General features: G+C 54.0%; 170 protein-coding genes, 1 tRNA gene, 1 other RNA gene, 4 pseudogenes and 1 other annotated feature. Of the genes and pseudogenes, 82 read left to right on the forward strand and 94 right to left on the reverse strand.

Annotation, left to right across the window (positions count from 1 at the left end; genetic code table 11):
• The first annotated feature begins 90 nt into the window (after nucleotides 1–90).
• Nucleotides 91–1,239: an integrase core domain-containing protein gene (locus tag RW65_RS07610; protein WP_039055493.1), complete on the forward strand. Its 1,149-nt coding sequence runs from the start codon at nucleotides 91–93 to the stop codon at nucleotides 1,237–1,239.
• 449 nt (nucleotides 1,240–1,688) lie between these two features.
• Here the strand turns inward: RW65_RS07610 and entF are convergent, their stop codons facing one another.
• The 3 genes from entF to fes are packed head-to-tail and all read right to left on the reverse strand — an operon-like array spanning nucleotide 1,689 to nucleotide 7,030.
• Nucleotides 1,689–5,576, reverse strand: a complete 3,888-nt coding sequence (gene entF / locus RW65_RS07615) for an enterobactin non-ribosomal peptide synthetase EntF (RefSeq protein ID WP_039056113.1) — start codon at nucleotides 5,574–5,576, stop codon at nucleotides 1,689–1,691.
• Between the two features lie 10 nt (nucleotides 5,577–5,586).
• Nucleotides 5,587–5,790: an MbtH family protein gene (locus tag RW65_RS07620; RefSeq protein ID WP_039056114.1), complete on the reverse strand. Its 204-nt coding sequence runs from the start codon at nucleotides 5,788–5,790 to the stop codon at nucleotides 5,587–5,589.
• 25 nt (nucleotides 5,791–5,815) lie between these two features.
• Nucleotides 5,816–7,030 (reverse strand): enterochelin esterase, encoded by a 1,215-nt coding sequence (gene fes, locus RW65_RS07625; protein ID WP_039056115.1) that lies wholly within the window; start codon nucleotides 7,028–7,030, stop codon nucleotides 5,816–5,818.
• Nucleotides 7,031–7,283: 253 nt separating this feature from the next.
• Between fes and RW65_RS07630 the strand changes: the two genes are divergently transcribed.
• Nucleotides 7,284–9,554, forward strand: a complete 2,271-nt coding sequence (locus tag RW65_RS07630) for a TonB-dependent siderophore receptor (RefSeq protein ID WP_039056116.1) — start codon at nucleotides 7,284–7,286, stop codon at nucleotides 9,552–9,554.
• Between the two features lie 129 nt (nucleotides 9,555–9,683).
• On the opposite strand, the gene RW65_RS07635 is transcribed toward RW65_RS07630, so the two are convergent.
• The 3 genes from RW65_RS07635 to RW65_RS07640 form a co-directional block, all read right to left on the reverse strand.
• A complete protein-coding gene (locus RW65_RS07635; RefSeq protein WP_039056117.1) occupies nucleotides 9,684–18,263 on the reverse strand; it encodes a glycoside hydrolase family 94 protein in 8,580 nt (2,859 codons plus the stop codon).
• 334 nt (nucleotides 18,264–18,597) lie between these two features.
• Nucleotides 18,598–18,786, reverse strand: coding sequence for a cold shock small protein YmcF (gene ymcF / locus RW65_RS21720; protein ID WP_072037721.1), 189 nt, complete (start codon nucleotides 18,784–18,786; stop codon nucleotides 18,598–18,600).
• Nucleotides 18,787–18,961: 175 nt separating this feature from the next.
• Entirely contained in the window at nucleotides 18,962–19,177 is a 216-nt protein-coding gene (locus tag RW65_RS07640) for a cold shock domain-containing protein (protein WP_039056118.1), read from the reverse strand.
• Nucleotides 19,178–19,473: 296 nt separating this feature from the next.
• Here RW65_RS07640 and cspF point away from each other — a divergent pair, with 296 nt between their 5' ends.
• Entirely contained in the window at nucleotides 19,474–19,686 is a 213-nt protein-coding gene (cspF, locus tag RW65_RS21725) for a cold shock-like protein CspF (RefSeq protein ID WP_072037722.1), read from the forward strand.
• A 305-nt stretch (nucleotides 19,687–19,991) separates the two neighbouring features.
• Nucleotides 19,992–21,062, forward strand: a complete 1,071-nt coding sequence (locus RW65_RS07650) for a ferritin-like domain-containing protein (protein WP_039056120.1) — start codon at nucleotides 19,992–19,994, stop codon at nucleotides 21,060–21,062.
• A gap of 213 nt (nucleotides 21,063–21,275) precedes the next feature.
• On the opposite strand, the gene RW65_RS07655 is transcribed toward RW65_RS07650, so the two are convergent.
• On the reverse strand, nucleotides 21,276–21,866 hold the full coding sequence (locus tag RW65_RS07655; RefSeq protein ID WP_039056121.1) for a TetR/AcrR family transcriptional regulator: 591 nt from the start codon (nucleotides 21,864–21,866) through the stop codon (nucleotides 21,276–21,278).
• A 144-nt stretch (nucleotides 21,867–22,010) separates the two neighbouring features.
• Between RW65_RS07655 and RW65_RS07660 the strand changes: the two genes are divergently transcribed.
• From RW65_RS07660 to RW65_RS07680, 5 genes are all read left to right on the forward strand, one after another.
• A complete protein-coding gene (locus tag RW65_RS07660) occupies nucleotides 22,011–22,412 on the forward strand; it encodes a RidA family protein (RefSeq protein WP_039056122.1) in 402 nt (133 codons plus the stop codon).
• Between the two features lie 692 nt (nucleotides 22,413–23,104).
• A complete protein-coding gene (locus RW65_RS07665) occupies nucleotides 23,105–24,340 on the forward strand; it encodes an EAL and HDOD domain-containing protein (RefSeq protein ID WP_039056123.1) in 1,236 nt (411 codons plus the stop codon).
• 759 nt (nucleotides 24,341–25,099) lie between these two features.
• Complete coding sequence (locus tag RW65_RS07670; RefSeq protein ID WP_039056124.1) at nucleotides 25,100–25,333, forward strand: KTSC domain-containing protein; 234 nt, start codon at nucleotides 25,100–25,102, stop codon at nucleotides 25,331–25,333.
• A 103-nt stretch (nucleotides 25,334–25,436) separates the two neighbouring features.
• Nucleotides 25,437–25,535 (forward strand): YoaK family small membrane protein, encoded by a 99-nt coding sequence (locus tag RW65_RS22610; RefSeq protein WP_039056125.1) that lies wholly within the window; start codon nucleotides 25,437–25,439, stop codon nucleotides 25,533–25,535.
• 221 nt (nucleotides 25,536–25,756) lie between these two features.
• On the forward strand, nucleotides 25,757–26,689 hold the full coding sequence (locus tag RW65_RS07680; protein ID WP_039056126.1) for a nucleoside recognition domain-containing protein: 933 nt from the start codon (nucleotides 25,757–25,759) through the stop codon (nucleotides 26,687–26,689).
• A 30-nt stretch (nucleotides 26,690–26,719) separates the two neighbouring features.
• Here RW65_RS07680 and RW65_RS07685 read toward each other — a convergent pair whose 3' ends face one another.
• The gene (locus tag RW65_RS07685; protein WP_039056127.1) at nucleotides 26,720–27,256 is read right to left on the reverse strand and encodes a helix-turn-helix transcriptional regulator; all 537 of its coding nucleotides are present in this window, start codon (nucleotides 27,254–27,256) and stop codon (nucleotides 26,720–26,722) included.
• Nucleotides 27,257–28,049: 793 nt separating this feature from the next.
• On the opposite strand from RW65_RS07685, the gene RW65_RS07690 reads away from it, so the two are divergent.
• On the forward strand, nucleotides 28,050–28,751 hold the full coding sequence (locus tag RW65_RS07690) for an oligogalacturonate-specific porin KdgM family protein (RefSeq protein ID WP_039056128.1): 702 nt from the start codon (nucleotides 28,050–28,052) through the stop codon (nucleotides 28,749–28,751).
• Between the two features lie 73 nt (nucleotides 28,752–28,824).
• Nucleotides 28,825–30,534 carry a pectate lyase gene (locus tag RW65_RS07695; protein ID WP_039056129.1) on the forward strand — a complete coding sequence of 570 codons (1,710 nt, stop codon included), beginning with the start codon at nucleotides 28,825–28,827 and terminating at the stop codon, nucleotides 30,532–30,534.
• A 12-nt stretch (nucleotides 30,535–30,546) separates the two neighbouring features.
• On the opposite strand, the gene RW65_RS23150 is transcribed toward RW65_RS07695, so the two are convergent.
• Nucleotides 30,547–30,672, reverse strand: coding sequence for a hypothetical protein (locus tag RW65_RS23150; RefSeq protein ID WP_286133788.1), 126 nt, complete (start codon nucleotides 30,670–30,672; stop codon nucleotides 30,547–30,549).
• A gap of 421 nt (nucleotides 30,673–31,093) precedes the next feature.
• Here RW65_RS23150 and RW65_RS07700 point away from each other — a divergent pair, with 421 nt between their 5' ends.
• Nucleotides 31,094–32,758 carry a methyl-accepting chemotaxis protein gene (locus RW65_RS07700; RefSeq protein ID WP_039056130.1) on the forward strand — a complete coding sequence of 555 codons (1,665 nt, stop codon included), beginning with the start codon at nucleotides 31,094–31,096 and terminating at the stop codon, nucleotides 32,756–32,758.
• Nucleotides 32,759–32,922: 164 nt separating this feature from the next.
• Nucleotides 32,923–33,120, forward strand: a complete 198-nt coding sequence (locus tag RW65_RS07705) for a hypothetical protein (protein WP_039056131.1) — start codon at nucleotides 32,923–32,925, stop codon at nucleotides 33,118–33,120.
• A gap of 48 nt (nucleotides 33,121–33,168) precedes the next feature.
• Here RW65_RS07705 and RW65_RS07710 read toward each other — a convergent pair whose 3' ends face one another.
• The 4 genes from RW65_RS07710 to RW65_RS07725 all read right to left on the reverse strand — a co-directional run bounded on the left by RW65_RS07710 (nucleotide 33,169) and on the right by RW65_RS07725 (nucleotide 37,019).
• Nucleotides 33,169–34,260 (reverse strand): NADH:flavin oxidoreductase/NADH oxidase, encoded by a 1,092-nt coding sequence (locus tag RW65_RS07710; protein WP_039056132.1) that lies wholly within the window; start codon nucleotides 34,258–34,260, stop codon nucleotides 33,169–33,171.
• 155 nt (nucleotides 34,261–34,415) lie between these two features.
• Nucleotides 34,416–35,228 (reverse strand): phosphate/phosphite/phosphonate ABC transporter substrate-binding protein, encoded by an 813-nt coding sequence (locus tag RW65_RS07715; RefSeq protein WP_039056133.1) that lies wholly within the window; start codon nucleotides 35,226–35,228, stop codon nucleotides 34,416–34,418.
• Nucleotides 35,197–36,159 carry a fatty acid desaturase gene (locus RW65_RS07720; protein ID WP_039056134.1) on the reverse strand — a complete coding sequence of 321 codons (963 nt, stop codon included), beginning with the start codon at nucleotides 36,157–36,159 and terminating at the stop codon, nucleotides 35,197–35,199. Before RW65_RS07720 ends, RW65_RS07715 begins: the two co-directional genes overlap by 32 nt.
• Before the next feature lie 110 nt (nucleotides 36,160–36,269).
• Nucleotides 36,270–37,019, reverse strand: coding sequence for an SDR family oxidoreductase (locus tag RW65_RS07725; RefSeq protein WP_039056135.1), 750 nt, complete (start codon nucleotides 37,017–37,019; stop codon nucleotides 36,270–36,272).
• 161 nt (nucleotides 37,020–37,180) lie between these two features.
• Between RW65_RS07725 and RW65_RS07730 the strand changes: the two genes are divergently transcribed.
• Nucleotides 37,181–38,086: a LysR family transcriptional regulator gene (locus RW65_RS07730; RefSeq protein WP_039056136.1), complete on the forward strand. Its 906-nt coding sequence runs from the start codon at nucleotides 37,181–37,183 to the stop codon at nucleotides 38,084–38,086.
• Nucleotides 38,087–39,125: 1,039 nt separating this feature from the next.
• Complete coding sequence (locus RW65_RS07735) at nucleotides 39,126–39,530, forward strand: H-NS family histone-like protein (RefSeq protein WP_039056137.1); 405 nt, start codon at nucleotides 39,126–39,128, stop codon at nucleotides 39,528–39,530.
• 598 nt (nucleotides 39,531–40,128) lie between these two features.
• Here RW65_RS07735 and RW65_RS21730 read toward each other — a convergent pair.
• Both RW65_RS21730 and RW65_RS07745 read right to left on the reverse strand, forming a co-directional pair.
• Entirely contained in the window at nucleotides 40,129–40,650 is a 522-nt protein-coding gene (locus tag RW65_RS21730) for a FlhC family transcriptional regulator (RefSeq protein ID WP_197058874.1), read from the reverse strand.
• Nucleotides 40,651–41,012: 362 nt separating this feature from the next.
• Nucleotides 41,013–41,237, reverse strand: coding sequence for a hypothetical protein (locus RW65_RS07745; RefSeq protein WP_017455732.1), 225 nt, complete (start codon nucleotides 41,235–41,237; stop codon nucleotides 41,013–41,015).
• An 829-nt stretch (nucleotides 41,238–42,066) separates the two neighbouring features.
• Between RW65_RS07745 and RW65_RS07750 the strand changes: the two genes are divergently transcribed.
• Nucleotides 42,067–42,534 carry an Hsp20 family protein gene (locus RW65_RS07750; RefSeq protein WP_039056139.1) on the forward strand — a complete coding sequence of 156 codons (468 nt, stop codon included), beginning with the start codon at nucleotides 42,067–42,069 and terminating at the stop codon, nucleotides 42,532–42,534.
• A gap of 346 nt (nucleotides 42,535–42,880) precedes the next feature.
• Here the strand turns inward: RW65_RS07750 and RW65_RS07755 are convergent, their stop codons facing one another.
• Nucleotides 42,881–43,108 carry a hypothetical protein gene (locus tag RW65_RS07755; protein ID WP_039056140.1) on the reverse strand — a complete coding sequence of 76 codons (228 nt, stop codon included), beginning with the start codon at nucleotides 43,106–43,108 and terminating at the stop codon, nucleotides 42,881–42,883.
• Between the two features lie 423 nt (nucleotides 43,109–43,531).
• On the opposite strand from RW65_RS07755, the gene RW65_RS23015 reads away from it, so the two are divergent.
• Entirely contained in the window at nucleotides 43,532–43,702 is a 171-nt protein-coding gene (locus tag RW65_RS23015) for a YnfU family zinc-binding protein (RefSeq protein ID WP_231564371.1), read from the forward strand.
• A gap of 181 nt (nucleotides 43,703–43,883) precedes the next feature.
• Here the strand turns inward: RW65_RS23015 and RW65_RS07760 are convergent, their stop codons facing one another.
• Nucleotides 43,884–45,371: a phospholipase D-like domain-containing protein gene (locus RW65_RS07760; protein WP_039056141.1), complete on the reverse strand. Its 1,488-nt coding sequence runs from the start codon at nucleotides 45,369–45,371 to the stop codon at nucleotides 43,884–43,886.
• 482 nt (nucleotides 45,372–45,853) lie between these two features.
• Nucleotides 45,854–45,930, reverse strand: a tRNA-Arg gene (locus RW65_RS07765).
• A 325-nt stretch (nucleotides 45,931–46,255) separates the two neighbouring features.
• Here RW65_RS07765 and folD point away from each other — a divergent pair.
• The 5 genes from folD (at nucleotide 46,256) to RW65_RS07790 (ending at nucleotide 50,851) form a co-directional block, all read left to right on the forward strand.
• On the forward strand, nucleotides 46,256–47,122 hold the full coding sequence (folD, locus tag RW65_RS07770) for a bifunctional methylenetetrahydrofolate dehydrogenase/methenyltetrahydrofolate cyclohydrolase FolD (protein WP_039056142.1): 867 nt from the start codon (nucleotides 46,256–46,258) through the stop codon (nucleotides 47,120–47,122).
• Nucleotide 47,123: 1 nt separating this feature from the next.
• The gene (ybcJ, locus tag RW65_RS07775; protein WP_039056143.1) at nucleotides 47,124–47,336 is read left to right on the forward strand and encodes a ribosome-associated protein YbcJ; all 213 of its coding nucleotides are present in this window, start codon (nucleotides 47,124–47,126) and stop codon (nucleotides 47,334–47,336) included.
• A gap of 235 nt (nucleotides 47,337–47,571) precedes the next feature.
• The gene (locus RW65_RS07780; protein WP_039056144.1) at nucleotides 47,572–49,071 is read left to right on the forward strand and encodes a PTS transporter subunit EIIC; all 1,500 of its coding nucleotides are present in this window, start codon (nucleotides 47,572–47,574) and stop codon (nucleotides 49,069–49,071) included.
• Nucleotides 49,072–49,140: 69 nt separating this feature from the next.
• Nucleotides 49,141–50,157: a Mal regulon transcriptional regulator MalI gene (gene malI, locus RW65_RS07785; RefSeq protein WP_039056145.1), complete on the forward strand. Its 1,017-nt coding sequence runs from the start codon at nucleotides 49,141–49,143 to the stop codon at nucleotides 50,155–50,157.
• Nucleotides 50,158–50,326: 169 nt separating this feature from the next.
• Nucleotides 50,327–50,851, forward strand: coding sequence for a metal-dependent hydrolase (locus RW65_RS07790; RefSeq protein ID WP_039056146.1), 525 nt, complete (start codon nucleotides 50,327–50,329; stop codon nucleotides 50,849–50,851).
• 60 nt (nucleotides 50,852–50,911) lie between these two features.
• Here RW65_RS07790 and cysS read toward each other — a convergent pair whose 3' ends face one another.
• A complete protein-coding gene (gene cysS / locus RW65_RS07795; RefSeq protein WP_039056147.1) occupies nucleotides 50,912–52,312 on the reverse strand; it encodes a cysteine--tRNA ligase in 1,401 nt (466 codons plus the stop codon).
• Between the two features lie 173 nt (nucleotides 52,313–52,485).
• On the opposite strand from cysS, the gene ppiB reads away from it, so the two are divergent.
• The 4 genes from ppiB (at nucleotide 52,486) to purK (ending at nucleotide 55,408) form a co-directional block, all read left to right on the forward strand.
• Nucleotides 52,486–52,980 (forward strand): peptidylprolyl isomerase B, encoded by a 495-nt coding sequence (gene ppiB / locus RW65_RS07800; protein ID WP_039056148.1) that lies wholly within the window; start codon nucleotides 52,486–52,488, stop codon nucleotides 52,978–52,980.
• Nucleotides 52,981–52,983: 3 nt separating this feature from the next.
• Nucleotides 52,984–53,706, forward strand: a complete 723-nt coding sequence (gene lpxH / locus RW65_RS07805; RefSeq protein WP_039056149.1) for a UDP-2,3-diacylglucosamine diphosphatase — start codon at nucleotides 52,984–52,986, stop codon at nucleotides 53,704–53,706.
• A 128-nt stretch (nucleotides 53,707–53,834) separates the two neighbouring features.
• Nucleotides 53,835–54,344: a 5-(carboxyamino)imidazole ribonucleotide mutase gene (purE, locus tag RW65_RS07810; protein WP_039056150.1), complete on the forward strand. Its 510-nt coding sequence runs from the start codon at nucleotides 53,835–53,837 to the stop codon at nucleotides 54,342–54,344.
• Nucleotides 54,341–55,408, forward strand: coding sequence for a 5-(carboxyamino)imidazole ribonucleotide synthase (gene purK / locus RW65_RS07815; RefSeq protein ID WP_039056151.1), 1,068 nt, complete (start codon nucleotides 54,341–54,343; stop codon nucleotides 55,406–55,408). The genes purE and purK overlap by 4 nt, the downstream gene beginning before the upstream one ends.
• Nucleotides 55,409–55,692: 284 nt before the next feature.
• Here the strand turns inward: purK and RW65_RS07820 are convergent, their stop codons facing one another.
• The 3 genes from RW65_RS07820 to ybbA all read right to left on the reverse strand — a co-directional run bounded on the left by RW65_RS07820 (nucleotide 55,693) and on the right by ybbA (nucleotide 60,140).
• Nucleotides 55,693–56,844: a porin gene (locus RW65_RS07820; RefSeq protein ID WP_039056152.1), complete on the reverse strand. Its 1,152-nt coding sequence runs from the start codon at nucleotides 56,842–56,844 to the stop codon at nucleotides 55,693–55,695.
• A gap of 198 nt (nucleotides 56,845–57,042) precedes the next feature.
• Nucleotides 57,043–59,457, reverse strand: coding sequence for a putative ABC transporter permease subunit YbbP (gene ybbP, locus RW65_RS07825; RefSeq protein ID WP_039056153.1), 2,415 nt, complete (start codon nucleotides 59,455–59,457; stop codon nucleotides 57,043–57,045).
• Nucleotides 59,454–60,140: a putative ABC transporter ATP-binding protein YbbA gene (gene ybbA / locus RW65_RS07830; protein ID WP_039056154.1), complete on the reverse strand. Its 687-nt coding sequence runs from the start codon at nucleotides 60,138–60,140 to the stop codon at nucleotides 59,454–59,456. The genes ybbP and ybbA overlap by 4 nt, the downstream gene beginning before the upstream one ends.
• Here ybbA and tesA point away from each other — a divergent pair.
• The 5 genes and pseudogenes from tesA (at nucleotide 60,111) to RW65_RS07855 (ending at nucleotide 63,903) form a co-directional block, all read left to right on the forward strand.
• Nucleotides 60,111–60,734 (forward strand): multifunctional acyl-CoA thioesterase I/protease I/lysophospholipase L1, encoded by a 624-nt coding sequence (tesA, locus tag RW65_RS07835; protein WP_039056278.1) that lies wholly within the window; start codon nucleotides 60,111–60,113, stop codon nucleotides 60,732–60,734. The genes ybbA and tesA overlap by 30 nt on opposite strands.
• A pseudogene (locus RW65_RS07840) lies at nucleotides 60,724–61,531 on the forward strand (SDR family oxidoreductase); the annotation flags it as partial. The gene tesA and the pseudogene RW65_RS07840, both read left to right, overlap by 11 nt.
• Nucleotides 61,532–61,590: 59 nt before the next feature.
• A complete protein-coding gene (locus tag RW65_RS07845) occupies nucleotides 61,591–62,445 on the forward strand; it encodes a co-chaperone YbbN (RefSeq protein ID WP_039056156.1) in 855 nt (284 codons plus the stop codon).
• Nucleotides 62,446–62,530: 85 nt separating this feature from the next.
• The gene (locus RW65_RS07850) at nucleotides 62,531–63,445 is read left to right on the forward strand and encodes an SPFH domain-containing protein (RefSeq protein WP_039056157.1); all 915 of its coding nucleotides are present in this window, start codon (nucleotides 62,531–62,533) and stop codon (nucleotides 63,443–63,445) included.
• On the forward strand, nucleotides 63,442–63,903 hold the full coding sequence (locus tag RW65_RS07855; protein WP_039056158.1) for an NfeD family protein: 462 nt from the start codon (nucleotides 63,442–63,444) through the stop codon (nucleotides 63,901–63,903). The genes RW65_RS07850 and RW65_RS07855 overlap by 4 nt, the downstream gene beginning before the upstream one ends.
• Before the next feature lie 84 nt (nucleotides 63,904–63,987).
• Here RW65_RS07855 and cueR read toward each other — a convergent pair whose 3' ends face one another.
• A complete protein-coding gene (gene cueR / locus RW65_RS07860; RefSeq protein WP_039056159.1) occupies nucleotides 63,988–64,395 on the reverse strand; it encodes a Cu(I)-responsive transcriptional regulator in 408 nt (135 codons plus the stop codon).
• A 217-nt stretch (nucleotides 64,396–64,612) separates the two neighbouring features.
• Between cueR and copA the strand changes: the two genes are divergently transcribed.
• The 3 genes from copA to ybaK all read left to right on the forward strand — a co-directional run bounded on the left by copA (nucleotide 64,613) and on the right by ybaK (nucleotide 68,564).
• Nucleotides 64,613–67,111 (forward strand): copper-exporting P-type ATPase CopA, encoded by a 2,499-nt coding sequence (gene copA, locus RW65_RS07865; protein ID WP_039056160.1) that lies wholly within the window; start codon nucleotides 64,613–64,615, stop codon nucleotides 67,109–67,111.
• 84 nt (nucleotides 67,112–67,195) lie between these two features.
• On the forward strand, nucleotides 67,196–68,005 hold the full coding sequence (locus RW65_RS07870; protein ID WP_039056161.1) for a TraB/GumN family protein: 810 nt from the start codon (nucleotides 67,196–67,198) through the stop codon (nucleotides 68,003–68,005).
• A 79-nt stretch (nucleotides 68,006–68,084) separates the two neighbouring features.
• Nucleotides 68,085–68,564 carry a Cys-tRNA(Pro)/Cys-tRNA(Cys) deacylase YbaK gene (ybaK, locus tag RW65_RS07875; protein ID WP_039056162.1) on the forward strand — a complete coding sequence of 160 codons (480 nt, stop codon included), beginning with the start codon at nucleotides 68,085–68,087 and terminating at the stop codon, nucleotides 68,562–68,564.
• A 16-nt stretch (nucleotides 68,565–68,580) separates the two neighbouring features.
• Here the strand turns inward: ybaK and ushA are convergent, their stop codons facing one another.
• Nucleotides 68,581–70,233: a bifunctional UDP-sugar hydrolase/5'-nucleotidase UshA gene (ushA, locus tag RW65_RS07880; protein ID WP_039056163.1), complete on the reverse strand. Its 1,653-nt coding sequence runs from the start codon at nucleotides 70,231–70,233 to the stop codon at nucleotides 68,581–68,583.
• Between the two features lie 170 nt (nucleotides 70,234–70,403).
• On the opposite strand from ushA, the gene RW65_RS07885 reads away from it, so the two are divergent.
• Together RW65_RS07885 and ybaL are read left to right on the forward strand one after the other, a co-directional pair.
• Nucleotides 70,404–71,603 (forward strand): MFS transporter, encoded by a 1,200-nt coding sequence (locus RW65_RS07885; protein ID WP_039056164.1) that lies wholly within the window; start codon nucleotides 70,404–70,406, stop codon nucleotides 71,601–71,603.
• A gap of 228 nt (nucleotides 71,604–71,831) precedes the next feature.
• Complete coding sequence (gene ybaL, locus RW65_RS07890) at nucleotides 71,832–73,508, forward strand: YbaL family putative K(+) efflux transporter (RefSeq protein ID WP_039056165.1); 1,677 nt, start codon at nucleotides 71,832–71,834, stop codon at nucleotides 73,506–73,508.
• Between the two features lie 31 nt (nucleotides 73,509–73,539).
• Here ybaL and RW65_RS07895 read toward each other — a convergent pair whose 3' ends face one another.
• The 11 genes from RW65_RS07895 to RW65_RS07945 form a co-directional block, all read right to left on the reverse strand.
• The gene (locus RW65_RS07895; protein WP_039056166.1) at nucleotides 73,540–74,850 is read right to left on the reverse strand and encodes a type II toxin-antitoxin system HipA family toxin; all 1,311 of its coding nucleotides are present in this window, start codon (nucleotides 74,848–74,850) and stop codon (nucleotides 73,540–73,542) included.
• Nucleotides 74,851–75,099: a helix-turn-helix domain-containing protein gene (locus tag RW65_RS07900; protein WP_039056167.1), complete on the reverse strand. Its 249-nt coding sequence runs from the start codon at nucleotides 75,097–75,099 to the stop codon at nucleotides 74,851–74,853.
• 134 nt (nucleotides 75,100–75,233) lie between these two features.
• On the reverse strand, nucleotides 75,234–76,538 hold the full coding sequence (locus tag RW65_RS07905) for an inosine/guanosine kinase (RefSeq protein ID WP_039056168.1): 1,305 nt from the start codon (nucleotides 76,536–76,538) through the stop codon (nucleotides 75,234–75,236).
• Between the two features lie 63 nt (nucleotides 76,539–76,601).
• Nucleotides 76,602–77,564: a ferrochelatase gene (gene hemH / locus RW65_RS07910; RefSeq protein ID WP_039056169.1), complete on the reverse strand. Its 963-nt coding sequence runs from the start codon at nucleotides 77,562–77,564 to the stop codon at nucleotides 76,602–76,604.
• A 124-nt stretch (nucleotides 77,565–77,688) separates the two neighbouring features.
• Complete coding sequence (gene adk, locus RW65_RS07915) at nucleotides 77,689–78,333, reverse strand: adenylate kinase (RefSeq protein WP_039056170.1); 645 nt, start codon at nucleotides 78,331–78,333, stop codon at nucleotides 77,689–77,691.
• A gap of 227 nt (nucleotides 78,334–78,560) precedes the next feature.
• On the reverse strand, nucleotides 78,561–80,435 hold the full coding sequence (htpG, locus tag RW65_RS07920) for a molecular chaperone HtpG (protein ID WP_039056171.1): 1,875 nt from the start codon (nucleotides 80,433–80,435) through the stop codon (nucleotides 78,561–78,563).
• Nucleotides 80,436–80,543: 108 nt separating this feature from the next.
• A complete protein-coding gene (gene recR / locus RW65_RS07925; RefSeq protein ID WP_039056172.1) occupies nucleotides 80,544–81,149 on the reverse strand; it encodes a recombination mediator RecR in 606 nt (201 codons plus the stop codon).
• Nucleotides 81,149–81,478 (reverse strand): YbaB/EbfC family nucleoid-associated protein, encoded by a 330-nt coding sequence (locus RW65_RS07930; RefSeq protein ID WP_039056173.1) that lies wholly within the window; start codon nucleotides 81,476–81,478, stop codon nucleotides 81,149–81,151. Before RW65_RS07930 ends, recR begins: the two co-directional genes overlap by 1 nt.
• A gap of 81 nt (nucleotides 81,479–81,559) precedes the next feature.
• Nucleotides 81,560–83,509 carry a DNA polymerase III subunit gamma/tau gene (gene dnaX, locus RW65_RS07935; protein WP_039056174.1) on the reverse strand — a complete coding sequence of 650 codons (1,950 nt, stop codon included), beginning with the start codon at nucleotides 83,507–83,509 and terminating at the stop codon, nucleotides 81,560–81,562.
• Nucleotides 82,163–82,227, reverse strand: a sequence feature (DnaX frameshifting element). (Overlaps the previous gene by 65 nt.)
• 120 nt (nucleotides 83,510–83,629) lie before the next feature.
• A complete protein-coding gene (apt, locus tag RW65_RS07940; protein WP_039056175.1) occupies nucleotides 83,630–84,181 on the reverse strand; it encodes an adenine phosphoribosyltransferase in 552 nt (183 codons plus the stop codon).
• A gap of 152 nt (nucleotides 84,182–84,333) precedes the next feature.
• Nucleotides 84,334–84,711 (reverse strand): DUF454 family protein, encoded by a 378-nt coding sequence (locus RW65_RS07945; RefSeq protein ID WP_039056176.1) that lies wholly within the window; start codon nucleotides 84,709–84,711, stop codon nucleotides 84,334–84,336.
• Between the two features lie 68 nt (nucleotides 84,712–84,779).
• Between RW65_RS07945 and priC the strand changes: the two genes are divergently transcribed.
• Both priC and rsmS read left to right on the forward strand, forming a co-directional pair.
• Nucleotides 84,780–85,307: a primosomal replication protein N'' gene (gene priC, locus RW65_RS07950; protein WP_039056177.1), complete on the forward strand. Its 528-nt coding sequence runs from the start codon at nucleotides 84,780–84,782 to the stop codon at nucleotides 85,305–85,307.
• A gap of 13 nt (nucleotides 85,308–85,320) precedes the next feature.
• A complete protein-coding gene (gene rsmS, locus RW65_RS21735; protein ID WP_072037725.1) occupies nucleotides 85,321–85,476 on the forward strand; it encodes a pleiotropic regulatory protein RsmS in 156 nt (51 codons plus the stop codon).
• A gap of 15 nt (nucleotides 85,477–85,491) precedes the next feature.
• Here rsmS and mscK read toward each other — a convergent pair whose 3' ends face one another.
• The gene (gene mscK / locus RW65_RS07955) at nucleotides 85,492–88,830 is read right to left on the reverse strand and encodes a mechanosensitive channel MscK (RefSeq protein ID WP_502685547.1); all 3,339 of its coding nucleotides are present in this window, start codon (nucleotides 88,828–88,830) and stop codon (nucleotides 85,492–85,494) included.
• A gap of 144 nt (nucleotides 88,831–88,974) precedes the next feature.
• Complete coding sequence (gene acrR / locus RW65_RS07960) at nucleotides 88,975–89,628, reverse strand: multidrug efflux transporter transcriptional repressor AcrR (RefSeq protein WP_039056179.1); 654 nt, start codon at nucleotides 89,626–89,628, stop codon at nucleotides 88,975–88,977.
• Between the two features lie 143 nt (nucleotides 89,629–89,771).
• Here acrR and acrA point away from each other — a divergent pair, with 143 nt between their 5' ends.
• The 6 genes from acrA (at nucleotide 89,772) to RW65_RS07990 (ending at nucleotide 96,507) form a co-directional block, all read left to right on the forward strand.
• Entirely contained in the window at nucleotides 89,772–90,968 is a 1,197-nt protein-coding gene (acrA, locus tag RW65_RS07965; protein WP_039056181.1) for a multidrug efflux RND transporter periplasmic adaptor subunit AcrA, read from the forward strand.
• A 22-nt stretch (nucleotides 90,969–90,990) separates the two neighbouring features.
• Complete coding sequence (gene acrB / locus RW65_RS07970) at nucleotides 90,991–94,140, forward strand: multidrug efflux RND transporter permease subunit AcrB (RefSeq protein ID WP_039056182.1); 3,150 nt, start codon at nucleotides 90,991–90,993, stop codon at nucleotides 94,138–94,140.
• 527 nt (nucleotides 94,141–94,667) lie between these two features.
• Nucleotides 94,668–95,042, forward strand: coding sequence for an Hha toxicity modulator TomB (tomB, locus tag RW65_RS07975; protein WP_039056183.1), 375 nt, complete (start codon nucleotides 94,668–94,670; stop codon nucleotides 95,040–95,042).
• A gap of 23 nt (nucleotides 95,043–95,065) precedes the next feature.
• Complete coding sequence (hha, locus tag RW65_RS07980) at nucleotides 95,066–95,284, forward strand: hemolysin expression-modulating protein Hha (protein WP_039056184.1); 219 nt, start codon at nucleotides 95,066–95,068, stop codon at nucleotides 95,282–95,284.
• Nucleotides 95,285–95,359: 75 nt separating this feature from the next.
• Nucleotides 95,360–95,926 (forward strand): maltose O-acetyltransferase, encoded by a 567-nt coding sequence (maa, locus tag RW65_RS07985; protein ID WP_039056185.1) that lies wholly within the window; start codon nucleotides 95,360–95,362, stop codon nucleotides 95,924–95,926.
• 101 nt (nucleotides 95,927–96,027) lie between these two features.
• On the forward strand, nucleotides 96,028–96,507 hold the full coding sequence (locus RW65_RS07990) for a YlaC family protein (protein WP_039056187.1): 480 nt from the start codon (nucleotides 96,028–96,030) through the stop codon (nucleotides 96,505–96,507).
• Here the strand turns inward: RW65_RS07990 and pdxR are convergent.
• Nucleotides 96,473–97,918: a MocR-like pyridoxine biosynthesis transcription factor PdxR gene (pdxR, locus tag RW65_RS07995; protein WP_039056188.1), complete on the reverse strand. Its 1,446-nt coding sequence runs from the start codon at nucleotides 97,916–97,918 to the stop codon at nucleotides 96,473–96,475. The genes RW65_RS07990 and pdxR overlap by 35 nt on opposite strands.
• A 99-nt stretch (nucleotides 97,919–98,017) precedes the next feature.
• On the opposite strand from pdxR, the gene RW65_RS08000 reads away from it, so the two are divergent.
• On the forward strand, nucleotides 98,018–98,719 hold the full coding sequence (locus RW65_RS08000) for a GNAT family N-acetyltransferase (RefSeq protein WP_039056189.1): 702 nt from the start codon (nucleotides 98,018–98,020) through the stop codon (nucleotides 98,717–98,719).
• On the opposite strand, the gene ykgO is transcribed toward RW65_RS08000, so the two are convergent.
• From ykgO to RW65_RS08015, 3 genes are all read right to left on the reverse strand, one after another.
• Complete coding sequence (ykgO, locus tag RW65_RS08005) at nucleotides 98,716–98,856, reverse strand: type B 50S ribosomal protein L36 (protein ID WP_039056190.1); 141 nt, start codon at nucleotides 98,854–98,856, stop codon at nucleotides 98,716–98,718. The genes RW65_RS08000 and ykgO overlap by 4 nt on opposite strands.
• Before the next feature lie 3 nt (nucleotides 98,857–98,859).
• The gene (locus RW65_RS08010) at nucleotides 98,860–99,120 is read right to left on the reverse strand and encodes a type B 50S ribosomal protein L31 (RefSeq protein WP_039056192.1); all 261 of its coding nucleotides are present in this window, start codon (nucleotides 99,118–99,120) and stop codon (nucleotides 98,860–98,862) included.
• A gap of 223 nt (nucleotides 99,121–99,343) precedes the next feature.
• Nucleotides 99,344–100,714, reverse strand: coding sequence for a PTS transporter subunit EIIC (locus RW65_RS08015; RefSeq protein ID WP_039056193.1), 1,371 nt, complete (start codon nucleotides 100,712–100,714; stop codon nucleotides 99,344–99,346).
• Nucleotides 100,715–100,990: 276 nt separating this feature from the next.
• On the opposite strand from RW65_RS08015, the gene RW65_RS08020 reads away from it, so the two are divergent.
• A complete protein-coding gene (locus RW65_RS08020) occupies nucleotides 100,991–102,190 on the forward strand; it encodes an enolase C-terminal domain-like protein (RefSeq protein WP_039056194.1) in 1,200 nt (399 codons plus the stop codon).
• On the opposite strand, the gene RW65_RS08025 is transcribed toward RW65_RS08020, so the two are convergent.
• Nucleotides 102,187–102,909: a GntR family transcriptional regulator gene (locus tag RW65_RS08025; protein WP_039056195.1), complete on the reverse strand. Its 723-nt coding sequence runs from the start codon at nucleotides 102,907–102,909 to the stop codon at nucleotides 102,187–102,189. The genes RW65_RS08020 and RW65_RS08025 overlap by 4 nt on opposite strands.
• Nucleotides 102,910–103,416: 507 nt before the next feature.
• Between RW65_RS08025 and RW65_RS22365 the strand changes: the two are divergent.
• Both RW65_RS22365 and RW65_RS08035 read left to right on the forward strand, forming a co-directional pair.
• Nucleotides 103,417–103,625, forward strand: a pseudogene (locus RW65_RS22365) (type II toxin-antitoxin system RelE/ParE family toxin).
• A gap of 58 nt (nucleotides 103,626–103,683) precedes the next feature.
• A complete protein-coding gene (locus tag RW65_RS08035) occupies nucleotides 103,684–104,019 on the forward strand; it encodes a HigA family addiction module antitoxin (RefSeq protein WP_039056197.1) in 336 nt (111 codons plus the stop codon).
• A 53-nt stretch (nucleotides 104,020–104,072) separates the two neighbouring features.
• Here the strand turns inward: RW65_RS08035 and RW65_RS08040 are convergent, their stop codons facing one another.
• The 6 genes from RW65_RS08040 to yczE all read right to left on the reverse strand — a co-directional run bounded on the left by RW65_RS08040 (nucleotide 104,073) and on the right by yczE (nucleotide 110,557).
• On the reverse strand, nucleotides 104,073–107,147 hold the full coding sequence (locus RW65_RS08040) for a beta-galactosidase (RefSeq protein ID WP_039056198.1): 3,075 nt from the start codon (nucleotides 107,145–107,147) through the stop codon (nucleotides 104,073–104,075).
• A 106-nt stretch (nucleotides 107,148–107,253) separates the two neighbouring features.
• Entirely contained in the window at nucleotides 107,254–108,333 is a 1,080-nt protein-coding gene (locus RW65_RS08045) for a LacI family DNA-binding transcriptional regulator (protein ID WP_039056279.1), read from the reverse strand.
• Nucleotides 108,334–108,587: 254 nt separating this feature from the next.
• A complete protein-coding gene (locus RW65_RS08050) occupies nucleotides 108,588–108,806 on the reverse strand; it encodes a hypothetical protein (RefSeq protein ID WP_039056199.1) in 219 nt (72 codons plus the stop codon).
• The gene (locus RW65_RS08055; protein ID WP_039056200.1) at nucleotides 108,803–109,054 is read right to left on the reverse strand and encodes a hypothetical protein; all 252 of its coding nucleotides are present in this window, start codon (nucleotides 109,052–109,054) and stop codon (nucleotides 108,803–108,805) included. The genes RW65_RS08050 and RW65_RS08055 overlap by 4 nt, the downstream gene beginning before the upstream one ends.
• A 223-nt stretch (nucleotides 109,055–109,277) precedes the next feature.
• The gene (locus RW65_RS08060) at nucleotides 109,278–109,823 is read right to left on the reverse strand and encodes a GNAT family N-acetyltransferase (RefSeq protein WP_039056202.1); all 546 of its coding nucleotides are present in this window, start codon (nucleotides 109,821–109,823) and stop codon (nucleotides 109,278–109,280) included.
• 122 nt (nucleotides 109,824–109,945) lie between these two features.
• Entirely contained in the window at nucleotides 109,946–110,557 is a 612-nt protein-coding gene (gene yczE / locus RW65_RS22370; protein ID WP_039056203.1) for a membrane protein YczE, read from the reverse strand.
• An 83-nt stretch (nucleotides 110,558–110,640) separates the two neighbouring features.
• Between yczE and yczR the strand changes: the two genes are divergently transcribed.
• Together yczR and RW65_RS08075 are read left to right on the forward strand one after the other, a co-directional pair.
• On the forward strand, nucleotides 110,641–112,062 hold the full coding sequence (yczR, locus tag RW65_RS08070; RefSeq protein WP_039056204.1) for a MocR-like transcription factor YczR: 1,422 nt from the start codon (nucleotides 110,641–110,643) through the stop codon (nucleotides 112,060–112,062).
• Between the two features lie 76 nt (nucleotides 112,063–112,138).
• Complete coding sequence (locus tag RW65_RS08075) at nucleotides 112,139–112,552, forward strand: GFA family protein (RefSeq protein WP_039056206.1); 414 nt, start codon at nucleotides 112,139–112,141, stop codon at nucleotides 112,550–112,552.
• 466 nt (nucleotides 112,553–113,018) lie between these two features.
• Here the strand turns inward: RW65_RS08075 and RW65_RS23020 are convergent, their stop codons facing one another.
• Together RW65_RS23020 and RW65_RS23350 are read right to left on the reverse strand one after the other, a co-directional pair.
• Complete coding sequence (locus RW65_RS23020; RefSeq protein ID WP_072037727.1) at nucleotides 113,019–113,615, reverse strand: SH3 domain-containing protein; 597 nt, start codon at nucleotides 113,613–113,615, stop codon at nucleotides 113,019–113,021.
• Between the two features lie 11 nt (nucleotides 113,616–113,626).
• The gene (locus tag RW65_RS23350) at nucleotides 113,627–113,881 is read right to left on the reverse strand and encodes an N-acetylmuramidase domain-containing protein (protein ID WP_502685548.1); all 255 of its coding nucleotides are present in this window, start codon (nucleotides 113,879–113,881) and stop codon (nucleotides 113,627–113,629) included.
• Nucleotides 113,882–113,927: 46 nt separating this feature from the next.
• Between RW65_RS23350 and RW65_RS21760 the strand changes: the two are divergent.
• From RW65_RS21760 to RW65_RS23210, 5 genes and pseudogenes are all read left to right on the forward strand, one after another.
• Nucleotides 113,928–114,248, forward strand: a pseudogene (locus RW65_RS21760) (integrase core domain-containing protein); the annotation flags it as partial.
• 476 nt (nucleotides 114,249–114,724) lie between these two features.
• Nucleotides 114,725–115,495 carry a DcrB-related protein gene (locus RW65_RS08090; RefSeq protein ID WP_231564372.1) on the forward strand — a complete coding sequence of 257 codons (771 nt, stop codon included), beginning with the start codon at nucleotides 114,725–114,727 and terminating at the stop codon, nucleotides 115,493–115,495.
• The gene (locus RW65_RS08095; RefSeq protein WP_039056209.1) at nucleotides 115,492–116,655 is read left to right on the forward strand and encodes a PAAR domain-containing protein; all 1,164 of its coding nucleotides are present in this window, start codon (nucleotides 115,492–115,494) and stop codon (nucleotides 116,653–116,655) included. The genes RW65_RS08090 and RW65_RS08095 overlap by 4 nt, the downstream gene beginning before the upstream one ends.
• A 1-nt stretch (nucleotide 116,656) precedes the next feature.
• Nucleotides 116,657–116,884 carry an Imm74 family immunity protein gene (locus tag RW65_RS08100; RefSeq protein WP_039056211.1) on the forward strand — a complete coding sequence of 76 codons (228 nt, stop codon included), beginning with the start codon at nucleotides 116,657–116,659 and terminating at the stop codon, nucleotides 116,882–116,884.
• A 600-nt stretch (nucleotides 116,885–117,484) separates the two neighbouring features.
• On the forward strand, nucleotides 117,485–117,634 hold the full coding sequence (locus RW65_RS23210; protein WP_353598697.1) for an integrase core domain-containing protein: 150 nt from the start codon (nucleotides 117,485–117,487) through the stop codon (nucleotides 117,632–117,634).
• Nucleotides 117,635–117,847: 213 nt separating this feature from the next.
• Here the strand turns inward: RW65_RS23210 and ffs are convergent.
• Nucleotides 117,848–117,944, reverse strand: an RNA gene (ffs, locus tag RW65_RS21765) — signal recognition particle sRNA small type.
• Nucleotides 117,945–118,111: 167 nt separating this feature from the next.
• Here ffs and RW65_RS08110 point away from each other — a divergent pair.
• On the forward strand, nucleotides 118,112–118,423 hold the full coding sequence (locus RW65_RS08110; RefSeq protein WP_039056282.1) for an MGMT family protein: 312 nt from the start codon (nucleotides 118,112–118,114) through the stop codon (nucleotides 118,421–118,423).
• Nucleotides 118,424–118,459: 36 nt separating this feature from the next.
• Here the strand turns inward: RW65_RS08110 and RW65_RS08115 are convergent, their stop codons facing one another.
• A complete protein-coding gene (locus RW65_RS08115) occupies nucleotides 118,460–119,029 on the reverse strand; it encodes a YbaY family lipoprotein (RefSeq protein WP_039056212.1) in 570 nt (189 codons plus the stop codon).
• A 219-nt stretch (nucleotides 119,030–119,248) separates the two neighbouring features.
• On the opposite strand from RW65_RS08115, the gene tesB reads away from it, so the two are divergent.
• Complete coding sequence (gene tesB / locus RW65_RS08120) at nucleotides 119,249–120,109, forward strand: acyl-CoA thioesterase II (RefSeq protein WP_039056213.1); 861 nt, start codon at nucleotides 119,249–119,251, stop codon at nucleotides 120,107–120,109.
• Between the two features lie 74 nt (nucleotides 120,110–120,183).
• On the opposite strand, the gene amtB is transcribed toward tesB, so the two are convergent.
• The 5 genes from amtB to RW65_RS08145 all read right to left on the reverse strand — a co-directional run bounded on the left by amtB (nucleotide 120,184) and on the right by RW65_RS08145 (nucleotide 126,140).
• Entirely contained in the window at nucleotides 120,184–121,470 is a 1,287-nt protein-coding gene (gene amtB, locus RW65_RS08125; protein WP_039056214.1) for an ammonium transporter AmtB, read from the reverse strand.
• Between the two features lie 31 nt (nucleotides 121,471–121,501).
• Complete coding sequence (gene glnK / locus RW65_RS08130) at nucleotides 121,502–121,840, reverse strand: P-II family nitrogen regulator (RefSeq protein ID WP_002891893.1); 339 nt, start codon at nucleotides 121,838–121,840, stop codon at nucleotides 121,502–121,504.
• Between the two features lie 256 nt (nucleotides 121,841–122,096).
• Nucleotides 122,097–123,875, reverse strand: coding sequence for a SmdB family multidrug efflux ABC transporter permease/ATP-binding protein (locus tag RW65_RS08135; protein ID WP_039056215.1), 1,779 nt, complete (start codon nucleotides 123,873–123,875; stop codon nucleotides 122,097–122,099).
• On the reverse strand, nucleotides 123,868–125,631 hold the full coding sequence (locus RW65_RS08140; protein ID WP_039056216.1) for a SmdA family multidrug ABC transporter permease/ATP-binding protein: 1,764 nt from the start codon (nucleotides 125,629–125,631) through the stop codon (nucleotides 123,868–123,870). The genes RW65_RS08135 and RW65_RS08140 overlap by 8 nt, the downstream gene beginning before the upstream one ends.
• A gap of 50 nt (nucleotides 125,632–125,681) precedes the next feature.
• Nucleotides 125,682–126,140, reverse strand: coding sequence for an Lrp/AsnC family transcriptional regulator (locus RW65_RS08145; protein WP_039056217.1), 459 nt, complete (start codon nucleotides 126,138–126,140; stop codon nucleotides 125,682–125,684).
• A gap of 115 nt (nucleotides 126,141–126,255) precedes the next feature.
• Between RW65_RS08145 and RW65_RS08150 the strand changes: the two genes are divergently transcribed.
• The gene (locus tag RW65_RS08150) at nucleotides 126,256–127,302 is read left to right on the forward strand and encodes a PLP-dependent cysteine synthase family protein (RefSeq protein WP_039056219.1); all 1,047 of its coding nucleotides are present in this window, start codon (nucleotides 126,256–126,258) and stop codon (nucleotides 127,300–127,302) included.
• 43 nt (nucleotides 127,303–127,345) lie between these two features.
• Here the strand turns inward: RW65_RS08150 and cof are convergent, their stop codons facing one another.
• A complete protein-coding gene (cof, locus tag RW65_RS08155) occupies nucleotides 127,346–128,164 on the reverse strand; it encodes an HMP-PP phosphatase (RefSeq protein WP_039056220.1) in 819 nt (272 codons plus the stop codon).
• A gap of 97 nt (nucleotides 128,165–128,261) precedes the next feature.
• Between cof and RW65_RS08160 the strand changes: the two genes are divergently transcribed.
• Nucleotides 128,262–129,959 carry an SgrR family transcriptional regulator gene (locus RW65_RS08160; protein ID WP_039056221.1) on the forward strand — a complete coding sequence of 566 codons (1,698 nt, stop codon included), beginning with the start codon at nucleotides 128,262–128,264 and terminating at the stop codon, nucleotides 129,957–129,959.
• Nucleotides 129,960–130,025: 66 nt separating this feature from the next.
• Nucleotides 130,026–130,721, forward strand: a complete 696-nt coding sequence (gene queC / locus RW65_RS08165) for a 7-cyano-7-deazaguanine synthase QueC (RefSeq protein WP_039056222.1) — start codon at nucleotides 130,026–130,028, stop codon at nucleotides 130,719–130,721.
• A gap of 93 nt (nucleotides 130,722–130,814) precedes the next feature.
• Here the strand turns inward: queC and RW65_RS08170 are convergent, their stop codons facing one another.
• The 9 genes from RW65_RS08170 to bolA form a co-directional block, all read right to left on the reverse strand.
• Nucleotides 130,815–131,222, reverse strand: a complete 408-nt coding sequence (locus tag RW65_RS08170; protein ID WP_039056223.1) for a YbgC/FadM family acyl-CoA thioesterase — start codon at nucleotides 131,220–131,222, stop codon at nucleotides 130,815–130,817.
• Between the two features lie 94 nt (nucleotides 131,223–131,316).
• Nucleotides 131,317–131,697, reverse strand: a complete 381-nt coding sequence (locus RW65_RS08175; protein ID WP_039056224.1) for a helix-hairpin-helix domain-containing protein — start codon at nucleotides 131,695–131,697, stop codon at nucleotides 131,317–131,319.
• A 152-nt stretch (nucleotides 131,698–131,849) separates the two neighbouring features.
• Nucleotides 131,850–133,727, reverse strand: coding sequence for a peptidylprolyl isomerase (gene ppiD / locus RW65_RS08180; protein WP_039056225.1), 1,878 nt, complete (start codon nucleotides 133,725–133,727; stop codon nucleotides 131,850–131,852).
• Between the two features lie 209 nt (nucleotides 133,728–133,936).
• Nucleotides 133,937–134,209, reverse strand: coding sequence for a nucleoid-associated protein HU-beta (hupB, locus tag RW65_RS08185; protein ID WP_039056226.1), 273 nt, complete (start codon nucleotides 134,207–134,209; stop codon nucleotides 133,937–133,939).
• A 210-nt stretch (nucleotides 134,210–134,419) separates the two neighbouring features.
• Nucleotides 134,420–136,774 carry an endopeptidase La gene (lon, locus tag RW65_RS08190; protein WP_039056227.1) on the reverse strand — a complete coding sequence of 785 codons (2,355 nt, stop codon included), beginning with the start codon at nucleotides 136,772–136,774 and terminating at the stop codon, nucleotides 134,420–134,422.
• 183 nt (nucleotides 136,775–136,957) lie between these two features.
• The gene (gene clpX, locus RW65_RS08195) at nucleotides 136,958–138,232 is read right to left on the reverse strand and encodes an ATP-dependent protease ATP-binding subunit ClpX (protein WP_039056228.1); all 1,275 of its coding nucleotides are present in this window, start codon (nucleotides 138,230–138,232) and stop codon (nucleotides 136,958–136,960) included.
• 125 nt (nucleotides 138,233–138,357) lie between these two features.
• Nucleotides 138,358–138,981, reverse strand: coding sequence for an ATP-dependent Clp endopeptidase proteolytic subunit ClpP (gene clpP, locus RW65_RS08200; RefSeq protein WP_039056229.1), 624 nt, complete (start codon nucleotides 138,979–138,981; stop codon nucleotides 138,358–138,360).
• A gap of 284 nt (nucleotides 138,982–139,265) precedes the next feature.
• Nucleotides 139,266–140,564, reverse strand: coding sequence for a trigger factor (gene tig, locus RW65_RS08205; protein WP_039056230.1), 1,299 nt, complete (start codon nucleotides 140,562–140,564; stop codon nucleotides 139,266–139,268).
• 348 nt (nucleotides 140,565–140,912) lie between these two features.
• Complete coding sequence (gene bolA, locus RW65_RS08210; RefSeq protein WP_039056231.1) at nucleotides 140,913–141,230, reverse strand: transcriptional regulator BolA; 318 nt, start codon at nucleotides 141,228–141,230, stop codon at nucleotides 140,913–140,915.
• A gap of 299 nt (nucleotides 141,231–141,529) precedes the next feature.
• On the opposite strand from bolA, the gene RW65_RS08215 reads away from it, so the two are divergent.
• The 8 genes from RW65_RS08215 to RW65_RS08250 all read left to right on the forward strand — a co-directional run bounded on the left by RW65_RS08215 (nucleotide 141,530) and on the right by RW65_RS08250 (nucleotide 150,744).
• The gene (locus RW65_RS08215; RefSeq protein WP_039056232.1) at nucleotides 141,530–142,108 is read left to right on the forward strand and encodes a lipoprotein; all 579 of its coding nucleotides are present in this window, start codon (nucleotides 141,530–141,532) and stop codon (nucleotides 142,106–142,108) included.
• Nucleotides 142,109–142,145: 37 nt separating this feature from the next.
• A complete protein-coding gene (gene ampG, locus RW65_RS08220; protein WP_039056233.1) occupies nucleotides 142,146–143,621 on the forward strand; it encodes a muropeptide MFS transporter AmpG in 1,476 nt (491 codons plus the stop codon).
• Between the two features lie 614 nt (nucleotides 143,622–144,235).
• Nucleotides 144,236–145,183: a cytochrome o ubiquinol oxidase subunit II gene (gene cyoA / locus RW65_RS08225; protein WP_039056234.1), complete on the forward strand. Its 948-nt coding sequence runs from the start codon at nucleotides 144,236–144,238 to the stop codon at nucleotides 145,181–145,183.
• A 19-nt stretch (nucleotides 145,184–145,202) separates the two neighbouring features.
• A complete protein-coding gene (cyoB, locus tag RW65_RS08230) occupies nucleotides 145,203–147,194 on the forward strand; it encodes a cytochrome o ubiquinol oxidase subunit I (RefSeq protein ID WP_039056236.1) in 1,992 nt (663 codons plus the stop codon).
• The gene (locus tag RW65_RS08235) at nucleotides 147,184–147,798 is read left to right on the forward strand and encodes a cytochrome o ubiquinol oxidase subunit III (RefSeq protein ID WP_039056237.1); all 615 of its coding nucleotides are present in this window, start codon (nucleotides 147,184–147,186) and stop codon (nucleotides 147,796–147,798) included. The genes cyoB and RW65_RS08235 overlap by 11 nt, the downstream gene beginning before the upstream one ends.
• Nucleotides 147,798–148,124 carry a cytochrome o ubiquinol oxidase subunit IV gene (locus RW65_RS08240; RefSeq protein WP_017458876.1) on the forward strand — a complete coding sequence of 109 codons (327 nt, stop codon included), beginning with the start codon at nucleotides 147,798–147,800 and terminating at the stop codon, nucleotides 148,122–148,124. Before RW65_RS08235 ends, RW65_RS08240 begins: the two co-directional genes overlap by 1 nt.
• A gap of 12 nt (nucleotides 148,125–148,136) precedes the next feature.
• Nucleotides 148,137–149,024, forward strand: coding sequence for a heme o synthase (cyoE, locus tag RW65_RS08245; RefSeq protein ID WP_039056238.1), 888 nt, complete (start codon nucleotides 148,137–148,139; stop codon nucleotides 149,022–149,024).
• 796 nt (nucleotides 149,025–149,820) lie between these two features.
• A complete protein-coding gene (locus tag RW65_RS08250; protein ID WP_039056239.1) occupies nucleotides 149,821–150,744 on the forward strand; it encodes a chitinase in 924 nt (307 codons plus the stop codon).
• A 494-nt stretch (nucleotides 150,745–151,238) separates the two neighbouring features.
• Here RW65_RS08250 and RW65_RS23025 read toward each other — a convergent pair.
• From RW65_RS23025 to ssp4, 4 genes and pseudogenes are all read right to left on the reverse strand, one after another.
• Nucleotides 151,239–151,412 (reverse strand): annotated as a pseudogene (locus RW65_RS23025) (IS3 family transposase); the annotation flags it as partial.
• Between the two features lie 83 nt (nucleotides 151,413–151,495).
• On the reverse strand, nucleotides 151,496–151,852 hold the full coding sequence (locus tag RW65_RS08260; protein WP_039056241.1) for a hypothetical protein: 357 nt from the start codon (nucleotides 151,850–151,852) through the stop codon (nucleotides 151,496–151,498).
• Nucleotides 151,853–151,971: 119 nt separating this feature from the next.
• On the reverse strand, nucleotides 151,972–152,574 hold the full coding sequence (locus tag RW65_RS08265) for a hypothetical protein (RefSeq protein ID WP_231564373.1): 603 nt from the start codon (nucleotides 152,572–152,574) through the stop codon (nucleotides 151,972–151,974).
• Nucleotides 152,575–152,579: 5 nt separating this feature from the next.
• On the reverse strand, nucleotides 152,580–153,557 hold the full coding sequence (gene ssp4, locus RW65_RS08270; RefSeq protein ID WP_039056242.1) for an Ssp4 family T6SS effector: 978 nt from the start codon (nucleotides 153,555–153,557) through the stop codon (nucleotides 152,580–152,582).
• Nucleotides 153,558–154,405: 848 nt separating this feature from the next.
• On the opposite strand from ssp4, the gene RW65_RS08275 reads away from it, so the two are divergent.
• A complete protein-coding gene (locus tag RW65_RS08275; protein WP_039056243.1) occupies nucleotides 154,406–154,585 on the forward strand; it encodes a hypothetical protein in 180 nt (59 codons plus the stop codon).
• 290 nt (nucleotides 154,586–154,875) lie between these two features.
• On the forward strand, nucleotides 154,876–156,237 hold the full coding sequence (locus RW65_RS08280; RefSeq protein WP_039056244.1) for an MFS transporter: 1,362 nt from the start codon (nucleotides 154,876–154,878) through the stop codon (nucleotides 156,235–156,237).
• A gap of 45 nt (nucleotides 156,238–156,282) precedes the next feature.
• Here RW65_RS08280 and RW65_RS08285 read toward each other — a convergent pair whose 3' ends face one another.
• Nucleotides 156,283–156,774, reverse strand: a complete 492-nt coding sequence (locus RW65_RS08285) for a YajQ family cyclic di-GMP-binding protein (RefSeq protein WP_039056245.1) — start codon at nucleotides 156,772–156,774, stop codon at nucleotides 156,283–156,285.
• A 138-nt stretch (nucleotides 156,775–156,912) separates the two neighbouring features.
• Between RW65_RS08285 and panE the strand changes: the two genes are divergently transcribed.
• Together panE and yajL are read left to right on the forward strand one after the other, a co-directional pair.
• A complete protein-coding gene (gene panE, locus RW65_RS08290) occupies nucleotides 156,913–157,824 on the forward strand; it encodes a 2-dehydropantoate 2-reductase (protein ID WP_039056246.1) in 912 nt (303 codons plus the stop codon).
• Nucleotides 157,787–158,380 carry a protein deglycase YajL gene (yajL, locus tag RW65_RS08295; RefSeq protein ID WP_039056247.1) on the forward strand — a complete coding sequence of 198 codons (594 nt, stop codon included), beginning with the start codon at nucleotides 157,787–157,789 and terminating at the stop codon, nucleotides 158,378–158,380. Before panE ends, yajL begins: the two co-directional genes overlap by 38 nt.
• 61 nt (nucleotides 158,381–158,441) lie before the next feature.
• Here yajL and thiI read toward each other — a convergent pair whose 3' ends face one another.
• Nucleotides 158,442–159,890 (reverse strand): tRNA uracil 4-sulfurtransferase ThiI, encoded by a 1,449-nt coding sequence (gene thiI, locus RW65_RS08300; protein WP_039056248.1) that lies wholly within the window; start codon nucleotides 159,888–159,890, stop codon nucleotides 158,442–158,444.
• 212 nt (nucleotides 159,891–160,102) lie between these two features.
• On the opposite strand from thiI, the gene xseB reads away from it, so the two are divergent.
• From xseB to RW65_RS08320, 4 genes are read left to right on the forward strand one after another with little or no spacing between them, the layout of a single operon-like run.
• Complete coding sequence (xseB, locus tag RW65_RS08305) at nucleotides 160,103–160,345, forward strand: exodeoxyribonuclease VII small subunit (protein ID WP_017458869.1); 243 nt, start codon at nucleotides 160,103–160,105, stop codon at nucleotides 160,343–160,345.
• Complete coding sequence (gene ispA, locus RW65_RS08310) at nucleotides 160,346–161,245, forward strand: (2E,6E)-farnesyl diphosphate synthase (protein WP_039056249.1); 900 nt, start codon at nucleotides 160,346–160,348, stop codon at nucleotides 161,243–161,245.
• Between the two features lie 24 nt (nucleotides 161,246–161,269).
• A complete protein-coding gene (dxs, locus tag RW65_RS08315) occupies nucleotides 161,270–163,132 on the forward strand; it encodes a 1-deoxy-D-xylulose-5-phosphate synthase (protein WP_039056250.1) in 1,863 nt (620 codons plus the stop codon).
• A gap of 60 nt (nucleotides 163,133–163,192) precedes the next feature.
• Nucleotides 163,193–164,167 (forward strand): aldo/keto reductase, encoded by a 975-nt coding sequence (locus RW65_RS08320; RefSeq protein WP_039056251.1) that lies wholly within the window; start codon nucleotides 163,193–163,195, stop codon nucleotides 164,165–164,167.
• Nucleotides 164,168–164,203: 36 nt separating this feature from the next.
• Here the strand turns inward: RW65_RS08320 and pgpA are convergent, their stop codons facing one another.
• The 6 genes from pgpA to nrdR all read right to left on the reverse strand — a co-directional run bounded on the left by pgpA (nucleotide 164,204) and on the right by nrdR (nucleotide 168,304).
• Nucleotides 164,204–164,719, reverse strand: a complete 516-nt coding sequence (gene pgpA, locus RW65_RS08325) for a phosphatidylglycerophosphatase A (RefSeq protein ID WP_039056252.1) — start codon at nucleotides 164,717–164,719, stop codon at nucleotides 164,204–164,206.
• On the reverse strand, nucleotides 164,697–165,674 hold the full coding sequence (gene thiL, locus RW65_RS08330; protein WP_039056253.1) for a thiamine-phosphate kinase: 978 nt from the start codon (nucleotides 165,672–165,674) through the stop codon (nucleotides 164,697–164,699). The genes pgpA and thiL overlap by 23 nt, the downstream gene beginning before the upstream one ends.
• 75 nt (nucleotides 165,675–165,749) lie before the next feature.
• A complete protein-coding gene (gene nusB, locus RW65_RS08335) occupies nucleotides 165,750–166,169 on the reverse strand; it encodes a transcription antitermination factor NusB (protein WP_039056254.1) in 420 nt (139 codons plus the stop codon).
• Between the two features lie 19 nt (nucleotides 166,170–166,188).
• On the reverse strand, nucleotides 166,189–166,659 hold the full coding sequence (gene ribH, locus RW65_RS08340; protein WP_039056255.1) for a 6,7-dimethyl-8-ribityllumazine synthase: 471 nt from the start codon (nucleotides 166,657–166,659) through the stop codon (nucleotides 166,189–166,191).
• A gap of 89 nt (nucleotides 166,660–166,748) precedes the next feature.
• A complete protein-coding gene (ribD, locus tag RW65_RS08345) occupies nucleotides 166,749–167,852 on the reverse strand; it encodes a bifunctional diaminohydroxyphosphoribosylaminopyrimidine deaminase/5-amino-6-(5-phosphoribosylamino)uracil reductase RibD (RefSeq protein WP_039056257.1) in 1,104 nt (367 codons plus the stop codon).
• 2 nt (nucleotides 167,853–167,854) lie between these two features.
• Nucleotides 167,855–168,304: a transcriptional regulator NrdR gene (gene nrdR / locus RW65_RS08350; protein ID WP_017458860.1), complete on the reverse strand. Its 450-nt coding sequence runs from the start codon at nucleotides 168,302–168,304 to the stop codon at nucleotides 167,855–167,857.
• Nucleotides 168,305–168,458: 154 nt separating this feature from the next.
• On the opposite strand from nrdR, the gene RW65_RS08355 reads away from it, so the two are divergent.
• Nucleotides 168,459–169,001, forward strand: a complete 543-nt coding sequence (locus RW65_RS08355; RefSeq protein ID WP_039056258.1) for a SadB/YajI family lipoprotein — start codon at nucleotides 168,459–168,461, stop codon at nucleotides 168,999–169,001.
• Between the two features lie 294 nt (nucleotides 169,002–169,295).
• Nucleotides 169,296–170,174, forward strand: coding sequence for a nucleoside-specific channel-forming protein Tsx (locus tag RW65_RS08360; protein ID WP_039056259.1), 879 nt, complete (start codon nucleotides 169,296–169,298; stop codon nucleotides 170,172–170,174).
• A 42-nt stretch (nucleotides 170,175–170,216) separates the two neighbouring features.
• Here RW65_RS08360 and RW65_RS08365 read toward each other — a convergent pair whose 3' ends face one another.
• From RW65_RS08365 to queA, 7 genes are all read right to left on the reverse strand, one after another.
• Nucleotides 170,217–170,906 carry a helix-turn-helix transcriptional regulator gene (locus RW65_RS08365; RefSeq protein WP_039056260.1) on the reverse strand — a complete coding sequence of 230 codons (690 nt, stop codon included), beginning with the start codon at nucleotides 170,904–170,906 and terminating at the stop codon, nucleotides 170,217–170,219.
• Nucleotides 170,907–170,953: 47 nt separating this feature from the next.
• Complete coding sequence (locus tag RW65_RS08370) at nucleotides 170,954–171,319, reverse strand: VOC family protein (RefSeq protein WP_039056261.1); 366 nt, start codon at nucleotides 171,317–171,319, stop codon at nucleotides 170,954–170,956.
• Between the two features lie 204 nt (nucleotides 171,320–171,523).
• Nucleotides 171,524–172,495, reverse strand: coding sequence for a protein translocase subunit SecF (gene secF, locus RW65_RS08375; RefSeq protein WP_039056262.1), 972 nt, complete (start codon nucleotides 172,493–172,495; stop codon nucleotides 171,524–171,526).
• Between the two features lie 10 nt (nucleotides 172,496–172,505).
• Nucleotides 172,506–174,353: a protein translocase subunit SecD gene (gene secD, locus RW65_RS08380; RefSeq protein ID WP_072037726.1), complete on the reverse strand. Its 1,848-nt coding sequence runs from the start codon at nucleotides 174,351–174,353 to the stop codon at nucleotides 172,506–172,508.
• 27 nt (nucleotides 174,354–174,380) lie between these two features.
• Nucleotides 174,381–174,713, reverse strand: a complete 333-nt coding sequence (gene yajC, locus RW65_RS08385) for a preprotein translocase subunit YajC (protein ID WP_039056264.1) — start codon at nucleotides 174,711–174,713, stop codon at nucleotides 174,381–174,383.
• A gap of 21 nt (nucleotides 174,714–174,734) precedes the next feature.
• On the reverse strand, nucleotides 174,735–175,862 hold the full coding sequence (gene tgt, locus RW65_RS08390) for a tRNA guanosine(34) transglycosylase Tgt (protein ID WP_039056265.1): 1,128 nt from the start codon (nucleotides 175,860–175,862) through the stop codon (nucleotides 174,735–174,737).
• A 51-nt stretch (nucleotides 175,863–175,913) separates the two neighbouring features.
• The gene (gene queA / locus RW65_RS08395) at nucleotides 175,914–176,984 is read right to left on the reverse strand and encodes a tRNA preQ1(34) S-adenosylmethionine ribosyltransferase-isomerase QueA (protein WP_039056266.1); all 1,071 of its coding nucleotides are present in this window, start codon (nucleotides 176,982–176,984) and stop codon (nucleotides 175,914–175,916) included.
• A 92-nt stretch (nucleotides 176,985–177,076) separates the two neighbouring features.
• Between queA and acpH the strand changes: the two genes are divergently transcribed.
• A complete protein-coding gene (gene acpH, locus RW65_RS08400; RefSeq protein WP_039056267.1) occupies nucleotides 177,077–177,658 on the forward strand; it encodes an ACP phosphodiesterase in 582 nt (193 codons plus the stop codon).
• A 45-nt stretch (nucleotides 177,659–177,703) separates the two neighbouring features.
• Here acpH and RW65_RS08405 read toward each other — a convergent pair whose 3' ends face one another.
• The 7 genes from RW65_RS08405 to phoB all read right to left on the reverse strand — a co-directional run bounded on the left by RW65_RS08405 (nucleotide 177,704) and on the right by phoB (nucleotide 189,085).
• A complete protein-coding gene (locus RW65_RS08405; RefSeq protein ID WP_082022420.1) occupies nucleotides 177,704–179,080 on the reverse strand; it encodes a DUF3999 domain-containing protein in 1,377 nt (458 codons plus the stop codon).
• Nucleotides 179,077–181,782 carry a DUF2339 domain-containing protein gene (locus tag RW65_RS08410; protein WP_039056269.1) on the reverse strand — a complete coding sequence of 902 codons (2,706 nt, stop codon included), beginning with the start codon at nucleotides 181,780–181,782 and terminating at the stop codon, nucleotides 179,077–179,079. Before RW65_RS08410 ends, RW65_RS08405 begins: the two co-directional genes overlap by 4 nt.
• Nucleotides 181,783–181,836: 54 nt before the next feature.
• Nucleotides 181,837–183,654, reverse strand: a complete 1,818-nt coding sequence (gene malZ / locus RW65_RS08415; RefSeq protein WP_039056270.1) for a maltodextrin glucosidase — start codon at nucleotides 183,652–183,654, stop codon at nucleotides 181,837–181,839.
• Nucleotides 183,655–183,914: 260 nt separating this feature from the next.
• Nucleotides 183,915–185,267 (reverse strand): proline-specific permease ProY, encoded by a 1,353-nt coding sequence (gene proY / locus RW65_RS08420; RefSeq protein WP_039056271.1) that lies wholly within the window; start codon nucleotides 185,265–185,267, stop codon nucleotides 183,915–183,917.
• 83 nt (nucleotides 185,268–185,350) lie between these two features.
• Nucleotides 185,351–186,670: a branched-chain amino acid transporter carrier protein BrnQ gene (brnQ, locus tag RW65_RS08425; RefSeq protein ID WP_039056272.1), complete on the reverse strand. Its 1,320-nt coding sequence runs from the start codon at nucleotides 186,668–186,670 to the stop codon at nucleotides 185,351–185,353.
• A 405-nt stretch (nucleotides 186,671–187,075) separates the two neighbouring features.
• Nucleotides 187,076–188,374 carry a phosphate regulon sensor histidine kinase PhoR gene (phoR, locus tag RW65_RS08430; protein ID WP_039056273.1) on the reverse strand — a complete coding sequence of 433 codons (1,299 nt, stop codon included), beginning with the start codon at nucleotides 188,372–188,374 and terminating at the stop codon, nucleotides 187,076–187,078.
• A gap of 21 nt (nucleotides 188,375–188,395) precedes the next feature.
• A complete protein-coding gene (phoB, locus tag RW65_RS08435) occupies nucleotides 188,396–189,085 on the reverse strand; it encodes a phosphate response regulator transcription factor PhoB (RefSeq protein WP_039056274.1) in 690 nt (229 codons plus the stop codon).
• A 199-nt stretch (nucleotides 189,086–189,284) separates the two neighbouring features.
• Between phoB and sbcD the strand changes: the two genes are divergently transcribed.
• The 3 genes from sbcD (at nucleotide 189,285) to RW65_RS08450 (ending at nucleotide 194,262) form a co-directional block, all read left to right on the forward strand.
• Entirely contained in the window at nucleotides 189,285–190,487 is a 1,203-nt protein-coding gene (sbcD, locus tag RW65_RS08440) for an exonuclease subunit SbcD (protein WP_039056275.1), read from the forward strand.
• Nucleotides 190,484–193,624 carry an exonuclease subunit SbcC gene (gene sbcC / locus RW65_RS08445; protein WP_039056276.1) on the forward strand — a complete coding sequence of 1,047 codons (3,141 nt, stop codon included), beginning with the start codon at nucleotides 190,484–190,486 and terminating at the stop codon, nucleotides 193,622–193,624. The genes sbcD and sbcC overlap by 4 nt, the downstream gene beginning before the upstream one ends.
• 206 nt (nucleotides 193,625–193,830) lie before the next feature.
• Nucleotides 193,831–194,262, forward strand: coding sequence for a hypothetical protein (locus RW65_RS08450; RefSeq protein WP_039056277.1), 432 nt, complete (start codon nucleotides 193,831–193,833; stop codon nucleotides 194,260–194,262).
• Nucleotides 194,263–194,418: 156 nt separating this feature from the next.
• Here RW65_RS08450 and RW65_RS08455 read toward each other — a convergent pair whose 3' ends face one another.
• The gene (locus RW65_RS08455) at nucleotides 194,419–195,567 is read right to left on the reverse strand and encodes an integrase core domain-containing protein (protein WP_039055493.1); all 1,149 of its coding nucleotides are present in this window, start codon (nucleotides 195,565–195,567) and stop codon (nucleotides 194,419–194,421) included.
• Nucleotides 195,568–195,657 lie beyond the last annotated feature (90 nt).

Below are 195,657 nucleotides of genomic sequence, written 5' to 3' on the forward strand. Positions count from 1 at the left end.
TGTATGAACCGGCCACATGGGTAACACTTTAAACCGGGCACATGGGTAACAGGTTATAACAGTGCGGTAAGCATCTGATGGAGGTTTACCGTGCCCTGGAATGAGACTGTTACCATGCAACGTTTGCAGTTTGTTGCGGCCTGCCTTGAAGGCAACCTTCCGGTTGCCGAGGTGTGCCGCCGTTTCAATATCAGCCGCAAAACCGGTTATAAATGGCTGGCCCGTTTTTCCCCGAATGATGCCTCCTCTCTTGATGACCGTTCCCGGGCGCGTCATCAACAAAAATGCACACCGGAGTCTATGACTAAACTCCTGCTGGAGACGAAGCAGCAATATCCATTATGGGGGCCTGAAAAAATCAGACAGCTCCTGCTTAACCTGAATGTCAGTAACGTGCCCGCAGCCAGCACGATTGGCGATCTGTTCCGGTTGCACGGTCTGGTTAAAAAACGCAGGCAACCGGCTTTTAAATCCACGCAACGTCCTGAACTGCATACACCTGCCCGACCCAACGATGTCTGGAGCGCTGATTTTAAGGGTAAATACACCCATACCGGTGGGCGCTGGTGTCACCCTTTTACGCTGACCGACAACTGCAGCAGGATTGTACTGGCCTGCGATGCCACCTATATGCCTGATGGCCGGTTTGTTATTCCCTGTCTGGAGCGTGTTTTCCGTGACTGCGGCATGCCTCATGTGCTGCGTACAGATAATGGGCCACCATTTGCTGGCGCAGGTTTGTGGGGGCTGAGCCAGATGTCTGTCTGGCTTATAAAATGCGGCATCCTGCCTGAGCGTATCCGGCCAGGTAAGCCTACGGAGAATGGGCGGCATGAGAGAATGCACCGGACCCTGAAGGATGCACTAAAGGGACATGCAAAGTTCACTTCTCTGGAGGAGCAACAGATCTGGCTGGATGCCTGGCGCGAGGAATTTAATGAAATACGCCCGCACAAGGCGCTGGGCGGAAGAACTCCGCGCTCAGTCTGGTACCCATCAGAACGAATTTACACCGGGCCGCTTAAGACAATGCCTGTGCCGGAGAATGCCCGCGTGCTGCGCGTATCAATTAAAGGTGACTTGTTTTTTAACAGTACCCGAATATTTTTATCGGAGGCGCTCAGAGGAGAATGGGTATGGATGAAGCAGGTGAAAGAAGACCTGGATGAAATTGGTTTTGGTGATCTCATACTGGCCCGGTATGACAGACGAAACCATCGTATAATCCGGGCCGATTAGTTCAAAAATTGTCACCCATGTGACCGGTCAGATCTGTAACCCATGTGGCCGGTTCATACACCGCGCTCCCCTTTTCAATCCCCGCGGCCCCGCAGAGAAATCGGTGCTTCGCACTGCGCTCACCTCCCGCGCATCTGCCTGCGGTCGGCTCGACTCGCGATTACTCGTCCCATCCCTGGGACTCGCCCCTTCGGGGCCAGCGCAAGCGCTGTTCAAAATTGCTCCCGGCAATTTTGTCCCTGGCTCGATTCGCCTCTGGCCGCCATCCGGGCGGCCAGCCCTTGTCATCTGCGCTTCGGTTCGCCGATTTCAGCGGGGAGTTAACCCCCTCGCTGTGATATCAGCGTAATCATAAAGGCATTCATCGCTGGGACATCGGCGGAGAATCTCCCTTCGCTGTGATATCGGTGTAATCATAAAGTCATTCATTGCTGGATAATGAATGGTTTTTATTCTCCCAATATTTCTCTTAGCACTGGTCCGATCCTCTCGAACGCCTGCGGTGAGATTATCTCGACGTGGGCGCAGTCCTGGCGGTAAACATCCAGTTCGCGTACCCACGGTGCCCAGGCACTATGCGGATCGGTGCCGGCGGGCAGCGTGCGTTCGGCGACAAACAGCGTCGCTTTGCCGTCGAAGGGCAGGCTGTGGGCGGTGGTCAGTAAACGCACCGCGTCGGCATAGTTGCCTTCGATAACCGTGAACAGTTCGCCGGGGGCCTGGCCTTGCTGGGCGGCGATAAACGCTTGCCGTTCGCGTTCGATCTCCGCCAGCACTTCGGGATCGAGGCCGTTAGCCTCTTTTTCCGCCCAGTTTTGTGTTTCCGGCGGCCAGGTATCGAGCAGCCCAAGAAACGCCACCTCTTCACCCCGCTCTCGCAAACGCGCGGCGATACCCTGCGCCAGCGTTCCACCAAGCGAGTAGCCCAGCAGGTAATAAGGCCCGTGGGGCTGCTGCGCAATTAGCGTTGCCAGATGCTGTTCACAGGCTTCATCGAGGTTGGCGGCCTGTTGCAGCGGGCCGTTCGGGCGCGGCGACTGGATGCCGGTAATCGACCAGCGCGGCGCAAGATAGCGCGCCAGCACGCTGAACTGCCAGGCAAAGCCGGAAGCCGGATGGAAGCAGAATAGCGTCGGCCCGTCGCTTTCGCGCAGCGGCAGCAGGGTTTCAAAGCCAATCTGCCCGGCCTGTTCTGCTGAGAGGGTTTGCTCCAGCTGCGCGGCCAGTTTCTCCACCGTCGAGGCAACCATAATCTGCCCCGGCGTGACCTGCCGTTGACACTGGCGACTGAGCAGCGCCGCCAGGCGCATCGCTAACAGGGAGTGACCGCCGAGCGCAAAGAAGTCCGCCTGCGCATCGTTGACCTCACAGCGCAATAATTCGGCAAAGGCCTGCGCCACAACCGTTTCCATCCCGGCGTTCAGTGGGCGAGCGCCCTTCTTCACCGTTAGCTCCGGTCGCGGTAGCGCTTTACGATCGAGCTTACCGTTGGCGCTCAGCGGCAGCGCATCAAGTTGCAGCAGCACCACGGGCACCATATGCGGCGGCAGTTGCTCGCGCAGCTGTGCCAGTAGCGCCGTCGTCTCCAGCGGCTGCCCGCTGGCGGAAACCACATACCCCACTAACTGGCGGGCATCACCGCCGCTGGCGGCAGCCTGATTTAAGACGCACGCTACGGCTACCGCCTGGGCGACATCCGGTAAAGCGAGCATCGCGCGGTCAATCTCACCTAATTCGATGCGCTGACCGCGAATTTTTAGCTGATCGTCGCTGCGCCCGAGGTACTCCACCGCGCCGTTTTCCAGCCAGCGCGCCACATCCCCGGTGCGATACATGCGCTCGCCAGCGGCAAAGGGATCGGCGATAAAGCGACTGGCGGTAAGATCCGGACGGCCCAGATACCCCTGCGCCAGCTGAATGCCGGTGAGATAGAGATCGCCCGCTACGCCCGGCGGCACCGGGCGCATCATCGCGTCCAGAATACGCAGCCCGGTATTCCACACCGGGAAACCAATCGGCACGCTATTGCCCTGCACGTCCGCCAGCGCTTCACCATGCGCCGGATACCAGCTGACATCAACGGCGGCTTCCGTCGGGCCATATAAGTTATGCAGCGGTGCGCCGGTCAGTTGCTCCCATTCGCGGCAGAGATCGGCGGGCAGCGCTTCGCCACTGCAGAAAACCTGTTTTAACGTGCGGCAACTCTGCTGGACGCTTTGTGGCGTCAGAGAGGCGACAAAGGCTGCCAGCATCGACGGCACGAAGTGCGTGGTGGTCACGCCGTAATGGGCGAAGAACGCCTGCAGCGCTTGCGGATCGCAGTGCGCTTCCGGCTCCGCCATCACCAGGCTCGCGCCAGCGATAAACGGCCACCAGAACTCCCACACGGACACATCAAAGCTACAGGGGGTTTTCTGCGCCACCACATCACTGGCGGTCAGCGGATAGTGATCCTGCATCCACAGCAAACGGTTAACGATGGCGGTTTGTCCTACCATCACCCCTTTCGGTCTGCCGGTGGAGCCGGAGGTAAAGATGATGTAGGCGGTCTGCTGTGGGTGGGAAAGGTTGAGCGGTGCGCTGCCCAGGGTTTCCAGTAACGACTGATAACAAAACTGGCTCAGCCCTGGGATATCGTTAAAGCGCGCCTGTTGATCCTGTGAAGTGATCAGCAGGCGCGGTTTCGCATCCTCAAGCATCATTTTCAGCCGCTCGTCCGGATAACCGGTATCCAGCGGCAGCCAGGCGGCACCCGCTTCGACAATGGCATGCAGCGCCAGCGTCAGAAAGACCGAGCGCGGCAGCGCCACCGCCACGCTGTCGCCGGGCTGCACGCCACGCTGACGCAATTGCTGGGCCAGCGCCACCACCTGCTCGCGCATTTGACGGTAAGTTAAATGGTATTGCGCATCGGCCAGCGCGGGCGCATCCGGCGTTTTTTCCGCTTGCGCAATGACCAGCGCGCTTAATGTAGTGGCAGGCAGCATCATGGCGGTATCGTTGATTTCTGCCAGCCGCTGCGCTTCCTGCGCCGAGAGAAGATCCGCATCGCCGCAGCGCAGCTGCGGATGGTCGGCAAACTGCGCCAGCAGCTGCGCCAGACGGGCAACGTGGGTTTTCAGTGTCGGCTCATGATAACGGCTGCGATTCGCCAGCACTTCCAGCGACAGCCCGCCCTCTTCATCGGGGAACAGGGCGATTTCCACATCGTTGACCGGCCCGGTCGCCAGGGTATGGGTAATACCGCTAATGCCATCAACATTCAGCTGGTAATCAAACATTTTGACGTTGAAAACCGGGCCAAACAGCGGCTCATCCCCCGCCGCGCGTCCGGCGTCGCGCACGATCTGCTCCGCGTCATAACGCTGATGGCGACGCATCCCTTTCAGGCGGGTAGCCAGCGAACTCGCCAGCGCGCCGAGGGTCTGCGTGCCCTCAAGGTGAATAGCCAGCGGCAGCACATTCAGCACCGGCCCGGTCGCGGTTAACGCCGCCGATCCCATGCGGCGCATAAAGATAAACCCGGCGGCGTAATCGGTGCGCCCGCACAATCTCCCCAGCCACAGCGCCGCCAGCGCCAGCGCTAAATCGGCGGGAGAATTTTGTGTAAAGGCCTGCGTGACGCGACGAAAAGCATGGGCGTCGAGCGTGACGTTGAGGCGTAAAATATCGGTGGTGGCCGCCCGTCCCGGCAGCGGCGTAGCAGACAGGGAGACCGGAGAGGGCAATTCCCTGCGCTGTTGCGCCCAAAATGCGCTATCCCGTTGCCAGGCGTCGCTCTGGCGATAGCGCTGATACTCTTCAACCACTTCCGCAAAGGGGGTAAAGGGCGAGACGGGCGTGGCCTCGCCGCGTCGCCATGCGCTGTAGATAGCGGCAATCTGGCGGGTAATCGCCGGGAAACTAAAACCATCCACCAGCAAGTGGTGATAGCGCTGATACCAGTACCAACGCTGATTACCAACTTTTAGAAGCTGATGGCAGACCAGCGGCTTGCCGCTGTCTATGCGCAGGTTTTGCCCTAAATCGGCCTGCATCAGGGCTAACGCGGCGGCGTGGGGATCGGTGCTATCGCGTAGATCCTTGATATCCGGCACGGCAAATGTCTGCGTCTCATCGACCCATTGCCACACTTCGCCGTTATCTTCCGCAAAGCGCATCCGCAGCGTATCGGCCTGCGACAGGCCGCTGACTATTGCCTGGGCGAGCAGCGCGGCGTCAATGTCGCCATTAAGTTCAACATAGTGCGCCACGCTCCAGGCGTTAGGCAGGGTCGAGAGTTTTTCCGCCATCCAGATCCCCGGCTGCGCGGCGACCAGCGGTAAACGTTGGGTCATATTCCGCTCCTTAACGCGCGTGGTGCGCCGGGGTTAATGTCTGCCAGTTTGCCGTAAGCCAGGCGTTGCAGTCGTTCTGCGCCTGGGGTTCGCAAATAACCCTCCAGCCAGCGGGGAGCGCGCACTCGGCGGGCCACAGGCTGAACTGCCGTTGGTGATTTTGCAGAATATAAAATTGCCCTTGCGGGTTATCGAAAGGGTTGGTGAATTCCATAGCAAACTCCTGTCGTGGAAAGGCGCTAAACACCGGCGCGGGTTAGCGGCTGCCAGAGGGTGATAAGCCCGGCCGTTAGCCCGCCGCGCCAGCAAAGCGCATCATGTCCGCCGTCAACCTGACGCCAGAAAACCGACTGCTCCATGCATTGCAAAAGGGGGAAAAGCGCTTCGTTGGCGCGAAAAATAAGCGGCTCGCGAATCCCGGCTTCCAGCACAATGCGCCGGTTTTGCGGGGTGAACTCGCCGTTTTTGAGTTGTTGGATAAGCAGGCCTTCGCTGTCGCCGCCGCGATGGGGCCACCAGAACGAACCGGACTGACTAAGGACGCAGCCAAAGCGCTGCGGCCAGTGCAGCGCCGCATACAGCGATGACAGACCGCCAAAACTTTGCCCGGCCACCACCGTGCGATCCGCGCGGTCGCTAAAGGGGGCGATGGCCTGCACCTGCGGTAATAACTCTTCCTGCACGGCGAGCCAGAAATCGGCGTTACAGGGCAGTTCTCGCGTGCGATGGCCGTTATCGATCACATCGATCAGCACATACACCGCATCGGGCAATTCCCCGTCGCGGGTCAGAGACGCCAGCGCTGGCCAAACGGGCATACTTTGCGCCCAAAACTGACCATCCAGCAGGATCGCCAGCGGACGTTCAGCGCTGTTGCCGCTGCCGGTGGTATAGATCCAGACGCGGCGGGAGTTGCGCAGACGCTGGCTGCGCCAGTGCAGACGCTGCGGCGCGTTAAACGGCGCATGGCTATCGCGCCAGCCCGGCTGCGGCGGCGCAGCGGGCATCTCCAGCGCCGAGACCGGATGACCGCGCCCGCCGCGCCAGCTCTGTGGATTAAGAGGATCGGCAATCGCCTGCCCCAGCAGTTTGCGCCAGCCTTCACGCAGCGCGGTACGATCCGGCGGCGTCACGGCGAAGACCTCAGCCGCGAAATCATCCTCGTTTTGCGAAGGGATAAAGCAGTAGCTGCCGCGCCAGCTGGCATCAAGGGTGGTTTTCCAGCACCAGATATCGGTTCCGGCAATGCGCTCGAGGGATTGCGGCGTCGATTTTTGATGGTGATCGGTGACGCCGGTAATGTAGATCCACACCCGGCGCAGGCGGGAGGTAGTTTCCGTGCCGTTGGGATCCCGCCACCAGAAGGTGACCGCATAATTTCCCTGTGCCTGTTCTTTCCATTCGGGGCCCTGTTTCGACGCCCACCAGCTATCACTTCCCATCGTTGCCGTCACGTCTTTAACCTCAAATAAGCTGCGAACTTTTGCTGGCAGATCAAAAAATATCGATAATATTATTGATAACTATTTTCATTTGCAATAGCGTATTGCCCGCGCTGTGGGAAGCGCGTCTTTCAACTATAAATGGCCGCCGTAAGCGAATTTTCTCAGGGCTGAGCGCTTCGTTATGTGCAGGCTTCATCATGCCGCCTCATCTCCCGCTGGGAAAGGACTGTCCGGGGAGGCGACAACGAGATGCAGGAAAAAAATGAATAACAACATCAAGTCGCTAACCATTCTGGTCAATCTGGGGATCTACGGTGCTGCGCTGCCCGCGTTTGCGGCGGCAACCGCCGCTTCCGGTGAGGAGACGATTGTCGTCACCGCGGAGCAGCAGAATCTGCAGGCACCGGGCGTCTCCACCATCACCGCAGATCAAATTCGTAAAAACCCGCCTTCCCGTGATGTCGCGGAAATTATCCGCACCATGCCGGGGGTGAACTTGACCGGTAACGCCACCAGCGGCCAGCGCGGCAACAACCGCCAGATCGATATCCGCGGTATGGGCCCGGAGAACACGCTGATCCTTGTGGACGGTAAACCGGTCACCAGCCGTAACTCCGTGCGTCTTGGCTGGCGCGGCGAGCGCGACAGCCGCGGCGATACCAACTGGGTCCCGCCGGAGATGATCGAGCGTATCGAAGTGATTCGCGGCCCGGCGGCCGCGCGTTACGGTAACGGCGCAGCTGGCGGTGTGGTGAATATCATCACCAAAAAAGATAACACCGACGAATGGCATGGTTCCTGGAACGCCTATTTCAACGCCCCTGAGCACAAAGAGGAAGGCGCGACCAAACGCACCAATTTCAGCCTGAGCGGCCCGCTGGGCGATGACGTTAGCTTCCGTCTGTACGGTAATCTGGCGAAAACCCAGGCCGACGCGCAGGATATCAACAAAGATCATCAATCTGAACGCACCGGCACCTACGCTAATACGGTGGTTGCCGGGCGCGAAGGGTCGATCAACAAAGACATTACTGGCGTAGTGCGCTGGGATTTCGCCCCGATGCAGGCGCTGGAGTTGCAGGCCGGTTACAGCCGTCAGGGCAACCTCTACGCAGGCGACACGCAGAACACCAATAACGACAGTTCCGGCAATAACTACGTTAACGACAACTACGGTAAAGAGACTAACCGCCTGTATCGCCAGAACTATTCGGCGACCTGGACCGGCGGCTGGGACAATGGCGTTACCACCAATAACTGGGTGCGCTATGAACATACCCGCAACTCGCGCATCCCGGAAGGTCTGGCAGGCGGTACGGAAGGCCTGTTCAATGCTGAGAAATTTGTCGATATCGACTACAGCGACCTGTTACTGCATAGCGAAGCGAGCGTGCCGTTTGAACTGCTGTTCAAACAGAATCTGACCGTAGGCGCAGAGTGGGATCATCAGAACATGAAGGATTCCACCTCCAATACTCAGACCTTTATGGGCGGTAATATTCCCGGCTACAGCAGCACCGGGCGCAGCCCTTATTCGAATGCCGATATTTTCTCGGTCTTTGCCGAAGATAATATTGAGCTGACCGATACCACGATGTTGACCCCGGCGCTGCGCTTTGATCATCACACCATCGTCGGTAATAACTGGAGTCCGTCGCTGAACCTTTCTCAAGGGCTCGGCGACGACTTTACCCTGAAAATGGGTATCGCGCGTGCCTATAAAGCGCCAAGCCTGTATCAGACCAACCCGAACTACATTCTCTATAGCCGCGGCCAGGGTTGCTACGCAGTGACGGTAGATGCTAAAGGCAAAGATATTGGCTGTTATATGCAGGGTAACGACGATCTGAAAGCAGAAACCAGCATCAATAAAGAGATTGGCCTTGAGTTTAAACACGAAGGCTGGCTGGCGGGCGTCACCTGGTTCCGTAATGACTACCGTAACAAGATTGAGTCTGGCTATGCGCCGGTGGGACAAACTTCCATCCGCAACGGCGGTTCAAACCTGAACACCTATATTTACCAGTGGGATAACGTACCGAAAGCGGTGGTGGAAGGGCTGGAAGGGGCGCTGAACGTGCCGGTCAGCGAGACGGTGAACTGGACCAACAATATTACCTATATGCTGCAAAGCAAAAACAAAACCACCGGCGAACGGCTGTCGATCATTCCTGAATACACCTGGAACTCGACGCTGAGCTGGCAGGTGGCGCAGGATGTTTCGCTGCAAACCACCTTCACCTGGTACGGTAAGCAGCAGCCGAAGAAATATGACTACAAAGGGAATCGCGTGACCGGTTCCGCCACCAACGAAGTGAGCCCTTACAGCATCGTTGGCCTGAGCGGCACCTGGGACGTGACGAAGAATGTTAGTCTGACGGGCGGCGTTAGCAACCTGCTTGATAAACGTCACTGGCGCGAAGGCAATGCCCAGAGCACCGGCGGCGGCACAAGCTGGATGTACGGCGCGGGCGCGGCGACCTATAACGAATCGGGTCGCACCTGGTTTATGGGCGTCAACACCCGCTTCTAATCTCCCCTGCTCTCTCCCCGCCGGGGAGAGAGTTTTTTATCTATCACCTCCCTGACCGCGCACTCTCCCAGGCAGCCTTATCGACACAAACGTGATCGCTTTTTTGCCATCGACCGCGATTAAGCGGGGTTAACGCTGCACGATCTCAACCGTATGGTTTTGCCCGTCATCCACTAACGGGATCCTGTCGTCTGCCAGGGTAATGCCATCAACCATTACCTGATACTCGCGGTCAGCGCGGGACACGCTGATGCGATACTGGCTGTGCCCATGTTGATAAGTCATGTTAATCGCAGGCCAGCCCGCGGGGAGCTGAGTATGAATGATAAGATCGTTAGCATAACGTTTGATGCCCAGCAGCTCTTCTGTCAGCAGGCGGTAGGTCCAGCCAGCAGAACCTGTGTACCAGCTCCATCCGGCGCGCCCGGTATGCGGCGCGACGCTGTAGACATCGGCACTCATCACGTATGGCTCCGCTTTAAAGGTTTCTACGGCGGCTGCGTTAAGGGTGTGATTTATTGGGTTTATCATCGACCACAGTTGCCAGGCACGCTCGGTTTGGCCCATGCGGGCAAACGCCATTACCGCCCAAATCGCACCATGTGTGTACTGCCCGCCGTTTTCGCGCACGCCCGGCACATACCCCTGAATGTAACCAGGGTTGGAGCCGTGACCATCAAACGGTGGCGTTAACAGTTTGATTAGCTTCGCATCGTTATCCACCAGGTGGTTATCCAGCGCCTGCATCGCCTGGGCGCAGCGTGCCGGGTCAGCGGCCCCGGAGAGCACGGACCAGCTTTGGGCAATCGCATCGATGCGACAATCCTGCGAGGTTTTCGATCCCAGCGGCGTGCCGTCATCAAAATAGCCGCGCCGGTACCATTCTCCGTCCCAGGCGGAAGCTTCAAGATTTTTTTGCAGACGTAGCGCGTTGGTATGACACAGCGAGGCGACTCGCTGATCCTGTCGCTGCTCTGCCAGTTCAGCCATCTGCTGTAAAATATCGTACAGGAAAAACCCGAGCCAGACGCTTTCGCCTTTGCCGTCAATACCGACCCGGTTCATCCCATCATTCCAGTCGCCCGCCCCCATCAGCGGCAGGCCGTGCTGTCCGAAGCGCAGCCCATGCTCAACGGCTTTGACGCAGTGCAGCCACAGCGTCTCTTCGAGGTGGCTGATGACCGGTGTATCGTAGACCGACTCTTCGCCGGGCTGCAGCGGATGCCCTTCCAGATAAGGAATACTCTGTTCGAGTATCCCCACGTCGCCGGTGACGGAGACGTAATGACACACCGCGAGCGGCAGCCAGAGATAATCATCGGAACAGAGCGTGCGTACCCCGTTGCCGTGCGGGGGATGCCACCAGTGCTGCACATCCCCTTCAACAAACTGACGCGATGCACATAGCACTATCTGATCGCGCAGGCGCTCCGGCGCGACATGACTGAGTGCCAGGGTATCCTGCAACTGGTCGCGGAAACCAAATGCACCGCCGGACTGGTAATAACCGCTACGCGCCATCAGTCGACAGGCCATTGTCTGATACAGCAGCCAGCCGTTCACTAGCAAATCAACGCTGGTATCGGGCGTGTTGACCACTATTTTATCAAGTACCGAATGCCAGTAGCGGTGCACATTTTGCAACTCTTCACGCGCCGCATCTTCATTCAGATAACGGACCAGCGTCTCATGGGCGCGGCCAGGATTGCCCTCGACGCCGAGGACAAAAATAAAGATCTTCTGGTCGCCATCAATCAGCGTGGTTGATGAGTGGATCGCACCGCACGGATCGAGACCAGCACCGGTTTTACCCGACAGCCGACGCAGTTTCATCGCCGCCGGGGTTTGCAGGGAGCCGTTGCGGCCAATAAATTCGCGCCTGTCGCCCGTTAACGTGCTATGGGGCGTATTGACGGCAAAAAAGGCGGTTCGTTCGCCGCCGCTCGCGCCATAGAAATTATTCGCCATCACGCCGCTGCCGCCGGGAAAGTGGGTGGTATGGGTAACGATATGCGCGGCCGATCGCGTACGTGACTCGCCGAGTGTCCACTCGACATAGCCGGTGACGGATAATTTACGTGTGCGGCCCGAATTATTACTGAGTTTAAGCTGCATAATCTTAACCGGTGCATGTTCGGCCACCAGCACCGTTAGTTCACTGTCGATGCCGCTTTCACGGTGGGCAAACACGCTGTAACCGAAACCGTGACGCGCCAGATAATCGCCCTGTCCGCGTACGGGCAGCGCCGTCGGCGACCAGCACGCCCCGCTCTCTTCATCACGCAGATAAAACGCTTCACCGCTTCTGTCACTCACCGGATCGTTTTCCCACGGCGTTAAGCGGTATTCATGAGCATTTTCAAACCAGCTATAGGCCTGTCCGGCTTCTGAAATGACGCTACCAAACAGGGCGTTAGCCAGCACATTTGACCAGGGCGCTGGCGTCGGCTCGTTTTCCCGCAGGACAATTTGATACTCGCGCCCGTCCTGGGAAAAGCCGCCTAATCCATTGAAATGGCGCAGCGGGTCGGTATCCGGCGTCCAGTCCTGATGGCGATGGGGTCCGGCAAAAACGTCGGGAATAAAGGGCGTGATCGGCCTTTTTGCCGCGTGCAGACGCTGGTTAAGTTGCTCATGCAGCCCACCCGCGCGGCCATCCAGATACAGTGAGGCCACGCTCATCAGCAGCTGCTTATCTTCGGCAGATAAGTGTTCACTGTTGCGGATAAAAATCCCCCCCGATTTATCCAGCAGGCTGGCTTCTGAACCCGCATAGATAAGATCCAGAATCTGCGTCTGCAGCCCCTGCTGGTAGCCGCCGGGGCTGTTATTAAGAATAACCAGGTCTACTTCCAGCCCTTTTAGCCGCCAGTAGCGATGCGCCTGAATCAGCGTCGCCACCAGAGTGATTCGCTCTTCACTGCTGATGCTGAGAAGGACAATTGGCAAATCCCCTGAAATACCCCAGCCCCACAGGCCGGACTGCCCGCGTCGGTTACGGCTGATGATCTGCTCATCGGCACGTAACTCATGGCAGGGATAGAGTATGGCGCTGGCGAGGCGGTTAAATAACGTTGCGTCATCTTCACTGGCGTTCATCTGCCGTAACACGACCAGGCTGTGGGACCAGGCCAGTTCGAATACGCGCTCGGCAATAGGGTGATCGCGATATTTCTCCAGCAATGCCAGGCTCTGCGGACGGTTTTCGCTAATGCCATAAATAATATCAATCGTTAACGGCTGGCCGGGCTGCAGCGTTACCGAATGGCGTATCGCCAGCACCGGATCCAGCACCGCGCCCGCGGTGTTGCTAAGAGGACCGGGTATACGGCTTGCCGCAGCATCGGCTGGGCTTCTTCCCCGGCCAATAAATTTTGCGCGGTCGGTTTCAAACGAGACGCTACCGGGCTTGCTGCCGTGCACCACCATCATATGAAAAAGATACGGGCTCTGTTCATCGGGTGCACGGGAACGGCGGTGACAAAGAATGGCGTCGCGGGTGGGATCTATTTCGGTCTGAATAAACAGATTGCTGAATGCCGGGTGCGCCCGATCGCTGGCTTCCGGGGCCAGCACAACTTCGGCATAGGTGGTTAGTTCCAACGTGCGCGGCGCGCGGCCACGATGCACCAGCGTCACCCGGCGCAGTTCAATATCATCTTCCGGGGAGACCGCAACCTGGGTTTTGACAATCAGCGAGCCGAAGACGCGCCTGAATTCTGCCCCCGCATCGGTAAAGACGATTTCCTCGCTAATATCAGGACTGCCACCGGTAGGTTGCAAGCTATTACTCCACACCTCGCCGGTTTGTGGATCGTGGATGTAACAGAATTTACCCCAATTATCACGGGTGGTATCACTGCGCCAGCGCGTCAGGGCAATGTTATTCCAGCGGCTGTAACACCCGCCGCCGGGCGTGATCATCAGATGGTAATGACCGTTGGACAGCAGCTGTATTTCGGGCGTTGGGCTATCGGCACGGGTGAAGATGCGCGGTTCATAGTGCGCGGGTCTGACACGGCCTTCATGGGATTCAAAGTGGCGACGAGGGCTGTAGAGTTCAACAGCATCCGGCACGCGCTCCTGCAGCAGCAGGCTTGCCGACATAAACTCCCGACTCGACATAAAACGTTGCGCCATCGGAGCGTCAAGCAGCAGATGGGCCAGCGCCTGAAAGCCCATTCCCTGGTGATGCGCCATCCAGGATCGTACTACCACGAACAGCTGCCCGCTGGCCAGCCGCGACGGCGTATAGTCTAGTGCTTCATAAAAGCCGTATTCGCCGCAGGCGCCGTTTTTCTCCAGCCTGAGTAGATTTTCACAGGCCTTCAGCGGTGAAACCATTAACGCCATTAACGTGGCGTACGGGGCGACGACCATATCGTCTGCCAGTCCCCGACGCAGGCCCAGACCGGGTACGCCAAAGGCCTGATACTGATAATTGTGCTGCACATCAAACGCATGATAGCCCGACTCCGATACGCCCCATGGCACGCCGCGCTCTTTGCCCCAGTCTATCTGGCGCATCACCGCTGACTTGCTCATCTCATCAAGCAGGCTGCCGTGCCACACCGGCATCACCAGATTGGGCATCAAATATTCAAACATCGAGCCGCTCCAGGACATCAGCGCGGTTTCGTTATCAATGGTGGTAAAGAGCCGTCCTAGCGCATACCAGTGTTTCAGCGGCAGCTGATTAGTGGCGATAGCGACAAAGCTGGTCAGGCGGATTTCAGACGGCAGCAGATCGTAATGGCTTTTATCCAGCGTATTGCTATCGCAGTTGTAGCCGACGCTGAGCAGGCTGGTGGCTTCATTGAAGAGAAAAGCAAAATCCATATGCGCATGATCGTACAGCCTCTGTTCCAGCTCGCTGATAATGTCCAGCCGCAGGCGAGCCTGAACGATCACCGAGGCCGGCGGCGTTCCTTCACCGGTAAAGGCCGCGCGGGCAAGCCAGTTGAGGGTCGGCAGCGTCGGGCTGCTGAAGCTGGTGGGTAACCAGCCGAGCAGATGCGACCATTCACGGCAAAGCTCTACCAGTTGATGCTCGAGATGTTCCGTCCAGCGTACCACCAGCGGGCTCTCCTGCTGACTTGCGCCCTTCAGATGATTGCACTGGGTACGCATTTTTTTCAGTTCATTGAGCATCTCGCCGAGCGGCAACGACGCCGCGCTGAGGCACTGTTTGCGCAGCAATTTCAAACTGTCGGGCGTCTCTTGCCGCCAGTGATGTTGCAGAATCGCCAGCGTATCGTTCAGCCCGGCAAGAACCTGCTGCGCGTTCAAAATCGGTGCATCGCGCATCGCCGACAGCCCTTTACGCAGCGTCAGTAAATGACCGGCCATATTGCCGCTGTCCACGCTTGAGACATAGCGCGGGTTGAGCGGCGCGAGGGTGCGTGTGTCATACCAGTTATATAAATGGCCGCGAAAGTGCTCCATTTTATCCAGCGTATCGAGGGTCTGGGTGATGCGCTGCAACACCTCGCCGCCCGGCAGGTAACCAAAATCCCAGGCCGTCAGATTAGCCAGTAGAGAGAGCCCAATATTGGTGGGCGAGGTGCGATGGGCAATTGTCGGATGGGGGATTTCCTGATAGTTATCCGGCGGGAGCCAGTTCTCTTTCGCCGTGGCAAAGGTCTCAAAAAAGGCCCAAATTTCACGACTGGTTCTGCGCAGCAGCAGTTTCTGTTGCTGATTCGGTGAAAAGGTTTTGCGCGCAGGCGGTCGGCTCAGCCAGCTCAGCAGCAGCGGAGCCAGGCACCACAAGAGAGTGACGGGCAGCGCGATAGCGAGAAACTGCGGTCTGAACAGCATGGTCAGCGCCGTCAGCGCGACGCCGCACACCACATTTAGCCACATCGCCGCATAAACCCGCATCGCCGAGAGTTTGGCTGCGTTATTCGGGCTATAGCTTGTCCATTGGGTGAGATTACGGTGGCTGACGCCAAGCCGCCACAGCGTCACGACAATCGCGTACAGCGAATAGCCAGCTTCATGGGGCAACAGAATAAAGTTGAGCCCAATGCGCGAAATGCGCTTCAGCGCCCTGCTGGCCACCAGTAACAGATGCTGCCTGAGAGGACGGCGCGCAGGTTTATGCACCAGGTCGTAGGCAATGCAAAATAGCGCGGGCAGCAGCCAGATAAGGAGCAGCACGCCCAGCCAGTACAGCGAATTGGGCACCCAAAGCAGCGTGCTAAACAGTAACAGCAGCAGCGAAGGTGCCACCAGGCTGCGGCGCAGGTTATCAAACAGCTTCCAGCGCGAAAGCAGCGAGAGCGGGTTTTTACCCCGGCTGCCATCCCCTTTGCGCACACGCAATTTAAGCCAGTTAAGCAGTTGCCAGTCGCCTCGGATCCAGCGCGTACGGCGCGCGACATCGGAAAGATAGTTATTTGGATACTGCTCGTAGAGCAGGACTTCGCTCAGTAGCCCGGCGCGGGCATAGCACCCTTCCAGCAAATCATGGCTAAGCACCAGGTTTTCCGGGCAGGTATTGCCGGTGGCCTGGACAAAGATATCGACATCATAAATCCCCTTCCCAACAAAGGATCCCTCTTCGAACAGATCCTGATAGATATCAGAGGACATCATCGAATAGGGGTTATTACCCGGTACGCCACTGCGCAACGCGGCATAGCCTCCCTGGCCGTCACGCGGCATCTCCTCCGCAAGCCCTGGCTGTAAGATTCCATATCCTTTAACCACCCTCTGGCGTAGCGGATCGTACTCTGGCTTGTTCAAAGGGTGCGCCATGGTGGCCACCAGCTTATGCGCGGTATCACGCGGCAGGAGCGTATCGCTGTCCAGCGTAATGACATATTTAATATGCACGGGCAGCAGCGATGCGGGCATGTCAGCCACGGTGGAAAATTGCTTATCAGGATGCCGTAACCAGCTGTTCAACATCGCCAGTTTGCCGCGCTTGCGTTCATACCCCATCCAGATGCCCTGCGCCGGGTTCCATGCGGGCGCACGGTGCAGCAGATAAAAGCGCTGTCGGCTGCAGGGATAACGGCGGTTTAGATTCTCCGTCTCCGCTATCGCTTGTTTTAATAGCAGATGCTGTTCGGCGGTATTTTCCTCTGCCGAGTCAGCAAAATCCGTTAGCAGTGCGAAACAGAGATTGTCGTCCTGATTGCCAATCCAGCACACTTCAAGGCTGGTAAGGAGTTGGCTCAGGCTTTCCCGACTTGTCAGCATGCAGGGAATGACCACCATCGCCGACGAAGCCACCGGAATTCCTTCGGAAAAATCCATTCTCGGCAGCGGCCGGGGCACGCGAAAACGGGTGGTCATTTCACTTAACAGCTCGCTGACCAGCTGGCTTACCGCTACGATCAGGGGCAGCGCCAACAGGATAAGCCACCAGCCGATGGCGTAACGCGCCGTTTCGTACAAGATGGCGGCCGTCGCGGCGGTGGTTAATAAACTCATGCTGCCAAGCCAGGACAACAAAGGGAATTTGTAGAAATGGTGGCGTAAATATTTAAGGCCTGAGGTATCAACCGACAGCTTAAGCTCAAACGACCGACGCCCTTCGCCCATCAGATAATAACCAATATGGTGCTGCGCCTCGTCGGGGGCGGCTTGAGCCGAAAGCGCCAGCGCGCGGCTTGCCACCTCTGGTTCGCTGAGCCGGCTTTCCCGGGCCAGAATCTCAATTACGTGGCGGTAATGATCGCGGGTATCAAAATGCATACGCGCGTAAATCCCGGCGGGATCGCAGCGTAACGTCTGCTCGACGACGCTGATGGTCTCCGCGAATTCAGCCCAGTTGGTTTCATTGAGTAAGCGTAAACCGGCAATGCTGTTGCTTACCGAAAGCTGATTGGCTGCAAGCTGCTGATTGAAGCCATGGATCAGCACTTCGCTGGTGAGGCCCTGTTCGCCCAGACGCTGTTCCACCCAGCTCAGCGGTAGCGCCAGCGCATTGCCATGCCCTTGAAGACGACGCACCAGTTCGGCAACAAAGGCGCTGGTCAAAGGCGGGCGCGAGCGCGCCATATCGGCGATGACCATGATCAGATCCGCAGGGGCGTTTTCCGCGCATTCAATCATCCGTGTTATCCACGTATCGGCAAGACTACGCTCTTGCTGGGCCTGTACCACCTCAATACTGACCCGCCGCAGGTTTTCAATCAGCGCCAGGCGCAGCATACCGGGTAATGCCCAGATTTCCCCTAAGGTGAGCGGCGTGACCTGCTGGTAAGCTTTGATATAACTGGTCAGGCTGGCGGTATCCCAGCGGCCATCGCCATGGGCAACGGCTTCTGAGGCGATATCATAGATGCGTGGACAAGGGTGTGGAGAGGCCAGCGAAGGAAGTTCTTTGCCAAAGCTTTTCGGCAGATGCTGACGGACGTTGCGGATCTGCTCCTCAATCAAATAGTAGTTGTCCAACAACCACTCTGCGGCGGGCATGATGCTGTTTTTTTTACCGTCATTGAGTTCGTAACAGTTTTGGGTAATGACCGCCTCGTTGTCGTTTAGCCGCCTGAGCAAATAGTACGGTATTTTATCCGTCGTTAATTTATGCGTACGCGCCAGCTTTTGGCCGTAACGTTCCAGCTGCGGCGTTGAAAAGAGTTCCGATCGCTGTCTGTGTTCACCCGCCGGATCGTGCGCAGGAAAAGGAACAACGATTGATGATTTCGTCATAATGCGGCGTGGGCGAAGCCAGGCCGATGGATTCATTTTCATAAGATTGCTCAGAAGCGACCGTTAACGCGCAGGAGCAGTTGCGAAATCAGTTCAGAAACGTTCTCTCGAGATGGGCGTAAGGCATCAGGGATTTAACAGCTGCTGGGCTAATTGTTCAGTATAGAACATTGAAATTTTTGAGCCGAAATCAGGAACGAGCGTGAAGAGAAAAGAGTGCAGAGACAGGATGATAGTTTCTCTGCTTGAGGATAATTAGCGTAAAAAGAAAGGACGTAATGCCCAATTTCCATGACATAACATCGCGCTGCATTAAATTTTTTTCATCGCTTTCGCGCGCGGTTATCTCTTTTTAAACGGGGCATAGTGTGCTGCGTTAGCCGGCACGTTGAATCGCGGTCATCCGGTAAATGTCATAAGCGTGAATTCGGTCAAATGTCATCATCGACGATTTACAAAAAATGCATTTTGCGCCGTAGGGGTTGTTTTCTGTTACATCAAAATGGGAAATTCTGTATTGTGAGCCGTGGCAGCACGGACATCTAAAATGAATACTGTCGGTCATAGTGTTAGCCTTTATATACGTTGGATCTCACTGTCGTGAGGTAAAAATGGTAGGTCGTCTTACGCAGGTACATTTAAATAAAATTTACGTTATTTTGACATGCGTAAGATACTTCTGATTTATCCATGCAGGCTTTTGCCCGTAACGCTCGCGTAAATCAGAAGCCGTATACGCGTTATTCTTTGATAATAACATTCGCTGCTGCCGGGCCTTTCGCCCCTGCACCAATCGTAAATTCAACCTTCTGCCCCTCAAAAAGGGTGCGTTCGCTTTCACCTTCAATCGCAGAGAAATGGACAAACACGTCCTTACTGCCATCGTTCGGGGTGATAAAACCAAAGCCTTTATCGGCGTTAAAGTATTTTACTAATCCGTTAATTTTTGCGGACATTCTTCTTTCCTTTGTGGTTAAGGCCCTGAGGCGTAAAGGGTTGGTATGACAGAAATTATCAATACTAAAGAAGAGACTCAAAGGAAGGAGGTATCAGCGATAGCGCCTGGAGATGAGAGGAATGAGTAATTGACTTTCCGATTTTCGAACCCAACGAGCATTAACGCACGCTAAACAAATAATAACAACGTTTATTTTAGCCATCTGGATACCTGCTTAATATAAACGGCAGAAAAATAGCTTAATTTTGAGTTTAATGTATAGTTACCGCTGTTTTTAGCTTAGAAGGTTGTTACTTGTTCCAAAAAATGACAGGCATTGTCAAAATATTTGATAATAAAACCGGCAAGGGTTTAATCATTCCCTCCGATGGACGTAAAGATGTTTCAGTCCATATCTCCGCAGTCTCCGTCTGCGAAACGCAAAAAATAATCCCCGGTATCCGCGTTGAATTTAGACGCGTCAATGGACTTAAAGGCCCGACCGCGGCAAATGTTTATCTCTCCTGATATCCCGGACCTTATTTGTTGAGCGAGCCCGTACGCTGCTTTAGTGGTGTGCGGTAACCTCCAACGCGAGTTGCCCAGAAAGCTGCTTATGTCTGATAAATTCTCAGCAAAAGAGCGTCCGGAAATTGATAACAGCAGACTAAAATGGACTACAAAATTTACAACTCTTTCCTGGTTGTGATGATAGTTCAGCCAAAGCATTGCTATCATACAATTCATCCCCCGGTTATTTCCATGAAGCAAAACGTTTTAGCACCGGTATAGCAACCGTTCAAACATGATATATAATAGGGAAGTCATTACCCATGTTTAAAAATAGACCAACGTGTTCTTTGCATGATGTCATTTGCGAAACTTTTTTTAATAAAGGTAAAGTAAAAGTATTTGATGATTTTATCGGTCATACACATAGCAGGTTTTGGAACCCCCGCGATGAACGCTACGTCGATTTCAATCAACCTTTTAGCATTGAAAAGACCGCGATGTTACCTGAAGAGGATTTCCCGGAATTCAACGGGCCTTTAGGTGAAATATTAAATAGCGAAGATAAAAAAACGGCCTGGATCAATGGCTATGTGCATCGGCAAATAACAGCCATTCTGTATGCTAAACAAGCCGCTATGTTAGGGGCGGTAACTTTAGCCAGGGCGGTTAATAACCCTGAATCAATGTCGTACGCGCTTAATCAAGCCACAGAAGAAGCCCGCCACATGATCGCCTTGTATGATTACATTACCCTTCGCTTTGGGTCGCCCTATCCTAACCCCGCGCAATACCAGGCGTTAATGATCAATATTGTAGAGGCGAGTAAAGTTCATCTACAACTCATTGGCGTACAAATCCTGATTGAGGGATTAGGCATGGGTGCATTATCCTGGTTTATCCGTCGCGTAAAAGATCCACTTTTAAAACGAATCTGCTCGCTGGTGGCTTCAGATGATTCAACCCATCATAAATTCGGTTTAGATTGGCTTAAATATGATTTCCCTCTGTTAAATGAAACCCTCAGAAATGAAGCTGAAGATTGGGCGCTTTATTGCTTTAAAGGATTTGAGGAGGCTATATTTGCTGTTGAAGAATTAGTGCGCTTTTATACAGGATGTGGATTTAGTCAAGAGCAGGCCAGAGACATTACCAATACCTGGCATGTCAATACCTCACCTCAGTACGCGATGATCTTCACTGATTTAGCGCATACATTACAGAACTATGATGTTATATCAGCAAGAACCGAGGCCTGGTATTCATTCTGGCTAAGTAAAGTACCCCATAGCGATAAAGCATTTGCTGATATTATTAAAAGTGGTACTGATATTCTTACGGCTATTAACAGGCCGGTGAATCAAAGGAACACGCTGAACGTCAAAGTGAATTAACAACAGGTTATTAATTCAACAATCCGTTTTGTAAAAACCTTGACGCTCTTATTGCATAAACGCCGTAAAACCAGCGGTTTGTATAGGGTGAAAGCCAGCTTGACGGTGAGAAATTTCCATCTTATGTATTCACCGCCGTTTGATACGACAAACAGGTCTGCGCATTCAGCAATAAACGGGCGTATAAATCACCGATGATCGGCGTGATTCGTTTCACTGATTGCGCAGCCCGCTGGCAAGCAGGGTAAATACCTCAATAACGTGCGGCAGCGTCCGCTGTGGATCGTCGCTGGCGGCTATTAACAGTGCAGCATTTAGCGCAGCGCTATTTAGCAGATGCGCAGCGACTGTGGTATCCATTTTTTTGAGTTCGTTGCGTTCAATCATCTTAGATATCGTCTGTCGGGTCGATTCCAGGCAGCTATTCTGGCTCGGCCATGGGGTGGGATCGCCAAGAAAAGCCGGACCATCCAGGAGAACGATGCGCCGCACTTCCGGATCGAGGGCCATTTTGATATAGGCAACACCTTCCGCCATTAATCTTTCCCAGTCATCGCTGGCCGTCGCGGTGGCGGCTTTAGCGCGCTGAGCCATTTCCCCATCAATCTGGGCCACCACTGCGGCGAGGAGCCCCTTTTTATCGCCAAAGCTATGATACAGCGCGCCACGCGTCAGACCGACGCTTGCGGTTAAGTCATCCATTGATGCCTCGGCAAAACCTTTTTCAGCAAAGGCTTTTCGCGCCGCTGCAATCATCTTTGCACGATTTTCTTCCATCGTCTGGATGCGGCTTTTACCGGCCATACTCTCTCCTTTTTGACATACATCGCGTATCTGATTTGACATACGCAATGTATGTGATATTAATTATACATACGCCACGTATGTTAAATCATTTATACGTCTCGTGCTTCTCCAATCCATGCTGTTTGCAAAAGAGGAATGCCCGTGATCCAACGCGAACCTGTTTTCCCCGCTGACCGCCATGCTCTCTATGAAGAGCACGGCTATTCTGCCGCGATCCGCTCAGGCGATATGCTGTTTGTTTCCGGCCAGGTCGGAAGCCGCGCCGATGGTACGCCAGAGCCAGATTTTACCGCGCAAGTGCGGCTGGCATTCGATAATCTGCAAGCGACGCTTGCGGCCGCAGGGTGCACGTTTGACGATCTGGTCGACGTCACTACCTTTCATACGGATCCAGAAAAGCAGTTTCCAGCCATTATGCAGGTGAAACAGGCGATTTTCCCCCGCCCTCCTTATCCAAACTGGACGGCGGTTGGCGTGACCTGGCTGGCAGGATTCGATTTTGAAATTAAGGTTATTGCCAGAATTCCTGGCGAGCAGAGATAGTGCAGGATAAACCTACGAATCGTCAGGCAAAGTTTCTCAGCTTCGTTTGTTTCTGAACAGAAGGCGCGAAGCCGCAGCGTAAAGAGGGGCGATAAGAGGACGTTACAAAACACGGCTCACTAAAATAAAACGCCCCGGCATAAATGCCAGGGCCTGCTTTTATTCTTTTTTCCTGGGGTTAAACTTGCTTAACTTCTCCCCCGCCCGGCGCTTATCTCCGGCACTCACTCTGAAGGTGGCGTTAGCTCTTTATGGGGTGAAGCAACAATAGTCTATCAGAAAGTTCTTAACAATAGCCTGTAAGTCGCAATTTTATAATTTATGATGTTTGTCATAATTTCCTTGCCTCTGCCCGCTGTATGCGTGACGGTAGTCACTTTCCTGAGTGAGCCGTAGGGGACAAGCACCCGCGAAGCGTGATGCGTAATAGCCAGCAAGGGGTAAACTGAACATTTTTTCATCACGAATGGCGGTAAAAGTAGCGATACGTTATGATTCCGCTATTCGGAATTTGACTTAAATCTTTCAGAAGTTTACAAAAGATACTGCCTTCCCTTAGTGCGACTTGCGTCTTTCCCGTTTTCGTCCAGGCTTCCTTTTTATCGAGGGGGAAAAAAGGCGCGGGTTGACCAGTTCAGATTATCGTTTTACCGACTTTTTAGATTTGCAGACATCTGTAAGTGGAGTTTCGCATGTTCTCTTTTGTCGCCCGGCAGGCGATTTTTGATGCAAATATGAACACGGTCGGTTACGAGTTGTTGTTCAGAGACAGTATGACGAACCGCTTCCCGGACGTAAGCCCGGAGTACGCGACTGCGCAAATTATTGTCGAACAGTTTCTCGGCGCGCCGCTGGGCCGTCTGAAAGAGTACAGCGCGATTTTCGTCAATTTCCCCTATGAACTGCTGGTACAGGGAATGGCAGAAACCCTGCCGAAAGATCGGGTGATTGTCGAGATCCTCGAAACCGCCGAACCCACGCCTTTGCTGCTTGATACGGTAAAAAAACTCTCAGCCCACGGCTTTCGCATCGCGCTGGATGATTTCGGCCTTGGTGACAGCTGGAATGCGTTCCTGCCCTATATCAACATTATTAAATTCGATGTGCGTGTTAATACCCCGGAAGAGATCTCCGCATTTATTAACGGCAAAGCCCATTTATTGAAAGAGACGGTGTTTCTGGCGGAAAAAGTGGAGACCCAGCAAGAGTACGAATGTTTCCGTCAAATGGGCTGTACGCTGTTTCAGGGCCATTTTTTCAGCAAGCCGGTGATCCACTCGGCAAACAAGCTGATCCAGAATCAGGAAATCACCTTAAAACTGATGAAAGAGGTGAATACCGATACGCCTGATTTTGGCAAAATCGAAGCCCTCTTAAAGCAGGATCTGGCGCTGTCCTTTAAGATCATGCGTTATGCGCAAAACATTGTTTTCAACGCACGCGGTATTAAAAATTTCCGTAGCCAGTCGCTAAAAGATATTATTTTTTATCTTGGTACCAACGAACTACGCCGTTTTGTGCTGGTTTCCTGCCTGACCTCGGTTAATAAAGTGAGGACCGGCGACATCTACCACCAGAGCCTGATCCGCGCCAAGTTTTGCGAGCTGGCTTCGGCCCACTCCATTAGCCGTCACTCCGCCGATGACGCTTTTATCGTCGGCCTGTTTTCGCAGCTCGACAGCATTTTTGAAATGCCGATGGCCGATCTCGTTAGCCAGATAGATATTTCCGCCAGCGTAATGATGGCGCTGAAAGAGAAAAAAGGCCCACTCTACCCTTACTTACAGCTGATTGAGCTGTACGAAAACCACAATTGGGAAGAGGTCAGCGCCCTGGGGCACCGGCTGGGCTTTAACCGCAGTATGGTTGCGGAACTGATTAAAGCCGCCACCAAATGGACCGACAGTATTCCCTGCAACACGGCCTGATAATTTCCGCTCGCACACCCGCGCCGTAGTCATTATTCTACTGCGCGTCGGCTGGCGCACAGCAATAAATAAGCGCTCATTGCCACACACAAATCGTTTATTTCACGCGTATTACCGCTTAAACATGGGCGTAATTATCATGCAGAAGTATTAGCGCTCAGCAACAGCCAGTAATAAAGTTAATATTTAAAACTGCGATCCTGGCGGATAAAGAAACGTCTCTTTTTCGGATGAGAGTAAAGACCTCGCGATATAATAAAAATCCATTTCGGATTAATCATCGCACCGTTTTTTTGCTGTGTTTACGGGTATCACCTACTTTTCGTGAGCGTAACAGGCGAAAATGCCGGTAAAAAGCGTATGCGATAACAAGTAACAGCAAGCCGATCAACACCAGGTTCATCATGACCATATTAGTTAACTCGCAATGGGTAGATTTTCATTTAAGCGATAAATAATAGCAGCCGTCAAGGGCAATGCCTGCAAACTAAATTTTAACGAAATGCGTTAATCATTACGTGCTGGCCCGGAGATAAAATCCAGGGCAAAAACCGTAACCGGGCAGTTGATTGCCAGCACGAGTGCGCTGTCGCGCTATTATCTTCGCATTTTTCATCGTTATCGCGTGGCAGATGGCCAGGCTTAACCTCCGCTGCGTAAAGCGCCTTAAGCTAAATCCTTATATTAACTGTAAATTTTCCGCATGGGCTGCCGATAGCAGTAGGGCCATTTTGACATTGACGTTGAGCAGGACGAATTATGAAAAGACATCCCCTAACCTGTCGCGCGCTGCGCGCTGCCGCCTATGATCCTAATTCCAGCGTGCTTGAGCTTGAACACAGCAACGGCCGGGTTGAACAATATCTTGGCGTGCCGCCCAAAACCTGGCAGGCATTTTTGATGAGCCATGAGCAGGAACACTATTTCCGCGAGCACATTGCGCATAGCTATCTGAAAATCACCATTGAGCACGCTCATCACAGCCGTTTTTAACCGCTGAGGCGGTCATTTTTGCGGATGTTTATGCTAACGTTGCCTGCCCGCAGACGATGCGGTTTGGTGCATTCCTATGCTGGCGACAGCGCAACGAGGTGTTATGAGAATTGGTATCGCGTTTCCCATCCTGGTTTTTATTGTCGCAGTCGCCTTTCTGGCCTGGTTTATCGTCGGCGGTTACGCCACGCCAGGCGGCTAATGCCCGCTTTGCCTGCGCGCCAGAAAACGGGTGCCAGCGCCTCCTTTTGTCGGCTAAAAATACCCATGCGGGTTAACCCCGCCGTAACGCGCTGAGAGTATGTCGTGCCCGCAGTCACCCGCAAGACATGCGAAGAAAATACTCTATTCCCCGGAATCCAGCCCACGGATAACGTATCGCAGGGTGTATTATATCGGTGCAAACAGTCACCGGAGTGAGTAATGAATATCATTGAAATCATCATGTCGGCGGGCAGGGTTTCCGTAGATGTCGCGCTGTATACCTTGCTGCCCATCATGGTGGTGATGCTTATCATGATGAAGTATCTCGAAGAGAAAGGCGTTTTAGATTTTATCGTGCGTCTCACCTCCCCCGTTTTGAAACCTTTTGGCATCAGCGGAATGGGCATTTTCGCTCTTATCCAGCTTAACTTTGTCAGTTTTGCCGCCCCGCTGGCGGCGCTGGCGATTATGGAACGACGGGGCACATCCGATCGTCATCTCGCCGCCGCGCTGGCCATGTTGTTCGCCATGGGCCAGGCCAATGTCTTTTACCCGCTGACACCGTTCGGTCTAAACTGGGGCGCGGCGATAATCATTTCGCTGATCGGCGGTCTTGCCGCCTCCTCGATGACCTATTATGTTACGGGACGAAAACTCTCTACCGCTACGCTGCGCAGTGAAGAAGGCGAAGTGCATCAGGACAAACCGCGCGCCGGGTTGATTGCGGTGATCAATGGCGCAGGCGCCGATGCGATACGTTTGTCGCTGGGTTCACTGCCGATGCTGCTGCTGTCGTTAACGGTTGTCGGTTTGTTAAAGGCGGCAGGCGTGGTAGAAGCCCTGACCGCGCTGCTCACCCCGCTGCTGTCGTTTTTCCATATCTCAACGGTGTATGTACTGCTGGCGCTCACTAAATGTCTGGCGGGCGGAACCGCTTATTTCGGCGTGGCCTCGGAAATGGTGCAGCACGGGCAGCTAACGGCACAACAAATTAACGCCTCGGCGGGTTTTCTGGTGCAGACGCTGGATTTACCGGGCATCGGGATTTTTCTCGGCATTGCCAGCCGCTTTGTACGGCTGTTCCGTTTTGCGCTGCCGGGCGCCATTGTCGGAATTCTGCTGCGCACGGTTTTGCATGTGGCCATCTTCTAAAACGCGCCGGTCAACCCGGCGTCAGGAAGGTTATATGCCCATCGCGGTATACAGCGAACAGAGTTCCTGCAAACTTTTAGTACCGGTACGCTTCATTAAAACGGTGCGCTGAACACTTACGGTGGTTGGGCTGACGCCGCGAATGCGGGCGATATCGTCCACCGAATGCCCGCGCAACAGTAAGCGCATGATCTGCTGCTCGGCTCGGGTAAGTTTAAGCGTGCTGTTGGTGTCGCCTGGCTGCCTATTTTGTGCCGACAGCAGGCTCATCACCTCCAGCGCCTGGCGTAACTCATCGACACGCAATCTTTCTGCCAGGCACAATTTGACTAAACCGGGAAAGAGCAGCGACAGCGACTCAAAATGCCGTTCCGAGGAGATAAAAATTGAGTAGTGACGAGGTGGATGGGTGAAAACCAGCGAGTATATTTCCATGATGTCCATCCCCGCAGTAACATAAATCGTCGGTTCGCCATGGCGAAAATGGCTCTCATTTTTTTTGTTAATTTGTTTGAGAATTTCCTCGATACCATAAATGAAAAGGCGATCCTTGCCATAGATAGTCATGTAGGCGCTCCAGGCGGCATGTTTATTATTTCCGTCTCCGCTCACGGAGGCGTAGTCTATTAATGCATATACGGGAAATTTACCGCCAGTAACGCTGGCTCGTTAGACGTTCGTTTAAATTGCACTGACATGAAACCATCCCGCTACGTTGCTGCATCTTATCTGCAGTACGCAGTATATTGTATTTCTTACCTTCGATTCATTCCCTTCCCAGGATTAACTTTATTAAATTATTTAATTATGCGTCTTTTAAATGCTGACCAGACTCAAATAATCTCATCAAGATAGCATCGCAACTCATTGATATATATAGGTTAAATTATTAGGATTTTCTTTAAACCGCATAAATAAATATTTTTTATTTATGGTAAAAATATAAGATCTCAATCTCAAAACATCATTTCAAATTGTGTAAAAGTATATTCCATATCATCAATATCTTACTACAAAGCTTACAATACCGTATTTTGTGTGGTGAATCCCCCTAAGCGGAGGGGTCATGCTGATTCGAGGTTACCCTCAGTAAATTTTCATTTTTATGGACGAATTGTAGATTTCAGCACTGCAATTCACCGGGAGGCACCCGGCACCACACGCCACTTAAGATAAGCGATTACGCTAACAGCAATTATTAATGATAACGGTTATGAAACTATATTTCGCTTAATTGTTTAGATTGCTAATTATATCACTTCATAGTGAGTGTGGATTAGCCGCGCAGTTTTCTATCACAGCTTCTGCAATTTATTGCAGGGAACATCTTTACCTTGGACTAAAAATAATAGGGGATATTATGTTGCGTACTTTGTTATTAGCTAGCGTACCTTTTATCAGCGTAACCGCCCATGCGGTAACGTTTGATTATCGACATGAACTCAACGACAGCGTGGGTAATAGCCACAAAGACCGTTTATTAATGTCGCACCGCTTTGCTAACGGTTTTGGTTTATCGCTGGAGGGCAAATGGAAGGGTTCACAAAATAAAGATAAGGTGTATCACGAAACCGTCAGTAACGGTACCGAAGTGGTTGCCAGTTATGTTTATAAAATTGACCCGACATTTCAGCTAGAGCCGGGTTTTTCTATCGATACCGGCTCCTCTTCCAATAACTATCGTCCGTATCTGCGCGGGAAAATGAACATTAGCAGCGACGTTGGCGCTACGCTACGCTATCGCCCCTATTTTAAGCGTAATTCCACTAATATCGGCACCGCCAAAGATACCAGCGAAAACGGCTACAATCTGACCGCCGCGGTTTCGTGGAAAATTTTTGATGATTATCAACTCGATTACGAACTGGATTACAAACATGCGACTTCTGCTGGCGTGCTGATTGCTGATAATGAAAACTACGACTGGACCCACGATGTCAAACTGACCTGGAAAATGGATAAACACTGGTCGCCTTATGTTGCGGTGGGTAACGTTTCCGGCAGCAAATATACCGATGAGCGTCAGACGCGTTATCGTGTCGGCGTAAAATACAGCTTCTAATCTTCATTTCCAGAGCAGTAAATATAAATAAGGGTTTCGTAAGAAATCCTTATTTTTCTCTAAGGGGCGAATAATGAAACGAGCAAAAATAGCGCTGGCGATCACACTTCTGGGCAGCGTCTCTTTTACTGCGCTCGCGCAGGAGAGCGCACGATTAACGAGCGTTAAAGCCTTTGCCGATACGGTTCTCGACAAAGCGAGCGATAAACAACATAGCAACGTGCCGCTGCTGGCGGACGGCGTTAATCCGCGTACGGGTCAGCAAATGGCGTGGATCTTCCCGGATGGCAAAACGGCGGTGCTGTCGAACTTCTCGGCACAGCAAAACTTCATGCGTGTGCTGGTGGGGTTGAGCAATCTGACGGGCGAGGCGCAGTATAAAAAACGCGCGGAGGAGAATGTCCGCTATTACTTCCAGCATTACCAGGACACCAGCGGGCTATTACTGTGGGGCGGCCACCGGTTTATCGATTTGAAAACATTGCAGCCGCAAGGACCCAGCGAAAAAGAGTTGGTACATGAACTGAAAAACGCCTATCCCTACTATGATCTGATGTTTGCCGTGGATAAACCAGCAACCGCGCGCTTTATTCGTGCCTTCTGGAACGCCCATGTTTATGACTGGAAAATTCTTGAAACCAGTCGCCACGGGGAATATGGCAAAAAGATGGGCAAACTGTGGGCCAGCGACTTTAGCCAACAGCCGCCATTTTTCGCCACCAAAGGCTTAAGTTTTTTAAATGCAGGCAATGACTTAATTTATTCAGCTTCCCTGCTTTATCAATATGAGGGTGAAACCGGCGCGCTGACCTGGGCAAAACGTCTGGCAGAACAGTATGTCCTGCCCCGTGACAAAAAGACCGGGCTCGGGGTTTATCAATTCACCCAGCCGCTGAAACGCGCTGAAACCACCGACGATAGCGATACCCATTCGAAATATGGCGATCGCGCACAGCGCCAGTTTGGGCCGGAGTTTGGTCCCGATGCGCTGGAAGGCAATATGCTGCTGAAAGGACGCACCAGCACGCTCTATTCGGAAAATGCACTGATGCAGCTGGCGCTGGCGAAAACACTCGGCGCGCAGGGCAGCGATATTAAGAAATGGACCCTTGATGGCCTGAAAGCGTTTGCCCATTACGCCTATGATGAGCAAAGCAATACCTTCCGCCCGATGCTGGCAAACGGCACCGATTTATCGAACTACACGCTGCCACGCGACGGTTACTACGGTAAAAAAGGCACCGTACTAACACCTTATCCGGCGGGTAATGAATTTCTGCTTACCTATGCCCGCGCCTGGACGCTGGAGCCGGATGCAGAGATGTGGAAAGTGGCGCGCGGTATTGCCAAAGGTCAGGGGCTGGGAGATATCGGCGAACCGGGCGGTAAAAACAGCCAGCTGGATCTGAACACCAAAAACAGCGAACCCTATGCCATTTTTGCCCTGATTGACCTGTGGCAATCGACCGGCGATAAAGGCTATCTGACGCTGGCCGATAAAGTGGCGGAAAATATTCTGGCGACTAAACGCTTGAACAACTTCTTTATCGACGATCCGCAATACCTGTATGCCAATATCGATCACATTGCGCCTTACGCGCTGCTCGCCCTGGAAGCGGCGATGCGCGGTAAAGCAGATGCCGTCGCCCCCTTCCTTAACGGAGCAGGTTTTACAGAAGGTGCATATTTATTGGCGGACGGCACCGTGCGCTACTCCACGCGTGACGACGAGCTGTTTATGCTTAAAGCCGGTGAGCAGTTGAAACCCAACGGTAAAAAGTAACTTCCTCACCTCTCACGGTGCGCCGTGAGAGATTTTCCTCTTCCCTTTATCCATACCGATACCGGTAATCAGAAGATTGACGCCTTGCGCCTGAGAGCAGAGAACCATCCCGGCGCAGCCGAATAATTTAAACGGCATTCTCCTGCGTATTATTTGCAGCCTACTTTATTTTTAATAACGTTTAATCAGCTAGCCTGCTTATTATGCTGCACCAGACGCATATATATCGGATTGAATTCAATCATCCTTAATGCAAATTAAATTTCCCTTAGTTGATTAAAATAAAATTAGCAAGATTTCATTAAAAATAATTGGACGCATTCTTAAGATTAGGATAGTTTATGTGATCGAAGTCCAGGAATAATATCTCGGACTCTGATTAATTATATTTAAATTGATTACAGTCAATTTTTAAAATTAGAACATATTTTCAAGATTTTATACGTTCGCTTTTTATTATGCCGTTTGCGTTCTGGCCACGATGTCATGGAGAGAGAAATAACCAGAGAGCTGGGCTGCTACCAACCAGAAGGGTAATTTCCACTACCGGGGAAACATTATGAAAATACTTCGCGACATAACCGTCCGCAAAATGCTCATCATCATTTTGTCATTGTTTAGCATTATTTGGGGCATGGCAACCCTGCTGACATTTCACAATTTCTCAAGCATTAATGAATTGCTGGCGCAAAACGCCGGTCAAAAAAGTTCTTACGCCTTGCTGGTGAAAGGGAACGATCAATACTTCCGTACGGTAACCCGTATGCTGCGTGCCATGGATTACCAGCAATCCGGCGACACAGAAAATGCCAACAAAACTTTTGCTTCCGCTGAGAAAGCCCTCGGCATTACCCAGGATATGCTGGCGAAGTTTCGCGCCAGTCAACATCCCGGCGTCAACAGCGAAGAGGTAAGCGCGATGATTCAGGATTGGGACGCGTTGCTCAACACCGGCATTGTGCCGATGCTGAATGCCGCCAAAAATCAGCAAACCGATACCTTTCGCGACTTATTTCGTAAAACCTATCCGCCCCTGAGCGTACAGTTTGGCGCAACGGCAGAAAAATATACCCAGGCGATTCAGTCCAATGATTTGCTCGAGCAAACGCAACAGCGGGTTAATTTTAACAAATCCGTGCTGATTGTCGCATTAGTCGCCGGCATTCTTACCCTGCTCCTGACCGACCGCTATTTGGTGAATTACCTTGTTAAACCGCTGCGCCGGATCCAAACGCATGTTGAAGCGATGGCCGCCGGTAAACTCACCCATGAACTGCAAGAGTTTGGGCGTAACTGTGCCGGACAGTTGATTCCTTACATTCGCACCATGCAGGAGAGCCTGCGCTCCACCGTTGATACCATCCATGAGAGTTCTTCTACTATCTATCGCAGCACCAACCAGATCAGAGAAGGCAATGAGGAACTTTCCGGGCGTACCGACCAGCAGGCCGCCGCGTTGCAACAGACCGCTGCCAGTATGGAAGAGCTCACGTCCACGGTGCGAAACAACGCCGGGAACGTACGTGAAGCCCGCAAACTGACGGAAGATGCGCAGCAGACGGCGCAAAAAGGCGGCGAGATCACCGCAACGGTGGTGAAAACCATGCACGGCATTTCCGAAAGCTCACAGAAAATTGCCGATATCACAAACGTGATTAACAGCATTTCGTTCCAGACTAACCTGCTGGCGCTGAATGCGGCGGTAGAAGCCGCGCGCGCCGGTGAACAGGGCCGTGGATTTGCGGTAGTGGCGAGCGAGGTACGTGCGCTGGCCAGCCGTAGCGCACAGGCCGCGAAAGAGATCGAAACGCTGATTCAGGAATCGGTTACCCGCGTGAGAACCGGGGCCGAACAGGTTCAGGAAGCGGGTGGTGCGATGTCGGTGATTATTACCTCCATCGAACATGTGAATAAATTAATGACCGAGATCTCTGTCGCCTCCGATGAGCAAAGCCGCGGCATTGACCAGATTGGCCAGGCGATGACCGAAATGGATGGCGTAACGCAACAGAACGCCGTACTGGTCCAGGAAGCGAAAGCGAACGCTGTATCGCTGGAAAAAGAGGCCGAACGCCTCAACAAAACTATCGCCCTGTTTGATGTCGGCGTGAAAGAGAATCGCCGCACGGCACAGCCGGGTTCGCGCCTTCTTCGTCCGTCGCCGCAGCTGGCGCTGGCCTCTGCGACAACAGGAGAAAAGCAGGATAACTGGCAATCATTCTGATTAAGCCCCCTTTTCCCCCTTCTCAATGCCCGAAGTTGCAGACTTCGGGCATTTTTTATTGTCATAATAAATATCTATTACGCTGATATTATGTACATTTTGATTAATGGCGAAAATATATCACTGTGCTAAATTTTCTGTAGGCTAATACGGGAGGAAACAGTATGAAGTTCAATGATGAGCACACGGGACTCATTGGATTAGCCATTGGCGCGGCCGTTATCGGGCTGGTGTCAGAACAGAAAACCATTACCCGCGACAGTATTGTGCAAGAAATTGAACGGCAGGGCAGAAGCAGAGGCGATGGCGTTGAAGAGCATGTCTTTCTCAAAGCGGCGGAGCTGGTGCGTAAAGGATTTTAGCCAATTGATAACGGTGAGCTGGCACACTTGCACGCTCACCGTTTGCTTCTATTTAACCGTTCCTTTTATACCGTGCGGTTCGGCACGGCGATATTGCGGCGCGATATCGACCGCACCGTGCAACACGGCGGCGGCATGCCATGGCCAGCGAGGATCGTAGAGCACGCCTCTCGCCAGGGCGATCAGATCCGCCTCCTCCTGTTGCAAAATCTCTTCTGCGTGCTGGGCCTCGGTAATCAAGCCCACGGCAATCACCGGCATACGCGTCTGCTGACGCAGCGCTTTGGCAAACGGCACCTGGTAACCCGCCGTCACTTTAATGCTCTGCAGCGGTGACAGCCCGCCGCTGGAAACATGCACGTAAGCGCCGCCTGCGGCTTCAATACGTTTGGTTAGCGCAATGGATTGTTGTAGATCCCATCCGCCTTCCACCCAGTCCGTTGCCGAGATGCGAATGCCCACGGCTACAGATTGCGGTACCGCGTTGCGTACCGCGCTAAACACTTCCTCGGTAAAACGCAGGCGATTTTCAAGGCTGCCGCCGTACTCATCGCTGCGCTGGTTGGAGAGCGGCGAGAGGAACTGATGCAGCAGATAACCGTGTGCAGCATGAATTTCAATCACTTCAATACCCAGCGCCACTGCACGCAATGCACTGTCGACAAACGCCTTTTTGACACGGACCAGATCCTCTTTGCTCATCGCGTGGGGCGGGCGCTCGGCGGGATCGTGTGCCAGCGCAGAGGCCGAAACGGTTTGCCAGCCGCCCTCTTCCAGCGACAACTGTTTTCCCCCCAGCCAGGGTGCGCTAACGGAGGCTTTACGCCCGGCATGTCCCAGTTGAATGCCGATTTTTATCGGCGAATATTGGCGGATATCGTCCAGCACAACGCGCAGTGCGTCTTCGGTTTCATCATTCCACAGACCCAGATCTTGCGGCGAGATGCGCCCTTGCGGTTCAACGGCGGTGGCTTCGATAATCAACAATCCGGCACCGGAGAGCGCCAGGTTACCTAAGTGGATGCGGTGCCAGGCAGTGGCGCGGCCTTCGTCGGCAGAGTACTGGCACATAGGGGCGATGACGATGCGGTTATCCAGCGCAACATCGCCAATGCGCGCTTCGGTGAAGAGTTTGCTCATCTTTTATCCTTTTCTGACCGCTCAAATAACGCTTTCGAACGGCAACACTGTGAAGGGTTTGCATGACTTTCAGCCAATTCTGTGGCCTTGTCTTTAGCGGGACGTGCCCTTTTTGCGACGTTTACCGTTGATAACATAATGAAATAATTCGCGAATTATAACTGCGTTACGCCGCGAGCCGCCGCCGCTTCCCGCCATTGCAGCAATAAAGAATAGTCCTCACGGGCGACGACGCTAAAGCCGCTAATTAATGCGGCGGCACAAATGTCGCGATATCGTGCATCGCTCACCAGCTGCTGCAATGCATCTCTTAGCTTTGCGATTGTGGCGGCCGACGTCCGTTGCGCCGCGATCAGCGGTAAGCCCGGTGCCAACGGGCTGGGTTCAATAATGCGCAACCCAGACAGCAGGGCAGGTGCGTGACGTTGCAGTAAGGCGTAGGTGACACAATCGATGGCGGCGATATCCGCACGGTCATTCTGTAGCGCTTCCAGCGATTGCCGGTGGCTACCGCTCAATAGCGTGCGCGCGAAAAATTGCCCTTCGCCGGGCAGGCATGAAACCAGATAGCGCAGTATGTTATAGCCGGAGTGCGAATCCGCTGCATTGCACACTGCACGGCGAGCGCGAAAATCCGCCAGCGTTTTGCCGCTATCTTCTTCGCGCGCCACCAGCCAGCTGCGATAGCGAAAACCGTCGCAGCCCGGCGCAAGATAATGAAAGCAGCCAACAACCTGCACCGCCGGTAATTGCGTCATCAGCGGATAGCCGCAGGTCTGGCTAAGCAGCAGATCGTCGCGCTGCCAGTGGCGCAGCAGAGAACCCTCAGGCCAGAGCTGTTGCGCCGCCAGGCCGCGCGCCGCCAGTAATTCTGCCAGCGCAGTGCCAGGGGCTGCCGTGTCGGGAGGCGAGACGTTATACATCGGCAGGGCGATTTTATTCGCGTGCTTTGCTTGCGGGGTGTGCATTCACGTCCACCGGAGTAAAGAAAAAGCGTCGTAACCATTCACTATAGCCGCGCACCAGAAAGCCGCTATTGCGCTGCTGATAAGCTGCTTTGTCACGCAAATAGACCGTGCGTAAACCGTACCACGGCACGGCGGGCAGATCGTGATGCACAGAATGGTAATTGAGATTAAGGAACAGCAGCCGCCACGGCCAGGCCGCTTCGTTGATCGCCGAACGCGCCAGCGGATCGTCTGCCGCGCGGTGTTCAAGAAAAGATCGAACTTTGGTTAGCGACAGCGCCGGGTAACTGACGGCCAGCACATACCAAATCAGCGGGAAATCACAGCGCATAAGCCAGACAAAGATCGCCACCAGCAGTCCGCCATGCACCAGCCATATCCGCATACTTTTGCCCTGACGTAAGCGAAAGGCGCTAACTATCCCCGTCAGTAAGTGAACAATATCCAGTGCGGGAGCCAGCAGAAGACGCCCAAAAAAGGTATTGCGCAGCTGGATCAGTTTGCGCTGGCAGCGCGTCAGGCGACGCCAGTGCTGGGTGGAAAAATAGTAAGACTCGGGATCCTCTTCCGGTAGCGTCAGCAAATGCGTGCGGTGGTGCGCAAGATGCGAATCGCGAAAGATAGCGTACGGGTACCACACTGCCAGCGGCAGTAATCCCAACAGTTGGTTAAACCAGGGCCAACGGGTGGGATGTCCATGAATCAGCTCATGCTGTAGGGAGAGATACCAGCTGGTAAAAAGGATTAATAGTGCGGTTGACGGCAGCAGGCCGAGGGTTTTCCACCCGGCGAGCGTACTGCCCCACCCGCCATAGACGGCAAAAATGACCAGCCAGGTGGGCAACTCACTGCGCCACAGCCAGCTGCGCGATAGTTGCCGGATAGCTGCTCGCTGATGTTGGTTGATATATACCGCACTGCTTTTCGCCATTGATCTCTCTACTCCCCGCGTTCTCTGTTGCCACGATGTGAGAGAACGCAGGGAAAGACAACGTATTAAAATGGCTTAGCAATTGCTGAAAAAGCAGATAGCCGCGCGGGTTAAATCTGCGCCATCCCGCCATCGACAAATAGCTCAGCGGCATTGATAAAGCTGGCGGCATCTGAAGCGAGGAAGGCCACTACTTTGCCAATCTCTTGCGGTTCACCTAAACGGCCCAGCGGAACCTGAGAGGCCAGTTCGTCAAACAGCCCCTGCCGATGTTCATCCGGCACCAGTCCGCCTAAGCCCGGCGTGCGAACGGGGCCGGGGCTGACGACGTTTACGCGGATGCCGCGCCCTTGCAGATCGAGCGCCCATGAGCGCGCAAAGTTACGTATCGCCGCTTTACTGGCGCTGTAAACGCTAAAACTGGCGGTGCCTTTTACCGATGTCGTGGAGCCGGTGAGAATGATCGATGCGCCATTGACCAGCAGCGGTAGCGCTTTTTGCACGGTAAACAGCACGCCGCGCACATTGGTCGCGAAGATGCGATCAAAATGCTCTTCGGTAATCGCCCCCAGCGGCATCATGTCACCGCCGCCAGCGTTAGCAAACAGGATGTCGAGCCGTCCGGCGCTGTTGGCAATCTGCGCATAGACAGCGTCGAGATCCGCCATCAATGATGCATCGGCGCGGATGCCGGTGGCGCTGCTGCCGATACTTTTGACCGCCGCATCAAGTTCTGCCTGTCGACGTCCGGTAATAAAGACGCGCGCGCCCTGCTCTGCCAGCTCCTGTGCGGTGGCCAGTCCAATTCCGCTGGTGCCGCCGGTGACCAGCGCGATTTTGCCATTCAGTGGTGTGCTCATATTGTGTTCCTCTTTTCTGTGAAGGGAGATCCCCGCGGCAGACTCAACCGCCGTCTCAGGTATGGCGCTACTCTATCTCTCGCCCTTTTGTTGAAAAATAGTGAAAAATGAAAATGACTATTCACCAGCATGTATAATTAAATCTGCTAAACGGAGGAAAAATGGATCAATTGCTGGCAATACGCGTGTTTGCCCGCGTAGTGGAGGCGGGAAACTTTACCCGGGCGGCGGATTCACTGGAGATGCCCAACGCCACAGTGAGCAAGCTGGTTCAGGAGCTGGAAGGGCATCTTGGTGTGCGGCTATTGCAGCGCACGACGCGCCGCGTAACGGTGACGCCGGAAGGCCGCGATTATTATGAAAAAACGACCCGCATCCTGCGGGATCTCGACGATGTGGATGGCTCGTTTAATGCCGCGCGCGGTACGCCTGGCGGCCAGCTACGTGTGGATATTGGCGGCTCCACGGCCCGCGATGTACTGATCCCCGCCCTGCCGGATTTCCTGGCGCGTTATCCCGATATTCGTCTCGATTTGGGCGTTGCTGACCGCGCAGTGGATCTCATCAGCGATAATATCGACTGCGTGATCCGTGGCGGCCCGCTGGACAACTCCTCACTGATTGCCCGACATATTGGCTCCGCCACGCTTATTACCTGCGCAACACCGGCCTATCTTAAAACCTTTGGTACGCCGGCCTACCCGGAGGAACTTAAGAACGGCCACCGACTGGTCAATTACCTGTCACCGCAAACCGGACGAGCCTTTCCGCTACGTTTTGAGCGTGATGGCGTAAAAAGCGAGATTAAAGTGGCGCACCGGATAGGTATTAATGAAAGCAATGCGCATCTTGCCGCCGGGCTGGCGGGGCTTGGGATTATTCAGACCTTTAGTTACTCGCTGGGTGAGGCGCTACAAACGGGCGCGCTGGTTGAGATCCTACAAGCGTGGCGTCCTCAGCCTTATCCGTTTCATGTGGTATATCCGCAAAACCGCCATGTGACTCACCGACTGCGGGTATTTATTGACTGGCTGATGGAAATATTCCCCCCGCGCGTCAGTCAATAATCCCCCACCCCGGTGCATTGAACGAAAGGCGTATTTCATTCATCGTGCGGGTTTATATGCAAACAAAGGGGGATTACGCTTTTCTTAACGCCGCAGAGCCCGTAGCGGATGAAAGCGGAGGTTTTCGCCCGGCACTGTTTTTTGCCGCTTGTGCGTTATAACTGCTGAAAAGTTCTTTATCGCTTCTGCATATTCGTTTCACCTGCGAAAGGAATGCTTAAAGACGTTGAAGTTAATGGCAAGGAATTCTGCCCGCACTCAATAGTAATGTACTCCCTCTTCAAGAAGTCTTACCGCCTCTCCCTGCCATTTGCCCCATCGACTTAGGTTTAATAACAGTCAAAATGTAACAGGCGAAAACGCGATGCCTGTCATTTATGTAGCTCATTAAGCGCGTCGCGATGGTGATAACCTGCCGCGATGCCAACATTGCATGTAATAAAAGTTGAGTATGAAAAGGAGCCGCACAGACCGTCTATAAGATGGATTTTTTGATTTCAGCTACAGGCAGGAACGCGCGGTCCTTGCGGCCAATCGAGAATCTTCTCAACAATGTCTGGCTCGGGCCAAACGCTTAGGCTATTTATTATGTCGAAATATTAGCCATCATTATGTGGTTATGTTCCGTGAAACATTTAGCAGCGCTGAAATTGCCGCTTACGCTGGCGCAAATCAAAGAGAAAAAAAATGCCAGTTTCGCGATAACGTTTACCGCTTGAAACAGGTTTTATACCTGGAATGGGCGCGACTTAAGAAAAATCTGCCTTTTTCGGACAAAGTCAACGGCAGGATATAGGTTATTTTGGCATGACTGCGGAGACCAACTAACGAATCCTTTTAAAATAACCCCTGAATTTTGTGGTTTTTTAATGCTGCATCGTGACTAATTTTTCCGTTCACAAGATACTAACGTCGTTATAGGGTTGCACAACCCTATATATATTTGCTAAAACGTGTAATTCCTTATTGATTTTTACGTCGTTATCACTAAAAATTAATTCCGATAGATTATTCATTTTCCCGCACACGGAGTGACGCTATGTCAGAAGCACTTAAATCCCTTAATAACATTCGTACCCTGCGAGTTCAGGCCCGTGAGCTGACCCTTGAAGCTCTTGAAGAGATGCTCGAAAAATTGACCGTTGTTGTTGAAGAACGTCGTGAAGAAGATTCTTCTCTGCGTAAAGAACAAGAAGAGAAAGAAGCCAAGCTGGCCGCGTTTCGTCAAAAGCTGCTGGATGAAGGTATCGATCCAAGCGAACTGCTCTCATCTTTGAAAGGTCAGACCACGAAATCTAAATCCGTTCGTGCGCCGCGCCCTGCCAAATATAAGTATATTGACGAAGACGGCACGGAAAAAAGCTGGACCGGCCAGGGCCGTACGCCGAAGGTGATTGCCAAGGCGCTGGATGACGGTAAGAAACTGGAAGATTTTGCCATCTAAAAAATATTGGGCCTCTCATTATCTTGCCCGCTATTTTTTCCCTTGCTAACGCAACATTCCTCTGCGTTATCGTCCCCGCCACCACGGCGGGGATTTTGTTTTATTACGCCCATCTTTTAAATCTTTCCGCCAAAATGTGTTGTTCAACCCACTATCAACATTGAACGCCGTTTTAATCATTTCGCTTTAACGGCGAAGAAAATTCAGCCCGCATCACCGCGCAGCGGTAAAGTGGGCTCCTCACAATCCTTAAATTTCGTTTCCGCGATAAACGGCAGACATCACTTAACTGTTCTCTGTCGCAGCGGGAGGTTTCTTTACCAGGCAGGAAATCGGTAAGGTCTGTTTCCCTGGGGATGCAGGTGGCAAGGAAAATGGATGTGGGAAACTTTACACAAGCCAACGGGTTTACAATGCCTTATCTTTGTCGGCATTACATTGACTTGATTTGGTATTAACCACGGCTGTTTATAGAAGGTCAGCTTTCTGCAGCACCTGCTACGGATAAGCAAAACGCCCGGACAATATCTTCGCCCGGCGTTTAAATTGATTTCCCTCTGCTCTCCTGCGGCTCAAAGATAGCCTGGTCGCTAAACTGTTATATATGATGAAAAAAACTGGCGTTATTATAGTGCGCTGAACAGGCATTTTTTAATAAACCAGACTGTAATTCCAGCTCAGGTTCAATACACAACCGATAAATATAACGTTCAATTAAAGAAGGCACCAATTGCTCGCCAAAACAGCAGCCAGGTTCGCACCCATCAGTGCAGATATGGCATTTTTCATACGCTTCGATGAGTACCCAACCCTGCACCAGGCTCAACACCGGCGGAGACTGTAATTCCAGCAGACAATCGCTGACATACAGCGAGTAAACATCAATAACGGTGTGGCTTGTCATCTCAGGTCTGGGTATCTTGAGCAGCCGCCATATCTGACCAAAATGGCGGGCGTGAACCCGGTGAATCTGATTCGTGAACCACGCTTTGGTAAACGGGGCGCAGTCATCCGTGGGTTTATCTCCTTGATGATCTGCGAATATATTGCAGACGCCTCTGTTTGCTAAAAATAATGCCAAAGCTACCTTTTGCACTTCTGAGATATAATTTTTATTCATAGTCTCACAAAATATTATAATATTTATATGTTGCACCCACTTTTGATAATACATTTTAACTTAAACATTTCCAGCAAGATTTTATCCATCGCTGGATTAAATTTGTTAGCTGTGTCGCAAAAAAAGAATAATAAAATAATATTTTTCTTAATGTTTTCTTAATAAATATAATTAATTGGCAATGTTAAAAATTCCGCATACACGTTAATCCGCCATGGAACGGCATTTTCAGGCGTCGCTGTGCAATTTACAACCGACGGGTGTCTGCAACATCCGGCGGGTATGAAAGGGTGAATAAAAATGAAGTGAACCACTGAGCTGGCAAGCAACGTTCAGGGTCCACTTTAACGCAGGCCGGATGGTTACAGATCGGATTCTAAGGCGTCCTGGATAGCATCGGCGAGGGTGGCGACTTCTTGCGAGACATTACGCAGATCCATCTGGCTACGAATCCCCGCATTCGCGGTGGTGGCTGACACCGCCGCCTTAGAGATTTCCAGCGCCGCCTGTACCGCTAATAAGCGTTTTCTGTTTTCTACGGCCTCATCGCCCGTCGCGCCATCAAGATCGAAATACCCTTCTAACATTGCTTTCTCCTTCGGGTTTTACCACCAAAGGTCAAGCATACACAGTTAGACTGAGGGATGAAAATGTAAAACGTGTAGCGAGCAGAGCATACCAGACCGCTATCCATTGGCCCCGCAGGGAAAACGGCTTTCCCGGTACGGTTATGGTGGGTGAGTTTCCGCCTCTTTCACCGTCACCCAGGCCACGAATGGTAATTAAATCAATATGTCGACCATGACGGAGAAAACAGGTTACGCATCTCCCGGCGTCTCTTTTAAAAAGAAACAACCACTACTGTAAAACCAGTGCAAAAAAAACCGCTCGGACAGAGCGGTATAAGGACAACACAGGGAAATTAGGGTTAATGATGATAGCGCCGTTAAATATAGCTACTTACTGCGACTCTTCAAGGCCAAAACCATTAATTAAACCAATTACATAGAAAGCCGTACGCTATCAGTAACCGATTACAAATGAGAAAAATCTCATTGCTAATATAGCAACATTATGGGCACAATGGCCTGTAACGAATATGCATTTGCATCCCTCAGGAGTAGCCCGGATTTCCTGCTCCTGAGGGTATTTTCTCACAGCTTTAAATTCTCCCCTGCGTACCAACACTTTTTTCTCTTCATCCCTACATTACGCCTCGCGCAAGCTACCCAATTTATCGCCTTTTAACCCGTAACTTTATCGACTCTCCAACGGCTCGCTAGCTTTACAGATTTGCAAGAAAATTTTTTATTTGTGCCCCTTGAAAAATCGCCGACAGGAATTATTTTTATTGGCGGACAAGCAAGGCTTGCCTTTAAGTTGAGCTTTTGAATGATTTATTCAGGAGGTTAAATTATGGCACTCAGAACCTTGTCAGCACTGCCTGGTTTTAATGATTCTGTATTTGCTGACCGTTTTAATCGTATCGACAGGCTCTTTAGCCAGCTCACCGGCGACTCGCCGGTCGCATCCTTACCTGCTTACGATCTGAGAAAGGTTGATACCAGCAACTATCTGCTAAACGTCAGTGTTCCTGGCTGGCAAGAGGATGAACTGGAAATTGAGACCGTTGGTGGAACGCTCAATGTGACGGGTAAACGTGCTGAAAATGAATCTAAAGACGATCAAGGATGGATATACAAAGGTATTCGCCGCGCGGATTTCCGTCTGAGTTTCTCTTTGCCGGAGCATACCCGAGTCAGTAATGCAAAACTTGAAAATGGGATTTTGCAGGTTGCCATTTATCAGGAAATTCCCGAAAGCGAAAAACCGCGCAAAATTGCCATTGAGAATAGGCAAAAAGCCATTGAACATCAGGCTTGATAGTTTCTTTTGATTTTCCCGAGGGCCCGTTAATGCGGGCCCTGTTTATTCCCGCACCAGGCACGACGCAGCACTTCTGCAAGAGCATTATTTTTTATCATTGCCAGCTGAGATGATTCTTACGAAAGGGTGATACGCGCCAGGCAGGCGTGCCACCGGCCCTGTGCGGCGAGAAATAACGGCAATATGGGTTATCAGGATCATTAATTTTATCAATCTGCAGAAGGTAATTTGCGATTAGTCAACTTAATGCTTTCGGGTTATAACATTCGTAAGGGATATGACTTATGACAAGAACCACCCTCTTTACTGGCAGTGACGATGTCGCGTCTGCCAGTTTTTATTTTTATAGCAGCCGATTTGCCGCCTCCATGATTTCCTCCGATGTTAACTCCCTGTCAGACGCTACGCAGAATTCGCGATGATCGCCGGTAAGAGAGTGCACCCCGGCCAGCATTAACTTCAGATGAGCCTCTTCCCCGTTCGGATATAACCGCAGCACGCTGGTTACGCCGTTGACGACCTTTTGAACCTTCACAGGCTCAGCGTTAAAGAAAACCAGTACATTTTTCATAAGCATCCTGTTTGCGTAAAAAAGGCCACGGAAACGTGGCCTTTGAGTACTATCAGTTGACAGTTCAGAACATGATTCTCAGGAGCCACCCGTGAAAATCATCCTGCCTGTACTACTAATAACCGCTGTCTTTCTGAAGTTGAAGACGGTGGTTATTTGAGTCTACAGATTATTAAAAATTTGGCATGAATTAGGACGAAATGATGTCATTTCGTCTGCTACAGATGATATTTCCCTGTAATATCACTGTCGTTTAAGATTATTCTGCTGAGCCGTTCTCTCGCCCCACCCTGCTGAAATTCAGGCCTTTGTTGGCGAAGTGGGCCGTAGAAAGCATGCCTTAAGGGGCTTTACGCAAAAGCATTACGGGCTATATGCCCCGGGATGGTGTATGGTTGTACCCCATTTATCAGGAAAAACCTTATGCAACAACGCAAAAATTCGAAAAATAATCGCAACTATCTTATCAAATGCACTTGCCCTAACTGCACCCAGCAGTCAGAACATAGCTTCTCCCGAGTCCAGAAAGGCTCAGCATTAATGTGCCCGCACTGCAGTAAAATCTTCAATCAGGATAAAGCCGCCGTCGCTTAAACCTGCCTGCTCGCGGGAAACCGGTCGACTCTTTAACGGCCGGTTGTAAGTCGCCCTATCCTTCCCTCTTTTTAACTATGTTCCGTCTTTATCCGTCGAAAAATCATGTGTAACGGCTTCCACAAGGCATGTAAGAGCCCAGTGAATGGGCTCCTTGCGTTACTCTTTTTTTCCTGTGTGTTCAGGACGATAACCTGCCATCCGGTTCAAACGCATCATAGACGTAACGATAGATATAATGGTATTCAAAATCAGGAGGCCAGTACGCTCTGACTCGCCCTTGTTGTGCTGCGGTTCTTTCCCATAACGCGGTGGCGGCGATCGGATCGGTTAATTGTGGATCATTTTCATCGCAGTTCAAAAATTCAGCCCACAGTCTTTTGCGAAAAAGCGTAACCAGATGCGGATTGTAAATGCCAAGATTTATCTCTATATCATTGGTCATGGCAGCCAGTTCTATTCCTGCCGTCCCAATAATGGCATATTCATCATCAATCATAATGACTTTCCAGTGATTATAAATAATCGTTCTTAGCTCATCAGGCAAAAGTTCTTTGATGGTCTTGTATAAATGGACTTTAGGATGGTCTTTCAACTTGCTTAACGCCTGGTACTGATAATAAGCTTTGGTACTGGATGTTATCGTCAGATCAAACCAAAGAATATAATGATCCATTGAGTTATAGCCGTCGGTTAATAAAATCACCGCCTCAACGTCATCCAGTTTTGCGGAAACTGCATCCATAATCTCTCGATACCATAAAAACTGATCAGATATAAAAATATATTTTTTTGCAGCAGCTATTGCTTTCAAAATCCCCGCAAGCAGGCTCATTTCGCCTTTGGGTGCCCAGTTGGAGTAATACTGATAATTCACTGCTCCTTTTTGTCCGGCCGTCAACTGCGTCTGTATATAACTCTGTTCGCTATAAACACCGACAGGTGGCGGGGCCCATTCGGGAACATATGTGAAAGTAGTACCATTATAAGGTGGAACCGGATCGCTAAAGAGATCATATAAATGTCTTGCAATATCAATCACGGCTGGCCCCTTTATTTTTAGCATTCCTCCCGTCCATCCCCAGTAATCCTGGATGAAAGACGGTTGCATCTGCCACGCCTCGGTATGCTCGTGTTCTTTTGTATCATAGCGGCCTGATGCAACATCCATGGATCCAACATAAGCAACTGTTTCATTTAATCTTTTTATTAACCATGATTTCTGATGTACGCTACCAAAGTAGCTATTGTGTCTTTCATCAGGTAGGCATACCGTATAACCTGCGGCGTCATTCAAAGGCTTAGCGAAGTCCTTTGCAGTAAAAGGGGTATAGATGTTTTTATTTAATAAGATCAACACATCTACACCTCTTTCAATTGCCCTTATTAATACCTTTTGTATTGTTGAATGTTGAGATTTCTCAATATCATTTGGATCAGGTACTAACATGACATTACTGTTTATGTCCCAACCCGTCATCCATATGAAATCACCTTTCTTTGTCGCTTCAAGATCTTCATAAATGGCTAGAAAAAAATCCTTGCCATTAATCAAAAGATCAATCTTATTTCCCTCAAAAGTATGATTACTGATATTTTCGCGTGGCACGCCAAGGCGTGACTCCGTTATTTCAGCATCGGTTAAGAGAAAATCATTAAAACTGTTCATATTCCACCTTTCAATGCGTGTATGAAAAATTCGCTTGCGCGATAGTTATCCAGATGGCTATATAAAATAGGCATCTGCCGGTTACCCATAATTTAATTGGGTTATACCCACTATCGGATAATTCCTTCACACCTCGCATCTCATGGTTGTTGTGCCATGCAGCAGAAATATAAAAACCAGAAAATAGCGAAATAAAAATAAGTGCGAACGCTATTGGCAGTTATTAATCAGCAGGCTGTTAAATCGGAAATAATTATTTTTTTACACGTATACATTTCGGCGGCAATATGATTACCACACTATTTATGAAACCAAATATCGTTAGTATTGTGCGTTTATGGAAAACGATGCTGATTAGGTCGGACAACTCGTCAGAGCGTGGCATTTGAAGTTTGAAAAACCTGGATAGGGTTGATGCCCAGAATACGAAACAAGGAGGAAATCAGGCTGGATAGAAATTCGCTTAACTTTTTGATTCTAAATGGTACGCCCTACAGGGTTCGAACCTGTGACCTACGGCTTAGAAGGCCGTTGCTCTATCCAACTGAGCTAAGGGCGCATTAGGTGGAAACGCGTGGAATTATACGGTCAGCGCCAGGTGAGTCAATGAATTTTCAGCGAGTTGCTTGCTTAGTGAACGACAGCGCACATTTTCGCAGCACTTGCCGCCTTGTTAACGCAAACTGGCAGGCATTTCCATAACCATTAGAGCCTCAACCGCTTTAACCCATCCATACAATGAATGCCTTAAAACGCCTTATCTGGAGAAACGGCAAGCCATCGCAAAGGCGAAATCCACAAACGGTAACTGACAGCGCGTTGCGCTTCTGACAGAATAGCGACCATCCCCTTACGTTGATATGACAGATGGAATCCTCTCTCTGATGGCAGCAAAGATTATTGATGGTAAAACGATTGCGCAGCAGGTGCGCTCTGAGGTTGCTGAAAAAGTTCGGGCGCGTATTGCGGCAGGATTTCGCGCGCCTGGGCTGGCGGTGATTCTGGTTGGTAGCAATCCGGCATCGCAAATTTATGTCGGCAGCAAACGTAAAGCCTGTGAGGAAGTGGGGTTTATCTCCCGCTCTTACGATCTGCCTGCCACCACCAGCGAAGCGGAGCTGCTGGCGCTTATCGACAAACTGAACGCCGATACCGAGATTGACGGAATTCTGGTGCAGCTACCGCTGCCGGCGGGCATCGATAATGTGAAAGTGCTGGAACGTATCGCGCCCGATAAAGATGTTGATGGTTTCCACCCGTACAACGTTGGTCGCCTGTGCCAGCGCGCGCCACGCCTGCGTCCCTGTACGCCACGCGGTATCGTCACGCTGCTTGAGCGTTATAACATTGACACCTTTGGCCTCAACGCCGTGGTGATTGGCGCATCCAATATCGTCGGCCGCCCGATGAGCATGGAGCTACTGCTGGCCGGGTGCACCACTACCGTCACCCACCGTTTCACCAAAAATCTGCGCCAGCATGTGGAAAACGCCGACCTGCTGATTGTCGCCGTGGGTAAACCTGGCTTTATTCCTGGCGAGTGGATCAAAGAGGGAGCGATTGTCATTGATGTGGGTATTAATCGCCTGGAGAGCGGTAAAGTCGTCGGCGATGTGATTTATGAAGAAGCCGCCGCGCGAGCAGCGTATATTACGCCGGTACCGGGCGGCGTTGGCCCAATGACCGTCGCCACCCTGATCCAGAACACGCTGCAGGCGTGTGAAGAATACCATGATGTAAAAGGCGTATAAGATGGCAACATTTTCTCTCGGTAAACATCCGCACGTTGAGCTGTGCGATCTGCTGAAGCTGGAAGGCTGGAGCGAAAGCGGCGCGCAGGCGAAAATCGTCATTGCCGATGGCTTTGTCAAAGTCGACGGCGTAGTCGAAACGCGTAAACGCTGCAAAATTGTCGCCGGTCAAACGGTGAGCTTTGAAGGCCAGAGCGTTACCGTTACCGCATAAATCCCTCTCTTAAACCGGGTCTGGCACCTTTGCCGCCCGGTTTCTTATGGCTATTCCCCTCTATTTATCACGGTTAATTACCGATCGATTTCAAAGAATCATTAATTCCTCTGGCTGAATGTGAAAATTTAGTTGCAGCGCGTTACGGCTTATCTCACGATAGGTAGAACGTTCTACTAAAACGTTCTACTCACAATAACAGCGCCAAAAGAGCGCAATTTCGGGGGAAGTCAGCATGTGTCTGATATCAGGGTTTGTTAAATCATTGTCGAAGCTTTCGATGATTGGCCGCGCGTTAATGCTGCCCATCTCGTTGCTGCCGGCCGCAGGTTTATTACTCGCGTTCGGTGATAAATTCCATTTACCGCTGATGATGAACGCGGGCGGCGTTATTTTTGATAACCTGCCGATGCTGTTTGCGATTGGTTCGGCGGTGGGTCTCGCATCAGAATCAGGGATTGCGGCGCTCTCGGCGGCCGTCTCGGTGTTCGTCACCAATATTACTATCGGCACGATGTTAAGTATTACGCCGGAAATGGCCTCACAGGGCGGAAAATACGCCATGGTGGTCGGCATCCCGACCCTGCAAATGGGCGTGTTTGGCGGTCTGATTTGCGGCATTCTGGCCGCCTGGTGTTACAACCGCTTCCACACCATGCAGCTGCCGGAGTTTCTCGGCTTCTTCTCCGGGAAACGCTTTGTCGCCATCGCCACCGCTTTCTTGTCATTTATACTCGGCCTGCTGCTGCCGTTTATCTGGCAACATATCCAGGCGGGCATTGATGCGCTCTCTCTGATCGTCAACGGCGACAATCAGGCGCTCTCGACATTTATTTTCGGCCTGGTTGAACGCGCGCTGATCCCGCTCGGCCTGCACCATATCTGGTATCCGTCATTCTGGTACTCGTTTGGGGATTACACCACTCAGGCAGGCCAGGTGATTCACGGCGACCAGACTATTTGGTTCAAAATGCTGGAAGAAGGGACGAAATCCTTTAGCAGCGACACTTATCAGAATGCCGGTAAGTTTATGCAGGGTGAGTTCCCGCTGATGCTGTTCGCGCTGCCTGCGGCCTGCCTGGCGATGTACCATGAGGCGCACAGCCGAAATAAGAAAATTGCCTTTGGCATCCTCTTCTCCGCAGCCCTGACCTGCTTTTTGACGGGCATTACCGAGCCGGTTGAATTCACCTTTATTTTCGTCGCGCCGATCCTCTACGTCTTTAATGCCATTATGGCCGGTCTGGCCTATATGACGATGTATCTGCTGCACGCGCATATCGCTAAATCCTTCTCCGCCGGGTTTATCGATTACTTGTCGTTCGGCATTCTGCCTTCGTTCAATGGCTATCAAACCAACTTCCTTAATGCGATTATCGTCGGTATCCCGATGGCGCTGATTTACTACTTCACCTTCCGTTTTGTGATTCGTCGTTTCGACGTCAAAACGCCGGGGCGTACCGAAGTGACCGCCGTGGCAGACGATAAAACCGATAGCGAGCTGGCGACGGAAATTATCGCCATGCTGGGCGGTGCGCAGAATATCGACTCCGTCGGTGCCTGCATCACCCGCTTGCGTCTGGAAGTGGCAAAAAGTGAAATGGTGGACAAAGATGGGCTTAACGGCCTCGGTGCTCGCGGCGTAGTGTTTGTTGGCGATAGCGGCATTCAGGTTATTTTCGGTGCGAGGGCGCAATTTATCGCCCAGACCATGTCCACAATGATCGGCAAATAATAAGATACCGCCCTGGCGCGTCCTGCTCGCGCCAGGCAGGCGGAACAGCGGAAAACTCAGGGAGAAGGTTTGAAGAAAGTCAGCATCATTGATGTCGCGAAACAGGCGGGCGTTTCCGTTTCCACCGTCTCGTTGGTGCTTCGTCAGAAAGGGAAAATTTCCGAAGCGACCATTGGCAAAGTCAACGCGGCTATCGATGCCCTTGGCTATGTGCACAATGTGGCCGCCGCCAATCTGCGCGCCAATACGTCGAATCTGATTGGCTTAATCCTGCGCGATTTTAGCGACAGCTTCTCGATTAAAGTGATGGCCAGCGTCGTACAGGAGCTGGAAAAACATGGCTATATGGTGTTTCTCGGCCAGCCGCTGAACGATAGCGATCATCTTGAGCGCTGCCTGCTTTCATTTAAACAGCAGGGCGTTGCCGGAGTGATTTATCTCGCCTCCGACACGCGGACTTCCGCCCTGCCCGCGCAAATCCGCAACTGCCCGCTGCCGCTGGTGGCCGTATCGCAATCCCTGCTTAATGAAGAGTGCAATCTGGTGATGCGCGATAATCGCCAGGCCGCCATCCTGGCAACGCGCTATTTGATCGAACGTGGTCACCGCAATATTGCCTATATTGGCGGTATCGAAGGGGATTTGATTCGCCAGCAGCGGTTAGCGGGTTTTCGCACCACCATGACCCAGCACGGGCTGGTATTGCGCGAAGAAGCCACGCCGTCCTGCAGTGATGATACCCGCGCCGCCGGGTATGCCGTGCGCCAGCTGCTGGAAAAAAACAGTACCCTCACCGCCCTGCTCTGCCACTCACCGGACGCCTTGATTGGCTCGATTGCCGGGATCCATCAAACCGGGCATACGGTCGGCAAAGATGTCTTTTTGTCCCAGCAGGTGGCGCTGGTTGGCTTTGAAGATATGCTGCACGTTAATCTCACCTCACCTTCCCTGACCTATGTTTCATCCGCCAGCGAGGAGACAGGACGCCAGGCGGCAGCTTTAATGATCCGTAAGCTGAAAGAACCTGATTTACAAACTCAGCGCATCACCCTTTCCGGGCAGCTTATCGTCCGTGAATCAGCCTAGTGCTAAGCGGCTGTTGTTGAAATATAAACGACAGGCGGCAACCTTCACTGGCATCAACAGTGAAAGTGAAATGTTCATACTTTCGCGACGATAACAAATACCGAAAATCGTAGGCTTTCCCTGCGGGTGACTTTCGCTATAATTTCTTTTTTGTTCAGAGACCTGCGTTATGCCAACCATTGTTACCCATGCCGCCGTCCCCCTTTGCCTGGGTTTGGGGCTGGGCAGTAAAGTTATTCCACGCGGTTTATTGCTGGCGGGGATTGGGCTTGCCATGCTGCCCGACGCCGATGTGCTGGCGTTTAAATTCGGCGTCGCCTACGGCAATGCGTTCGGCCATCGCGGGTTTACCCATTCGCTGCTGTTCGCCTTTGTGTTGCCGCTGATCGTTGCCTGGTTTGGCCGCAGACGATTCAACGCCAGCCTGGCGCGCTGCTGGGCTTTTCTCACCGTCTCGCTGCTGTCGCACAGCCTGCTCGATTCCGTCACCACCGGCGGGAAAGGCGTTGGCTGGCTGTGGCCGTGGTCGGAGGAACGTTTCTTTGCGCCGTGGCAGGTCATTAAGGTCGCGCCGTTTGCCCTGTCACGCTATACCACGCCTTACGGGCATCAGGTGATTCTCTCGGAGCTGTTATGGGTGTGGCTGCCGGGGATGATTGTGATGTTGCTGCTGTGGAAAATGCGGCGGGGATAAACGCTCCCCGCGCTTTTAGCGAGCTGAAATGACAAAAAAGCGGCCGAAGCCGCTTTTTTATTACTTACGCCGCCAGGTCGTGCCCTGCGGCCCATCTTCCAGCACGATCCCCATCTCGTTAAGACGATCGCGCGCGGCATCGGCCGCCGCCCAGTCTTTCGCTTTGCGCGCGTCCAGACGCTGCTGAATCAACTGTTCAATTTCAGCCACTTCGCTGTCATCTGCCTGCGCACCGCTTTGCAGGAACTGATCCGCGTCCTGTTCCAGTAGACCTAACACGCCCGCCAGTTCACGCAGGGTTTTCGCCGCTGCATTCGCGCCAGCGGCATTGCCGCTGTTCTTCAGCGTGTTCACCTCGCGGGCGAGATCGAACAGCACGGAATAGGCTTCCGGGGTATTGAAATCGTCATCCATCGCCTCGCAAAAACGCTTCACATACAGTTCGCCCTGCTCGAAATGGCCCCCTTGCGCGCTGTTACTGTCGGTACCGCGCAGGGCGTTGTATAGACGCTCCAGCGCCGAGCGCGCCTGCTTCAAGTTGTCTTCGCTGTAGTTCAGTTGGCTACGATAGTGACCGGACATCAGGAAGTAGCGAACGGTTTCGGCGTCGTAATATTTCAGCACGTCGCGCACGGTAAAGAAGTTGCCAAGGGATTTGGACATCTTCTCGCGATCGACCATCACCATGCCGGAGTGCATCCAGTAATTAACGTACTCGCCGTCATGGGCGCAGGTCGACTGGGCAATTTCGTTTTCGTGGTGCGGGAACATCAGATCCGAACCGCCGCCGTGAATGTCGAAATGCGAGCCCAGCTGTTTGCAGTTCATCGCCGAACATTCTATATGCCAGCCTGGACGCCCTTCGCCCCACGGCGACGGCCAGCTCGGCTCGCCGGGCTTGGACATTTTCCACAGCACGAAATCCATTGGGTTGCGCTTCACTTCCGCCACTTCAACCCGTGCGCCCGCCTGCAGCTGATCCAGATCCTGGCGTGACAGCTGTCCGTAGGTCGGATCCGTTGGCACCGAGAACATCACATCGCCGTTATCGGCCACGTAAGCATGCTCGCGCTCAAGCAGGCGCTGGGTAATCTCAATGATTTCTGAAATATGGTGCGTGGCGCGCGGTTCGCTGTCTGGGCGCAGGATATTGAGGGCGTCAAAATCCTTATGCATCTCAACGATCATCCGATCGACCAGTTCAACAAAGCCTTCGCCATTTTCATTAGCGCGCTTGATGATTTTGTCGTCAATATCGGTAATGTTGCGGACATATTTCAGCGTATAGCCGAGAAATCGTAAATAACGCGCGACCACGTCAAAGGCAACAAATGTACGGCCATGACCGATATGACAGAGATCGTAAACGGTAATACCACACACGTACATGCCGACTTCCCCGGCATGAATAGGTTTAAATTCCTCTTTTTGGCGCGTCAGAGTATTAAATATTTTTAACATCGAAGATTCCATGTGGACGTGTGTGGGACGAAAAGGGCATATATTACCTATAATTCAAACCCGAAGCAGCTCACTTTGCAAGGTGATCCGGCCTTACGGTTATGCTATAACAGGCGACTATCTCTGACCCACTAGCGGGTCTACGCACTACACTATCAGAACAGGATGCAATAATGGTTACTTTCCACACTAATCACGGCGACATCGTAATCAAAACCTTTGATGACAAAGCGCCTGAAACAGTTAAAAACTTCCTGGACTACTGTCGTGAAGGTTTCTACAACAACACGATTTTCCACCGTGTAATTAATGGCTTTATGATTCAGGGCGGCGGTTTCGAACCGGGCATGAACCAGAAAGTCACTAAAGAGCCTATCAAAAACGAAGCCAACAACGGTCTGAAAAACACCCGCGGCACGCTGGCGATGGCGCGTACTCAGGCACCGCACTCCGCAACCGCGCAGTTCTTTATTAACGTTGCGGACAACGACTTCCTGAACTTCAGCGGCGAAAGCATGCAGGGCTGGGGTTACTGCGTGTTTGCCGAAGTGGTTGAAGGTATGGACGTGGTTGATAAGATCAAAGGCGTTTCCACCGGCCGCAGCGGCATGCATCAGGATGTGCCGAAAGAAGACGTTATCATTGAAAGCGTGGACGTCAGCGAGTAATTCGTGGCGACACTCTTTATCGCAGATCTGCACCTGCAAACAGAAGAACCGGCGATCACCGCCGGTTTTCTGCGTTTTTTAGCAGGTACAGCGCGAGAAGCCGACGCGCTCTATATTTTGGGCGATCTGTTTGAAGCCTGGATAGGCGATGACGATCCCAATCCGCTGCACCAGCAAATCGCGCAAGCGATTAAAGCCCTGGTCGATAGCGGCGTACCCTGCTACTTCATCCACGGTAACCGGGACTTTCTACTCGGTAAACGCTTCGCCCGTCTTAGCGGTATGCAGTTATTACCGCAGGAGCAGGTGCTCAATCTGTATGGCCGTAAGGTGCTGATTATGCACGGTGATACGCTGTGTACCGATGATGTGGGTTACCAGGCCTTTCGCGCGAAAGTGCATCAGCCCTGGCTGCAACGCCTGTTCCTCGCCCTGCCGCTATTTATTCGCCGGCGCATCGCCATGCAAATGCGCGCAGGCAGTAAAGCCGCCAACAGCAGTAAATCCATTGCCATTATGGATGTGAATCAGCACGCCGTGGTCAACGCGATGGAAACGCACCAGGTACAGTGGCTGATCCATGGGCATACTCATCGCCCAAAGGTCCATCAGTTGATAGCAAATAATGCTGCCGCGTTTCGCGCCGTATTAGGTGCGTGGCACAGCGAAGGCTCGATGGTGCGCGTCACCGAGAGTGACGTTGAACTGATTACTTTCCCCTTCTGACTTCCCTGCCGTTGCGCCGTCGAAGGCACGAAACATCGGCACGCAACCGTTTTCCTTGCCGCTTTTCCATGCTATTCTCTGTGCCCTCTTACGTAGTCTGAAGCACACCCACAGGAGTTTTGAGACGTATGTCTTTAAGCAACCAACCGGCGCGCATCGCCATTGTGATGGGCTCGAAAAGCGACTGGGCAACCATGCAGTTCGCCGCTGAAATCCTCGATACCCTGCACGTTTCGCACCATGTTGAAATCGTCTCCGCACACCGCACCCCGGATAAACTGTTCAGCTTCGCCGAAAGCGCCGAGCAAAACGGTTATCAGGTGATTATTGCCGGTGCCGGCGGCGCGGCGCATTTGCCGGGCATGATCGCGGCGAAAACTCTGGTGCCGGTGCTGGGTGTGCCGGTACAAAGCGCTGCCCTAAGCGGCGTCGACAGCCTCTATTCTATCGTGCAGATGCCGCGCGGTATCCCGGTGGGAACCCTGGCAATTGGCAAAGCTGGTGCGGCGAACGCAGCCCTGTTAGCGGCGCAGATTCTGGCGCAGCACGACGCGGCGCTGCATCAACGCCTGGTGGACTGGCGGCAAACGCAGACCGACGACGTGCTGGATAACCCGGATCCGAGAGGCGCGGCATGAAACAGGTGTGTGTACTGGGCAACGGCCAGCTTGGCCGGATGCTGCGCCAGGCCGGAGAACCGCTGAGCATTGCGGTATGGCCCGTTGGGCTGGACGACGCACCGGAAGCGGTGCCGTTTCAGCAGAGTGTGATCACCGCAGAAATCGAGCGCTGGCCGGAAACGGCGTTAACCCGCGAACTGGCGCGTCATCCGGCATTTGTTAATCGCGATGTCTTTCCGGTGATTGCCGATCGCCTGACGCAAAAACAGCTTTTCGACACCCTGCAACTCGCCACCGCGCCGTGGCAGTTGCTGGCCGATAAAAGCGAATGGCCGGAGGTATTTTCCCGTCTCGGTGAGCTGGCGATTGTTAAACGTCGGGTGGGCGGTTATGACGGGCGCGGGCAGTGGCGTTTACAGGCGAACGAAACGGATCAATTGCCGGACGACTGCTACGGCGAGTGCATTGTTGAGCAGGGCATTCATTTTTCTGGCGAAGTGTCGCTGGTTGGCGCACGGGCACGCGATGGCAGCACGGTTTTCTATCCGCTGACCCACAACCTGCATCAGGATGGCATCTTACGCACCAGCGTCGTTTTCCCCCAGGCTAACGCCGCACAGCAGCAGCAGGCGGAAAGCATGCTGTCTGCCATTATGCATAAGCTGGACTACGTCGGCGTGATGGCGATGGAGTGTTTTGTCACCCCTGGCGGCTTGCTGATTAACGAACTGGCGCCGCGCGTACACAACAGCGGCCACTGGACGCAAAACGGCGCATCCATTAGCCAGTTTGAACTGCATCTACGCGCGGTGGTAGATCTGCCCCTGCCTCGTCCGGTAGTCAATAGCCCGTCGGTGATGATCAATCTGATTGGTAGCGATCTTAATTACGACTGGCTGAAGCTGCCGCTGGTGCATCTGCACTGGTATGACAAAGAGGTACGCGCGGGGCGTAAAGTGGGTCATCTGAATTTGAATGATGATGATACCGCACGTCTGAGCGCCACGCTGGAAGCGCTGGTTCCGCTGTTGCCGCCGGAGTACGCCAGCGGTATCGCCTGGGCCCAGTCGAAACTGCTGTAACCCTTCTTTATGCCCGCAGGCGCTTGCGCTTCGCGGGCTTTACACCTCTTCCCGCGTAACGGATTTCCACACCACAGCGGCTTCGGTAGGGTGAAGCTAAATACATCAGCCATAACTTTATGAATTCAAACGCTGAACATTTACGCAGTAAACGGTGGGAGAGCGTTGAAGAAACGGGAGGGTAAAGCATAACAAGAAGCTCTGCCCGCAGCGGGGCCTGAACTCTCGTTATGCTTTTCTAGCTTTTCACTGCCGGATTTTCAAACCCGGCAGCGGCGCACGACTTAGAAGTCGTAACGCAGGCGCACGATATTCATGTCGCCCTGAGTGTCGCCGGTGTCGGAAGTGAATACGTGTTCGTAATCAACACGGAAACCGTAATCCATCTGCACGGTTACACCCACGCCGTTATCGATGCGCTGATAGTTACGGCCAGTTTTGTACTGCAGACGGTCACCCATCACGTACGGCTGAACATATTTGAGCGCGTACTGACCGACCGGGATTTTGTAACCGGCAAAGTATTCAATACCCCACGCATCACCTGCGAAGTAGTTGTTGTAGACTTTTTTACCGGTGGTCAGGAAGTTTTCATACCAGCCGCCGCCGAAGGAGAAGGTCCAGTTATCCGGTGTCCAGCTCAAAGCCGTACCGTAGATATTCTGGCTGGAGCTTTCGTTGTCACCGGTAATTGCATTACGCATGTCCGCCTTGGTGTAGTTCCAGGCGGTGCCCCATGACAGGTCTTTCGCGATATGGTAGTCCACGCCCAGTGAACCGCCGCCTTTACGTTTGTAACGCAGGTTGCTATCGCGGAACAGCACTTCGTTATCTTCGAACAGATAGGAGGCGTAAATATCCGCATCACCGAAGGTGTTTTTATATTTCAGCATTTTGCGTGAGCGGTAAGAACCATCGTAGTCACCGCTAATGCCGTTGCCCGGGGCCTGGGCTTTCATATCGTAATCCCAGATATCCGTTTTCGCGCCCACCACATCGTAATAAACGCTGTTTTGCTGACCGAAGGTCATGGTACCCCAGGTTTTGCTCTTCAGACCGGTATAGAGCATACGGCGGCTGGTATTGTGAGCGCCAGCGGCGTAGTGGCTATCCCAGCCCAGCAGCGCCGGAACGTTGACGCCCAGTTCGTAATAGTTAACCCAGCTAATATCATCGAACAGGTAGTAATCGGTAGCGAAACGGAAACGGGTGCCGCCATCGTAACCGTTACGTTTGTAAGACGTTTTATCACCATCGCCCATTCGGTCATCGAACTGAGGACGAATTGAACCACCAACGGTGAAGTTCAGGCGGCTTAACGGATTGCCTGCCTGAGGATCTTGCTTAAGTACTGTGATTTCCGCCTGTGCTGCGAAAGACATCAATGCTACTGCTGCTCCGATAGCTGTCGCCAGAGCGGTTGTTCTTATTTTCATGTTTTTTCCTTGATGGAGAGACACCACTAGTTAATTACTAGCGGCGGAATATTAACGTCTAAAAGCCTTTGACTGGTGGGGTTTTTTTGTTGTTTTGTGCTGGTAAACAATTACTTGGGGAACTTTTACACTTTGCAACAAACGCACACCGATAGCATTATCGGTGTGCGTTTCGTTGAGCAAGTATTGAGGAAGGGATCAATTATGGAATTGACGAAATAGTGCTTTTCCTTTAAGCAAACGACTGCCAAGCCAGCCGCCGCACACAGAAAGTAGCAGCGCGCCGCTTAATGGTAGCGTGATCCACACGCGCCAGTCAGGTTCCCACGGGAAGTCAAACACCCTGGTTTGTAGCACCGCCAGCGCGGTTTCCGCGCCCATCGCCGCCACCAGCCCGGATACACATCCCAGCAGCGCAAATTCACACCATAGGGTGGTGCGCAGCAGCCGTTTCCCCGCGCCTAACGTGCGGTAAACCACCAGCTCCTGATGGCGCTGGCGCATACCGACCTGCACCTGCGCCAGCAATAACAACACGCCGCAGGCGGTGACCAATACCACCATCACTTCCAGTGCCCGGCTAACCTGCTCCAGCACCTTGCCGACCTGTTGCAAAATCGCGCCAATATCCAGCAGGCTGATAGTCGGAAACTCGCGGTTCAGCTGCGTCAACAGCGCGTTGCCGTTCTGCCAGCGAAAACTCGTCAACCAGCTTTGCGGCTGGTCATCCAGCGCACCGGCGGGGAAAATAAAGAAGAAGTTGGGTCGCAGACTTTCCCAGTCTACTTTGCGCATACTGCTAATTTTGGCGCTGAACTGTTGGGTATCGCCCATAAAAGTCACCGCATCGCCTAACTTCAGCCCTAAACGCTGCGCCAGCCCCTCTTCTATTGAGACTTCCCCGGCCTTTGGCGGCCAGCTTCCGGCGGTGAGTGGGTTATGATCCGGGCGCTGCTGCTGCCAGGTCAGATTCAACTCACGGTTTAGCGCCTCATCGGGATTGCCCTCGGTTGGTTGCCCATTAATCTCCGTCAGCCTGGCGCGCACGATCGGGTAGAAGGCCTCTGGCTTAACAGCATGCTGCGCCAGAAAGGCTTTTACCGGCGTCACCTGTTCCGGCGCGATATTAAGCAGGAAGTAGTTCGGGCTTTCCGGCGGCATTTGCTGCTGCCATCTGTCGAGCAGATCGCCGCGCATCACCAGCAGCATCGCCAGCAGCATAAAGGAGAGCGAAAACGCCGATAGCTGGCTCAGGGTCGACCACGGCTGGCGCAGCAGCCTGTTAACCGCCAGCCGCAGCGGCAGGGTTTTCAACGTCAGGCGTTTGAGCACCTTAAGCAGCAGCCAGCCCACCACGCCGCACAGCAGCGCCAGCACCACCGCGCCCGCCAGCACCGCCCACAGCAGCATACTGCCGCCCATTAACCAGCCGAGTAACAGCACGGCAACGGCGCTAATCACCGGCAGGTAGAATTTTAGCGGCCAGACATTAGCCACCGCATCGCGGCGCAGCACCCGTAACGGTTGTGTCGCCAGCAATAAACGATAGGGACGCATGCCCACCAGCAGTGAAATCACCACCATTGCCCCAACGGCCCACAGCCACGGCCATAAACTGGCCGGCGGCAACGCGGTCGGCAATACCGGCTTGAGCAACACCATTAACAGACTTTCAAACGTCAGCCCCAGCGCACCGCCGGTCACCACCGACAGTGCTAATACCATCAGCCACTGTCCGACGATAAGCTTGCGTAACTGCGCTCGCCCGGCGCCCAATGTTTTGAGGATCGCCACCAGATCGTAACGGCTGCGACAGTAGTGACCCATCGCGACCGCGACGGCAGCGATCGCCAGCAATAGCGTTAACAGCGCGGATAACAACAAAAACTGCTGTGAACGCTGCAGGGATTTGCCCAGCGCCCCTTCATCTTGTTCCAGGCCATACCAGCGTTGTTCGGGCTTCAACTGCGGCAGCAGCCATTGTTCATAGCCCGCCAGTTGCGCGGGCGTACCGGCAAATTTCACCCGCCAGCTGGCGCGACTGGCAGGTTGTACCGCACCGGTTTTTGCCACATCGGCGGTGTTCATTAATAGCCTTGGGGCCATCTGGAAAAGATTAAAGCCGGAATCAGGCTCCTGGATAATTTCCCCGGCAACCTGCAGAGTGGTATCGCCGACATCAATAGCGTCGCCAATTTTTATATTGAGCAGCGCCATCAGCCGTGATGCCAGCAGCACCGTACCCGGCTGCGGCTTCAGCCCGGCAGGATCCGTTTGCAGCTCGCCATAGAGCGGATAGAGATCGTCAACGGCTTTCACACTCGCCAGCTGCGGCGTCTCGCCGGCGTAGGCCATGGTGTTGAAACTCACCTGTTCACTGACTTTCAACCCCCGTTTGTGGGCCTCTTCGAGCCATGCCGCGGGCACCTCACGCGAACTGCGCAACGCCCTGTCGCCCGCCAGAAAATCCCGGCTCTGCTGGCTCAGCCCTTTCTCCATGCGATCGCTGATATTGCCAAGCGCCAGCACGCAGGCCACCGCGAGGCTAAGGGCCATCCAGACAATCAGCAGCGACGGCGAGCGCCATTCGCGCCAGAACCAGCGGGCTATCATGCATCCTCCCGCAGTTCACCATTCACTAATCTAAGCCGCCGATCGCAGCGCGCGGCAAGCTGTGCATCGTGGGTGACCAGCAGCAGCGTGGTGCCATAGTGCTGATTCATCGAAAAGAGCAGATCGGCGATGCGGTCGCCGGTTTGCCTGTCCAGGTTGCCGGTCGGTTCATCGGCAAATAACACTGCCGGGCGGCCATTAAAGGCGCGCGCCAGCGCTACGCGCTGCTGTTCACCGCCGGAAAGCTGGGCAGGCAGGTGATCCAGACGTTTCCCCAGCCCCAACTCTTCCAGCAACGCTTTTGCACTGCTGCGGCTTTCGCCGCTGTTCTCACCGCGCAACAGCGCCGGCAGCTCAACGTTCTCAAGAGCGTTAAGGGTTGGGATCAGCATAAAAGATTGAAAGACAAAGCCGACATTTTGCGCACGCAGCTGGGCGCGCGCCTCTTCATCCATCGTATGCAGAGGCTTACCCAGCAGATGCACTTCGCCGCTGCTGCCATCATCCAGGCCAGCGAGGATCGCCAGCAACGTGGACTTACCGGATCCCGATTCACCAATCAGGGCGATGGTTTCAGCTGGTTTGACAACCAGCTCAACTCCGGTAAGGATGGAAAGCTCATGCTCACCCTGACCGACGGACTTCTTAAGACGATGAACTTCAACAATGTTTTCCGCTGGCATTTGTCCTTCCTGTTGTTGTTTTTGTTAACTTTTCGCGCCGCGGCGGCGGACACGTTATTAATTCTGGGCGACAGTCTGAGCGCTGGCTACCGTATGGCGGCAAATGCCGCGTGGCCTGCGCTACTTAATGATAAGTGGCAGCAAAAACCGACGGTAATCAACGCCAGCATCAGCGGCGATACCTCGCAGCAGGGGCTGGCGCGACTGCCCGCGCTGCTTAAAGAGCATCAGCCACGCTGGGTGCTGGTGGAGCTGGGCGGTAACGATGGGCTGCGGGGCTTTGCGCCGCAGCAGACAGAACAAACTCTACGCCAGGTGGTGCAGGCGGTGAAAGCCGCCAACGCGCAGCCGCTGTTAATGCAAATTCGGCTGCCCGCCAACTACGGTCGCCGCTATAATGCAGCCTTTAGCGCCATTTATCCTAAGCTTGCCAGTGAGTTGGATATCCCTCTGCTGCCATTTTTTATGGAAGAGGTCTATCTGAAACCGCAATGGATGCAGGATGATGGCATCCATCCCAATCGCGATGCGCAGCCGTTTATAGCGGACTGGATGGCAACGCGACTGGCCCCTTTAGTTAAACACGACTCCTGATTGTTCAGGCTCGCTCCTCAGGTAAAGTTATGCAAAAAACGGTCTTAATAACAGGATGTTCCAGCGGTATCGGTCTGGAAAGCGCGCGCGAACTTAAACGGCTGGGTTTTCGCGTGCTGGCGGCGTGTCGCAAACCGGACGACGTCGCCCGTATGGAGAGCGAAGGCTTTACCGGTATTTTGCTCGATCTGGATGACGCGCAAAGCGTGACGCGCGCCGCCGCCGAGATCATTGCCCTGACCAACAATCGCCTGTACGGCCTCTTTAACAACGCGGGATACGGTGTTTACGGCCCGCTTGAAACCATCAGCCGCACGCAGCTGGAGCAGCAATTTTCCAGTAATTTTTTCGGCACCCATCAGCTCACCATGCTTTTACTCCCGGCGATGCTGCCTCATGACGAGGGGCGCATTGTGATGACATCTTCGGTAATGGGTCTGATCTCCACGCCGGGGCGCGGCGCGTATGCCGCCAGCAAGTATGCGCTGGAAGCCTGGTCCGATGCTTTACGTATGGAGCTGCGCCATACCGGCATTAAAGTGAGCCTGATTGAGCCTGGCCCGATCCGTACGCGCTTTACCGATAACGTAAACCAGACGAGCGATAAGCCGGTGGAAAACCCCGGTATCGCCGCACGTTTTACGCTGGGGCCGGAAGCGGTCGTGGCGAAAGTGCGCCATGCTTTTGAGAGCGCCAGACCAAAAACGCGCTACCCGGTAACGCTGGTCACCTGGGCTGTCAGCCTGTTAAAGCGCCTGCTGCCGACGCGCATAATGGATAAAATTTTGCACGGGTGAGTTGAAGCCTTCGCGCCCCTCCCCCATGTATGACCAAACAGCAAAAAAGAGAACTCAGTATGTCTGCACAGAATATCGTCAATGTTAGCGAAATGAACCTGCCACAGGTGCTTGAGCAATCCGTTGCCACGCCGGTGCTGTTCTATTTCTGGTCTGAACGTAGCCAGCACTGCCAGCAACTGACGCCGGTGCTGGAGAGCCTCGCCGCCCAGTACAACGGGCAATTTATTCTGGCGAAAGTGGATTGCGACGCGGAGCAAGTGGTCGCCTCGCAGTTTGGCCTGCGCGCGATTCCCACCGTCTATCTGTTCCAGAACGGCCAGCCGGTCGATGGTTTCCAGGGGCCGCAGCCGGAAGAAGCGATCCGCGCATTGCTGGATAAAGTGCTGCCGCGCGAAGAGGAGTTGAAAGCGCAACAGGCTATGGAACTGATACAGGAAGGCAAGCATATCGATGCGTTGCCGCTGCTGAAAGAGGCCAGCCAGCTCGCGCCGCAAAACAGCGAAATCACCCTGCTGCTGGCGGAAACGCTGATTGAACTGAACCGCGCCGATGAAGCCGAAGCGGTGCTGAAAACGGTTCCTCTGCAGGATCAGGACACACGTTACCAGGGGTTGGTCGCGCAGATTGAACTGCTGAAAAAAGCCGCGGATACCCCGGAGATTCAGCAGCTGCAACAGCAGGTGGCAGAGAATCCCCAGGACGCGATGCTGGCAACGCAGCTGGCCCTGCAGCTGCATCAGGTAGGTCGCAATGAAGAAGCGCTGGAGCTGCTGTTTAGCCATCTGCGCAAAGATCTGAGCGCCGCCGACGGTGAAGCGCGCAAGATGCTGCAAGAGATCCTTGCCGCCCTCGGGACCGGCGACGCCCTCGCATCGAAATACCGCCGCCAGCTTTACTCCCTTCTCTATTAAGGTTTCCTACTGATTTTGGCGATCGGGCTGTTTTGATCGTCAAATGGGGCTAAGATGGCATCAAATTAAACAGGAGGTTTTTTTGATGCCAATCGTCATTCTCGTTCTTATCTTCGTCGCGCTGGTGGTGGTTATCTCCGGCGTGAAAATTGTCCCGCAAGGCTTCCAGTGGACCGTGGAACGCTTTGGCCGCTTTACGCGCACCCTACAGCCGGGGTTAAGCCTGGTGGTGCCGTTTATGGATCGCATTGGTCGCAAGATCAATATGATGGAACAGGTGCTTGATATCCCCTCACAGGAAGTTATCTCCAAAGATAACGCCAACGTCACCATTGATGCGGTGTGCTTTATTCAAGTTATCGACGCGCCGCGCGCCGCCTATGAGGTGAGCAACCTGGAGCTGGCGATCATTAATCTGACGATGACTAACATCCGTACCGTGCTCGGCTCGATGGAGCTGGACGAAATGCTCTCCCAGCGCGACAGCATCAACACGCGACTGCTGCATATTGTCGATGAAGCCACCAATCCGTGGGGAATTAAAGTTACCCGTATTGAAATCCGCGATGTGCGCCCGCCGGCCGAGTTGATTGCCTCGATGAACGCGCAGATGAAAGCTGAACGTACCAAACGCGCCTATATCCTTGAAGCCGAAGGGATTCGCCAGGCGGAGATCCTTAAAGCCGAAGGGGAGAAACAGTCGCAGATCCTTAAAGCGGAAGGCGAACGTCAATCTGCTTTCCTGCAGGCGGAAGCGCGTGAACGTTCGGCAGAAGCGGAAGCCCGCGCGACGCAAATGGTATCTGAAGCGATTGCCGCCGGGGACATTCAGGCGGTGAACTACTTTGTGGCGCAGAAATATACCGACGCGCTGCAGCAAATCGGCTCCTCGAGTAACAGCAAAGTGGTGATGATGCCCCTCGATGCCAGTAGCCTGATGGGTTCCATCGCCGGGATCGCCGAACTGGTCAAAGATAGCGCCGGCGAGCGTAAAAAATGATTGCCGCCCTGCTGCTCGAACATACGCATCTTGCCTGGCTGGTGCTTGGCGGGCTGTTGCTGGCCGCAGAAATGCTCGGCGGCAATGGCTATTTGCTGTGGAGCGGTATCGCGGCGGTGCTGACTGGATTGCTGGCGTGGCTTATTCCCTTCGGCTGGGAGTGGCAGGGCGTGCTGTTTGCCGTGCTGACCATGCTGGCCGCCTGGCTGTGGTGGCAATGGCTGTCGCGGCGGGTAAAAGCGCAAAAGCCTGCCGATGCGACGCTGAATCTGCGTGGCCAGCAGCTAACCGGGCGTCGTTTCCAGCTGGAAAACGCGCTGGTCAACGGCCGTGGGCATATGCGCGTCGGTGACAGTTCGTGGCCGGTGAGCGCCGATGAGGATCTTGCCGCCGGTACGCGCGTGGAGGTGATCGCCGTAGAAGGCATCACGTTACGCATTAAAGCCGTGCAGGATTAACAGATAGCAGGGAGTGTACGCACTCCCTGTCATTCTTGAACGCTAGCAAACGGCGTTGTGCATGCCAATCCGCAGCCGTTTTTCTCAGCCCTTCCCGTGATGGCAACAGCCAGAAAGGTTATCAATAATCGGGCAATCAGCCCCGTCATCGCCCGGACAGGCTTCCGCCAGCGCCAGCAGCTGCAACCGCATATCTTGCAGCTCGCTGATATGGCGTTCGATCTCAGCCACTTTTTGTAAGGTACGCGCTTTCACATCGGCGCTGTGGCGGGACGGGTTATTAAACAGATTCACCAGCTCGCCGCACTCTTCCAGATTAAATCCCACCTGGCGTGCCTGGCGCAGCAGCGTCAGTTCAAACAGATGCTGTTGGTTGTAACTGCGGTAGCCGTTGTCGCTGCGCAGCGGCGGCGTCACCAGCCCTTTCTCTTCATAGAAGCGAATTGCTTTGCTGGTTAAACCGGTTCTTTTTGCCACATCGCTGATATTCATCTTTCCCCCTTACTGCCGCAGCCTGAGACTTTCAATAGTAAACATCACGCCGTGTTAGAACAAATATCTGCCGCTGATAACGGCACTTAATTCCCTGTTCAACATTCAAATTATGCCCCCGGTGCTATTTAAAGGATAAAGCCTTGACCTTTACCTTGCTGGAAGGTTTAAGCTTCTACACAGTCATTGTTAAAGCTTCACCCATAAGGAGATTGATATGTCTCATACCATAGAGCTGAACCTGGATGGCCTCTCCTGCGGCCATTGCGTTAAACGCGTGAAAGAGAGCCTGGAAAAACGCCCCGATGTTGAACAGGCGGAGGTTACTATTGAACGTGCGGAAGTCACCGGCAGCGCCAGCGCTGACGCGCTGATCGAAACTATAAAAGAAGCCGGATACGGTGCGAGCTTAAGCCACCCAAAGGCTAAACCGCTGGCAGAGTCATCACTCCCGTCGGAAGCACTGACAGCGGCCGCAACCGAGCTTCCGGCAGCTCACGAAATTGATGACAGCCAACAGCTGTTGATCAACGGCATGAGCTGCGCCAGCTGTGTCTCCCGGGTGCAAAAAGCCTTACAGGCGGTGCCGGGGGTTACGCAGGCACGGGTCAACCTGGCGGAACGCACTGCGCTGGTTATGGGCAGCGCGCCCGCCGCTGAATTAGTCAGCGCCGTAGAGAACGCCGGTTACGGTGCTGAAGCGATCGAAGATGATATTAAACGCCGCGAGCGCCAGCAGGAAACCGCCCTCGCCACCATGAAGCGCTTCCGCTGGCAGGCGATTGTCGCCCTGCTGGTGGGCATTCCGATTATGGTGTGGGGCATGCTGGGCGATAACATGATGGTCACCGACGCCAACCGCTCGCTATGGCTGGTTATCGGTCTTGTTACTTTGGCGGTAATGGTATTTGCCGGCGGGCATTTCTATACCAGCGCATGGAAAAGTCTGCGCAACGGCACCGCCACGATGGATACGCTGGTGGCCCTCGGTACCGGCGCGGCCTGGCTCTACTCGATGAGCGTCAACGTTTGGCCCCACTGGTTCCCAATGGAAGCTCGCCATCTCTATTATGAAGCCAGCGCGATGATCATTGGCTTGATTAACCTCGGTCATATGCTGGAGGCCCGCGCACGCCAGCGCTCGTCGAAAGCCCTTGAGCGTCTGCTCGATTTAACCCCGCCAACCGCGCGCGTGGTCAGCGAAGAGGGTGAAAAAAACCTGCCGCTGGCGGAAGTCCAGCCGGGAATGACGTTGCGCCTGACCACCGGCGATCGCGTACCGGTCGATGGCGAAATCCGCCAGGGTGAAGCCTGGTTCGATGAAGCGATGCTGACGGGCGAACCGGTGCCGCAGAAAAAAAGCAGCGGTGACACGGTGCATGCCGGAACGGTGGTGCAGGACGGTAGCGTGCTGTTTACCGCCAGCGCCGTTGGTAGCCACACCACCCTTTCACGCATTATTCGCATGGTGCGCCAGGCCCAAAGCAGTAAACCGGAAATCGGCCAGCTCGCCGACCGCATTTCGGCGGTGTTTGTACCGGTAGTCGTCGCTATCGCGCTTGTGAGCGGCGCGGTCTGGTATTTCTTCGGCCCGGCACCGCAAATCGTCTATACGCTGGTTATTGCTACTACGGTGCTGATTATCGCCTGCCCTTGCGCCCTCGGTCTGGCGACGCCGATGTCGATTATTTCCGGGGTCGGTCGCGCCGCCGAGTTTGGCGTGCTGGTGCGTGATGCCGATGCGCTGCAGCGCGCCAGCACGCTCGACACTATCGTATTTGATAAAACCGGCACCCTGACGCGGGGGAAACCAGAAGTGGTCAGTGTTAAAACCCTGGAGGTCGATGAGGCTGCGGCATTGCGTCTGGCGGCGGCGCTTGAGCAGGGTTCCAGCCATCCGCTGGCACGCGCGATTATTGAAAAAGCCGCCGTCGATACGCTGCCGGTAGTTGATCAGTTCCGCACCCTGCGCGGGCTGGGCGTAAGCGGCAACGTTGAGGGCCGCAACGTGCTGCTTGGTAATCAGGCGCTGTTGGCTGAGCACAACGTCGATACCCGCGCCTTCGACACGGAAATAACCGCCCAGGCCAGCCTCGGCGCCACGCCGGTTCTACTGGCGGTTGACGGTATAGCGGCGGCGCTGTTTGCCATTCGCGATCCGCTGCGTGAAGACAGCATCGAAGCCCTGCAGCGACTGCATCGTGACGGCTATCGGCTGGTAATGCTGACCGGGGATAACCCCACCACCGCGAATGCTATTGCCAAAGAAGCCGGTATTGATGAGGTCATCGCCGGAGTGCTGCCGGACGGTAAAGCCGAGGCGATTAAAAACCTGCAGCAGCAGGGCCGCCAGGTGGCGATGGTCGGCGATGGCATTAACGATGCCCCGGCGCTGGCGCAGGCAGACGTCGGTATCGCCATGGGCGGTGGCAGCGATGTGGCGATTGAAACCGCCGCCATTACGCTTATGCGCCACAGCCTGCTGGGGGTTGCCGATGCGCTGGCGATTGCCAAAGCGACGTTGCGCAATATGAAACAGAACCTGCTCGGCGCGTTTGTCTATAACTCACTGGGCATCCCGATTGCCGCCGGTATTCTGTGGCCGCTAACCGGCACGCTGCTAAGCCCGGTGGTTGCGGGCGCGGCCATGGCGCTGTCGTCAATTACCGTCGTCAGTAACGCCAACCGCCTGCTGCGCTTTAAACCTCGTCAGTAACCGCCTGCCCCGCCGCTTCTTCGGCGGGGTTTGCACCTTCCAGCCGCGCGCGCTAGCATGAGTGTTTTCCTTCAGGACGCGCGTATGAGTCTGTTTCAACGGTTGAAAACCTTTTTTCGCGCGCTGCGTGTGCGTCACTATGACTGGCCGGCGCTGGATGTGGATCTGCCCGGCGGTCGCCATCTGCACCTGGTGGGCAGCATTCATATGGGCACTCACGGTATGTCGCCGCTCCCGGCGCAGCTGATGGAAAAGCTGCGCGAAGCCGATGCGCTGATCGTCGAAGCCGATATTGCCGGTTCTGATTCCCCATTCGATAACCTGCCGCCCGCTGAACCGCTGGATCAGCGTCTGAGCACCGAACTTCTCGCCCAGCTTGATAATACGCTGCAAACGCTGTCGCTCTCCCGAAGCGAGTTTGAGACACGTCCGGCATGGCATATCGCGCTGGTGCTGCAGGCCACCCAGGCGCAGCGGCTGGGCTTGCGCCCGGAATACGGCATCGACTATCAGTTACTGCGGGCCGCTCAGCACTATCAGACAAAAATAGTGGAACTGGAAGGAACCAACAGTCAGTTGGATATCCTGCGCCGGTTACCCGATGAAGGGAATGAGCTGTTACAGGATACGCTGACGCACTGGCATGAGAACGCGCGTTTGTTGCAGGTGATGATGAGCTGGTGGCTGGAAAACCCGCCCGCAGAGGCGGATTTGACGCTGCCGTCGACGTTTAGCCAGTCGCTGCATGATGTGCTGATGCATCAACGTAATCGGGCATGGTGCGAGCGCTTATTCGAACTGCCGCCGGGTCGCTACGTGGTGGCAGCGGGCGCACTGCATCTGTATGGCGAGGGCAACCTGCCGGCGCTGCTGCGGGCAAAAGCCGCGCAATAGCGCAAGATGGTACTATTTTTGCCCACGACAACAGGCGTATGCTAAGCGCCGTGTGATGACTGTGGTAAGAAGGATTGTTATGACCCCCGCCGTAAAGTTACTCGAAAAAAACAACATTCATTTTCAGGTTCATACCTACGATCACGATCCCAGTGAAACCAATTTTGGCGACGAAGTGGTGCGCAAGCTGGGGCTGAATGCCGATCGAGTTTATAAAACCCTGTTGGTAGCTATCAACGGCGACATGAAACAGTTGGCGGTGGCGGTGACGCCGGTTGCCGGACAGCTGGATCTGAAAAAAGTCGCCAAAGCGCTCGGTGCGAAAAAAGTCGATATGGCCGATCCGTTAGTTGCCCAACGCACGACCGGTTATCTGGTGGGCGGCATTAGCCCGCTGGGACAGAAAAAACGCCTGCCGACGCTGATTGATGCCCCGGCGCAGGCCTTTGAGTCGATTTATGTTTCCGGCGGCAAGCGCGGGCTGGATATTGAACTTGCGGCAAGCGATCTGGCAAAAATGCTCGAGGCAAAATTTGCCGACATCGCCCGCCGCGATTAACGGTTAGGGGGGCGAGTTACTGCCAGCTCACCTCGCCTTTCGGCTCGAAAGCGTTCGCATCCAGCGGCGAGTTTTTCTCGATAAACTCTTTTAGCACCTCGGCATCAATAAAGCCGGTATTCACATAGCCGGCTTTATCATCCAGCCGCGGGTAGCCATCCCCGCCGGTGGCATTGAAACTCAGGGTCGCCAGGCGGTAACTTTTTGCCTCATCAATCGGTTCGCCTTTGATTTTCACATCACTCAGCTTGCCCCCTTTCGCGACAAAGCTGACGTTAGCGAACTGCGGATAAGCACCTGAATCCGGCTTCATCTGCGCCACAGCGGTCAGGTAATCCATCAACTCTTTCCCCGTCAGGTTGACATACACCAGCGTGTTGCCAAACGGCTGCACTTTCAGCACGTCTTTGTAGGTAATATCGCCCGCTTCGATAGAGTCACGCACGCCGCCGCCGCTCATGACCGCCAGATCCGCGCTGGTGCGCGCCATTTGCGCCGCGAGGATTACCCGTGCAAGGTTGGTTTGGACAAAGCGAACTTTGCTGCGATCCCCTTCGAGATGACCGTTTGTATTACCAATTTTCACCTCCAGCTGCGCTTTGCCTTTGTTCTGGAACGGCGTCAGCATAGAGAGCATCTGCGGGTTTTCAGCGATTTCCGGGGTGTAGAGCACGCGTTCAGTTTTGCCGTTGTCGTAGGTGATTTTCTTCTTCAGATTGACGGGAATCAGTTGGTAGCGCACCAGTTTCATCTCACCGTTGCGGAACTGAAAGTCTGCGCGACCGACATATTTACCCCACTCATGCGCCTGGACAATCCAGATACCGTTTTGTTGATCCGGCGCGCATGGCGTACCCGGCACATAATCGACCTGCTTTTTATTTTCTGAGGCCATACAGACCGGATCCTGCGAGTGTCCGCCGACAATCATTGCCAGCGCGCCTTTTGGCAGGCTGCGCGCCATCTCAACATCCCCCGGCGCGTTCGAACCATGCTCACCGTTGTCGTAATGGCCCATATGGGTGGTTGCAAGGATCACGTCCGGTTTTTCATTTTGATTGAGTTCAGAGATAACCAGCTTCGCTTCGTCGGCGGGTTTGCGAAATTCAATATCGTTGAAAAACTCCGGGTTACCAATTTTCGCCGTGTCGTCGGTGGTTAAACCGATAACGGCAATTTTGAGCCCCTGCCGATTGAAGATCATCCACGGTTTAAACAGGCGCTGGCCGGTACTTTTTTGATAAATGTTGGCGGAAAGGAACGGGAATTTCGCCCATTTTTCCTGCTGGCGCAGCACGGTTAAGGGATTATCAAATTCATGATTACCTACCGCCATTGCATCGTAGCCAATCAGGTTCATCCCGCGAAAATCGGGTTCCGCATCCTGCAGATCTGATTCCGGTACGCCGGTATTGATATCGCCGCCAGAGAGCAACAGCACGCTTCCGCCTGCGGCCGCGACTTCTTTGCGAATGCCATCCACCAGCGTTTTCTGCGCCGACAGGCCATATTCGCCATAATCACTGCGCCAGAAATGGCCGTGATGGTCGTTAGTGTGCAAGATGGTGATGTTATAGGTCTTGTCCTTCTCATAGGCCTGTACCTGCAAGCTGACGAGGCCCAGTGCCGTCAGCAGCCCCAGCGTAATGCTTTGTTTTAATAAATTCATGCTTCTCTCTCTGACCTATTGATAAATTGAGAAATTACAGCGCCTGCAAATAATAGACAAATATGTATGCAGAATCGTAACTTCCTTCAAACTTTCAGCAACACTATGGTAGATAGATAATCATTACCGTTTTGCGCTTCTAACATCGACTAACAACATACGTGGTATTTATGGCAATCAGTGAAACGTCGCAGCCAACGCCTGCTGCTCGCACCGCTTTCGGCATTCTTGGCGCTATCAGCATCTCACATCTGCTTAATGATATGATTCAGTCCCTGCTACTGGCGATTTACCCGCTGTTGCAGGCTGATTTCTCGTTATCGTTTGTGCAGATTGGCTTTATTACCCTCACCTTCCAGGTCGCTTCTTCACTGCTCCAGCCGGTAGTGGGTTATCTCACCGACAAACATCCGATGCCGTGGTCGCTGCCGATCGGCATGTGTTTCACCCTGAGCGGGCTGGTGTTGCTGGCGCTGGCGGGCAGTTTTACCACCGTGCTTATCGCCGCCGCGCTGGTGGGGACAGGTTCATCGGTTTTCCATCCGGAATCGTCTCGCGTGGCGCGTATGGCCTCCGGCGGTCGCCACGGGCTGGCACAATCCATTTTTCAGGTCGGCGGAAACTTTGGTAGCTCGTTAGGCCCGCTACTGGCGGCGGTGATCATTGCCCCGTATGGCAAAGGCAATGTCGCCTGGTTCGTGCTCGCGGCTCTGCTGGCGATCATTGTGCTGATGCAGGTCAGCCGCTGGTACGCCGCACAGCAGCGGGTGAATGGCGGTAAAAAATCAGCATTACTAATAAGTCCTCTGCCGCGCAACAAAGTGATTCTGGCGGTTAGCATCCTGCTGATCCTGATTTTTTCTAAATACTTCTATATGGCGAGTATTAGCAGCTATTTCACCTTTTATCTGATGCATAAGTTCGCTTTATCGGTGCAAAATGCCCAGATTCATCTGTTTATCTTCCTGTTTGCCGTTGCCGCAGGTACGGTAATCGGCGGGCCTTTGGGGGATAAAATTGGCAGAAAGTATGTCATTTGGGGCTCTATCCTCGGCGTCGCCCCTTTTACGCTTCTTTTACCCTATGCAACGCTGTTCTGGACCGGCGTTTTAACGGTGATCATTGGTTTTGTGCTTGCTTCAGCTTTTTCGGCCATTCTGGTGTATGCACAAGAGCTTTTACCGGGGCGTATCGGCATGGTTTCCGGGCTGTTCTTTGGTTTTGCTTTCGGCATGGGAGGCCTTGGTGCTGCAGTGTTGGGGCTGGTTGCCGACCGCACCAGCATCGAGTTGGTTTATAAAATATGTGCTTTCCTGCCTTTACTCGGCATTCTGACCATATTCCTGCCCGATAATCGTCCACAACACTGATTTCAGCGCGGTCAAACTCCCTCTTTGGCCGCGTCTATCACCTGTATCTGTGCCCCCAACGCAGGATTAATGTTACGCAGAGGCCTGTGGTCTCTTTTTTTGCGTGAAATTACCGTTTTCTTCATAATTCAACAATTATTCATAAACAGATTTCGAAAAATTGTCATAAACTGTAACTCAGCATCGGTTATTAACCGTAGGATCCATGTATTAACGAAAGGAGACGGAATGCATCACGCCACACCGCTTATTACCACCATTGTTGGCGGCCTTGTGCTCGCTTTTATCTTCGGCATGCTTGCCAATAAACTGCGTATTTCCCCTCTGGTGGGCTATTTATTAGCGGGTGTGTTATCCGGACCTTTTACGCCGGGTTTTGTCGCCGATACGCAGCTTGCGCCAGAACTGGCCGAGCTGGGGGTAATTTTGCTGATGTTCGGCGTCGGGCTGCATTTCTCCCTGAAGGATCTGATGGCGGTAAAGTCCATCGCCATTCCCGGCGCGATCGCACAGATTGCCGTGGCGACGCTGCTGGGTATGGCGCTTTCCGCGTTATTAGGCTGGTCACTGATGACCGGTATCGTGTTTGGTCTCTGTCTTTCTACCGCCAGTACCGTGGTGCTGCTGCGCGCCCTTGAGGAGCGGCAGCTTATCGACAGCCAGCGCGGGCAGATTGCCATCGGCTGGCTGATCGTTGAAGACCTGGTAATGGTGTTAACGCTGGTGCTGCTGCCCGCTATCGCCGGAATGGTGGAAAAAGGCAACGTCGGCCTGGCGACGCTGGCGCTGGATATGAGCATCACCATCGGCAAAGTGGTGGCCTTTATCGCCATTATGATGCTGGTCGGCCGCCGCCTGGTACCGTGGATTATGGCGCGCAGCGCCGCTACCGGCTCCAGAGAGCTGTTTACCCTTTCGGTACTGGCGCTGGCGCTCGGCATCGCCTTTGGTGCCGTTGAACTTTTTGATGTTTCGTTTGCGCTGGGCGCGTTCTTTGCCGGAATGGTGCTGAACGAATCCGAACTCAGCCACCGGGCGGCGCACGATACGCTGCCGCTGCGCGATGCGTTTGCGGTGCTGTTCTTCGTCTCCGTCGGTATGCTGTTCGATCCGCTTATTCTCATCGAACAGCCGCTGGCGGTGCTGGGTACGCTGGCCATTATTATCTTCGGCAAATCCGTGGCCGCTTTCCTGCTGGTACGCATGTTCGGCCATTCGCCGCGTACCGCCTTAACCATCGCCGCAAGCCTTGCACAGATTGGTGAGTTCGCCTTTATTCTGGCAGGTCTTGGCATGGCGCTGAATCTGCTACCGCAGGCGGGGCAGAATCTGGTGCTGGCGGGGGCTATTCTTTCAATCATGCTCAATCCGGTACTGTTCACTCTGCTGGAAAAGTACCTCAAGAAAACCGAGACGCTGGAAGAACAGACGCTGGAAGAAGCTATCGAAGAAGAGAAGCAGATCCCGGTCGACATCTGCAATCATGCGCTGCTGGTCGGTTTTGGCCGCGTCGGTAGTCTGCTGGGTGAAAAATTGCTGGCTCAGGGCATTCCGCTGGTAGTGATTGAAACCTCTCGTTCCCGCGTGGACGAACTGCGTGAGCGAGGTATCCGTGCTGTGCTCGGTAATGCCGCGAACGAAGAGGTTCTGCATCTGGCGCATATCAACTGTGCCCGCTGGCTACTGCTGACCATTCCGAACGGTTACGAAGCCGGGGAGATTGTCGCCACCGCGCGTGAAGAGTGCCCAAATATTGAGATTATCGCCCGTGCGCACTATGACGATGAGGTGGATTACATCACCGAGCGTGGTGCCAATCAGGTGGTAATGGGCGAGCGCGAAATTGCCAATACCATGCTGAGGCTGCTGGATAAACCGCAGGCCGCAGAAGCCGTCGCGGGTTAAGGACTAAAAAAAGCAGGCCTGGCCTGCTTTTTTAGCCAGCCAGCCGCCGGGCCGCCTGCTGTACACCTTCAAATATCGCCTCGCTGATATGCGGCGGGAATCCTACAGGTAATTGCTGTCGGGCCGTGGCAATTACCGCAGGCGTATTTTCATAAAACTCCGCTAATAATTGAGCCATGCGCTCTGTGCTGAATCCGCATTTTTTCGCCGTCGCTATAAAATTGCGCGGATAAATCATATTCCAGTCATATTTTTTTCCACCTTTGCCCGTGGAATGTAACGCCATCGCCATTTTAATATCTTGCCGCGCCAGCCCCTGACCGCCGATCAATGGATAGCAGGAGAGAATATCGTAAAGCGGCGTAAGGCGATATCCACCGCCAGGCTGGATAGCGACAGAGTAGTTTTTTGCATGACCATCGCTGGCGGCGAGGAGCCAAAACAGGATATGCGAACGCATAAAGGTTTCCCGATCCTGCTCCGCCCGCTCTGACCCGAGCAAAAAATGCATAATTTCAACAATGCCCGGACCACCATCGCTCTCATATTTCTTTGTCGACGGGTAGCCTAACGCCTGACAAATATCTTCTTGCGGTAAGCGAGCAATCCAGCGGTTATCGTTGACAAAGCGACGATCGAAACGCGACACCGACAGGGCGCGAATCTTAGGCGTAGTGATAATGTCGCATTCAGCCACTTCCATACCATAAAGACGGGCCAGCAGCATACTTAGCCACTCATTCTCAACGCTTTCGCGAAGATCTAATTTATAGCTCGGCCCCTGGATCTCCCCCACAGGCAGTTTAAAAATATGCGTAGTGGGCGTAATGCCCGTTGGGATCTGCCAACAATCCTGGTAGCGAAGCAGCGCGGTTTTCTCCTGTGCGCCCGCAATGGAAATCCGAAAATCCGGCGCATCCTGCTGATGCCGAGAAGGATTTAAATAACCCGTTAAAACATCCCCGAGCCTGGCATCGTTCAGGGCTTCACCCGTTATTTGCTCAATATTTTGTATTGCCTCTCCGTGTGGCTGCAGGATTAACGCACCGACACAGTCACGACCAATTTCATACAATAAATCAAACGGCTGAATAGAATTTGTCTGGTAGCGGCTGGCAAGTCTTTCACGAATCTGGCGGTTATCGGGTAAGAGATTATCAAAAAAGTTGAAAACGACATCACCCGTATATTCAGCTTCTCGCAAGGGCATTGAGAGCGATACAGGACGAGCCCCAGACATTTGCAGCCACGCCGAATGGTAACGAAACGTATTCGCGCCACTGCTTTGTTGTATAAGGGATCCGACTACATAGCCGTTCATATACACCGCCAGATCGCGCATTTACCACTCCTCCTTCCACTGTTGGGTAGAGGGTTTTTCGCCTCTTTTTTCCACATGCAATTCCATATTCATCGCGGAGAGGAGCTTAAAGAGCGTGTCTATTTGGGTTTTTGCCGGGCTGTTCTCAAATTTTGAAATGGTTTCCTGGCGCAGGCCAACTTTTTCCGCCAGTTGTCCCTGCGCCAACTTCTCTTTTTTCCTGACATCTTTCAGGTAAATCGCTAACTGCTCCGCCGACGTAATTTTCATCCTGGCCTCCGGCTTTTCTATGGGCACTCACGCATAAAACACACTTTATGCGCTCTAGCCCATAAAATCAACTTTATGCGCATTCGCCCATAAAAATAAAACTATGGGCACTCGCGCATAAATAAGAGGATGTATTAACGTTCCCAGTAAGCTTCTTCGAGACTGTCTTCACGCTCAGGTAAGCCGCGGGTTAAACGTGGGGAGTGCTGGTTAAGAACCTGGTAACTGACGCGGTTGGCGTATTTGCACACCTGTGCAAGGGAGGAATAGGTCAGCCAGTTGTACTGGTGCTTGCTGGAGTTGGGTACGTTGCTGCGATGGTAGTTATTGGCCGTGATATCATGGAGCAAAGCCGCCAGCGCACCATCACCCGCGCCGTTGGTATTCATGATTTTTTCCGGTCCGCCCATAAAGGGGGCAATGTGCGAGTAGATGCGCAGCGGATGTTCACAATCTTTATGGCGCAGCGCACGGCTGAACTCATACTGGTTAAATTCGGCTATCGCACCGGGCAGCAGAGGATGCTGCGTTTTACGTTTCGCGTCATCTTCAGTGAAACCGGCCATATACAGCCCGACAGGACCGGCAGTACACAGCACCAGATCGACCCAGTCCAGCGCCTTATCGGCCGCCAGCAGCGGATCGCTCTCGCCGGTCAGCGCGTGGCCTTCCTCTTCGTTCATTGCCAGAATCGAGACATTCTCTTTAAGGAAATCGCGCCACCACTGCGGGTTATCGGCAATCACATATTTAGTACCTAAGGTGAGTACCACCGGCACATCATGCTTTTTGGCATAGGCTACCGCCTGCAGGGTCGCCGCTGGCATCGGCTCGCCGGGATTACAGCGCACCAGGTAAGAGGACAACACCAGCGCGGACGCACCGGCAATTACCGCTTCCGGAATGCTTTCCGGACGCAGCTGGTTCATCTGGCCAGGGCTGATGGCAAAAGTACGCTCGCCGCTGTCGCTAATCAGCGTGAAGCAGCGACCAATCGCGCCATCGACGCCTTGTAAATAGTTGAGATCGGTCCGGCTGGAGGTGTTACATAGATAGCGGTAAGCATAGCCGCCGATTTGCACGTTATCGCACATGACGCCAAGCAGCACCGAGCGATCGTCCGCCAGCACCGAGTAGTTGTGCATCGTATTGCCAATGGTGCCACCGGCAAACTGGTGGGTAATGAGTTCGTTACTCACCAGTTCCTGATAAAGCGCTTCCGCAATCTCGTCGCTGATAACCAGCGAATGCCCGGCGCTCAGCCCGTAACGGGTGACAAACGCATCGTCCACTTTCGCCTCAATATCCACCAGCGTCTGATCGATGCCGACCACCCAACAGGTGCCGGTTTCGCTCTCAGGCTGGATTTGTTGCAGCAGCGGATCGCGGGCGTTAACGGGGAAATAGTGTTTCGATTTACGTTGACCGGGAAATTTCATGATTGATATCAGCGCTAAACATTTAGGCTATGAATGTTAACATACTCATAGCCCACCCCGCGATCAACGATATTTCGCCGTCAGGTTGACCATCATTTCAATATGGTCAGAAGAGTCGTTAAGCGCCGGAATATATTCATATTTTTCACCGCCCGCCTCGAGGAAAAACTCGCGATTTTGCACGGCGATCTCTTCCAGCGTCTCCAGACAGTCGGCAGCAAAGCCAGGCGACATCACCTGAATATGCTTTACCCCTTTCTCACCGAGCATCTTCAAAGTTTCATCGGTATAAGGCGTTAACCAGGGTTCGCGACCAAAGCGCGACTGGAAGGTCATCATTACCTTTTCCGGCGGCAGATCGAGGGCAGAAACCAGCGCGCGGGTGGTATCGCGGCAGCGTTGCGGGTAATCGTCCCCTTCTGCGGCATAACGCTGAGGAATACCGTGATAAGAGAGCAGCAGTAAATCCGGTTCGCCATGCTGTGCAAACGAGGCACGAACACTGTTGGCCAGCGCCATGATATAGCTTTCATCTTCGGCGTAATCACGAATAAACGAGACGCCTGGAATATGGCGCTTCTTCGCCAGAATCCGCGCCAGCTCATCCCACACGGCGGCAACGGTGGAACAGGAGTATTGCGGGTAGAGCGCCAGCACCACAATATGTTCAACCTCCTGCGCCAGCAGGGCATCCACCGCGCTCTCCAGCGACGGTGAGCCGTAGCTCATGCCGAGAGCCACCGGTACATCCGGCAAGCGCGCCGCCAGCGCCTTGCACTGCCTGCGGCTGTAGACCATTAATGGCGAGCCCTCTTCCATCCACACGGATTGATAGAGTTTGGCGACGCGGGGAGAACGAATCGGCAGGATCACGCCGCGCAGCAGCGGCCACCACAGCAGGCGCGGCGTATCAACAACGCGTCTGTCACTGAGAAATTGCCGCAAATAGCGCTTAACCGCAGCCGGAGTGGGTGCATCGGGGGTGCCGAGATTGGCAAGCAGGATGCCGGTTTTCACCTGACTCATTCACGCCTCTTAACCTTTTGAATGGTTGGTAATTGTAACGTAAAAGCGCTTAAACGGAACCAATTGCAGTGAAAGGTGTAATGAGAAGAATTCTCACCCGGAAGGCTCCGGGTGAGGCGCGCGATTAGCCGAGGATGTTTGCCAGCTCTGCGCGGACATCAGCCACGGCTTGGGTGCCGTCGACTTTAACGTACTTGGTATTACCCGCCTGCGCTTCTTGCTGGTAGTAGCCGATCAGCGGTGCGGTCAGCTGATGGTATTCCACCAGACGTTTACGCACGGTCTCTTCCTGATCGTCTTTACGCGTGGTCAGCTCTTCACCGGTCACGTCGTCTTTGCCTTCTACCTGCGGCGGGTTGAAGCGGATGTGGTAAACGCGGCCGGAAGCGGCGTGTACGCGGCGACCCACGATGCGATCGACAATCAGCTCGTCCGGCACGTCGAATTCCAGTACGTAATCGACGTTAATGCCCGCTTCTTTCATCGCATCCGCTTGCGGAATGGTACGCGGGAAGCCGTCCAGCAGGAAACCGTTACGGCAATCTGGCTGGGCAATGCGCTCTTTCACCAGCGCGATAACCAGTTCATCAGTGACCAGTTTACCGGCGTCCATGATGTCTTTTGCCTGTTTGCCCAGTTCGCTGCCCGATTTAACAGCAGCGCGCAGCATGTCACCGGTAGAGATTTGCGGAATACCGTATTTCTCCATGATGAACTGAGCCTGAGTTCCTTTACCCGCGCCCGGAGCGCCAAGCAGAATAATACGCATTGCGAAAATCCCCTCAAAAGTTGGTTCAATTTTTCAAAAAGCGCTAAAAGATAACACCAGAACGAGCCGCGCTCAAGGAAGCCGGGCTCGCTGAAACGGTTAAGGATACGTTTTCTTATCCGGTTTCATGAACAAGCAGGAAAGTGCCCGGTAACATTGCCAGCGGCGGAATTCTGTGAGAAGGGAATAAAAAAAGGGAGGCATTTGCCTCCCCTTGTGGTTATCGCTTAGGAAACCAGCAGCTGGTTCATACGGCGGATAAACTGGTTGGGATCTTCCAGCGTGCCGCGTTCAGCGAACAGCGCCTGATCCAGCAGCAGCTCAACCCATTGGTTAAACTGGGTTTCGTCCTGCGTATCCGCTGCACGTTTCACCAGCGCATGATCCGGGTTAAGTTCGAAGATGTATTTCACTTCCGGCGCACTCTGGCCAGCGGCAGCGAACAGTTTCGCCATCTGCGTGCTCATCTCATCGGCATCGGTCACCACCACCGCCGGGGTATCCGTCAGACGATGGGTTAAACGCACCTCTTTAACACGCTCACCGAGCAGGCCTTTCACGCGCTCAACAAACGGCTCAAGGGCTTTTTCAGCCTCTTTGGCGTTTTCATCCACTTCGTCCGCCAGTTTATCCAGCGAGGCGTCAGCTTTAGCAACCGACTGGAACGGCTTGCCGTCGAACTCCGTCAGGTAGCTCATCATCCACTCATCGATGCGATCGGAGAGCAGCAGCACTTCGATGCCTTTCTTACGCAGCAGCTCCAGATGCGGGCTGCTCTTCGCTGCAGCATAGCTGTCGGCGGTGATGAAGTAGATCTTCTCCTGGCCCTCTTTCATGCGCGAGACATACTCTTCCAGCGACACGGTTTGTGCCGAAGAGTCGTTGTGCGTAGAAGCAAAGCGCAGCAGTTTAGCGATGGTTTCCAGGTTGGCGTGATCTTCTCCCGCCCCCTCTTTCAGCACCAGACCAAACTGTTGCCAGAAGGTTTGATATTTTTCCGCGTCGTCTTTCGCCAGTTTTTCCAGCATTTGCAGCACGCGTTTGGTCAGCGCGGTACGCAGGCTACGGGTGACGCTGCTGTCCTGCAGAATTTCGCGCGAGACGTTGAGGGGCAGATCGTTGGAGTCGACCAGGCCGCGCACAAAGCGCAGGTAGTTCGGCATAAACTGTTCGGCTTCATCCATGATAAACACGCGCTGAACGTAGAGTTTCAGACCATGTTTATGATCGCGGTTCCACATATCCCACGGCGCCTGCGATGGGATATAGAGCAGGCTGGTGTACTCCTGCTTACCTTCAACGCGGTTGTGGCTCCAGATCAGCGGATCGGTAAAGTCGTGGGAGATATGTTTGTAGAACTCGTTATATTCGTCGTCTTTGATCTCGGCTTTATTACGCGTCCACAGCGCCTGCGCTTTGTTGATCTTTTCCCAGGAAACGGTAGTTTCGCCTTCGTTCTCTTCCTGTTTTTCGATCTCTACCGGCAGAGCAATATGGTCGGAGTATTTACTGATGATCGAGCGTACGCGCCAGTCGTTGAGGAAATCATCTTCCCCTTCGCGCAGGTGCAGGGTGATTTCCGTTCCGCGATCCGCTTTGGTGATATCGGCAACGGTATATTCGCCCGCCCCTTCGGATTCCCAGAACACGCCATTGTCAGCGCTTTCGCCCGCCGCACGGGTACGCACGGTCACTTTGTCCGCCACGATAAAGGCGGAATAGAAACCGACGCCGAACTGACCAATCAGCTGGCTGTCTTTCGCCTGGTCGGAGCCCATCGATTCCAGAAACGCTTTGGTGCCTGACTTCGCAATCGTGCCGAGATGATCGATAACCTCATCGCGGGTCATCCCAATACCGTTATCGGCAATGGTCAGCGTACGCTGCTCTTTATCAAAGGAGACGCGTACGCGCAGATCGCCGTCGCCTTCATACAGATCCGGTTTGGACAGCGCGCGGAAACGCAGTTTATCCGCCGCATCCGAGGCGTTGGAGATAAGCTCACGCAGGAAGATTTCTTTGTTTGAATAGAGAGAGTGAATCATCAGGTGCAGAAGCTGTTTCACTTCAGACTGAAAACCGCGAGTTTCTTGTCCTTTCATCGGGAAAACCTCAACAATGCCATTTACAAGGTAAAAATGCGTTGAGGGAGAAGTGGGGATAACGGGGGGAATTTTCAAGCGGAGGCAAAAATTTCTGCCTCCGTTTGGTTAAAAACGAATCTTATGGCGTCCGGCCAGCGAGTGCGACAGCGTCGTCCCGTCAACCATTTCCAGCTCGCCGCCAACGGGCACGCCGTGGGCGATACGGCTGGCTTCCACCTCATACTGCGCGCAGATTTCGGCAATATAGTTGGCGGTCGCCTCCCCTTCCACCGTCGGGTTGGTGGCGAGGATCACTTCGTGGATTTTTTCCGACGCGAGACGATGCTCCAGCCGATCCAGACCGATATCGTCCGGTCCAATCCCGTCGAGAGGGGACAGATGGCCCATCAGCACAAAGTAGCGGCCGGAAAACTGCCCGGTCTGCTCAATGGCGTAGATATCCGCCGGACTTTCGACCACGCAGATCTGCCCGTTCTCCTGACGTCGCGGGTTGCTGCAAATATTGCACACTTCCTGCTCGGTAAAGGTGCGGCAATCGGCACAGTGGCCGATTTCCGACATCGCCCGGGTGAGCGCCTGCGCCAGCCGCATACCGCCGCTGCGATCGCGCTGCAACAGCGTAAACGCCATGCGCTGCGCTGACTTCGGGCCCACGCCCGGCAGACAGCGCAATGCTTCCATAAGCTGCGTTAACAGCGGGCTGGTCTGCATCAGAACGGCATCTTAAAGCCTGGCGGCAGGGACATACCGGAAGAGACGGAGGCCATTTTCTCTTTCTGCGTCTCATCAATGCGGCGAGCGGCATCGTTAAAAGCAGCGGCAACCAGATCTTCCAGCATCTCTTTATCGTCTTCCAGCAGGCTCGGATCGATCTCCACGCGACGGCAGTTATGGGCGCCGTTGATGGTCACTTTTACCAGACCCGCGCCCGATTCGCCGGTCACTTCCAGCTGCGCGATCTCTTCCTGCATCTTCTGCATTTTTTCTTGCATCTGCTGGGCCTGTTTCATCAGGTTACCCAGACCGGCTTTTCCAAACATAGGCTTCTCTCTTTAGTCTTTGGTGACTCATCAGATAATAAGTCACACTCAGGGGTGAAAACAGGTAGCCGCAGCCACCCGTCAAAGGGGGCGAATACTCTCTTCGTCCAGATCCGCATCGAAGAAACGCTGCAGGGTCTGGATATTGTTATCCGCGATTATCGACTCACGCGCCTGCGCGAGTTTCTCCTCATAGATTGCCTGACGCCACTCCAGCGGCGTACGCACCGCCGGATTATCATCTTCAATGATAGTCAGTTCAACCGCCGTACCGTGTAATTCGCTTAATGCCTCGCTCAGCGCCTTAACTGCGCCCTGCGAGTTAAGGTGGCGCTGCGAGCTGCGCAAATGGAGGCAGTAGCGCTCGCCGTCCTGCTCTTTCCAGGCGTTTAACGCCACCTGTTCGACCAGTTTCGGCACCGTAAGCAGGCTCACTTCTTTCGCCCAGGCATCGCGCTCAATCGCTTCTTCCGCCAGCTTTTTCGCCAGTTCAGGCGTTTTCTCATGCTCCAGCGCTTTTTTCAGCGCTTTCGGCGTGGCGACCACTTCTTTTACCGTCTCGACGACGGTGGTCGCTTTCCAGCGGTAGGCTTCTTTTTTCGCCGGTGCCTTTTCAAGGGTCGACGTTGCCGGGCGCCCCTGCGCCCGCTCGGTAACCGACGCAAGGCGTTCCAGCGCGGTGTTACTCACCGGCCGCGCGCGGGTTGCGGCTGCCGGTTCACTCTTTTTTGCTTTGTCTGCTCCCTGCGCACGCTGCAGCTGTCGTCGCGCCGCCAGCAGTTGGCTGGTGGCGTCGGGCATCGGTGCGTCCTGCTGGGGCACAGCTTGCTGCGCCGTGTCGACGGCCTGCTGCGGTGCCATAGCGACCTGCTGCGGCGAAACTACCGCCGTTGGCGCGACGGGGGCAAAAGATTGTTGTGACACTTCCGGCGCGGGCAGCGGCATGCGCGGGTGGAAAGCCAGCGCGCGCAGCAGCGTCATTTCAACGCCCATGCGCCTGTCCGGGGCAAACGGCAGCTCTTTACGACCAATCAGCAGCGTCTGGTAATAGAGCTGCACATCGGTGGGGGGAACCGTACGCGCCAGCTCACGCAGCCGGTGTTCAACGGCGGCCATATCGCTGCCAAGAGCGGCGGGCGTCAGTTGGACCATGGCGATACGGTGCAGCAGCGTTTGCATCTCCAGCAGCAGCGCATCCCACTCAACGCCGCGGGATGCCGCGTCGTTCACCAGCGTCATCGCGCGTTCACCATTGGCGGCAACCACCGCTTCAACCAGCGACAGCGCCTGATCATCATTGAGGGTGCCGAGCATGCTGCTAACGATATCGGCAGAAAGCTGGCCGTTACCGCTGGCGATGGCCTGATCTGTCAGGCTCAGCGCATCGCGCAGGCTGCCGTCGGCGGCGCGCGCCAGCAGTTGCAGCGCGCGAGTGTCATGCCCGACCTTCTCGTCATCGAGAATATGTTCAAGCTGGTCGCGAATCTGATCGACATCCAGCGCCTTGAGATGAAACTGCAGGCAGCGGGAGAGAATAGTCACCGGCAGTTTTTGCGGATCGGTGGTCGCCAGCAGGAATTTAACGTGCTCTGGCGGCTCTTCAAGGGTCTTTAACAGCGCGTTAAAGCTGTGACGCGAGAGCATATGCACTTCATCGATCAGGTAGACTTTGAAACGCCCGCGCGCCGGTGCGTACTGCACGTTGTCCAGCAGATCGCGCGTGTCTTCGACTTTGGTACGCGAGGCGGCGTCAATCTCAATTAAATCAACAAAGCGACCCTGCTCGATTTCACGGCAGTTATCACAGACGCCGCAGGGCGTCGCGGTAATGCCCGTTTCACAGTTCAGTCCCTTCGCCAGCAAGCGCGCAATCGAGGTTTTCCCGACGCCGCGGGTGCCGGAAAACAGGTACGCGTGATGGATGCGTCCTGATGATAAGCCGTTCGCCAGTGCGGTCAGCACATGCTCCTGGCCGACGACGTCAGCAAAGGTTTGTGGTCGCCATTTTCGGGCTAAGACCTGATAACTCATTGGCAGGCTCTGAAACGCTGGAAGGTGGATTCACGAAGAGATAATGCTAACACAGCCAGGCTGTGAATACACTCCATCCCTCATGGCCGAGGAATGGAGGTCATTGGCGCAAAAAGGCGATTAATGCCCCGGGAACGGCACCAGGCTGTAGCTGGTAATGCCCTGTTTTTGCAGGCGCTGTTCGCCACCGAGATCGAACAGGTTGATGATAAATGCGGCATCAGTCACTTCACCGCCCAGACGGCGAATCAGTTTTACCGTCGCTTCGATGGTGCCGCCGGTTGCCAGCAGATCGTCGACCACCAGCACTTTATCGCCCGCCTGGATAGCATCGACATGGATCTCTAACTGGTCGGTGCCGTACTCCAGCTCATAGCTCTCGGCGATGGTTTCGCGCGGCAGTTTACGCGGTTTACGCACCGGTACAAAGCCCACGCCCAGCCCGAGCGCAACGGGCGCGCCAAACAGGAAGCCGCGCGCTTCAGTACCGACAACTTTAGTGATCCCGGCGTTTTTATAACGCTCAACCAGCAGTTCAATGCTGAGAGCATACGCCTTCGGGTCTTCCAGCAAACTGGTGACATCACGGAACAGGATGCCCGGCTTCGGGTAATCCTGAATGCTTTTGATGCTGTTTTTAAGAAATTCAAGCTGCTGCGCAGTGGCTGTCATGGATTTTTGCCTGATAGAAACGGTATTACTCGCGGTACGCACATTAAAGGTTTGGTGTAACCCCTGATTGACATTTAATCAGCCGCACCCGCGCTCGAAAACGCTCGAATTTACTGGCAGTCAGCGATAATTGCAACCGCCTTCGCTGAGCTTTAGGGTTTTTGTTGCTTTGCATCAATCACCGGAATGCGCGCCATAAAGAACAGCAGACAGGCCAGAATAAGCAACAACAGAATCCGCAGCCAAAGTATCTTCACAAAATACAATGAAATGGCGAAGGTCAGCAGGATAATGGCGATTGCCCGCGGCTTCGCGCCCGGCGGCATTGCACGGTACTCCTGCCAGTGGCGCAGATACCCGCCAAACCAGGAGCGGTAGAGTAGCCAGTGGTGAAAGCGCGGCGAAGAACGGGCGAAACACCAGGCTGCCAGCAGGATAAACGGGGTGGTAGGCAGCAGCGGCAATACCACGCCAAGCGTGCCGAGGGCTATCGCCAACCAGCCGATGAGGATTAAAATAGTGCGCTGCATAATGAGAATCGTTTTCAGAATGAGCGGCTAATGTAGCACAGTCAGGCGGTCCAACAGGGAGAAGAGTAGTGAAACGCGACGCGCTTTTACAGAAGCTGGAACAGCAGCTTGCCATACTTCGCCAGCAGATCGCCCCGATGGCACAACATGCCACCGTCAGCGCCCGCTTTGACAGGCATCTTTTTCAGACACGCAGCACACAAATGTTCGCTTATCTGAATGAAAGCGCGGCGAATCTGGCGGCGCTGCGCCACGCGGTGGAGTATGACCGGCTGGAACAAGTGCGGTGGCTGGCGGAACGTCTGACGGCGCAAATCGCCGCATTAACCCGTGAAAGCGCCGTCTGGTCCCTGCGTCAGTGGGATCACGCCTCGCCGGGTATCGCCCGCTGGCAACGCAGGCGCTTACAGCATCAGGAGTACGAGCGCCGCCTGCTGGCAATGAAGCAGGAACGTGAGCTGCGTTTGCAGAGCGTCAGTACGCTCGACGAGCAGCAAAAGCTGCATAAAGAAGTTGAAGCCTTTGCCGGCAGGCTTGAACGCTGCCGCCATGCGCTGGCGAAGATCGAAAGCGTGCTGGCGCGCTTAACCCGTTAAACAAGGAGAGAACATGTCGCTCGAAAATGCCCCGGATGAGATCAAGCTGGCGGTGGATTTGATTATGCTGCTGGAGCAGCACGAATTAGCGCCCGAAGTGGTGCTTAAGGCGCTGGAGATTGTGAAAAAGGATTTTGAGTACAAGCTGCAAGCGTCCCCTCTCCCGTAAGAGAGGGGCACGGGGTTATTGCGCAGTGGAAGGCGTCGGATCGTCGCCTTTTAGCTCACGTTTCACTTCCGTCACTTCATCCCCTTTGGCATTGCGCAGGTGCACTTCCAGTTGGTTGAAGGCGATATCAATATTGTTCTCGCGGCACAGTTTATCGATGGTGCGGTTGAGTTCATCCACCGTATAGCTGCGATCGCGCAGTTCACGCACGTACAGACGCAGCTCGTGATCCAGCGTGCTGGCGCCAAAGGTGGTGAAGAACACCGACGGTTCCGGATCGTGCATCACTTTTGGATGCTCCATCGCCGCCTGCAGCAGCACTTTTTTCACCTTATCGAGATCGGACCCGTAGGCGACGCCAATACGCACCACCACGCGGGTAATGGTATCGGAGAGCGACCAGTTAATCAGACGCTCGGTAACAAACGCCTTGTTCGGGATGATCACCTCTTTACGATCGAAGTCGGTAATGGTGGTCGCACGGATACGGATTTTGCTGACGGTACCGGAGAAAGTACCAATCGTCACCGTATCGCCAATGCGCACCGGGCGCTCAAAGAGAATAATCAGGCCGGAAACGAAGTTACCGAAAATTTCCTGTAAGCCGAAGCCTAAACCGACCGACAGCGCGGCGGCCAGCCACTGCAGCTTATCCCACGACACGCCCAGCGAACCAAACACCGTCACGGCACCGACGGCAATAATAATGTAGTTAAGGATGGTGGTGACCGCATAGGATGAACCCTGGCGCATATTGAGCCGCGAGAGGATCAGCACTTCCAGCAGCCCCGGCAGGTTGCGGATCAGCGCCCATGCCACCACAAAGACAATTACCGCAAACAGCAGGCTGCCCAGGGTCACGCTTTTCACCACTGCCGCGCCGGCTTCAGTGCCGTTGTAATGCCACAGGGTGATGCTATCGAGATAGGCGAAAACCGTGATCAGATCGGACCAAATTGCCCAGAACATCACGCCAAACAGCGCGAACATTACCAGCATCGTAATGCGTAAGGTTTGCTGGTTGACCTGCTCGAGCGCAATGGTCGGCTCTTCCTGCGGCTCGGCCCCTTCCGCACCCTCTTTAACCATATTCTGCCGACGCGCCAGCGCACGGCGATAAGCGATACGCCGCGCGGCCACGCTCAAACCGCGCAGCACCGTCTGGAACAGCAGATTCCATACAATGACCAGATAAACCGTCTCAATCCAGCGCCCGGAGAGGCGCAGGGTGGTATAGAAGTAGCCCGTCGCGGTTAATCCCATCAGCGCCATCGGTACAATCGCCAGCACCGTAACCGTTACCAGCCGCATGCTGTGAGACTCTTTATCCCGCCAGCTTTCGCGGAAAATCGGCCACACCAGCGCGGTTATCACCAGCAGGTTGAGCATAATGACAAATTGCCCAATCACGTCATCCATCAGATGCAGCGGCGAAAGCTCCGAGACGACCGACCAGAAGTGCAGCGGCAGCAGCGCCAGGCTGACGCGGACAATCTGCCGACGCCAGTGGCTGGTGAGCTGCGCGGGCATATTAAAGTGGTTAACGGCGACGCCATCTTTTTCCAGCACTTTCCAGCACAGACCAAACACCAGCCAGAACAGCGCCAGTTTTTTACTGAATGCCCACAGCAGCTCGCTAATATTGAGCTGCATGGTCAGCAGGATCAGGCCGACGGCAAGGATCAGCAAACAGACCGGTAAAGCACGGATCAGATCGATAAGAATGGCTTTTGGCGTGTGCAACTGGCTATCGCTACGCAGTTGCCCGACCTGGGCGGCGAGCTTCGCCTGGTAGCCTTTCAGCCAGCGCAAACGCCAGCGAATCAGGCCCGCAATCAGTAGTAACGGTAAACCGGCGAGGAAGGCGATGGTGACAGCCGGCCAGGCTTTTTCCCAGTTAACGGTGATTTTGGTGTTTTTGATCTGATCGCGCAGCGCCTGCGGGAAAGATTTAAACCACTCCCAGTCCATCGGTTTATTGCTGTTCACCCAGAAGATTTGCTGGGTCAGGATCTCCTGCAAGCTTTTCGATACGCTCATCAACTGCTGCTGGTTGACCTGCAAGTTGATGGCCATCATCAGCTGGTTGCCGAGCTGCTTGTTCAATTGATCGAGCAGTTCGCGGCGCATATCGACAACCTGCAGCAGCGCGTCGTGCACTTCGTCATTCACCTCGGACTGGTGCCCCTCTTCCAGTTTGGCGACAAAATTATCGCTCTGGAATAGCGCATCGCGCTGCTGGTTAATATCAAACTGTTCAAGACGCAGATCCGCAATGCGGTTAGTCATATCTTCCAGTTCATCGGCCGACGGCAACGTCTGCTGTTGCTGGTAAAGAATACGCGACAGCAGCAGGCTGCCTTTTAAGACCGAAATCTGTTCTTTTATATTACGTTCTGACTGCAGTGCGCGATCGAGCCAGTTTTTCACCCTGATGTTCTGCTGCACCAGCGCATTACCGCTTTCGGTGGCGGCAATGAGTTTCTGACTCAGCTGGTGGTTTATTTCCAGTTCCTGTTTCACCAGCGGATTGGCCTGGATGCGCGCCGTTTCATCAGGCGTAATTGCCTCCTGCGCGGTTTTTTCCGTCAGCGTCAGGCGTTTGCTGTTGACCGCTTCCTGCAACAGCTGGAGCTGATGTTCCAGCCGGTTGCTGTTGGCAGTAACGTAATCGCGCTGCTTTTGCAGCGTATCTTGCAAGACGGTATTGCCTTCAAGGCTTTTACGCAGCTGTTCAATCTGCGCATTAAGCAGCGCCTGCTGGACCAGCAACAAATTTTGCTGGGAAGGACGCAGCGCGCCCTCGCCCGCCGCGGTGCCGTTCAGGCGGTTGCGAATTTGCTGTAGCTGCTGCGAGGCGGAGTACATAGAGTTTTGCACCCGCTCAGGCTGCGTCTGTAAGGAGACCAGTTGGCTGTTGTAGTTGGATAAATCGTTCTGCGCGGTTTGCAGATCTTCCAGCAGTTGCGAAACGCGGGATTCCAGCTGGCGCAGGGAGAGCGAGGCCAGCGTCTTACGCGTCTCGTCATCGTTATCTTTATCATTGAGGGCATTCAGCGCATCCGTCGCCTGGCGCAGCTTGTCCGGCGCCTGGGTAACCCGCTGCTTGAGCAGCGCAGTTTCCTGCTTCACCCGCTCCATTTTATCGAGGGCGTCAAGAGTCTCCGTTAAGTCCTGGATAATCAGTTTGTCCTGCGCGGAGTGATCTTTTTGCTTATTCAGCGCGTCGAGCTGGCTTTGCACATCGGTGCGGGAAGGCAAATCATTACTTGTCTGCGCCCGGGCGACGTGACTCGCCAGGCTAATAAAGACAAAAAATAATGCGGCGGCAAAAGCGGCGAATCTATTTCGCATGCGGTAGTTGTGCAACATAATGTGAGCGATCGTTTTCTGTACGGGAAGGCGGCCGGAATAGCCACGGGCGCAAGAATATCACGCTGTTATGCAACAACCTAGTGAAGTGCGAAGCCTCCAGGAAAAATCCTGGGACCGTTTGCGTTAAGCGCTCACAGCAGGCGGTTCGTCACGAAGCGTAGGGCAGAACTGGCACATCTCAAGCAGAATAGCGACATAATCGCGGGCCTCTTTTTTCAAATCGAAAGATTGCGGGGAAAAAAGCCAGTTTTCCATGATCCCTGAAATATATGCACGCATCAGCACCGCGACACGGCGGGTTAATAAATTAGCTGGCAGTAATTTTGCCTGTATACACTCATTAAGCGTATATTCGATTCGGTCATAACTTTTGAGGCATAAATTGCGCTGTGCTTCTTGCACGCCGGCCATTTCGCCGACAAACTCACATTTGTGAAAAATGATTTCCATCATTAAGCGACGCCGCTCTTCAACGACCGTTGCTTCAAGGATATAAACCAATATTTCTCGGAGCACGGAGAGTGGATCGCCGGGGAATTTTGCCCGATACTCACTCTCAAGATCGTCAATACTGGACTCCGACAGCTCCCAAATTTCACTAAACACATCCGACTTGTTTTTGAAGTGCCAGTAAATCGCGCCGCGAGTCACGCCTGCCGCCTGCGCAATTTCAGCCAGAGAAGTTGCAGAAACGCCCTGCCGGGAAAATAGACGCATGGCGACATCAAGAATATGCTGGCGAGTCTCCAGCGCTTGTTGTTTGGTTTTTCGTGCCATATGTTGGTGAATTTACAGGAGTCAGATTTACATACATTTGTGAATGTTTGTACTATAGCACGACCATAACAGATACGCAGCAATGGGTTTTTTGGGCCTTTGATCCATTGATCAATTTGAAATCGGACACTCGAGGTTTACTTATGAACAAAAACAGAGGGTTAACGCCTCTGGCGGTCGTTCTGATGCTTTCGGGCAGCTTAGCGCTTACAGGATGTGACGATAAACCCGCCCAGCAGCAGGGCGCGGGCCAGATGCCGGAAGTTGGCGTGGTTACGGTCAAAACAGCACCTCTGGCCATCACCACCGAACTGCCGGGTCGAACCAGCGCATACCGCATTGCGGAAGTCCGCCCGCAGGTCAGCGGCATCATTTTAAAACGTAACTTCACTGAAGGCAGTGACGTTGACGCAGGTGTTTCGCTGTATCAGATTGATCCGGCCACATATCAAGCCGCTTATGACAGCGCGAAAGGCGATCTGGCGAAGGCGCAGGCCGCCGCTAATATCGCGAAGATGACCCTCAGCCGTTACCAGAAACTGATTGGCACCAAGTACATCAGCCAGCAGGATTTCGATACCGCACGGGCAGATGCACAGCAGGCCGATGCCGCAGTGATTGCCGCCAAAGCAGCGGTTGAAAACGCGCGTATTAATCTGGCCTATACCAAAGTGACTTCGCCAATCAGCGGCCGTACCGGGACTTCAACCGTGACGGAAGGCGCGCTGGTGCAAAGCGGGCAGACTACCGCGCTGACCACCGTGCAGCAGCTTGACCCGATTTACGTTGATGTGACCCAGTCGAGCAATGATTTCCTGCGCCTGAAGCAGGAAATGGCTAACGGTTCGCTGAAACAGGAAAACGGCAAAGCGAAAGTGGAACTGGTCACCAACGACGGTATGAAATATTCCCAGAGCGGTACGCTGGAATTCTCCGGCGTGACGGTCGATCAGACCACCGGTTCTATCACCCTGCGCGCGGTATTCCCTAACCCGGATCACACCCTGCTGCCGGGCATGTTCGTTCGCGCTAAGCTGCAAGAAGGTATCAACCCGAACGCGATGCTGGTTCCGCAACAGGGCGTAACCCGTACGCCGCGTGGCGATGCCACCACCATGGTGGTGGGTGCAGGTGACAAAGTTGAAATTCGCAATATCACCGCAACCCAGGCGATTGGCGACAAATGGCTGGTTACGGATGGCCTGAAAAATGGCGACCGGGTCATTATTACCGGTTTACAAAAAGTCAAACCGGGCGCGCAGGTGAAAGCGCAGGAAGTGACTTCTGACAATAAAGAGCAAGCCCAGGCCGGCGGCCAGTCAGAAAAACCGAAGTCTTAACTTAAACAGGAGCCGTTAAGACATGGCTAAGTTTTTTATCGATCGCCCCATTTTTGCATGGGTCATCGCGATTATCATCATGCTGGCAGGGGCGCTTTCGATCCTCAAACTGCCGGTGGCGCAGTATCCAACGATCGCGCCGCCAGCAGTTCAGATCACCGCTTCCTACCCGGGTGCTGATGCGAAAACGGTGCAGGATACCGTGACGCAGGTTATCGAACAGAACATGAACGGTATCGATAACCTGCTCTATATGTCCTCCACCAGTGATTCTGCGGGTACCGTGCAGATAACTATCACCTTTGATTCGGGTGCCGATGCGGATATCGCGCAGGTTCAGGTGCAGAACAAACTGCAGCTGGCGATGCCGTTATTACCGCAGGAAGTGCAGCAGCAAGGCGTGAGCGTTGAGAAATCCTCCAGCAGCTTCCTGATGGTTCTCGGTATGATCAGTACCGATGGCTCAATGAATCAGGATGATATCGCCGACTATGTGGGTGCAACCATTAAAGATCCGATCAGCCGTACCACTGGCGTCGGTGACGTGCAGCTGTTTGGTGCGCAGTACGCGATGCGTATCTGGATGGATCCGAACAAACTGAACAACTTCCAGCTGACGCCGGTTGAAGTGATCGCGGCGATTAAAGCGCAGAATGCCCAGGTGGCAGCCGGTCAGTTGGGCGGTACACCGCCGGTGAAAGGCCAGCAGTTGAACGCCTCTATCGTCGCGCAAACCCGTCTGACCTCGGCAGAAGAGTTTAGTAAGATCCTGTTGAAAGTGAACGCCGACGGTTCGCAGGTGCGCCTGCGCGACGTAGCGAAAGTTGAGCTGGGCGGCGAAAGCTACGACGTTATCGCCCGCTTTAACGGTCAACCGGCAGCCGGTCTGGGGATTAAACTGGCGACGGGCGCTAACGCGCTGGACACTGCCAAAGCCGTTCGCGCCACCATTGAAAGGCTGGAACCTTTCTTCCCGCACGGCCTGCAGGTGGTTTACCCGTACGACACCACGCCGTTTGTTAAGATCTCAATTAACGAAGTGGTGAAAACGCTGGTCGAAGCGATCGTGCTGGTGTTCCTGGTAATGTATCTGTTCCTGCAGAACTTCCGCGCCACGCTTATCCCAACCATTGCCGTACCGGTTGTGCTGTTGGGGACGTTCGCTATTCTTGCGGCGTTTGGCTACTCGATAAACACCCTCACCATGTTTGGTATGGTGCTGGCGATAGGTTTGCTCGTGGATGACGCCATCGTGGTGGTGGAAAACGTCGAGCGTGTGATGATGGAAGAGGGTTTGCCACCAAAAGAGGCGACACGCCGCTCGATGGGGCAAATTCAGGGCGCGCTGGTCGGTATCGCCCTGGTGCTGTCAGCGGTATTTATCCCGATGGCCTTCTTCGGCGGTTCTACGGGCGCTATCTATCGTCAATTCTCAATTACTATCGTTTCGGCGATGGTGCTGTCGGTCATCGTTGCGTTGATCCTGACGCCAGCGCTGTGCGCCACGATGCTAAAACCAATAGCAAAAGGCGACCACGGCGAAGGCAAGAAAGGCTTCTTCGGCTGGTTCAACCGCATGTTTGAGAAGAGCACGCACCATTACACCGACAGCGTAGGCAATATCCTGCGCAGCACCGGTCGTTATCTGCTGCTCTATATCATTATCGTTGCGGGTATGGCGTTCTTGTTTGTACGTCTGCCGAGTTCGTTCCTGCCCGATGAAGACCAGGGCGTATTTCTGACCATGGCCCAGTTGCCTGCAGGCGCGACGCAAGAGCGCACGCAAAAAGTACTGGATGAAGTGACGAAATATTATCTGGAGAACGAAAAAGAGAACGTGAAGTCCGTCTTTACGGTTAACGGTTTCGGCTTCTCCGGGCGCGGTCAGAACACCGGTCTGGCGTTTATTTCTCTGAAAAACTGGGATGAACGCCCAGGCGATAAGAATAAGGTAACGGCCATTGCGGGCCGTGCCAGCGCGCACTTTGCATCGATTAAAGATGCGATGGTGTTCGCCTTTAACCTGCCGGCGATTGTTGAACTGGGTACGGCGACCGGCTTTGACTTCCAGCTCGTAGACCAGGCCAACCTGGGCCATGAGAAGTTAACCCAGGCGCGTAACCAGCTGTTTGGTGAAATCGCGCAGCATCCGGATCTGCTGGTGGGCGTACGTCCTAACGGGCTTGAAGATACACCGCAGTTCAAAATCGATATCGATCAGGAAAAAGCGCAGGCGCTTGGCGTCTCGATTAGCGATATCAATACCACGCTGGGCTCAGCATGGGGCGGAAGCTACGTTAACGACTTTATCGACCGCGGTCGCGTGAAGAAAGTGTTCGTTATGTCTACCGCGCAATACCGTATGCTGCCTTCGGATCTCGGTAACTGGTTTGTTCGCGCGGCGGACGGCAAAATGGTGCCCTTCTCCGCATTTACCACCACGCACTGGGTTTACGGTTCGCCGCGTCTGGAACGTTACAACGGCCTGCCGTCGATGGAGATCCTCGGTCAGGCTGCACCGGGTAAAAGTACCGGTGAAGCCATGGAGATGATGGAACAGCTGGCCAGCAAACTGCCTACAGGGATCGGTTATGACTGGACGGGTATGTCCTATCAGGAACGTCTCTCAGGCAACCAGGCACCGGCGCTGTACGCCATTTCGCTGATTGTGGTATTCCTCTGTCTGGCAGCCCTGTATGAGAGCTGGTCGATTCCGTTCTCGGTCATGCTGGTCGTACCGCTCGGCGTTGTGGGCGCGTTGGTGGCGGCAAGCCTGCGCGGTCTCTCTAACGACGTCTATTTCCAGGTGGGCCTGCTGACAACCATTGGCTTGTCGGCGAAGAACGCGATACTGATCGTCGAATTCGCCAAAGATCTGATGGATAAAGAGGGCAAAGGGCTGATAGAGGCGACGCTGGAAGCGGTGCGTATGCGTCTGCGTCCGATTCTGATGACCTCGCTGGCGTTTATCCTGGGCGTGTTGCCGCTGGTTATCAGTACCGGTGCAGGCTCCGGGGCGCAGAACGCCGTTGGTACCGGGGTAATGGGCGGGATGATCACCGCAACCGTGCTGGCTATTTTCTTCGTTCCGGTGTTCTTTGTGGTGGTCCGCCGCCGCTTTAGCCGCCGTAACGAGGATGTTGAGCACAGCCATAAGGTCGAGCAGCACTGATCTTCCTCTCTCTAATTGCAAAGGCCGCGCACAGCGGCCTTTTTCATACTCCCTCTTTCTGATTCCGGCTCAGCGGATCATTAAAAGCATTTATTGTCTTTTGTTTATTAAACATCGCCAATATAAGGCATATAATAACTGTGTATTAGGAATACTCCTTCCTTCGCAGGAATTATTCTTAATTTACTGGTACAATCTGTTTAAGTAAGAAAAATCCTGGGAAAATTTATTCCCGTTAGATGAATAATCTCACTATCGCTAACTTAATGAATTTTAAGGATGCGTAAGCCGCAAGGCCCGTACAGGCCACTTTCAACCTTCTGCGGTTTGATTGCTATTTCGTCGACGGTGGGCAATGCAGGATACTATTTGTAATTTTTCGCCATGGCACCATGAAATCTTATTCAGACTAGCTTATAGTTATATCAACCATCCTAAAGTACTCGGTGTCTCTGGTCAGAGCAGAAGTTTCCCATCCTGAAACAGCATTGGTTAGCAAAAAATTACCACTCAGAAGGGGATACGTTATGGACGAATACTCGCCAAAAAGGCATGATATCGCGCAGCTCAAATTTCTCTGCGAAACGTTGTACCATGACTGCCTCGTTAATCTTGAAGAGAGCCATCATGGGTGGGTTAACGATCCAACTTCAGCCATCAATTTGCAGTTAAACGAGCTGATAGAACACATTGCCACTTTCGCACTTAATTATAAAATTAAGTACAATGAAGATAATAAGCTGATTGAACAGATTGACGAATACCTTGACGACACGTTTATGTTGTTCAGCAGCTACGGCATTAATACACATGACTTACAGAAATGGCGCAAAACAGGTAACAAACTGTTCCGCAGTTTCATCAATGTAAGCAAGGCTAATCCTGTAAGCCACTCTTGTTAATATTTCAACACTAAGGTGAAAGCATGTCCGATAAACCATTAACCAAAGTTGATTATTTGATGCGTTTAAGGCGCTGTCAGACAATTGATACACTGGAACGCGTAATTGAAAAAAATAAATATGAACTTCCTGACGAGGAACTCGCGGTGTTTTATTCAGCAGCAGATCATCGTTTGGCAGAACTGACCATGAATAAGCTTTATGACAAAATCCCTTCCTCCGTATGGAAGTTTGTACGCTAATTCTTCTGAATGTTAATTATGGTTTTTCTCAGCCTACCCGGCATTAAACCTTGGTGACAGGTGTATCCGCGCCCCATGAATGAAGAAAAACAAAAAATGATAGCCGGCCTGCCCTATCGTCCGTCGGACGATACGCTACGCGCCGACCGCCTGCGCGCCCGGCAACTTATCCATCGTTATAACCACTCCAGCCCCGACGAAAAAACCGAACGCCAGGCGATTCTCAACGCACTGCTTGGTGCCGGTGAAGGCGCTTATATCGAACCCAATTTTCGCTGTGATTATGGGTACAATATTTTTCTCGGTAAGGCCTTTTACGCCAATTTTGATTGCGTCATGCTTGATGTCTGTCCGATCCACATCGGCGATAATTGCATGCTGGCGCCGGGCGTGCATATTTATACGGCGACGCATCCGGTCGATGCCGCACAACGGATCAGCGGCGTTGAGTACGGTAAACCGGTCACTATTGGGCATAACGTCTGGATTGGCGGACGCGCGGTTATCAATCCGGGCGTAACTATTGGTGACAATGCGGTCATTGCTTCCGGTGCGGTGGTAGTGAAAGATGTGCCGCCGAATGTGATAGTGGGCGGTAACCCGGCTACAATCATCAAGACCTTGCCCCCGTCAAACCTGTAACTGTTATCGTTTTTTGTCGTGAAACTGATACTTTTTTCATACAAAGCGGCAACTTAAAATAGGCTGTCCACCTGTAAAAACAGTATCAGCAAAGGCGTAAGATGACAGAGATACAACGGCTGCTCAGCGAAACGATCGAAGAGATCAATCAGCGTGAGAAACGGGATAACCGCCCGCGCTTCAGCATCAGTTTTATTCGCAAACACCCCGGCTTGTTTATCGGTATGTATTTGGCGTTTCTGGCGACCCTGGCCGTAATGCTGCAATCAGAAACCCTTGCCGGGTCGGTATGGCTGCTGGTGGTCCTGTTTATCGCGCTGAACGGCTTTTTCTTTTTTGATGTTTACCCGCGCTATCACTACGAGGATATCGATGTTCTCGACTTTCGCGTCTGTTATAACGGCGAATGGTACAACACACGTTTTGTGCCTGACGGCTTGATCGAGGCGATTCTCCACTCGCCAAACGTAGATGACGCCCATAAAGCGCAGCTGCAAAAAATGGTCGAGCGTAAAGGCGAACTCTCCTTTTACGATGTCTACACCCTTACCCGCCCTGCTGGCGTACAATCAGCCGGTTAAGCACACCTACCGCCGCCGGAAATTGTGCGGCGGACGTATTGCCAAATCCCAGAACCAGCCCGCTTGATGCCGCATCGGGGTTGAGCCAGAAACGGCTTAACGCATGGGGTGCCAGCTGATGCTTGTGCGCTTCGCGTACTAAAGCCCGATCGTCAATACCCGGAATCGACAGGGTTAAGTGCAGCCCGCTGCCGCCAAAAATACGGTGCTCCACCTGCATCTCTTGACGTAGCGCTTCCCGCAGATGCGCCTGCCGTTTACGGTACAAACGGCGCATCGCCGCCAGATGACGCGAATAATGCCCCTCTTCAATAAACCGCGCCAGCGTCAATTGTTCAGCCCGGTGGCCGCCACGCAGTAAACTGCCGATAACCGGCGCGGCGGCCTGCGCCAGGGCTGGCGGCATCACCATAAAGCCAATACGCAGCGAGGGAAACAGCGTCTTGCTAAAGGTGCCGATATAGACCACCGGCGGATGCGCCACCATGCCGAGCATCGCCGGAATCGGTTCGCCGGGGTAACGGAACTCGCTATCATAGTCGTCCTCGATAATCCAGCTACCGCAGCGACGGGCATACTCCAGCAGCGCCAGCCGCCGGGTTGCGCTCATCACCAGCCCGAGCGGATATTGATGGGATGGCGAGGTGTAAATCATCCGTGGCTGGGGTGCCGTAACATCCAGCCGCATACCTTCCCCATCGAGCGGAATACCCGAAACATTTAGCCCCGCCGACAAAAACGCGCTTTTAGCGCCAACGTAGCCGGGCTCCTCGACCCACGCGTCATCACCCGCGTTGCACAGCAGACGCACGCACAGCATTAGCGCTTCCTGCGCGCCTTCGGTGATAACTATTTGCGCGGCCTCGCAATCAATGCCACGGGAAAGTGCCAGATGACGCGCAATCGCCATGCGCAGACGCAATTCACCCGCTGAGTCGCCATAGTTAAGCAGCGCGTTACCTTCATCGCGCCATACACGCTCCGTCAGCCGCCGCCACGCCGTCTGCGGGAAGTAATTAGCAGCGGGAATACCGGGGGTTAAGGCCAGCGCGGGCGAATAACGCTGAACGCCCACCGGCAAATTTTGCACGCCGCGCGCCAGGCTCACGGGCGGCGGCAACGCCGATGGGCCGGATACTTTTGCCAGCTTCGCTACCTGCGTTCCCTGCCGATCGCGCAGCACATAGCCTTCCACTGCCAGCTGTTCAAGGGCGGTATTGACCGTATTACGTGAAAGGGCCAGGGATTGCGCCAGCACGCGCGAGCCGGGTAACAGGCTGCCCGCCTGCAGCGTGCCGTTGATGATGGCATCGCGCAGGGTCAGATAAAGTGTCCGCTGCCGGGTCATCCCCTCCCGCGTCGCCAGCGGCTTGCGCAGCAGCGCATATAACTCATCTTGTGGAATATTCATTCACTGCTCCGATCGTGGCCCCATCAAACTATAGCTGGATGGTTCTTTTTATGGAACCAGCGCAGCGTTACGCTGACCTGACCGATATAAGGAGGCATCATGAGTGAATACAATCAATATCAACAGCCCCTTGGCGACGCGCTGCCGGACTGGCAGCCCCGCCCTTTTCCTGAACGCGTGATACTTAAAGGGCAATATTGTCACCTTGAACCACTGCAGCCGGCCCATGCCGCCGCGCTGTTTCAGGCCCATCAAACGGCGGGTGACAGCCGTAGCTGGACATGGCTGATGCGCGAGCCAGAAGAGGATGAAGCCGCGTTTTGCGCGTGGGTGACCAGCGTTTGCACGCTGCGCGATCCGATTCATTTTGCGGTGATCGACAAGCAAACGGCGTTGCCGGTCGGCAGTTTATCGCTGATGCGCATTGATGAAAAAAATGGCGTGGTGGAAGTGGGAAGCGTGCATTTTTCGCCATTGCTAAGCCGTACGCCCGCCTCAACGGAAGCGCAATGGTTACTGATGCGTTACGTGTTCGATACCCTTGGCTATCGCCGCTACGAGTGGAAATGCAACAGCCTGAATGAACCCTCGCGGCAGGCGGCGCTGCGATTAGGTTTTCACTATGAAGGTCGCTTTCGCCAGGCGCTGGTGGTGAAAGGTCATAATCGCGATACGGACTGGTTTTCCATTATCGATAGCGAATGGCCTGCGGTAGATAGTGCGCTGCAACGCTGGCTTGCCGCCGATAATTTTACCGCTGACGGCAAGCAGCGTCGTAGCTTAGCCTCGCTTCGTACTTAACGCCGTTTCTTTCTGCCCTGCACGGCTTTAAAGCGCGGGTTCGATTTGCAAATCACATAGATACGCCCCTTGCGCTTGACTATTTGGCAGTCAGGGTGGCGTTGTTTTGCGCTACGTAATGAATTCAGCACCTGCATCAGTTACTCCTTTTTATCGGCAAAAAAACGGCCATAACGCTGCTGGAAGCGCGCCGCGCTGCCTTCGTTGGTAATGACTTTCTGTTTTCCGGTGTAGTAAGGGTGTGAAGCGGAAGAGACATCAATCGTCACGTAGGGATAAGTGACGCCCTCCAGTTCAATTTCGCGATCTGTTTTAATCGTCGAACCCACTTTGAAATACTCATTGACGCTGGTGTCATGAAAGACAACCGTCCGGTAAGCGGGATGGATATCAGGTCTCATTTCTGGCTCTCTGTATTGTTATAACATAACAAAAGTCTAACGAAGTTGATTTCCCATTTCAAGGGATCGATGCCAGGCGTTTATGCATTACGTCTGGTAAAAGGCAGTTAGTAGGCTGAAAAAGGGTTCAGAGAGGAGGGAGAATTGCGAGGGATTAGGGTGAAAGACGGAAGCAGAGAAGAGGTGCCCGGCACCGCGTTTTACTGCGGTGCCGGGGTGCGGATTACTCCTGCGTCTCTTTTCCCACCAGCAAAGTGGTGAGCACAAACGACAGGATCAGCGCCATCGCTACGCCGGAGACGGCAAAGATAAAGTACGGCCCGATATACGCAGGAAGGCTGAAAATGCTCGATAAAATATAGCCATACAGCCGCACGCCGAAGAAGGCGATAAAGGCGGAGGCCAGCGAGCTGGCTACGGTGGCGGCAATAAAGGCTTTTTTGTAGCGCGTCAGAACGCCAAACAGCGCCGGTTCTGTAATCCCCAGCAGCGCGGAGATGGCCGCCGACAGGGTAACGGTTTTATCCTGACGATTTTTGCTAATACGCCAGATGGCAAAGGTCGCACCGGCAATCGCCATGTTTGCCATAAACATCATCGGCATCAGCATATCGTACCCGCGCTCGCTAAAGTTTTGCAGGGCAATCGGCGTCATCGCATGGTGCATACCGGTGAGGATCGCCACCGGGCGGATCGCCCCGACAATCAGACCGGCAAAACTCGCCGACACGCCAAACAGCCCGGCAATAAACCATGCCAGCGCTTTACCGAGGTAAATACCAATCGGGCCAATCACCACCAGCGCCGCCAGCGCGCCGAGAAACAGCGTGAGCGTGGGGGTAAAGACGGTTTTCAGCACCTCCGGCATGATCCTGTCAACCCAGCGATGAATGTAGCTCAGCGCCAGAATCGAGAAGATCACCGGGATCACGCTTGCCGAGTAGTTAAAGACCGAAACCGGCAAGGTATTGAGCAACCAAAACGCGCTGACCGCGCCATCCTGATGCGCCGCCAGCGCTTTCGCCGCATCAATCAGCGATGGATACATCAGGCAAGCTGCCACCGCCGCGGCCAGATACTCATTGGTCTTGAAGATCTTCGCCGCCGAAACCGCGAGGAAAAACGGCAGGAAATAGAACACGCCGCTGGCGATAAGATCGATGATCATCACCGTATCGCTTTTCGCCGAGACCACTTTAAGCGCAATCAGCCCGGCCAGCAGCCCTTTGATCATCCCCGCGCCCGCAATGGCGGGCACAATCGGTCCAAACACGCCGGAGACGGTATCCATAAACATCGACACCAGGCTTTTGCGCCCTTTCCCCTCGCCTGCGGCCTGCGCTGGCCCTTTACCGAGCATCGCCAGCAGCTGTTCGTACCAGCTGTTAACTTTGGGGCCAATCACTATCTGAAACTGATCGCTTTGCAACTGCGCGCCCAGCACGCCCGGCAGTTTTTTGATTTCATCCTGCTCCACCAGAGCGTCATTGATGAGGCTAAAACGTAAGCGTGTCATACAGTGCCAGACATTATTGATATTCTCTCGTCCGCCTACCAGGCGAATAATATTGCCGATGGCTTCTTGCGTCCCCATAAATACTCCTGCTGGAAATGTTGTTGTTTTAATCATTGCAACAAATGGTAGAGAAAGCCGCATCGTAAAACAAACCAATAAAATATGAATCACGTCACAATTCACCAGCAGAAAGCGATGTAATGCCCAACAAAGCTAAAATTGGTCTGGTTTTTTATTTAAAAGCTCACGCTTATCAGACCAAAAAATTTATTCGATAAAAGCGTTTACCTTTCGGCGGAATTAGGGCGAAGATAATAGCCTCACTCGCTTATTTCACGTTGTAAAGGAGCTCCCGTGACGCCCACGCTTATCCAGAATATCGAATGCTTTATCACCCGCCCCGATCGTCACAACCTCGTTACGGTACGGGTGACAACCGATAAAGGTGTTACGGGGCACGGCTGCGCTACGTTCCAGCAACGCCCGCTGGCGGTCAAAACGCTGGTTGATGAGTACCTTAAACCGCTGCTGATCGGTCGCGATGCGAATAATATTGAAGATCTCTGGCAGATGATGAACGTTAACGCCTACTGGCGTAACGGCCCGGTGATGAATAATGCCATCTCCGGCGTTGATATGGCGCTGTGGGATATCAAAGGCCAGCTCGCCGATATGCCCCTTTATCAGCTGCTCGGCGGAAAATCCCGAGACGCCATCGCCGCTTACAGCCATGCCAGCGGCGAAACGCTGGACGAACTCTTCGCGGCGGTCGATAAACTGCTTGCCGAAGGCTATCGCCATATCCGCTGTCAGCTCGGCTTTTACGGCGGCACGCCTGCACAGTTGCACACGCCGGAAAACCCTGTCGCTGGGGCCTATTTTGATCAGCAGGAGTATATGGCGAATACCGTGGCGATGTTTAAAGCGCTGCGGGAGAAATATGGCTATCGCTTGCAGATCCTCCACGATGTCCATGAACGGCTGTTCCCGCAGCAAGCGGTGCAGTTAGCCAAACAGCTTGAACCTTATCAGCCCTATTTTATTGAAGATATTCTGCCGCCCGCGCAGAGCGCCTGGCTGGATCAGGTGCGCCAGCACAGCAGCGCGCCACTGGCGATGGGCGAGCTGTTTAACAACCCGGCCGAGTGGCACGATCTGATTGTTAACCGCCGCATCGATTTTATCCGCTGTCATATTTCGCAGATTGGGGGCATTACCCCGGCGCTTAAACTGGCGATATTATGTCAGGCGTTCGGTGTGCGCCTCGCCTGGCACGGCCCTGGCGATATGACGCCGATTGGTGTGGCGGTAAATACCCATCTCAATATTCATCTGCATAATGCGGCGATTCAGGAGTTTATCCCCCGTTCCGCCAGCACCGATGCGGTGTTCCCCGGTGCGCCGGAGGTCAAAGATGGCTTCGTTTACGCGCCGGAAAAACCGGGGATTGGCGTCAGCTTTGATGCCGGGCAGGCGGAGGTGTTTCCGGGGGTTTATCGGCCACACGAATGGACCCAAAGCCGACTGGCGGATGGCGCGATACATACGCCTTAGCCCTGGCTACCCCCCTGGCGAAAAGTGAGATTTTCGCGGTTGTGCGGGATGACATAGGTGCAGGTGTAATTGATATCAATGATGTCGCTGATTTCATACACCTGCCCGCCTTCAAGGATGCCGCGGTTGCTGATATGCATCGCCGGACTGCCCTTTTTACAGCCCAGCAGCGCCGCCTGCTCGCGCGTCACGCTTACCGCCCGGTAGGTGGTCAGCAGATGAGAAATGCGGTATCCCTTACCCAGCACATATTTCTGAATTGAGCTTTCAATGACCTGCTGGTTAAGATCGGCAAAACCGCTCACCGGCAGGCGTGAGACCTCAATTTGTACCGCCTGTTCATCGACAAAGCGCAGACGGCAAAATTGCCAGATAAAGCTCTCGTCGTTAAGGCCGAAAATCTGCTGTTCATCGCGGTCCGGGCGTTTTTTATGCAGACTGACCATGCGAAAACGAATCTGGTCGAAACGCTTTTCGGTAATCGAGTTGTAAACCAGCGGATTACTGCGCGCCTGCTCGTTAATCCAGATGCCGGAGCCCTGCACGATGTTGACCACGCCAATACTCGCCAGTTTTTCCAGCGCCTGGCGGATGGTAAATCGTGAGACGCCATATTCCTCGGCCAGTTGTCTTTCAGGGGGGAGTTTGCGCGGGCCAGGCGCGCTGATTTGATAAATTTTGCTTAACAAATCCTGGGTGACAAACTCTTTTTTCTTCATCCTTTCTTTCCTGAAAGAAAACAATCACTGCCGCGTGTTATAACATCAGCGCGTAAAAGATACTCTTCGTTTATCAATATCAAAGAAGGATTTTTGATGATGACCAACCGACAATTGATGAGTCTTGTGACCGTTGCGCTGGGACTCGCCATTTTTTTGCCGGTTAATCTGGCGTTATAACGTCTTTATTTTGAAAAAGGTCGCCGCACGCGTTAACCCACATTGTGCGTGGCCGCAACCTCTCCATCACGCTAGTGGGGAATTTTCCGTACCGATGGCGAGGTGCTGGAGCGCATAGCACTGTTTACGACATTATCTTGTAGAACAACCGTACCGAGTGTGGATCCCAACAGGTAAATGCACTTGCGCACTGTGCATGAATGCAATATAGTGAACGTCTCAACAGCGCAAGGAGAGCCTGCTTGAATGTCAAAGAAAATCAACATTGGACGTTTCCGCGACACATGGCTTGATGATTTTTTTACCTACGCTACGATCCCCGCGTCGATTCACACCGCGTTGGCGCGAAAGATGGACATCATTAATGCCGCAACGTCGCACAAAGATTTACGCTCCCCCAGGGCAATCGTTATGAAGCGTTATCCGGTAAATGGCAGGGTTACTCCTCAATAAGAGTAAACAAACAATACCGATTAATTTTTAAGTGGGTGAACAGCAAGGCCGAGGATTTATATCTTGATCCGCATATCTACTAAAAAATTATCACGTCGGTCTACTAAACGACATGAGATGCAACACGATTAAGGATTCACCATGAAACAGGCCACCCGAAAACCGACACCGCCAGGCGATATCCTGTTATATGAATACCTGGAGCCGCTTGAGTTGAAAATTAACGATCTGGCGGAAATGCTGCATGTCCATCGCAATACGATTAGCGCGCTGGTTAACAATAATCGTAAGCTGACCACCGACATGGCGTTTCGCCTGGCAAAAGCCTTCGATACTTCCGTTGATTTCTGGCTGAATCTCCAGACGGCGGTGGATTTGTGGGAGATTGAAAACGATATGCGCGCTCAGGAAGAGTTAAGCCGCATTACTGCCGCCCGTGATTTTATTGCCAAACGCGCGGCGACAAAGGCAGCCTGAAAAGCAGGCAGCGGTGTGTGCGGCAGATTGCCCTGCCGCACGAAATCTGAACGTTACGCTTGCTGCCAGCTAAAAGCGTAATGGACTTTATTACTTTGCAAAATAAACTCCTGCGATACGCTTGGGCTCCAGGAATCATCCCCGCCGACGCCCATATGGAAAGCATCTACATGCAGCCAGCAGCCAGCCTCTTCACGCAGTAAATGGTGATGCGTGGTATCGCGCAGCTGCTCGTCGCTGTAACGCCCCAGCGAAAAGTGGAAATCCCCCTCCAGCCGATGTGCGCCGTAGCGCAACATGCGCGTATCGCAGCGCAGACCATTCTCACCGGGGAAGATATAAGGCGTGTGCAGCGCCGCAAGGGGCAAAGTCCACAATCCCTGGCGCGCCGCCAGTTTCCTGTCCGGGTAATTTTCATGGGGGCCTAAGCCGAGCCAGCTCGCTTCTGAATGCAGCTCCGCCAACTGGCACACCAGACCAACGCGTGCCGGTGGCGGAATATCCGTTGCCACCTGCACATCCACTTCGCCATGCAGCACACCATGGCTATCAATACGCCAGCGCTTATGGCTGATAAATGCCGTCTTACCCGCTCCCAGCCAACAATGTCCGGTCTGGATTACAATCTCGGTATCGCTCTCTTGCGCCTCGCAATAGAGCAGTTGCGCCTGCAGCTGATACATCCCCGCCGCTTTCCAGCGTTCGACCCAGGCGTTAGGATCAATGCGCGTCACTTCACTGACGCCGATATCGTTATCAAGGGGCGCGCGGGCAAATGCGTCGGTTAGCGGAGTTAAAAGCGTCGGTTGCTCATCGCGCCACCACTGCGTCAGGTTACCGCTCTGGCGAGAAAACGCCCACCGCTGATTGCCGGCGCTGACGGTATATTCCTGCGCGCTGACCTGCAAAGCGGGTCGCGTGCCGACAACCGGGCGCGGCGCGCTGTACAGCGGAGCAGGTAAACGCCACTGATCCCATGCGCAGCGATGCTCCGCCGCCGACCAACGGGTGGCCGCGGGCTGGTAAACGTCGACATTCAGCCATACTTCGCCTGCTGCGGCCTCTAATTCAGGTACTGGGAGTTCAATGTGCTGTTTGCCCAATGGGGCGATATCCAGCGCAGTTTCCCCCTGCGCCAGCACTTCGCCATCGCGCTCCACGCGCCAGCGTAGAACTTCATTATCCGTGGTGCGGAACAGATATTCGCTCTCCACTTCTATTGTCAGGGGCTGCGTACTCAGCAGGCTGAACTGGAAAAATTGCTGCGCCCGTTGCGCTTCATACAGTGCCGGATGTGGCGTTCTGTCCGGGAATACCAGCCCGTTCATACAAAACTGGCGATCGTTTGGCGTATCGCCAAAATCACCGCCGTAGGCCCAGAACGGTTGGCCGTTTGCATCGGTTTTGGTCAGCGCCTGATCAACCCAGTCCCAGACAAACCCGCCCTGCAAACGCGGCGCCGATCGAAACGCCTGCCAGTATTTAGCAAAGCCGCCAAAGCTGTTGCCCATCGCATGGGCGTATTCGCATAAGATCAGCGGGCGGGTTTCGTCCGGCATGCCAATCCATTTTTTCAGTGACCATTTGGGCACCGCCGGGAAGGGCTGATCCTGATCGACGCGGGCATACATCGGACAGATAATGTCCGTCGCCGCAGTGTTTGCTCCACCGCCTTCATATTGTACCGGGCGCGTGGGATCGGTGGTTTTCAGCCAGCGATACAGCGCGTCGTGATTGGCCCCGTGCCCCGATTCATTCCCCAGCGACCAGATAATGATCGACGGATGATTACGATCGCGCTGCACCATGCGGGTCACGCGCTCGCTCATCGCCGCAAACCACTGCGGATCGTCGGCGAGACGGCTCATCGGCACCATACCGTGGGTTTCAATATTGGCTTCATCAACGACATACAAACCGTACTCATCGCACAGCTGATACCACTGCGGGTGGTTCGGGTAATGGGAGCAGCGCACCGCATTAAAGTTGTGCTGTTTCATCAGTTCAATATCGTGGCGCATGGTGGCTTCATCGATCGCCTGGCCCTTTTCCGGGTGATGCTCGTGGCGGTTGACGCCGCGGATCAGCAGCGGTTTGCCGTTGAGTTTCAACAGGCCGTTGCTGATCTCCACTTTACGGAACCCAACGTTGCAGGCCTCGACGTCCAGCACCCTGCCCTGCGCGTCCAGCAAAGTGAGCGTCAGTCGGTAAAGGTGCGGCGTCTCGGCGCTCCACAGCAGCGGCGCAGCCACCGGCAGACTTACGCGCAGGCGCTCTGCCCAGCCGCCGCGCTCATCAACGATTGCGCTGCCCGGCGTTTGCTGCGTCTCGGCGATTTTTTCCTCCCCGCGCCATAGCGTGAACGCGACGCGGCAATCGGCAAAGTCGCCCGCCAGTTGGGCATTAATCTCTAATTGAGCGTGGGTTAGTTCGCTGTTCAAATGCGTAATATGATGAAAATCAGCAATGCGCGTCGCCGGTTTATGCTGCAGCGAGACATCGCGGAAAATGCCGCTCATGCGCCACATATCCTGATCTTCCAGATAGCTGCCGTCGCACCAGCGCAGCACCATTACCGCCAGCCGGTTTTCGCCCACTTTTAGCACGCGACTTAAATCGAATTCAGCGGGCAGGCGGCTATCCTGCGAGTAGCCTACCCATTCGCCGTTACACCACAGATAAAAGGCCGAGTTGACGCCATCAAAGACAATCCGCGTCTGGCCGTGGGCCAGTTCTGCCTCGCTAAGGTTAAATGTGAGCGAGTAACAACCTGTTGGATTATCCTGGGGAACAAAAGGCGGATTAACCGGGATGGGATAGGTTACGTTGGTATAAATCGGTGTATCAAAGCCCTGCATTTGCCAGTTCGACGGAACCGGCATCTCAACCGCATCCGCGCAATCCTTGTCGATCCAGCTCGCGGGCACCGCTTCGGGGGCGGTGAAAAAGCTAAAGCGCCAGAGTCCGTTAAGCAATCGGCGGGCGGGCGACGGCGTGTTATCCCGCGCGGCGGCCTCGTCGCGCCAGCTGCGCATAGGCGCGTGCGCCGGTAAACGGTGCCAGTGCGTCAGACCTGGGTTTTCCCAGTCACGACGGGAGAGAATGGAAGCTAATGCGGAAGCGGACATAAGTAACCTCATTTTGCGAAGCGCTCACAATTAAACTGACAATGCCGCAATTTTCGCCTTGGGTAAAGGCCGGGCGTATTGCTAAGCGAGGAGGATCACAAAAGCGCTAGGGACGATCGAGCATCGCGACCTGCTGAGCCAGCTGATTTAAGCGCCTGGCAAGCGTTTCCCCGTTGAGCTTTTGTTCGGCGGCAGGCGCGGTGGAGTGGCGTTCAATCAGCGTCACCGGCAAACGCGTCTGTGCGGGCACATCGGCTTCGGCGGGCGGGCTGAGCAGCCAGTCAACGCTTCGCTCCCCGGCCTGCTTAAAGGTTTGACGAATAGTGGTGAGCGGCGGGGAAAACCAGGCGCTGTCGGCGGTATCATCGTAGCCAACAATGGAGATCTGCTCCGGCACAGCAATCCCTTTCTCGGTGCAGGCGCGGATAACGCCTAGCGCCATCTGATCGTTAGCCACCAGCACCGCCTGCGGCAAATGCGCACCGGCCAGTAACCCATGCGCTTTCTCGTAGCCCGATGCCGCGCTCCAGTCGCCATGGGCACTGGCGCAGGGAGTCAGCCCTGCCTGCTCCAGCGCTTCCAGCCAGCCCGCGAAGCGCGTACGCGCCGACACAGAGGTTTGCGGCCCGCCTAATAAGGCAATCTGACGATGCCCCTGCGCCAGCAGATGCTCTACACCAAGCCGTGCGCCCTGCATGGCATCGAACACCAGGCTATGCACTGCTGCCGTCTCGCCAACATCAAGAAACAGAACCGGCGTCGGCGCGGCCTGCGCGGCAAGCTGCTGCGCCAGCGCATCGTCGAGAGGGACGTTTATCAGCACGCCTTCCACACGCTGTGCCAGCAGTTCCTGTAACGCGGCAGAGCAGCTGGCGGCATCATGCTGTTCCAGCATGGAGATAATCACGCTGGCGGCGGCCTGCCCGGCACGGGATTTTACCGCCGAGGCAATTTGCGATGGCGCATGGAGCGCCAGATCCGTGGTTAGCAGGCCGAGTGTTTTAGTGCGCTTGCCCGCCAGCTGCTGCGCACCACGATTGGGGATGTAATGCAGCTCCACCATCGCCGCCAGCACCTTCTCACGCGTTCGCGCCGAGACATGGGCCGCATCGTTAATGACGCGTGAAACGGTCTGGTAAGAGACGCCCGCATGGCTGGCAACATCATAAAGGGTGATGGTTTTCATAGAGTTCCCTGCGGCAAAGATTTTGCACAGTATACCCGGTTTGCGGGCCAGCATTGTGAGCGCTTCAAAGAAAATACCAGACGGGGTGATAAAGCTATGGCAGGAAAAACCAGGCACAAGAAATAGCGACGAGCCAAAAAGGCTCGTCGGAAACATCATCCGTAATGTGTGTTTGAGATGGTTACGTATTTTAATTATGAAACCAGTATCACATTTCGGAATGTAATTTAAATGGCGATTTCATGACAAATACATTACCGCTGGCGTGGGATCGGGAAGCCTTTTATTGAAATAATAAAGCTGCGCCCTTCTTTTTTGATTTTCGCGCCGGCATCACACCAGTCTGATGCAATACGAAAAAACTCATCACTTCCGATATTCCAGTCCAGACGTACCTGTTTCACAAAGCCTGAGCGCAGCATTTCGCAGGCTTCAAGGTAGTTACTGGCGGTTGATAGCAGTTGTTGGCTCATTTTTTCTTCTTCAGAAGTTTGCGTAACGCTTTAATTTCTTTGGGAGTTAACGGATTTGAGCTCTCTTCTTCGGTATGCTGGTTATCGATGTCGTCTTCCGATACGCCCGCCTCTTCTACCGCCTGAAAAGCCAGCAGCAGCAGATTTTCTGTCGCAACGCTGAGATTTTCATTATTAACTTCTGCGTAATGGCGGAGTTTTTCTTTTAGCGCTTCATCAATTTTTACGTTTAATACCGCACTGACCATGATTATCCCTTCTAGTGTGAATAAGCACGTTATTTAATACACGAAGTGAATGTTCTGATCCACAAATATATTTCACAATTATAACAACTTAAAAAAAGCGCCCAATAATTTGCCAGCGAAATATGACAGTAAGATGAAATAAATATTTCACTAAAATGACAAATAAAAATGAAGATAGTAATCTTCGCGAAAAAGTGTGAATAGACTTCCAAATTTAAAGGTTTTAACCGTGACGCGCATTCCATTCTTCGCGGGTAATCTCCCACAGTTCAGTATCCAGCTCTCCGGCGACATAGTGCCCCTTTTGTAGGCGCACCAGGCGCATTCCGCTACGCTCAGAAATCTTTTTTGAACGCACATTGACCACAGCTTTCGGCGCACGCAGCACCTCGCGCCCGAGCACATTGAACCAGTAATCGTTAACCGCATGACAGGCTTCCGACATATAACCCTGCCCCTGCCACTCCGGCACCAGCCAGAAACCACGGTTGTTATCCGGCGTCGCCATTAAACAGATAACCCCGATCAACGTATCCGGTTCCGCTTTACGACGCAGTGTCCAGAACCAGCCTTCACCTGCGCGGCTGGCCGCCAACGCCACGTTATCGACATAATGTTGCGCGGCACCTTGCGGATAGGGCCAGGGCACGCTGGCTATTAAGTAGCGGACAATTTCCCAGCGCGGGAAAACGCATTGAATTTGTGCGGCATCGGCAGAGGTCAGCGGTTTAAGCAGCAATCGCGCGGTATCGAGTTCGGGTGTTGCCATTAATCATCGCTCCAGTGTATGCCTTTGATGTGGTCATCTCAGCATCCCCTGGCGCGGTGAGAAAGTAAACGGCGCTAGCGGTACTAAAAATGAGGGGGAAGAAGAACCCTCCCCGGCTGCATTTAGACCGCCGGCTCGCGCTGCGGCTCGGGCTTTACGCGGGTTTTCTGACGAAACCACGGTAAACAAAGCTGGATCATCGGGCCAATGGCCAGCGCATAAACGACGGTGCCAATCCCCACCGTACCGCCCAACAGCCAGCCCGTTAACAAGACGGACACTTCAATGACCGTACGGATCCTGCGTACCGGCCAGCCGGTGCGGGCATGAATACCGGTCATCAACCCGTCGCGCGGTCCGGCACCAAAACCTGCGCCAATATACATACCGGTAGCGAGGGCGTTGACGATCACCGCCGAAATCAGCAGCGCACTTTGCGCAACCAGCGAATTGAGCACCGGCATCACGGACAGCGCGGCATCGGCAGCAAGACCCAGTACAATGACATTACTGATAGTGCCCAGCCCAGGCCGCTGGCGCAGCGGGATCCACAGCAGAAGCACCAGCACACCGGTTGCAATCATAACCGTGCCGATATCCAGCGATAACTGTCGCCCCACACCCAGATGAAAGACGTTCCACGGATCCGCGCCGAGATCCGCGCGTACAAACATGGCGGTGGACACTCCGTACAGCAGCAAACCCGTATAAAGTTGTATTAAACGACGCAGCATTATTATTCTCCGGTTATTCAGCTTCTATCTTCACCGAAAATGGACTTATGATTAATGTCCAGTTTTCAGATAGTGGACTGCATATGTCATCACGCCGCATCGGTAGTCATTCGCTGCATCGCCTGTTAGGTTATTGGCAGCAGACTCATTCCCGTACGCCGCTATGGCGTCAGCTTGCTGACGCGCTGCGCCTGCTGATCCTCGATGGCCGTCTGGCAGTCGCCACTCGCCTTCCCGGTGAACGCGAACTGGCGTCAACGTTAGAAATCAGCCGTACCACCGTGGCCAGCGCGCTGGCGCACCTGCGTGAGGAAGGTTATCTGGAAAGCCGACACGGCAGCGGCTCGCGAGTGATCCTGCCGGACACTCGCGCGATCCCAAGCCTAAGCACCGCGGGTTCGGCTCTCGATCTCTCCACCGCGGCCCTCAGCGCAGGTCCGGAAATTCATCAGGCCTATAGCCATGCGTTAACCTCTATTACCCCTTTCCTTTCCCGCACGGGTTACGGGCAAACCGGCGTGCTGGCGCTGCGTGAAGCGATTGCCGCCCGTTACACCGCGCGCGGCTTACCGACGCAGGCCGATGAAGTGATGGTGGTAAATGGCGCGTTAAGCGGACTGGCGCTGGTGCTGCGGATGTTGACCGGCCCGGGCGATCGTGTGGTAGTCGAAAACCCCACCTATCCGCTGGCGATTGCTGCTATTCAGGGGGCATCTTGCCGGCCAATTGGCGTCTCTTTACCGCCCACGGGCTGGGATAGCGACGGGTTCGCCGCGACGCTTGCCCAGACGGCGCCGCGCCTGGCCTACCTGATGCCCGATTTTCATAACCCTACCGGGCGCTGCATGGAGAGCGCAACCCGCCAGGCCATCGCCAGGGTGGCCGCCCAGGCGCGTACCGCCCTGGTGGTGGACGAAACGATGGTCGATCTGTGGTATCAATCTCCCCCGCCGCCGCCGCTGGCGGCGTTCGATCCCAGCGGCACGGTAATCACCCTCGGTTCGGCAGGAAAAACGTTTTGGGGCGGGCTGCGTTTAGGCTGGATCCGCGCAGCTTCCCGTACCATTGCCAGCCTTGTGCAAACACGGGATACGCTGGAGCTTGGCTCGCCGCTGTTAGAACAACTGGCTACGCTGTGGCTGATGGAGAATGGCGAAACCTTCCTGCCTGCCCGTCGTGCGATGCTTAAAGCGCGCCGCGATCGCTGCGCGTCGCTGTTGCGCGAGCATTTTCCGGCCTGGCGTTTCACGCTGCCGGAAGGCGGGCTCTCTTTCTGGGTTGAGCTACCCGATATGCTGGCAACCCAGTTTGCCGCACGCGCCGAAACGGTGGGTATTCACCTCGGTGCCGGCCCGCGCTTCGGGTTAGGGGGTGCCTTTGAGCGCTATTTACGGATTCCTTTTGCGCTGGAATCCAGCGAACTGGAAGATGCGCTTCTACGTTTAAAACCGCTGTGGATGGCCTTAAGCGGTGCCGATGCGCCGGTTAAACGCAGCGTGGTATAACGCTATACACCTGCCACAAAGCACAAAGCGCACTACAGTAAGAAGATAGGTTTCCCTTGATGCCAGCGAGGAATTCATGTCGGAAAAGTTAAACGCGCATTGTCACTGCGGGGCGGTGGCATTTACCGTGCGGCTTTCGGACGGTTTTAACAGCGCCAGCCGCTGCAACTGCTCGATTTGCCGAATGCGCGGCGCGATTGCCGTCTCTGTGCCGCTTTCCGCAGTCGAGGTAGTAAAAGGCAGCGATAAACTGACGGAGTATCGCTTCAACACCGGCACTGCCGCGCACTACTTTTGCTCTGTCTGCGGCATCTATACCTTCCACCAGCAACGATCGAACCCGGATCGGTATGGGGTGAATGTCGCCTGTATCAATGGCGTCTCGCCTTTCGACTTTGCCGAAGTGCCGGTTTCTGACGGCGTTAATCACGCATCGGATAGCGGTGAAGAGGCTATTGCGGGATACCTTAAATATATCGCGAATAGCTGACCTGGTGCGATGTTCAGGGGATGGTTTATTCCCCTCTTCTCAGCTAGCCGGAGGCGTTAACGGCTGAATCTCGTTGTTGTGTATCCATTAACGCGTGGTTTTTCCGGCAAGCATAAAACCCCACCAGCATTAATTCGTGCCGGGGATAAAACTGAAAGGGAGAATTTACGGGGGCAGAAATGGGTGGGGTCCTGCCAGCTAATTATAAATATTATTTTTCAATAGAATAGAAGCAAATGGAATACAGTATTTGTACTACCAAATGAAGGGACACTCAGCCCCTTCTCTCTTTAGTGGCGCTTATTGCCTGGCGATGCGTTTTTATCATTAGCATAGTTACTTTTTCATCACTGTGGCCCGATATTAAGATGATGTGAGGAAAAACAATATTACACAGTAGCGTAAAAAAATTGCCGAAGCGGAAACATCGCCCGGCAATATTAAACTCAGGAGAAAGATAAACCGATCAGGACGAGGGGGGCATTAATGGCTGAACACTACTGCTACTCACCCAGCCATGCGTCGTTTTTCCACTATTACCGACATATTCTACCTCTGCCCAGTCGCCATGGGTTTGTATTACCCCTACCACGTCTCCTTTGATGATCCAAGCTTTACGCTGGGTCGAGGCATCAGGCGTGGAGCTTAGATAAGCCCGTGGGCTGCTTATCTGCATTAGCGTTTGCCAGTGTGTTTGCTGCGTCGTATCCAGCTCCAGCCCAGTCGCAATTTCAGGCATCAGCACATTCATGCAACCCACATGGTTTTGCCCATCGGGAATGGCTAATGTGACACCAGTGTTATTCGTGGCAATATGGCCCGCGAGTACAGATGAAGACCAGGAAGTAATGGTGTTTGGCTGTTGCGCTGAAACATGGCCTTCCAGAAAGAAAGTGCAAGTACGTTTCACGCTGTCATCAGCTGATTCAGAGTAATAGCCGGTAATCTTTCCTGTTGGTGAGACAGCCAGTAATAAACCTTCATACACGCCGGAGTGAAGCGTCGTAGCATACGAAGAAAACGCGACCATAAACAATGAACATCCACAAACCATGCGCGTCATTTTCGCTCTCATCACCGATTCTTCTCCAGGCTTTCATAAGTTCTACGCATTTTAACGTCATAGTCGCCGAAGTCGCTGCCGTTATAGTTGAATGCCATATTGTAAAAGTCCTTATTCACCATTGCCGACAGCAGTGAGCTGTTCTTCTTGGACAGATGTAAAAAAGCATTTAATTGCTTTCCGGCATTCGCGTTCATATCTTTTAAAAACGTGCCAAGGTCTTTATAGCCGCACGATTCGTAATTAAAGCCCATTATCTGGAACATGCCCCACGAACATGCTTTTATCGCAGCCTCGGCATCAAGCGTGTAACCAGAGTTGCTGAAAACCGATAACAGCTCTGAATTTGCAGGGAAAATACTGGACAAATGGGTGTATGAACGGGGGATCCGTAGAGACTTTTCCCGGCCGGGAACACCGACGGACAATGCCACAGTGGAGTCGTTCAATGGCAGGCTGCGACAGGAATGTCTGAACGAGAACTGGTTCATGTCTCTGGAGGATGCACGTTGCAAAATCGAGGCCTGGCGCATTCACTATAACCAGAGACGTCCCCATTCTGCACTGGGCTGGATGACGCCATCCGAATTCGCTGAGAAGTCTGCCGGTTGGCAGAATATGCAGCCAACATGAAGCCGGTTATTCCTGATTACGACTGGATCATATTCGGGGTCAGGGTCAGACCCTTGTAGATATTACTTCTCGATTGAGGGAGCAAGCAGGATCGTACAAGATAAAGTTCTCAGCACAGCACCATCACAATGAAATGTCATTCCTTAAACACTTTAACGAACTGGCCGCTTACCAAGCTCAATCTCATATTTTTTGTGCCGTTCCTAAGATCTTCGGAATTACAACTTTTTAATGAGTACAATTGCTTTACTTTAAGTTGATTAGGAGCAATATCTGCTGTTGGCACGAAGCGGACAGACTAACTCAGTTGAAGGTCCGCTGTGAGCGAGAGGCGCACATCCGTAGCTGTCATTACACTTAGATAATTTGCTTGCATAGTCGTGTATTCATTAACAGGGAACAGATCACTGTTCCGGACTCACGGACCGGAGAAGCTTTACATATCTGAATATAACCTCCAGGACTGCAACATTACGGTGCCTGACGTATTTCGCGATCGCACCATGAACCTTTTTACACTCAGCCATACGAATGCCAATGAATTCACCTTCGTGATTTCACGTGCAACGGCTGCTGTAGAAGACACGCTTCAGTCAGTATCTCTGAGGCTGTCATCAGAACTGCAGGCGACTCTGCAGGATCTCTCACTCAGCCATGCACGGCTCATTGAACTCAATGGCAGGCAGGCACTGGAACTGTTCTACAGTTTCAAATCCGGCGAAAGAATTATCTTTCAGAAGCAGCGAGTGGTACTGACATCTGAAAACAGTACGGGGAAAAAGCTGCTTTGCTTCATTGGCACCTGCCCGGATGCGTTTGACGATTACCATGGCCGGATTTACGACAGCATCACGGACAGCATTACGTTTCCGGACGATGCAAAACATTCACCCGTACTGGGCAAACAGATCCCTGCCGACAGTCAGGAAATCTTCTTCAGTTTTGACCGTGACAGCCGCGAGTTGAGCGTATTCCCTTCAATTTCTGACCTCTACTCAACGATTGATCTCAACCGGGCCAGGAACGGGAGCTATCTGTTCTTTGACGCTGCCGGCGACCCCCTGATGCTATCTCCGATACCTGACGGCGAGCATACCGGCCGCTTTGCGCTGTGGGAGATGACAGGTGCCAGGATACCAGGACTAATATCAAGCCTGCTTCTGGCCAGAAGTGTCCGGGGTATTGACGGCCTGGATACTACTGAAGCCGTTGAGGCTTACCTCAGTCAGCGGATGAATGAAAAATGAGTGGTGCCGCTGAAGCATTCTCCGCTGCACGCGTGGGGGACGGCATAGAACACTCCGCCTCTAAAGGCTGGCTGGTGCTTGGTCTGATAGGCGGGGCCATTGCCGGTGCGGCGTTCACGCTGGCCACGGGAGGCGTCGGAACGATAGTCCTGGCCGCGACGGTCGCCGGTGCAGCTGGCGGCGGCGGGCTGGGAGAAGTTCTGGGTAGCATGTCTTGGGCACCCCACCACGAAAGCGGCTATCTGGTCATTGGCTCATCAAACGTATTCATCAACGGAAGGCCAGCGGTGATGGCGCATATGTCTGTGGGTGACTGTGACGAGCATGGCCCTGCCCTGCAGCGGGTAGCCGAAGGGTCTTCACGCGTCTATATTAACGGACTGCCCGCTGCCAGGACGGGGGATCGCTTGACATGCAGTGGTGTCATCAGCGACGGATCTCCCAACGTCATTATTGGTGGTAGTAAAGTACAGACTGACGAAATCAGTCCGGAAATCCCGGACTGGGTGGACAGAGTACTGCTGGGCGTGGGCCTCGCGGCCACGGCCGTTCTGGCGGGGCCGGCGATAGCCCTGCTGGGCTTTGCGGGAGGCATGGGTGGAGGATATGGCGGTGCTTACATTGGCGGGAAATTATGGGGAGAAGGCTCTGACGGCCAGAAGTGGCTTTCGCTGGGTGGTGCGTTTGCAGGCGGCCTTGTCGGCGCAAAAGGAGGGGCAGCCTTCAGTGCGTGGCGTAACACGCCCAAGAGCCTCATCAACCTTAAAGAAATAGAACCCCAGCTGGCCACCGATCCGGACAGTGCCTTTTTCTGGTCAGGACGCACTCAAGGTGTCGGCGGTCCTGACGTCGCAGAAGCCATCGCGAAGTCCCGGGGCGGTGTCACGCTCGAATCCACAATCAAAGATAAAAACATTAAAATGCCTGAATGGGATTTCGATAACCCGCAGAGCATCAAGGCCTGGGAGGACGTCTCCGCGTCTTATGCAAAACAGGTATCAGGAGAAGTCAGGGCCGTAGTGGGACAATCGCTGCGTGAAGGCAATATATGGGAAAACGTTGAGTTACCGCGCCTGATGGGCAATGATAATGTCACGAAAATCACAACAATCGATCCGGTATCACAGACGGAAAAAGTTATTTTTGTAAGGGATAATTGATATGAAAATTACAGGCACGAGTTCGTATGTGATGCTCGATATCGACGGCAAAAAAATCAGGGCAGAGGGTGAAATGGTCGTGGGTGGTTTCGTGGCTGAAAAAAACACCATGAAACAGTTTGAACCCCCCTATGAAAGTGAACCAGTAACTGAAGCCGTCCGCCAGCACTATATCGATGAAGCAGTCAAAAAAACCCAAGGTTCTCATATGGTTCTGAAATTTTTTTAAATGTGTACCGTGAAGGTGACCTGCTAATCACTTTCACATCTCACTCCCGCCACAGCATTCAGACAGGCGGAAAGGGGGGCATTGCCGTTCTGACCCTGACCCGAAATCCTGCGCCTTTCAGAAACAGAATTGCGGCATGATCCATACTTTCCTGAACGGAGGGGTCGATGAAAAAATCACGATTCACGGAAGAGCAGTTTGTTTTTCCCGTAAGCAAGCTGAGCGGAGTACACCGGCCGCAAGCCAGGCATTCCGAACCATGTATGGGGCATGGATTTTGTCTCTGATGCGCTGTTTGACGGTCGCCGGCCCTGCCTGCTGACGGTCATTGACCTCTACACGCGTGAGTGTCCGGTGATCTGTGTCGGTCAGAACCTTTGATCTGCATAAGTGGCTGAGATGCTGGACAGCATTGCGCTGAGGCGACAATTACCACTGCTCCTGAAACAGATAATGGCTCTGAATTTGCGGGGAAAATGCTGGATAAATGGGTACACGAAAATCATATACGGATTGACTTCTCGCGGCCAGGCACGCCCACGGATAATGACGGTAGAATCATTCAGCGGCAGACTGCGGCAGGAATGCTTGAACGAGAACATGTTCATTTCGCTGGAGGATGCCCGGTGCAAAATCAAGGCCTGGCGCATACACTATCACCCTGGTCGCCCCCATTCTGTACCGGGCTGGATGACCCCATCCGAATTCGTCGAAAAATCTGCCGGTTGCCAGAATATGCAGGCCACATGAAGCTGGTTATTCCTGATTATGGCTGGATCATATTCGGGGCCAGGGTCACATTTCGTCCTGAGTAATATCAAGGTGTATAAATCAACGGGGAGCAGGTCAAGACATCGTGCAGCCTACTGGTGACATACAGTTTTTGTACCACCAGGCTATGGGGAAAAGATTTCAGTGCTTTAGAGGTTATCTATCAACAGCTTACCCATAAATGGGTGGGGGCCCTGCCAGCTACATCCCGGCACACGCGTCATCTGCCCTGGCTGCTTCCTTCCGGACCTGACCTGGTGAACAGAGTAGCGTTGCGGGAGAACCAACAGAGCCCCCATTGAGAGCGTTGTTACCCAACGCGCTGGCGCATTATCCCTGTCCGGGATGGCAATTGCAAGCCGTGGCCGGGCGTATGCTGGTTTATTGCGCAATCGCCTCTTCACAGCGGTCGCCTCGCTGTTTATGCTGCCCTTTATTCTCCTGCAGGACATCAAAATGGATACACAGGACGCTTTCCCGCAGCGGGTATGGCAGATAGTCGCCGCCATCCCCGAAGGGTATGTGACAACGTATGGCGATGTGGCGAAGCTGGCGGGTTCGCCGCGCGCGGCGCGCCAGGTTGGCGGCGTGCTAAAGCGCTTGCCGGAAGGCAGTACATTACCCTGGCATCGGGTGGTGAATCGCCATGGCGATATCTCGCTGCGCGGGCCGGATTTACAGCGTCAGCGCCAGGCGTTACTGGCAGAAGGGATTGCCGTATCAGGCAGTGGTCATATCGATTTACAACACTATCGCTGGATCTATTAAAGCTAAAGCTCCTCCCGAAAGAGGAGCTTTCTCACATTAGAACTGTGTTGGTGCGGGTTTCGCTTCCGACGGACTTACCTGAGTTGGCGACGTGGAAGGAACCGTGGTGGCCGCCCCGCCGGTTTGCTGCAGCGGTACTGCGGTTTGCTGTACCGGTACCAGCGTCAGGTCAACTTTGGTGCCACCCTGGTTGATGACCGGCTTAACCGTATCGGTGATAAAGACCAGTTTATCATCGACGGTAATAGCGGCACTCAGCAGGATACGGGCGTTCGGCTGGATATCCGCCGGGTTAAACGGCAGCACATAGCTGAACGGCGGCTGTTTACCTTCGGTGCGAACGGCTTTCTGTGCCAGCACTTTCGACGGCGCATCGGCCAGCGAAGCGTCAGATACCGTCACGGTGAGTACCGCGTTCGGCGGCAGCGCAACTTTCTGACGGATCCAAACCGAACCGGAAACATTCGGTTGCGCGATAGCCGGCTTATTCGTTGCCGCAGGCGCATTGGGGTTCGGTGCCGGAGTAGGAATATCACTGCCCTTTTGGGCGCAGGCTGACAGCGCGACCGCAACTGCTAAACCACTTAACATGTGCACGAGTTTCATTGATTGATTTCTCCTTATCTTCAATGCACCAGCAGGCCATTGCCCGCCAGACTGTGTGGTCAAACCACCGTAAACCTGAATAAGTGTGGCACAGGTACCGGATATATTCCTGTAAAGGGCTATCTATTCAGATTATTGAACCCATCGGACCCGCAATTTTTCCAGGTTATACTAATGGGATAATTCGCTCCGTCAGCCGTTTATTATTTGAGGAAATGTATGAGTCAGGCGTTATCTAATCTGCTGGCATTATTGAATCTGGAAAAAATTGAAGAAGGTCTGTTTCGCGGACAGAGCGAAGATTTAGGTTTGCGTCAGGTTTTTGGCGGCCAGGTGGTCGGCCAGGCGCTGTATGCCGCAAAAGAGACGGTGCCCGCCGAGCGTCTGGTGCATTCGTTTCACAGCTACTTTTTGCGTCCGGGCGATAGCCAAAAGCCGATTGTTTATGACGTGGAAGTGCTACGTGATGGCACCAGTTTTAGCGCCCGCCGCGTTGCCGCTATCCAGAATGGCAAACCGATTTTCTATATGACCGCCTCGTTCCAGGGCCCGGAAACCGGCTACGAGCATCAAAAAACAATGCCGCCCGCGCCATCGCCGGATTCGCTGAAATCAGAAACGGAGATTGCCCGCGATCTCTCCCATTTGCTGCCGCCGCAGGTGAAAGAGAAATTCCTCAGCGACAAGCCGCTGGAGATCCGCCCGGTAGAGTTCCATAACCCGCTAAAAGGCCATGTCGCCGAACCTTCCCGTCAGGTGTGGATCCGCGCCAACGGCACGGTTCAGGAGGAGTTTCGTGTCCATCAGTATCTGCTTGGCTACGCCTCCGATTTTAACTTCCTGCCCGTCGCGCTGCAGCCCCACGGCGTGGGTTTTCTTGAGCGCGGCATGCAGGTCGCTACCATCGATCACTCGATGTGGTTCCACCGTCCGTTTAACATCAACGAATGGCTGCTCTACAGTGTGGAAAGTACTTCAGCGTCCAGCGCGCGCGGCTTCGTACGCGGCGAGTTTTATACGCAAGATGGCGTGCTGGTGGCTTCCAGCGTGCAGGAAGGCGTAATGCGCAATCGTAATTAAACGCGATGGATGATTAACAAACGAAAGCCTCCGATATGGAGGCTTTTTTATGCTCAGGAGATAACGCAATCTAATCAGGCGTTGTAGGCATTCTCGCCGTGGCTGTTTACGTCCAGCCCTTCGCGCTCTTGCTCTTCCGGTACGCGCAGGCCAACGGTAATGTCCGCCAGTTTGTAACCGATAAAGGCCACCACGCCGGACCAGACGATGGTGATAGCCACGCTTTCCAGCTGTACCAGCACCTGATGGCCCATGGTGACACCTTCAGCGTAACCGACGCCGCCGAGGGAGGTAGAAGCGAAAACTCCGGTCAGAATACAGCCAATGATGCCGCAAACGCCGTGTACTCCAAAGACGTCGCACGGGTCATCGACGCGCAGCATCCGCTTCAGCGCCGTTACGCCCCACAGCCCCGCCAGACCGGCAACCAGACCTACAATCAGCGCGCCGCCGACGCCGACATAACCACAGGCCGGTGTAATGGCAACCAGACCGGCAATCGCGCCGGAACAGGCGCCCAGCAGAGACGGTTTGCCGCGCATGGCCCACTCGCCAAATACCCATGACAGAATGGCACCCGCCGTTGCTACCACCGTGTTGACGAAAGCCAGCGCAGCGATTTCGTTAGCCGCGCTCGCCGATCCGGCGTTGAAGCCAAACCAGCCAAAGTAGAGAATCGCGGTACCGGTGAAGACCATCGGCAGGTTATGCGGTTTGAAAGCTTCTTTGCCGAAACCGACACGTTTGCCAATCAGGTAAGCGCCCACCAGCCCGGCAATCGCCGCGTTAATATGGACCACCGTCCCGCCGGCAAAATCGAGCGCACCGTGGGTGGCCAGCAGACCGCCGCCCCAGACCATATGCGCAATCGGCACATAAGAGAGGGTCAGCCACACCACCACGAAAATCAGTACCGCCGAGAAACGAATACGTTCCGCCAGCGCACCCACGATAAGGCCAACGGTGATACAGGCAAAGGAGCCCTGGAACGCCACGTGAATGTATTGATAAATAGAGCCCATTACGGCTTTCAGTTCGATGTTTTTCAGCATCGCCCAGTTGAAATTACCGAAGAAGCTGTTGCCTTCGCCAAACGCCAGCGAGTAGCCATAAACCACCCACAGCACGCACACCAGCGCAAAGGTGACGGCCACCTGGGTCAGCATCGACAGGACGTTTTTACCGCGAAGCAAACCGCCGTAAAACAGGGCGATGCCGGGAATAGACATAAAAAGCACCAGTGCGGTGCAAATCATCATAAAGCCATTATCCGCTTTATCCACCACGGCAGGAGCCGCCAGGGCCAGACCCGGTAGCAAGGCCAGTGAAGCAAGCGCTGTTTTAAATATTGTCTTTTTCATTGTTCAGATCCCTATCACTGTGTGGCAGAAATTACAGTGCCGCTTCGTCGGCTTCGCCGGTACGAATACGAATGACGCGTTGCAGCTCGGCAACGAAAATTTTGCCGTCGCCAATTTTTCCGGTGTAGGCCGCTTTACTGATTACATCGATCACTTCATCGAGCTGATCGTCGGCGATCGCCACATCAATTTTCACTTTTGGCAGGAAATTAACGCTATATTCCGCACCGCGGTACAACTCAGCATGACCCTTCTGACGGCCAAAGCCTTTTACTTCCGTTACGGTCAGCCCTTGAATACCAATCGAAGACAGCGCCTCGCGCACATCTTCAAGTTTGAATGGCTTAATCACCACGGTAACCAGCTTCATAGATCCCCCTCCAGTCGACATTCGATAATGGCAGCAGCTAACACGAAAGAGATATTGCAAAGCCTGTGCCAGGAATAAAAAAAGTGAGGGTTTCAGGCTGTTAGGCGGTAACTGCGGGGAGCGCACAAGGGGTTTAAAAACGAGCCCGCGGTGCGGGCTGTTAGCCTGTAAGAAAAACGCACCATGACGGTGCAGGGCGCGTTACTTTTTTGCACCACCGCAGATTGCCAGCAGGCAGGTGCTTATTTTTGGTGCATCAGGCGGAAAGCGACTCTTCACGGGTGCTGGCGGCCAGCTCCTCGCCCGCCAGCTGCAATTGATACATCTGCCAGTAGCGCCCTTTTGCTTCAAGCAGTTGCTGATGCGTACCGCGCTCAACCGCCTGCCCACGATGGAGCACCAGGATGGTTTCGGCCTCGACAATGGTCGACAAACGGTGGGCAATCACCACCAGCGTCGTCTGCTCGCGCACCGCCGCCAGCGCATGCTGTATCGCCTGTTCGGTACCGGAATCAATATTGGCGGTCGCTTCATCAAGGATCAGGATCTGCGGCGTATCGACCAGCACTCGCGCCAGCGCTAACAGCTGTTTTTGCCCCACCGACAGATTATTGCCCTGCTCGCCGAGGCGGGTATAAATACCGTCGCTCATGGCACGCGCCAGTTCGGCCAACTGCACGGTTTCCAGCGCCTGCCAGACCTGCGCTTCGCTGATATCACGCCCCAGCGTCACGTTGGCGAAAAAGCTGTCCGCCAGCACCACCGGATCCTGCTGCACCATCGCCACGCCTTTGCGTAGCGGCAAATGCCCTATTGTTGACAGAGGCCGACCATCAAGGCGGATCTCCCCCTGCGTCAGCGGGTAATAGCCCATTAGCAGGCTGGCGAGGGTACTTTTGCCGCTGCCGGTATGCCCGACCAGCGCAACAAAGCTGCGTGGTTCAACGTGCAGCGAGATATCCTTCAGCACCAGTTGGTCATCGCGATAGGCAAAAGAGACATTTTCCAGATCGATAGCCCCGCTTTGCAGCGGCGTATCATCGTTGCCATAATTCTGGCGCGGGCGATCCATCAACTCGAACACACGCTCGCCAGCGACCACCGCCTGCTGCAGCATCGACTGCTGCGTGGTCAGTTCAATCAGCGGCTCATTCAGACGGCCAAGGTAGTTGATAAAGGCATACAGTACGCCGACTTCTACCGTACCAACGGAGGAGAAGCCGAACAGCATCAGCAAACCGCACAGCACTAATGCGGAGAACAGGCTCAATAGCGGGCGCAGCAAAAAGCCATCCAGCCGCAGGGTTTGCATACGGGCGAGATAGTGCGAACGACTGGCATCTCCCAGCCGCTCGCCAAAGCGCGCCTGCTGGCGGAACTGCTGCAGCACGCTCATACCGTTGATAATCTCATTGAAACCGTCGTTGATATCTGCCAGGTAAGCGCGCATGCGCCGCACAATCGGCGTGCTATAACGCTGGTAAATCAGCATCACCGTCAGCACCGCCGGGAAAATGGCCATCGCCACCAGCGCCATACGCCAGTCCAGACTAAACATGGCTACCAGCATCGCGCCGATAAGCGCGGCGCTGCGCAGCACCGTGGCGACAACGGTGACGTAAAGATCGCGGATCACTTCGGTATCGTTGGTCACGCGCGAAATAATTTGTCCAACAGGCTGGGTATCAAACTCGCTGAGAGGCTGGCGCAGCGCGGCATCCATTACGTCCGTGCGCAGCTGTTGTACCACGCCGACCGCAGCCTGGTTAAACAGCAGTGATTGCGCATAGTGCAGCAGTGCCGCCAGCAATTGCAGGCCGATATAGACCGCCGCCAGACCGGCAACAATGCCGAGCGGCAAACGGTTTTTCGCCACCATATTATCGATAAAATAGCTGATCAGCGCCGGGCCTGCGACCTCGGCAATCGCCGCCACCCACAGCATCACTACCGCTTTCATCAGCGGTTTACGCCACGGCGAACCATATTTCAGCAAGCGTTTTAGGGTCGGCCACTGTTTGGTGAAATTACGCATCGACCGCCTCCTGCACGCCATCATCCAGTGCTGCTTCCAGCTGCTGATAACGATACATATCGCGATACCAGCCCGGCTGGCGCGCCAGCTGTTCGTGCTGCCCGCGCTGGGCGATGTGTCCGTGCTGCATAACAATAATCTCACTGGCTTCCGTCAGCGCCGACAGGCGGTGGGCGCTAATAATTACCGTACGCCCTTCGCCCCACTGACGCAGGTTATGCAAAATCTGGTGTTCGGTGCGCCCATCCACCGCCGAAAGCGCATCATCAAGAATAAGAATCTCCGCATTAAGTAGCAGCGCGCGGGCAATCGACAGACGCTGTTTCTGCCCGCCGGAGAGCATCACCCCGCGCTCGCCCACTTCCGTATCGTACCCATGCGGCAGACGCAGAATATCGTCATGCACGCTGGCCAGCTTCGCCACATGTTCAATCTCCTCCTGCGTCGCGCCCGGTTTACCCAGCGCGATATTGCTGCCAACGGTATCGGAGAAGAGAAACGGCGTCTGGTTGACCACCGCAAGACGGCTGCGCCAGGCATCCAGTTGCAGGCGCGGCAGAGGGATATCATGAAAACGGATATCCCCTTCTTCAACGTCAAAATGGCGCTGAATTAAGGAGAGCAGCGTTGATTTCCCCGCTCCGGTCGGGCCGCAAATGCCCAGCATTTGACCCGGCGTCAGCGTTGCGCTGACGTTGGTTAGCACCGCGCTGTTGGTCTGCGGATAGCGAAACTCGTGGATGGCAATGTCCAGTTTACCGCGCCCTTCCGGCACCGGTTCTGGCCCATCGTTAACCACCGGCGCTTCCGCCAGCATATCGCGGATACGGCTGTAGGCTGCGCTGCCGCGCTCGACGATATTAAACATCCACGCCAGCGCCAGCATCGGCCAAATCATCAGGCCGAGATACATGGCGAAGCTGGTCAACTGGCCGAGGGTTAAGGAGCCGTGCACCACCATCCAGCTACCGCCGCCAATCGCCAGCATATTGGCCATGCCAATGGCGATATAAATGGTGGGATCAAAACGCGCATCAACGCGGGCGACGCGCATATTTTTCGCGCCGGTATCTGCCGCTTCGCGGCCAAACAGCGCCGACTGGCGATCTTCCAGACCAAAGGCTTTGATCATGCGGATGCTGGTCATGCTCTCCTGCGTCCGATCGTTTAACGCGGAAAACGCCGCCTGCGCCAGCTTAAAGCGGTTGTGCAACTGGTCGCCATAGCGCTTGATCATGACCGCCATAATCGGCATCGGTAACAGCGACAGCAGCGTCAGCTGCCAGCTGATTTGCGTGGACATCACCACCAGCACGACGCAGCCCATCACCAGCGAATCCACCAGCGTCAGCACCCCTTCGCCAGCGGCAAACACCACGCGATCGACATCGTTGGTCGCGCGCGCCATTAAATCACCGGTGCGGTGGCGCAGGTAGAATTCAGGATGCTGCCGGCTGAGCTGGCGATAAAAGTCTTCCCGCAGCTCAACGGCCAGCTGGTAGGAAGCACCGAACAGCCAAACACGCCAGACATAGCGCAGCAGATAGGTAACGATCGCAACGGCGACCAGTACGCCGACCCACATCCACACCTGTTGGGTGGTGAAATGTTGCTGGGTGACGCCATCCACCACAATGCCCACCACTTTGGGCGGGATAAGCTGCAGCAGAGCAATAATAATAAGTAAGGCGACTGCCCCGAGATAGCGTTGCCATTCCCGACGAAAGTACCAGCCTAACTGAGCAAATAATCGCACGCGGTTACATCCTGAAGGTGATTTTCGGCAGTGAGCAACTGCCGCGAGGGTTATTCAATGGGCAAAGCCGTGGTGTATTTTATCTGTTCCATCGCGAAGCTAGAAGTGACATCTGAAAGACCCGGAACGCTGTTCACCAGCTTCTTGTAAAAGTCATCATAACGTTTCATATCCGCCACCTGTACACGCAGAAGATAGTCGTACTCACCCGCCATCCGCCAGAAACCCAGCACTTCAGGCATCTGCTGCACTTCGCTAACGAAGCGGCTATACCAGTCGCTGCTGTGGTGCTGAGTTTTAATCAGCACAAACGCCGTCAGATTAAGCCCCAGCTTTTCCGCATCCAGCACCGCCACCCGGCCGAGTAAAATACCCTCATCCTCCAGCCGTTTTAGACGTTTCCAGCAGGGTGTGGTAGTGAGATTAACGGCATCTGCCAGCGCCTGCAAAGAGAGCGAACAATCCTGTTGCAGTAGCGAAAGGAGCCTGCGGTCAATTTTATCTAACATTGGGGCTTTCCAGAGAAAATTATTCTCCTGATAGTGTAATACAAAGGCGAAATGGCAACCCTTTTTTCTTTCTCCTTCGCTAGACTGGGCACAAAATGACAAACGGATAACCACCATGAATAGCAACTGGGTGAAATACGCGATCAACGAAATTAATGCTGACGCACAGCGTTCAGCGGATACCCATTTGATCCGCCTGGCACTGCCGGCTTTTACCGGTATTAATCTCTATTTAAAAGATGAAAGCACCCATCCAACCGGCAGCTTAAAGCACCGCCTGGCGCGCTCGCTGTTCCTGTATGGGTTATGTAACGGCTGGATCAAAGAGGGCACCACGATTATCGAGGCCTCTTCCGGTTCAACAGCGGTTTCCGAAGCCTGGTTTGCGCGCCTGTTAGGCTTGCCGTTTATCGCCGTTATGCCGCACTGCACGGCGAAGCGTAAGATTGAGCAAATTGCTTTCTATGGCGGGCGCTGCCACTTTGTCGACAGCGCCTGTGAAATTTACGCCGAGTCGGAACGGCTGGCGAAAGAGTTGAACGGCCACTATATGGATCAGTTCACCTTTGCCGAGCGCGCAACGGACTGGCGCGGCAATAACAATATCGCCGATAGCATCTTCCGGCAGATGAAAAATGAACCTCACCCGCAGCCGGATTATATTGTGATGAGCGCCGGTACCGGCGGCACCTCAGCGACCATTGGCCGCTATATTCGCTGCCAGGGGTATAACACGCAACTAATGGTAGTGGACCCGGAAAACTCGGTATTCCTCGATTATTGGCAGCAGCGCGATAGCCGCCTGCGAAGCCAGGTGGGCAGTAAGATCGAAGGCATTGGCCGCCCGCGCGTGGAACCGTCATTTATTGCTGATGTGGTGGACGAAATGCTGCGCGTGCCGGACGCGGCGAGCATTGCCTGCGCACAATGGCTGGAAACCCAGCTCGGGCGTAAGGTCGGCGCGTCAACCGGTACCAATATGTGGGGCGCGTTGCAGCTTGCCGCAAGGATGCGCGACGAAGGCCGCCGTGGTTCCATCGTCACGCTGCTGTGCGACAGCGGCGAACGTTATCTCGATACCTATTACAACCCGCAATGGGTAGCGGCTAATTTCGGCGATATTGACCCGTGGAAAGCGGAAATCATCCGTTTGACGGCATAAAAAAAGCCAGGTTTTAACGCCTGGCTTGCTGGAAAGATCTTTTTCATTCGGGGGAATAAGGAAGATGTGGAGTGTCCAGCCAGTGTGTCAAAAAGTGAGAGACCGCCTGATCGCGGCAGTGTCCGATAACCGGTAAATGGGGCAGCGCCGTACGCAACTGCGGCATGGCGTTGCCCATGATCATGCCGCAGCCCACGCTTTCCAGCATCTCCCGGTCATTCATCGCATCGCCAAAAGCCATACAATCCTGCAAGGAAAGCCCAAGCGATGTGCTGAGTACCGCCAGTGCAGAACCTTTATTGCAGCCTACCGGCAGAATTTCCAGACAATCCATCGCCGAGAAACACAAGTGCGCCCGCGCGCCCAGCGCCTCATTGAGTTGAATACGCAAGCGGCAAAGATCGTCGTGGTCGCCGACAAAGCAGATTTTAGTCACGTCATGAGCGGACAAGCGTTTGAGATCGACCAACTGATAAGTGAAGCCGCTATAAAGGTGCGCCTGCAGCGTCGCAGGCAGCGCTTTGTCCGTCAGCCAGCCGGAATCATTGAAAACGTGGATTGTCGCAGATGTCTCCCAGCGGCTATGCAGCACCCGATCCGCAACCTCGGGGCTAAGATCCTGGCGATACAGTACCTCGCCTTCACGGGAGTGGATCCGCGTACCGTTGCCGGTAATCAAAAAGGCATCCATCGCAATAGCACTAAGAATGCGGCGCATCTCCAGCGCATGTCGCCCGGTGGCAAAGGCGAGGGTCACTTCCCGCTCATGCAGACGACGCAGCGTCGCTAACGTTTGATCGCCCAAACGATGGTCAGGCATTAACAGGGTGCCATCCATATCAAACGCAGCCAGACGTGCCATGTGTATCTCCGGTTAACCGTGGTGAGTGTTGCATTCCAGTATTGCGTGGGATATACGGAAGTAATAGTGAATAGATGAATATTATTGTTCCGGGTTTATGCGACGACTTAATCGGCTTAACCAATATCAGCGCCTGTGGCAGGCGTCATCCGGCGAGACGCAATCCGTCAGCATTAGCGAACTGGCGGCACGCTGTTTTTGCAGCGAGCGGCATATGCGCACGTTGCTCGGCCAGATGCAGTCGTCAGGCTGGTTACGCTGGCAGTCGCACGCCGGGCGGGGCAAACGCGGGGAACTTTATTTGTTGGTGACGCCCGAATCCGTGCGCCGCGAGATGCTGGAGCAGGCGTTAAACGCCGGGCAGCAGGAGGATGCGCTGGCTCTGGCGCAGCTTGAACCCGATGATTTACGCGCGTTGCTGAATCCTTTTCTTGGCGGCTTATGGCAAAACGACACGCCGACGCTGCGTATTCCATACTATCGTCCGCTGGAGCCGCTGCGTGCCGGGTTTCTCCCGGGGCGCGCCGAGCAACATTTAGCCGGGCAGATTTTTAGCGGCTTGACCCGTTTTGTCAGCGGCAATTTTCAGCCCCAGGGCGATGTGGCTCATCACTGGGATATCAGCCCTGATGGCCTGTGCTGGCGATTCCATTTGCGCGCCACGCTGCACTGGCATAATGGCGATCCCGTTACCGCCGGGCAGTTACAGGCGCAACTACAACATTTGCTCACCCTGTCGGCCCTGCAAAAATTTTTTGCCAGCGTTAACACTATTGAGGTGACGCATCCCTGGTGTTTGACCTTTACGCTTCATCAGCCTGATTACTGGCTGGCCCACAGGCTTGCCAGCTATGGCAGCCGTCTGGCGCATCCCCAGCACCCGACGCTGGGAACAGGACCTTTTCGTCTGGTGACGTTTAGCCGCGAGTTAGTGCGCCTCGAAAGCCATGACTATTACCATCTGAATCACCCGCTGCTAAAAGCGGTGGAATATTGGATAACGCCGCAGCTTTTTGAGCAGGATCTCGGCACCAGCTGCCGCCATCCGGTGCAGATAGCCATCGGTAAGGTGGATGAGCTGCGGCACTTACAGCCCGTGAGTAACAGCACCAGCCTGGGATTTTGTTACCTCGCCTTGCGTCCCGGCTCGCGCCTGAATGCCGCACAGTTACGCCGGGTGGTGCAGATTATCCACCACTCGACGCTTCTGCAAACGCTACCGCTGGATGAAAACCTGATTACCCCCAGCCGTGAGCTGCTACCGGGCTGGCAAATGCCCGACTGGCCGACGCAACAGGTTCCACTGCCGGAAAAACTGACGCTGCTCTATCACCTGCCCGTCGAACTTCACACGATGGCGGAACAGCTGAGATTACATTTGGCTACGCTGGGCTGCGAGCTGACGGTGATTTTTCATGACGGCAAAAACTGGGAGGGCTGCACGCAACTCGCCAGCGCCGATATGATGATGGGCGACAGGCTGATCGGCGAAGCGCCGCAGTCGACGCTGGAACAGTGGCTGCGTTGCGATCCGCTGTGGCCTTCTCTGCTGGGCGCGTCTGCCTTCGGCCATCTGCAAGCCACTCTTGATGCGGTGCAGCGCCAGCCTGACGAGGAGTCGCGCAACCGCGCCTTGCAGGCTGTATTTTATACCCTGATGGACGATGCGGTTCTCACGCCGTTGTTTAATTATCAGTACCGTATTAGCGCCCCGCCGGGAGTGGAAGGCGTTCATTTAAATACCCGCGGCTGGTTTGACTTTGCCGAAGCCTGGCTGCCGCCGCCAGCGCGATGAAGAAGCTGGTCGCTGTCCACCGCTCGCGTTACCATAGCGCCTTATTTGCTATTGTCAGGAAGAATTATGAAACGTGCCGTAGTGGTATTTAGTGGCGGACAAGATTCCACAACCTGCCTGATTCAGGCGTTACAGCAATATGATGAAGTGCATTGCGTGACCTTTGATTACGGTCAACGCCATCGCGCCGAGATAGACGTGGCGCGGGAACTGGCGCAGACGCTGGGCGCGCGCGCCCATAAAGTGCTGGACGTCACGTTGCTTAATGAACTGGCGGTCAGTAGCCTGACGCGCGACAGCATTCCGGTACCGAATTATGAACCTGACGCCAGCGGCATTCCGAACACCTTTGTGCCCGGTCGTAATATCCTCTTTCTGACGCTGGCTGCGGTATATGCTTATCAAGTCCAGGCGCAAGCGGTGATCACCGGCGTGTGTGAAACGGATTTTTCCGGCTATCCCGATTGCCGGGATGAGTTTGTGAAAGCGCTGAATCATGCGGTTAGCCTGGGGCTGGCAAAAGATATCCGTTTCGAAACGCCGTTGATGTGGCTCGATAAAGCCGAAACCTGGGCGCTGGCGGATTACTGGGGCAAGCTGGATTTGGTACGCAACGAGACGCTGACCTGCTATAACGGTATCAAAGGCAACGGCTGCGGCCAGTGTGCGGCCTGTAACTTACGCGCCAACGGTTTACAGCATTATCTGGCCGATAAACCCGGCGTAATGGCGGCGATGAAACAGAAGAGTGGCCTGCAATAAGCGCCTTAAGCTGAGTAAAAATGAAGCCGCCGTCGGGTTTTCTCCGCCAGCGGCTTTGTTTTTTCGGCCAGCAATACGGTGCGCAGAGAGGGGTTAATCCCCTTCGCGGATCATCTTCTCTAGCCTCTCTCTGAGTTCACCCTCCAGCGCCAGCGCTTTTTGTGTTTTCAGATCGATACAGACAAAGGTCACCAGCGCGTCAGCGACGGTTTGCCCGTCCGGGTTTAACGTCACGTTCTGGCTGAGTACGCCGCTTTTACCATTGATCTGCTGCACATGGCTGGTGACCGTAAGCAGATCCCCCAGCACCGCCGGGCGGCGGTAATTGATATTGATATTAACCACTACAAAGGCGATGTTGTTAGCGGTCATCCATTTGAAGCTTTCGTTATTTTCCAGCCCATCCCAGCGCGCCTCTTCCAAAAACTCCAGATAGCGGGCGTTATTAACATGTTGGTAAACATCAAGATGAAAACCACGAACTTTGATTTGCGTCTGCATAGCGCGTTAACCTTTACCGTTTATAGTTATAGAGACAGAGGCCATACTGGTATGACCTCTTTATTCTGGCAAAGATTAGCCACTGCGCAAGGGATTAGAGTTTTAGATTCGGTAAATTACGCTCCACCAGCGCGCCACCGATACCCGGTACCTGTTTAAGATCCTCAATGGTTTTAAACGGACCGTACTCTTCCCGATAGCTGACAATGGCCTGCGCTCGCTTAATCCCCACCCCACTCATCACCTGCGATAGCTCTTCCGCGGTTGCGCTATTGATACTCACCTGCGTACCGTCCTCTTCCAGCGCATTTTTTGCCGTTTCTTGCGCTTTGCTTTGCGGCGACGCGGCCGCTTCGCCTTTACTTTGCGCCGTCTGGGATTTTGCCGCTTCGGACGGCGCGGCCAGCGCACTATGGCTCAGGCTCGCGCAAGCGAAAGTGAGTGTGATTAAGAGGGCTTTGATTCCATGTTTCATTGTGTTTTCTCCTTTGTTTTCAACGCCGGGTTACAATAACCACAACCCACAACGCTGACAAAAGCGAAACAGTGAAAATGGAAAAGGCCGCGAAAGCGGCCTTTTAGCATTGCAGAGCGTTACGCTATTTTTGCGTAGCACATCGAGGATTGTTATTGCTGCTGTTCTACCGCAATATCGCCCAGCTTGATTTTTGCTTCTTTGCGCAGGTTGCTCATCAGCGCTTCAAAGGCGATCTGTGCGTTATTCTGCGTGATGCCCTGCACCATCGCTTTCTTCTGCGCATCCGGCATCGTCCCGGCTTTCACTTCGTCCAGCGCCATAATAACCACATTGCCTTGCTGATCGTTGGCGACACCGAAGGAGGGTTTATCTTTTGCCGGCAGCGGCAGATTAAACGCCGCCTGGCTGACAGGATCCTGCCCGGTACGCGAAAGCGTCGTTGCCGCGCCGAAGCTCAAACCCGCCGCTTTCAGCGCCTCATCACCCTTCCCGGCTTTCAGTTCGCCGAGCAGTTTTTCCGCATCCATTTTCGCCTGTTGCGCCGCTTTATCGTGCTTAACGATATCGCTGACCTGGGCTTTGACTTCGTCCAGCGGTTTGACCGCTTCGGCTTTGTGATCGGTAATACGCAGCACAAACGCACGATCGCCATCAACGGTGATGATGTCCGAGTTACTGCCCGGCGCGCCGTTGATACCTACCAGACCGCCATTAAAAATGGCATCGCTGACCGGTTTAAAGTTCAGCTCTTCCGGCAGGTTATCGCGACCAAACCAGCCGGTCTGCATAGCTTTAGTGCCTGCCGCCTGTTCAGCGCCCGTCAGCGACTCGTTATCATTGCTGGCTGCTTCGCTCACTTTACGCTGCAGCGCGAACCACGCATCCAGCGCTTTTTCCTGCTTCACTTTTGCTGCCAGTTCGTCGTGGACATCTTTCAGCGGTTTCACCTGTGCAGGCTGGAGATCGTCCAGACGGGCAACCAGAAAACCGACGGAAGATTTGATCACCCCGGAGAGTTGGCCTTTCTCTTTCAGCCCGGCTTTTTTCAGCTCATCCGGCGTGGTGGCCTCTTCAAGCCATCCCATATCGCCGCCGTTACGCGCGGAGATAATATCTGCGGATTTGGTTTTAGCGAGGGCAGCAAAGTCTGCGCCTTTTTTCAGCTCATCAAGTACCGCTTTTGCTTCGTCTTCCGTTTTGGTCTGGATAATGCTGTAACGGTTACGCTGCGGCTGGGTGAACTGATCCTGATGCTGATCGTAATACGCCTGAATTTCTTCGTCGCTGACCTTTTCCTGCATCGCGGCGGCATCAAGCTTGATATAGCTTACGCGGAACTGCTCGGGCGTGATAAATCGGCTCTTGTTGCGATCGTAGTAGCTGGCGATTTCATCATCGCCGGCAGTCTGTTTCGCCGCCAGCGCGTTAACGTCAATCACCGCCTGACGCACCACACGCTGCTGGGCCACCAGCGCTGCCAGCTCGTCAGTCTCGCCTTTCAGCATAAAATCGGTACCGGCGACGGCGTTGATCAGCTGCTGAGAGGTTAATTGATTACGCAGCGCTTCAGCATACTGATCGGTGGTCATGCCCATCTGGTTGACGATGGCGGAGAAGCGGTTGTTATCAAATTTACCGTCGGCATGAAACGCCTGGGTGGCAAAAATCGCATTTTTAACCTGCTCGTCGCTAATACCAAGGCCAAGGTTTTTCGCGTATTGATCAAGCAGCGCTTCGTCGATTAAGCGGTTGAGCACCTGCTGACGAACGGATTTCATGTAGTTTTCGTTAGCGGCCAGTTCAGAGAACCGATCGCCCAGCTGCTGCGCCATACGGTTGCGCTCGCTGTTTACCGCATTTTCAAACTGCGAACGGCCGATCTCCTGACCATTAACTTTTGCGGCGTAATTATTGTTACCGCCAATCAGGTAGTTACCCACGCCAGTCAAAATGAATGACACGATAATTAAACCCAGAATGATCTTGAGCACGACGTGGTTGGCCGCCGCGCGTAAATTGTCCATCATGGTGTAACAACACTCCGCTGTAGGTGACTGTAGATCTCGGGCAGCGCTCGGTGCCCGCTGCGCGTAAGGGCGTATTTTGACAAGAAACCGGGGCAATTGTTAGCCCGCATCGCGTATAAACTCGCAGAAAGTGCGTTAAGACAAATAAAAAAGGCACATCTCGCGATGCGCCCTTGTGGTTTCCCGCTCACCCTGTAGAGGGATGGCGATCAGTTTACCGCGTCTTTCAGTGCTTTGCCTGCGCGGAAACCAGGAACTTTGGCCGCAGCAATGGTGATCTCTTTGCCGGTCTGAGGGTTGCGGCCGGTACGGGCAGCACGGTCTTTAACAACAAAAGAACCAAAACCTACCAGCGCCACGTCGTCCCCGGATTTCAAAGAATCAGTAACGGCAGCAATAAAAGCATCTAACACCCGTCCAGCCGCGGCTTTAGAGATGTCAGCATCTGCGGCAATCTTGTCTACCAATTGAGATTTATTCACTCTACTCTTCCTCTCATTATAATTTATATCGCACCTGCATCCTTCACAGTGCGACCGCGCAGCAGTTATATCAGGCCTGTCATGCCCTTACAACACCAGTTGATGATGATTCAATCAACCAGCAATCTAAATTAGCTATACAAAAAAAGACTGGCAAGCACCAAATTACTTACCAGCCTCGTTTTTATCAACGCACTTTGCGCAAGGTCACTATTTTGCCGTCGCGACCTGCATGCCAAATGGCGCATTCTGCAGCGCGAGACTAAGAACCTCTTCAATCCGCTTGACCGGATGGATCTCCAGATCGGCTACCACATTATTCGGAATTTCTTCCAAATCGCGTTTGTTTTCGTAAGGGATCAATACCGTCTTAATGCCCCCGCGATGCGCCGCCAGCAGTTTTTCTTTCAGACCACCAATCGGCAAGACCTGACCACGCAGTGTGATCTCACCGGTCATCGCCACATCGGCGCGAACCGGGTTACCGGTCAGGCAAGAAACCAGCGCGGTACACATGGCGATCCCGGCGCTCGGACCATCTTTCGGGGTCGCGCCTTCCGGTACGTGAACGTGGATATCACGTTTCTCGTAGAAATCACCGTTGATACCGAGTTTCTCCGCGCGGGCACGGACCACGGTCAGCGCAGCCTGGATTGACTCCTGCATCACTTCACCCAGTGAGCCGGTATAGGTCAGCTTGCCTTTACCCGGTACGCAGGCGGTTTCAATGGTCAGCAAATCGCCACCCACTTCCGTCCATGCCAGCCCCGTTACCTGACCGACGCGGTTTTCATCGTCGGCACGGCCGTAATCAAAGCGCTGCACACCCAGATAGTCATGCAGGTTGTCGCCGTTGATCTCAATGTGTTTCAGCGTCGGATCAAGCAGCAGCTGTTTAACCGCCTTACGGCACAGTTTGGAGATTTCACGCTCCAGACCACGCACGCCCGCTTCACGGGTGTAATAACGGATGATGCCGATTATCGCGCTGTCATCAACGGTAATCTCACCTTTTTTCAGCGCGTTACGTTCGATCTGCTTGGTCAGCAGGTGACGTTTGGCGATGTTCAGTTTTTCGTCTTCGGTGTAGCCGGAAAGACGGATCACTTCCATACGATCCAGCAGCGGTGCCGGAATGTTCATGGAGTTGGAAGTGGCAACGAACATCACATCGCTGAGATCGTAATCCACTTCCAGATAGTGATCGCTGAAGGCGACGTTCTGTTCCGGATCCAGCACTTCCAGCAGCGCAGAAGCGGGATCGCCACGCATATCGGAGGACATTTTGTCGATTTCATCGAGCAGGAACAGCGGGTTTTTAACGCCCACTTTCGCCATCTTCTGAATCAGTTTGCCCGGCATGGAACCGATATACGTCCGGCGGTGACCGCGGATTTCCGCTTCATCACGCACGCCGCCCAGCGCCATACGGATGTATTTGCGCCCGGTTGCCTTAGCAATAGACTGACCCAGAGAGGTTTTACCCACCCCCGGCGGCCCTACCAGACACAGAATCGGCCCTTTAAGTTTGTTCATGCGGGTTTGCACCGCAAGGTACTCAAGGATGCGGTCTTTAACGCGTTCCAGACCGTAGTGATCGGTATCGAGGATCTCTTGCGCCTGGCGCAGGTCTTTTTTGACCTTGCTGCGTGCATTCCACGGTACCTGTACCATCCATTCGATATAGCCGCGCACCACCGTCGCTTCCGCAGACATGGGTGACATCATTTTCAGCTTGGAGAGTTCGGATTCCGCTTTCTCTTTTGCCTCTTTCGGCATTTTCGCGGCGTCAATTTTGCGCTTCAGCGCTTCATTTTCGTCCGGCGCGTCATCCATTTCGCCCAGCTCTTTCTGAATGGCTTTCATCTGCTCATTCAGATAGTACTCACGCTGGGATTTCTCCATCTGCTTTTTCACGCGGTTGCGAATACGTTTCTCAACCTGCAGCAGATCGATTTCAGATTCCATCATCGCCATCAGATATTCCAGACGTTCATTAACGTCGGACATCTCGAGCACGGACTGCTTATCCGCAAGCTTAAGCGGCATATGGGCAGCGATGGTGTCGGCCAGACGCGCGGGATCGTCGATGCTGTTCAGCGATGTCAGCACTTCCGGCGGGATTTTTTTGTTCAGTTTGATATAGCCTTCAAACTGACTGATTGCCGTACGCACCAGCACTTCCTGCTCGCGCTCATCTATCGCCGGCGAGTCAAGGTATTCTGCTTTCGCAGAGAAGTGCTCGCCATCGTCGGCAAGGGTAGTAATGCGCGCGCGCTGAAGCCCCTCGACCAGCACTTTTACCGTGCCATCGGGCAGTTTCAACATTTGCAAAATAGACGCCACGGTCCCGACGGTGAAAAGATCGTTTACACCCGGCTCATCCGTTGATGCTTCTTTCTGCGCAACCAGCATGATTTTTTTATCATGGTCCATGGCTGCTTCCAGACAACGGATTGATTTTTCCCGTCCCACAAATAACGGAATGACCATGTGCGGATAAACCACCACATCGCGCAATGGCAACACGGGGATTTCAATGCGTTCAGAACGCTCAGGATTCATAGAGCTCTCTCTTAGTTTAAAGTCCGCCAGGTTATGAGGTGACGTGACTGTGCAACACGCACCATTAACATGTAAAGCAGTATATGGGGATGTTTCCCACACATTCAACGCCGTGTTTTCGGAAAAATAAAAGGGGAGATAAAATCCCCCCTTTCAGGTTAACTGATTGTAAATTTTGATTAATTATTCGCCAGATGCCTGCTGTGCTTCCGGTTTGCCATAAATCAATAACGGTTTGCTTTGACCAGCAATAACCGACTCATCAATGACCACTTTTTCGACATCTTCCATCGACGGCAGATCGTACATGGTATCGAGCAGAGCGGCTTCTACGATAGAACGCAGACCACGGGCGCCGGTTTTACGCACCATCGCTTTCTTAGCAATAGCGTCGAGCGCTTCGTCGCGGAACTCGAGATCCACACCTTCAAGATTGAACAGCGCCTGATACTGCTTGGTCAGGGCGTTTTTCGGCTCTTTGAGGATCTGAATCAGCGCGTCTTCACTGAGTTCATTCAGCGTAGCGACCACCGGCAGACGACCGATAAATTCCGGAATCAAACCGAATTTGATCAGATCTTCCGGCTCAACCTGCGACAGCAGTTGGCCTTCGCTGGCTTTTTCCGCTTTGCCTTTCACCGTTGCGCCAAAACCAATGCCGGAGCCGGTTTCAACACGGTGGGAAATGACCTTATCGAGACCAGCAAACGCACCGCCACAGATAAAGAGGATTTTGGAGGTGTCAACCTGCAAAAACTCCTGCTGCGGATGTTTACGACCGCCCTGCGGTGGAACCGCAGCCACGGTGCCTTCGATCAGTTTCAGCAGCGCCTGCTGTACCCCTTCACCGGAAACGTCACGGGTGATGGACGGGTTATCCGATTTACGTGAGATCTTGTCGATTTCATCGATATAGACGATCCCGCGCTGCGCTTTCTGTACGTCGTAGTCGCACTTCTGCAGCAGTTTCTGGATAATATTTTCCACGTCTTCACCGACGTAACCCGCTTCGGTCAGCGTCGTAGCATCGGCCATGGTGAACGGAACATCCAGCAGACGAGCCAGGGTTTCCGCCAGCAGCGTTTTACCGGAACCCGTTGGCCCGATCAGCAGAATGTTACTTTTACCTAATTCCACGCCGTTGCTGGTATCGCCATTGCGCAGACGTTTGTAGTGATTGTATACCGCGACCGCCAACACTTTTTTCGCCTGTTCCTGACCGATAACATAGTCATCGAGATGGTGGCGGATCTCATGTGGGGTAGGTAACGCGCTGCGCTCGCGATGCGGCGCAACCTCTTTAATCTCTTCGCGAATAATGTCGTTACACAGATCCACACATTCGTCGCAGATATACACGGATGGCCCGGCGATTAGCTTACGCACTTCATGCTGGCTTTTGCCGCAAAAAGAGCAGTACAACAGTTTGCCCGATCCATCTTTGCGTTTATCTGTCATGAGTCAAAACCTCTTTTCTGTTCTTTGTGCCGCACATGACGACGCAAATGCCATTCCAGGCGCAAAACATTACCCAAGCGTATGCCGCTCATACTTAATAGTATAGCGGCACATGAAGCCTGAGCTTAGTTACGATGGGTTAAAATTGAATCCACCAGCCCGTACTCCACTGCTTCTTGCGCGGCAAGGAAGCGGTCGCGTTCGGTATCGCGTTCAATTTGTTCTAATGATTGACCCGTGTGATGCGCCATAAGTTCATTCATGCGCCCTTTCACTTTCAGGATCTCACGCGCGTGGATTTCGATATCCGTCGCCTGGCCCTGATAGCCGCCCAGCGGCTGGTGGATCATCACACGTGAATTCGGCAGGCAGAAGCGCTTGCCTTTTGCGCCCGCCGTCAGCAGGAAGGCGCCCATTGAAGCAGCCTGCCCCATACAAATAGTACTGACGTCCGGCTTAATAAATTGCATGGTGTCGTAGATGGACATCCCGGCAGTAATCACCCCGCCTGGGGAGTTAATGTACAGGTAGATGTCTTTTTCCGGGTTTTCCGCTTCCAGAAACAGCATTTGCGCCACAATCAGGTTCGCCATGTGGTCTTCCACCTGGCCAGTCATGAAAATTACGCGTTCCTTGAGAAGACGGGAGTAGATATCGAAAGAGCGCTCACCGCGTGAGGTCTGTTCAATAACCATTGGCACCAGAGCCATATGGGGTGCAAAGTTGTCTCGTTCGCCGCTGTATGACATTTCCGTCTCCTGGATATAAATATAAACAATTCTGCTGTACTGATTGTACTTGAGTGAGCAGGGTCTGACTATGACCGCTCACGGACGGATTATCAGCCAGAGTCGTTTCTGTCGCTTTTCCCTTAATGGGGATGACGTTGCATGAATTCAAGCATAACAATATTTTGCTGTTACGCTAACACTGAAACGCCCTTTTAGCACATATCTGCTAGTCCTGATGCGATAAAAAAAGCCCGTCACCAGCAGGTGACGGGCTTATTACTTTTGGCTATCGCAGAAGTCGATTAAGCCTGTTGGTTCATCAGTTCGTTAAAGGAAGTGGCTTTCTCAGTCACTTTCGCTTTTTCCAGAACCGCTTCAACAGCTTGTTCTTCCAGCGCCACGTTACGCATGTTTTCCATCAGCTCTTTGTTTTTGCTGTAGAATTCGATCACTTCTTTCGGATCTTCATACGCAGACGCCATCTCTTCGATCAGGCCTTTAACACGCTCTTCGTCAGCTTTCAGCTCATTGGTACGAATCACTTCGCCCAGCAGCAGACCGACAACAACACGGCGTTTAGCCTGCTCTTCGAACAGCTCACGCGGCAGTTCAAGGGCTTGTTTCTCGTTGCCACCAAAACGCTGTGCAGCCTGACGACGCAGTACGTCGATTTCGCTGTCGATCAGCGCAGCCGGCACGTCGATTTCGTTCGCATTCACCAGGCCGTCAATCGCCTGAGATTTAACACGGTTACGTACCGCGCCTTTCAGCTCGCGCTCCATGTTTTTACGCACTTCAGCGCGCAGACCGGCGATTGAGCCATCTTCAACGCCGAAACGTTTGATGAACTCTTCGGTCAGTTCCGGCAGCTCACGCTCTTCAACTTTCTTCAGGTTAATGACGAATTTCGCCGCTTTACCTTTCAGGTTTTCTGCGTGGTAATCTTCCGGGAAGGTCACGTCGATAGTGAACTCTTCGCCCGCTTTGTGGCCTTTGATACCGTCTTCAAAGCCCGGGATCATACGACCCTGGCCCATGGCCAGTACGAAATCAGTGGCTTTGCCGCCTTCAAACTCTTCACCGTCAACGGAACCGCTGAAATCAACGGTCACGCGATCTTCCGCGTCTACAGCGCCATCTTTGTCTTTCCAGGTCGCCTGCTGTTTACGCAGGGTGTCCAGCATGGTGTCGACATCAGCATCGGTCACTTCAACAACCGGTTTTTCAACTTCAATAGTGTCCAGCGCTTTCAGCTCAACCTGCGGGTAAACTTCAAACTCTACGGAGTAAGTGAAGTCTTCGCCCAGCCTGTATTCGCCCGGAACGTAATTCGGTGCGCCAGCCGGGTTGATTTTTTCCTGAATGATCGCGTCGATAAAGTTACGGCTCATCAGATCGCCCAGTACGTCCTGGCGAACAGAAGCGCCATAACGCTGAGCAACAACGGTCATCGGCACTTTGCCCTTACGAAAACCGTCAATACGTACCTTCTTCGCTACGTTGACCAGCTCGCTCTTCACAGCGGTCTCGATGCTATCAGCAGCGATTGTAATCGTTACACGGCGCCCAAGGCCCTGAGTGGTTTCAACTGAAACTTGCATCTTGTTACCTCAAAAAATCACAGTGCTCGGTCAACTCTACCCTGCGAAGCAAATATTTTGCTTGCAGAACCGGAATGCTCTCTCAAATCAGATATACATTCCCTGTCGTCAGAATCATCCCGAAGACATTCCGAAAAATAAGACGCAGCATTATAGCGGCATCACAGATATGAGTCGAGAAGGGGAACGGCGCAATGCTGCGTCATTTTTCACACTTCTGAAGCAATTTCATGCAAAAAATCGCGTTTCTCGCTCAAATTTCAGACAAAACAAAACGGCCCGCAGGCCGTTTTTACATAATCTGCATGCAACATACTGGAAAAGTTCAGGCAGTTGCAACCCGGATTTCTACACGATGCTGCCAGCGCCGCGACAAGCTGGCGAGGTCAGCAGGGTATCCTGCAAGCCTTCCCACTCTTTTAGGGTGTAAGTATGCAGCGCAAGGGCATGAATCGTGGTGGACAGGTCCTCCGCCAGCACGCCGTAGATCATGCGATGGCGGTTAACAAAACGCTCACCGGTAAAGCGATCGCTTACCAGCACCACTTTGAAGTGACTTTCAGAACCTGCCGGGACATTGTGGCGATAGCTTTCGTCCACAACTTCAAGAATGACGGGCTCAAATGCCGCCTTCAGCTTTGCTTCTATTTGTTCGCGCATCATCATGATTTTACACTCCCGACAACGCTGAGATGCCAGCCATCTCTTTAAATGTTAGCCGCTTTTACCGTTTCTATAACAATAAAACAACAAAAATACGCCTTCAGCCTGCTTTTCCTGTGAAGGGGATAAACTTGAAGGCAAAGCGACCCTTTTTTTTGCCTTCAAGGCGCTAAAACATTTGCTGACGATAAAAAAAGCACAAGACGATGAATTTCCATGCGTTGAGGACTTCCTCTTAACGGCGGCGATGTTATGATGGCGGGAATTTTCCCCTAAAAGCTTAGATCCTTGAGAGCCTGAACATGTTTAAAAAAATCCTCTTTCCGCTGGTTGCTTTATTTATGCTGGCCGGGTGCGCTACCCCGCCGACTACCCTTGACGTTACGCCTAGAATTACCCTGCCGCAGCAGGATCCTAGCCTGATGGGCGTTACCGTCAGCATTAACGGTGCCGATCAGCGTCAGGATCAGGCGCTGGCAAAAGTCACGCGTGATAACCAGCTGGTGACGCTGACCGCCTCGCGCGACCTGCGTTTCCTGCTGCAAGAAGTGCTGGAAAAACAGATGACCGCGCGCGGGTATATGATCGGGCCAAACGGCGCGGTAAACCTGCAGATCATCGTAAGCCAGCTGTATGCCGATGTGTCACAGGGTAACGTACGCTACAACATCGCCACTAAAGCGGATATCGCGATTATCGCCACCGCAGCGAACGGCAATAAGATGACCAAAAACTACCGTGCCAGCTATAACGTTGAAGGTGCTTTCCAGGCCACCAACGATAAGATCACCACTGCGGTTAACAACGTGTTGACGGACACCATTGCTGATATGTCCCAGGACACCAGCATCCACGAATTTATCAAGCAAAACGCGCGTTAATCCTCTCTGGCCCGGTTTTCCGGGCCAGCTCTTACTTATGTCCAGTCACTACTTACGCATCTTCACTCAGCCCAAATCAGCCATTCTGCTGATTCTCGGTTTTGCTTCCGGTTTGCCTCTTGCCCTGACCAGCGGCACGCTGCAGGCGTGGATGACCGTTGAAAACATCGATTTAAAAACCATCGGCTTCTTCTCTTTGGTCGGCCAGGCCTATGTTTTCAAATTCCTCTGGTCGCCGTTGATGGATCGTTATACGCCGCCTTTATTTGGCCGTCGTCGCGGCTGGTTACTGCTCACGCAACTGTTGCTGCTGCTCTCCATTGCCGTAATGGGCTTTCTCGACCCGGCTAACCATCTGCGCTGGATGGCGGCGTTGGCGGTAGTTATCGCCTTTTGTTCCGCCTCGCAGGATATTGTTTTCGATGCGTGGAAAACCGATGTGCTCCCTCTCGAAGAGCGCGGCGCGGGCGCGGCAATAAGCGTCCTGGGCTATCGGCTGGGAATGTTAGTCTCCGGCGGTCTGGCGTTATGGCTGGCGGATCGCTGGCTCGGCTGGCAGGGTATGTATTGGCTGATGGCCGCGCTACTGATTCCTTGCATTATCGCCACCCTACTTGCCCCCGAGCCAACGGATGCGGTTCCGGTGCCGAAAACCCTGCAGCGCGCGGTGGTCGAGCCGCTGCATGATTTTTTCGGGCGCAACAACGCCTGGCTTATCCTGCTCTTAATTGTGCTTTACAAGCTCGGTGATGCTTTCGCCATGAGCCTGACCACCACCTTTCTGATCCGCGGCGTCGGCTTTGATGCAGGCGAAGTGGGCGTAGTGAATAAAACTCTTGGCCTTATCGCCACGATTATTGGCGCACTGGCAGGCGGCGTGTTGATGCAGCGCTTGTCGCTGTTTCGCGCCCTGCTGGTTTTTGGCGTGCTGCAGGCGCTCTCCAATGCGGGCTACTGGCTGCTGGCCGTGACGGCGAAAAACATCTTCACGATGGGAATTGCGGTGTTTTTTGAAAACCTCTGCGGCGGTATGGGCACGGCGGCGTTTGTCGCGCTGTTAATGACGCTATGCAACAAATCCTTTTCTGCCACCCAATTTGCGCTGCTCTCGGCGCTGTCTGCGGTGGGCCGGGTGTATGTCGGCCCGCTGGCGGGCTGGTTTGTTGAAAGCTACAGCTGGTCGACTTTTTATCTCTTTTCCATTGTCGCGGGCCTGCCCGGACTGGTGCTGCTGGTGATGTGCAAGAAAACTCTGGCCTTCACGCAACAGACGGAAACCTTCCTGCCCAGAACATATTACGCTCCAGCCTACCGGCTGGCGCTGCGCATCCTGAGCATCGGTTGTTTGCTGTTAGGTGCCTGGCTGGTGACGCTGATTGTTAACGCCGTCGGGCTTGCCCAGTGGTCGTTGGACACTGCGCTTTTGCAAGCGGGGGCGCTGTTGGCGATGATCGGCATTCTCTTCGGTGGCGTGCTGGATCTGCTGGCGCTGCGTAAAGCGCAGTTGTTGTAACAGCATAAAAAAAGCGCGCAAGGCGCTTTTTTTATGCTTATAGAAAAAGATGTTAAAAAAGTTAAATAAAAAAATGATTTATCGAGAATATATTCCCCGGCTATTTTGCGCTAAAATTTAACCTTCAAAAAAATAAAAACCGCCTTAAACAATTCACCTTCGTTATTATTATGCTCATTAAATAACCAGCACCTTTTTTTTTACCGATCCCTTAATGCAAACGACCCCAATAAAAAAATCTTAATTGTTTTGTGCCTTATAAATTAAAGGCTACTCTTTAACGATTCAGCAGGGTTATTAATTGTTGGATTTCAGATTAGTTCCAATAATGTTCGATATTTGCTGGATATTTGTTACGTAAATGTATATTAATTTGATTGGTTATACCAATTTACCCTCGCGGCTGATTGTAATGTGATTTTTTCGTTATAATCAGACACTCTGGCCGTGCGAACCACTATTTTACAGATTGTTGCATACCGTGTGACATAATCGGCAGAACCCAGTAACACCTTACTGACACAGAGCCAATGATGTTTACAGTAACGTAACCTTTCCGTAAAATGCCCGCACACTTTAAGCGCCACCAGATCCCGTGGAATTGAGGTCGTTAAATGAGACTCAGGAAATACAATAAAAGTTTGGGATGGTTGTCATTAATCGCCGGCACTGTTTTACTCAGTGGCTGTGATTCTGCACTTCTTGACCCCAAAGGACAGATTGGACTGGAGCAACGTTCGCTGATACTGACGGCCTTTGGCCTGATGTTGATTGTCGTTATTCCCGCCATCTTGATGGCCGTTGGTTTCGCCTGGAAGTATCGTGCGAGCAATAAAGATGCGAAGTATAGCCCTAACTGGTCACACTCCAATAAAGTGGAAGCTGTGGTCTGGACAGTGCCTATTCTGATCATTCTGTTCCTTGCCGTACTGACATGGAAAACCACCCACGCGCTCGAGCCGAGCAAACCGTTAGCCCATGATGAAAAACCGATCACCATCGAAGTGGTTTCGATGGACTGGAAATGGTTCTTCATCTATCCGGAGCAGGGCATTGCTACCGTGAACGAAATCGCCTTCCCGGCAAACGTTCCGGTTCAGTTCAAAGTGACCTCCAACTCCGTGATGAACTCGTTCTTTATCCCGCGTCTGGGTAGCCAGATTTATGCCATGGCCGGTATGCAGACCAACCTGCATCTGATCGCTAATGAACCGGGTATCTACGACGGCATCTCCGCCAGCTATAGCGGCCCGGGCTTCTCGGGTATGAAGTTTAAAGCTATTGCTACGCCGGACCGTGCCGCATTCGACCAGTGGGTCGCCAAAGCGAAACAAGCGCCGAACGCTCTGCCGGATATGGCAGCGTACGACAAACTTGCTGCGCCAAGCGAATACAACAAGGTTGAATACTTCTCCAGCGTGAAACCCGATTTGTTTAAAGACGTTATCAACAAATTTATGGGCCACAGCATGAGCATGGACGTCACCCAGCCGGAAGGCGAGCAAAGCTCGCATAAAGGGATGGAAGGGATGGACATGAGTCACGCGGAAACCTCTCACTAAGGGGTCGAGGAAGAATACGATGTTCGGAAAATTAACACTGGATGCAGTGCCCTACCATGAACCCATTATTATGGTTACGGTGGCTGCCATTATCATCGGGGGTCTGGCTTTACTGGCCCTGATTACTTACTTCGGTAAGTGGAACTACTTGTGGAAAGAGTGGCTGACGTCCGTTGACCACAAAAAACTCGGCATCATGTACTGCCTGGTCGGTATCGTGATGCTGGTGCGTGGTTTTGCTGACGCCATCATGATGCGTAGCCAGCAGGCCCTCGCCTCGGCGGGTGAAGCAGGCTTCCTGCCGCCCCATCACTACGATCAGGTCTTCACCGCCCACGGCGTGATAATGATCTTCTTCGTTGCGATGCCGCTGGTTATTGGTCTGATGAACGTGGTCGTTCCGCTGCAGATTGGCGCGCGCGACGTGGCGTTCCCGTTCCTGAACAACCTGAGCTTCTGGTTTACGGTTGTCGGCGTTATCCTGGTTAACCTCTCTCTTGGCGTCGGTGAATTCGCCCAGACCGGTTGGCTGGCCTATCCGCCGCTCTCGGGAATAGAGTACAGCCCCGGCGTAGGTGTCGATTACTGGATATGGGCTCTGCAGCTTTCCGGTATCGGTACGACGCTGACCGGTATCAACTTCTTCGTTACCATTCTGAAGATGCGTGCGCCGGGCATGACCATGTTCAAGATGCCGGTCTTTACCTGGGCTTCGCTGTGCGCGAACGTGCTAATTATCGCATCGTTCCCGATCCTGACCGTTACCGTCGCGCTGTTGACCCTGGACCGTTATCTGGGCACCCATTTCTTTACCAACGAAATGGGCGGCAACATGATGATGTACATCAACCTGATTTGGGCCTGGGGCCATCCGGAAGTGTACATTCTGGTTCTGCCGGTGTTCGGTGTGTTCTCGGAAGTCGCTGCGACCTTCTCGCGTAAACGCCTGTTCGGCTACACCTCGCTGGTTTGGGCGACCGTGTGTATCACCGTCCTGTCGTTTATCGTATGGCTGCACCACTTCTTCACCATGGGTGCGGGCGCGAACGTAAACGCCTTCTTCGGTATCGCCACCATGATTATCGCCATCCCAACCGGGGTGAAGATCTTCAACTGGCTGTTTACCATGTACCAGGGCCGTATCGTATTCCACACCGCGATGATGTGGACTATCGGCTTTATCGTGACCTTCTCTGTAGGCGGTATGACCGGCGTATTGCTGGCGGTACCGGGCGCTGACTTTGTGCTGCACAACAGTCTGTTCCTGATCGCGCACTTCCATAACGTGATTATCGGCGGTGTGGTGTTCGGTTGCTTTGCAGGTATCACTTACTGGTGGCCGAAAGCGTTTGGTTTTACCCTGAACGAAACCTGGGGTAAACGCGCGTTCTGGTTCTGGATCATCGGCTTCTTCGTGGCCTTTATGCCGCTGTATGTCCTGGGCTTTATGGGTATGACCCGTCGCCTGAGCCAGCATATCGATCCGCAGTTCCACACCATGCTGCTGGTTGCTGCTGCCGGCGCTGCGCTGATTGCCTGCGGTATTCTGTGCCAGCTGATTCAGTACTACGTCTCCATCCGCGATCGTCACCTGAATCGCGATGTGTCCGGCGACCCGTGGGGCGGCCGTACGCTGGAGTGGTCAACCTCTTCTCCTCCGCCGTTCTATAACTTTGCTGTTGTGCCGCACGTTCATGAGCGTGATGCATTCTGGGAAATGAAAGAAAAAGGCGAAGCATATAAGCAGCCAGCGCACTATGAAGAAATTCATATGCCGAAAAACAGCGGTGCGGGCATTGTGATTGCCGCTTTCGCAACGGTGTTTGGCTTTGCCATGATCTGGCATATCTGGTGGATGGCGATCGTTGGTTTCGCCGGCATCGTGATTAGCTGGATTGTGAAAAGCTTCGACGAGGACGTGGATTACTACGTACCGGTTGCAGAAATCGAAAAACTGGAAAATCAGCATTTCGATGAGATCAAAAAGGCAGGGCTGAAAAATGGCAACTGATACTCTGACAACTGCGCACGCCCACGCGCACGAACATGGGCACCATGATTCAGGACCGACGAAGATCTTCGGTTTCTGGATCTACCTGATGAGCGACTGTATTGTGTTCTCAATCCTGTTCGCGACCTATGCTGTGTTAGTCAATAACACAGCGGGTGGCCCGACAGGTAAGGACATCTTTGAACTGCCGTTCGTACTGGTAGAAACCTTCCTGCTGTTGTTCAGCTCCATTACTTATGGCATGGCGGCGATCGCGATGTATAAGGACAACAAGAGCCAGGTCGTTTCCTGGCTGGCGTTGACCTGGCTGTTCGGTGCAGGCTTTATCGGGATGGAACTCTATGAATTCCATCACCTGATTGCGGAAGGCATGGGTCCGGATCGCAGCGGCTTCCTGTCAGCGTTCTTTGCGCTGGTCGGTACTCACGGTCTGCACGTGACCTCGGGTCTGATCTGGATGGCGGTACTGATGTTCCAGATCTCTCGTCGCGGCCTGACCAGCACTAACCGTACCCGTATCCTGTGCCTGAGCCTGTTCTGGCACTTCCTGGATGTGGTATGGATTTGTGTATTCTCAGTCGTTTATCTGATGGGGGCGATGTAATGAGTCATTCAACGGATCATGGCGCTTCCCACGGTAGCGTAAAAACCTACATGACAGGATTTATCCTGTCGATCATCCTGACGGTGATCCCGTTCTGGATGGTGATGAGCGGTACGGCCTCCCACGTGGCGATCCTCGGCACCGTGCTGGTGACCGCGGTAGTACAGATTCTGGTGCATCTGGTGTGCTTCCTGCACATGAACACCAAGTCTGATGAGGGCTGGAACATGACGGCCTTCGTCTTTACTGTGCTGATCATCGCGATCGTGGTGGTAGGTTCCATCTGGATTATGTGGAACCTCAACTACAACATGATGGTTCGATAAGAGCGGCGAAGTATGTTTAAGCAATACCTGCAAGTCACGAAACCGGGCATTATTTTTGGCAACTTGATCTCTGTGATCGGGGGATTCCTGCTGGCCTCTAAAGGCCACATTGATTATCCCCTGTTCATCTACACGCTATTTGGCGTGTCGCTGGTCGTCGCCTCTGGTTGTGTATTTAACAACTACATCGATCGTGACATCGATAAAAAGATGGAACGGACGAAAAACAGGGTGCTGGTCAGAGGGCTGATCTCGCCAAAAGTCTCGCTGGTTTACGCCGCCTTGCTGGGTATTGCTGGCTTTATGCTGCTGTGGTTTGGCGCTAATCCGCTGGCCTGCTGGTTGGGCGTTATGGGGTTCGTTGTCTATGTGGGCGTTTATAGCCTGTATATGAAACGTCACTCCGTTTACGGCACGCTGATTGGCTCACTCTCTGGCGCGGCGCCGCCGGTGATTGGCTACTGCGCCGTGACCAACGAGTTCGACAGCGGTGCTGCGATTCTGCTGGCGATTTTCAGCCTGTGGCAAATGCCCCACTCCTACGCCATCGCGATTTTCCGCTTTAAGGATTATCAGGCGGCGAACATCCCGGTACTGCCGGTGGTGAAAGGCATTTCCGTGGCGAAAAACCACATCACGCTCTATATCCTGGCGTTTGCTGTCGCCACCTTAATGCTCTCCCTTGGCGGCTACGCGGGTTATAAATACCTGGCGGTTGCTGCAGCGGTGAGCCTGTGGTGGTTAGGTATGGCGCTGCGCGGTTATAAAGTGGAGGATGACAAGGTATGGGCGCGCAAACTGTTCGTCTTCTCCATTGTCGCGATTACCTCCCTCAGCGTGATGATGTCGGTGGATTTTATGGTGCCCGATTCCCATAACCTGCTGACCTACGTCTGGTGATGCAAACCCCCCTCTAAGAAGCGTGCTCCGGCACCCTTCCTTCTGAGTGCTTACAAACCCCACGTAAAAACGTGGGGTTTGTTTTATTAGCGGCCGCGGTCGCGATAGTTTTCCTGACTCTTTCCCCGTACGCATCCACCCCAGCTCACTCGCTACCTGCGCCTTTGCACATCCCACATCCACGATGATTATATTCAGCCCGGGCGTTTCGTCTGGCGCAATAACCTGGTGACTAAAAATTGAGATAATATTTTGCAAAATTAGCGGAGTACTATGCTCGAACAACGCATTACTCAGTCGATGATCATTGCGCTTATTTTTTATTTAACCTGAATCTGCCCCGGTACAGAGGCGATAACATAGAACAAATGGAACACTATAAAGATTATAAAAATCAATATGCGTCTTTTATTACCTACCTTATTGGGGATTTCCGGGAATCAGCAGGGATTTAATAATTCTTTCTTAATAAATACTCTTAATAAAGTCTCACGGCACACTAAAAGCTTATTTTTACCTTCCGCTATCAGCGGTGGAATTATGTTACATACCTGACACAACGAACAATAAAAGATCTTAATATAAACCCCCTTATAATTAATCCCATCCAGACATGTTTTTTTTAAAATGAGAGGTTCTTTATGGGCTGATATCCTTAATTAATCGTTACTTATGGCATCGCCATGTGAAAAACAATTGTTCTAGTGTTTTTTGTGGGTTCTTATCGAGAGAATTTATATAAAACACTGCTTTAGATCTCTGCTTAAAATATATTAGAGACATTCAGAGGTATAAAATGAAAACGCTATATACACCCTATATCGATGTCACCGTCAATGCAGACTGGAGCGACTGGCAAACCTATCCCAACGGACGTCCTAATCCCCTCTACTCAGAGCAAGCCAAAGACTGGAAAGTAGATGGTCTGATATTCGGTTTTATAACACTCGCAACGCAAAATAATACGGCATGCTGGGCTGCTCAACCGACGATGCCACTGGACTGGGCCAGACCGTTGGCCGATGATTTACATTCGGACGAAAAAGAGGTGATTATTTCTTTTGGTGGCGCAGCGAATCAAGATATCTCTAATTCGTTTAACGTAGATCAGCTGGTTGAAACATATACGTCTGTAATTAATGATTATCATGCACACGGCCTGGATTTTGATCTGGAAAATGGTCTGTTCGATATTGATAAAATCTGCGAGGCACTGCAAAAGATTCAGGCCTCATATCCTCAAGTCACGCTCAGTTTCACCTTACCCACATTACCATCAGGTCTCACAGATGAAGGGTTGGTAATAGTGAAAAGGGCTGTTGACGCCGGGCTGAAATTTGTCATCAATGGTATGGCTATGGATTACTACAATCCGAATTATGCTAATCAGATGGGTAAAGCAGCAAGGGATGCAGCAACGGCTATCAAAAATCAATTGGCTTTGTTTTATCCCTCCTTGAAGCCCGACGAGTTATACCGCAAAGTTGCCGTAACGCCTATGATTGGGCTTAACGATGACAAATCTATGTTTACGTTTGATGACGCTATTATGGTTGGGGAGTTTTCACGACAAAATAGCCTGTATTACCTTGGAGAATGGTCATTAAATCGTGATAATCCGTCGTCATCCAGTTACGTAAATCCGACATCCAGCGGTAATCCACAACAGAAAGTATCGGGGGAATACGCTCAGCATTTTCTGCAGGGACAGGCTAAATAGAAAACCTCATTTTGTGTTGGCCATAAAAAGCTGCATAGAATAACGAGGCTTGAGGAAAATAGCTCGCTGAAATGCGGGCTTTTCTTCTGAATATAAATAAATATTCAATTAATCGCATTAGCCGTATCACTAGCTAGCCCAGCGATGATAACTCGATAGCCCGACACGTTGCACGGTTCGGTAGAGTAGCCGTTTGACCAAATCCCCGAAAATGAAAATTAGCAGTAGTTTCATGTTCTACTCCAACCACATCAGCCATTCCCCGCCCGGCGGTAAACGAAACAAACTCCTCAACAAATTAAGAAACGCGCTATACAGTAGTCCCAAAAGCAGCATCATTACTATTAATGCAGCCCTGCCGTACGTACACCAATCATTTGCCCAGTGCCCGCAAAAAGCAATAATCACCGCACAGATAGCTATTTGAAAAATCACCATGCAACACTGTACCATATTAGCTTCGAAACACGGTTCGATTACGTGGGATACTTACACAGCCATTTCTGCCAGTTGCGGGTACATGTGATATCAGTCGCACGGGCCTGGTTGGGCTTTACAACAGTAAATTCACGCTGCACGCGAAGAGGGGTGATGACAAAAGACCTTCCGGAGATGCGACGCGCGGCTTTATAGCCACGTACCGCGTTGATCCGGTTCAATTGCTTTATATGAGTACTCACAGAACTATAACCAGTTCGTACTGTTTCAGAGATGCAAAACCGGGTTTCGCCAGTGTAATGTAACGGCTTGTTTAATGCTGTTGTTTATCCAGATACTCCTCAATGTGATGGCACCAGTAACTCAAAGTGAAGCTGGTATCAAAAATGTGGTTGCTCACGCTACCGCTGGGTTTAGAACCTCTTCTGATTTTGTCCAGGGAAGAAAGGTATATATTTCTGACCGCCGGCTCTACGAAGCAGGATTCAAACTCAGTGAGCTCCCCTCGCTTTTTTTGTTTCTCAAGTTTCTTTCGCTCAGAATCAACATGGTCTTTCAAATCGGTGATAAGCCCTGTTAGTACCGGATCCGCTTTGAAACGTGGATATTGTTCGTTTAGCGCTTGCTCGATTACATCGAGCCTTTTTTTAATTTCATACAAACGTTGCATGATCTTATCCTTTATAATTCGAGCGTTCTCTATTCGTATTAGTGAAGATCTGTCGCAGCAGGTCTGGCCCTCTCATCTAGATTTAAATATGTGCGACACCCAGACTTTTCCCTGTTTTATTAGGATGAACCACGCAAGCTTTGACGCTGGATAACCAACTGTTTCCGCCAGACTCTATTGTGCAAAAAGAGAGCGTTAGAACGATAAAATGTGCGACTGTTGATGCACCTAATACTGGTGATAATAAACAATAAAGATAATATTGCACTAACGATAAAACCTGTTTTTTGCCCGCCGTCAAATATGACCGGTAGAAAAACAGCAATAAAGTTAATTATGCTAACTAATCCGCTAAACGCTAGCAGTACCAGGAAAATCTTGAGCGCAGAATAACTTCCACGGGCAACAAAATACATCGCCAGCACTATTAAAAGGCTATAAATCAGCGAAACGGGTACAATTGCGGCCATCACGGCATGCTGCGGCAGCCCAAATCCGTTGAATACGGCCAACCATAACCAGGGCTGCGCTAAGGCAAAACTGACTATTGTTAAAATCATACTCGCTAATAGCGGGCTTCCTGACATATGCCACCCAACCGGGATACCCAGCCGATCCTTTAGCCTGTCTTTAATTTTCTCAAGCTGATGGGGATCAGTAGTCTTAATCTGTCTTGCAATAACCCCGCTTAATACGAGACTTTTGGTAAGGAATTTAATCATTATTATCAATTAGTTCCTATAAACGAAAATGACTGGATAAGACCAATAGCATACCGGGCTGATGATTTGATATTTTGAGGATTACGGAGGGTTCCGGTCATAGCGCTACCGGCAAATGCTGAAGTGTTTATTACTGCTGCGGTTAATTCTCGCTGTAAGGCACGTTGTAAAGCATCTGAGGGATAGCGCTTAGGATAAAAGCCAGCTCGCATAGCTGCTTTCATTCCTGTATTCGATATGCCCGGGTTTTGGGCGCGAATGATTTCCTCGGTTATCCGGCGGCGTTCTGCACGGCTGAGACTTTTAAGCCAGGTAATAACATTAGACGATGTACTGGCTTTCATTAGCTTGTACGTTTCAATCGTACTTTTTAACCCAACTCCAGCCCCCGCCAGCGAAATAAGATCCAGTGCTGTGCTTGTTGTCATATACCATGACTCACTGTCGAGCCAGGTGACAACGTCGTCATGATCCGTCGCGATTAGAGTAATTCTGCTTAATCCAATCACACATTGAGCGACCGTTGCTAAAGTACCCGCAGTGATAATTGCGGCTACAACACCTGAAGCCCCAGCCGTTAATGGTACAGCGACACCCGCACCAATCGCCAGAACGCCAGTAACGACAGCGGCACCACATGAAATGGCTGTTGAAGTAATTTCATTAGCCAGGGATGGCGTCTGAATTGTGTTATTTAGAGCTCTGGTCGCGTTATAAGCTGATGGCTGAGAATTTATCCGGGTAACAATGACGTGGCTGACCGTACTTTGATGTTCCGTTGCTATATTTCTTGAAGGTCTAACAAGCCACTGCTGAGCGCCGTCGGAATAAATTATGCCTGCATGATTGAAATTTCGCGAACAGTCCAACTGTTTCGCCAGTGAACTAAAATCAAAATCATCGCCAGAGGCTAGTCCAAGACTTCTTGCGAACCCATAATCTGGCAGATTATTGTTTTTTGTATACTCTCCAGGTAATGTCATTGTTTCTCTCCATGTGAGTGGGCACCCGTTTTGTATCCGAAAGATTAAAGAGCATATCACAAGAAAAATTCAGGATTAATTCTAATAGCATTCTGCTTAGTTGATAAGGCTTTAACCATCCCTCTTACCTGACCTCACAATCATGGTTTATAACAAGATTACAGTCTGCTCTTTTGCCACTCAGGTTGTACGTTTTGCCTGGTCAAAGCACAGCGTACTCATTCCATTCTTTCTTAAAAATCAAGAAAGACATTCCCCCCTTAACCGTACTGTAGCGATGCTACGGTCCGCCAGTTTAGCCATTTGACAAAATCCCTGAACATGGCATTTAGCGGTAGTTTATGGAGCATATAAAGCAGTTTGTCATGCAACAGCTTTTTAAGTATCTATTCCCCGTTTCGGCTGCGCACCTGATTTTTTTCATCCAACAATGATCTAAAGCTCATTATTTATTATACAAGAATTAGATCATAACCGTTGACGCAGGTGACCTTCTTTCCTTTTCCTCAGGCCACTAGCCGCTTAAGGTAACTCTACACTACTGATAAATACCCCCACGGCTGTGAAATTATCTGCTCTCTATTCCCGTTGTGTTTGTGTTATGCCATCTTGCTTCGGCCTGGCACAAAAGCCGTGATGATCGTCGGTGGTTATGGTTACGTTCAAGATGCGACTGATGCGGCTAACCGACTCAAGCAGGCGAATGGTAGATATTATTAAGCGTTGTACGCTGAAAAACTGGAAATGCTCTACTTCCTGGTTGAACCGATCTTCAAACGAAACCCCAAATTGCCACGGCAGCTAGCGACGGATCAGGAAATCGCAACCTCAATCATGCGGATGATACGATGAACTTTTTTAAACGATGGCTGCGCTGGCAGCTTAAGGTCTTTGGCAGCGTAGCGATGGTCGTTGTGCTGACTATCGGATTTGGAGCCTTAGCCGGAACATACTGGCCGGATTACGCCTGGGGTACCACCGCGTTATTTGCGGCGGTGGTCTTCGGTTTGACGTGCTGGCTGGGTTAGCAGTCATGCGCGCAGTGTAACATTGAGGGTCGTAAGCATTTTATAGAGCCTCGAGCTAACGATGCCCATCCTTTTCGAAACCCCTTCGGAGCCATAAGTTTTGAGTGTCGATAATGAGCTAATGGCACTCAGGTTGCCCAAGAACTTTTTTATCAAACGCAAGGGTACACCGGCCCGCTTATTTTATGGCTTAACGCCACTCTTTACAGGTAACATTTGCTCATCAAGCGGTTATTTACCCCGCCCTGCCCCCGCACTACACTATGTCCGGTTTTCAATATGAGGTGGCAATGAACGATTTCAAAATGACACCAGGCGAATTACGCGCAACCTGGGGTTTAGGAACTGTATTCTCACTGCGTATGCTCGGCATGTTTATGGTTCTGCCCGTTCTGACCACTTACGGTATGGCGCTGCAGGGTGCCAGCGAAGCGCTTATTGGCCTGGCGATTGGTATTTATGGTTTTGCGCAGGCGATTTTTCAAATTCCCTTTGGTCTGCTTTCCGACCGCATTGGGCGTAAACCGCTTATCGTCGGCGGGCTGGCCATCTTTATTATCGGCAGCGTGATCGCCGCCCTGTCCGAATCGATCTGGGGCATTATTCTCGGCCGCGCCTTACAGGGCTCCGGCGCTATCGCCGCTGCCGTAATGGCGCTGCTGTCGGATCTGACGCGCGAGCAGAACCGGACCAAAGCGATGGCGTTTATTGGCGTCAGTTTTGGCGTTACCTTCGCCATTGCGATGGTGCTTGGCCCCATCATCACCCATCAACTGGGGCTGCACGCCCTGTTCTGGATGATTGCCGGGCTTGCCACCGTCGGGATAGCTCTGACGCTGTGGGTGGTGCCCAACAGCCAGCATCATGTGCGTAATCGCGAATCGGGGATGGTGAAAGAGGGTTTTCGTACCGTCATGGCCAACCCGAAACTGCTGAAGCTTAACTTCGGCATTATGTGCCTGCATATTCTGCTGATGTCGACCTTCGTTGCCCTGCCGGGCCAGCTCGAAGCCGCCGGTTTTCTCGCACCGGATCACTGGAAAATCTATCTGGTCACCATGTTGATCTCTTTTGCGTCCGTGGTGCCGTTTATTATTTACGCCGAAGTGAAGCGCCGGATGAAGCGCGTGTTCCTGTTCTGCGTGGCGCTGCTGCTGATTGCGGAAATTATCTTGTGGGGCGCGGGTCCGTATTTCTGGGAGATTGTCCTTGGCGTACAGATCTTCTTCCTCGCTTTTAACCTGATGGAAGCGCTGCTGCCGTCGTTAATCAGTAAAGAAGCACCGGCGGGCTATAAAGGCACGGCAATGGGCATTTATTCCACCAGCCAGTTTATTGGCGTGGCGATTGGCGGTGCGCTTGGCGGCTGGGTAGATGGTCTATTCGACTCACAAACGGTGTTTCTGGCCGGCGCGCTGCTGGCAATGATCTGGCTACTGGTCGCCAGTACCATGCAGGAACCGCCCTACGTCAGTAGTTTGCGCATCGCTATCCCGGAAAATGTCGCCATTGATGATGTTTTAGAACAGCGCTTGCTGGCAAAAGCGGGCGTCAGTGAAGTGCTGGTGGTGGCGGAAGAGCGCAGCGCATACGTTAAGATCGACAGTAAAGTAACCAACCGTTTTGAGGTGGAACAAGCGGTAGCGGGATAACCCCGCTACGCGCTTCGGCTCTCTGCGCAACAGAGAGCCGCGGGATTAATCGCGGAAGTTTTTGAACTGGAACGGCTGCCCCAGATTACCGCCGCGCACCAGCGCCATCGCTGCCTGCAGGTCATCGCGGGCTTTCCCGGTGACACGGATCTCTTCGCCCTGAATCTGCGCCTGCACTTTCAGCTTGCTGTCTTTAATCAGCTTGATGATCTTCTTCGCCGTCGGCGCATCAATGCCCTGCTTCAGTTTTGCTTCCACAAACCAGGTTTTGCCGCTGTGAACAAACTCTTCCGGCACATCTAAAGACGCCCCTTCAATGCCGCGTTTCAGCAGTTTGGCGCGCAAAATATCCAGCAGTTGATTGACCTGAAAATCAGACTCGCTCAGCACCTTAATGGTCTGTTTCTCTTCGTTGAGTTCAAAACTCGCTTCAACGTTGCGAAAATCAAAGCGTGTCGCCACTTCACGGGTTGCGTTCTCAACGCCGTTTTGCACTTCACGCATTTCAACTTCAGACACGATATCGAAAGATGGCATCTTTTCTTCTCCCTCTCTATTTGTTGCGATGCATAATACCCGCAACGAAGCATAACTCAACTTGTAATGCGGGAAGCGTAACTGACGGCACTATAATGGTGTAAGCAACGCTTGCGTAGTTGCAGGTGAGGAGGATAAATGAGAATTACCGTACTCGGATGCGGCGCTTTAGGGCAACTGTGGTTGACCGCATTGTGTAAACAGGGACATGAAGTACAGGGGTGGATGCGCGTTCCGCAGCCGTTTTGCAGCGTTAATGTCATTGAAGAAGACGGCTCGATTTTTAATGAATCCCTGACGGCCAACGATCCTGATTTTCTGGCGCGCAGCGATTTGCTGCTGGTGACGTTAAAAGCCTGGCAGGTTTCCGACGCGGTAAAAGGGCTGGCCGGCCGGCTTTCCCCGGCGACGCCCGTATTGTTGCTGCATAACGGCATGGGCACCGTTGAAGAACTTAAAACCCTGGCGAATCCGTTACTCATCGGCACCACCACCCACGCTGCGCGTCACGATGGTAATGTGATTGTGCACGTTGCCAGCGGGACGACGCATATTGGCCCGGCGCGGCGTCACGAAGGAGAGTTTAGCTATCTGGCGGATATCCTGCAGGAGGTACTGCCGGACGTCGCCTGGCACAACAATATTCGTCCGGCGCTGTGGCGTAAGCTGGCGGTCAACTGCGTCATTAATCCGCTGACGGCGCTGCGTGAGTGTAAAAATGGCGATCTGCGGGCTTTCCCGGACGAGATTAAAAAGGTGACCTATGAGGTTGCAGCGGTCATCGAACGCGAAGGTCACCATATTTCCGCTGATGATTTGGTCGGCTATGTGCATCAGATTATTGAAAATACCGCTGAAAATATCTCGTCCATGCTGCAGGATGTCCGCGCGCAGCGTCGCACCGAGTGCGATTATATTACCGGCTATCTGCTGAAGTGTGCCCGCGTGCACGGGATTGCGGTGCCGGAAAATGCCCGGCTGTATGAAATGATGAAACGTAAGGAGAGTGAGTATGAGCGCATCAGCTCTGATATGTCTCGCCCCTGGTAGTGAAGAGACCGAAGCGGTCACCACTATCGATCTGCTGGTGCGCGGCGGTATTGCGGTCACTACCGCCAGCGTCGCCAGCGATGGCAACCTGGTGATTACCTGCTCGCGCGGGGTCAAACTGCTGGCGGATGCGCCGCTTGTGGAAGTGGCAGATGGCGATTACGACGTGATTGTGTTGCCCGGCGGTCTAAAAGGTGCCGAGTGTTTTCGCGACAGCCCGCTACTGGTCGAAACGGTGCGGCAGTTTCATCTCTCAGGCCGTATTGTCGCCGCCATTTGTGCCGCGGCGGGCACCGTACTGGTGCCGCACGAGATTTTCCCGATCGGCAATATGACGGGTTTTCCGGGCCTGAAAGAGACGATCCCGGCGGAACAGTGGCAGGACAAGCGCGTGGTATGGGATCCGCGCGTCAACCTGCTTACCAGCCAGGGGCCGGGAACGGCGATCGATTTTGGCCTGAAAATTATCGATCTACTGGTGAGCCGTGAGAAAGCCCACGAAGTCGCCTCGCAGCTGGTGATGGCGGCCGGGATCTATAACTACTACGAAGCCTAAAAAAAAGCCCGGCGGCGGTTAACCGTTCCGGGCTTTCACTTCAGCGTGCAGAGGGGCTGAATTACGGGCGATAGACCTTCACATTGCTAAAGCCCTGCTCGCGCAGATAGAGCGCCTGCAGACGGCTCATCACTCCGCGCTCACACCACAGCAGCCAGGTTTTACTCTGGTCGAGATCGCCAAATTTGGTGCTCAGTTTATAGAACGGCAGCGACACCACATCAATGCCTTCCAGCTTCAGCGGTTTGTCATCCTGTTCATCAATCGAGCGAATATCAAGGATCACATCGTTGTCACCAAATCCGCTGACGGTTTCGACTTCAACCACCGTTTCCTGAGTCTGTTGAGCGATTTCGCGAATATCGATATTGCTCGCCTCAGCCACTACCCGCTCGAGAATGTCGAAATCGAAATGCGCCTCTTCGGCTTCGATCTTCGCCTTCACCGCTTTCACCGTCGGGCTTTTCGAGATCACGCCGCAGTATTCCGGCATGGTACGGGCAAAATCTTCCGTACCGATTTCACGCGCCAGATCGATAATGTGCTCTTTATCCCAGGAGATGAGCGGGCGCAAAATCAAGGTATCGGACGCGTTATCAATCAAACGCAGGTTGGTCAGCGTCTGGCTGGAGACCTGGCCCAGCGCTTCGCCAGTGACCAACGCCTGCACGCCGTAGCGTTCAGCCACTTTTGATGCCGCGCGGACCATCATGCGTTTCAGTACCACGCCCATCTGGCCGTCATCCACTTTTTCGAGGATCTCACCGACCACCGGCTCGAAGTTGATGGCCACAAAGCGTACGCGGTGCGAGCTGCCAAAACGGTTCCACAGGTAATGCGCTACCTGGCGCACGCCAATTTCATGGGCCGCGCCGCCGAGGTTAAAGAAGCAGTAGTGCACGCGGCAGCCGCGGCGCATCAGCATATAGCTGGAAACACCGGAGTCGAAGCCGCCGGAGATCAGCGACAGCACATCTTCCTGAGTACCAATCGGGAAACCGCCGATACCTTCATAGCGGCCTTTCACCAGCAGCAGGCGATCGTCTTCAATCTCCAGATTCACCGTCACATCCGGGTGCGTCAGCTTGACGCGGGCCGATTCAACGTGCTGATTTAATCCACCGCCAACATAACGCTCTACTTCAATCGAGCTAAACTCATGCTTGCCGCGGCGCTTAACGCGCACGCAGAAGGTTTTACCTTCGATCTGCTCGCGATATTGCACCAGCGCTTTTTCAAAAATATCGTGCAGAGAAGTGAACGCAACGTCTTCCACTTCCAGAATATGGTGGATGCCCGGAATACGGGTCAGCGCGTCGCGGATAATCAGACGCTGATTTTCATCTTTAGCGCGCACTTCGATATTGTCCCAGTGGCGGACAACGGCGAGTGTTTCATCGTACTGCTTCAGAACGTTACGAATGTTCCCGGTAAGCATTTTAATAAAGCGCAAACGCACAGATTGGCTTTTGATGGTAATTTCAGGGAACAATTTAATGATAAACTTCATGGCGGCAATGGTTCATTAGCAAGCCCGGCTGGGCCTGTATTAAGAAAAAAATACAGCAGCCCATACCTGCGGCTGCATCCAGGCGCGGAAGTATACCACCATCGCTTTCAAGCTGCGCACATTGCATTACCATTGCGCGTTATTTGCTAAGCGCTGCGACTTCGCTACCATAGCTACGTTGACCAAAAAACCAGAAGAGTCAGACATTCACTATGCCAAAGAAAAATGACGCACCGGCCAGTTTCGAAACCGCGCTGAGCGAACTGGAACAGATTGTCACTCGTCTTGAAAGCGGCGATCTGCCGCTTGAAGAGGCCCTTAATGAGTTCGAACGCGGCGTGCAGCTGGCGCGCCAGGGGCAGGTAAAGCTCCAGCAGGCGGAACAACGCGTGCAAATCCTGCTTTCCGATTCGCAAGAGGCCCCCCTCACGCCTTTCGCGCCGGACGCCGAATAAATGGATTTCGATCAGAAACTTAAGGCCTGCGTCGAGCAGGCCAATGACGCGTTACGCCGATTTATCGCGCCGCTGCCCTTTCAGAACACTCCTCTGGTTGAAGCCATCGAATATGGCGCACTATTAGGCGGGAAACGGCTGCGTCCCTTCCTGGTTTACGCCACCGGCGGTATGTTCGGCGTCAGCCAGCAAACCCTGGATGCGCCCGCGGCGGCGGTTGAATGTATTCATGCTTACTCATTAATACATGACGATCTGCCCGCCATGGATAATGACGATCTGCGCCGGGGCTTACCGACCTGCCATATTAAGTTTGGTGAAGCCAGCGCGATCCTCGCGGGAGATGCGCTACAAACGCTGGCGTTCTCGATCCTCGCCGATGCGCCGATGGCCGATGTTGCCGCCCGCGACCGGCTGGCAATGGTTTCGGAGCTGGCACAGGCCAGCGGCGTTGCCGGGATGTGCGGTGGACAGGCGCTGGATCTGGCGGCGGAAGGCAAGCAGGTTACGCTTTCAGAGCTTGAGCAGATCCACCGCCATAAAACCGGCGCGCTGATCCGCGCTGCGGTACGCATGGGTGCGCTGAGCGCCGGGGATAGAGGCCGCGAAGCCCTGCCGCTGCTCGATCGCTATGCGGAGTGCGTCGGGCTGGCGTTCCAGGTACAGGATGACATTCTGGATGTGGTCGGCGATACTGCGACCCTTGGCAAGCGCCAGGGTGCTGACCAGCAGCTAGGGAAAAGCACCTATCCCGCACTACTGGGCCTTGAGCAAGCCCGGACAAAAGCCCGCGATCTGATTGACGACGCCCGACAGGCTTTAAGCCTGCTTGCGGCACAGTCCCTCGATACGACGGCACTGGAATCACTGGCGAATTACATTATCCAGCGTAATAAATAACGAAAACACCACGATGAGTCTCTGATGAGTTTTGATATAGCCAAATACCCGACGCTGGCGCTGGTTGATACCACGCAAGAGTTGCGCTTGCTGCCGAAAGAGAGTCTGCCGAAGCTATGTGACGAACTGCGCCGCTATCTGCTCGACAGCGTGAGCCGCTCCAGCGGGCACTTCGCTTCCGGGCTTGGCACGGTTGAATTGACCGTCGCGCTACATTACGTCTACAACACGCCGTTCGACCAGCTGATCTGGGACGTAGGCCACCAGGCCTATCCGCATAAAATCCTCACCGGACGTCGTGACAAAATCGGCACCATCCGGCAGAAAAATGGCCTGCATCCTTTTCCGTGGCGTGGCGAAAGCGAATATGACGTGCTGAGCGTGGGTCATTCGTCAACGTCAATTAGCGCCGGGATTGGCGTCGCTGTCGCGGCGGCAAAAGAGGGAAAACAGCGCCGTACCGTCTGTGTTATCGGCGATGGGGCTATCACCGCGGGCATGGCTTTCGAGGCGATGAACCATGCGGGCGATATTCGCCCGGATATGCTGGTGGTGCTCAACGACAATGAGATGTCGATTTCCGAGAACGTCGGCGCGCTGAATAACCATCTGGCGCAGCTGCTCTCCGGCAAGCTTTACTCCACGCTGCGTGAAGGCGGCAAGAAAGTGCTCTCCGGCGTACCGCCGATCAAAGAGCTGATTAAGCGCACCGAAGAGCATATTAAAGGCATGGTGGTGCCGGGCACGCTGTTTGAAGAGCTGGGCTTTAACTATATTGGCCCGGTGGACGGTCACGATGTGCTGGGGCTGGTGCAGACGCTGCGCAATATGCGCGATCTTAAAGGTCCGCAGTTCCTGCATATCATGACCAAAAAAGGGCGCGGCTATGAGCCCGCCGAAAAAGATCCCATCACCTTCCATGCGGTGCCGAAATTCGATCCGAGCAGCGGCACGCTGCCCAAAAGCAGCGGCGGGATGCCGAGCTATTCGAAAATATTTGGCGACTGGCTGTGCGAAACCGCAGCGAAAGACAATAAGCTAATGGCGATAACTCCGGCGATGCGTGAAGGTTCGGGCATGGTCGACTTCTCGCGTAAATACCCGGATCAATATTTTGACGTGGCGATTGCCGAACAGCATGCGGTGACCTTTGCCGCCGGGCTGGCGATCGGCGGTTACAAGCCGGTAGTGGCGATTTACTCCACCTTCCTGCAACGCGCCTACGATCAGGTTATCCATGATGTGGCCATTCAGAAGCTGCCGGTGCTGTTCGCAATCGACCGCGCCGGGATCGTCGGTGCCGACGGGCAAACCCACCAGGGGGCGTTTGATATCTCTTATCTGCGCTGCATCCCGGATATGGTGGTGATGACGCCGAGCGACGAGAATGAGTGTCGCCAGATGCTGTTTACCGGTTATCACTATATGGCCGGCCCAAGTGCGGTGCGCTATCCGCGCGGCAACGCCGTCGGCGTGACGCTTGAGCCGTTGCAGAAGCTGCCTATCGGCAAAGGTGTGGTGAAACGCCGGGGCGAAAAAGTGGCCATTCTTAACTTCGGTACCCTGTTGCCGGAGGCGGAAAAAGCCGCCGAGGCGTTGAACGCCACGCTTATCGATATGCGCTTCGCCAAGCCGCTGGATGAGTCTTTGATCCTCGAAACCGCCGCACAGCACGACGCGCTGGTGACGCTGGAAGAGAACGCCATTATCGGCGGCGCGGGCAGCGGCGTGAACGAGGTGCTAATGGCCCATCGTAAACCGGTGCCGGTGCTCAACCTGGGCCTGCCGGATTTCTTTATCCCGCAGGGCACGCAGGATGAAGCCCGCGCCGAGCTGGGGCTTGACGCCGCCGGTATTGAATCCCGCATCCGTAACTGGCTCGCCTGACCCGTCCCCTTCCGCTCCTGCTATGCTTAAACCTATGTTTTGACAAGCAGGAGTGGAACCATGCAATACAACACATTAGGAAAAACAGACCTGAAGGTTTCCCGCCTTTGTCTGGGCTGCATGACGTTTGGCGAGCCGGATCGCGGTAAACACGCCTGGACCCTGCCGGAGGAGAGCAGCCGCCCGATTATTAAACGCGCGCTGGAGGGCGGCATTAACTTTTTCGACACCGCCAACAGCTATTCCGACGGCAGCAGCGAAGAGATTGTCGGCCGCGCGCTGCGGGATTTTGCCCGTCGGGATGAAGTGGTGGTGGCGACCAAAGTCTATCACCAGGTCGGTGACCTCGCGGAAGGTCTGTCGCGGGCGCAGATTTTGCGCTCCATCGATGACAGCCTGCGCCGTTTGGGTATGGAGTATGTCGACCTGCTGCAAATTCACCGTTGGGATTACACCACCCCGATTGAAGAGACACTCGCAGCGCTGGACGAAGTCGTGAAAGCCGGTAAGGCGCGTTATATCGGCGCATCCTCAATGCACGCTAGCCAGTTTGCCCAGGCGCTGGAGCTGCAGGCGCAAAACGGCTGGGCGCGTTTCGTCACCATGCAGGATCACTATAATCTTATCTACCGCGAGGAAGAGCGTGAAATGCTGCCGCTGTGCTATCAGGAGGGCGTGGCGATCATTCCGTGGAGCCCGCTGGCGCGCGGTCGTCTGACGCGCCCGTGGGGAGAAACCACCGCCCGGCTGGTTTCCGATGAGTTTGGCAAAACCCTGTACAGCGAAACCGATGACAACGATGCGCGGATCGCCGAACGGCTGGCGGGCGTTGCCGAAGAGACCGGCGCGTCACGCGCGCAGGTCGCGCTGGCGTGGCTATTAAGTAAACCCGGCGTTGCCGCGCCGATTATCGGCACCTCAAGGGAAGAACAGCTGGCAGATTTACTCGGTGCGGTGGATTTAACGCTGAAACCCGAGCAGATCGCCGAGCTGGAGACGCCCTATAAACAGCATCCGGTAGTGGGTTTTAAATAATCATTAAACCTCCCTCTCCTGGCGGAGAGGGAACATTTACAGCAGACCCAGCGGCCAGTGATGGCCCAGCAGATAGAGCAACCCGGCAGCGATAATCCCGGCGATGATATCGTCAACCATGATCCCCATACCGCCGTGCACGTTGCGGTCAAACCAGCGAATCGGCCACGGTTTCCATATATCGAGAACACGGAACAGCACAAACCCCACGGCAACCCACTGCCAGTCATTGGTGGGCAGCGCCATTAGCGTTATCCACATCCCAATAAACTCATCCCAAACAATACTGCCGTGATCGTGCACGCCCATATCTTTTGCCGTCTGGTGACAAAGATAGACGCCGATGGAGATACCGAGCATCACCAGCAGCGAATAGAGCTGCCAGGGCAGAAACGTCATGGCCCACCAGAAAGGAATCGATGCCAGCGATCCCACGGTGCCGGGCATAATCGGGCTTAAACCGCTGCCAAAGCCGGTCGCCAGCAGATGCCAGGGGTTGCGTAAGTTAAGGCGGCTTTTAGCCACATCTTTAGTGCGCGGCAAAATGGTCATATCCTTTCCAGTCAAACGTCACGGCTTTGCCGTCACGGGTGAAGTGTATCCCTTCAATATCGGCGCTAATCTGCCCGATACAGGTAAACGGCGCGCCCAGGTGCGCCATCGCCACATCCAGTGCGCCGCGATTGAGTTCCGGCACGGTAAAGCAGAGTTCGTAATCTTCGCCGCCGGAAAGCGCCCAGCGCAGCGCCCGATCGGCCGGGGCATGACGGCGAAGCGCGTCGGAAAACGGCATCGCATCGAGATCGATACGTGCACCGCAGCCGCTGGCGTTCAGCACATGGCCCAGATCGGAAATCAGACCATCCGAGAGATCGATTGCGGAGGTGGCGAGGTTACGCAGCGCCTGCCCCTGTAACACGCGCGGCGTGGGGCGCAAATGACGCTTCGTTAAATAGTGCGCATCAACGGGATCGCTTACGCTCAGCTGCTTTTGCAAAATCGCCAGCCCGGCCGCGCTGTCGCCCGGCGTACCGGTGACATAGATCCAGTCGCCAGGCTTTGCGCCGGAGCGTTTCATGGCGCGCCCGACCGGCACATAGCCATGAATGCCGATAGTTATCGACAGCGGACCGCGCGTCGTATCGCCGCCAATCAGCTGCATATCGTAGTAACTCAGCTGCTCGAACAGGCTGTCGCTAAAGGTTTGCAGCCAGGCTTCATCGACTTCCGGCAACGTTAGGGCCAGGGTTAACCATGCAGGATCGGCACCCACCGCCGCCAAATCGCTGAGATTAGACGCCAGCGCTTTATAGGCCAGATCCGCCGGATCGATATCGGGTAGAAAATGATTGCCCGCCACCAGCGTATCAACGCTGATCGCCAGGGTCTGTTTTTCGGGGACATTGAGCAGCGCACAGTCGTCGCCAATACCGGTTTCCACATCGCGACGCGCGTTGCGTACGCGATCAAAATAACGGGCAATCAGGGAAAATTCGCCGCATGCCATACGTTATGCCTCTGTAGAAAATAGAAAAAGCCGGAACCGACGCGCAAGCTGCGACGCCCGTTTCCGGCTTACGGATTACTTCTTGTGGGGGCGGATCGCAGGAGCGGCTTTATCCAGCACGCCGTTAACAAACTTGTGGCTGTCTTCAGCGCCGAAGGTTTTTGCCAGTTCGATAGCTTCGTTGATGGCGACTTTATACGGCACATCATCACGTTTAGACAGTTCGAACAGTGCGATACGCAATACCGCTTTCTCAACCTGGCCCAGCTCTTCTAACAGACGGGACAGGTACGGCTTCATTAAGCCATCGAGATATGCGCTATTAGTCGCCACCCCGGTCAACAGTTCACGGAAGTACACGACGTCAACATCTTTAACGTCTTGTTCTGCCAGAAACTGGTACTCAACATCAGCGATGTCGTTCTGGGACAACTGCCAGGAGTAGAGCGCCTGGACGGCACACTCACGGGCGCGGCGACGAGCAGCAGGTTTCACGGAATTCCCCTTACAAAAATCAGGCCTTGATGGCTTTCAATACATTAATCATCTCAAGCGCGGTCAGTGCGGCTTCCGCACCTTTGTTACCGGCTTTGGTGCCTGCGCGTTCGATGGCTTGTTCAATACTTTCGGTGGTCAGTACGCCGAAGGCGACCGGGATCCCGGACTCCTGAGCGACATGCGCCAGGCCAGTGCTTGCGCCACCGGCAACATATTCGAAGTGCGCAGTACCGCCGCGGATCACCGTGCCGAGGGCAATCACCGCATCATATTTGCCGGTTTTCGCCAGCGCGCCTGCCGCCAGCGGCAGCTCGTAAGCGCCAGGCACCCACACAACGGTGATATTGTTTTCACTCACCTGACCGATGCGTTTCAGTGCATCAACCGCGCCTTCCAGCAGGCTGTCGTTGATGAAGTTGTTGAAACGCGCAATGGTGATGGCGACGCGGGCGTCCGGAGCAGCAACGTTGGCTTCAATAATGTTCATACACTTCCTTTACAGGTTCAGTTCGGCCCACGCAGGGGGGCGGATTTTAGCATAATATTTTGCGCGCTGCTTCCCTTTTACAGCAGGCATCACGCATGGGTGAGATGCAAACAGACGTCAGGTCCAGTCTGGCGTATCTCTTTAAATATAAAGTTCGGCGCATCCGCAAGGGCGGACAATTCCGGCAGTACGCACAGACCGCGTGCATCGCTGCCTAAAAGTTTCGGTGCCAGATAAACCACCAGCTCGTCCACCAGCCCGGCCTGCAGCAGCGCCCCGGCAAGATGCGCGCCCGCTTCTACCCAGATACTGTTAATTTGCTGTTTACCGAGCAGCATCATCAGCGTCACCAGATCGGCATGACCGTTATATTCTGGCACCCGAATCTCACGCACATTCGACGGCCATTGACGTTCATCGGCGCGGGTACGGGCAAACCAGGTTTCTCCTGGCAAACCCACCAGCTTATGCTCGGGCGTGACCCGATTCTGGCTATCGACAACAATACGCACCGGCTGGCGTAGATTTTCCTCAGGATAAAGAGCCTGGGTTTGTGCATTAAGCTCCGCCCAGCGTACGGTCAGGGACGGATCGTCCGCCAGCACCGTTGCGCTACTGGTAAGGATCGCGTGGCTCTGCGCGCGCAGCAGCTGGACATCGCGCCTCGCCTGCGGGGAGGTGATCCACTGACTTTCACCACTGGCCATTGCGGTGCGCCCATCCAGCGAGGCACCAAGCTTCAGTTGCACGTAAGGAAAGCCGGTGCGCATACGCTTGAGGAAGCCTTTGTTCAACGCTTCGGCTTCACTCATCATCAAACCGTGGCTGACTTCAATACCGGCCTGCTGCAAACGGTACAGCCCGCGCCCGGCAACCTGCGGATTGGGATCCTGCATCGCGGCAACCACCCGCGCGACGCCAGCGTTAATCAGCGCGTCGCAGCACGGCGGCGTCCGGCCATGATGGCTACAGGGCTCCAGGGTGACGTAGGCGGTCGCACCGCGAGCGCGCTCGCCTGCCATGCGCAACGCATGCACTTCGGCATGAGGCTCGCCGGCACGATAGTGAAAGCCTTCACCGACAATCTCACCGTTGTTGACAATCACGCAGCCGACCCGCGGGTTCGGGTGAGTGGTAAAACGCCCGCGCTGCGCCAGTTTCAGCGCCTGCGCCATGTACATTTCATCCAGCATGATTAGTCCTGTAGACGGGCGATCTCTTCGCCAAATTCACGAATATCTTCAAAGCTGCGGTAGACGGACGCAAAGCGGACATAGGCCACTTTATCGAGCTTTTTCAACTGCTCCATCACCAGATTGCCAATCATCTTACTCGGCACTTCGCGTTCGCCCGTTGCGCGAAGTTGCGATTTAATGTGATTTAACGCCATTTCTACGTCATCGGCGCTGACCGGGCGTTTTTCCAGCGCTTTTAACATGCCACGGCGCAGTTTTTCTTCATTAAAAGGTTCACGCACATCATTGCTTTTCACTACGCGCGGCATCACAAGCTCCGCCACTTCAAAGGTGGTGAAACGCTCATTGCAAACCAGACACTGCCGGCGGCGGCGCACGGATGAGCCTTCTCCCACCAGACGAGAATCGATAACTTTGGTATCCACGGCGAAACAGAATGGGCAATGCATACGGCGTCCTGACGTTAGAATTAACTGAAATTTATTTTACCTTGAACTGGCATGACTACAAAGACAGAACATTTTTGAGACAATGGATCGATGGCAATGTGACCGTTGCGTTCTAACATTACAGCGAACATCCTGGCCAAAGGAAACAGACATAATGACAAGACGTTACCTAAGAACCTTGTTACTGGGAAGCCTTTTTACCCTCAGTGCCTGCGCCCAGCAAAGCGAAGTGAGAGAGCTACATCAAAGCGTTAGCACACTCAATAAAGAGATGAGCAAGCTGAACCAGCAGACGGTGAAAATCACCCAGCAGAACAAACTGAACGCCAAATCAGGCAGCGGCGTCTATCTGCTGCCGGGCGCCGACACACCTGCGCGTTTAAACAGCCAGATCGGCATGCTGCGCATGTCGCTGAAAGATATCGCGCCCAATGCGGCGGGCACGCGCGTAACGCTGCGGATTCAGGGCGAATCCAACGATCCGTTACCGGCGTTTAGCGGCACCGTTGAGTGGGGCCAGATTCAGGGCACCACCGAGAATTATCAGGAAGTAAATGTGCAAAATCAGCTGATTAACGCCCCGGCCAGCACGCTGGCACCGAGCGACGTGGATATCCCGCTACAGCTTAATGGCATTACGCCAGAGCAGTTAGGTTTTGTGCGTATTCATGATATTCAGCCCGCCAATATGCAGTAGCGTTTCGGGGCGGCTTTTTGTCGCCCTTTTTTACCCTTTCTCACCATTTGCGCCCATCTCACTTATCCATTCATCACTTTGACACATTTGCAATATTGATAAATGCCAGTACAATCGCCGTCGTTTATTACACGCAAACGTGAACGCAATCGATTACGCATGTTTCAATAATGTGAAACAACACATATTTTTGTGAGCGCTGATACTTATAATAGGCGCCCAGAATTAGGCAATACGATAATCAACGCGTGCTTTCTTTCACTCCCTTCTGGGATCTCAATCAGTGGCGAAATGATGAAAAAAACAATTCTTGCAGCCGGCGCTGCTCTGGCGATTTCCGCATCTTTTACTGCTAACGCAGCGGATAACAGCAAACCTGAATACGTTTCCGACTGGTGGCACCAGAGCGTCAACGTGGTCGGCAGCTACCACACTCGCTTCGGACCGCAGATCCGTAACGATACCTATCTCGAGTACGAAGCGTTTGCAAAGAAAGAGTGGTTTGATTTCTACGGTTACCTGGATGCGCCGGTATTCTTCGGTGGTAATACCCAGGCCAAAGGGATCTGGAACCATGGTTCGCCAATGTTTATGGAAATCGAGCCGCGTTTCTCCATTGATAAACTGACGGGTGCCGACCTGAGCTTCGGTCCGTTTAAAGAGTGGTATTTCGCCAATAACTACGTCTACGACATGGGCCGCAACGCCGCTAATCGCCAGAGCACCTGGTATATGGGTCTGGGCACCGACATCGACACCGGTCTGCCGATGAGTCTCTCTCTGAACGTCTATGCGAAATATCAGTGGCAGAACTACGGCGCGGAAAACGAGAACGACTGGGATGGCTATCGCTTTAAAGTGAAATACTTTGTCCCGATTACCAGCCTGTGGGGCGGCCAACTGAGCTATATCGGCTTTACTAACTTTGACTGGGGTTCCGATCTCGGTGATAAGAGCCAGTATGCGGAAAACGGCATTAAACAGCGTACCAATGACTCTATCGCGTCGAGCCATATTCTGGCCCTGAGCTACGATCACTGGCACTACTCTGTTGTTGCCCGTTACTGGCATAACGGTGGTCAGTGGAACGATAATGCTGACCTGAGCTGGATGAAAGAGAACGTGCGCTCTACCGGCTGGGGTGGTTACCTGGTAGTGGGTTACAACTTCTAATCCCGCGACATCCGTTAAGAGCCGACCTGTGGGTCGGCTTTTTTATTGCCAGCGCGCTTTTTGCATATCGACAAAATTCTGCATTGAGCGATCCGCGCGTTCCGTAAACGTGTTGCCGGTAAAGGCGACGGAGGTGCAGCGATCGAGACGAAAACAGCGATAATCGTCGCGCAGGGTACACCAGGAAACCAATACCCAGCAGCTACCCATAAACGACAAACCTAGCGGATGAACGGCGCGCTGTGAGGCGTTACCTTTATCGTCCTGATAGTGCAAAAGCAACTCCTGATGCAGCCGCATCGCCTGATGAATCACATCAAACCAGACGCGCACCTGCGGAAATTTATCAAAATTGGGTGAGACGATGCGGTTACGTTCGGCGGTGATGCGCTTATCAAAGGGCAATACCGCCAGCAATTTCTCCTGCGCCGAAGCCGCCGCCTGCGCCAGCGTATCGCCGCTCCAGGTCTGCAGCATACCGATCGCCGCAATCAGCGCTTCCACTTCCAGACCGGTGAACATCAGCGGCGGTAAATCAAACCCCGGTAGCAGCCGATAGCCGCTGCCCGCTTCGCCCTGAATCGGCACGCCGGAAATAGATAAATCACGGATATCGCGATAGATGGTGCGTTCTGACACTTCAAGCCGCTCGGCGAGCAGCGCTGCCGTCACGCGACGACGGGTACGCAAAACCTGAACAATTTGAAACAAGCGATCGGCACGACGACTCATCATTCATCCGTAGAGAAAAAGCCCGCGCAAGGGCGGGCAGTAAACGATCAGGCCGGTTGATGCAGCCCGACCCGGTTACCTTCACTGTCAGTAATCAAGGCGATAGTGCCAATACCATTGGGCAATTCGTGGGGGCCAAAGCAGCATTCACCGCCCTTCTCATCCACTCTTGCTAACGCGGCCACGATATCCGCCGTTGCCAGGTAAATGATGGTTCCCCCGCTGGTGGGCTGGAACATCGCGCCTTTGACCAGCGCGCCGCCGGTGGCCGGTTTGATATGGGGAAACACCGCCATATCAGTGTCGCCAATGGTTTCGCGGCGAAACTCAGCGCCCAGCACATATTCATAAAATGCCACGGCGCGATCCAGTTGCTGTACCGGCAGTTCAAACCAGTTAATCAGTGTGTTCATGCTCTGTTCCTCTGCGTTAATAAAGTCAACGCAGAGAGTCTGACAGAGGGCTCCTGACAGCATATTGTCAGGAGGGTTTAGCGAGGCAAGATTTATTTTTACCGCAGAACGGTTTTTTGTGACGAGCAGGTTTATAAACGCCCTGCCGCTACAGGCAAAAAAAAACCGCAGCCAGGCTGCGGTTGGTACTCAACAAAAAGAAGATTACGGCAGAATGGATGGCTGATCCGCCCCTTCTTTTTCCACCTTCTGCTGCAGCAGATGCTCGCGCTTCATGCCCAGTTTTAACGCCAGCGCGGAGGCGACGTAGATAGACGATGCCGTACCGATGGAGACACCGATAAGCATGGTCAGGGAGAAGCCCTTCAGCATTGCGCCGCCAAAGAGGTACAGCATCAGGATCACCACCAGCGTGGTACCGGAGGTGATCAAGGTGCGGTGCAGCGTTTGCGTCAAAGAGATGTTGAAAATCTCATACGGCGTACCGCGGCGGATCTTACGGAAGTTCTCACGAATACGGTCAGATACCACGATACTGTCGTTAAGTGAGTAACCAATAACCGACATCAGCGAGGCCACGATGGTCAAATCAATCTCAATCTTGAACAGCGACAGTACGCCCATGGTGATGATCACGTCGTGCGCCAGCGCGATAACCACGCCCGCCGCCAGACGCCACTCAAAGCGGAAGCCGACATAAACCAGAATACTGATCAACGCCACCAGCAGCGCCATGCCGCCGGTTTGCGCCAGATCCGCACCCACGCTCGGGCCGACAAACTCAATACGCTTCACGGCAGCATTCTGCTGAGTCGCTTCGTTAATCACGCTCACCACTTTGCTACCCAGCACCTGACCGCCGGTTTCGCCTTGTGCCGGCGGCATACGCACCATGATATCGCGGCTGCTACCGAAGTTTTGCAGCAGCGGATCCTTAAAGCCCGCTTTCTCCAGCGCATCGCGCATCAGATCCATATCCGCCGGTTTTTCCAGGCCGATTTCAATGACCGTACCACCGGTAAAATCCAGGCCCCAGTTAAAGCCACGAACGCCCATGATAATCAGGGAGAGGATCAGCAGCGTGCCGGAAATGATAAAAGCCCAGTTGTCCCAGCGCATAAAGTCCCAGACTTTACGGCCGTGGTTCAATTGTTCAACAGTATAATCCTGTGCCACAACGCACTCCTCAGATAGACAGCTTGTTAATGCGTTTGCCGCCGTACAACAGGTTGACGATGGCACGGGTACCGACAATAGCGGTAAACATAGAGGTAGCAACACCAATACCGGTGGTAATCGCAAACCCTTTAATTGAACCAGTACCTACCGCGTAAAGAATAAGCACTTTGATCAAGGTGGTGACGTTGGCATCGAAAATGGACGAAAACGCGCCCTGATAACCTTCGTGAATCGCCTGCTGTACGGAACGTCCGTTGCTAAGCTCTTCTTTAATACGTTCGTTTATCAGTACGTTGGCATCCACCGCTACCGCAAGGGTTAGCACGATCCCCGCAATCCCCGGCATGGTCAGCGTAGCGCCCGGCAGCAGCGACATAATACCGACGATCAACACCAGGTTAGCGACCAGCGCGGAGGTGGCGATCAGACCAAACTTCTTATAGAAGAAGATCATAAAGATGATGGAGACCACCAGACCTGCCAGACACGCTTCCAGACCCTGGCTGATGTTCTGCGAACCGAGGGTCGGACCAATGGTACGTTCTTCAACGATCTGAATCGGTGCAATCAACGCACCGGCACGCAGCAGCAGCGACAGCTGACGCGCTTCGTTCGGGTTGTTGATACCGGTGATACGGAAGCTGTTGCCCAGGCGAGACTGGATATTGGCGATGTTAATCACCTCTTCCTGTTTCACCAGCACCGAACGTCCGTTGGCATCTTTTTTACCGCTGTCTTTGTACTCCACAAACAGGGTCGCCATCGGTTTACCGATATTGTCCTTGGTGAAGTTAGACATGATGTTACCGCCCGCGCTATCCAGTGAAATGTTCACCTGCGGCTGGTTGTACTCATCCTGGCTGGACGTCGAATCGGTGATATGGTCACCGGTGAGGATCACGCGTTTGTACAGCACAACCGGCCGGCCTTCGCGCGTATCTTTCACTTCAGAATCGCCCGGTACGCGGCCGGCAGCCGCGGCTGCAGCGTCGACGCTTGAGTTAACCAGACGGAATTCCAGCGTCGCGGTCGCGCCCAGAATCTCTTTCGCGCGTGCGGTATCCTGAATACCCGGCAGTTCAACCACGATACGGTCGGCGCCCTGGCGCTGCACCAGCGGTTCGGCAACGCCGAGCTGGTTGACGCGGTTACGCAGAATATTAATGTTCTGCTGCACGGCATATTCGCGGGCTTCGCTCATGCGGGCGTCGCTCATCACGGCGCGCAGTACGTTATCGCCCTGATTAGAGAGAACCAGATCGCGGTGACGGTTGGTCAGGTAAGCGTTCGCCTGATCGCGCGCCGCACTGTCGCGGAACTGAATGCTCAGGCCGTAGTTATCTTCCTTACGCACGGTGGTGTAAGGAATGCCTTTTTCGCGCAGGTCGCTGCGCAGGCTATCGATATTTTGTTCCTGGAGTTTACTCAGCGCCGTTTGCATATCTACTTCCATCAGGAAGTGAACGCCGCCGCGCAGGTCCAGACCGAGCTTCATCGGTTCGGCTTTAATGGCGGAGAGCCAGCGTGGCGTTGCAGGGGCAAGGTTAAGCGCGACAACGTACTGATCGCCTAAGGCGTTAACCAGCACTTCGCGGGCGCGCAGCTGCGTATCGGTAGAATCGAAGCGAGCAAGAATCGCGCCCTCTTCCAGAGCCACAGACTTCGCCTCAATTTTTTCTTTTTGTAGATCGTTCTGGACCTGGATCAGCGTTTGCTCACTGGCGGCGACGCCGCGCGCGCCAGTGATCTGAACAGCCGGATCCTCACCATACAGGTTGGGAAGTGCGTAAAGCAGGCCGACGATAATCACGACGACCAGCATGATGTACTTCCACAAAGGATAACGGTTTAACACGGCAGTTCCCTTTGGGAAAACAAAAGATTACAGCGCCTTCATCGTGCCTTTCGGCAGAACGGCAGCTACGAAGTCACGTTTGATAACCACTTCAGTGGTGTCGTTCAGCGCGATAGCAATGTAGCCGGTCTCTGCTACTTTGGTTACGCGGCCAATCAGACCACCGTTAGTCAGCACTTCATCACCTTTGGAGATAGAGTCCATCAGCTTTTTATGCTCTTTGGTGCGTTTTTGCTGTGGGCGCAGGATCATGAAGTAGAAAATCAGACCGAACACCACCAGCATCGGAATCAAAGTCCACTGACTTTGCGCTGCCGGCGCGCCTGCAGCTGCGACCGCATCAGAAATAAAAAAGCTCATTTAAATTCCCTCATTATTTAATTAATCAACGTTCAAAGGTGGAACAGACCGCCCCTGACGCTGGTAAAAATCCGCTACGAAGCTCTCTAATTTACCCTCTTCAATAGCCTTGCGTAAACCAGCCATTAGGCGCTGATAATACCGCAGGTTATGGATGGTATTGAGACGCGCGCCCAATATTTCGTTGCAACGATCGAGATGATGCAAGTAAGCGAGCGAATAATTGCGACATGTATAGCAATCACACTCGCTATCGAGCGGGCCGGTATCGCTTTTATATTTCGCGTTGCGGATTTTCACCACGCCATTGGTCACAAACAGATGACCATTACGGGCGTTGCGCGTCGGCATCACGCAGTCAAACATATCAATGCCGCGCCGCACGCCTTCAACCAGATCTTCCGGTTTACCGACGCCCATCAGGTATCGTGGTTTATCTGCGGGGATTTGCGGGCAGACATGCTCCAGAATGCGGTGCATATCCTCTTTCGGCTCGCCCACAGCCAGACCGCCGACAGCGTAGCCATCAAAGCCTATCTCTACCAGACCTTTGACGGAGATATCACGTAAATCTTCGTAAACGCTGCCCTGGATGATACCGAACAGCGCATTTTTATTTTGCAGTCCGTCAAAGCGATCCCGGCTGCGTTTCGCCCAGCGCAGAGACATCTCCATCGAACGTTTCGCATAGTCCCAGTCCGCCGGGTACGGCGTACATTCGTCGAAGATCATCACGATATCGGAACCGAGATCGTACTGGATCTCCATCGATTTTTCCGGATCGAGGAAGATAGGATCGCCGTTAATCGGGTTACGGAAGTGCACGCCCGCTTCGGTGATTTTGCGGATATCGCCCAGGCTAAACACCTGGAAACCGCCGGAATCCGTAAGAATGGGGCCTTTCCACTGCATAAAATCGTGCAGATCGCCGTGCAGCTTCATGATCTCCTGACCCGGGCGCAGCCACAGGTGGAAGGTGTTACCGAGGATAATCTGCGCGCCGGTGGCTTCAACCTCTTCCGGCGTCATTCCTTTGACGGTGCCGTAGGTGCCCACAGGCATAAACGCGGGGGTTTCCACCACGCCGCGATCAAACACCAGACGACCGCGGCGGGCGCGTCCGTCAGTGGTATCGAGTTCAAATTTCATTTTTTCTCCAGCCAGAAAGACAGTCTGACGTTTAAAGCTTGCGCCGCGGACCTATTCCCCGACGCGTTCAGTAAGAGCCCGCGGATTGTACGTGATAAACATCGCGTCTCCGTAACTAAAAAAGCGATATTTCTCCGCCACGGCGGCGCGGTACGCATTCATGGTGTGCTGATAGCCCGCGAAGGCGGAAACCAGCATGATCAGCGTCGATTCCGGCAGGTGGAAGTTGGTCACCAGCGCATCGATCACGCGGTATTGATACCCCGGATAGATAAAGATTTGCGTATCGCCAAAGAAGGGTTCGATCAGATCTTTTGTTGCCGCCTGCGCGGCGCTCTCCAGCGAGCGCACAGACGTCGTCCCTACGGCGACCACGCGATTGCCGCGCGCTTTTGCCGCCAGCACCGCATCAACAACCTCCTGCGGCACTTCGGCATATTCGGAGTGCATAATATGGTCTTCAATGCTGTCCACGCGCACCGGCTGGAAGGTTCCCGCGCCGACATGCAGCGTGACGAAGGCCATCTCAATACCTTTATTACGCAGGCGTTCAAGCAGCGGCTCGTCAAAATGCAGGCCTGCGGTCGGCGCGGCCACCGCGCCCGGCTTCTGGCTGTAGACCGTCTGATAGAGTTCGCGGTCCGCCTCTTCATCCGGGCGATCGATATAGGGCGGCAGCGGCATATGGCCGATGGCGTTCAGAATATCCAGCACCGGACGTGGGTCGTGAAACTCCACTTCAAACAGCGCATCGTGCCGCGCCACCATCGTCGCCTGGATATCTTCCGCATCGCCCAGCAGCAGTTCCGCACCGGGCTTCGGCGCTTTAGAGGCGCGAATATGTGCCAAAATACGTTTATCGTCGAGCATGCGTTCGACCAGCACTTCAATCTTGCCGCCGCTGGCTTTGCGGCCAAACAGGCGCGCCGGGATCACGCGGGTGTTATTGAACACCAACAGATCGCCGGGGTTGAGCTTGTCGAGCAAATCGGTGAAAGTACCGTGCGTCAGCGCGCCTGTTGGGCCATCCAGCGACAGTAAGCGGCAGCTACTGCGCTCCGCCTGCGGATAGTGAGCAATCAGGGATTCAGGTAATTCAAAGGAAAAATCGGCAACGCGCATGACACTAACTCGATACAGATTAAAGAGGCGGGTAGTCTAGTGCCCGCGCCCCTTCGCTGCAACCGTTAGCCGCTTTTGGACAAACAATAAGCATGAATTTTTTAGCGCACCTGCACTTAGCCCATCTTGCCGACAGCTCCCTGTCCGGCAATCTGCTGGCGGATTTCGTTCGCGGCAACCCGGAACACCTTTATCCGCCGGAGATCGTCGCGGGAATTCATATGCATCGCCGTATCGATGTGATGACCGACAACCTGGCGGAAGTGAAAGCCGCGCGCGAATGGTTTCGCCCGCAAACCCGCCGGGTCGCCCCCATCACCCTCGATGTGATGTGGGATCACTTTCTCTCCCATCACTGGGCGCAGCTCTCCCCCGAGTTCCCACTGGATGAATTTATTCGCTACGCACAGGCGCAGGTGGCGACGATCCTGCCCGATTCCCCACCGCGCTTTATTAACCTGAACGACTATTTGTGGTCCGAGCGCTGGCTGGAGCGTTACCGGGATATGGCCTTTATCCAGAACGTGCTCAACGGCATGGCCAATCGCCGCCCGCGCCTCGAGGCCCTGCGGGACTCCTGGCAGGATCTGGAAGATAACTACGCGGCGCTGGAAGCACAGTTCTGGGCGTTCTATCCGCGGATGATGGCGCAGGCTACAGCAAAGCAGCTGTGATCCCCGACGGCAATAAAGAGAAAGGCCCGCGATGCGGGCCAATGATTACGCTGCTTTCACTTCGCGCCAGATGCGCAGCGCCATCCATACCAGCACCGCCACGCCGAGCAGTAATGCGCCCCATACCAACAGCGTTTTCCACATCCCCTGACGCTCTGCCGGTGAGGTTGCCGTTAACCGCCCTTCGCCGCCAAGCGCCACGCGGTCGGCTACCTGCACTTCCGGGATCGCTGCCAGATCGAGCTGTTTACGCAACGCTTCCGGTATCAGCTCGTCCAGCGTCACCGCGGCCGGTTGCGCGGCGCGATTGCCCCACGCCAGCATAAACGGCCCTTTGCCTTGCGCGTTAAACACCAGGGATTGTCGATCGCGGCTGCCGCTAACCTGTGGCAATTCGCCCGGTAAGCGAGCATCAAGGGTGGTAATGCGTAGCGCCTGTACCTTTTCTCCCGCCAGGTTAAGCGGGGCAGAAAGCTGGTCATTTTGCGCCCACAGCACCGTTTTACGCAGCGGCTGCCACTCGGCATCGGCGGCGCTGCGCCAGGCAATCGCCACCGGCAACACCCCGTTATCAGCCAACCGTATCGATACCGCGCTAAAAAGCTGCGGCTGCGCCCACTGATACTGCGCTTCGCTCGCGGAGATGCGCTGACCACTAGCATCCATTGTTACCTGCTCCAGCGGCGTTGGCGCACTGTCAGGCAGTGCGGAGGCCTGGTTAATGGTCACCGGCAGGTTTGGCGTATCAAATACCATTAACAAGTAGCGCACCCCCTCAAGGGAGAAGGGTCTGTCGAGGTTAATCTGATCGATTTTCAGCCGATCGCTGCCGCTTGCCAGCGCCATCACCGGTGCGTCTTCTTGTAACGTATTCCAGTTGCGCATATCGCGGCTAAACATTACCGTGACGCGGCTGCGCCAGTTTTCCACCGGCTCCGACCAGCCGAGTTTTAGCTGCGACAGCGTAAAGTTTTCCGGCAGGGTTTCCGGTAGCGCGAGTAAATAGCTCTGGCCGATGGGTTTTTCACTCTCGCCGTCAATCTGGATATCCACGCCCGACGGGGAACGTAAACGCACTACCGTTTGCCCTTCGTCAGTGGTAGCGGGCTTTTCGCCCGCCAGCGGAAAGACGCGCAGCGCAACAGGCTGCGTTGGGCTGGCGGCAGCGCGCTGCGTTTCCAGGGTAAACGGCACGCGCTCGCCATCGTGATTAAACACCCGCACATCGCGCAGATCCGGCCAGACGCTCTGGGCATAGACCGTGAGCGGTAAATCGACGCGATACCACGAGGCCGGTTGCGACAGTTCGAGGGGCGCGCCAAAGGCGTAATCCTGCGGTGATTCCGCGACGGGCTCCTCGCTTATTGCCGCCGTTGCGGTGCACATCAGCGTAGCCAGTAGAATTCCATGCCACTTCTTCACTCTTCTTCTCCCTTATTTCCGTCCCGCAGCGCTTTGGGCGGCAGCGGTGAAAAATAGCCGACAATCAGCACCAGTACCGCCACGCCAATAAAGGCAATGGCGCGTGAAAGCCCACCGCCACCGGCGCTGTCGACCAGCATTAATTTAAGCAACACCACGCCCAACAACACGCTGCCGCCAATCCACTGCTGGCGAGCGTTGTGACGGGTAGCGCGAATCATCACCACCAGCGCAATCAGCATCCAGAACAGGGCAAAACAGGTCTGAATCAGCCGCGATTGCCACAGACTTTGCGTCTCCCAGGGCACATCTGCATAGCAGGCCAGCAGACGCAGCAATGCGCCATTGATCCACCAGAAGGCGAGCGCGGCCAGTCCCCATGGCGCTGCACGCCACAATTGCGGCGCAATCGCCTGAAAGTGCGCTGCGCTAAAACGGCTGTACCACCACAGACCAAGCAGGGCAAACGCTGCGCCCTCTTCCAGGGGATTCACCAGCGGCAGATAGTGCATGCCCATCACCACACCGTCGCTGAAATTGCCGAACACCAGCAGGCACAGCAGCAGCGGAACCAGCGGTAACAACCCCAGCGCGCCATACAGCGCAGGCCACACGCGCCACGGCCACCACTGGCGACCAATGGCCGTCAGCACCAGCGCCATCGCCGCACCGCCCGCCGCCATCGGCAGCCCCAGTTGCCAGGGTTCGTTGCCCCACGCCAGCCCATCGACAAACCAGTACAATTCACAGCCTGCCGCCAGCAGCACTATCCACAATAACGCAATATGCAGCCATTGCGACAACCGTGCGGGCAACGCCGCGGGTTGGCGGTAAAGCAGCAGCAACGCACTCGGTAACGCCACACACCAGGCGAGATTCGCCCAGCCTGCCGCCAGCAGATGCCCTTGTGTGGCAAGTTGCCAGCCGAGCATCAATGCCATTCCCGGCCATAGCAACCAGCATGCATAACCTGGTTCTGGCCACAAGGCGCGCAAACTTCCCGCCCGCCACAGCCACACCGATAGCGCCAGCAGCGTCAGCACACCGAATCGGTAATCGACAGAGGATGGCAGCAGCAGTTGCGAGGCACCACCCAGTGCGACCAGCCAGAAAAGGATGCCGCCGGTGAGTAACAGCCAGCTGCCCTCCTTGCGCAGATCGCGCCACAGCCAGGCGGCCGCCAGCCAGCAGCCGCTGAGCACGGCAAAAATCAGCAGCGTCGACAGGGCGTTAATCCCGTCCGCCGTCGCCCACAGGGCGCTGCCCAGCGCCAACACCAGCAGCGCGGTGCCGCTATATTGCATACGGCGCAGATGTTGTTGCCCACCAAGCCACAGAATACCCAGCCCTTCCAGCGCCCAGGCCATGGCCGTCCAGCGCGCCGACAGCGCCAGCGGAATGGCGAGGGTGGCAAAGCCGCCGCCGAGAGCCAGCGCCGCCAGCACCAGCGGTTTCGCCACTGTTGGGTAGCGTTTAAGGGCAATGACCGCCAGCGTCAGGTAGAACAGACCAAAGCCGAGGGCGCTAAATGCCGGGCCATACTGCCAGTGCTGGGTGATGGCGTACTGCATGCCAAAGCCCGCCAGCGGCGGCGCAAAAAGTAAAACCCCGTCGATAATTCGCTCGCCCCGGCGCTGGGCGCGCAGGGAAAGCACCATGCTGAGGACGCCGAATATCAGGATATTCGCCAGCAGAAACAGCTGGCAGCTGAGGTAATATTCCGGGCGATAGTTATCCATCCCCCAGATACCCGCAACGCCGAAGGTGAACACCATGCCGAGCAGGTTTAGTTCACGCCAGTGTTGCCAGACGCTAATGGCGAGAATGCCCACCGACAACAGCAGGTAGAAGGAGAAGAGCGCGATGTGGCTGCCGCCGCCCGTCGATAGCAGGATCGGTGCCAGATAGCCGCCGAGGCTTGCCAACAGCGCCAGACTAAGGGCTTTTTGCAACACCGCCAGCCCCACGCTTGCCGCGCAAATGACGATTAACAGCGCAAACGCCAGCGTCATCGGCAGCATTTGCCACAGGCGAAACGCGCCAAAGACGGTTAAATAGAGCGCACCTACCGCGCCGCCCTGCAGGATAAGCGCGAAAACCGTCTGCTTATGCCGCAGCCGCCAGCCAAGCCCCAGCAGCGCCATCGCCACCAGCGCTACCGCCGCCAGCCGCAGCTCCAGCGGGAACAGGTCGTACTCGACGGTGTAGCGCAGCAGAAAGGAGAGACCGATAAATAGCAGCACAATCCCCAGTTTCGCCAGCGGATTGCCATGCATAAACCAGCGTACCAACGACGTGACCATGCCCCATGACGGGGTTTCCGGCTTCTTTGGCGTAACGGACGGGGTTTCGGTTGCTGACGGTTTGCGCATCCCTGCGGGCGAGGCCGCTTTTTGCCCCCACGGGTTATTTACCACCGTAGGCGGTAAATCGACGGGCGCGGGTTCGTCGATGGGCGGCGGAGCAACCTCCTGCACCGGTATCGAAAGGGGGGATTGCGCGGCCATTGTGCGGGTGTGCGCAGCCGTCGCGGCCATGTCCGGGTCCGTCAGCCGCTGTTCCAACTGGTTTAGCCGCTGACGTAACTGGTGTAATTCTTGTTGGGTGCTGCTGCTGCGCCGCCAGGCGATAATCGCCAGAATGGGCACCACTACCAGCGCCATAAACAGCACTAACGCGCCGAAGAGAAAAAGCTCATCCATGTACGATCGCCTTCACAAAGGGGAGACGTTACGCCGCCCCTTTCGCGTGGCGAATCAGGCGGCTGACCAGACAGAGGCGCTAATCGCTGAAAGCGTTAACACATCGTCCTGTAGCGTACCTGTACCTTCCTGAAGCCGCCAGTTTTTCCCGCGCAACAGCGGTGAATCCTCCAGCACCACTTCGCAGGCTTCGCCGCGGTTAATTGCCACCAGGGTACGCTGCTGGCGATAGACACGCAAAAACACCAGCACATTACCCTGCGCGTAAATCACTAAACACCCGCCGTAGCGCAGCGCCTGCGAGCGCGAGCGCAGCTTCGCCATCCGCTGGTAGAGCGCCAGCAGTTTGCCGTCCTGACGCGTTTTGTCCCACGGGAAGGGCTTGCGGCAAAAGGGATCGTTGGCGCCGTCCAGCCCCACTTCATCGCCATAATAAATACACGGCGTGCCCGGCCAGCAAAACAGCCACACTACCGCCAGCGGTAAACGGGCAACATCGTTGCCGAGCACGGTTTTAAAGCGCGGCGTGTCGTGGCTGTCGAGCTGGTTAAACATACGCAGTTGCTGCTGGTGCGATAGCCCGGCGCGGTAGTTATCCATCCATGCGGCGCAGGTTTCTGCATCGATATTCTGCGCATCGTACGAGAGATCCGTTTTCGCCAGAAACGCCCATAGCGGCAGGGTAAAGCCGCGATAGTTCATCGACGCGTCTTCGGCGTCCGCCTGCAACCACTGGCGCGCATCGCCAAAATGTTCGCCAAAGATATAGGCCTGCGGTCGGGTCTCTTTTGCCGCCGCGGTGATGGCCGTTACATGGCGCAAATTTTCACCCGCACCGCCCTCTTCCCCCAGCATATGCACGACATCCAGCCGCCAGCCATCCATATTCCACGGTGCTTTTAGCCAGTGGCGCACAATGCTCTCCTCGCCCTGATAAATCTCTTCGCGCAAGGTCGGGGAGCGGTAATCGAGTTTCGGCAGGCTGGCATAGCCGAGCCAGTCGCGGGCGTGACCGTTCTCATCAAAACTAAACCAGCTGCGCCAGCGGGAATCGGGATTATGACAGGCGCCGCCCGTGGCGCGATTGTGGCGGTCGAACCAGGCGTGGGAATCACCCGTATGATTAAATACGCCATCGAGAATAAGCTTCATACCCGCCTCCTGCGTGTGCTGGCGCAGGCGCAGGAGCGCTTCATCGCCGCCGAACTGCGGATCGACATGGCGATAATCTTCGGTGTCATATTTATGCACGCTAGGGGCAACAAACACCGGATTGAGGTACAGGGCGGTGACGCCGAGCTTTTTCAGATACGGCAGTTTTTCGCTAATGCCGTCCAGATCGCCGCCATAAAAGGTCGAACCGCCCGCTTCGGCGGTCAACGGATCGTCCCAGTTACGCAGCACAATCGACTGACCGGCGGCATGATGATAATAAACCTTGTCTTGCTCTTCACCGCGCGGCAGGCTGCGGGCAAAGCGGTCCGGGAAAATCTGGTAGAACACCTGATCCGCCACCCATTGCGGTCCGCTGTCCGGCAGATCGATGGCGAACTGTTCAAGGCGTGCCGGGGGAAAACGGCTAAAGCCCTGCGGGGTAAACCACAGCTGACGGTTCTTCCACAGTAGCTTAAAGCTGTAGCGGCGACGAGGCTGGCCGCTCGCCACGTCAATGGCAACCCGCCAGACCGTTACGCCGTCGGCCGTCGCTTTACGCCCGCAATGCATCACCACCGGCGTCTCCTCGTTATCCATTTCTGTCCGTAGCGTCACCCGCTCCGGCAGCGACGTACCGGCGAGCCAGAGCGTAATAACCAGTTGATCCTGTTTCTGTTTCACAAACGGCGCAACGGGCAAATGCCATGCATTCAACATCAAAAAATCCCCTTTGTTCAAAATGACGCCACTCTTCCACAGCGGTTGCCGCCCTGCCTCCTTCTTTACGCATTTTTCCGGGGGTGAGATCGAGGGCGCAGAGAAAAGCGTCTGGCAGGCACGTAACGGCACGGGCCGAAATCACGGCTGGCTACGTTGAAAAATATAGTTGAATAAACGAGTTAGCATAACTGCGAAAGGGCGGGAAACGAGGCGGGATAAACGCTGGCATCGGTCACCGACGCCAGCACTTTGGGTTATCAGGCTTTGCGGCGTTTAAACTGCCAGCCGATTAACAGCAGCGCAATCCATGCCAGCCCGACATACAGCGAGATGCGGGTTTCCGGATGCCAGCCAATCAGCACAATAATAAAGACGAGGAAAATCAGCCCGACCACGGTGGTTGCTACCCCGCCCGGCACCTTAAATTTCAGCGCCTTCACTTCATCGGCGGAGAGGCGGCGGCGGAAACCGATCTGCGAAAGCAGAATCATGATCCACACCCAAACGGTGGCAAAGGTCGCCAGCGAGGCAATCACCAGGAAGACGTTTTCCGGCATGATGTAATTCAAGTACACCGCCAGCAGCAGCGCAACCGTCATCACCATCACCGTTACCCACGGAATACCGCGACGCGAGGTTTTGGCAAACATCTTAGGCGCGCTCCCCTGCTCGGCCATGCCGTGCAGCATGCGGCCGACGCCAAAGACATCGCTGTTAATCGCCGACAGCGAAGCGGTCAGCACCACAAAGTTAAGGATGCTGGCGGCAAAAGTGATGCCCATATGCTGGAAAGTCAGCACAAATGGGCTGCCATCGGTGCCGACCTGATTCCACGGATAAATAGACATAATCACGAACAGCGTACCGACGTAGAACACCAGAATACGCAGCGGCACGGAGTTGATGGCGCGCGGGATCGACTGCTCAGGATCTTTCGCTTCCCCGGCGGTGATACCGATAATTTCAATCCCGCCGTAGGCAAACATCACCATCTGCAGCGCCATCACTGTTCCCAGCCAGCCGTTACTGAAGAAGCCGCCGTGGCTCCACAGATTGCTGATGCCCGTCGCCTGGCCGCCGTTGCCGATACCCCACAGGATGATACCAAAACCGGCGACAATCATGATGATAATGGTGGCGACTTTAAAGAAGGAGAACCAGAACTCCAGCTCGCCAAACACCTTCACGCTCATCAGGTTAATAGAGCAGATGAGCAACACCACGCTTAACACCCAGATCCAGTGCGGCACCGTCGGGAACCAGACGCCCATATAGATACCGAAGGCGGTGACATCGGCGATAGCGACAATCAGGATTTCAAAACAGTAGGTCCAGCCGGTGATATACCCGGCCAGCGGGCCGAGGTTTTCCTGTGCATAGCGGGAGAAAGAGCTGGCGGAAGGGTTGTGCACGGACATCTCGCCCAGCGCGCGCATTATGATATACGCGGCAACACCGCCAATAATGTAGGCCAACAGTACGCTGGGTCCGGCCATTTTGATGGCATCTGCGGAACCATAAAACAGCCCGGTGCCAATCGCTGAACCCAGCGCCATAAAGCGAATGTGGCGGGTACTGAGCCCACGCTTCAGCTTATTCGTACTTTCCATCGTTTCCACTGCCGTTATTCATCACCAAAATAAAAAACCACGGAGCGCGTGCCCCGTGGTTAAACAAACCGTGTTTGCTGCTGTTAGTGCGCGCTGGATGTTACCTGTCGTCCAGCGATGCGATCCCAGACTGCGGCCAGAATCACCATCACCAGACTCGGCATCAGCCACGCCAGCCCTTCCCCTGCCAGCGGCAAGCGCTGAGTCCAGGCAGGAAGGTGTTCAGCAAATGCGGACGCTTTCACGCCGTCAAGGATACCAAAAAGCAGGCTGATAAACATCGCCGGTGCGATAACTCGCGTCGAGCTGTTCCAGAAAGAGCGGGTAAAGCTCAATACCACCAGCACGATGCACGGCGGATAGATAAGCGTCAGCACCGGAATAGAGATCTGGATCAGATGGCTCAGCCCGAGGTTGGAGACCGCCATCGAGAAGATACCCAGAATAAACACCAGCGTGCGGTAAGAGAGCGGCAGATATTGTGCGAAGAACTCGGCACAGGCGCAGGTCAGGCCCACCGCCGTCACCAGGCAGGCGATGAAAATCAGCGCCGCCAGCAGAAGGCTGCCCGCCCCACCGAAGGTGTGCTGCACGTAAGCATGCAGAATAGCAGCGCCGTTGGCAGACTGATCGACCAGCATTGAGCTGTCTGAACCCAGACGGAACAGCGCCAGATAAAGCAGCGTTAAACCCACACCCGCCATCAGGCCAGCCCAGACGGTATAGCGGGTCAGCAGACGTGCTTCCGTCACGCCGCGTGAACGCGCCGCGTTAACAATCACAATGCCGAACACCATCGCGCCAAGGGTATCCATCGTCAGATAGCCATTAACGAAACCATTCGAGAACGCGGCATTCTGGTAGGCGTCCATCGCATGGCTGATAGGACCTGCGGGCCAGACAATCGCGGCAACGGAAAGCACCGTCAGGGCAATAATTTTCAACGGCGCGAGGAAATTACCAACGGTATCGAGCAGTTTACCCGGGTAGAGCGACACCAGAATGACCAGTGCAAAATAGAGCAGGCTGTAAATCAGCAGCGGCATCGGGCCTTCGCCGGTCAGCGGCGCAATGCCCACTTCAAAGGAGACGGTTGCCGTACGCGGTGTAGCGAACAGCGGCCCCACCGCCAGGTAACACACCGTTGCCAGCAGAACGCCCGCCACTTTACCGATTGGCGTACTCAGGCTATCCACGCCGCCGCCCACTTTCGCCAGCGCAATAACCGTAAGCACCGGCAAACCGACCGCGGTAATCAGAAAACCAAATGCCGCCGTCCAGACGTGTTCACCCGCCTGTAAGCCAACCATGGGAGGGAAAATAATGTTACCTGCGCCGACAAAGAGGGCAAAGGTCATAAAGCCCAGTGCAACAATGTCGCGTGGTTTTAAGTGATGGGTCATAAATTTTACTGCCTGTGGATGTGGTGTCGTAAAGTGATGAATTTTTGGCCTTTCCCGACCGCACAATAGAGCGCCGATAGCGCATTTATTCAGCGGGAAATGCTTTATGTATACCGTGGCGAAGAATAGTTTTTCGATTTACCACGTAAACACAGTCGGTCTGACAATGTATGGGGCGCAATTTAAACGCTTATAACGTTTAAAGGCAAGGTGGGATCGTAAAACTAGATGGTTATGCTGAATTGAAAAGTCTAAGCAGTCAGATACTCTAAGTATAAGAAAAACACATGGCTGATCGTGCGAACAAAAAATAAGCAGATGTACAAACCTGCTGGCAGAGGCGGTAAACGGTGCGAAAAACGGCCTGATTGCGCAGGCCGCTGGCAACAGAGAATGACAGATCCGTCAGGAAGCGGCTTTTTTGGCAACCAAACGTTCCGGTAGCAGGAAGCTAAAGCGGGTGCCTTTCCCGGGTTGACTGACAATATCCAGTCGGCTTTCGTGATGATTCACCGCGTGTTTCACAATCGCCAGACCCAGTCCGCTGCCGCCAGTTTGCCGCGAACGCGCCTTATCCACGCGGTAGAAACGCTCCGTCAGGCGCGGAATATGTTCCGCCGCGATGCCGGGGCCATTATCCTCCACGCTAAATTCTGCCCCCTGCGGCAGATGCCGCCAGCAGACATCAATATGCGTCCCCGCAGGCGTATGGTTGACGGCGTTATACACCAGATTAGAGATGGCGCTGCGCAGCTGTTCTTCATTGCCGAGCACTTTTAAGCTGCTGTCGACATCAAAGGTAAAGCTATGCTTTTGCTGACTGAGGGTTTGCGCTTCGCGCTCCACCACCCGTAGCATCATCGGCACATCAATAATTTCGTTTGGCGACAGCGTCGGCGCGGCTTCAATCTTCGACAGCGTGAGCAACTGGCGAACCAGCCCTTCCATGCGTGAGGTTTGCTCGCGCATGGTGTGCAGCGCTTTTTCGCGCGGCGCACCTTCCAGGGTTTGCTCCTGCATCATCTCCAGATAACCCTGCAGCACCGTTAACGGCGTGCGCAGCTCATGACTGACGTTGGCAAAAAAGTTACGCCGCGCGCCTTCGAGCTGGTGCATCTGCGTGACGTCGCGCGCCACCATCAGTAGCTGTTGCTCACTGTAGGGCATCACGCGGATCTCCAGATGCCGCCCGTTATTCAGTACCAGGTGCAGCGGCCGGGTGAACTCTTTTTTCTTCAGGTATTGCGTAAATTCGGGGTAGCGCAGCAGGTTGAGGATATTCTGGCCGTTATCGTCCGGCCAGCGTAGGCCAAGAATCTGTTGCGCCAGACCGTTACACCAGAAAATCGACCCTTCTTCGGTGGTGAGGATCACCGCGTCCGGCAGGGATTCTGCGCCGCTACGAAAGCGTTTGATTAAATTCCCCAGCTCGCGGCGGCGCTTTTTATTACGCATCTGCATCTGGTGCAGCCCGTACAGCAGCGGCTCCCAGCTACCGGTTCCCGGCGGTGGCGTCATACTTTTATCGACCCAAAGCCACCAGGAAAGGCGCAGTAAATTCCAGAAATGCCAGGCCAGCAGCCCGGTTACCGCGGCGAGTAAAAACCAGGGTAGATAACCGAAGAGAGCGCCGAGAATAAAGGCGGGTATACAACAAAGGAGGAGCTCGAGCACCAGCCTTTTCCATGACAGCCGTTCCAGCACGCGTCACACTCCTGTTAAATTTCAGAAACGGGTCGAAAAACGATATCCCGTGCCGCGCACTGTTTGCACCATACGATCGTGGCCGCTGTGTTCCAGCGCTTTGCGCAGACGGCGAATATGCACGTCCACGGTTCTGTCTTCAACGTAAACGTTGGTTCCCCAAACGTGGTTAAGCAGCTGTTCGCGGCTGTAAACCCGCTCCGGGTGGGTCATAAAGAAGTGTAAGAGTTTAAATTCCGTCGGCCCCATATCCAGCGGGTTTTCACCGGTCATCACGCGATGGGAGGAAGGATCGAGACTCAGCCCCTGCATTTCAATCACCTCTTCCACCGCCATCGGTGAAATGCGGCGCATCACGGCTTTGATACGCGCCACCAGCTCTTTTGGCGAAAAGGGTTTGGTAATGTAATCATCCGCGCCCGTTTCCAGCCCGCGCACGCGATCCTCTTCTTCCCCACGCGCGGTTAGCATCATCACCGGAATATCCCGGGTCATCGCTTCGCGTTTCAGATGTTTAATAAACTGAATTCCCGAGCCGCCGGGCAACATCCAGTCGAGTAAAACCAGGTCGGGCCAGGGTTCGTTAAGTTGGTTTACCGCGCTGTCATAATCTTCAGCTTCCACCGGTAGAAAACCATTTTGCTCGAGCACGAAGCACACCATTTCACGGATCGGTGCTTCATCTTCTACGACCAGAATTCGTCTCGCCATAATTCGCCCTGTTTTATTTAAGTGGTCAATGTAGATAGCGGCGCCATTATGCGTCAGTTTTGTGACAGATTTATGAATAAGATGACCGCAATATGACCCCAGCGTTGCCTGTATGACAAGGCAAATTTGCGATCGGTTATGTCCCTCATCTGGTTAATGTTTATAATCGGCTCTACGCTTTTCACGCCACGGAACCGCTATGCGCATCATTCACACTTCTGACTGGCATCTGGGTCAAAACTTCTACAGTAAAAACCGCGCCGCCGAACATGACGCTTTTCTCGACTGGCTGCTGAGTAGCGCAGAAACGCACCAGGTCGATGCCATTATTGTCGCAGGCGATATTTTTGATACCGGTTCCCCGCCCAGCTACGCCCGCGAACTGTATAACCGCTTTGTGGTGAAGCTGCAGCAAACGGGCTGCCAGCTGATTGTGCTCGCGGGTAACCATGATTCCGTGGCGACGCTGAATGAGTCAAAAGAGATCCTTGCGTACCTGAAAACCACCGTTGTTGCCAGTGCAGGCGTGCAGCCGTTTATGCTCTATCGCCGCGATGGCGAAGCGGGGGCGGTATTTTGCCCGGTGCCGTTTTTACGCCCGCGCGATATTACCGTCAGCCAGGCGGGGCTTTCCGGCCAGCAAAAGCAGCAGCATTTGCTGGCGGCGATCACCGATTACTATCAACAGCAGTATGTTGATGCCTGCGCCCTGCGCGGGGATAAAGCGCTGCCGATTATCGCCAGCGGCCATTTAACCACCGTTGGTGCCAGCAAAAGTGACGCCGTACGTGACATCTATATCGGCACGCTGGATGCCTTTCCGGCGCACCATTTTCCGCCGGTGGATTACATGGCCCTTGGGCATATTCACCGGGCGCAAAAAATTAGCGAGCTGGAACATATCCGCTACTGCGGCTCGCCCATTCCGTTGAGTTTTGATGAAACCGGCAAAAGCAAAAGCGTCAATCTGGTGACCTTTGCCGACGGTAAACTGGCGGAGATCGCCGCGCTGGAGGTGCCGGCAACCCAGCCGTTAGCGGTGATTAAAGGCGATTTTGCAGAGATTTGCCGCCAGCTTGAGCAGTTTCGCCACGCGCCCACCGATAAACCGGTCTGGCTGGATATCGAAATTGTCAGCAGCGAATATCTGGCGGATATGCAGCGCAAAATCCAGCAGGTGACGGAAGATTTGCCCGTCGAGGTGCTGCTGGTGCGCCGCAGCCGCGAGCAGCGCGAACGTATATTGGCCGGAGAGCTGCGCGAGACCCTAAGTGAGTTAAAAGTGGAAGAGGTGTTCGCCCGCCGACTGGCGCAGGAAACGCTGGATGAAGAACAAAACAGACGTTTACAGACACTGTTCAGCGAAACCGTGCAGGAACTGGATGAGGAGAATGAGGCATGAAGATCCTGAGCCTGCGGTTAAAAAACCTCAACTCCCTGAAGGGCGAGTGGAAAATCGATTTCAGCGCCGAGCCGTTCGCCAGCAACGGCCTGTTCGCCATTACCGGCGCGACCGGGGCGGGGAAAACCACCCTGCTCGATGCCATCTGTCTGGCCCTGTACCACGAAACGCCGCGCCTGAGCACCCTGTCGCAATCGCAAAATGATCTCATGACCCGCGATACCGCCGAGTGTCTGGCCGAAGTGGAATTTGAAGTTAAGGGCGTCGCCTACCGCGCTTTCTGGAGCCAGAGCCGCGCCCGCGGTCTGCCGGATGGCAATCTACAAGCACCGCGCGTCGAACTGGCCCTCTGCGCCGACGGCAAAATCCTTGCCGATAAGGTGAAGGATAAGCTCGATCTGACCGCCACGCTGACGGGCCTTGATTATGGCCGCTTCACCCGATCCATGCTGCTTTCGCAGGGGCAATTTGCCGCCTTCCTCAATGCCAAACCCCGCGAGCGCGCCGAGCTGCTGGAAGAGCTGACGGGCACCGAAATTTATGGCCAGATTTCAGCCCGTGTGTTTGAAAAACATAAAGCGGCGAAAATCCGCCTCGAACAGCTGCAGGCGCAGGCCGAAGGCGTGGTGCTGCTAAATGATGAGCAGCGCCAGCAGCTGTCGCAAAGTTTGCAGGCGCTCACTGACGAAGAACAACGGCTGCTGACCGAACAGCGCGAGAGACAGGCGCAGGCCAACTGGCTTAATCGCGACGCAGAACTGCGCGCCGCGCGCGGTCGGGCGCAGGCCGCGCACGCTCAGGCGCAGCAGGCGCTGGCGGGCGCACAGCCGCAGCTGGCGGCGCTGGAACGGGCGCAACCGGCGCTACAGTTGCGCCCTTTATGGCAGCGCCTTGAAGAGCAGCGTAAAGCACAGCTTCAAACCCGTACCCGCAGTGAAGAAGTGAATACTCGCTTACATGACAGCCTGCGCCTGCGGGCGCAGATTCGCTTTAGCGCCCGGCAGCAGCATCTGGCGTTGCAGGCTACGCAGAAAACCCTCGAAAGCTGGCTTGCGGACAACGGTCGTTTTCAGCACTGGCAAAACGAACTGACGGGCTGGCGGGTACTCTTCAACCAACTGGCAGAAGAGAAAAAACAGTGGCAGAGCCAGCAGCAGCGCGTCCAGCAGCTGGAGGAAAAACTGCGCACGCTGCCGGCGTCGACCCTTGAGCTGAGCGCGGAAGAGACCGCTGCGGCGATGGCGCAGTGTGCGCAAAACCGCCCGCTGCGCCAGCAGCTTACCGCCCTGCATGCCCGTTTCGCCCCGCTGCGTAAACAGCTCTCCCTGCGCCAGCAAAGCCTGCTGGATTTACGCGCCGAACAGGAAAAAATCAATCTCGAGCTCGCCCGCAAACGTGAGCTGTATAAAGAGAAAAACCAGCTGCTGACGGAAGTGACCACCATCTGCGAGCTGGAAAACCGCATCAAAGATCTGGAGAGCGAGCGCGCGCGCCTGCAGCCGGGGCAGCCTTGCCCGCTGTGCGGCGCAACGGAACACCCGGCGATTTCTCATTATCAGACCCTTGAACCGGGGGTCAATCAGGCCCGGCGCAGCACGTTGGATCTCGAAGTGCGGCAGGTTAAAGAGGATGGCGTGGCGCTCGGCGAAAGGTTAAAAGGCCTCGCCGAACGCTATGAGAAAGATGAGCGTGAAGTGCTCAGTCTGCAGCAGGAGGAACAAAACTGGCTGCAGGCATGGGCGCAAGCCTGTAGCGCCCTGCACGTTACGCTGGAGCCCCATCGCGAATTAACCAGTTGGCAAAGCGCGCAGGATGCTTACGAACATCAGCTCTATTTGCAAAACCAGCGCCTGACTCTGCAGCAGCAGATCGGCGAACAGCATCAGCAAAAAGAACAGTATCAACAGGCGGTGAATGCCCGCCGTGAAAAACTGATGACGGCGCTGCAGCCGTTGGGCCTGGAATTCCCGGCGGAAGGCGACGAAGAGTCGTGGCTGGCGGCGCGTAGCGCGGAGGCCGAGCAGTGGCAGCAGCATCAGCAGCAGTTGCATACGCTGCATGAAAAAGTGGCGCAGCTGACGCCCATCCTCGATACGCTGCCGCCAGAAGATTGCGCCGACACCGGGCAATCTGTCGCCCTCGATGGCTGGCGCAAAGTGCATGATAGCTGCCTGGCATTGCAAAGCCAGTGGCAAACCCTGCATCAGCAGCTGGCGCAGGAAGAAGAGCTGGCGGCGGCGCTGGAGAAACAGTTTGCCGAAGCGCTGGAACAGAGCGTCTTTGCCGATCATCAGGCGTTTCTCGACGCCCTGCTGCCTGAACCCGAGCGCCAGCGTCTGGAACAGTTGCGGCAGAAACTCGATAGCGACTGTCAGCAGAAACAGGCGCTGGCCCATAGCGCTGAACAGGCGCTGATGGCGCATCAGGCACAGCCGCCTGCTGCCCTTGCCGCCGATGCCACTCAGGAAAGCATTAACCTGCTGTTGCAGACGATTGCCCGGCAGCTGCGGGAAAACACCACCCGCCAGGGCGAAGTCCGTCAGCAGTTAAAACAGGATGAGGCTAACCGTAAGCGCCAGCAAAATGTGCTGCAGGAGATGGCGCAGGCCAGTGTGCAGTATGACGACTGGGGCCATCTGAATGCCCTTATCGGCTCGAAAGAGGGCGATAAGTTTCGCAAATTTGCCCAGGGACTGACGCTGGATAACCTGGTCTGGCTGGCGAACAACCAGCTCACCCGTCTGCACGGCCGGTATCTGCTTAAACGCAAAGCCAGCGAAGCGCTGGAGCTGGAAGTGGTCGATACCTGGCAGGCGGATGCGGTACGCGATACGCGCACCCTTTCCGGCGGCGAGAGCTTCCTGGTGAGCCTCGCGCTGGCACTGGCGCTGTCGGATCTGGTAAGCCATAAAACCCGTATCGATTCGTTATTCCTCGATGAAGGCTTTGGCACGCTGGATAGCGAAACCCTCGATACCGCCCTCGATGCTCTTGATGCCCTCAACGCCAGCGGCAAAACCATCGGCGTGATTAGCCACGTTGAAGCGATGAAAGAGCGCATTCCGGTGCAGATTAAGGTGAAAAAGATTAACGGACTGGGCTACAGCAAACTCGACGGGAAATATGCGGTGAGTTAAATAAATGCCCTCCGGCCTGACCGGAGGGCATTCCTGTACCCCTGAAAGGCTCAATTGCCAATCGCATCGCAAACACACCAGCGCGTTTTGGATATCTTCCCCCCATTAACAAGCGTCCCGGCTATGGGATAGATAAATGCTCGCTAGTTTATCCCTGTAAGCTTGCGCTAAGGGTTTGTCCATTTTGGCAAAGGAAAGCCACGATCATGAGAACATCATTAAAATTGATATTTGCCATGCTAGTGCTTTGCATAGTGGGTTTTGCCTTTGTATTGCACTATCTCAATATGGAATTCGCGGAAAATGCGGATTACACGGAACAGGATAAAAGAGAATATGATTTCTATACGCCAACATTACTGAAAAATATGCCGCGAATCAGTAATGCCTACCGCTTCCATTACCGAAATGTGTCTGGCCCCAACCCTGCATTGGTTTATCAAGTGGCTTTTTCCGGTACAACGGATACCCGTAAAATTGACGCCTGGCTGGTCAAACAGGGATATATAAAAAATGGTATATGCCACACACACAGCTGCTGGACCGGTCAAAATCCTGACATAACCCTATCGATAGGTATTGAGAATACGTCGAATATCGTTCATGTCGAAATGGTGGATAAGGCGAGCAACCCTTGATGGGATTCGATAGTAGAAAGAGTAAGACCGAAAAAGTCATCTGCATCAACACAGATAATGGCGTTTCCCTGAGCTTATAGAAAAGGGGCGCTTAATTGTATGAACCGGCCACATGGGTTACAGATCTGACCGGTCACATGGGTGACAATTTTTGAACTAATCGGCCCGGATTATACGATGGTTTCGTCTGTCATACCGGGCCAGTATGAGATCACCAAAACCAATTTCATCCAGGTCTTCTTTCACCTGCTTCATCCATACCCATTCTCCTCTGAGCGCCTCCGATAAAAATATTCGGGTACTGTTAAAAAACAAGTCACCTTTAATTGATACGCGCAGCACGCGGGCATTCTCCGGCACAGGCATTGTCTTAAGCGGCCCGGTGTAAATTCGTTCTGATGGGTACCAGACTGAGCGCGGAGTTCTTCCGCCCAGCGCCTTGTGCGGGCGTATTTCATTAAATTCCTCGCGCCAGGCATCCAGCCAGATCTGTTGCTCCTCCAGAGAAGTGAACTTTGCATGTCCCTTTAGTGCATCCTTCAGGGTCCGGTGCATTCTCTCATGCCGCCCATTCTCCGTAGGCTTACCTGGCCGGATACGCTCAGGCAGGATGCCGCATTTTATAAGCCAGACAGACATCTGGCTCAGCCCCCACAAACCTGCGCCAGCAAATGGTGGCCCATTATCTGTACGCAGCACATGAGGCATGCCGCAGTCACGGAAAACACGCTCCAGACAGGGAATAACAAACCGGCCATCAGGCATATAGGTGGCATCGCAGGCCAGTACAATCCTGCTGCAGTTGTCGGTCAGCGTAAAAGGGTGACACCAGCGCCCACCGGTATGGGTGTATTTACCCTTAAAATCAGCGCTCCAGACATCGTTGGGTCGGGCAGGTGTATGCAGTTCAGGACGTTGCGTGGATTTAAAAGCCGGTTGCCTGCGTTTTTTAACCAGACCGTGCAACCGGAACAGATCGCCAATCGTGCTGGCTGCGGGCACGTTACTGACATTCAGGTTAAGCAGGAGCTGTCTGATTTTTTCAGGCCCCCATAATGGATATTGCTGCTTCGTCTCCAGCAGGAGTTTAGTCATAGACTCCGGTGTGCATTTTTGTTGATGACGCGCCCGGGAACGGTCATCAAGAGAGGAGGCATCATTCGGGGAAAAACGGGCCAGCCATTTATAACCGGTTTTGCGGCTGATATTGAAACGGCGGCACACCTCGGCAACCGGAAGGTTGCCTTCAAGGCAGGCCGCAACAAACTGCAAACGTTGCATGGTAACAGTCTCATTCCAGGGCACGGTAAACCTCCATCAGATGCTTACCGCACTGTTATAACCTGTTACCCATGTGCCCGGTTTAAAGTGTTACCCATGTGGCCGGTTCATACA

The organism is Enterobacter sp. Bisph1 (assembly GCF_000814905.1).
In the GTDB taxonomy this organism is placed as follows: domain Bacteria; phylum Pseudomonadota; class Gammaproteobacteria; order Enterobacterales; family Enterobacteriaceae; genus Kosakonia.

Excerpts from the sequence above, each read along its gene's own strand:
- cof (WP_039056220.1), bottom strand. The coding sequence starts at position 128,164 with ATGGCACGTCTGGCTGCGTTTGATATGGATGGCACCCTGTTAATGCCT.
- RW65_RS07900 (WP_039056167.1), bottom strand. The coding sequence starts at position 75,099 with ATGAAAATTACGTCGGCGGAGCAGTTAGCGATTTACCTGAAAGATGTC.
- RW65_RS21730 (WP_197058874.1), bottom strand. The coding sequence starts at position 40,650 with ATGAATAAAAATTATATCTCAGAAGTGCAAAAGGTAGCTTTGGCATTA.
- RW65_RS07650 (WP_039056120.1), top strand. The coding sequence starts at position 19,992 with ATGTTTAAAAATAGACCAACGTGTTCTTTGCATGATGTCATTTGCGAA.
- RW65_RS08280 (WP_039056244.1), top strand. The coding sequence starts at position 154,876 with ATGAACGATTTCAAAATGACACCAGGCGAATTACGCGCAACCTGGGGT.
- RW65_RS07630 (WP_039056116.1), top strand. The coding sequence starts at position 7,284 with ATGAATAACAACATCAAGTCGCTAACCATTCTGGTCAATCTGGGGATC.
- acrR (WP_039056179.1), bottom strand. The coding sequence starts at position 89,628 with ATGGCACGAAAAACCAAACAACAAGCGCTGGAGACTCGCCAGCATATT.
- RW65_RS08365 (WP_039056260.1), bottom strand. The coding sequence starts at position 170,906 with ATGAGTCGTCGTGCCGATCGCTTGTTTCAAATTGTTCAGGTTTTGCGT.
- glnK (WP_002891893.1), bottom strand. The coding sequence starts at position 121,840 with ATGAAGCTGGTTACCGTGGTGATTAAGCCATTCAAACTTGAAGATGTG.
- xseB (WP_017458869.1), top strand. The coding sequence starts at position 160,103 with ATGCCAAAGAAAAATGACGCACCGGCCAGTTTCGAAACCGCGCTGAGC.
- RW65_RS07705 (WP_039056131.1), top strand. The coding sequence starts at position 32,923 with ATGAAGTTCAATGATGAGCACACGGGACTCATTGGATTAGCCATTGGC.
- purK (WP_039056151.1), top strand. The coding sequence starts at position 54,341 with ATGAAACAGGTGTGTGTACTGGGCAACGGCCAGCTTGGCCGGATGCTG.
- RW65_RS07700 (WP_039056130.1), top strand. The coding sequence starts at position 31,094 with ATGAAAATACTTCGCGACATAACCGTCCGCAAAATGCTCATCATCATT.
- recR (WP_039056172.1), bottom strand. The coding sequence starts at position 81,149 with ATGCAGACCAGCCCGCTGTTAACGCAGCTTATGGAAGCATTGCGCTGT.
- RW65_RS23020 (WP_072037727.1), bottom strand. The coding sequence starts at position 113,615 with ATGACGCGCATGGTTTGTGGATGTTCATTGTTTATGGTCGCGTTTTCT.
- RW65_RS07750 (WP_039056139.1), top strand. The coding sequence starts at position 42,067 with ATGGCACTCAGAACCTTGTCAGCACTGCCTGGTTTTAATGATTCTGTA.
- RW65_RS22610 (WP_039056125.1), top strand. The coding sequence starts at position 25,437 with ATGAGAATTGGTATCGCGTTTCCCATCCTGGTTTTTATTGTCGCAGTC.
- hemH (WP_039056169.1), bottom strand. The coding sequence starts at position 77,564 with ATGAGTCAGGTGAAAACCGGCATCCTGCTTGCCAATCTCGGCACCCCC.
- RW65_RS08135 (WP_039056215.1), bottom strand. The coding sequence starts at position 123,875 with ATGCGTAATTTCACCAAACAGTGGCCGACCCTAAAACGCTTGCTGAAA.
- ssp4 (WP_039056242.1), bottom strand. The coding sequence starts at position 153,557 with ATGACATTACCTGGAGAGTATACAAAAAACAATAATCTGCCAGATTAT.
- RW65_RS08000 (WP_039056189.1), top strand. The coding sequence starts at position 98,018 with ATGAGTGAATACAATCAATATCAACAGCCCCTTGGCGACGCGCTGCCG.
- RW65_RS07680 (WP_039056126.1), top strand. The coding sequence starts at position 25,757 with ATGAATATCATTGAAATCATCATGTCGGCGGGCAGGGTTTCCGTAGAT.
- RW65_RS07870 (WP_039056161.1), top strand. The coding sequence starts at position 67,196 with ATGAGTCTGTTTCAACGGTTGAAAACCTTTTTTCGCGCGCTGCGTGTG.
- RW65_RS08145 (WP_039056217.1), bottom strand. The coding sequence starts at position 126,140 with ATGTTAGATAAAATTGACCGCAGGCTCCTTTCGCTACTGCAACAGGAT.
- RW65_RS07790 (WP_039056146.1), top strand. The coding sequence starts at position 50,327 with ATGCCAACCATTGTTACCCATGCCGCCGTCCCCCTTTGCCTGGGTTTG.
- ybcJ (WP_039056143.1), top strand. The coding sequence starts at position 47,124 with ATGGCAACATTTTCTCTCGGTAAACATCCGCACGTTGAGCTGTGCGAT.
- RW65_RS08355 (WP_039056258.1), top strand. The coding sequence starts at position 168,459 with ATGACAAGACGTTACCTAAGAACCTTGTTACTGGGAAGCCTTTTTACC.
- nrdR (WP_017458860.1), bottom strand. The coding sequence starts at position 168,304 with ATGCATTGCCCATTCTGTTTCGCCGTGGATACCAAAGTTATCGATTCT.
- RW65_RS08115 (WP_039056212.1), bottom strand. The coding sequence starts at position 119,029 with ATGAAACTCGTGCACATGTTAAGTGGTTTAGCAGTTGCGGTCGCGCTG.
- RW65_RS23150 (WP_286133788.1), bottom strand. The coding sequence starts at position 30,672 with ATGCCGTTTAAATTATTCGGCTGCGCCGGGATGGTTCTCTGCTCTCAG.
- clpX (WP_039056228.1), bottom strand. The coding sequence starts at position 138,232 with ATGACAGATAAACGCAAAGATGGATCGGGCAAACTGTTGTACTGCTCT.
- RW65_RS23210 (WP_353598697.1), top strand. The coding sequence starts at position 117,485 with ATGTTCATTTCGCTGGAGGATGCCCGGTGCAAAATCAAGGCCTGGCGC.
- ybaL (WP_039056165.1), top strand. The coding sequence starts at position 71,832 with ATGCATCACGCCACACCGCTTATTACCACCATTGTTGGCGGCCTTGTG.
- RW65_RS08055 (WP_039056200.1), bottom strand. The coding sequence starts at position 109,054 with ATGGTCAGTGCGGTATTAAACGTAAAAATTGATGAAGCGCTAAAAGAA.
- RW65_RS23015 (WP_231564371.1), top strand. The coding sequence starts at position 43,532 with ATGCAACAACGCAAAAATTCGAAAAATAATCGCAACTATCTTATCAAA.
- ribD (WP_039056257.1), bottom strand. The coding sequence starts at position 167,852 with ATGCTGGATGAAATGTACATGGCGCAGGCGCTGAAACTGGCGCAGCGC.
- acrA (WP_039056181.1), top strand. The coding sequence starts at position 89,772 with ATGAACAAAAACAGAGGGTTAACGCCTCTGGCGGTCGTTCTGATGCTT.
- RW65_RS07780 (WP_039056144.1), top strand. The coding sequence starts at position 47,572 with ATGTGTCTGATATCAGGGTTTGTTAAATCATTGTCGAAGCTTTCGATG.
- RW65_RS08320 (WP_039056251.1), top strand. The coding sequence starts at position 163,193 with ATGCAATACAACACATTAGGAAAAACAGACCTGAAGGTTTCCCGCCTT.
- ybbA (WP_039056154.1), bottom strand. The coding sequence starts at position 60,140 with ATGCCAGCGGAAAACATTGTTGAAGTTCATCGTCTTAAGAAGTCCGTC.
- malZ (WP_039056270.1), bottom strand. The coding sequence starts at position 183,654 with ATGTTGAATGCATGGCATTTGCCCGTTGCGCCGTTTGTGAAACAGAAA.
- RW65_RS08240 (WP_017458876.1), top strand. The coding sequence starts at position 147,798 with ATGAGTCATTCAACGGATCATGGCGCTTCCCACGGTAGCGTAAAAACC.
- thiL (WP_039056253.1), bottom strand. The coding sequence starts at position 165,674 with ATGGCATGCGGCGAATTTTCCCTGATTGCCCGTTATTTTGATCGCGTA.
- yczE (WP_039056203.1), bottom strand. The coding sequence starts at position 110,557 with ATGCTGCGTCGTTTAATACAACTTTATACGGGTTTGCTGCTGTACGGA.
- pdxR (WP_039056188.1), bottom strand. The coding sequence starts at position 97,918 with ATGAATATTCCACAAGATGAGTTATATGCGCTGCTGCGCAAGCCGCTG.
- RW65_RS07905 (WP_039056168.1), bottom strand. The coding sequence starts at position 76,538 with ATGAAATTTCCCGGTCAACGTAAATCGAAACACTATTTCCCCGTTAAC.
- tgt (WP_039056265.1), bottom strand. The coding sequence starts at position 175,862 with ATGAAATTTGAACTCGATACCACTGACGGACGCGCCCGCCGCGGTCGT.
- RW65_RS07990 (WP_039056187.1), top strand. The coding sequence starts at position 96,028 with ATGACAGAGATACAACGGCTGCTCAGCGAAACGATCGAAGAGATCAAT.
- ykgO (WP_039056190.1), bottom strand. The coding sequence starts at position 98,856 with ATGCAGGTGCTGAATTCATTACGTAGCGCAAAACAACGCCACCCTGAC.
- RW65_RS07655 (WP_039056121.1), bottom strand. The coding sequence starts at position 21,866 with ATGGCCGGTAAAAGCCGCATCCAGACGATGGAAGAAAATCGTGCAAAG.
- RW65_RS08050 (WP_039056199.1), bottom strand. The coding sequence starts at position 108,806 with ATGAGCCAACAACTGCTATCAACCGCCAGTAACTACCTTGAAGCCTGC.
- amtB (WP_039056214.1), bottom strand. The coding sequence starts at position 121,470 with ATGAAAAAGACAATATTTAAAACAGCGCTTGCTTCACTGGCCTTGCTA.
- dxs (WP_039056250.1), top strand. The coding sequence starts at position 161,270 with ATGAGTTTTGATATAGCCAAATACCCGACGCTGGCGCTGGTTGATACC.
- RW65_RS08175 (WP_039056224.1), bottom strand. The coding sequence starts at position 131,697 with ATGAAACATGGAATCAAAGCCCTCTTAATCACACTCACTTTCGCTTGC.
- RW65_RS08250 (WP_039056239.1), top strand. The coding sequence starts at position 149,821 with ATGAAAACGCTATATACACCCTATATCGATGTCACCGTCAATGCAGAC.
- RW65_RS08170 (WP_039056223.1), bottom strand. The coding sequence starts at position 131,222 with ATGCAGACGCAAATCAAAGTTCGTGGTTTTCATCTTGATGTTTACCAA.
- ampG (WP_039056233.1), top strand. The coding sequence starts at position 142,146 with ATGTCCAGTCACTACTTACGCATCTTCACTCAGCCCAAATCAGCCATT.
- RW65_RS07945 (WP_039056176.1), bottom strand. The coding sequence starts at position 84,711 with ATGCAGCGCACTATTTTAATCCTCATCGGCTGGTTGGCGATAGCCCTC.
- RW65_RS08370 (WP_039056261.1), bottom strand. The coding sequence starts at position 171,319 with ATGAACACACTGATTAACTGGTTTGAACTGCCGGTACAGCAACTGGAT.
- purE (WP_039056150.1), top strand. The coding sequence starts at position 53,835 with ATGTCTTTAAGCAACCAACCGGCGCGCATCGCCATTGTGATGGGCTCG.
- cyoA (WP_039056234.1), top strand. The coding sequence starts at position 144,236 with ATGAGACTCAGGAAATACAATAAAAGTTTGGGATGGTTGTCATTAATC.
- RW65_RS08215 (WP_039056232.1), top strand. The coding sequence starts at position 141,530 with ATGTTTAAAAAAATCCTCTTTCCGCTGGTTGCTTTATTTATGCTGGCC.
- cyoB (WP_039056236.1), top strand. The coding sequence starts at position 145,203 with ATGTTCGGAAAATTAACACTGGATGCAGTGCCCTACCATGAACCCATT.
- RW65_RS08285 (WP_039056245.1), bottom strand. The coding sequence starts at position 156,774 with ATGCCATCTTTCGATATCGTGTCTGAAGTTGAAATGCGTGAAGTGCAA.
- RW65_RS08075 (WP_039056206.1), top strand. The coding sequence starts at position 112,139 with ATGTCGGAAAAGTTAAACGCGCATTGTCACTGCGGGGCGGTGGCATTT.
- RW65_RS08360 (WP_039056259.1), top strand. The coding sequence starts at position 169,296 with ATGAAAAAAACAATTCTTGCAGCCGGCGCTGCTCTGGCGATTTCCGCA.
- ushA (WP_039056163.1), bottom strand. The coding sequence starts at position 70,233 with ATGAATTTATTAAAACAAAGCATTACGCTGGGGCTGCTGACGGCACTG.
- RW65_RS08150 (WP_039056219.1), top strand. The coding sequence starts at position 126,256 with ATGAATAGCAACTGGGTGAAATACGCGATCAACGAAATTAATGCTGAC.
- RW65_RS08450 (WP_039056277.1), top strand. The coding sequence starts at position 193,831 with ATGAGAACATCATTAAAATTGATATTTGCCATGCTAGTGCTTTGCATA.
- RW65_RS08260 (WP_039056241.1), bottom strand. The coding sequence starts at position 151,852 with ATGCAACGTTTGTATGAAATTAAAAAAAGGCTCGATGTAATCGAGCAA.
- mscK (WP_502685547.1), bottom strand. The coding sequence starts at position 88,830 with ATGCGAAATAGATTCGCCGCTTTTGCCGCCGCATTATTTTTTGTCTTT.
- RW65_RS08060 (WP_039056202.1), bottom strand. The coding sequence starts at position 109,823 with ATGGCAACACCCGAACTCGATACCGCGCGATTGCTGCTTAAACCGCTG.
- tesB (WP_039056213.1), top strand. The coding sequence starts at position 119,249 with ATGAGTCAGGCGTTATCTAATCTGCTGGCATTATTGAATCTGGAAAAA.
- RW65_RS08410 (WP_039056269.1), bottom strand. The coding sequence starts at position 181,782 with ATGGATGAGCTTTTTCTCTTCGGCGCGTTAGTGCTGTTTATGGCGCTG.
- phoB (WP_039056274.1), bottom strand. The coding sequence starts at position 189,085 with ATGGCGAGACGAATTCTGGTCGTAGAAGATGAAGCACCGATCCGTGAA.
- yczR (WP_039056204.1), top strand. The coding sequence starts at position 110,641 with ATGTCATCACGCCGCATCGGTAGTCATTCGCTGCATCGCCTGTTAGGT.
- clpP (WP_039056229.1), bottom strand. The coding sequence starts at position 138,981 with ATGTCATACAGCGGCGAACGAGACAACTTTGCACCCCATATGGCTCTG.
- lon (WP_039056227.1), bottom strand. The coding sequence starts at position 136,774 with ATGAATCCTGAGCGTTCTGAACGCATTGAAATCCCCGTGTTGCCATTG.
- RW65_RS07755 (WP_039056140.1), bottom strand. The coding sequence starts at position 43,108 with ATGAAAAATGTACTGGTTTTCTTTAACGCTGAGCCTGTGAAGGTTCAA.
- ispA (WP_039056249.1), top strand. The coding sequence starts at position 160,346 with ATGGATTTCGATCAGAAACTTAAGGCCTGCGTCGAGCAGGCCAATGAC.
- hha (WP_039056184.1), top strand. The coding sequence starts at position 95,066 with ATGTCCGATAAACCATTAACCAAAGTTGATTATTTGATGCGTTTAAGG.
- RW65_RS07850 (WP_039056157.1), top strand. The coding sequence starts at position 62,531 with ATGCCAATCGTCATTCTCGTTCTTATCTTCGTCGCGCTGGTGGTGGTT.
- RW65_RS07730 (WP_039056136.1), top strand. The coding sequence starts at position 37,181 with ATGGATCAATTGCTGGCAATACGCGTGTTTGCCCGCGTAGTGGAGGCG.
- RW65_RS08275 (WP_039056243.1), top strand. The coding sequence starts at position 154,406 with ATGAACTTTTTTAAACGATGGCTGCGCTGGCAGCTTAAGGTCTTTGGC.
- brnQ (WP_039056272.1), bottom strand. The coding sequence starts at position 186,670 with ATGACCCATCACTTAAAACCACGCGACATTGTTGCACTGGGCTTTATG.
- acpH (WP_039056267.1), top strand. The coding sequence starts at position 177,077 with ATGAATTTTTTAGCGCACCTGCACTTAGCCCATCTTGCCGACAGCTCC.
- maa (WP_039056185.1), top strand. The coding sequence starts at position 95,360 with ATGAATGAAGAAAAACAAAAAATGATAGCCGGCCTGCCCTATCGTCCG.
- RW65_RS08040 (WP_039056198.1), bottom strand. The coding sequence starts at position 107,147 with ATGTCCGCTTCCGCATTAGCTTCCATTCTCTCCCGTCGTGACTGGGAA.
- entF (WP_039056113.1), bottom strand. The coding sequence starts at position 5,576 with ATGACCCAACGTTTACCGCTGGTCGCCGCGCAGCCGGGGATCTGGATG.
- RW65_RS07685 (WP_039056127.1), bottom strand. The coding sequence starts at position 27,256 with ATGACTATCTATGGCAAGGATCGCCTTTTCATTTATGGTATCGAGGAA.
- RW65_RS07670 (WP_039056124.1), top strand. The coding sequence starts at position 25,100 with ATGAAAAGACATCCCCTAACCTGTCGCGCGCTGCGCGCTGCCGCCTAT.
- dnaX (WP_039056174.1), bottom strand. The coding sequence starts at position 83,509 with ATGAGTTATCAGGTCTTAGCCCGAAAATGGCGACCACAAACCTTTGCT.
- RW65_RS07635 (WP_039056117.1), bottom strand. The coding sequence starts at position 18,263 with ATGAAAATGAATCCATCGGCCTGGCTTCGCCCACGCCGCATTATGACG.
- RW65_RS07695 (WP_039056129.1), top strand. The coding sequence starts at position 28,825 with ATGAAACGAGCAAAAATAGCGCTGGCGATCACACTTCTGGGCAGCGTC.
- thiI (WP_039056248.1), bottom strand. The coding sequence starts at position 159,890 with ATGAAGTTTATCATTAAATTGTTCCCTGAAATTACCATCAAAAGCCAA.
- RW65_RS07760 (WP_039056141.1), bottom strand. The coding sequence starts at position 45,371 with ATGAACAGTTTTAATGATTTTCTCTTAACCGATGCTGAAATAACGGAG.
- folD (WP_039056142.1), top strand. The coding sequence starts at position 46,256 with ATGGCAGCAAAGATTATTGATGGTAAAACGATTGCGCAGCAGGTGCGC.
- RW65_RS08025 (WP_039056195.1), bottom strand. The coding sequence starts at position 102,909 with ATGAAGAAAAAAGAGTTTGTCACCCAGGATTTGTTAAGCAAAATTTAT.
- RW65_RS07855 (WP_039056158.1), top strand. The coding sequence starts at position 63,442 with ATGATTGCCGCCCTGCTGCTCGAACATACGCATCTTGCCTGGCTGGTG.
- ribH (WP_039056255.1), bottom strand. The coding sequence starts at position 166,659 with ATGAACATTATTGAAGCCAACGTTGCTGCTCCGGACGCCCGCGTCGCC.
- sbcD (WP_039056275.1), top strand. The coding sequence starts at position 189,285 with ATGCGCATCATTCACACTTCTGACTGGCATCTGGGTCAAAACTTCTAC.
- tig (WP_039056230.1), bottom strand. The coding sequence starts at position 140,564 with ATGCAAGTTTCAGTTGAAACCACTCAGGGCCTTGGGCGCCGTGTAACG.
- ybbP (WP_039056153.1), bottom strand. The coding sequence starts at position 59,457 with ATGATAGCCCGCTGGTTCTGGCGCGAATGGCGCTCGCCGTCGCTGCTG.
- RW65_RS07665 (WP_039056123.1), top strand. The coding sequence starts at position 23,105 with ATGTTCTCTTTTGTCGCCCGGCAGGCGATTTTTGATGCAAATATGAAC.
- proY (WP_039056271.1), bottom strand. The coding sequence starts at position 185,267 with ATGGAAAGTACGAATAAGCTGAAGCGTGGGCTCAGTACCCGCCACATT.
- RW65_RS07930 (WP_039056173.1), bottom strand. The coding sequence starts at position 81,478 with ATGTTTGGAAAAGCCGGTCTGGGTAACCTGATGAAACAGGCCCAGCAG.
- cueR (WP_039056159.1), bottom strand. The coding sequence starts at position 64,395 with ATGAATATCAGCGATGTGGCAAAAAGAACCGGTTTAACCAGCAAAGCA.
- RW65_RS07745 (WP_017455732.1), bottom strand. The coding sequence starts at position 41,237 with ATGTTAGAAGGGTATTTCGATCTTGATGGCGCGACGGGCGATGAGGCC.
- copA (WP_039056160.1), top strand. The coding sequence starts at position 64,613 with ATGTCTCATACCATAGAGCTGAACCTGGATGGCCTCTCCTGCGGCCAT.
- bolA (WP_039056231.1), bottom strand. The coding sequence starts at position 141,230 with ATGATGATGCGCGAACAAATAGAAGCAAAGCTGAAGGCGGCATTTGAG.
- RW65_RS07725 (WP_039056135.1), bottom strand. The coding sequence starts at position 37,019 with ATGAGCACACCACTGAATGGCAAAATCGCGCTGGTCACCGGCGGCACC.
- RW65_RS08015 (WP_039056193.1), bottom strand. The coding sequence starts at position 100,714 with ATGGGGACGCAAGAAGCCATCGGCAATATTATTCGCCTGGTAGGCGGA.
- RW65_RS08045 (WP_039056279.1), bottom strand. The coding sequence starts at position 108,333 with ATGAAAACCATCACCCTTTATGATGTTGCCAGCCATGCGGGCGTCTCT.
- acrB (WP_039056182.1), top strand. The coding sequence starts at position 90,991 with ATGGCTAAGTTTTTTATCGATCGCCCCATTTTTGCATGGGTCATCGCG.
- RW65_RS07715 (WP_039056133.1), bottom strand. The coding sequence starts at position 35,228 with ATGCACACCCCGCAAGCAAAGCACGCGAATAAAATCGCCCTGCCGATG.
- tomB (WP_039056183.1), top strand. The coding sequence starts at position 94,668 with ATGGACGAATACTCGCCAAAAAGGCATGATATCGCGCAGCTCAAATTT.
- cyoE (WP_039056238.1), top strand. The coding sequence starts at position 148,137 with ATGTTTAAGCAATACCTGCAAGTCACGAAACCGGGCATTATTTTTGGC.
- ppiB (WP_039056148.1), top strand. The coding sequence starts at position 52,486 with ATGGTTACTTTCCACACTAATCACGGCGACATCGTAATCAAAACCTTT.
- queA (WP_039056266.1), bottom strand. The coding sequence starts at position 176,984 with ATGCGCGTTGCCGATTTTTCCTTTGAATTACCTGAATCCCTGATTGCT.
- cysS (WP_039056147.1), bottom strand. The coding sequence starts at position 52,312 with ATGTTAAAAATATTTAATACTCTGACGCGCCAAAAAGAGGAATTTAAA.
- RW65_RS08010 (WP_039056192.1), bottom strand. The coding sequence starts at position 99,120 with ATGAGACCTGATATCCATCCCGCTTACCGGACGGTTGTCTTTCATGAC.
- RW65_RS07885 (WP_039056164.1), top strand. The coding sequence starts at position 70,404 with ATGGCAATCAGTGAAACGTCGCAGCCAACGCCTGCTGCTCGCACCGCT.
- panE (WP_039056246.1), top strand. The coding sequence starts at position 156,913 with ATGAGAATTACCGTACTCGGATGCGGCGCTTTAGGGCAACTGTGGTTG.
- RW65_RS07735 (WP_039056137.1), top strand. The coding sequence starts at position 39,126 with ATGTCAGAAGCACTTAAATCCCTTAATAACATTCGTACCCTGCGAGTT.
- RW65_RS07690 (WP_039056128.1), top strand. The coding sequence starts at position 28,050 with ATGTTGCGTACTTTGTTATTAGCTAGCGTACCTTTTATCAGCGTAACC.
- htpG (WP_039056171.1), bottom strand. The coding sequence starts at position 80,435 with ATGAAAGGACAAGAAACTCGCGGTTTTCAGTCTGAAGTGAAACAGCTT.
- tesA (WP_039056278.1), top strand. The coding sequence starts at position 60,111 with ATGAACTTCAACAATGTTTTCCGCTGGCATTTGTCCTTCCTGTTGTTG.
- yajC (WP_039056264.1), bottom strand. The coding sequence starts at position 174,713 with ATGAGCTTTTTTATTTCTGATGCGGTCGCAGCTGCAGGCGCGCCGGCA.
- RW65_RS08035 (WP_039056197.1), top strand. The coding sequence starts at position 103,684 with ATGAAACAGGCCACCCGAAAACCGACACCGCCAGGCGATATCCTGTTA.
- RW65_RS08235 (WP_039056237.1), top strand. The coding sequence starts at position 147,184 with ATGGCAACTGATACTCTGACAACTGCGCACGCCCACGCGCACGAACAT.
- RW65_RS08110 (WP_039056282.1), top strand. The coding sequence starts at position 118,112 with ATGGATACACAGGACGCTTTCCCGCAGCGGGTATGGCAGATAGTCGCC.
- RW65_RS08095 (WP_039056209.1), top strand. The coding sequence starts at position 115,492 with ATGAGTGGTGCCGCTGAAGCATTCTCCGCTGCACGCGTGGGGGACGGC.
- RW65_RS07620 (WP_039056114.1), bottom strand. The coding sequence starts at position 5,790 with ATGGAATTCACCAACCCTTTCGATAACCCGCAAGGGCAATTTTATATT.
- RW65_RS08100 (WP_039056211.1), top strand. The coding sequence starts at position 116,657 with ATGAAAATTACAGGCACGAGTTCGTATGTGATGCTCGATATCGACGGC.
- sbcC (WP_039056276.1), top strand. The coding sequence starts at position 190,484 with ATGAAGATCCTGAGCCTGCGGTTAAAAAACCTCAACTCCCTGAAGGGC.
- pgpA (WP_039056252.1), bottom strand. The coding sequence starts at position 164,719 with ATGACCATTTTGCCGCGCACTAAAGATGTGGCTAAAAGCCGCCTTAAC.
- yajL (WP_039056247.1), top strand. The coding sequence starts at position 157,787 with ATGAGCGCATCAGCTCTGATATGTCTCGCCCCTGGTAGTGAAGAGACC.
- queC (WP_039056222.1), top strand. The coding sequence starts at position 130,026 with ATGAAACGTGCCGTAGTGGTATTTAGTGGCGGACAAGATTCCACAACC.
- RW65_RS07640 (WP_039056118.1), bottom strand. The coding sequence starts at position 19,177 with ATGTCCGCAAAAATTAACGGATTAGTAAAATACTTTAACGCCGATAAA.
- RW65_RS08265 (WP_231564373.1), bottom strand. The coding sequence starts at position 152,574 with ATGATTAAATTCCTTACCAAAAGTCTCGTATTAAGCGGGGTTATTGCA.
- apt (WP_039056175.1), bottom strand. The coding sequence starts at position 84,181 with ATGACAGCCACTGCGCAGCAGCTTGAATTTCTTAAAAACAGCATCAAA.
- RW65_RS23350 (WP_502685548.1), bottom strand. The coding sequence starts at position 113,881 with ATGTTCCAGATAATGGGCTTTAATTACGAATCGTGCGGCTATAAAGAC.
- RW65_RS07845 (WP_039056156.1), top strand. The coding sequence starts at position 61,591 with ATGTCTGCACAGAATATCGTCAATGTTAGCGAAATGAACCTGCCACAG.
- RW65_RS07720 (WP_039056134.1), bottom strand. The coding sequence starts at position 36,159 with ATGGCGAAAAGCAGTGCGGTATATATCAACCAACATCAGCGAGCAGCT.
- ymcF (WP_072037721.1), bottom strand. The coding sequence starts at position 18,786 with ATGACCGACAGTATTCATTTTAGATGTCCGTGCTGCCACGGCTCACAA.
- RW65_RS08160 (WP_039056221.1), top strand. The coding sequence starts at position 128,262 with ATGCGACGACTTAATCGGCTTAACCAATATCAGCGCCTGTGGCAGGCG.
- ppiD (WP_039056225.1), bottom strand. The coding sequence starts at position 133,727 with ATGATGGACAATTTACGCGCGGCGGCCAACCACGTCGTGCTCAAGATC.
- RW65_RS07710 (WP_039056132.1), bottom strand. The coding sequence starts at position 34,260 with ATGAGCAAACTCTTCACCGAAGCGCGCATTGGCGATGTTGCGCTGGAT.
- RW65_RS07820 (WP_039056152.1), bottom strand. The coding sequence starts at position 56,844 with ATGAAAATAAGAACAACCGCTCTGGCGACAGCTATCGGAGCAGCAGTA.
- ybaK (WP_039056162.1), top strand. The coding sequence starts at position 68,085 with ATGACCCCCGCCGTAAAGTTACTCGAAAAAAACAACATTCATTTTCAG.
- RW65_RS07895 (WP_039056166.1), bottom strand. The coding sequence starts at position 74,850 with ATGCGCGATCTGGCGGTGTATATGAACGGCTATGTAGTCGGATCCCTT.
- rsmS (WP_072037725.1), top strand. The coding sequence starts at position 85,321 with ATGTCGCTCGAAAATGCCCCGGATGAGATCAAGCTGGCGGTGGATTTG.
- adk (WP_039056170.1), bottom strand. The coding sequence starts at position 78,333 with ATGCGTATTATTCTGCTTGGCGCTCCGGGCGCGGGTAAAGGAACTCAG.